Annotated in this window: 205 protein-coding genes and 4 pseudogenes (2 of these 209 running past the window's edge); 116 read left to right on the top strand and 93 right to left on the bottom strand. The window is 66.7% G+C overall.

The window, feature by feature from the left end:
• From ACSYS9_RS13905 to ACSYS9_RS13875, 7 genes are all read left to right on the top strand, one after another.
• Positions 1-652, top strand: the 3' portion of a protein-coding gene (locus ACSYS9_RS13905) for an isochorismate synthase (RefSeq protein WP_071229062.1). The gene continues 542 nt to the left of window position 1, outside the view; the window shows 652 of its 1,194 coding nt (coding positions 543-1,194); its start codon lies off the left edge, out of view; the stop codon is at positions 650-652.
• Positions 649-2,301 (top strand): (2,3-dihydroxybenzoyl)adenylate synthase, encoded by a 1,653-nt coding sequence (locus ACSYS9_RS13900; RefSeq protein ID WP_071229061.1) that lies wholly within the window; start codon positions 649-651, stop codon positions 2,299-2,301. The genes ACSYS9_RS13905 and ACSYS9_RS13900 overlap by 4 nt, the downstream gene beginning before the upstream one ends.
• A complete protein-coding gene (locus ACSYS9_RS13895; RefSeq protein ID WP_071229060.1) occupies positions 2,301-2,933 on the top strand; it encodes an isochorismatase family protein in 633 nt (210 codons plus the stop codon). The genes ACSYS9_RS13900 and ACSYS9_RS13895 overlap by 1 nt, the downstream gene beginning before the upstream one ends.
• Positions 2,933-3,190: a phosphopantetheine-binding protein gene (locus ACSYS9_RS13890; RefSeq protein WP_049462779.1), complete on the top strand. Its 258-nt coding sequence runs from the start codon at positions 2,933-2,935 to the stop codon at positions 3,188-3,190. The genes ACSYS9_RS13895 and ACSYS9_RS13890 overlap by 1 nt, the downstream gene beginning before the upstream one ends.
• Positions 3,187-7,077, top strand: a complete 3,891-nt coding sequence (locus tag ACSYS9_RS13885) for an enterobactin synthase subunit F (RefSeq protein ID WP_071229059.1) — start codon at positions 3,187-3,189, stop codon at positions 7,075-7,077. Before ACSYS9_RS13890 ends, ACSYS9_RS13885 begins: the two co-directional genes overlap by 4 nt.
• Positions 7,068-7,826, top strand: a complete 759-nt coding sequence (locus ACSYS9_RS13880; RefSeq protein ID WP_071229058.1) for a 2,3-dihydro-2,3-dihydroxybenzoate dehydrogenase — start codon at positions 7,068-7,070, stop codon at positions 7,824-7,826. The genes ACSYS9_RS13885 and ACSYS9_RS13880 overlap by 10 nt, the downstream gene beginning before the upstream one ends.
• Before the next feature lie 355 nt (positions 7,827-8,181).
• The gene (locus ACSYS9_RS13875) at positions 8,182-8,628 is read left to right on the top strand and encodes an REP-associated tyrosine transposase (protein WP_071227903.1); all 447 of its coding nucleotides are present in this window, start codon (positions 8,182-8,184) and stop codon (positions 8,626-8,628) included.
• Positions 8,629-8,793: 165 nt separating this feature from the next.
• Here the strand turns inward: ACSYS9_RS13875 and ACSYS9_RS13870 are convergent, their stop codons facing one another.
• The 6 genes from ACSYS9_RS13870 to ACSYS9_RS13845 all read right to left on the bottom strand — a co-directional run bounded on the left by ACSYS9_RS13870 (position 8,794) and on the right by ACSYS9_RS13845 (position 16,834).
• Complete coding sequence (locus tag ACSYS9_RS13870) at positions 8,794-10,251, bottom strand: esterase-like activity of phytase family protein (protein ID WP_071227904.1); 1,458 nt, start codon at positions 10,249-10,251, stop codon at positions 8,794-8,796.
• A 21-nt stretch (positions 10,252-10,272) separates the two neighbouring features.
• Positions 10,273-12,591: a TonB-dependent receptor gene (locus ACSYS9_RS13865; RefSeq protein ID WP_071227905.1), complete on the bottom strand. Its 2,319-nt coding sequence runs from the start codon at positions 12,589-12,591 to the stop codon at positions 10,273-10,275.
• 312 nt (positions 12,592-12,903) lie between these two features.
• On the bottom strand, positions 12,904-13,353 hold the full coding sequence (locus ACSYS9_RS13860; protein WP_256200901.1) for a DUF2894 domain-containing protein: 450 nt from the start codon (positions 13,351-13,353) through the stop codon (positions 12,904-12,906).
• Complete coding sequence (locus tag ACSYS9_RS13855; protein WP_071227907.1) at positions 13,271-13,909, bottom strand: OmpA family protein; 639 nt, start codon at positions 13,907-13,909, stop codon at positions 13,271-13,273. Before ACSYS9_RS13855 ends, ACSYS9_RS13860 begins: the two co-directional genes overlap by 83 nt.
• Positions 13,906-16,170, bottom strand: coding sequence for a DUF802 domain-containing protein (locus ACSYS9_RS13850; protein WP_071227908.1), 2,265 nt, complete (start codon positions 16,168-16,170; stop codon positions 13,906-13,908). Before ACSYS9_RS13850 ends, ACSYS9_RS13855 begins: the two co-directional genes overlap by 4 nt.
• 10 nt (positions 16,171-16,180) lie before the next feature.
• Entirely contained in the window at positions 16,181-16,834 is a 654-nt protein-coding gene (locus ACSYS9_RS13845; protein ID WP_071227909.1) for a DUF3348 family protein, read from the bottom strand.
• A gap of 145 nt (positions 16,835-16,979) precedes the next feature.
• Here ACSYS9_RS13845 and ACSYS9_RS13840 point away from each other — a divergent pair, with 145 nt between their 5' ends.
• The 5 genes from ACSYS9_RS13840 to ACSYS9_RS13820 all read left to right on the top strand — a co-directional run bounded on the left by ACSYS9_RS13840 (position 16,980) and on the right by ACSYS9_RS13820 (position 19,926).
• Positions 16,980-17,897, top strand: coding sequence for a M14 family metallopeptidase (locus ACSYS9_RS13840; protein WP_071227910.1), 918 nt, complete (start codon positions 16,980-16,982; stop codon positions 17,895-17,897).
• Between the two features lie 62 nt (positions 17,898-17,959).
• The gene (locus ACSYS9_RS13835) at positions 17,960-18,391 is read left to right on the top strand and encodes a hypothetical protein (protein ID WP_071227911.1); all 432 of its coding nucleotides are present in this window, start codon (positions 17,960-17,962) and stop codon (positions 18,389-18,391) included.
• Positions 18,388-18,573, top strand: a complete 186-nt coding sequence (locus ACSYS9_RS13830; protein WP_143048177.1) for a hypothetical protein — start codon at positions 18,388-18,390, stop codon at positions 18,571-18,573. Before ACSYS9_RS13835 ends, ACSYS9_RS13830 begins: the two co-directional genes overlap by 4 nt.
• 36 nt (positions 18,574-18,609) lie before the next feature.
• Positions 18,610-19,086 (top strand): hypothetical protein, encoded by a 477-nt coding sequence (locus ACSYS9_RS13825; RefSeq protein WP_071227913.1) that lies wholly within the window; start codon positions 18,610-18,612, stop codon positions 19,084-19,086.
• 96 nt (positions 19,087-19,182) lie between these two features.
• Positions 19,183-19,926, top strand: coding sequence for a DUF3307 domain-containing protein (locus ACSYS9_RS13820; RefSeq protein ID WP_071227914.1), 744 nt, complete (start codon positions 19,183-19,185; stop codon positions 19,924-19,926).
• A gap of 49 nt (positions 19,927-19,975) precedes the next feature.
• On the opposite strand, the gene ACSYS9_RS13815 is transcribed toward ACSYS9_RS13820, so the two are convergent.
• The 7 genes from ACSYS9_RS13815 to ACSYS9_RS13785 form a co-directional block, all read right to left on the bottom strand.
• Positions 19,976-20,368 (bottom strand): diacylglycerol kinase, encoded by a 393-nt coding sequence (locus ACSYS9_RS13815; RefSeq protein WP_032129972.1) that lies wholly within the window; start codon positions 20,366-20,368, stop codon positions 19,976-19,978.
• An 82-nt stretch (positions 20,369-20,450) separates the two neighbouring features.
• Complete coding sequence (locus ACSYS9_RS13810; protein WP_071227915.1) at positions 20,451-21,077, bottom strand: hypothetical protein; 627 nt, start codon at positions 21,075-21,077, stop codon at positions 20,451-20,453.
• A complete protein-coding gene (locus tag ACSYS9_RS13805; protein WP_343124112.1) occupies positions 21,074-21,361 on the bottom strand; it encodes a hypothetical protein in 288 nt (95 codons plus the stop codon). The genes ACSYS9_RS13810 and ACSYS9_RS13805 overlap by 4 nt, the downstream gene beginning before the upstream one ends.
• A gap of 72 nt (positions 21,362-21,433) precedes the next feature.
• Positions 21,434-21,781, bottom strand: a complete 348-nt coding sequence (locus ACSYS9_RS13800) for an RcnB family protein (RefSeq protein ID WP_049423027.1) — start codon at positions 21,779-21,781, stop codon at positions 21,434-21,436.
• Between the two features lie 161 nt (positions 21,782-21,942).
• Positions 21,943-22,974, bottom strand: a complete 1,032-nt coding sequence (gene arsB / locus ACSYS9_RS13795; protein ID WP_071227916.1) for an ACR3 family arsenite efflux transporter — start codon at positions 22,972-22,974, stop codon at positions 21,943-21,945.
• Positions 22,975-22,988: 14 nt separating this feature from the next.
• Positions 22,989-23,492, bottom strand: coding sequence for an arsenate reductase ArsC (locus tag ACSYS9_RS13790; RefSeq protein ID WP_071227917.1), 504 nt, complete (start codon positions 23,490-23,492; stop codon positions 22,989-22,991).
• A 15-nt stretch (positions 23,493-23,507) separates the two neighbouring features.
• Positions 23,508-23,837: an ArsR/SmtB family transcription factor gene (locus ACSYS9_RS13785; protein WP_071227918.1), complete on the bottom strand. Its 330-nt coding sequence runs from the start codon at positions 23,835-23,837 to the stop codon at positions 23,508-23,510.
• A 17-nt stretch (positions 23,838-23,854) separates the two neighbouring features.
• Between ACSYS9_RS13785 and arsH the strand changes: the two genes are divergently transcribed.
• Positions 23,855-24,583 carry an arsenical resistance protein ArsH gene (arsH, locus tag ACSYS9_RS13780; protein ID WP_006371763.1) on the top strand — a complete coding sequence of 243 codons (729 nt, stop codon included), beginning with the start codon at positions 23,855-23,857 and terminating at the stop codon, positions 24,581-24,583.
• Here arsH and ACSYS9_RS13775 read toward each other — a convergent pair whose 3' ends face one another.
• Together ACSYS9_RS13775 and ACSYS9_RS13770 are read right to left on the bottom strand one after the other, a co-directional pair.
• Positions 24,584-26,566: a TonB-dependent receptor plug domain-containing protein gene (locus tag ACSYS9_RS13775; protein WP_440568033.1), complete on the bottom strand. Its 1,983-nt coding sequence runs from the start codon at positions 26,564-26,566 to the stop codon at positions 24,584-24,586.
• Between the two features lie 73 nt (positions 26,567-26,639).
• On the bottom strand, positions 26,640-27,050 hold the full coding sequence (locus tag ACSYS9_RS13770) for a MerR family transcriptional regulator (protein ID WP_049401287.1): 411 nt from the start codon (positions 27,048-27,050) through the stop codon (positions 26,640-26,642).
• A gap of 84 nt (positions 27,051-27,134) precedes the next feature.
• Between ACSYS9_RS13770 and ACSYS9_RS13765 the strand changes: the two genes are divergently transcribed.
• Positions 27,135-27,764 carry a cation transporter gene (locus ACSYS9_RS13765; protein WP_071227921.1) on the top strand — a complete coding sequence of 210 codons (630 nt, stop codon included), beginning with the start codon at positions 27,135-27,137 and terminating at the stop codon, positions 27,762-27,764.
• 1 nt (position 27,765) lies between these two features.
• Here the strand turns inward: ACSYS9_RS13765 and ACSYS9_RS13760 are convergent, their stop codons facing one another.
• Positions 27,766-28,701, bottom strand: a complete 936-nt coding sequence (locus ACSYS9_RS13760; protein ID WP_081352280.1) for an aspartyl protease family protein — start codon at positions 28,699-28,701, stop codon at positions 27,766-27,768.
• A 171-nt stretch (positions 28,702-28,872) separates the two neighbouring features.
• Here ACSYS9_RS13760 and ACSYS9_RS13755 point away from each other — a divergent pair.
• A pseudogene (locus ACSYS9_RS13755) lies at positions 28,873-30,150 on the top strand (RHS repeat-associated core domain-containing protein); the annotation flags it as partial.
• 4 nt (positions 30,151-30,154) lie between these two features.
• Positions 30,155-30,730 (top strand): hypothetical protein, encoded by a 576-nt coding sequence (locus ACSYS9_RS13750; protein WP_256200902.1) that lies wholly within the window; start codon positions 30,155-30,157, stop codon positions 30,728-30,730.
• 37 nt (positions 30,731-30,767) lie between these two features.
• On the opposite strand, the pseudogene ACSYS9_RS13745 reads toward ACSYS9_RS13750, so the two are convergent.
• Positions 30,768-31,029: pseudogene (locus ACSYS9_RS13745) on the bottom strand (IS3 family transposase); the annotation flags it as partial.
• Between the two features lie 220 nt (positions 31,030-31,249).
• Here ACSYS9_RS13745 and ACSYS9_RS13740 point away from each other — a divergent pair.
• Positions 31,250-31,585, top strand: coding sequence for a DUF6984 family protein (locus ACSYS9_RS13740; protein ID WP_071227923.1), 336 nt, complete (start codon positions 31,250-31,252; stop codon positions 31,583-31,585).
• 45 nt (positions 31,586-31,630) lie between these two features.
• Here ACSYS9_RS13740 and ACSYS9_RS13735 read toward each other — a convergent pair whose 3' ends face one another.
• A complete protein-coding gene (locus tag ACSYS9_RS13735; RefSeq protein WP_071227924.1) occupies positions 31,631-32,005 on the bottom strand; it encodes a hypothetical protein in 375 nt (124 codons plus the stop codon).
• Between the two features lie 566 nt (positions 32,006-32,571).
• Between ACSYS9_RS13735 and ACSYS9_RS13730 the strand changes: the two genes are divergently transcribed.
• Positions 32,572-32,901, top strand: coding sequence for a hypothetical protein (locus ACSYS9_RS13730; protein WP_049462757.1), 330 nt, complete (start codon positions 32,572-32,574; stop codon positions 32,899-32,901).
• Here the strand turns inward: ACSYS9_RS13730 and ACSYS9_RS13725 are convergent.
• Positions 32,895-33,299: a hypothetical protein gene (locus ACSYS9_RS13725; RefSeq protein ID WP_049462756.1), complete on the bottom strand. Its 405-nt coding sequence runs from the start codon at positions 33,297-33,299 to the stop codon at positions 32,895-32,897. The two genes, ACSYS9_RS13730 and ACSYS9_RS13725, sit on opposite strands and share 7 nt — an antisense overlap.
• Before the next feature lie 194 nt (positions 33,300-33,493).
• Here ACSYS9_RS13725 and moaA point away from each other — a divergent pair, with 194 nt between their 5' ends.
• The 19 genes from moaA to ACSYS9_RS13630 all read left to right on the top strand — a co-directional run bounded on the left by moaA (position 33,494) and on the right by ACSYS9_RS13630 (position 53,373).
• On the top strand, positions 33,494-34,474 hold the full coding sequence (gene moaA, locus ACSYS9_RS13720; protein WP_071227925.1) for a GTP 3',8-cyclase MoaA: 981 nt from the start codon (positions 33,494-33,496) through the stop codon (positions 34,472-34,474).
• 8 nt (positions 34,475-34,482) lie between these two features.
• Positions 34,483-35,478 (top strand): bifunctional molybdenum cofactor biosynthesis protein MoaC/MoaB, encoded by a 996-nt coding sequence (gene moaCB / locus ACSYS9_RS13715; protein ID WP_071227926.1) that lies wholly within the window; start codon positions 34,483-34,485, stop codon positions 35,476-35,478.
• The gene (locus ACSYS9_RS13710) at positions 35,478-36,731 is read left to right on the top strand and encodes a molybdopterin molybdotransferase MoeA (RefSeq protein ID WP_071227927.1); all 1,254 of its coding nucleotides are present in this window, start codon (positions 35,478-35,480) and stop codon (positions 36,729-36,731) included. The genes moaCB and ACSYS9_RS13710 overlap by 1 nt, the downstream gene beginning before the upstream one ends.
• Positions 36,731-36,991: a MoaD/ThiS family protein gene (locus ACSYS9_RS13705; protein WP_006371550.1), complete on the top strand. Its 261-nt coding sequence runs from the start codon at positions 36,731-36,733 to the stop codon at positions 36,989-36,991. Before ACSYS9_RS13710 ends, ACSYS9_RS13705 begins: the two co-directional genes overlap by 1 nt.
• A 3-nt stretch (positions 36,992-36,994) precedes the next feature.
• The gene (locus ACSYS9_RS13700) at positions 36,995-37,495 is read left to right on the top strand and encodes a molybdenum cofactor biosynthesis protein MoaE (RefSeq protein ID WP_071227928.1); all 501 of its coding nucleotides are present in this window, start codon (positions 36,995-36,997) and stop codon (positions 37,493-37,495) included.
• Positions 37,496-37,528: 33 nt separating this feature from the next.
• A complete protein-coding gene (gene mobA / locus ACSYS9_RS13695) occupies positions 37,529-38,077 on the top strand; it encodes a molybdenum cofactor guanylyltransferase (RefSeq protein ID WP_071227929.1) in 549 nt (182 codons plus the stop codon).
• Positions 38,074-38,439 (top strand): hypothetical protein, encoded by a 366-nt coding sequence (locus ACSYS9_RS13690; RefSeq protein WP_071227930.1) that lies wholly within the window; start codon positions 38,074-38,076, stop codon positions 38,437-38,439. The genes mobA and ACSYS9_RS13690 overlap by 4 nt, the downstream gene beginning before the upstream one ends.
• A 145-nt stretch (positions 38,440-38,584) precedes the next feature.
• Entirely contained in the window at positions 38,585-40,003 is a 1,419-nt protein-coding gene (locus ACSYS9_RS13685; RefSeq protein ID WP_071227931.1) for a NarK family nitrate/nitrite MFS transporter, read from the top strand.
• Positions 40,004-40,075: 72 nt separating this feature from the next.
• Complete coding sequence (locus tag ACSYS9_RS13680) at positions 40,076-43,831, top strand: nitrate reductase subunit alpha (RefSeq protein WP_071227932.1); 3,756 nt, start codon at positions 40,076-40,078, stop codon at positions 43,829-43,831.
• Positions 43,831-45,375, top strand: a complete 1,545-nt coding sequence (narH, locus tag ACSYS9_RS13675; protein ID WP_012511273.1) for a nitrate reductase subunit beta — start codon at positions 43,831-43,833, stop codon at positions 45,373-45,375. Before ACSYS9_RS13680 ends, narH begins: the two co-directional genes overlap by 1 nt.
• Positions 45,375-46,055 (top strand): nitrate reductase molybdenum cofactor assembly chaperone, encoded by a 681-nt coding sequence (gene narJ, locus ACSYS9_RS13670; RefSeq protein WP_071227933.1) that lies wholly within the window; start codon positions 45,375-45,377, stop codon positions 46,053-46,055. The genes narH and narJ overlap by 1 nt, the downstream gene beginning before the upstream one ends.
• Entirely contained in the window at positions 46,052-46,759 is a 708-nt protein-coding gene (gene narI, locus ACSYS9_RS13665; RefSeq protein ID WP_071227934.1) for a respiratory nitrate reductase subunit gamma, read from the top strand. The genes narJ and narI overlap by 4 nt, the downstream gene beginning before the upstream one ends.
• A gap of 3 nt (positions 46,760-46,762) precedes the next feature.
• Positions 46,763-47,662, top strand: coding sequence for a peptidylprolyl isomerase (locus tag ACSYS9_RS13660; RefSeq protein ID WP_071227935.1), 900 nt, complete (start codon positions 46,763-46,765; stop codon positions 47,660-47,662).
• Between the two features lie 23 nt (positions 47,663-47,685).
• Positions 47,686-49,017 (top strand): MFS transporter, encoded by a 1,332-nt coding sequence (locus ACSYS9_RS13655; protein ID WP_071227936.1) that lies wholly within the window; start codon positions 47,686-47,688, stop codon positions 49,015-49,017.
• Between the two features lie 245 nt (positions 49,018-49,262).
• A complete protein-coding gene (locus ACSYS9_RS13650) occupies positions 49,263-50,477 on the top strand; it encodes a coproporphyrinogen III oxidase (protein WP_071227937.1) in 1,215 nt (404 codons plus the stop codon).
• Positions 50,478-50,488: 11 nt separating this feature from the next.
• The gene (locus tag ACSYS9_RS13645) at positions 50,489-51,265 is read left to right on the top strand and encodes a helix-turn-helix domain-containing protein (protein WP_012511268.1); all 777 of its coding nucleotides are present in this window, start codon (positions 50,489-50,491) and stop codon (positions 51,263-51,265) included.
• A gap of 19 nt (positions 51,266-51,284) precedes the next feature.
• On the top strand, positions 51,285-52,028 hold the full coding sequence (modA, locus tag ACSYS9_RS13640; protein ID WP_071227938.1) for a molybdate ABC transporter substrate-binding protein: 744 nt from the start codon (positions 51,285-51,287) through the stop codon (positions 52,026-52,028).
• Positions 52,029-52,031: 3 nt separating this feature from the next.
• Positions 52,032-52,715 (top strand): molybdate ABC transporter permease subunit, encoded by a 684-nt coding sequence (modB, locus tag ACSYS9_RS13635; RefSeq protein ID WP_071227939.1) that lies wholly within the window; start codon positions 52,032-52,034, stop codon positions 52,713-52,715.
• The gene (locus ACSYS9_RS13630; protein ID WP_071227940.1) at positions 52,705-53,373 is read left to right on the top strand and encodes a sulfate/molybdate ABC transporter ATP-binding protein; all 669 of its coding nucleotides are present in this window, start codon (positions 52,705-52,707) and stop codon (positions 53,371-53,373) included. The genes modB and ACSYS9_RS13630 overlap by 11 nt, the downstream gene beginning before the upstream one ends.
• Before the next feature lie 473 nt (positions 53,374-53,846).
• Here the strand turns inward: ACSYS9_RS13630 and ACSYS9_RS13625 are convergent, their stop codons facing one another.
• The 4 genes from ACSYS9_RS13625 to ACSYS9_RS13610 all read right to left on the bottom strand — a co-directional run bounded on the left by ACSYS9_RS13625 (position 53,847) and on the right by ACSYS9_RS13610 (position 57,051).
• Entirely contained in the window at positions 53,847-55,376 is a 1,530-nt protein-coding gene (locus ACSYS9_RS13625; protein ID WP_071227941.1) for a diflavin oxidoreductase, read from the bottom strand.
• A complete protein-coding gene (locus ACSYS9_RS13620) occupies positions 55,373-55,801 on the bottom strand; it encodes a PAS domain-containing protein (RefSeq protein WP_005409905.1) in 429 nt (142 codons plus the stop codon). The genes ACSYS9_RS13625 and ACSYS9_RS13620 overlap by 4 nt, the downstream gene beginning before the upstream one ends.
• 207 nt (positions 55,802-56,008) lie before the next feature.
• Positions 56,009-56,323, bottom strand: a complete 315-nt coding sequence (locus ACSYS9_RS13615) for an AzlD family protein (RefSeq protein ID WP_032128129.1) — start codon at positions 56,321-56,323, stop codon at positions 56,009-56,011.
• Entirely contained in the window at positions 56,320-57,051 is a 732-nt protein-coding gene (locus ACSYS9_RS13610; RefSeq protein WP_014037422.1) for an AzlC family ABC transporter permease, read from the bottom strand. The genes ACSYS9_RS13615 and ACSYS9_RS13610 overlap by 4 nt, the downstream gene beginning before the upstream one ends.
• Before the next feature lie 127 nt (positions 57,052-57,178).
• On the opposite strand from ACSYS9_RS13610, the gene ACSYS9_RS13605 reads away from it, so the two are divergent.
• The 16 genes from ACSYS9_RS13605 (at position 57,179) to ACSYS9_RS13530 (ending at position 85,426) form a co-directional block, all read left to right on the top strand.
• A complete protein-coding gene (locus tag ACSYS9_RS13605) occupies positions 57,179-57,643 on the top strand; it encodes an Lrp/AsnC family transcriptional regulator (RefSeq protein ID WP_071227942.1) in 465 nt (154 codons plus the stop codon).
• A 477-nt stretch (positions 57,644-58,120) separates the two neighbouring features.
• Positions 58,121-58,801 carry a TonB C-terminal domain-containing protein gene (locus ACSYS9_RS13600; protein WP_071227943.1) on the top strand — a complete coding sequence of 227 codons (681 nt, stop codon included), beginning with the start codon at positions 58,121-58,123 and terminating at the stop codon, positions 58,799-58,801.
• Between the two features lie 16 nt (positions 58,802-58,817).
• Positions 58,818-59,348, top strand: coding sequence for an RNA polymerase sigma factor (locus ACSYS9_RS13595; protein WP_032128154.1), 531 nt, complete (start codon positions 58,818-58,820; stop codon positions 59,346-59,348).
• A gap of 69 nt (positions 59,349-59,417) precedes the next feature.
• On the top strand, positions 59,418-60,398 hold the full coding sequence (locus ACSYS9_RS13590) for a FecR family protein (RefSeq protein ID WP_071227944.1): 981 nt from the start codon (positions 59,418-59,420) through the stop codon (positions 60,396-60,398).
• Between the two features lie 58 nt (positions 60,399-60,456).
• Complete coding sequence (locus ACSYS9_RS13585; RefSeq protein WP_071227945.1) at positions 60,457-61,008, top strand: hypothetical protein; 552 nt, start codon at positions 60,457-60,459, stop codon at positions 61,006-61,008.
• A 144-nt stretch (positions 61,009-61,152) separates the two neighbouring features.
• The gene (locus ACSYS9_RS13580; protein ID WP_256200904.1) at positions 61,153-61,713 is read left to right on the top strand and encodes a hypothetical protein; all 561 of its coding nucleotides are present in this window, start codon (positions 61,153-61,155) and stop codon (positions 61,711-61,713) included.
• A 57-nt stretch (positions 61,714-61,770) separates the two neighbouring features.
• A complete protein-coding gene (gspG, locus tag ACSYS9_RS13575) occupies positions 61,771-62,208 on the top strand; it encodes a type II secretion system major pseudopilin GspG (RefSeq protein ID WP_014037416.1) in 438 nt (145 codons plus the stop codon).
• Between the two features lie 9 nt (positions 62,209-62,217).
• On the top strand, positions 62,218-63,123 hold the full coding sequence (gspK, locus tag ACSYS9_RS13570) for a type II secretion system minor pseudopilin GspK (protein WP_071227947.1): 906 nt from the start codon (positions 62,218-62,220) through the stop codon (positions 63,121-63,123).
• On the top strand, positions 63,120-64,283 hold the full coding sequence (gene gspL, locus ACSYS9_RS13565; protein WP_071227948.1) for a type II secretion system protein GspL: 1,164 nt from the start codon (positions 63,120-63,122) through the stop codon (positions 64,281-64,283). The genes gspK and gspL overlap by 4 nt, the downstream gene beginning before the upstream one ends.
• Positions 64,280-64,807 (top strand): type II secretion system protein GspM, encoded by a 528-nt coding sequence (gene gspM / locus ACSYS9_RS13560; protein ID WP_071227949.1) that lies wholly within the window; start codon positions 64,280-64,282, stop codon positions 64,805-64,807. Before gspL ends, gspM begins: the two co-directional genes overlap by 4 nt.
• Complete coding sequence (gspD, locus tag ACSYS9_RS13555; protein WP_071227950.1) at positions 64,804-67,185, top strand: type II secretion system secretin GspD; 2,382 nt, start codon at positions 64,804-64,806, stop codon at positions 67,183-67,185. Before gspM ends, gspD begins: the two co-directional genes overlap by 4 nt.
• A complete protein-coding gene (gene gspE, locus ACSYS9_RS13550; protein ID WP_071227951.1) occupies positions 67,182-68,615 on the top strand; it encodes a type II secretion system ATPase GspE in 1,434 nt (477 codons plus the stop codon). The genes gspD and gspE overlap by 4 nt, the downstream gene beginning before the upstream one ends.
• 7 nt (positions 68,616-68,622) lie before the next feature.
• Positions 68,623-69,822 carry a type II secretion system inner membrane protein GspF gene (gene gspF / locus ACSYS9_RS13545; RefSeq protein ID WP_071227952.1) on the top strand — a complete coding sequence of 400 codons (1,200 nt, stop codon included), beginning with the start codon at positions 68,623-68,625 and terminating at the stop codon, positions 69,820-69,822.
• A gap of 272 nt (positions 69,823-70,094) precedes the next feature.
• Positions 70,095-71,270 (top strand): substrate-binding domain-containing protein, encoded by a 1,176-nt coding sequence (locus tag ACSYS9_RS13540; protein WP_071227953.1) that lies wholly within the window; start codon positions 70,095-70,097, stop codon positions 71,268-71,270.
• A gap of 400 nt (positions 71,271-71,670) precedes the next feature.
• The gene (locus ACSYS9_RS13535; RefSeq protein WP_071227954.1) at positions 71,671-72,846 is read left to right on the top strand and encodes a substrate-binding domain-containing protein; all 1,176 of its coding nucleotides are present in this window, start codon (positions 71,671-71,673) and stop codon (positions 72,844-72,846) included.
• Between the two features lie 196 nt (positions 72,847-73,042).
• On the top strand, positions 73,043-85,426 hold the full coding sequence (locus ACSYS9_RS13530; RefSeq protein WP_071227955.1) for a filamentous haemagglutinin family protein: 12,384 nt from the start codon (positions 73,043-73,045) through the stop codon (positions 85,424-85,426).
• Between the two features lie 381 nt (positions 85,427-85,807).
• On the opposite strand, the gene ACSYS9_RS13525 is transcribed toward ACSYS9_RS13530, so the two are convergent.
• From ACSYS9_RS13525 to gspH, 3 genes are read right to left on the bottom strand one after another with little or no spacing between them, the layout of a single operon-like run.
• The gene (locus tag ACSYS9_RS13525) at positions 85,808-86,422 is read right to left on the bottom strand and encodes a prepilin-type N-terminal cleavage/methylation domain-containing protein (RefSeq protein WP_071227956.1); all 615 of its coding nucleotides are present in this window, start codon (positions 86,420-86,422) and stop codon (positions 85,808-85,810) included.
• On the bottom strand, positions 86,419-86,781 hold the full coding sequence (gene gspI, locus ACSYS9_RS13520; protein WP_071227957.1) for a type II secretion system minor pseudopilin GspI: 363 nt from the start codon (positions 86,779-86,781) through the stop codon (positions 86,419-86,421). The genes ACSYS9_RS13525 and gspI overlap by 4 nt, the downstream gene beginning before the upstream one ends.
• Positions 86,778-87,224, bottom strand: a complete 447-nt coding sequence (gene gspH / locus ACSYS9_RS13515) for a type II secretion system minor pseudopilin GspH (RefSeq protein WP_071227958.1) — start codon at positions 87,222-87,224, stop codon at positions 86,778-86,780. The genes gspI and gspH overlap by 4 nt, the downstream gene beginning before the upstream one ends.
• A gap of 103 nt (positions 87,225-87,327) precedes the next feature.
• On the opposite strand from gspH, the gene ACSYS9_RS13510 reads away from it, so the two are divergent.
• Positions 87,328-87,792: a general secretion pathway protein gene (locus ACSYS9_RS13510; RefSeq protein WP_177179494.1), complete on the top strand. Its 465-nt coding sequence runs from the start codon at positions 87,328-87,330 to the stop codon at positions 87,790-87,792.
• Between the two features lie 130 nt (positions 87,793-87,922).
• On the opposite strand, the gene ACSYS9_RS13505 is transcribed toward ACSYS9_RS13510, so the two are convergent.
• Positions 87,923-88,258 carry a hypothetical protein gene (locus ACSYS9_RS13505; protein WP_071227959.1) on the bottom strand — a complete coding sequence of 112 codons (336 nt, stop codon included), beginning with the start codon at positions 88,256-88,258 and terminating at the stop codon, positions 87,923-87,925.
• A 201-nt stretch (positions 88,259-88,459) separates the two neighbouring features.
• Between ACSYS9_RS13505 and ACSYS9_RS13500 the strand changes: the two genes are divergently transcribed.
• From ACSYS9_RS13500 to ACSYS9_RS13475, 6 genes are all read left to right on the top strand, one after another.
• Positions 88,460-90,076 carry a ShlB/FhaC/HecB family hemolysin secretion/activation protein gene (locus ACSYS9_RS13500; protein ID WP_071227960.1) on the top strand — a complete coding sequence of 539 codons (1,617 nt, stop codon included), beginning with the start codon at positions 88,460-88,462 and terminating at the stop codon, positions 90,074-90,076.
• Between the two features lie 38 nt (positions 90,077-90,114).
• Positions 90,115-91,899 (top strand): DUF2341 domain-containing protein, encoded by a 1,785-nt coding sequence (locus ACSYS9_RS13495; RefSeq protein ID WP_071227961.1) that lies wholly within the window; start codon positions 90,115-90,117, stop codon positions 91,897-91,899.
• 10 nt (positions 91,900-91,909) lie between these two features.
• Entirely contained in the window at positions 91,910-92,323 is a 414-nt protein-coding gene (locus ACSYS9_RS13490) for an ExbD/TolR family protein (RefSeq protein ID WP_005409874.1), read from the top strand.
• A gap of 39 nt (positions 92,324-92,362) precedes the next feature.
• Positions 92,363-93,028: a cell envelope integrity protein TolA gene (locus ACSYS9_RS13485; protein ID WP_071227962.1), complete on the top strand. Its 666-nt coding sequence runs from the start codon at positions 92,363-92,365 to the stop codon at positions 93,026-93,028.
• A 42-nt stretch (positions 93,029-93,070) separates the two neighbouring features.
• Entirely contained in the window at positions 93,071-94,816 is a 1,746-nt protein-coding gene (locus tag ACSYS9_RS13480; RefSeq protein WP_071227963.1) for a putative porin, read from the top strand.
• A 98-nt stretch (positions 94,817-94,914) separates the two neighbouring features.
• Positions 94,915-95,244, top strand: a complete 330-nt coding sequence (locus ACSYS9_RS13475) for a hypothetical protein (protein ID WP_005409871.1) — start codon at positions 94,915-94,917, stop codon at positions 95,242-95,244.
• Positions 95,245-95,272: 28 nt separating this feature from the next.
• Here ACSYS9_RS13475 and ACSYS9_RS13470 read toward each other — a convergent pair whose 3' ends face one another.
• From ACSYS9_RS13470 to ACSYS9_RS13455, 4 genes are all read right to left on the bottom strand, one after another.
• Entirely contained in the window at positions 95,273-95,671 is a 399-nt protein-coding gene (locus ACSYS9_RS13470; RefSeq protein ID WP_071227964.1) for an OsmC family protein, read from the bottom strand.
• Between the two features lie 116 nt (positions 95,672-95,787).
• Entirely contained in the window at positions 95,788-96,429 is a 642-nt protein-coding gene (locus tag ACSYS9_RS13465) for a hydrolase (protein ID WP_071227965.1), read from the bottom strand.
• A 55-nt stretch (positions 96,430-96,484) separates the two neighbouring features.
• Positions 96,485-97,165, bottom strand: coding sequence for a hydrolase (locus tag ACSYS9_RS13460; protein ID WP_071227966.1), 681 nt, complete (start codon positions 97,163-97,165; stop codon positions 96,485-96,487).
• 71 nt (positions 97,166-97,236) lie between these two features.
• Positions 97,237-98,103, bottom strand: coding sequence for a pirin family protein (locus ACSYS9_RS13455; protein WP_071227967.1), 867 nt, complete (start codon positions 98,101-98,103; stop codon positions 97,237-97,239).
• A gap of 151 nt (positions 98,104-98,254) precedes the next feature.
• Between ACSYS9_RS13455 and ACSYS9_RS13450 the strand changes: the two genes are divergently transcribed.
• From ACSYS9_RS13450 to ACSYS9_RS13400, 11 genes and pseudogenes are all read left to right on the top strand, one after another.
• Positions 98,255-99,181 carry a LysR family transcriptional regulator gene (locus ACSYS9_RS13450; RefSeq protein WP_071227968.1) on the top strand — a complete coding sequence of 309 codons (927 nt, stop codon included), beginning with the start codon at positions 98,255-98,257 and terminating at the stop codon, positions 99,179-99,181.
• A gap of 191 nt (positions 99,182-99,372) precedes the next feature.
• The gene (locus tag ACSYS9_RS13445; RefSeq protein ID WP_049422978.1) at positions 99,373-99,876 is read left to right on the top strand and encodes an RNA polymerase sigma factor; all 504 of its coding nucleotides are present in this window, start codon (positions 99,373-99,375) and stop codon (positions 99,874-99,876) included.
• Positions 99,877-99,958: 82 nt separating this feature from the next.
• Positions 99,959-100,915 (top strand): FecR family protein, encoded by a 957-nt coding sequence (locus ACSYS9_RS13440; protein ID WP_071227969.1) that lies wholly within the window; start codon positions 99,959-99,961, stop codon positions 100,913-100,915.
• A gap of 182 nt (positions 100,916-101,097) precedes the next feature.
• A complete protein-coding gene (locus ACSYS9_RS13435; protein WP_071227970.1) occupies positions 101,098-104,220 on the top strand; it encodes a TonB-dependent receptor in 3,123 nt (1,040 codons plus the stop codon).
• Positions 104,221-104,273: 53 nt separating this feature from the next.
• Positions 104,274-105,038: pseudogene (locus tag ACSYS9_RS13430) on the top strand (Slam-dependent surface lipoprotein).
• A 90-nt stretch (positions 105,039-105,128) separates the two neighbouring features.
• Entirely contained in the window at positions 105,129-106,583 is a 1,455-nt protein-coding gene (locus tag ACSYS9_RS13425; RefSeq protein WP_071227971.1) for a porin family protein, read from the top strand.
• Between the two features lie 136 nt (positions 106,584-106,719).
• Positions 106,720-107,124 (top strand): response regulator, encoded by a 405-nt coding sequence (locus ACSYS9_RS13420; protein ID WP_019337750.1) that lies wholly within the window; start codon positions 106,720-106,722, stop codon positions 107,122-107,124.
• A 9-nt stretch (positions 107,125-107,133) separates the two neighbouring features.
• The gene (locus ACSYS9_RS13415) at positions 107,134-108,729 is read left to right on the top strand and encodes a sensor histidine kinase (RefSeq protein ID WP_071227972.1); all 1,596 of its coding nucleotides are present in this window, start codon (positions 107,134-107,136) and stop codon (positions 108,727-108,729) included.
• Positions 108,730-108,799: 70 nt separating this feature from the next.
• Positions 108,800-109,141 (top strand): type II toxin-antitoxin system prevent-host-death family antitoxin, encoded by a 342-nt coding sequence (locus tag ACSYS9_RS13410; RefSeq protein WP_005413623.1) that lies wholly within the window; start codon positions 108,800-108,802, stop codon positions 109,139-109,141.
• A gap of 3 nt (positions 109,142-109,144) precedes the next feature.
• Entirely contained in the window at positions 109,145-109,771 is a 627-nt protein-coding gene (locus tag ACSYS9_RS13405; protein WP_049399751.1) for an AAA family ATPase, read from the top strand.
• Between the two features lie 107 nt (positions 109,772-109,878).
• The gene (locus ACSYS9_RS13400) at positions 109,879-110,496 is read left to right on the top strand and encodes a hypothetical protein (protein WP_071228003.1); all 618 of its coding nucleotides are present in this window, start codon (positions 109,879-109,881) and stop codon (positions 110,494-110,496) included.
• Between the two features lie 84 nt (positions 110,497-110,580).
• On the opposite strand, the gene proP is transcribed toward ACSYS9_RS13400, so the two are convergent.
• The 3 genes from proP to ACSYS9_RS13385 all read right to left on the bottom strand — a co-directional run bounded on the left by proP (position 110,581) and on the right by ACSYS9_RS13385 (position 112,773).
• The gene (gene proP, locus ACSYS9_RS13395; protein ID WP_071227973.1) at positions 110,581-112,068 is read right to left on the bottom strand and encodes a glycine betaine/L-proline transporter ProP; all 1,488 of its coding nucleotides are present in this window, start codon (positions 112,066-112,068) and stop codon (positions 110,581-110,583) included.
• A gap of 263 nt (positions 112,069-112,331) precedes the next feature.
• Positions 112,332-112,460 (bottom strand): hypothetical protein, encoded by a 129-nt coding sequence (locus ACSYS9_RS13390; protein ID WP_256200907.1) that lies wholly within the window; start codon positions 112,458-112,460, stop codon positions 112,332-112,334.
• Between the two features lie 85 nt (positions 112,461-112,545).
• Positions 112,546-112,773: a hypothetical protein gene (locus ACSYS9_RS13385; RefSeq protein WP_071227974.1), complete on the bottom strand. Its 228-nt coding sequence runs from the start codon at positions 112,771-112,773 to the stop codon at positions 112,546-112,548.
• Between the two features lie 162 nt (positions 112,774-112,935).
• On the opposite strand from ACSYS9_RS13385, the gene ACSYS9_RS13380 reads away from it, so the two are divergent.
• From ACSYS9_RS13380 to ACSYS9_RS13370, 3 genes are all read left to right on the top strand, one after another.
• A complete protein-coding gene (locus ACSYS9_RS13380; protein WP_019337746.1) occupies positions 112,936-113,352 on the top strand; it encodes a baeRF12 domain-containing protein in 417 nt (138 codons plus the stop codon).
• A 5-nt stretch (positions 113,353-113,357) separates the two neighbouring features.
• A complete protein-coding gene (locus tag ACSYS9_RS13375) occupies positions 113,358-113,681 on the top strand; it encodes a thioredoxin family protein (RefSeq protein ID WP_071227975.1) in 324 nt (107 codons plus the stop codon).
• A gap of 102 nt (positions 113,682-113,783) precedes the next feature.
• Entirely contained in the window at positions 113,784-116,129 is a 2,346-nt protein-coding gene (locus ACSYS9_RS13370; RefSeq protein ID WP_071227976.1) for a GH92 family glycosyl hydrolase, read from the top strand.
• Positions 116,130-117,074: 945 nt separating this feature from the next.
• Here the strand turns inward: ACSYS9_RS13370 and ACSYS9_RS13365 are convergent.
• Together ACSYS9_RS13365 and ACSYS9_RS13360 are read right to left on the bottom strand one after the other, a co-directional pair.
• Positions 117,075-118,454 carry a sensor histidine kinase gene (locus ACSYS9_RS13365; RefSeq protein ID WP_071227977.1) on the bottom strand — a complete coding sequence of 460 codons (1,380 nt, stop codon included), beginning with the start codon at positions 118,452-118,454 and terminating at the stop codon, positions 117,075-117,077.
• Positions 118,447-119,121, bottom strand: a complete 675-nt coding sequence (locus ACSYS9_RS13360) for a response regulator (protein ID WP_071227978.1) — start codon at positions 119,119-119,121, stop codon at positions 118,447-118,449. The genes ACSYS9_RS13365 and ACSYS9_RS13360 overlap by 8 nt, the downstream gene beginning before the upstream one ends.
• Positions 119,122-119,183: 62 nt before the next feature.
• Between ACSYS9_RS13360 and ACSYS9_RS13355 the strand changes: the two genes are divergently transcribed.
• The 3 genes from ACSYS9_RS13355 to ACSYS9_RS13345 are packed head-to-tail and all read left to right on the top strand — an operon-like array spanning position 119,184 to position 124,674.
• Positions 119,184-120,431: a TolC family protein gene (locus ACSYS9_RS13355; protein WP_071227979.1), complete on the top strand. Its 1,248-nt coding sequence runs from the start codon at positions 119,184-119,186 to the stop codon at positions 120,429-120,431.
• A complete protein-coding gene (locus ACSYS9_RS13350) occupies positions 120,428-121,600 on the top strand; it encodes an efflux RND transporter periplasmic adaptor subunit (RefSeq protein WP_071227980.1) in 1,173 nt (390 codons plus the stop codon). Before ACSYS9_RS13355 ends, ACSYS9_RS13350 begins: the two co-directional genes overlap by 4 nt.
• Positions 121,597-124,674 carry an efflux RND transporter permease subunit gene (locus ACSYS9_RS13345; protein WP_071227981.1) on the top strand — a complete coding sequence of 1,026 codons (3,078 nt, stop codon included), beginning with the start codon at positions 121,597-121,599 and terminating at the stop codon, positions 124,672-124,674. Before ACSYS9_RS13350 ends, ACSYS9_RS13345 begins: the two co-directional genes overlap by 4 nt.
• Positions 124,675-124,787: 113 nt before the next feature.
• On the opposite strand, the gene ACSYS9_RS13340 is transcribed toward ACSYS9_RS13345, so the two are convergent.
• Positions 124,788-125,531 carry an SDR family oxidoreductase gene (locus ACSYS9_RS13340; RefSeq protein WP_071227982.1) on the bottom strand — a complete coding sequence of 248 codons (744 nt, stop codon included), beginning with the start codon at positions 125,529-125,531 and terminating at the stop codon, positions 124,788-124,790.
• A 106-nt stretch (positions 125,532-125,637) separates the two neighbouring features.
• On the opposite strand from ACSYS9_RS13340, the gene ACSYS9_RS13335 reads away from it, so the two are divergent.
• A complete protein-coding gene (locus tag ACSYS9_RS13335; RefSeq protein WP_071227983.1) occupies positions 125,638-126,531 on the top strand; it encodes a LysR family transcriptional regulator in 894 nt (297 codons plus the stop codon).
• Between the two features lie 65 nt (positions 126,532-126,596).
• Here the strand turns inward: ACSYS9_RS13335 and ACSYS9_RS13330 are convergent, their stop codons facing one another.
• From ACSYS9_RS13330 to ACSYS9_RS13310, 5 genes are all read right to left on the bottom strand, one after another.
• Positions 126,597-127,964 carry a heavy metal sensor histidine kinase gene (locus ACSYS9_RS13330; RefSeq protein WP_071227984.1) on the bottom strand — a complete coding sequence of 456 codons (1,368 nt, stop codon included), beginning with the start codon at positions 127,962-127,964 and terminating at the stop codon, positions 126,597-126,599.
• Positions 127,961-128,659: a heavy metal response regulator transcription factor gene (locus ACSYS9_RS13325; protein WP_071227985.1), complete on the bottom strand. Its 699-nt coding sequence runs from the start codon at positions 128,657-128,659 to the stop codon at positions 127,961-127,963. Before ACSYS9_RS13325 ends, ACSYS9_RS13330 begins: the two co-directional genes overlap by 4 nt.
• A 45-nt stretch (positions 128,660-128,704) precedes the next feature.
• Positions 128,705-129,589 carry a copper homeostasis membrane protein CopD gene (gene copD, locus ACSYS9_RS13320; protein ID WP_071227986.1) on the bottom strand — a complete coding sequence of 295 codons (885 nt, stop codon included), beginning with the start codon at positions 129,587-129,589 and terminating at the stop codon, positions 128,705-128,707.
• Positions 129,590-129,599: 10 nt separating this feature from the next.
• Complete coding sequence (copC, locus tag ACSYS9_RS13315; RefSeq protein ID WP_049399735.1) at positions 129,600-129,977, bottom strand: copper homeostasis periplasmic binding protein CopC; 378 nt, start codon at positions 129,975-129,977, stop codon at positions 129,600-129,602.
• Between the two features lie 110 nt (positions 129,978-130,087).
• Positions 130,088-130,942, bottom strand: a complete 855-nt coding sequence (locus tag ACSYS9_RS13310; protein WP_071227987.1) for a helix-turn-helix domain-containing protein — start codon at positions 130,940-130,942, stop codon at positions 130,088-130,090.
• Between the two features lie 186 nt (positions 130,943-131,128).
• Between ACSYS9_RS13310 and ACSYS9_RS13305 the strand changes: the two genes are divergently transcribed.
• On the top strand, positions 131,129-133,261 hold the full coding sequence (locus ACSYS9_RS13305; protein ID WP_071227988.1) for a TonB-dependent receptor: 2,133 nt from the start codon (positions 131,129-131,131) through the stop codon (positions 133,259-133,261).
• An 86-nt stretch (positions 133,262-133,347) separates the two neighbouring features.
• Here ACSYS9_RS13305 and ACSYS9_RS13300 read toward each other — a convergent pair whose 3' ends face one another.
• Positions 133,348-133,824, bottom strand: a complete 477-nt coding sequence (locus tag ACSYS9_RS13300; RefSeq protein WP_071227989.1) for a MerC domain-containing protein — start codon at positions 133,822-133,824, stop codon at positions 133,348-133,350.
• Positions 133,825-133,856: 32 nt separating this feature from the next.
• Here ACSYS9_RS13300 and ACSYS9_RS13295 point away from each other — a divergent pair, with 32 nt between their 5' ends.
• The 8 genes from ACSYS9_RS13295 (at position 133,857) to ACSYS9_RS13260 (ending at position 140,478) form a co-directional block, all read left to right on the top strand.
• Positions 133,857-134,390 carry a ZrgA family zinc uptake protein gene (locus tag ACSYS9_RS13295; protein WP_071227990.1) on the top strand — a complete coding sequence of 178 codons (534 nt, stop codon included), beginning with the start codon at positions 133,857-133,859 and terminating at the stop codon, positions 134,388-134,390.
• Positions 134,387-135,082, top strand: a complete 696-nt coding sequence (locus tag ACSYS9_RS13290) for an ATP-binding cassette domain-containing protein (protein WP_071227991.1) — start codon at positions 134,387-134,389, stop codon at positions 135,080-135,082. Before ACSYS9_RS13295 ends, ACSYS9_RS13290 begins: the two co-directional genes overlap by 4 nt.
• Positions 135,075-136,328: an ABC transporter permease gene (locus ACSYS9_RS13285; RefSeq protein WP_071227992.1), complete on the top strand. Its 1,254-nt coding sequence runs from the start codon at positions 135,075-135,077 to the stop codon at positions 136,326-136,328. Before ACSYS9_RS13290 ends, ACSYS9_RS13285 begins: the two co-directional genes overlap by 8 nt.
• Positions 136,329-136,330: 2 nt before the next feature.
• Positions 136,331-136,882, top strand: a complete 552-nt coding sequence (locus ACSYS9_RS13280) for a DUF3299 domain-containing protein (protein ID WP_071227993.1) — start codon at positions 136,331-136,333, stop codon at positions 136,880-136,882.
• Entirely contained in the window at positions 136,872-137,486 is a 615-nt protein-coding gene (locus ACSYS9_RS13275) for a DUF3299 domain-containing protein (RefSeq protein WP_071227994.1), read from the top strand. Before ACSYS9_RS13280 ends, ACSYS9_RS13275 begins: the two co-directional genes overlap by 11 nt.
• 17 nt (positions 137,487-137,503) lie before the next feature.
• Complete coding sequence (locus ACSYS9_RS13270; protein ID WP_071228004.1) at positions 137,504-138,232, top strand: hypothetical protein; 729 nt, start codon at positions 137,504-137,506, stop codon at positions 138,230-138,232.
• Positions 138,233-138,383: 151 nt separating this feature from the next.
• Complete coding sequence (locus tag ACSYS9_RS13265; protein ID WP_071227995.1) at positions 138,384-139,916, top strand: MFS transporter; 1,533 nt, start codon at positions 138,384-138,386, stop codon at positions 139,914-139,916.
• Between the two features lie 4 nt (positions 139,917-139,920).
• Entirely contained in the window at positions 139,921-140,478 is a 558-nt protein-coding gene (locus tag ACSYS9_RS13260) for a TetR/AcrR family transcriptional regulator (RefSeq protein WP_071227996.1), read from the top strand.
• A gap of 117 nt (positions 140,479-140,595) precedes the next feature.
• On the opposite strand, the gene ACSYS9_RS13255 is transcribed toward ACSYS9_RS13260, so the two are convergent.
• A complete protein-coding gene (locus tag ACSYS9_RS13255; RefSeq protein WP_071227997.1) occupies positions 140,596-141,477 on the bottom strand; it encodes an AraC family transcriptional regulator in 882 nt (293 codons plus the stop codon).
• Positions 141,478-141,583: 106 nt separating this feature from the next.
• Here ACSYS9_RS13255 and ACSYS9_RS13250 point away from each other — a divergent pair, with 106 nt between their 5' ends.
• A complete protein-coding gene (locus ACSYS9_RS13250; RefSeq protein ID WP_071227998.1) occupies positions 141,584-142,120 on the top strand; it encodes a carboxymuconolactone decarboxylase family protein in 537 nt (178 codons plus the stop codon).
• A 70-nt stretch (positions 142,121-142,190) separates the two neighbouring features.
• On the opposite strand, the gene fdhD is transcribed toward ACSYS9_RS13250, so the two are convergent.
• The gene (gene fdhD, locus ACSYS9_RS13245) at positions 142,191-143,030 is read right to left on the bottom strand and encodes a formate dehydrogenase accessory sulfurtransferase FdhD (RefSeq protein ID WP_071227999.1); all 840 of its coding nucleotides are present in this window, start codon (positions 143,028-143,030) and stop codon (positions 142,191-142,193) included.
• A 243-nt stretch (positions 143,031-143,273) separates the two neighbouring features.
• Between fdhD and ACSYS9_RS13240 the strand changes: the two genes are divergently transcribed.
• The 4 genes from ACSYS9_RS13240 to ACSYS9_RS13225 all read left to right on the top strand — a co-directional run bounded on the left by ACSYS9_RS13240 (position 143,274) and on the right by ACSYS9_RS13225 (position 147,850).
• A complete protein-coding gene (locus tag ACSYS9_RS13240) occupies positions 143,274-145,559 on the top strand; it encodes an FdhF/YdeP family oxidoreductase (RefSeq protein WP_071228000.1) in 2,286 nt (761 codons plus the stop codon).
• Between the two features lie 25 nt (positions 145,560-145,584).
• The gene (locus tag ACSYS9_RS13235) at positions 145,585-145,920 is read left to right on the top strand and encodes a hypothetical protein (protein WP_081352282.1); all 336 of its coding nucleotides are present in this window, start codon (positions 145,585-145,587) and stop codon (positions 145,918-145,920) included.
• Positions 145,921-146,036: 116 nt separating this feature from the next.
• A complete protein-coding gene (locus ACSYS9_RS13230) occupies positions 146,037-146,576 on the top strand; it encodes a DUF411 domain-containing protein (protein WP_081352281.1) in 540 nt (179 codons plus the stop codon).
• A gap of 311 nt (positions 146,577-146,887) precedes the next feature.
• The gene (locus ACSYS9_RS13225) at positions 146,888-147,850 is read left to right on the top strand and encodes an IS110 family transposase (RefSeq protein ID WP_132808894.1); all 963 of its coding nucleotides are present in this window, start codon (positions 146,888-146,890) and stop codon (positions 147,848-147,850) included.
• A gap of 58 nt (positions 147,851-147,908) precedes the next feature.
• Here ACSYS9_RS13225 and blaL1 read toward each other — a convergent pair whose 3' ends face one another.
• The 4 genes from blaL1 to ACSYS9_RS13205 form a co-directional block, all read right to left on the bottom strand.
• Positions 147,909-148,781: a L1 family subclass B3 metallo-beta-lactamase gene (blaL1, locus tag ACSYS9_RS13220; RefSeq protein ID WP_071229619.1), complete on the bottom strand. Its 873-nt coding sequence runs from the start codon at positions 148,779-148,781 to the stop codon at positions 147,909-147,911.
• Positions 148,782-148,876: 95 nt separating this feature from the next.
• Positions 148,877-151,306: a TonB-dependent receptor domain-containing protein gene (locus tag ACSYS9_RS13215; protein ID WP_071229618.1), complete on the bottom strand. Its 2,430-nt coding sequence runs from the start codon at positions 151,304-151,306 to the stop codon at positions 148,877-148,879.
• A 71-nt stretch (positions 151,307-151,377) separates the two neighbouring features.
• Positions 151,378-152,229 carry a FecR family protein gene (locus ACSYS9_RS13210; RefSeq protein WP_071229617.1) on the bottom strand — a complete coding sequence of 284 codons (852 nt, stop codon included), beginning with the start codon at positions 152,227-152,229 and terminating at the stop codon, positions 151,378-151,380.
• A complete protein-coding gene (locus tag ACSYS9_RS13205) occupies positions 152,226-152,750 on the bottom strand; it encodes an RNA polymerase sigma factor (RefSeq protein ID WP_071229616.1) in 525 nt (174 codons plus the stop codon). The genes ACSYS9_RS13210 and ACSYS9_RS13205 overlap by 4 nt, the downstream gene beginning before the upstream one ends.
• Before the next feature lie 203 nt (positions 152,751-152,953).
• On the opposite strand from ACSYS9_RS13205, the gene ACSYS9_RS13200 reads away from it, so the two are divergent.
• Both ACSYS9_RS13200 and ACSYS9_RS13195 read left to right on the top strand, forming a co-directional pair.
• A complete protein-coding gene (locus ACSYS9_RS13200) occupies positions 152,954-153,220 on the top strand; it encodes a hypothetical protein (protein ID WP_032129472.1) in 267 nt (88 codons plus the stop codon).
• Positions 153,221-153,229: 9 nt separating this feature from the next.
• Positions 153,230-154,402 carry a low temperature requirement protein A gene (locus ACSYS9_RS13195; protein WP_071229615.1) on the top strand — a complete coding sequence of 391 codons (1,173 nt, stop codon included), beginning with the start codon at positions 153,230-153,232 and terminating at the stop codon, positions 154,400-154,402.
• Between the two features lie 99 nt (positions 154,403-154,501).
• Here the strand turns inward: ACSYS9_RS13195 and ACSYS9_RS13190 are convergent, their stop codons facing one another.
• The 7 genes from ACSYS9_RS13190 to ACSYS9_RS13160 all read right to left on the bottom strand — a co-directional run bounded on the left by ACSYS9_RS13190 (position 154,502) and on the right by ACSYS9_RS13160 (position 161,538).
• The gene (locus tag ACSYS9_RS13190) at positions 154,502-155,047 is read right to left on the bottom strand and encodes a DUF1697 domain-containing protein (RefSeq protein WP_071229614.1); all 546 of its coding nucleotides are present in this window, start codon (positions 155,045-155,047) and stop codon (positions 154,502-154,504) included.
• Entirely contained in the window at positions 155,044-155,685 is a 642-nt protein-coding gene (locus ACSYS9_RS13185) for a response regulator transcription factor (protein WP_049422188.1), read from the bottom strand. The genes ACSYS9_RS13190 and ACSYS9_RS13185 overlap by 4 nt, the downstream gene beginning before the upstream one ends.
• Positions 155,678-156,733, bottom strand: a complete 1,056-nt coding sequence (locus tag ACSYS9_RS13180) for a sensor histidine kinase (RefSeq protein ID WP_071229613.1) — start codon at positions 156,731-156,733, stop codon at positions 155,678-155,680. Before ACSYS9_RS13180 ends, ACSYS9_RS13185 begins: the two co-directional genes overlap by 8 nt.
• A 329-nt stretch (positions 156,734-157,062) precedes the next feature.
• Positions 157,063-157,800 (bottom strand): MgtC/SapB family protein, encoded by a 738-nt coding sequence (locus tag ACSYS9_RS13175; protein ID WP_032129477.1) that lies wholly within the window; start codon positions 157,798-157,800, stop codon positions 157,063-157,065.
• Positions 157,801-157,831: 31 nt separating this feature from the next.
• Positions 157,832-160,591: a magnesium-translocating P-type ATPase gene (gene mgtA, locus ACSYS9_RS13170; protein ID WP_071229612.1), complete on the bottom strand. Its 2,760-nt coding sequence runs from the start codon at positions 160,589-160,591 to the stop codon at positions 157,832-157,834.
• Between the two features lie 62 nt (positions 160,592-160,653).
• A complete protein-coding gene (locus tag ACSYS9_RS13165) occupies positions 160,654-160,953 on the bottom strand; it encodes a hypothetical protein (protein ID WP_071229611.1) in 300 nt (99 codons plus the stop codon).
• 282 nt (positions 160,954-161,235) lie between these two features.
• Entirely contained in the window at positions 161,236-161,538 is a 303-nt protein-coding gene (locus tag ACSYS9_RS13160; protein WP_071229610.1) for a hypothetical protein, read from the bottom strand.
• Between the two features lie 300 nt (positions 161,539-161,838).
• On the opposite strand from ACSYS9_RS13160, the gene ACSYS9_RS13155 reads away from it, so the two are divergent.
• From ACSYS9_RS13155 to ACSYS9_RS13140, 4 genes are all read left to right on the top strand, one after another.
• Entirely contained in the window at positions 161,839-162,546 is a 708-nt protein-coding gene (locus ACSYS9_RS13155) for a CS1 fimbrial subunit B flags: Precursor (RefSeq protein WP_440567989.1), read from the top strand.
• Between the two features lie 110 nt (positions 162,547-162,656).
• A complete protein-coding gene (locus tag ACSYS9_RS13150) occupies positions 162,657-163,151 on the top strand; it encodes a CS1 type fimbrial major subunit (protein WP_071229608.1) in 495 nt (164 codons plus the stop codon).
• Between the two features lie 67 nt (positions 163,152-163,218).
• A complete protein-coding gene (locus ACSYS9_RS13145) occupies positions 163,219-165,723 on the top strand; it encodes a TcfC E-set like domain-containing protein (RefSeq protein ID WP_071229607.1) in 2,505 nt (834 codons plus the stop codon).
• A gap of 23 nt (positions 165,724-165,746) precedes the next feature.
• Positions 165,747-166,958, top strand: coding sequence for a hypothetical protein (locus ACSYS9_RS13140; protein ID WP_143048264.1), 1,212 nt, complete (start codon positions 165,747-165,749; stop codon positions 166,956-166,958).
• A 94-nt stretch (positions 166,959-167,052) separates the two neighbouring features.
• Here ACSYS9_RS13140 and pip read toward each other — a convergent pair whose 3' ends face one another.
• Positions 167,053-168,000 (bottom strand): prolyl aminopeptidase, encoded by a 948-nt coding sequence (gene pip, locus ACSYS9_RS13135; RefSeq protein WP_071229605.1) that lies wholly within the window; start codon positions 167,998-168,000, stop codon positions 167,053-167,055.
• Positions 168,001-168,112: 112 nt separating this feature from the next.
• Here pip and ACSYS9_RS13130 point away from each other — a divergent pair, with 112 nt between their 5' ends.
• From ACSYS9_RS13130 to ACSYS9_RS13120, 3 genes are all read left to right on the top strand, one after another.
• Positions 168,113-168,778 (top strand): TraX family protein, encoded by a 666-nt coding sequence (locus ACSYS9_RS13130; protein WP_071229604.1) that lies wholly within the window; start codon positions 168,113-168,115, stop codon positions 168,776-168,778.
• Between the two features lie 459 nt (positions 168,779-169,237).
• The gene (locus ACSYS9_RS13125; protein WP_071229603.1) at positions 169,238-169,594 is read left to right on the top strand and encodes a hypothetical protein; all 357 of its coding nucleotides are present in this window, start codon (positions 169,238-169,240) and stop codon (positions 169,592-169,594) included.
• Between the two features lie 338 nt (positions 169,595-169,932).
• On the top strand, positions 169,933-170,895 hold the full coding sequence (locus ACSYS9_RS13120; protein ID WP_132809226.1) for an IS110 family transposase: 963 nt from the start codon (positions 169,933-169,935) through the stop codon (positions 170,893-170,895).
• A gap of 60 nt (positions 170,896-170,955) precedes the next feature.
• Here ACSYS9_RS13120 and ACSYS9_RS13115 read toward each other — a convergent pair whose 3' ends face one another.
• A complete protein-coding gene (locus ACSYS9_RS13115) occupies positions 170,956-173,154 on the bottom strand; it encodes a TonB-dependent receptor (RefSeq protein ID WP_071228349.1) in 2,199 nt (732 codons plus the stop codon).
• Between the two features lie 239 nt (positions 173,155-173,393).
• Between ACSYS9_RS13115 and ACSYS9_RS13110 the strand changes: the two genes are divergently transcribed.
• Together ACSYS9_RS13110 and ACSYS9_RS13105 are read left to right on the top strand one after the other, a co-directional pair.
• Entirely contained in the window at positions 173,394-173,978 is a 585-nt protein-coding gene (locus ACSYS9_RS13110) for a TetR/AcrR family transcriptional regulator (RefSeq protein WP_071228348.1), read from the top strand.
• Between the two features lie 77 nt (positions 173,979-174,055).
• Complete coding sequence (locus ACSYS9_RS13105) at positions 174,056-175,144, top strand: DNA glycosylase AlkZ-like family protein (protein WP_071228347.1); 1,089 nt, start codon at positions 174,056-174,058, stop codon at positions 175,142-175,144.
• A gap of 218 nt (positions 175,145-175,362) precedes the next feature.
• Here ACSYS9_RS13105 and ACSYS9_RS13100 read toward each other — a convergent pair whose 3' ends face one another.
• The 5 genes from ACSYS9_RS13100 to ACSYS9_RS13080 form a co-directional block, all read right to left on the bottom strand.
• Positions 175,363-175,641, bottom strand: a complete 279-nt coding sequence (locus tag ACSYS9_RS13100) for a DUF3325 domain-containing protein (protein ID WP_071228346.1) — start codon at positions 175,639-175,641, stop codon at positions 175,363-175,365.
• Entirely contained in the window at positions 175,638-177,248 is a 1,611-nt protein-coding gene (locus tag ACSYS9_RS13095; RefSeq protein WP_071228344.1) for a PepSY-associated TM helix domain-containing protein, read from the bottom strand. Before ACSYS9_RS13095 ends, ACSYS9_RS13100 begins: the two co-directional genes overlap by 4 nt.
• Positions 177,245-177,544 carry a DUF3649 domain-containing protein gene (locus ACSYS9_RS13090; RefSeq protein WP_071228342.1) on the bottom strand — a complete coding sequence of 100 codons (300 nt, stop codon included), beginning with the start codon at positions 177,542-177,544 and terminating at the stop codon, positions 177,245-177,247. The genes ACSYS9_RS13095 and ACSYS9_RS13090 overlap by 4 nt, the downstream gene beginning before the upstream one ends.
• A gap of 52 nt (positions 177,545-177,596) precedes the next feature.
• Complete coding sequence (locus tag ACSYS9_RS13085; protein WP_071228340.1) at positions 177,597-179,774, bottom strand: TonB-dependent receptor; 2,178 nt, start codon at positions 179,772-179,774, stop codon at positions 177,597-177,599.
• Between the two features lie 195 nt (positions 179,775-179,969).
• Positions 179,970-180,806: a siderophore-interacting protein gene (locus ACSYS9_RS13080; protein WP_071228338.1), complete on the bottom strand. Its 837-nt coding sequence runs from the start codon at positions 180,804-180,806 to the stop codon at positions 179,970-179,972.
• 170 nt (positions 180,807-180,976) lie between these two features.
• Between ACSYS9_RS13080 and ACSYS9_RS13075 the strand changes: the two genes are divergently transcribed.
• Entirely contained in the window at positions 180,977-181,591 is a 615-nt protein-coding gene (locus ACSYS9_RS13075) for a TetR/AcrR family transcriptional regulator (protein ID WP_071228334.1), read from the top strand.
• 427 nt (positions 181,592-182,018) lie between these two features.
• Here ACSYS9_RS13075 and ACSYS9_RS13070 read toward each other — a convergent pair whose 3' ends face one another.
• The 4 genes from ACSYS9_RS13070 to ACSYS9_RS13055 form a co-directional block, all read right to left on the bottom strand.
• Entirely contained in the window at positions 182,019-182,945 is a 927-nt protein-coding gene (locus tag ACSYS9_RS13070; RefSeq protein WP_071228333.1) for an ABC transporter six-transmembrane domain-containing protein, read from the bottom strand.
• Between the two features lie 202 nt (positions 182,946-183,147).
• Positions 183,148-184,224 carry an ATP-binding protein gene (locus ACSYS9_RS13065; protein ID WP_071228355.1) on the bottom strand — a complete coding sequence of 359 codons (1,077 nt, stop codon included), beginning with the start codon at positions 184,222-184,224 and terminating at the stop codon, positions 183,148-183,150.
• A gap of 3 nt (positions 184,225-184,227) precedes the next feature.
• Positions 184,228-184,944 carry a response regulator gene (locus tag ACSYS9_RS13060; RefSeq protein ID WP_143048197.1) on the bottom strand — a complete coding sequence of 239 codons (717 nt, stop codon included), beginning with the start codon at positions 184,942-184,944 and terminating at the stop codon, positions 184,228-184,230.
• A gap of 53 nt (positions 184,945-184,997) precedes the next feature.
• Positions 184,998-185,564, bottom strand: coding sequence for a hypothetical protein (locus ACSYS9_RS13055; RefSeq protein WP_256200944.1), 567 nt, complete (start codon positions 185,562-185,564; stop codon positions 184,998-185,000).
• Between the two features lie 236 nt (positions 185,565-185,800).
• Between ACSYS9_RS13055 and ACSYS9_RS13050 the strand changes: the two genes are divergently transcribed.
• On the top strand, positions 185,801-186,982 hold the full coding sequence (locus ACSYS9_RS13050) for an efflux RND transporter periplasmic adaptor subunit (protein ID WP_071228331.1): 1,182 nt from the start codon (positions 185,801-185,803) through the stop codon (positions 186,980-186,982).
• A 2-nt stretch (positions 186,983-186,984) separates the two neighbouring features.
• Positions 186,985-188,928, top strand: coding sequence for a MacB family efflux pump subunit (locus tag ACSYS9_RS13045; protein WP_071228330.1), 1,944 nt, complete (start codon positions 186,985-186,987; stop codon positions 188,926-188,928).
• Between the two features lie 77 nt (positions 188,929-189,005).
• On the opposite strand, the gene ACSYS9_RS13040 is transcribed toward ACSYS9_RS13045, so the two are convergent.
• The 4 genes from ACSYS9_RS13040 to ACSYS9_RS13025 all read right to left on the bottom strand — a co-directional run bounded on the left by ACSYS9_RS13040 (position 189,006) and on the right by ACSYS9_RS13025 (position 193,563).
• On the bottom strand, positions 189,006-190,715 hold the full coding sequence (locus ACSYS9_RS13040; protein WP_071228329.1) for a sensor domain-containing diguanylate cyclase: 1,710 nt from the start codon (positions 190,713-190,715) through the stop codon (positions 189,006-189,008).
• 171 nt (positions 190,716-190,886) lie between these two features.
• Positions 190,887-192,107: a hypothetical protein gene (locus tag ACSYS9_RS13035; protein ID WP_143048196.1), complete on the bottom strand. Its 1,221-nt coding sequence runs from the start codon at positions 192,105-192,107 to the stop codon at positions 190,887-190,889.
• Between the two features lie 156 nt (positions 192,108-192,263).
• Positions 192,264-192,848 carry an AprI/Inh family metalloprotease inhibitor gene (locus ACSYS9_RS13030; RefSeq protein ID WP_071228327.1) on the bottom strand — a complete coding sequence of 195 codons (585 nt, stop codon included), beginning with the start codon at positions 192,846-192,848 and terminating at the stop codon, positions 192,264-192,266.
• A 70-nt stretch (positions 192,849-192,918) separates the two neighbouring features.
• A complete protein-coding gene (locus tag ACSYS9_RS13025) occupies positions 192,919-193,563 on the bottom strand; it encodes a TetR/AcrR family transcriptional regulator (protein WP_071228326.1) in 645 nt (214 codons plus the stop codon).
• A gap of 123 nt (positions 193,564-193,686) precedes the next feature.
• On the opposite strand from ACSYS9_RS13025, the gene ACSYS9_RS13020 reads away from it, so the two are divergent.
• Both ACSYS9_RS13020 and ACSYS9_RS13015 read left to right on the top strand, forming a co-directional pair.
• Positions 193,687-195,975 carry a TonB-dependent receptor gene (locus ACSYS9_RS13020; protein ID WP_071228325.1) on the top strand — a complete coding sequence of 763 codons (2,289 nt, stop codon included), beginning with the start codon at positions 193,687-193,689 and terminating at the stop codon, positions 195,973-195,975.
• A 17-nt stretch (positions 195,976-195,992) separates the two neighbouring features.
• On the top strand, positions 195,993-196,889 hold the full coding sequence (locus tag ACSYS9_RS13015; protein ID WP_071228324.1) for a tyrosine-protein phosphatase: 897 nt from the start codon (positions 195,993-195,995) through the stop codon (positions 196,887-196,889).
• Between the two features lie 53 nt (positions 196,890-196,942).
• On the opposite strand, the gene ACSYS9_RS13010 is transcribed toward ACSYS9_RS13015, so the two are convergent.
• The 4 genes from ACSYS9_RS13010 to ACSYS9_RS12995 all read right to left on the bottom strand — a co-directional run bounded on the left by ACSYS9_RS13010 (position 196,943) and on the right by ACSYS9_RS12995 (position 201,650).
• The gene (locus tag ACSYS9_RS13010; RefSeq protein ID WP_071228323.1) at positions 196,943-198,607 is read right to left on the bottom strand and encodes a tyrosinase family protein; all 1,665 of its coding nucleotides are present in this window, start codon (positions 198,605-198,607) and stop codon (positions 196,943-196,945) included.
• Between the two features lie 276 nt (positions 198,608-198,883).
• The gene (locus tag ACSYS9_RS13005; RefSeq protein WP_071228322.1) at positions 198,884-199,141 is read right to left on the bottom strand and encodes a hypothetical protein; all 258 of its coding nucleotides are present in this window, start codon (positions 199,139-199,141) and stop codon (positions 198,884-198,886) included.
• On the bottom strand, positions 199,138-200,490 hold the full coding sequence (locus tag ACSYS9_RS13000; RefSeq protein WP_071228321.1) for a hypothetical protein: 1,353 nt from the start codon (positions 200,488-200,490) through the stop codon (positions 199,138-199,140). The genes ACSYS9_RS13005 and ACSYS9_RS13000 overlap by 4 nt, the downstream gene beginning before the upstream one ends.
• A gap of 20 nt (positions 200,491-200,510) precedes the next feature.
• Positions 200,511-201,650: an SPFH domain-containing protein gene (locus tag ACSYS9_RS12995; RefSeq protein ID WP_071228320.1), complete on the bottom strand. Its 1,140-nt coding sequence runs from the start codon at positions 201,648-201,650 to the stop codon at positions 200,511-200,513.
• 222 nt (positions 201,651-201,872) lie between these two features.
• Here ACSYS9_RS12995 and ACSYS9_RS12990 point away from each other — a divergent pair, with 222 nt between their 5' ends.
• Positions 201,873-203,228 carry a hypothetical protein gene (locus ACSYS9_RS12990; RefSeq protein ID WP_143048195.1) on the top strand — a complete coding sequence of 452 codons (1,356 nt, stop codon included), beginning with the start codon at positions 201,873-201,875 and terminating at the stop codon, positions 203,226-203,228.
• A 12-nt stretch (positions 203,229-203,240) separates the two neighbouring features.
• Here ACSYS9_RS12990 and ACSYS9_RS12985 read toward each other — a convergent pair whose 3' ends face one another.
• From ACSYS9_RS12985 to ACSYS9_RS12960, 6 genes are all read right to left on the bottom strand, one after another.
• Positions 203,241-204,533 carry a transporter gene (locus tag ACSYS9_RS12985; RefSeq protein WP_032127219.1) on the bottom strand — a complete coding sequence of 431 codons (1,293 nt, stop codon included), beginning with the start codon at positions 204,531-204,533 and terminating at the stop codon, positions 203,241-203,243.
• A 46-nt stretch (positions 204,534-204,579) separates the two neighbouring features.
• Positions 204,580-205,329, bottom strand: a complete 750-nt coding sequence (locus ACSYS9_RS12980) for a hypothetical protein (protein ID WP_049461055.1) — start codon at positions 205,327-205,329, stop codon at positions 204,580-204,582.
• Between the two features lie 13 nt (positions 205,330-205,342).
• Entirely contained in the window at positions 205,343-206,047 is a 705-nt protein-coding gene (locus ACSYS9_RS12975; protein ID WP_032127221.1) for a C39 family peptidase, read from the bottom strand.
• 99 nt (positions 206,048-206,146) lie between these two features.
• Entirely contained in the window at positions 206,147-207,463 is a 1,317-nt protein-coding gene (locus ACSYS9_RS12970; protein WP_012511147.1) for a hypothetical protein, read from the bottom strand.
• 43 nt (positions 207,464-207,506) lie between these two features.
• Positions 207,507-208,124 carry a hypothetical protein gene (locus tag ACSYS9_RS12965; RefSeq protein ID WP_071228318.1) on the bottom strand — a complete coding sequence of 206 codons (618 nt, stop codon included), beginning with the start codon at positions 208,122-208,124 and terminating at the stop codon, positions 207,507-207,509.
• Positions 208,121-208,651 (bottom strand): hypothetical protein, encoded by a 531-nt coding sequence (locus tag ACSYS9_RS12960; RefSeq protein ID WP_049422221.1) that lies wholly within the window; start codon positions 208,649-208,651, stop codon positions 208,121-208,123. Before ACSYS9_RS12960 ends, ACSYS9_RS12965 begins: the two co-directional genes overlap by 4 nt.
• Before the next feature lie 396 nt (positions 208,652-209,047).
• Between ACSYS9_RS12960 and ACSYS9_RS12955 the strand changes: the two genes are divergently transcribed.
• On the top strand, positions 209,048-210,403 hold the full coding sequence (locus tag ACSYS9_RS12955) for a sigma-54 interaction domain-containing protein (protein ID WP_071228317.1): 1,356 nt from the start codon (positions 209,048-209,050) through the stop codon (positions 210,401-210,403).
• Here ACSYS9_RS12955 and ACSYS9_RS12950 read toward each other — a convergent pair whose 3' ends face one another.
• From ACSYS9_RS12950 to ACSYS9_RS12930, 5 genes and pseudogenes are all read right to left on the bottom strand, one after another.
• A complete protein-coding gene (locus ACSYS9_RS12950) occupies positions 210,404-210,712 on the bottom strand; it encodes a DUF6958 family protein (protein WP_071228316.1) in 309 nt (102 codons plus the stop codon).
• A complete protein-coding gene (locus ACSYS9_RS12945) occupies positions 210,705-211,127 on the bottom strand; it encodes a hypothetical protein (protein WP_256200930.1) in 423 nt (140 codons plus the stop codon). Before ACSYS9_RS12945 ends, ACSYS9_RS12950 begins: the two co-directional genes overlap by 8 nt.
• Before the next feature lie 45 nt (positions 211,128-211,172).
• Positions 211,173-211,241: pseudogene (locus ACSYS9_RS12940) on the bottom strand (hypothetical protein); the annotation flags it as partial.
• A gap of 68 nt (positions 211,242-211,309) precedes the next feature.
• A complete protein-coding gene (locus tag ACSYS9_RS12935; protein ID WP_071228314.1) occupies positions 211,310-212,191 on the bottom strand; it encodes a TolB family protein in 882 nt (293 codons plus the stop codon).
• Positions 212,188-213,228 (bottom strand): hypothetical protein, encoded by a 1,041-nt coding sequence (locus ACSYS9_RS12930; protein ID WP_071228313.1) that lies wholly within the window; start codon positions 213,226-213,228, stop codon positions 212,188-212,190. Before ACSYS9_RS12930 ends, ACSYS9_RS12935 begins: the two co-directional genes overlap by 4 nt.
• 91 nt (positions 213,229-213,319) lie before the next feature.
• On the opposite strand from ACSYS9_RS12930, the gene ACSYS9_RS12925 reads away from it, so the two are divergent.
• Genes ACSYS9_RS12925 through ACSYS9_RS12910 form a run of 4 tightly spaced genes read left to right on the top strand, consistent with a single transcriptional unit; the run spans position 213,320 to position 215,367 of the window.
• The gene (locus ACSYS9_RS12925; protein WP_049461072.1) at positions 213,320-214,246 is read left to right on the top strand and encodes a LysR substrate-binding domain-containing protein; all 927 of its coding nucleotides are present in this window, start codon (positions 213,320-213,322) and stop codon (positions 214,244-214,246) included.
• Complete coding sequence (locus tag ACSYS9_RS12920; protein ID WP_049401498.1) at positions 214,243-214,704, top strand: helix-turn-helix domain-containing protein; 462 nt, start codon at positions 214,243-214,245, stop codon at positions 214,702-214,704. Before ACSYS9_RS12925 ends, ACSYS9_RS12920 begins: the two co-directional genes overlap by 4 nt.
• 10 nt (positions 214,705-214,714) lie before the next feature.
• Positions 214,715-215,140, top strand: coding sequence for a VOC family protein (locus ACSYS9_RS12915; RefSeq protein ID WP_071228312.1), 426 nt, complete (start codon positions 214,715-214,717; stop codon positions 215,138-215,140).
• Positions 215,137-215,367 carry a hypothetical protein gene (locus tag ACSYS9_RS12910; protein ID WP_071228311.1) on the top strand — a complete coding sequence of 77 codons (231 nt, stop codon included), beginning with the start codon at positions 215,137-215,139 and terminating at the stop codon, positions 215,365-215,367. The genes ACSYS9_RS12915 and ACSYS9_RS12910 overlap by 4 nt, the downstream gene beginning before the upstream one ends.
• 7 nt (positions 215,368-215,374) lie before the next feature.
• Here the strand turns inward: ACSYS9_RS12910 and ACSYS9_RS12905 are convergent, their stop codons facing one another.
• The 3 genes from ACSYS9_RS12905 to ACSYS9_RS12895 form a co-directional block, all read right to left on the bottom strand.
• Positions 215,375-216,070, bottom strand: a complete 696-nt coding sequence (locus tag ACSYS9_RS12905; protein WP_049401501.1) for an HAD family hydrolase — start codon at positions 216,068-216,070, stop codon at positions 215,375-215,377.
• A 104-nt stretch (positions 216,071-216,174) separates the two neighbouring features.
• Positions 216,175-216,915, bottom strand: coding sequence for a DNA/RNA non-specific endonuclease (locus ACSYS9_RS12900; protein ID WP_071228310.1), 741 nt, complete (start codon positions 216,913-216,915; stop codon positions 216,175-216,177).
• A 289-nt stretch (positions 216,916-217,204) separates the two neighbouring features.
• Positions 217,205-218,509, bottom strand: coding sequence for a hypothetical protein (locus ACSYS9_RS12895; protein ID WP_428992372.1), 1,305 nt, complete (start codon positions 218,507-218,509; stop codon positions 217,205-217,207).
• Positions 218,510-218,661: 152 nt separating this feature from the next.
• Here ACSYS9_RS12895 and ACSYS9_RS12890 point away from each other — a divergent pair, with 152 nt between their 5' ends.
• Entirely contained in the window at positions 218,662-220,236 is a 1,575-nt protein-coding gene (locus ACSYS9_RS12890; RefSeq protein WP_071228308.1) for a S15 peptidase family protein, read from the top strand.
• Positions 220,237-220,323: 87 nt separating this feature from the next.
• Positions 220,324-221,775 (top strand): S41 family peptidase, encoded by a 1,452-nt coding sequence (locus ACSYS9_RS12885; protein WP_071228307.1) that lies wholly within the window; start codon positions 220,324-220,326, stop codon positions 221,773-221,775.
• A 150-nt stretch (positions 221,776-221,925) separates the two neighbouring features.
• Here ACSYS9_RS12885 and ACSYS9_RS12880 read toward each other — a convergent pair whose 3' ends face one another.
• The 4 genes in view from ACSYS9_RS12880 to ACSYS9_RS12865 are tightly spaced (at most 60 nt apart) and all read right to left on the bottom strand, a layout consistent with a single transcriptional unit that may run on beyond the window.
• On the bottom strand, positions 221,926-222,945 hold the full coding sequence (locus ACSYS9_RS12880; RefSeq protein ID WP_071228306.1) for a sugar kinase: 1,020 nt from the start codon (positions 222,943-222,945) through the stop codon (positions 221,926-221,928).
• Positions 222,946-222,955: 10 nt separating this feature from the next.
• On the bottom strand, positions 222,956-224,143 hold the full coding sequence (locus tag ACSYS9_RS12875) for a GDSL-type esterase/lipase family protein (protein ID WP_071228305.1): 1,188 nt from the start codon (positions 224,141-224,143) through the stop codon (positions 222,956-222,958).
• A 14-nt stretch (positions 224,144-224,157) separates the two neighbouring features.
• Positions 224,158-224,910, bottom strand: a complete 753-nt coding sequence (locus ACSYS9_RS12870) for an SDR family NAD(P)-dependent oxidoreductase (RefSeq protein WP_049461094.1) — start codon at positions 224,908-224,910, stop codon at positions 224,158-224,160.
• A gap of 60 nt (positions 224,911-224,970) precedes the next feature.
• Positions 224,971-225,543 carry the 3' end of an MFS transporter gene (locus tag ACSYS9_RS12865; protein ID WP_071228304.1) on the bottom strand. The gene runs 732 nt beyond the window's last position, so the window shows 573 of its 1,305 coding nt (coding positions 733-1,305); the start codon falls outside the window, past its right edge — the gene reads right to left on this strand; the stop codon is at positions 224,971-224,973.

Here is a 225,543-nt window from a genome sequence, read left to right as displayed (position 1 = left end):
GGCGCCGGCGTGGCTGGTGGGGGCAACCCCGGAACTGCTGCTGCGCAAGCGCGGTGCCGAACTGTTGTCGCATCCGCTCGCCGGGTCAGCACGCCGCAGCGCCGATGCTGCCGAGGACGAGCGTGCCGCGCAGGCGCTGCTGGCCTCGACCAAGGACCATGACGAGCATCGCCATGTGGTGGACGCCATCGTCGAGGGCCTGGCACCGTACTGCAGCCACATCGATGCACAGCCTCGGCCGGTGCTGCATGCCACCGCCAGCATGTGGCACCTGGGCACCCGCATCCATGCCACCCTGAAGGATCCGCAGACGTCTGCCGCCGAACTGCTGGCACAGCTGCACCCCACGCCGGCGGTCTGCGGGACGCCGCGGCTGGCGGCACTGCAGCGCATCCGCGAACTGGAACCGGTGCCGCGCGGCTTCTACGCCGGCGCCGTGGGCTGGCTGGATGCGCAGGGTGACGGCGACTGGTACGTGGCGATCCGCTGCGCACGCCTGCAGGGCACGCAGCTGCGCCTGTATGCAGGTGCCGGCATCGTCGCCGACTCGGAACCCGGGGCCGAGGTGGCCGAAACCGCGGCGAAGTTCGCTGCCCTGTTGAACGCGCTGGGTGTCCAGGAATGCGCGCCCGTCATCGAGCCTGCCGCATGACTACCTCCACTGATTCCTCCCGCCTGCCACTGCAGCAGGTGTGGCCTGATGAACTGATGGCGCGCTATCGCGAGGCCGGTCACTGGCGCGGCGAGACCTTCCCGGCGTTCCTGCGCGAGCGCGCGGAACGCTATGCGGATGACATCGCGGTGGTCGCCGGTGACGTCCGCCTGAGCTACGCGCAGCTGTGGCACGAAGCCGGTCGCATCGGTTCCGGACTGCTGGCCCTCGGCCTGCAGCCCGGTGAGCGGGTGCTGGTGCAGCTGGGCAACACCGCCGGATTCATCACCACCATATGCGGGCTGTTCCGTGCGGGTCTGGTGCCGGTATACGCGTTGCCGGCGCATCGCATCACCGAGCTGGTGCACTTCGCCAACAAGGCCGAGGCCAGTGCCTACATCACTGCCGACCTGCACGATGGCTTTGATCATCGCGGGCTGGCGCGGGCGCTGCAGGTCGAAGTGCCGGCCGTTCGCCACGTGGTGATCGACGGCGATGCGGCGGAGTTCGCCGCGCTGCAGGCGCTGCAGGGCGATCGTAGCCAGCTGCCGGCCGACCCGGACCCGCAGTCGGTGGCGTTCCTGCAGATCTCCGGTGGCAGCACCGGCCTGTCCAAGCTGATCCCGCGCACGCACGACGACTACATCTACTCGTTCCGCGCCAGCAATGACCTCTGCGGCATCGACCGCGATAGCGTCTACCTGGTCGCGCTGCCGGCCGCGCACAACTTCCCGATGAGTTCGCCCGGCTTCTTCGGTGCGCTGTATGCCGGCGCCCGCGTGGTGCTCAGCCCCGGTCCCGGCCCGGATGCGGCCTTCCCGCTGATCGCCCGCGAACAGGTGACCTGCTGCGGACTGGTGCCGCCGCTGGCGCTGCTGTGGGCGCAGGCAGCGGCTACGAGCAAGCACGACCTGTCCAGCCTGCAGGTACTGCAGGTAGGCGGCGCCAAACTGGTACCGGAAGCCGCACGGCGAGTGATCGACGGCCTGGGCTGCACCCTGCAGCAGGTGTTTGGCATGGCCGAAGGCCTGGTCAACTACACCCGGCTGGATGATCCGGAGGAACTGATCGTGGCCTGCCAGGGCCGTCCGATCAGTCCGGACGACGAAGTGCGCGTGGTCGATGACCACGACCAGCCGGTCGCCGAAGGCGAAGTGGGCCATCTGCTCACCCGTGGCCCGTACACCATCCGCGGCTACCACAACGACGCGGTGGCCAACGCGCGCTCGTTCACCGACGATGGGTTCTACCGCACCGGCGACCGCGTGCAGCAGCTGGCCGGTGGCTATCTGGTGGTGCAGGGCCGCGCCGGTGACCACATCAACCGCGCGGGCGAGAAAATCTCCGCCGAGGAGATTGAAGATCACCTGCTGGCCCACCCCGGCGTGTTCGACGCCGCCGTGGTCTCCATTCCTGACGAGTATCTCGGTGAGCGCAGCTGCGCGTTCGTGATCCAGCAGGGGGAGCCGATCAAGGCGCCGGCACTGAAAGCCTGGATGCGTACGCGCGGCCTGGCGGCGTTCAAGGTGCCGGACCAGGTCGTGTTCGTCGACAGTTTCGATACCACCGCGGTCGGCAAGATCAGCCGCCGCGAACTGCGCGCGCAGCTGCGTGCGCGTCATCTGCAACAGACAGGAGGAACGCGCTGATGGCGCTGCCCCGCATCACCAACTATTCCTTGCCGACCGCTGCCGAACTGCCGCAGGCGCGCGGGCCCTGGCGCCCGCAACGCGATCGTGTCGCGCTGCTGGTACACGACATGCAGCGCTACTTCCTGGCCGCGTTCGATGCCGGAAACGCGCCGCTGCGGCCGGCGGTGGACAACATCGCGCGCCTGCTGGCGCATTGTCGCGCACATGGCATTCCGGTGTTCTACACCGCCCAGCATGGCGACCAGGACCGCCGCGACCGTGGCCTGCAGGCCGACCTGTGGGGCCCGGGCATGCGCCGCAGTGCCGATCATGAGCCGATCATCGAGGCGCTGGCACCACAGCCGGGCGAGCATGTGCTGGTGAAGCACCGCTACAGCGCGTTCCAGCGCAGCAACCTGGAGACGCTGATGCGAGTGCGTGGGCGGGACCAGTTGCTGGTGACCGGCGTGTACGCCCATATCGGCTGCACCGCGACCGCGGTCGAGGCCTTCCAGCGCGATATCGAGGCGTTCATCGCAGCCGATGCGGTGGCGGACTTTTCGCGTGCCGATCACGATCAGGCGCTGCACTGGATCGCACGCACCTGTGGCGTGCCGATGACCACCGATCAGTTGCTGGAGGTGCTGTGATGGCTGCCACGGGTGATGCGCTGGATCTGGAGCGGATGCGTGCCGACGTTGCGCGCGTGCTGGAGTGCACGCCGGCCGAGATCGGTGACGACGACAACCTGATCGACCTGGACCTGGACTCGATGCGCATGCTCGGCCTGGTCCTGGCCTGGGGCAACACCGGGTTGCCGCTGGAGTTCTCGCAGTTGGCCGAACACACCACGCTGCGCCAGTGGTGGGGTGTGGTGCAGAAGCTGCAGGCCGCGCAGAACGCATGAACGTCGCTGTGCTGGCCACGCCGGTGGCACTGACCGAGGCCCAGGCCGGACTGTGGTTCGCGCAGCGGCTGGCACCGGAGAATCCGTCGTTCAATACCGCGCATGCGGTGTGGATCGAGGGTGCGCTGGACGTGGCCGCATTCATGGCGGCTGCCAACCGGGCGGCGGTTGAAACCGAGGCTTTCGCACTGCGGTTTGCCGAGGCGGGCGATGGTCAGCCGCTGCAGTGGCATGACCCGGCACATGTGCCGCTGCTTTCGCTGCGCGATCTATCCGTCGAGGCCGAGCCGGCATCGGCGGCGCGTGCCGTGATGCAGGCCGACCGGCTCAGCGCGGTCGATCCGACCCGCGACCGCATAAGCCAGCAGGTGTTGTTCGATCTGGGTGGGCAGCGCTGGGTCTGGTATCTGCGTGTGCATCACCTTGCAGCCGATGGCTATGGCATGGCGCTGTTCACTGATCGCGTATGCGCCTTGTATGCCGGTCGTGCGGGTGAGGCACTGCCGGGACTGGCGGGCGTGCTGGCCGATGATGCCGCCTATCGTGCCGACCCGCGTCGCACGCAGGCCGGGCAGTGGTGGCGCGAGCAGATGCAGGGCGCGCCGGCGGGCGCGGGCCTGGCCGGTACGCTCGCGGCCAGTGACGACGCGCTGCGCTGGGTGCAGCCGCTCGATGCTGCATTCCGTGAGCAGCTGCTGCAGGCATCGGTGCGTTGGCTGCAGCCCTGGCCGGATGTGCTGGCCGCGTTGTCGGCCGAGTACCTGCGGCGGATGAGCGCCGCCGATGAAGTGGTGCTGGGGGTGCCCTACATGGGGCGGCTCGGCAACGCATCGGCGCGGGTGCCGGCGATGGTGATGAATGTGCTGCCGCTGCGGGTGGCGGCCGGCGAGGGCAGTGTCGAGGCGTTTACCCGGGCATTGGGCCGGCAGCTCAGCCAGGGCCGCAAGCACGGCCGCTACCGTGGCGAGCAGTTGCGCCGCGACCTGGGCCTGGTGGGCGCGCAGCAGCGCCTGCACGGTCCGCTGGTGAATGTGCAGCCGTTCTACAAGCCGCTGGCGGTGACTGGCGTGCAGGCGACGCTGGAGGTGCTGTGCACCGGTCCGGTGGATGATCTGACGTTGGGTTTCCGTGGCGATGGCCAGCACCTGCTGGACCTGGAGATCGAAGCCAACCCCGCGCTTTACAGTCGAGAGGATGTCGAAGCACACGCGGCGCGGTTGCTGCATTTCGTATCGGCGGCGCTGGAGGCCGGAGACATCGCGGCGGTGCCGCTGGCCACCGTCGCAGAAGCGCAGCAGGTGGTGTATGGTTTCAATGCCACCGCGCATGCGCTGCCACAGACTACGTTGGTTGAACTGCTGCAGCAGGGCATGGATCGTGATCCGCATGCGCCTGCGCTGGTGTTCGGCGACACTACGCTGGACTACGCAACGCTGGAAGCGCGGAGTTTCGCGCTGGCGGCACAACTGCGCGCGATGGCGGTCGGTCCGGGCAGTGTGGTGGCGGTGGCATTGCCGCGCTCGCTGGAACTGGTGATCGCGCTGGTGGCGGTGCTGCGTGCGGGTGCCACCTACCTTCCGCTGGACCTTGCCCATCCCGATGAGCGCCTCGCGCGTATTCTCGCCTCGGCGCAGCCGGCGTGCGTACTGGCTGCGGCAGAGGTATCGGCGCGCATGGACGGCGTGCCGGTGCTTGCCCCCGACCAATGGACCGCGCTGAGTTTCGCAGCACCGTGGGCCGATCCGGCGCCCAGCGATGCAGCCTATGTGATCTATACCTCCGGTTCGACCGGCGAGCCGAAGGGCGTGGTCATCGAGCACCGTGCCATCGTCAATCGCCTGCTGTGGATGCGCGAGCACTACGGCATCCGTTCCGATGACCGTGTTCTGCAGAAAACCCCGGCCACGTTCGATGTTTCGGTCTGGGAGTTCTTCCTGCCGCTGCTGTGCGGCGCGACGCTGGTGGTGGCGGGTCCGGACGCGCATCGCGATCCGACCGAGCTGGCGCGGCTGATCCGTGCGCATGGCATCACCACCGCGCATTTCGTGCCGTCGATGCTCGACGCGTTCCTCGCCGCACCAGCCTCCGAAGGCCTGCAGCTGCGCCGCGTGTTCACCAGTGGCGAAGCGCTGGACGCATCGCTGCGTGATCGTTTCCATGGGCGCGTGCAGGCCGAACTGCACAACCTGTATGGCCCGACCGAAGCGGCCGTGGACGTGAGCTACTGGCCGGCCTCGGCGCAGGACCGCTCACGGCCGGTACCGATCGGCTTCCCGGTCTGGAACACCCGCCTGTACGTGCTTGACGCGCGGATGCAGCCGCTGCCGGTGGGTGTGCCGGGCGATCTGTATCTGGGCGGCGTGCAGCTGGCGCGTGGCTATCTCGGCCGCGATGACCTGACCGCCGAACGCTTCCTGGCCGATCCCTTCCTGCCAGGGGAGCGCATCTACCGCACCGGCGACGTGGGGCGTTGGCGGAGCGACGGCGCAGTCGAATACCTGGGCCGCAGCGACCACCAGGTGAAGCTGCGCGGCCTGCGCATCGAGCTGGGCGAGATCGAGGCGGCACTGCGCGAGCTGCCGGGCATGGAGCGCGTGGAAGTGCTGCTGCGCCAGGACACGCCGGGCGATGCCCGGCTGGTGGCCTATGTGCCAGCGGCGCTTGCCGATGCCGTGATGCTGCGCAGCCACCTGGCCACGCGCGTGCCGGACTACATGGTGCCGTCGGCGTTCGTTGGCGTGGATCAGTGGCCGGTGACCGCCAACGGCAAGCTCGACCGCAACGCGTTGCCGAAGCCGCCGCAGAACGAGATTGCCGGACTGGCGCCGCGCACGCCGCTGGAACAGGAGCTGGCGGTGCTGTTTGCCCAGGCACTCGGGCGTGAAGCGCCCGTGGCGGTCGATGCGGACTTCTTCAGCCTCGGCGGCGACTCGCTGTCCGCGGTGCACCTGCTGCTGGCCATCGAACAACGCTGGCGCTGCGACCTCGGCCTCGGTGCCTTGTTCGCGCAGCCGACCGTGGCCGCATTGGCGACGCGCATTCGCGAACCGCCGGCGCTGGCCGACCACGCGTTGGGGCCGGTGATCTCGTTGGCTGCCACTGATGCTGACGGGCCCACTCCGTTGTTCGTGCTGCACCCGGCCGGTGGCATCGCCTGGAACTACCGAACGCTGGCGCGCGCCCTGCAGCCGGCACGCCCGGTATATGGCCTGCAGTCGCCCGCGCTGGATCCGAAGCAGCCGTTGCCGTCCAGCATCGAAGCCATGGCCAATGACTATGTGCAGCGGGTGGTCACGTTGCAGCCGAAGGGACCGGTGCATCTGCTGGGCTGGTCGGTGGGGGGCATCCTCGCCCAGGCGATGGCGGTGCGCCTGCATGAAATCGGGCGTGAAGTCGGTGAACTGGTGCTGCTCGACGCCTACCCCAGCGAATGCTGGCGGGCTGAGCCGGAACCCGATGCCATCGCCGCATTGCGTGCGCTGCTGGCGATTGCAGGCCATGACCCGGAGGCGCATCCGGAGCTGGACAGCCGTGAACGCATTCTTGGTTTCCTGCGCCGTGGCGGTAGTGCGCTCGGTAGCCTGCCGGATGTAGTGCTCGATGGCGTGGTGCGTGCGGTGACCGGCACCAACCGGTTGATCCGCGAACACATCCACCAACCGTTCGACGGCACGCTGGTGCACGTGCGCGCTGGCCGGGATCATCAGGCGCGGCCGCAGCTGCAGTCGGCGTTGTGGCGCACGCACGCGCGCAGGGTGCAGGCGCTGGAACTGCCGTTCCTGCATGCCGAGCTGACCGGCCGCGATGCGGTGGCGCAGCTGGCACCGTGGTTGTCGGCGCGCCTGCGCCACTGGGATGAGCAAGAGGAGATCGCAACATGCAGTTGACCGGCTTTGAAGGTCGCGTGGCACTGGTGACCGGCGCCGCCGGCGGCATCGGCGAGGCCCTGGTACGGCTGTTGGCCGAGGCCGGCTGCACGGTGGTGGCAACCGACCGTGAGGCGCCCGCGGTGGTGGATGCACGTGTGCAGGCGTTTGCACTCGACGTGACCGACAGCGCAGCGGTGGACGCCCTGGTGGATCGTGTGGAAGCCGGCATCGGGCCCATTGGCCTTGCCGCCAGCGTGGCGGGTGTTCTGCATGTGGGAGCTGTTGCGGAGACCACAGATGCCGACTGGCGCCGGGTGTTCGCAGTCAATGCCGATGGCGTGTTCCATGTTGGGCGTGCGCTGGCGCGGGTGATGTCACCGCGTGGTCAGGGCGCGATCGTCACCGTCAGTTCGAACGCCGCCGGCGTGCCGCGGCACGGCATGGCCGCCTATGCCGCGTCCAAGGCCGCCGCCACGATGTTCACCCGCTGCCTCGGGTTGGAACTGGCGCCGCTGGGCATCCGCTGCAACATCGTCGCCCCGGGTTCAACGCTGACCCCGATGCAGACCGGCATGTGGCAGGACGCGCACGGTGCCGAGCGGGTGATCGCCGGCAGCCTGGAGACGTACAAGGCCGGCATCCCGCTGCGCAAACTGGCCACCCCGGAGGACATCGCGCACTCGGTGATGTTCCTGCTCTCCGAGCAGGCCGGGCATGTGGCAATGAGCGACCTGTACGTCGACGGCGGCGCCACCCTGCGCGGCTGAGCCCCGACGGCCGCCTGCCGGCAATGGTAGTGCCGGCCGCTGGCCGGCAACCCATGGTCCCTGGTAGTGCCGGCCGCTGGCCGGCAATCCATGGTCCCTGGTAGTGCCGGCCGCTGGCCGGCAATCCATGGTCCCTGGTAGTGCCGGCCGCTGGCCGGCAGCCCATAGTCTCCGGTAGTGCCGGCCGCTGGCCGGCAACCCATGGTCCCTGGTAGTGCCGGCCGCTGGCCGGCAGCCCATAGTCTCCGGTAGTGCCGGCCGCTGGCCGGCAACCTCGTTCAACTTCAGACATCTCCGAACTTCCATCGAGGCATGGCCTGACGTTCAACGCGCAATGATCGCTCCACCATGGGGCATGAGCAGCCATCGCCTCCGCCTGGGCCGGCGTTCCATCATCGGCCATGTCTACGTTCTGACAACGACCACACATCAGCGCCGCCGGCTCTTTGGAAGCGAAGCTGCAGTGGCATGTGTAATCGACCAGCTTCATTACATCGAACAGCGCGGGCTCGTACAGTCACTCGCATGGGTCGTCATGCCGGATCATGTCCACTGGATGTTCGAGCTGCGTGCAGCTCACCTTTCAGGCATTGCGCGCCGAATGAAGTCGTCGAGCGCGCTTGCCCTGAATCGCCTGGCGGGTCGTCGAAGTACGGTGTGGCAGCCAGGCTACTTCGATCATGCCGTGAGGGCCGAGGAGTCGCTGGCGCGGCAAGCGCTGTACATCCTGGGGAATCCGGTACGCGCCGGTATTGCCCGGCAGATTGGCGAGTATCCGCATGCGTGGTCGGCCTGGACGTGATGCCGGCCAGCGGCCGGCACTACCGGTTGCGGTGAGGGCTGAGCAGGCGCTGTACATCTTGGCGAACCCGGTACGCGCCAGTATTGCCCCGCAGGTTGGCGAGTATCCGCATGCGTGGTCGATATGGGCGTGATGCCGGCCAGCGGCCGGCACAACCCGTTGCAGTCAGGGTAGGGTCAGTCGGTAGACCAGAATGCGGTTGTCGTTGTCGTACGCGCTGTCGCAGGATTGGCCCTGCATGCGGCAGTGGCGGGCGATGAAGTCGTTGTCGTTGCCGATCAGCAGCAGCACGTCGTTCGGATGCTGCGGGTCCAGCGCCGGCAGTACGTCCATGGCTTCCCACTTTTCCGAAAGCAGCCCGGCATGCGGGCCGCGCTTGGTGTTCAGGTCAAGGCCGGCACGCGCCAGCTGCGGGCGGTCGAGCAGGTTCAGCAGTTCGTCGCTGCGTGCGGGCACGATGCCGTCCTTCAACACGGTGCCCGCCGGGTCGGCCAGCACCGAGGCCGTACCGGACTCATAGTTGCTTCCTGCCAGGTTGCTGGCATCGGCCACATCCACCAGCAGCACCGACTTGTAGACGATCGGGTCATCGCCATCCTTGCCCAGACCGTTGCCATCGCGGGCCAGCAGCAGGAAGCGGTGGGCATCCAGTGCACGCAGCTCGCTCTGCGCGGCGGTACGGTCCAGCTTGCCCTTGCCGTCGTGTGCATAGGCGGGCAGGGCCATCACGTAATGGCCGATCGGTTGCTGCGGCGTCGGCGAGGCCGTCACGTCGTAGACCAGCACGCGGGTGTTGATGCGCCCGGCCGCGTTGCCTTTTGCGCTGTCCTGCAGCGTCGCGCTCTGAAGGGCCACGAACAGGCGGGTACCGTCGGGGGACAGGCCCATGCCTTCCACGCCCTGGTTGTTGCGGCGCCCAGTCTGCGGCGCCGCCAGCGAACCGAAGGCGGGCTTGCCATCGCGCTGCGGACGGATCGCCGGCGGCGCCATGATCACGCCCTGCAGCTGGCCCTGTGCATCGAAGTAGTAGACGTTGGCGGTGTACTCATCGCCGATGTAGAAGTGGCCATCGGCGGTGAACTGCAGCGACTCCGCATCCAGCGAGACCTTGCCCGCGCCTGCGCCGCTGGCCGGTGAGGGCAGCACCACCTCGCGCTGGGTGATCGTGTGCTCACCCGGGTCGGCACCGGTGAACGGCTGCCCCTTGAAATCCTTAAGTACCACGCCCTTGTCGGGCACCATGCTCAGCGTGCCAAGCGCAGGCTTGCCCGGGGTAACGTCGATGCGCAGCTGCATGCGCTCCACGCGACCGGCGTAGTCGTAGAACAGGCCGGCCTCGGGATCATTACGACCGCGGTCGGGCAGGGTCCAGAGCACGCCTTCGTAGCCGCTGGCGGTGCGCTTCCAGGTGCCGGGCTGCACCGCCAGCGACGAAAACGAGCCCAGCGTATCGCCGAGGAAGTCCACCGTGCCCGCGGGCAACCGTCCGGCAGCGACCAGGCCCTTGTCCACATAGGTACGACCGCCCAGCTGCAGGGTGCGCGGTGGTGCACCCGTTGCCTCATGCGGAGCGGAGTATCCGCTGGCGGAGAGGGTGGCCAGCAGCAGGGCGGTCGTGAGCATCAGTGGACTCCGGGCGGAAGATCAGAAGCGAAGGTCGATCGTACCGAACACCTGGCGCGGTGCCGAGGCATGGAACACGTACAGCTTGCCGGCCGGGTCGCTGGGTGCGAACACGCTCGAATCCAGGTTGCTGGCGTAGCGCTTGTTGGTCAGGTTGGTCACGTTGAACGACAGGCGCATGCCCTTGGCGAAGCCGACCTGCCCGAAGTCATAGCCACCGGCCAGATCGAATACGGTGAAGCCACCCAAGCCCTGGTCGTTGCTGTAGGTGTAGAAGCGCTCGCCGGTGTACTTGCCACGCAGGCTGGCGAACCAGCCGTTGTCGCGCCAGGTGATCTCGGTGGCCAGCAGCTGCTTGGGCGTATCGGTCTGGATCTTGCCCTTGATCTGCTGCTCGACACCGGCCTGCACGTAGTTGGAGGCGTAGGTCGAACGGTTCAGCGAGGCCGAGGTGTACCAGCTGAAGTGCTCGTTCGGGGTCCACAGCACGGTCAGCTCGGCGCCGCGGCTGTCGACGCCGCCTACGTTGTAGAAGCGGTTGCCGCAGGTCGGACCCACCGGCTGGCGCGAGTCACAGGGGTTGTACTGCAGCAGGCGGTTGTCGAAGCGCACGCTGTAGGCCGCGATCGAAGCCTGCAGGGTATCGGTGACGAAACGGTAACCGGCTTCGAGCGAGCGCGATTCCTCCGGCTTCAGGTTGCCCTGTGCGTTCCAGGTGGCCTGGCTGACGGCCTGCGGGCCCAGCTTGAAGCCACCCTGGAACATGGCGATGTTCTCGGCGTAGCTGGCGAAGAGCTCGTGGTGCTCGGCCAGGCGGAAGTTGGCACCAACGCTGGGCAGGAAATTCTTGCTGGCCTTCAACGAACCGGTGGCGAACTGGTTATTGGAGGTCGGCGAGATCGGCGTCTTCGCATCGCCCGGCAGCGCTTGTGCATCGGAGGTGGCGTGCGGACTCTTGGCCCCGAACTCCAGAGTCAGGCGGTCATCGAGCAGGCGCCAGGTGTCCCTCAGGAAGAACTGGTGAGTCTTCCAGCGGGTGCGTTGGGCAAACACGCCGACATCGGAGGGCAGGGTGTTCATGCCACTCAGGTCACGCGGGCCGTCCACGGCGGTCTGGTAGCGCTCGGCGCTGCTGGTGTTGCGCTCGTACCAGACGCCGCCTTCGATGCGGTGCGCGCCCAGCTCCCAGTCGAACGACAGCGTGCCGCCATCGCGGTCGATGGTGTAGATGGTGTTGCGGAAGATGATCGGAATCTCCTGTGCGGTGCCTTTGTTCGACCAGGCGCCGCTGTTCCAGTTGTGGCCTTCGCCGCGGTCATCGTGGTGGTAGGCCAGGGCGCGCAGGCTGAAGCCATCGGCCAGGAAGAAGTCGCCGGCCAGGTAGTACAGGTTATCGTCGCGCAGGATCTGCCCGGCGGTGAAGGCACCATCGGCATCCTTGTCCGGGCCGCTGCTGTCGCACTTCTTCGCATTGAAGCTAGCGGTGTTGCAGTAGGCCTTGGCCACGGCCTTGTTCCAGTCCGGCGCGTAGCCGCCCCAGTCCCAGCCCAGGCCGCGCGACATCTCGTCCTTGGACAGGTAGAAGTAGTCCGCCTGGGTGGTGCGTGAGGTATCGACGAAACCGGTGATCTGGCCGCGGCCAAAGTTCCACACGCCCTTGGCGTTGAACTGCTTGGTGGTGGATTTGTTGTAGGCGGTCTGGTCGTTCCACAGATCGGAGACGGCATTCATGCCGGAAACGTAGCCGGAGAAGCCGTTGTACTCGCCGCTGTCCACGCGCACGAAGGTGCGGCGGTTGGCATCGCTGCCGAAGGTCTGCACCACGCGGCCACCCAACTCCTGGGCTGGGCGGTCAGAGGTATACGAGATGGTGCCGCCGAGGTTGCTGGTGGACGGCGTACCGAGGCTGCCGATGCCCACCGCCAGTTCCGCGCCGGCCATGTTCTCGCTGATCAGCGCACGGTTGATGGTCAGGCCGTTGTAGTTGTTGTACGCGCCGTCGCCCAGCGGCACGCCGTCGAGCGTGTAACCGAGGCGGGTGGAGTTGAAGCCGCGCAGGTTCAGTGTCATCGACTGCTCGTTGGTGCCCAGCGCATCGGCCGACTGCGCGTTGACGCCAGGCAGTAGATTGAGCGTCTTCTGCAGGCTGGTGCCCGGTGGCAGGATGTCGAGGTTCTCGCGGGTGATGCGCTGCACCTGGCGCGCTTCACCGCTGCCGATCACCGAGACCGCATCGAGATCGGTGGCGGAGGTGCCAGTGGAGGTCGGGGCAGCATCCTGCGCCCAAGCCGCGGGAGCGAGCGCGATCGACAGCGCAGCGGCCAACAAAGTCTTCGTCATGTTACGGACACTCAGGCAGGCACGAGCCACCGCACGGGCGCGGAGCTCATGGAGTTCAAAAGGGAGACAACCGATGCGACCGGTGGCGCTGCAGGCGCGGTGGGTCAACGTGAAAATGGTGCGCTAGACAGATGACTGTCTGGTGACACTGCTATGCGCGTGGCATGCGGACGCATGCATTGGTAGATGCCAACCTTGGTTGGCATGCGCAGCATCGTTGGTGGAGCGCCAACCAAGGTTGGCGTCTACCAGGAGCGCGGAAAAGGATTGTCGTATCCAGGGGTGCCGAACGAGGTCGGCGTCAATGCGCGATCACCCCGCGTTGCGGGGCTTTCGCGTGCGCTTTGGCTTTGCAGTGTCGCCGCCGCTGGCGGCGCCATCCTGCAGCGCCTGCAGCCAGGACAGGGTGTCCACGTAGTCGATGAAATGCCGCAGGTAGCCAGGGCTGGTCGCCTGCATCGTGTCCAGCATGCGCTGCACCAGTACCGCCGAATTCAGCGGACCGCCATCGGCCGGGGCCTCGGTGCGCAGCGAGCGGCGCACCTGCAGTTCGCTGCGCAGCTCCGACCACTCGCGCTGCACCTGCTGCAGCATCGGCAGCTGCGGGTAATGCGGCAGCGAACGCGATCCCGCATCGAGATCGCGCACCAGTGCGCGCAGGCCATCCAGTGCGGGCGGCTTACTTGGCATCCGCGGCCTTGGGCTTGGCAATCGGCGCGATTTCCACGCGACGGTTGCGCGCGCGGCCGTCTTCGCTGGCATTGGAGCTGACCGGCTGCTCGCTGCCGAACGCGGCGGCGAACACTGCGTCAGCCGGTACGCCATCGGCGATCAGGGTGCGGGTCACCGTCAGCGATCGCTGTGCGGACAGCTCCCAGTTGTCGGCGAAACGCCGGTTGCCTTCGCGCACCGGCGCGTCATCGGTGAAGCCGCTGACCATCAGGATCTCTTCGCGCGTCCCCAGATAGGCGGCCAGCGGTGCGGCCAGGCTGCGCAGCAGCTCCTGGCCTTCCGGCTGCAGCTGGTCCGAGTTCAGCGCGAACAGCACGCTGCCGCTGATACCGATGCGGCCATCGACCAAGGTCACGCGACCGGCGGCCAACGGGCCGGCCAGTGCCTGTTCCAGGGTCTGCAGGCGCTTGGCTTCGGCCTGGCGCTGCTTCACTTCCTGGTCCAGCCGCTGCGACAGCTCCAGCTGCACGGCGACCACACCGACCAGTATCAGCACGAACGCACCCAGCAGCACCGACATCAGGTCGCCAAAGGCGGCCCAGATCGGGGCATGTGAGCCGCCGTCGACCTCCAGCTCGTCGCTCATGCGCTGCCGGCCTTGCCGCGGCGCGTGGCCAGCTGCTGCAGTTCTTCCATCACCTGCTTCTGCGACAGCAGGCTGAGGTCGACCACTTCGCGCGCCTGCGCCACGTAGTAGGCCAGTTGCTCATCGCTGCGGGCCAGCGAAGCGTCCAGCGCGCCGCCGATCTGTTCCAGGCGGCCGGACAGCGCGGTAGAGGCGCTGCCGAACTGCGCGACCGCCTCACCGAAGGCGCCGGCCAGCTGGCCAACGTCGCCCGCGCTGCCGCTGAGCGCTGCGGCAATGCCATCCAGCTTGCCGGTCTCGGCGGCGATATGATCGGTGAAGCGGTTGCCGACGCGTTCCAGCAGCTCGGCCGAACCACCGACCAGCGCGTCCACGGCGGTGCGCTGTTCGTGCGAGGCATGGTTGATCGCATCCAGCAGGGTCTGCACGGTGGCCAGCAGCCGGCCGCGTTCTTCCAGCATCGCGTTGTCGCGCACCAGGCTCTCGGAGAGCGTGCTGCGCAGCTCGTTGATGACGTCGGCGGCGGCCTTCGGTGCAGCGGCCGCGGTCTGCAGCAGGGTGGACACTTCCGCCAGCGTGGCACTGGCCTGGGCGCGACCGTTCTCGCCAATCTGCCGTGCGGTGGCCGCCAGCGTGTCACAGACCTGCTGCTGCTGCGCGGCCAGGCGTTCGCCGTTGGCCTGCAGGCGCTCGGCCAGGTCGGTGGAAACATGCTGCAGGGCATCGCTCCAGCGCTGCAGGCGCTGTTCGTCGCCGGCCTGCAGCTGTGCCTGCAGGGTGGCGTGGGCCTGCTGCAGCTCGGCGCTGACCGCGTCCCAGCGCGCCTGGCGCTGCTGCTCGCGGCTGTCCAGGCGGGCCTGCAGTTCGGCGTGCGCGGTCGCGGCGGCGGCCTGTGCGGACTGCCACTGCTGCGAGCGCTGCTGTTCGTGATCCTGCAGCAGCGACTGGCTGGCGCTGTGATGCTGTTCCAGTGCCTGCAGCAGCGCCTGCGCACGCGCGTCCAGATGCTCGCTGGTGGCCAGCAATGCCTGCTGCTGGCGTTCGACCAGCGCGGTATTCAATGCCTGCTGCTGTTCGGCGGCGGCGCGCCAGGCCTCGGCATTGCCGCTGGCATCGGCATGCAGGCGCTCGCCGATGCGCGCGACCAGTGCTTCGGCCTGCGTGCCCTGGCCATCGCTGAAGGCCTGCAGGTGCTGACGCAGATCACTGACCAGTGCCTGCTGTGTCTGGCTCTGTTCACTCAACGCCTTGGCCCAGCTGGCCTCGGTCGCCACGCGGCTGCGCTCGAAGCCTTCGCTCAGGCCAGACAACTGCTGCTGCACCGCCTGCTCGACACGCGCATGCAGCGCCTCACCATGGTGGGCCAGTCCGGCCAGGGTGGTCTCGGCCATCGGCTGCAGCGCGCCACCGATGGCGGCGGCGCTGGCCTCGGCACCTTCGCGTAGCGACTGCTGCAGCGAGACCGCCAGGCGTTCCTGCAGCGCCTGGCTCTGGGTCAGGAACTCGGCCTGGCCGGCCAGCAGGCGCTCATTGGCGGCCGCACTGTGCTGTTCGAAGGTGCTGGTCATCGCCTGCAGGCGGTCGACCAGCGCCGGCAGCGCGGCAGATTGTGCCTGCAGCAGGCGCAGCGATTCGGCGCGCTGCCAGGCCTGCGAGTACGGGTGCAGGTCGCCGGCAATGGCACGGTCCAGCTGCTGCACGGCCTGCAGGCGGTCACGGCGCAGCAGCGCCGCCAGCAGACCGAGCATGGCCGAGCTGGCCACACCGGCGATCGAGGTGCCGAATGCCACCGCCAGGCCCTGCACGGGCGAGGCCAGCGAGCCGCGGATGGCGGCCATGTCGGTCGCGCTCTGCAGGGCCAGGCCGGTGCCGCGCAGGGTGTCCATCATGCCGAGCAGGGTGCCGAGCATGCCCAGCAGCACCAGCAGTCCAACCAGATAGGGGGTCAGCACCGGCGCGGGCAGGGCGGTGCGCTCGCCTTCCACGCGCAGGCGCACGGCGTTGCGCAGGCCCAACGGCACGCGCTCCAGCCAGGGGGCCAGGCTTTCCTTCGCGCTGGACAGGTCACTCAGCGCGCTGCGCAGGCCGTTGCTGGCCTGGCGGTAACGGTACAGCTCCACGCCACCGGCGATGTAGCAGGCCGCGATGATCGCCGCCACCGCTGCACCCAGCGGATGCACCGAAACGTAGCCAATGCCGATCCAGCACACGGCCAGCAGGCCGACAAGGAAAACAACGACATGGAAAGCAGTTCTGGACATGGTGTTCCGGTCAGTGGGAGCGCAGGGCGTCTTGCAGCCCTTCGATCGGGTGGAAGCGCAGCTGCAGCTCGGCAAGCAGCAGGGTGCGCATGTCATGGCGGAAGGCCGCGCGCCAGCCGGGCTGGCCGTGCACGCGTTCAAAACGGGCGCCGAGCACCGCCGGCGCAGTGGCCAGCAGGCTGTGCTCGCGCGGGGTGAGGGTCTGTTCCATCACCGCATCGACCTCGGCCAGCCGTGCCAGCTCGGGTGAAACCTGCATCAGCTGGTCGCGCAGGCGGCCGCGCAGGCGCCCGGTGGCGGTCTGGATGGCCTGCTGCAGCACCCGGTAGCGCTGGCGCAGCGATGCGAAATTGGGTGCGGCGGCGGCTTCGGCCAGGTCCAGCAGGCGCTCGGCCTCGGCATCCTCACTGATCGAGGCCAGCAGGCTGGCATGGGCCTGGGCGCAGTCGTCCAGCACATCCCCGGCCGCTTCGGTGGCCTCACCCGGCTCGGGCAGGCGTCCGCCGAGCGCCCCGGACAGGGCCACGGCACGGCTCCAGTCCACCCATTGGCCGAGGCGATCGGTCAGGGCGGGACTGCTGGCCGGCATCGCGCCGTCGCTGAGACGGGCGAGCAGGCGGAGGAATTCCGGTCCACCCAGGACCGGCTGCGCTGCTTTCGCCATCAAGGGGTGAGGGGCCAAAAACCGTTGATTTTACAACCAGATGACCCTGCCTGGATGAAGGCGGGGCGGGGGGAGGGGACCCGCAGGCGCGACAAGGCTTAGAATGACCGGCTGCACCCATCCCGTTCGACCCTTGGAGTACCCCATGACTGTTGCGCAGTTCTACCCGATCGGCACCCCCGGACAGCCCTGGGGCGACGCGGAACGCGCACAGTGGCGGGCGCGCCAGCAGCGCCAGCGCAGCTACCACGACGACGTGGTGGCCGCGCTCGAGCGCCTGGACGACAGCTTCGATGTGATCCAGTACGGCCAGCTGGACTATGCGCCGGACCACTACCCGCTGTTCGCGGTGGTCAACCACAACTGGAACCCGGCGCTGCCGACCGCGCTGATCACCGGCGGCGTGCATGGCTACGAGACCAGCGGCGTGCATGGCGCCCTGCAGTTCCTGGAACAGCTGGCCGAGCGTTACCTGGGCCGGTTGAACCTGATCGTGGCGCCGTGCGTCAGCCCGTGGGGCTACGAGCGCATCCAGCGCTGGAACCCGGATGCCATCGACCCGAACCGCAGCTTCCGTGACGGCGGCCAGATCGAGGAAGCCGCCGCGCTGATGCGCTGGGTGGCCGAGCGCAAGCCGAACCTGCTGGTGCACCTGGACCTGCACGAGACCACCGACAGCGACCTGCACGAGTTCGATCCGGCGCGCTGCGCCCGTGACGGCAAGCCGTTCGAGCGCGACACCATTCCGGATGGCTTCTACGTGATCGGCAACAGTGAAAATCCGCAGGCCGAGTTCCAGAAGGCCCTGATCGCCGCAGTGGCGCCCATCACCCACATCGCCCCCGCAGACGCCGAAGGCAACCTGGTCGGCCTGCCGCTGCAGTCGCCAGGCGTGGTCTGGGGTGAGTCGCGTTCGATCGGCGCCTGCGCCGGCTTCACCGACGCGCGCTTTGCCACCACCACCGAGGTCTACCCGGACAGCCCGCGCACCAACCCGCAGGAATGCAATGATGCGCAGGTGGCGGCGGTGTGCGCAGGCCTGGATTTCGCCCTGACGAAGTAAGGCACGTGGACGTGCAAGCGGACCCGGCAGGTTCCTGCACGATGCGCCGGTCATAGGATCGATTGTCGGGTTACGATCGGGCGAAGACCACGACCAAGATTCTGCTCCGGCCATCACTCGTGTCGGTCCTGGTGGCGACGACCGCACTCGGTGGATGCAAGCTGTCGGCGCTCGATCTGACGCCGCCGCGGGTGATCCAGCTGTCCTGCAGCAGCACAAGCGCCACGCCCCAGGCGCCGATGGTGTTGATCCTGGACTCCGGCCAGGCGTCGGTGGTCTGGGTCAACCGTCCGAGCGCGCGCGCGGGCAAGCTGGAGGTGGAGGCGAACCTGTATCGGCTGGATTTTCCTTCGATCGCTGGCGCGGGCACGTTGCAGGCGGTGATCAACCGCTACGACGGTAGAATGGCGTTGAGCGGGCCCGGCACAGATGTGGCCGGCGCTGGCCAGCCGCAGATGTCCTGTGAGGTACAGCCTGTGCAGCCCAAGGTATGAACATGCCCGATACATCGTCTGATCTGATTGCCGTGCTTACCGGCGACCTGGTCAAGTCCACGGAGATGGACGCGGCCACCATTGATGACGTCCGTGAAGTGATTTCCGTGGCCGTGGCCCAGGCCATGGAGTGGCCTTTGCCGGGCATTGTCGGCCCCGAGTTCTACCGGGGCGACGCCTAGCAGCTGGCGGTCACCCAGCCGCACGGTTTCCTGAGGTTGGCGACCTGGATCAAGGCCAAGCTTGCCGCGTCGGAGTCGCGGGCGCGCACGCGGATCGCGATTGGACTGGGTACGGTAGAGGCATTGGACCGGAAGGCGGTGTCGCGTTCGCTGGGTGAGGCATTCGTGCTGTCCGGTCGGTTGCTTGAATCCATGGGGCGCACGCAGGACATGGACGTAGCCCTGCCAGTACAACGGGAGGATCTGTACTGGTTACCGGCAGTGGTGTCTGCCTGCGATGTTATTGTCGCGCGCTGGACACGCAGTCAGGCTGAGGTGGCGTCGTTGTTTCTGATCCCCGATGCCCCCTCGCAGTTGGAAGCTGCCAATGCGTTGAACCGGCACCGACAATCGGTGAACCGGGTCTATCACGATGCTGGCGTCTTTGCCTTGCTGGCGCTGATCACCGCGGCTGAACGTGCACTGATGCAGCCGTACGGGAGTGTTCATGGTTCTGGAAAAGCAACTAAATAGCGTTGCTTTGGCTTAAGCAACTAAATTTCGTTGCTTTTGGCGGCGACTTGGCTATCGCGACGCGAGCCACAGGAAGGACTCACAGGCAGAAAGGACATGCTTGAAACGCTGCTCGTACTGTTGACCGCTCACCTTGTCGCCGATTTCGTGCTGCAGACCACGAAGATGATCGCGCGCAAGCAGGAACTGCATGGCCTGCTGCTGCACGTAGCAGTGGTGCTGCTCGTCATCGCCGCGCTGACCGGTTCAATCAACCCATGGGTCTATCTCATCATCGGTTTCAGCCATGCGGTGATGGACTGGATCAAGGTGCATTGGCTCCCCGATGGCGTGCACGCATTCGTCATTGACCAGTTGGTGCATATCGCCTTCATCGTGTTGATCGCGTTGATGTCCCGCGATGGCTGGTACGGGATGATCCCGACCCAGGTCCAACTGTTGATGTATCAGGGCATGTCGATCGCGAGCGGCTTGATCCTGGTGGTCAACGTCGGCGGCGTCCTGGTGGAGAAGCTGCTTGCGCCGTTCACGGCAGGACTCAATATGGGAAGCGCCGAATCGGCGCCTACGACCGCAGCCGTGCAGAGCGACGATCACAAGGGCATGCAGACCGCAGGGCGCTATATCGGGCGGCTGGAAAGAGGCTTGATCTTCATGTTCCTGCTGCTGGGCCAGCCGGAGGGCGTGGGGTTGATGCTGGCCGCCAAATCGGTGCTGCGCTTCGCCGACCGGCAGGCGCGGGCACACACCGAATATGTGATCATCGGTACCATGCTCAGCTTCGGTTGGGCCATCGCCGCAACCATGTTGACCAAGCTCGCCATCTCGCATTGGCGCTAGCGGCTGCGGCGTTGTGGCGCCGGGCCATGCCCGGCGGGTCGGGCGCGAGCTAACCCAGCAGGATCACGCCCCACACCGTGCCGACCATCAGCAGTGCGGTGGTCTGGGCGGCGCTGCCCATGTCCTTGGCGTTCTTGGACAGTGGGTGGTGGTCAAGCGAGATGCGGTCGACCACCGCTTCGATGGCCGAGTTGAGCAGTTCCACCAGCAGGCTGATGAAGCAGACGGCCAGCACCACGGCGCGTTCGACCTGGCTGATGTCCAGAAGGAACGCGGTGGCGATCAGCAGCGCATGCAGCAGCAACAGCTGCCGGAAGGCGGCTTCGCCACGGAAGGTGGCGATGAAGCCGTCGCGCGAATGGATCAGCGTGTAGAAGATGCGGCGAAGGCCGGTCTTGCCATGCGGGTATTTACCGCTGTCCTTGGGGGAGGGGGGCTGCATGCCGGTCCTGCCATGAAGTGATCTCACGACAGGATGTGCAGGCGGGCGTCGGGAAAGCGTCGGACGCCCGTTGGATTTTCCTTCAGCCGGCCTGGCGCTGCGCCTGGATGGCCTGGTCGAGGGCATCCAGATCGTCCGCCGGCGAGGTCAGCCATGCCGGGTACGCCTCGGTCTCGACGAAGGCGGAGGATCGCAGCACATCATCGAACGCCGGATTGTCCTTCTCCGGGTGGCGCAGCAGGCCGGACATCAGCCCGCAGATGCGGACGGCCGCCTGGAAGGCGCCCTGCAGAGAACCGGCCGGCTCGGTGACCGTGTTGAGGAAGGCCGCATAGGCCGGGCCATCGAAGATGAAGTCCTCGCGCTGCTGGAAGGCTTCGCCGCTGAGGTTGGTTTCGCCGGAGACGTGCCGGGAGAATCCCCAGGACCAGATGTCGAGGAAGCGCAGGTCATCCAGCATCCGGCGCGCATCGTCATTCAGTGGAAGGGCGCCGGACAAGGCGTGCTCCAGCGTGGCCGCTGCGAACGGCTCGGTGCCCTGGTGGGCCAGGAAATCGCTCAGGCAGCGCAGTGCAGCGGGGTGATGCGGGTCCAGTTGCAGCGCACGGTAGATCACGCGGGCGCCTTCCACGTGACGGCCTTGGGCGATGAAGATGTTGAGCGCGTGGTGGGCGAGCTGGTCGGCGCTGAGGTCGGCAATCCGGGTCATCGGGTCTGGCTGGCATGGACGAACGGTGGGCACCAGTCTGACAGATCACTCATTCGGCCGGGCTGCGTGAATCGCGGATCGAAGTCTTCCGGTTTGTCGGAGAAGAACAGGCCCATGTAGGTCGGCTTGTCCTTGTTGATCAGCGAGGTGCGGAACGATTCGACCACCTGTTCGATGGCTTTTTCATCGGCTGGACTGTGGGCTGGGCTGTTGTTGCCGGCATGGCCTGACGACGCTGACAGCAGAAGCGCGAGGAGGGCGAGTGGTGCTCTTGATGTCTGCATCTGCAGCTTCCGGGGACAAGGGGATGCTGCCGGGACGTTTCGTTACATCAGCGCCCCGGCGCATCCCCTCATTCAACGATGCAGCGCGTCGATGATCAACCCGGTAGCAATCTCCACCAGCAGGTACTCGCTATCGGACTGCCGGACCCAACGCTGGTCGCGGCCCGGCTCGCGCAGGTGGTAGCGCGCATAGTCATCCACCCAGTAACGGCGGTCCACTTCCGCCCATGGCAGGCGCTCACCGCGACGCCAGGCCTTCTTCTGCCAGCCCGGCGGCGGTGCATCACGGTTGTGCGGGCCACCGGCGTGCGGCGGTGGCCCGTTGCCGCGCGCATGGTGCGGCGGATCGGCGAAGGCCGGTGCCGCGGCCAGCGCGGCAGCCGTGGTCAAAGCAATGGCGAACAAGCGTGCGGTGTTCATCGCAACCTCCGGGCCTTGCCGCTGTATGCGGCGTGGTGCCGTGGAGTATGGAACAATGAACGTGAACGGACTTTTGAGCTGTCACCGTTGCAGCAGGGCGCATTCCACGGTGTTGCAACTGGCGGCTCGGGCACGACGCAGCGGCCTCCGGCATGGCTGCCTCAGGCGCGCTCGCGTACCTCATACCAGTTGCGTGACCGGTTCACGATCTTCACCACCGAAAGCATCACGGGGACTTCAATCAGCACCCCCACCACCGTGGCCAGCGCCGCACCGGAGTGGACACCGAAAAGGCCCACGGCCGTCGCCACCGCCAGTTCGAAGAAGTTGCTTGCGCCGATCAGTGCCGACGGCCCGGCCACACAATGCGCCACACCCAGGCGCCGGTTGAGCAGGTAGGCCAGGCCGGAGGTGAAATAGACCTGGATCAGGATCGGGACCGCGATCAACGCAATCACCAGCGGCTGCTGCACGATCTGCTGGCCCTGGAACCCGAACAGCAGCACCAGCGTCAGCAGCAGCGCCGACAGTGACAGTGGCCCCAGCCGGCGCAGCGCCGTCTGCAGCCCGGGCTGCAGACGGCGCGACAGGATCCAGCGCCGCAGCAATGCGGCCACCAGTACCGGAACCACGATGTACAGGCCGACCGACAGCAGCAGCGTATCCCACGGCACGGTGATGGCCGACAGCCCCAGCAGCAGCGCCACCACCGGCGCATAGGCCACCACCATGATCGCGTCGTTCAGTGCCACCTGGCTCAGTGTGAAGTTGGCATCGCCGCGGCACAGGTTGCTCCATACGAACACCATGGCCGTGCAGGGCGCGGCCGCCAGCAGGATCAGGCCGGCGATGTAGCTGTCGATCTGGCCGGCGGGCAGCCAGTCCGCAAAGACGTGACGCAGGAAGAGCCAGCCCAGCAGCGCCATCGAGAACGGCTTCACCGCCCAGTTGATGAACAGCGTCACCCCGATGCCTTTCCAGTGCTGCCCCAGCTGGCGCATGGCACCGAAATCCACCCTCAGCAGCATCGGGATGATCATCAGCCAGATCAGCACCGCCACCGGAAGGTTGACCTTGGCCACTTCAGCCGCCGCCAGGGAGGCGAAAGCACCTGGCAGGAAGTGCCCGAGCAGCGTGCCGACGATGATGCACAGCGCGACCCAGAGCGTCAGGTGGCGCTCGAACAGGCCCATGGGTGCCGCTGTGCTCATGGCGTGCGCGCTGCCGGCAGCAGATGGCCGATCTGGTCCAGCGCCTGCTGCAGCATTCCGCGGTCTTGCCACACGTGCCCGGGCAGCGCCAGCAGGGCCTTCACCCGTGCCTTCACGATGGCATGCGCGTGGGCTAAGGCGGCGGCCTTGTCGGCATCGCTGCCCTCTGCCTCGGCTGGGTCCGGCAGACCCCAATGGCTACGGATGAAATCACCAAACACTACGGGGCAGGCTTCCGCTGCCGCTGCATCGCAGACGGTGATCACCAGATCCATCGGAGCCGCGTCGGCGAACTCATCCCAGGATTTGCTGCGCAGTCCCGCGACCGGCATGCCTTCGGCGCGAAGCTGTGCAAGCGCGAATGGATTGACCTGGCCGGTCGGGTGGCTGCCGGCACTGAAGGCCGTGAAGCGGTCGCCGCCCCATGCGCGCAGGGTGGCTTCGGCCAGCACGCTGCGGGCGCTGTTGCCGGTGCAGAGAAACAGGATGGAGCGGGACATGAAGGCGTTTCCGTATCAGCAGCTGCAGGGATTGCCCGACGGCGTGCACTGTTCGCTGGGCGAACCGGCGCAGCAGTTGTGCGTGAGGTACTCGATCAGGCCGCTCATTGCGCTGAAATTCGCTCGGTAGCAGACGTGGCGGCCCTGGCTCTCGCTCTCGACCAGGCCGGCTTGTACCAGCTCCTTCAGGTGGAAGCTGAGGGTCGCAGGTGGGACCTGGAGGGCTGCGGCGATGTCGCCCGCCATGCGACCGGCCGGGCCGGCTTCGACCAGCAGGCGGAAGGCTGCCAGGCGGGTGGCGTGGCCGAGTGCGGTGAGCGCAGTGATTGCATTTGATGTTTCCATAGTTCTAGAATAGTCGAATGAACAAGCCGATCACAAGTCCTTCGCTGCCCCATCTGAGGGAGGCTTCGCTTCCCCAGCCAGATCACCAGCGGTTGGCGGCCGAACGCCAGGGACCGCCACGCATCCTGCTGCTGTATGGCTCACTGCGTCCGCAATCGTTCAGCCGCAAGCTGGCACTGGAGGCCGAACGCCTGCTGCAGCATCTGGGCTGCGAAACGCGCGTGTTCGATCCACATGCCTTGCCGCTGCTGGACAGCGTGGACAAGGGGCATCCGGAAGTGCAGCGGCTGCGCGAGTGGTCGCAATGGTCGGAAGGGCAGGTGTGGGTCAGCCCGGAGCGGCACGGCACGGTGACCGGCGTGTTCAAGAACCAGATCGACTGGCTGCCACTGGAAGACGGCAGCGTGCGGCCGACCCAGGGCCGGACGCTGGCGGTGATGCAGGTCTGCGGCGGTTCGCAGTCGTTCAACACGGTCAATACGCTGCGGGTACTGGGCCGCTGGATGCGCATGCTGACCATTCCCAACCAGTCGTCGGTGGCCAAGGCCTGGCAGGAGTTCGACGAAGACGGGCGGATGAAGCCTTCGCCCTACTACGATCGTGTGGTGGATGTGGTCGAAGAACTGGTGAAGTTCACGCTGCTCACCCGCGGCCGCGCCGACTACCTCGTGGACCGTTACAGCGAGCGCAAGGGCGATGCGTTGGCGGTGGAGCTGGCGCGGGCGGCGGGAGCGACCGGCGTCTGACTAGAACTTCACGCGCATGCCGCCGTTGACCACGAAACCCTCCAACGGCGCCCAGGCATCCACCGTCCACTGCCCGTCGTCGGCGCGGCGTGGGCGCAACATCGGGTTGTAGCCGCTCTGTCGCACGTTGAGCAGGTTTTCCAGGTTGAGGAACAGGCTGACCTTGCCCAATACGATTTCACCCAGAGCGCCCAGCTCTACATACGGCCGGCTGCGCTGGCGCCACGGGTTGTCATCCAGTGCCTGGATTCCGGTGTAGTACGCTTCAAGGCCGACCCGGCCCCGGCCATGCTGCTCCCACATCGCGACCAGTCCGGCAGTATGGCGTGGAGTCAGTGCGACCGTCCTGCGGCCAACTCCCTCCACGCCGGGCTCCCGCGCGTCGGTGTAGACGTAGCTGCCGGTCACCGTGACGTCCTGCCAGCGGTAGCGCAGCAACAGTTCGCTGCCACGTGTGCGGGTCATGCCCTGCACATTCACCAGTTGCACGCGCTCGCCGGGCATCGTCGTGGAATCAACCAATCGGACCGCATGATCGATGTTCGATGCGAACAGGCTCAGATTCGCTTCCCAGGCGCCCTGCGCATAGCCGACATCGATGGCACCGGTGGTCGCCGTCTCGGCGCGCAGGCCTTGTAGTGGTTCGAGTCGTGACAATCCTGCAGCCTCGATCTCTTCCACGAAGGGCGTGGGTGCATGGAATCCCTTGCCCAGCGATGCACGCACGGTCCAGTCGCGAGGGCGGAACAGCAGTGACAGGCGCGGGCTGAAGTGGTTGCCATAGGCATTGTGCTCATCCCAGCGTGCGCTGCCTGACAGGATCAGATCATCGAGCAGCGTCTGCTCTGCCTGTACGAATACAGCGGGTACCGTATAGCGGTAGTCGAAGGACTGGAACTGGCGCGAGCGGAAGCGGTCCTGCTGCGCGGCCACGCCAGCCAGCCAATTCGTGTTGCCGAAACCTGAGCCATAGCTCAACTCGGCGAAGCCGGTCTGATGGGTGTCGTTTTCCGGCGATGCGCCGTAGCGGTGCCGATGGCGTGTGGTCATTGCCGAAGCGCGCAGCTGCAGGCGATCGCTTTCACGCATGGGCAGGTCGACCACGGCGCCAGCGTCATAGCGTTCGGTGTGCTGGCTCAATGTGAAGGGCTGCCCGTCAGCCACCACCCGGCCGGGCAGGGTGCCGCCCTGGCGGTTTTCCCGGGTAGCACCCGCGGTCAGCAACGCACGCGCGCCGTCCTCCGATTCCCAGAACGCGCGCGGGCGCAGGGTCATGCGTTCGTAGCCAGGCATGTCCGCCCACCCGTCGCCATCCAGGTCCTGCCGATCCTGGCGGTGATAGCCGCCCACCATCGACAGGCCCCAGTGTCCGCCCAACGGGCCGGCCACATAGCCGGTAAGGTCCTGGCCGCCACGGCTGGTGGCATTGAGCAGTACTTCGGCCTCGCGGGTGTCGCGAGGGCGGCGCGAGATCAGGTTGACCACGCCGCCCAGCGCAGCCGGCCCATACAGCGCCGAAGCACTGCCCTTGATGATCTCCACACTTCCCAGATCGGTAGGCGGGATCTGCAGCAGGCCGATGGAAGACGATTGCCCTCCATACAACGGCAGACCGTCTGCAAGCAGCTGCGTGTAGCGTCCGCGAAGTCCCTGGATGCGGATGTTCGATCCGCCCATGCCTGGTGAGGTGTTCTGCACGCGCACGCCGGCGGTCTCGGCGACCAGCATCGATACGTTGCCGGGCGACATCAGCTGTTTTTCTTCGATCTCTTCCTGCGATACCACGTCCACGCGGATGGGCTCGTCCGACACCCGGCGGCCCGAGCGTGTGGATTGCACCGTCACCGCGTCCAGTTCCACTGCTTCGTCGCCATGGCCTTCATGCGCCGCAGGAGGCTCATGCGCGAAAACGGGGGCGGTGCTGGCAAGGAGTGCAGTATTGAGTGCCAGGAACAGGGGCGTGGAACGCAGGTACTGGGGCATGGTGTCGTCAGGGCGGCCAGGCCGCACGGTGGCGAAGTGACCCGGCGTTGTAAACCTTGAAGCGGCTACAAGGTCAAGCTGCCGGCGCGGGCCGCAGGGCTTCCAGTACCCGGCAGTCGGCCACGCGCCCGCCGGGGCAGTTGCCGATCATCCGCTGCAGTTCGCCCTGCAGCGCCTGCAGGTCGGCAATCCTGCGCGCGATGTCGGCAATGTGTGCCTTCACCACGTCATCCACCGAACTGCATTGGTGCTCGCGTTGTTCGCCGAAGGCGATCAGTTCGCGGATCTGCTCGATGGCGAACCCCAGCTCGCGCGCACGGCGCACGAATGCCAGCCGCCGTTGGTCCTGTACGTCGTAGCAGCGGTAGTTGCCCTGCGAACGCAGCGGCGGCTGCAGCAGGCCGATCTTTTCGTAATAGCGGATGGTCTCTGCCTTGGTGCCGGTCTGGCGGGCCAACTGGCCGATGGTGAGTGGGGCTGTCATGGGCTTGACCTTGTAGGGGCTACAAGGTTGATAAAGGCAGCTCCCTTTCATTTCAAGCCCGGGCACGCCCGGCGGAGCGCCCCCATGGACCAGTGCTGCGGCCACAAGCGCCAGGAGCTGGCATCGATAGCGCTGCACAGCGCCCAGCGGCGGGTGCTGGTGGCGGTGCTGGCAATCAACCTGGCGATGTTTTTCATCGAGTTCGGCGCGGGCCTTGCCGCGCGATCCAGCGCCCTGCAGGCCGATGCGGTCGACATGCTGGGTGATGCCATCGTCTATGGCCTGAGCCTGTGGGCGGTAAACCGGGGCGCGCGCTGGGAAGCGGGCGCGGCGCTGGCCAAGGGCCTGCTGATCCTGGCCTTCTTCGTGTTCATCGTGTTCGAAGTGGCCGGCAAGCTGGTCAACGGCGTGCCACCGTCCAGCACGCTGATGTTGATGTTCGGTGGCATTGCCCTGGCGGCGAACCTCACCTGCCTGGCGCTGCTATGGCGATTCCGCAGGTTGAACATCAACATGAAGAGCACGTTCGAGTGCTCGCGCAATGACGTGGCCGCGAACCTGGGCGTGCTGGTGGCCGCAGGTGGCGTGGCCATGACCGGGCGCGGCTGGCCGGACATTGTCGTCGGTGCGGTGATCGCCCTGTTGTTCCTGAGGTCGGCAGTGGGCGTGATCGCGGAAGCGTGGCCGGCATGGCGGGCAGCACGCCGACAGTGACTCAGTTGCGGTGGTGCCTGCTTGGGCAGATCGCCACCTGTTGGCTGCGCTGATCGATCAGCACCACCGCTTCCTGCAGCGCATGGGCGCCCACCACCGCTTCGGGATAGCGGTCGGACACCCGTACGTGCAGCCCCTGCAGTGCCAGGCCGCCAATCAATACGGTGGCATCCAGCCGTGCGCGTCCGCCATCGACCTCGCCATGACTGAGGGTCAGTCGATCCCCGGTGGTCACTGCGATACCGACGGCCTGCCGGAAGAGTGCAGTGGGCAGCACCATCGCGACGTTGGCGCCGGTGTCCAGCTGCGCCTCCGTGCTGACTGCTCCAATCTTCACCGGGATGCGGAAGGCGCGTGCATAGGCCAGCGTGTCTGGTTGCGCGGGCAGGAGATCGATGTCGCGGCGGAACTGCAGGCGCCGTTGCGGGTAATCGATGATCAGCACGCCATCAGCGAAGAATCCGCGCGCAAGGATGCCGTCGAACACTGCGTCTTTGGATTGCCGTGCGTTGTAGTCGCGGGTGAGCGCGGTCACGTCGCTGTGGCGCAGCCCTCCGAGCGCGAGGGCGTTGATGCGCACCGTATCGGCCCAGGCTGTCTGCACGCCGTCGGAGTGGCGGGTGCTGGCGTCCGCGGGTAGCGCCAGTTTCCGCACCAGACGGCTGTCCGCGCGGGCCATGCCGCTGGCGCCGGTATCGATGGCGAAGCGGTACGGGCCGCTGCCGTTGACCTGCACCTGCACATGGATGCGCCCGTCGATGACGTCAAAGGGAACGTCGATGATGCGCTCGCCCGGGTGGGCGGCGAGGGAACAGGCGCTCTCCAGCACGGGTGAGGCGAGGATGGGCGCAGCGAACGGCCACAGAGTGAAGATGGCAATGCTGCGCCAACGGCGAGTGCCGAGTGCGCTATGGCGATGCGGGGGAATGCGCCTCATGATCCTGTTCCATGGGTGTCCAGGATCTTCTGATGCGTGAGGGGTGCAGGCGGTTGCAGGTGTTTCCTGCCCGCAGGCTGCTCCGAAAGCTGTCGCGGTAATCGGCTGGATCTGGAATCCGCGCGGGTGGAAATGTGACGGATGTCGCGGGCCTTGACTTGAACATGTCACCGTAACGGCACTGGCTCGACGGTACTGGCCAAGTACGCCTACGACGCGCTGGGTCGCCTGACCCAGACCCAGGACGGTGCGACCGGCACGCCGATTGAAACCTATGCCTACGACGCCACCGGCAATCGCACCGCGCTGACCAATTCGGCGGGCACTGCCAGCTACACCTATCCCGCAACCAGTCATCGCCTGACTGCGGTGGATGGTGAAGCGCGCAACCATGACGCGGTGGGCAACACCACCAGCATCGGCGGCAAGACGTTCATCTACAACGATGCCAACCGCATGAACGCGGTGAAGCAAGGCAACGCCGTACTGGAAAGCTACGCCTACAACCATCGCGGCGAGCGCGTGCTGCGCACCCCGGCTGGTGGCGCTGCACAGATCACTCTGTATAACGAAGCAGGGCAGTGGCTGGGCAACTACTCGGCCACGGGCCAGGCGCAGTAGCAGGCCATCTGGCTGGACAACTACCCGGTGGCGCTGATCAGCGTGCCAAGCGCAGGTGTGCCGGAGTTGGCCTACATCCAGCCGGACCATCTGGGTACGCCGCGCGTGGTGATCGACCCGGCGCGCGATGTGGCGATCTGGGAGTGGAGCAACAAGAGCGAGGTGTTCGGCAACCAGATTCCGAGTACCGACCCGGACGGCGATGGCGTGGCATTCGAGTTGGCGCTGCGATTCCCGGGCCAACAGGCGACGGATGCGAGTGGGCTGTTCTACAACTATCGGAGGGAATACGACCCGGCAGTGGGGCGGTATACCCAGAGCGATCCAATTGGGTTGATGGGTGGACTGAACTCGTTCGCGTATGGAAGCGGAGATCCCACTGGCCGTGTCGATCCGCTAGGCTTGGCCGATAAAAAATACATACCTCAGGCCGTACCTGTTTCACCGGAGTTGCAGGCGGTCGGAAATCGGCTCCAGAGGCTGGCAAACCAAGCAGCGTCCACCATTGACGCCACCTGTGGATGGCGTTGCTCACTGCCTTGGATACGCGGAACGCTCATCCATAGTGAGTTCAAGCGCCTGGTGGATACCACATGCCCGACGTCTCAGTATGCGACTGAGGTGAGCTACGCTGGCCGTAGGGTTGTTAGGTATGGGTACCCGGGGTCCTCACGGGCGGACGCTGTGTACGGCCCAGTTGATGCACCTCAAGCCATCTTCGATCTGAAGACTGGTTGGGCTTACATCTCCTGGGATCAGTACAATAAGTACGTCAAGAATCTCCCCGAGGGAACTCTCGTGGTGGAACTTAAGCCTGAAGGCCGTTGATAAGATGAACAAGCGATACATTTGCAGCCTTCTGCGGAAAAGGTCCGGCCTGATCGGCGGGTCAAGCGGATATTTTTTCCGAAGTGACTATGACTATGTGGCACAAGGAATTGCTCTGGAGTTCGTCCCAAGGGGGCTCTATGTATGGAATTTTGTATTTCCATTGTTTGACTCCTTTGGGCCGCATCTTTCCTACAGCAGCCGAATCGCGGATCGGCCGTTTATCGGAAGGGATCAAATGGCAGACGATGATGTGGTTGAGAGCATTCTTTCATCGATCGAGCTGCGAAACGTTATTGAAGCGAAGTCTTCAATGACCTTGATGGAATTTGCATCATTTCTTGAGACGCGGGGCTTGAGAGGTGCTCACGCTCATATCAATCATGCAACTGCATTGGCGCTATTAGGCAAGACGGATCTAGCGCTGAAGTTGCTGAAGGAACTAGTCCCGGCGTTGGATGATCATGATCTGAAACTTTGCGATTCTCTAATAGTGGCCCTGAATCATGGAGTTGAGGCGGTCAAATCGATGCTGGACGTGGTGAAGGAGAAGAATGTTAAGAAGCTGGGCGGGGCCTGATCCAAAGGTTAATCGTCCAGTGTTCCCCGGGTAGCCATCAGCCGCCAAGTGCCTGCTGCGTCTCGAACTTTATTGGGGCGGCTCGTCGCTGGAGCGGTGGCGCTGTCTTGGGTTCTAGAACATCTCGATGTGCAGGGCGACGTTTGCGCGTGTCTCGTCGTGATTGCTTTAGATCCTCTGCTTTGTATGTTCCCGCTACTGTCGCTGGAAGAAGTTCTCCATCGATGCGTTGTCATGGCTGTTTCCTATCCGGCTCATGCTGCACAGGATGTCTGCTCGCGCAGAACGCTCTGCCAGTTTTACTGGGTGAAGAGCGAATTGAGTTCGCCAGGGTTGACGATAACGAGCCGGGACTTGCTGATCTTCTTGATCGTTGGAAGGCGGTCGGCTATCCGCTGTCCGGCCTGAAGTGTTTCCGTCTCGAGACCAGCTCGACCGGAAGCGTCATTCTCATCTACGCCAGGACATGGCGGATCGAGCATCTGCCGATGGCGGGTGCAGTGCCCTGAAGGACATCCCGTGCCCAGGTTCCTCACCCCCGACGAGGTCTCCCTCATCCACAGGCTGCTGCCTGGGGCGACCGAGCTGTCCGAACGGTTGTTGAAGGATCTGGCGCTCGCCCAGGTGGAGGACGTGGAGGTCGTGGGATTCGGGGGCGTGGTGTTCCTCTCCAGCACGACCCAGCTTTTCGGCAGTGACATTGCCACGGCCATGCTTGCCGATGCTGACGGCGTGCCGGTGAGAGTCACCCTGTGCCTGGATAATCACGATCAGCTCTTCGAGCTGGAGCTGTGCAAGGTGGACTTCTCTTCGATCATCGGCGTCGATCTGAGAAGCGCTTTCAGCGAGCACTGACGCCTGCTGAAAGCGGTCCTCGCTGAAGGCCGTGGCGCATGGCATTCACCCTTCAGGCTGCAACCGCCCCACCGCCTGCGCGCACAATGACTGGCTGGCCAGTACCAACCCCTCCATCACCCGGTCGCCCACGTACTCTTCCGGTTCGCCGTTCTGGCGGGTGCGCTCCGCCGCCAATAGCATTTCCAGCACCACCCGCAATCCGCTCAACGCGCAATCGGCATCGGCCAGGGCCAGGCAGCGGCCGGGGAGTTGATGCCGCTCCGGCCACCGTTGGCCATCGGCCGCCGCACCGGAGCCGATGCGGTTGAGATTGGCAATGAAGGTGTTCCTGTCCACTGCGGGCGCAGCCTGTGGCGAACCGTCGTCGTGGGCGGTACTGCGATAGGCGTGCAGATGGGGGAAGTCCGATTCGTTCATGGCAGAGCTCCGTGCAGGGCAATCGGTAGCCGCCACCCGAAAGGTGGCGGGCGGTACGTGGTTCGAACACCGGGTTGATGTCAGTCCGGCGGGCCCGAAGGCCCCCACGCACCGCCCGCCATAGCCGGCAGACGGATTGCCAGCCGGCGCCACGCATGGTGACGCCGGCTGGCAAGCGCATACATCAACATCAACTCGGGTGTTCGAAGCCCGGCCACCCTTTTCCGGTGGCACGCCATCTGAGCCCCTGGCGCTGTGCAATGCCAATCAGAAGAGTTGCAAACATCACTCGATTGGAGACGCTTTCGGCATTCTCCCACGCTGTTAAGCACTGCCAGCGCTGGCTGGCGTGGTGATCCGTCCACACCGTGCAATCTGCGACAGGTGTCGAGGTTGGGGGAGGGAAGGGCACGGGTGGGGCGGGGCGATGGCGACAGGCTCCGCAGGGGCCTGAGTCGAGCGTCGCTGGCCCCCTCGGCGCCAAAGCGTGACGTGCGACTCGGGTTGACGTTCCCAGCCACCAAGCGCAGGCTGGTCCGGCACGTTTCCTAACCAGAAGGAGACTTATGACCGCGACCGCTTCGCTGCACCCAACCCCCGCCACCCAAGGCCGTTCGCGCCTCTGGAGTGTGTTCTGGCTGCAGGGCGTGATTCCCAGCAACATTCTGTGGGCGGTAGCCCTCTGGGCCCTGGCCAATCAGCGCACCACGCTGCTGCTGGGGGTATTTGCCGTGCTGCTGCTCTATACCGGCTGGATCATCCCGGCGGTGTGGCGGGCGGCGCCCACTGCGCACAACCCCAACCTGGGCGTGGCCGCGCGCGGGCTGACCGTGGCCTGGGGCCTGAACACCGTGCTGGTGATCTTCTTCCTGACCCTGCAGCTGGTGGCTCAATAGAACTGAACAGGCTCGCCGCCCCGGTCGAAGGCGGCGAAGCGGCCGATCTGACCGTCATGGATGGCGTTGACCATCAGCTGCAGCGGGCGCGCGGCTTCGTCGCTGTTGGGCGCGAAACCGCCACGGCCGTCCAGCGCCGCCACGAAGACCAGGTCCCAGTCGATGCCGGTGGTGGTCGATTCCGTAGCCAGCGCCTGGAAGCTGGGCACCTCGGCCGGCAGCTTGTCCACGCACAGCACCGGCGACAGGGTGCCGCCCTCGCGGCGGTCATGCCGGTCGCGCTGGTCGCTGGTGGGCGATTCGGGCAGCTCGGCGCGCACGAATACGAACAGCAGGCGTTGCGGTTCAGCCTGCTGGCCTGCGGCGTGCAGCAGCTGCTGGAAATCGTTCATCATCATGAGGGTTGTCACACGCCTACTGCACGGAAAGCCGCATGCTGCCACAACGCCTGCCGCGCGGGGCCGAACGCGATTGATTTAAGTCATGCCCATGGAACTGACGGCCGCGTACTCTGGCAATCGTTCCAGCAGGCGAGGGTATCCGGGCCGTTCCGGGCACAGGCAAGACGGTGGAGCAACAAGGTGGACCAGCCATGAGCCAACTCACCGACGGTTTTGGACGCAGCTTTCCATACCTGCGCCTGTCGTTGACCGAAGCCTGCAACTTCCGTTGCAGCTACTGCCTGCCCGACGGTTACCAGGCCGATGGCCGCCCGCGCTTCCTGCAGGTGGATGAAATCGCGCGCCTGGTGCGTGCGTTTGCCGCGCTGGGCATGAGCAAGATCCGCCTGACCGGTGGGGAGCCCAGCCTGCGCAAGGATCTGGACGAGATCATCGCCACCGTGGCGGCGGCGCCGGGCATCCGCAAGGTGGCCATCACCACCAATGGCACGTTGCTGCCGCGTCGCCTGCCGGGCTGGCACCGCGCCGGCCTGACCGCGCTGAACGTGAGCATGGACAGCCTGCAGCGCGAACGCTTCAGGACCATCACCGGGCATGACCGCCTGCCGGAGATCGAACAGGGCCTGGCCCTGGCGCAGGCGTTGGGACTGCCGGCGATCAAGCTCAACGCGGTGCTGCTGCGCGGCCTGAACGACGACGAGCTGCCGCAGTGGATGGACTACCTGCGCGACCGTCCTTTCAGCGTGCGCTTCATCGAACTGATGCGCACCGGCGACAACGAAGCCTATTTCCAGCGCCACCACCTGCGCGCCGACGTGGTGATCGAGCAGCTGCTGGCGGCCGGCTGGCACGAACGGCCGCGCGCCGCCGATGCCGGCCCGGCGCGGGAGTTCGGGCATCCGGACCATCGCGGCAGCATCGGCATCATCGCCCCGTATTCGCGTGACTTCTGCAAGGGCTGCAACCGCCTGCGGGTAACCGCCAAGGGCGACCTGCGGCTGTGCCTGTTCGGCGAGTTCGGCGTACCGCTGCGCCCGCTGCTGCAGCGCGACGACGACCACGACGCGCTGCTGGCACGCATCACCACACAGCTTGGCCTGAAAGCGGCCGGGCATGGACTGCACCAGGGCCAGACCGGGCTGACCCCGCACCTGGCCTCCATCGGAGGATGAGCAACACGATGAGTGGGGAATTGAATGCGGCCTTCCACATGGCCGATGTCCGCGACAAGCGCATCACCCGCCGCCGTGCGGTGGCGGTGGGCGAGCTGCATGCCGGTCCGGTGGCCTATCCGCTGATCGTCGAGCGCCGCCTGCCCAAGGGCGATGCACTGGTGATGGCCGAGATTGCCGGCCTGCAGGGCGCCAAGATGGCCTCGATGCTGATGCCGCTGTGCCATCCGCTGCCGCTGGAACTGGTGCAGGTGTTCTGCGCGCCGGTGCCGGAACGGGAGGCAATCCGCGTGTGGTGCGAGTGCGCCAGCGAGGCGCGCACCGGCGTGGAGATGGAGGCACTGGCTGGCGTCAACGCGGCACTGCTGACCCTGTACGACCTGAGCAAGCCGGTGGAACCGGCCCTGCGCATCGAAGGCATCCGCCTGCTGTTCAAGGAAGGCGGCAAGCGCGGCGTGTGGCTGCACCCCGACGGCATGGACGATGCCGAGCGCGCGCGCTTCAAGCCGCGTGCGCCGAAGGGCCTGGAGGGCGCGGCCTGCGCGGTGATCACGCTGAGCGATCGCGCCAGCGAGGGCACCTATGAAGATGTGTCTGGCCCGACCCTGGTGAGCGGCCTGAAAAAGCTGGGCGGCGAGGTGGTGGCGGTCGACGTGCTGCCCGACGGCATCGAGCCGTTGGCCGGCCGGCTGCAGGCGCTGGCCGCCGAGGGCGTGCGCCTGTGCCTGTGCACCGGCGGTACCGGACTGGGTCCGCGTGACCTGACCCCGGAGGCGCTGCGTTCCTTGAACGCACGGCCGGTGCATGGCCTGGCGCAGATGGTGCGGGCACTGAGTGCACAGCACACGCCGATGGCCTGGCTGAGCCGCGCCGAAGTAGTGCAGCTGGGCGGCATGCTGGTGTTCGCACTGCCGGGCAGCCCGAAGGCGGCGGCGCAGTGCCTCGATATTCTGGCGCCGGTGCTGGGCCACGCTTTGGCGATGGTCGATGGTGGTGGCCACTGATGATTGCCTATAGCGAAGCCCTGCAGCACCTGCTGGATGCGGCCACGCCGCTGCCGGCCGAGCGCCTGCCGTTGCATGAGGCCGGCGGCCGCACTCTGGCCAGTGACATCATCAGTGAGCAGTCGCTGCCGCCGTTCGACAATTCGGCGATGGACGGCTTCGCGCTGCGCGCCAACGGCGCGACGTTCGAGGCCGGTACCGAATTCGCGGTGCAGGGCTGGCAGGCGGCCGGCGATGCCGGTGCCGAGGGCGGCGAGGGTGCCTGGGAAATCATGACCGGAGCGCGCATGCCGGTTGGGCTGGATACGGTGGTGCCGGTCGAGAACGTGGAGATCCTTACCAGCGAGGACGGCCGCCCGACCCGCATTGCTCTGAAGAGCACGGTGAAGCCGGGCCAGAACGTACGCCTGCGCGGCCAGGATGTGAGCGACGGCGAGCGTGTGCTGCAGGCCGGGCAGGTGCTGGATATCAATGCACGCACCCTGCTGCATGCCATCGGCGCGGGCCAGGTGGCGGTGGTGGCACGGCCGAAGGCGGCGGTGATCGCCACCGGCAAGGAGCTGGTGACCGAGGCGGCGCAGACGCTGGAGTCCGGCCAGATCCGCGACAGCAACCGGCCCTACCTGGTTGGCCGCCTGCAGGCCGCCGGTGCCGAGGTGGTCTGGCAGGGCACGGTGGGTGATGACGTGGCCGCGTTCAATGCGGTGCTGGATGAAGCGCTGGCTGCCGGCGCGCAGCTGCTGATCAGTACCGGCGCGGTGTCGGCCGGCCGCTACGATTTCGTTCCCGATGCGCTGCGCGGCCGTGGTGCGCGCATCGTGTTCCACAAGGTGGCGATCCGCCCGGGCAAGCCGCTGCTGTTTGCGGTGCTGCCCAATGGCGCGCTGTATTTCGGTCTGCCCGGCAACCCGGTGTCGGCCGCCGTGGGCCAGCGCTTCTTCGTGGAGCCGGTGCTGCGCCGCCTGCTGGGGTTGGCACCGGAAACCGTGTTGCAGCTGCCGCTGCAGGCCGACGTGCGCAAGCCGCCGGGCCTGCGCTTCCACGCGCGTGCGCGGGTGGAAGTGGACGCGCAGGGGCGCCTGAGTGCGCGCGTGCTGTCCGGGCAGGAATCGTTCCGTTTGATGTCCATGCTGCAGGCCAACGCCTGGGTGGTGCTGGAGGCCGAGGGCGACCTGGCCAACGCTGGCACCTACGTGCGCGTGCAGGGCTGGGGTCACCATGACCCGGTGCAGCTGGCGAGCCAGGAGTCATGATGAAACAGGTGAATCTGCAGTTGTTCGGTGCATTTTCCGATCTGGATGCCAGCCGCGAGATCGCGGTGGAGGTGGCCGGTGGCACTGTGGCCGATCTGCGCCAGGCGCTGCGCGAGCTGCTGCCTGCGCGCTGGCCGGGCTTCCGCGCGGGCCTGCTGGACTACTCGGCGTTTGCCGACCAGCAACGCGTACTGCGTGACCACGAGGCGCTGCCCGACGATGGCCGGGTGGCGATCCTGCCGCCGGTAAGCGGGGGCTGAGCCATGAGCGAGAAGATCATCGCCAAAGTGGTGGATCGCGCGCAGGCGTCGATCGATCCGGCCGAGGGCATCGCTGCGGTGTCCGATCCGGGTTTCGGTGGCATCGATGTGTTCATCGGCAAGGTGCGCGACGTCAACATCGGCCGGCCGGTGAACGGGATTACCTATGACCTGTTCGAGCCGCTGGTGCTGAACGAGTTCAAGCGCTTGGCCGCCGAGGTCGAGGCGACGTTCGGTCCGAAGCTGAAGCTGTATGTGGCCCACGCCAAGGGCCGCCTGGGTATCGGCGATGTGGCGGTGGTGGTGGCGGCGGGCAGCCCGCACCGTGACGAGGCGTTCCGTGCCTGCCGGCAGTTGATCGAGGTGGTGAAGCACCAGTGCCCGATCTGGAAGCAGGAGCATTACGAGGACGGCGACAGCGAGTGGAGCGAGGGCTGCAGCCTGTGCCACGCGGACAGCGAGTCCGCACATGCCCATGACCATGCGCACGATCACCACCATTGAGTCCGCTGCAGCCACGCATGGCGTGGCTCTACCATGAATGGAACCATCAACGGCATCGTGCTGGCCGGCGGCCTGTCCAGCCGGATGGGCCGCGACAAGGCGCTGCTGCCGTGGCAGGGGCGCACCCTGCTGGAACACATGCGTGGCCTGCTGCTGCAGGCTGGCGCCGGTCGGGTCTGGGTGAGCGGTGACTATCCGGCCTTCGGTGGCATCCCCGATCAGGTGGCGCGCTGCGGTCCCCTGGGTGGACTGCACAGCGTGATGCAGCAGATGCCCGACAGCCCGGCCTGGGTGGTAGCGGTGGATACGCCGTTGCTGGCGCCACGGCTGCTGCAACGGCTGGCTGCCGAGGGGCAGGGCGCATGCACGATCTTTGACGGGCATCCCTTTCCCATGCGGTTGAATGTGGACAATGCCACTCGTAGCGTGCTGGCCACGATGTTGGATGATGCGGACGGGCCGCGCTCGGTACAGGCCTTCCAGCGCCGCCTGCAGATGTACGCGCTGCTGCTGGAAAGCGTTGACGAAGCCTGCCTGGTCAACTGCAATACCCCCGAACAATGGGAGGATGTTGCGTCATGAAAGTGCAGTTGCAGGATCAATCAGTACGGCTTCGCTTGGACGAGGCAGAACTGGCACGCCTGCTGGCCGGTGAATCGGTCGAGAACATGACCCGCTTTGGCGGCATCGAGGGCTGGGGCATGGCGGTGTCGCTGCATGGCGGCGATCAACCGGTGCTGCTCGATGGCGGCACCTTCTGCCGCCTGGTACTGCCGCGCCCGGCCGTCGAGGCCTTGGCGGCGCGGTTGCCGTGCCGGGATGGCCTGCCGTTCGACATTGCCCTGGAAGATGGCAGCCAGCTTCAGCTGCAGTTCGATGTGGACGTGCGCGACAGCGTGCGCCAGCGCGGGGTGACCCGCCGCACCATCGCACCATCGGTTTGACATTTGTCAGGGGCACGGTGGAAACCGGCCCCTGATTGATCCAGATCAACCCCGTCGTTGTTGCTGCGCGGCCTAATGGCTGCATGACGACGGGTCACAACTTGAAACGCAGTACCCACGTCATTCCACAGCCTTGGAGCCATGTATGACCGTCGGTAGCGATCCTGTTGTCCGCAGCACTGCCCGTCCGGGTCGCGTCATCAGCGACTGGACGCCGGAGGACCCCGGCTACTGGGAGCGCACCGGCAAGCGGGTCGCCACCCGCAACCTGGTCATCTCGATCCCCTCGCTGCTGCTGGCCTTCTCGGTCTGGGTGCTGTTCTCGGCGGTGTCGATCAGCCTGCCGAAGATCGGTTTCAACTTCAGCACCGACCAGCTGTTCTGGCTGGTGGCGCTGCCCAGCCTGTCCGGCGCCACGCTGCGCATCTTCTATTCGTTCGTGATCCCGATCTTCGGCGGCCGCCGCTGGACCGCGCTGTCCACGGCCTCGCTGCTGGCGCCGACGCTCTGGCTCGGCTTTGCGGTGCAGGACCCGGCCACGCCGTACTGGGTGTTTGTGGCCATCGCGATCCTGTGTGGCTTCGGTGGCGCGAACTTCTCCTCGTCGATGTCCAACATCTCCTTCTTCTACCCCAAGCAGAAGCAGGGCCTGGCGCTTGGCCTGAACGCCGGCCTGGGCAATGTGGGCGTGTCGGTGGCGCAGGCGGTGATCCCGCTGGTCATCACCGTGGGCGTGTTCGGTGCGCTGGGTGGTGCACCGCAGCCCACGGTGGAGGGCGGGGCGCCGTTGTTCCTGCAGAACGCCGGCTTCATCTGGGTGCCGGCCATCGCGCTGTGCGCCATCGCGGCCTGGTTCGGCATGAACGACCTGACCAGCGCCCGCTCGTCGTTCTCCGAGCAGGCGGTGATCTTCCGCCGCAAGCACAACTGGCTGATGTGCTGGTTGTACATCGGCACCTTCGGTTCCTACATCGGTTTCTCGGCCGGCTTCCCGATGCTGGTGAAGAGCCAGTTCCCGGACGTGAACCCGCTGGCCTACGCCTTCATCGGCCCGCTGCTGGGCGCATTGATGCGCTCGGTGGGTGGCAGCATGGCCGACCGCTGGGGCGGCGCACGCCTGACCTTCTGGGTGTTCGCGCTGATGATCGCGGCCGTGTTCGGCGTACTGCACTTCCTGCCCAGCCACGGCCAGGGCGGCAACTTCCATGGCTTCCTGCTCAGCTTCATGGCGCTGTTCGTGCTCAGTGGCATCGGCAACGGCACTACGTTCCGCATGATCCCGGTGATCTTCCGCACCCTGCATGAGCGCTGGTCGGCCAACGACAACGCCGAGGGCAAGGCTGCTGCTGCCCACCAGGCCAGCATCGAGTCGGCCGCGGTGGTCGGCTTCTCCGGTGCGATCGGCGCCTATGGCGGCTTCTTCATTCCCAAGAGCTACGGCTCGTCCATCACCTTGACCGGCAGCCCCGACATGGCGCTGTACGGATTCGTTGTTTTCTACGTCACCTGCCTGGCCGTGACCTGGTGGTGGTACTACCGGCGCGGTGCCGAGACACCCTGCTGACGACATGAAAACGCACCGCAGCCAGATGACACACACAGCCACGATGCCGATGTCCGCAAAGGGAGACCCCCGATGAGTTATTTCCTCGATCGCTTGCAGTTCTTCAAGCGTGACCCCCAGACCTTTGCCGATGGCCACGGATTCGCCAAGAGCGAGGGCCGTGACTGGGAAAACAGCTACCGCGCCCGCTGGCAGTACGACAAGATCGTGCGTTCCACCCACGGCGTGAACTGCACCGGTTCGTGCAGCTGGAAGATCTACGTCAAGAACGGCCTGGTCACCTGGGAAACCCAGCAGACCGATTACCCGCGTACGCGCCCGGACCTGCCCAACCATGAACCGCGTGGCTGCCCGCGTGGCGCCAGCTATTCCTGGTACCTGTACAGCGCCAACCGGCTGAAGTACCCGCTGATCCGCGGCACGCTGCTGCGCCTGTGGCGCGAAGCGCGCAAGAGCAAGGCTCCGGTCGATGCCTGGGCCAGCATCGTGGAGGACAAGGAGAAGGCGCGTTCGTACAAGACCCGCCGCGGCATGGGCGGCTTCGTGCGCCTGCAGTGGGAAGAGGCCAACGAGATCATCGCCGCCTCCAACCTGTACACGGTGAAGCAGTATGGCCCGGACCGCGTGGTCGGCTTCTCGCCGATCCCGGCGATGTCGATGGTGTCCTACGCCGCCGGTGCGCGTTACCTGTCGCTGCTGGGCGGCGCCTGCCTGTCCTTCTACGACTGGTATTGCGACCTTCCGCCGGCCTCGCCGCAGATCTGGGGCGAGCAGACCGACGTGCCCGAATCGGCCGACTGGTACAACAGCCGCTACATCATCGCCTGGGGCTCGAACGTGCCGCAGACGCGTACGCCCGATGCGCACTTCTTCACCGAGGCGCGCTACAACGGCACCAAGACGGTGGCGATCTGCCCGGACTATTCCGAGCTGGCCAAGCTGACCGACCACTGGCTGCACCCCAAGCAGGGCACCGATGCGGCGCTGGCATTCGCCTTCGGCCATGTGATCCTGCGCGAGTTCCACGTCGATTCGCCCTCGCAGTATTTCCAGGACTACTGCCGCCAGTACTCGGACATGCCGATGCTGGTGCGCCTGGAGCGCCGCGACGACGGCCGTCTGGTGCCGGGCCGCTTCCTGCGTGCGAGCGAGCTGGGTGGCCTGGGTGAAGCCAACAACCCGGACTGGAAGACCCTGGCCTATGACGAGAACAGTGGCCAGATCGTGGTGCCCAATGGCTCCATCGGTTTCCGCTGGGGTGAGAAGGGTCGCTGGAACATCGAAGAGAAGGCAAGCAACGGCGCCGACACACGCCTGCGCCTGAGCTTGTCCGACGCCAACGACGGCATCGAGGCGGTGAGCTTCCCGTACTTCGGTGGCATTGAAAGCGATGGCTGGACCGCTGCACCGGCCGAAGAAGTACTGGACCGCAACATTCCGGTGCGCCGGCTGGCCACGGCCGAGGGTGGCGAAACCCTGGTGGCCACGGTCTACGACCTGCTGCTGGCCCAGTACGGCGTGGACCGTGGCTTTGGCGGCGGCAACGTGGCATCGAGCTTCGACGACATGGTGCCGGGCACCCCAGCCTGGCAGGAGCGCATCACCGGCGTGTCGCGCGCCGAGGTGATCGAGATCGCCCGCGAGTTCGCACGTACCGCCGACAAGACCCATGGCCGTTCGATGATCATCGTCGGCGCCGGCATGAACCACTGGTTCCACAACGATATGAACTACCGCGGCCTGATCAACATGCTGATCATGTGCGGTTGCGTGGGCCAGACCGGTGGCGGCTGGGCGCACTACGTGGGTCAGGAAAAGCTGCGCCCGCAGACCGGCTGGCAGCCGCTGGCCTTCGGCCTGGACTGGAGCCGGCCACCGCGTCACATGAACGGCACCTCGTTCTTCTACTTCAACACCGGGCAGTGGCGCTACGAGAAGCTGCAGGTGGATGAACTGCTGTCGCCGCTGGCCGACGCCAGCAAGTACAGCGGCAGCCTGGCCGACCTGAACCTGCGTGCGGTGCGCATGGGCTGGCTGCCATGTGCGCCGCAGCTGGACCGCAACCCGCTGCAGTTGGTGCGCGAGGCCGAAGCGGCAGGGGTGGCCCCGGCCGACTACGCGCTGGGCAAATTCAAGGACGGCTCGCTGGACTTCGCGTTTGCCGATCCGGACGCGCAGCAGAATCACCCGCGCATGATGTTCATCTGGCGCTCGAACCTGCTCGGTTCCTCGGGCAAGGGCCACGAGTACATGCTGCGGCACCTGCTGGGCACGCGCCATGGCCTGCAGGGCAAGGACCTGGGCGAGATGGGGGCGATCAAGCCGGAGGAAGTGACGTGGCGTGACGAGGCACCGGAAGGCAAGCTGGACCTGCTGGTCACGCTTGACTTCCGCATGTGCACCACCGCGCTGTACTCGGACATCGTGCTGCCGACCGCGACCTGGTACGAGAAGGACGACCTCAACACCTCGGACATGCACCCGTTCATCCACCCGCTGTCGAAGGCGGTGGACCCGGCCTGGGAATCGCGCAGCGACTGGGAGATCTTCAAGGAGGTCGCCCGCACGGTGAGCGAGATGGCGCCGGGTGTGCTGGGCGTGGAGAAGGATCTGGTGCTGGTGCCGACCCTGCATGACACCCCGAACGAGCTGGGCATGCCGTTCGGCGTGGCCGACTGGAAGAAGGGCGAGTGCGAGGCCATCCCGGGCCAGACCATGCCGTCGATGACGGTGGTGGAACGCGACTACCCGAACCTGTACCGCAAGTTCACCTCGCTGGGCCCGCTGCTGGACACGCTGGGCAACGGCGGCAAGGGCATGAGCTGGGACACGAAGCACGAGGTCGAATTCCTCGGCAAGCTCAACCACACCGTGCACGACGCGGGCGTGAGCCAGGGCCGCCCGGCTATTTCGACCGCGATCGACGCGGCCGAAGTGATCCTGCACCTGGCACCGGAAACCAATGGCCACGTCGCAGTGAAGGCCTGGGAATCGCTGGGCACCTTCACTGGCCGCGAGCACACCCACCTGGCGGTGGGCAAGGAGCACGAGGCGATCCGCTTCCGTGACATCCAGGCACAGCCGCGCAAGATCATTTCCTCGCCGATCTGGTCGGGCCTGGAAGACGACAACGTCAGCTACAACGCCGGCTATACCAACGTGCACGAGCTGATTCCGTGGCGCACGGTGACCGGCCGGCAGCAGTTCTACCAGGACCACGAGTGGATGATCGACTTCGGCGAGGCCTTCATGGGCTACCGGCCGCCGGTCAACACGCGCACGGTGGAGCCGCTGCTGAACCAGCGCCCGAACGGCAACAAGGAGATCGTGCTGAACTGGATCACGCCACACCAGAAGTGGGGCATCCACAGCACCTACAGCGACAACCTGATCATGCAGACGCTGTCGCGCGGTGGCCCGATCGTGTGGATCAGCGAGGACGACGCGCGCAGCGCCGGCATCGTCGACAACGACTGGATTGAGCTGTTCAACGTCAACGGTGCGATTGCCGCGCGTGCGGTGGTCAGCCAGCGCGTGATGCCGGGCATGGCGATGATGTACCACGCCCAGGAACGCATCATCAACGTGCCGGGCTCGGAGATTTCCGGGACCCGCGGTGGCATCCACAACTCGGTGACCCGCATCGTGCTCAAGCCCACCCACATGATCGGCGGCTACGCGCAGTTGGCGTACGGCTTCAACTATTACGGCACCTGCGGTACCAACCGCGACGAGTTCGTGATCGTGCGCAAGATGGACAAGATCGATTGGCTGGACGATGAACAGCCCGCTGGTGCTTCGGCATCGGCCAGCAAGGAGGTGGTGTGATGAAGGTCCGTGCACAGATCGCGATGGTGCTGAACCTGGACAAGTGCATCGGCTGCCATACCTGCTCGATCACCTGCAAGAACGTCTGGACCTCGCGCGAGGGTGTCGAGTACGCCTGGTTCAACAACGTGGAAACCAAGCCGGGCATCGGCTACCCGAAGGAATGGGAGAACCAGGACAAGTGGAACGGCGGCTGGGTACGCACCCGCGCCGGCAAGCTGGTGCCGCGCGCCGGTGGCCGCTGGCGCATGCTGGCGAAGATCTTCGCCAATCCGGACCTGCCGCAGATCGACGACTACTACGAGCCATTCGATTTCGACTACCAGAACCTGCACACCGCCAAGGACAGCCAGCACCAGCCCACCGCGCGGCCGCGCTCTCTGATCAGTGGCGAGCGCATGCAGAAGATCGAGTGGGGCCCGAACTGGGAGGAGATCCTCGGCTCGGAGTTCAGCAAGCGCTCGCGCGACTACAACTTCGACCAGGTGCAGAAGGAGATCTACGGCGCCTTCGAGAAGACCTTCATGATGTACCTGCCGCGCCTGTGCGAGCACTGCCTGAACCCGGCGTGCGTGTCGGCGTGCCCGTCGGGCGCGATCTACAAGCGCGAGGAAGACGGCATCGTGCTGATCGACCAGGACAAGTGCCGCGGTTGGCGCATGTGCGTGTCGGCCTGCCCGTACAAGAAGATCTACTACAACTGGAAGAGCGGCAAGTCGGAGAAGTGCATCTTCTGCTACCCGCGCATCGAGATGGGCGAGCCGACCGTGTGCTCGGAGACCTGCGTGGGCCGCATCCGCTACCTGGGCGTGATGCTGTACGACGCCGACCGCATCGCCGAGGCCGCTTCGGTGGCCGCCGAGAAGGACCTGTACCAGGCCCACCTGGACATCTTCCTGGACCCGAACGACCCGGCGGTGATCGCCGCCGCGCGCAAGGAAGGCATCCCGGACAGCTGGCTGGATGCGGCCAAGCAGTCGCCGGTGTACAAGCTGGCGATCGACTGGAAGCTGGCGCTGCCACTGCACCCGGAGTACCGCACGCTGCCGATGGTCTGGTACGTGCCACCGCTGTCGCCGATCCAGTCCGCCGCCGAGCGTGGCCGGGTGGGCATGAGCGGCGAGCTGCCGGACGTGGCCTCGCTGCGCATCCCGATGCGCTACCTGGCCAACCTGCTGACGGCCGGTGACGAGGCGCCGGTGGTACGCGCGCTGGAGCGGCTGATGGCGATGCGGGCCTGGCGCCGGGCCAAGAACGTGGACGGCGTGGAAGACACCGCCGTGCTGGAACAGACCGGACTGAGCATCGCCCAGGTGGAAGAGATGTACCGCTACTTGGCCATTGCCAACTACGAGGACCGTTTCGTGATTCCGACCGGCCACCGCGAGTATGCCAACGATGCCTTCGGCGAGCGCGGCGGCTGCGGCTTCACCTTCGGCAACGGTTGCAATGGTGACAGCCCGGCCGATCTGTTCGGCCAGCGCAAGAGCACCACCTTCGTGGTGGACAAGGGCCCGAACCACCGCCGCAAGGAGGTGGTGTGATGGGCGTGCTCAAGCTGGTCGGGGTGTTGCTGGATTACCCCCGTGAAGAACTGTGGCAGCACGGCGAGGAACTGCTCGCCGCCTGCGACGACCCGGCGCTGAACGCCGCCCGCCGCCAGCAGCTGCGCAGCTTCGTGCAGCAGCTGCTGGACACCGATGCACTGGACGCACAGGCCGCATGGCTGGCCAGTTTCGACCGCGGCCGCTCGATGAGCCTGCTACTGTTCGAACACATCCATGGCGAGTCGCGAGATCGTGGCCAGGCCATGGTCGATCTGGTCGAGACCTACCGCCGCAACGGCTTCGAACTGGATGCGCGCGAGCTGCCGGACTACCTACCGCTGCTGCTGGAGTTCCTGGCCCATCGCCCCGGCAGCGAGGCCCGCGAGTGGCTGCACCACATCGGCCATATCGCCGGGATGCTGGCGGCGCGTGCCGCCGAGCGTGAGCTGCCGCACCGGGTGCTGTTCGAGATCCTGGTCGAAGCCGGCGACGGCAAGGCCGATCTGCGGGCGCTGCGCCAGCGTGCCAGCGAAGAAGTCCGCGACGATACCGCCGAGGCCATGGACCGCTTGTGGGAGGAGGAGGCGGTGCGCTTCGGCGCCGAAGCCCCTGCCGAAGACTGCAAGCCGCCCGTGCGTTCGCCGGCCCGTCCTTCGCATCGAGAGGTCCAGCCATGAGTTACTCCCTGCATCAATTCGCCTTCCAGTACTACCCGTACATCGCCGTGGCGGTGCTGCTGATCGGCAGCTGGGCCCGCTATGACAAGGCCATGTACACCTGGCGCACCGGCTCCAGCCAGATGCTGTCGGACAAGGGCATGCGGATCGGCAGCAACTGCTTCCACATCGGCATCCTGGCCATCCTCGGTGGCCACCTGGTCGGCCTGCTGACCCCGCACGCGGTGTACGAGCACTTCATCACCTCGTCGCAGAAGCAGATGCTGGCAATGGTGGTCGGCGGTGTGTTCGGCGCACTGTGCTTCGTCGGCATCAGCATCCTGCTGGTACGCCGCCTGTTCAATGCGCGTGTTCGGGCTACCGGCAGCTTCGGTGACACGCTGGTGCTGGTGCTGCTGTTCGCCCAGCTGTGCCTGGGCCTGTACAGCATCCGCATCTCGTCCGGCCACCTGGATGGTGGGGTGATGGTGCAGCTGGCCGAATGGGCGCAGCACATCGTGACCTTCCGCGCCGGTGCCGCCGACTACATCGAGGGTGTCAGCTGGGTCTACAAGATGCATATCTTCCTGGGCCTGACCCTGTTCCTGATCGCGCCGTTCACCCGTCTGGTGCACGTGTGGAGCATCCCGATCAGCTATCTGTGGCGGCCCTACCAGGTGGTGCGCCGCCGCCAGGCCACGCTGCGCTACGGTCCGCGGGAGTAAACCATGGGCAGCCTGCCGAAGTTCCTGCCGATCACCGTGATCGACTCCGCCGCACCGGTGCCTGCCGAGGCGCATTCGCACCACCACGACGCGGCAGAGCAGGGGCCGCGCTCGCTCGGGCAGCCGGCGCCGTGCCGGCTGTTCGTGGACGAGACCGCAATCAGCGAGGCCGACATCGCCCGTGAGATGCAGCACCATCGGGCGATGCGCCCGGAACAGTCACGCGCCGAAGCGGCGCGTGCACTGGTGGTGCGCGAGCTGCTGCGCCTGGAAGCGCAGCGGCTGGGCCTGCGGGCACCGGAGGGCAACCGGGTAAGCGACGAGGAAGTGCTGATCCAGCAGCTGCTGGAGGACGCGATCGAAGACCGCGTGCCGACCGACGAGGACTGCCGCCGCTACTTCGAGCAGAACCCGGAGCGCTTCCGCTCGCCCGATCGCGTGCGCCTGCGCCATATCCTGCTGGCGGCGCCGGCCGACGACGTGGCCGGGCGATTTGCCGCACGCACCGAAGGCGAGCGGCTGGTCGGACTGCTGAAGGAGTCGCCGCACCTGTTCGCCGATTTCGCCCTGCGCCATTCGCGCTGCCCGTCCAGCAGCGAGGGTGGCGACCTGGGCTGGCTGCAGCGCGGGCAGACCACGCCGGAGTTCGACCGCCAGGTGTTCCGCCTGCGCGAGGGCCTGGCGGGATTCCCGGTGGAATCGCGCTGGGGCTACCACGTGGTCTGCGTCGATGCCCGCGAGGAAGGCCAGCCACAACTGTTCGAGGCGGTGCTGCCACAGCTGCGTGATTACCTGGAGCTGCAGGTGCGGCAGCGCGAGGTGCAGGCCTACCTGCTGCAGCTGCAGGAACGCTACCCGGTGCGCGGGCTGGATGAGATCGAAGCCGAAGCGGATATCGGATGAACCCCCTTGAACGAGGAGAATTCATGAACCAGGCCCTTGCCCCCGCCAGTGCCGGGCAGCAGCAACGTGCGCTGTGGCTGAGCACGTTCGCCTTCACCGTGTGCTTTGCGGTGTGGATGATCTTTTCGATCATCGGCATCCAGATCAGTCAACAGCTCGGCTTGAATGACACCCAGTTCGGCCTGTTGATCGCCACGCCGGTGCTGACCGGTTCGGTCAGCCGGGTCTTCCTCGGCATATGGTCCGACCAGTTCGGTGGCCGCAAGGTGATGGTGCTGGTGATGCTGTGTGGCGCAGTGGCCACCTGGATGCTGACCTATGCCCAGACCTACACCCAGTTCCTGATTGCCGCGCTGTGCGTGGGTATCGCCGGCGGCAACTTCTCGGTGGGCGTGGCCTACGTCTCGAAGTGGTTCCCGGCCAGCAAGCAGGGCACCGCACTGGGCATCTTCGGTGCTGGCAACATCGGCTCGGCGGTGACCAAGCTGCTGGCGCCGCTGGTGATGGTGGCGGCCGGCTGGACCATGGTCGCCAAGGTCTGGGCGGTCGCGCTGGCGGTCACGGCGGTGCTGTTCTTCCTCTTCAGCAAGGAAGATCCGTCGCTGGAGCAGCGCCGCCGCGAGGGCGTGAAGCCGGTGCCGTTCGCCGAGCAGATGGCACCGCTGAAGAGCCTGCAGGTGTGGCGGTTCTCGCTGTACTACTTCTTCGTGTTCGGCGGCTTCGTGGCGCTGGCGCTGTGGCTGCCGCACTACCTGGTGGGCGCCTACGGCATGGACGTGGGTCATGCCGGCATGCTGGCGGCGTGCTACTCGATCCCGGCCAGCCTGTTCCGCGTGGTCGGTGGCTGGATGTCGGACCGGATGGGCGCGCGCCGGGTGATGTACTGGACCTTCGGCGTGTCGGCCATCTGCACCTTCCTGCTGGCCTACCCGGATACCGAGTACGTGGTGAAGGGCATCCATGGCCCGATCCACTTCCATCTGGCCATCGGCGTGGTGATGTTCACCGTGCTGGTGTTCGTGCTGGGCTTCTTCATGTCGCTGGGCAAGGCCGCGGTCTACAAGCACATTCCGGTGTACTACCCGCAGCACGTGGGTGCGGTGGGCGGTGTGGTCGGCATGATCGGCGGCCTGGGTGGCTTCATCCTGCCGATCGTGTTCGGGGCATTGAACGACGCCGTGGGCATCTGGAGCAGCTGCTTCATGCTGCTGTTCGTGCTGGTGGCGGCTGCACTGGCGTGGATGCACTTTGCGATCCGTCGCATGGAGCGCCGTCACTTCCCGCAGATCGACCGCGAGACCGACCTGCCCGAAGCCATTGATGCGGCCGCCGCCGAGCGGGTACGCGGCGGGTGAACGGGGTTGCCGGCCAGCGGCCGGCACTACCGGGGTGGTGCGCGGTGGGTGAACGGGGCTGCCGGCCAGCGGCCGGCACTACCGGAACGGTGCGCGGTGGGTGAGGGGGTTGCCGGCCAGCGGCCGGCACTACCGGGTAGCGGGTGAGAGGGTAGTGCCGGCCGCTGGCCGGCATGAACCGACCGATGCGCCACGCTTGATTTCAATCAGGGCCACGCGAAGAGGAACGCCCGAAGATGTGTGCCATGAGCTTCCACGTCGATGAGAGTGAGGACACTGCGCTGCAGGCAGCATTGCTGCGGCAGCCCCGGCATGTGCTGTTCCCGGCGGCTGACCAGTTCAGCACCGGGTTTGGCGAAAGCGGCTGGCGCGCCGCCGTGCGCGCCAGCAATGAGCACCTGATCCCGCGTGGCTTGACGCTCGGCTTCCAGGCCGGTCGTGGCGGGCGCGATGTGCCGCCACAGGCGTATCTGGACACCTTGCTGCTGGCCCTGCAGCTGCAGGCCGATGCCCTGGCCGAGGACCGCGAAGTGGTGGCGATGGTGCTGCAGCTGGGCTTGGCCGAGACCTTGCCGCCATCCCAGCTGGGCCAGCTGCTGGATGCGGTGCCGCAGCACCTGCGCACGGTGGCGCGCCCGCAGGTGGAGGTGCGGCTGGACGCCGGCAGCGCGCTGTCACCGGCGCAGCTGCGTGCGGTCGGCTGTACCCGCCTGAACGTGATCGACCGTGCCGATGCGCCGGGGCCAACCCTGCTGGCACAGGCGCGGCAGGGCGGCTTCACCGCGCGCTACTACCAGCTGCGGGTGCCCGGTAGCGAGGACACCGGCTTCATCGAACGGCTGCATGAGGTGCTGGCCGAAGCGCCTGAGCGCATCCTGCTGCCGGCGCCGTGTGCGCTGCCACGGGATCCCTCGGCGGCGCACTGGCTGCAGGCCTGGCGCCTGCTGCGCGCGGCCGGTTACGAACCGATCGGTGGTGATCACTACCAGCGCGGCGACCTGCCCAACCCACATGGGCCCGGCGATGGCCAGCGCCACTGCGACCTGGCCGGCGTGCCACGGCGTGACCGCAGTGATTTCATCGGGCTTGGCCTGTCCGCCTGCAGCCAGATCGGCGAAGTGTTCTACCGGCTGGAGGACGAGCTGGGCGAATGGCGGGCGCGATTGCAGTCCGGTCACATGGGCGTGGCCGCGGGCCTGATCCTGTCCGAGGACGAGCGGATGGCGGCCGAGGTGGCACAGAGCATCGCCTGCGATCATGCGCTCGATGCGGCCGCCTTCGAGTGGCGCAATGATGAACCGTTCGAGGAATGCTTCGCCGAACAGCTGCCGGCGCTGTCGCCGCTGCTGGCGCGCGGCTGGGCGCAGTGGGATGCTCGTGTGCTGCGGCTGGCCAAAGAAGGGCGGTTGCTGTGGCGTATGATGGCCGCATGCTTCCGGCCGGCGGCCGCCATCGTTTGAGTCCTGCCCCGATGTCTTCAACTCCGCCTTCCCAGGGTCGCCTCGGCCGGGCCACGCCGAACCCCGCCGCCGCCGATGACGGCGACGCGCTGCACTTCTGCAGCACCTGTGCATTTTCCGATGCCTGCATGTCCCAGGGTTACGACAAGACCGCGCTGGGCGACCTGCACGTCCTGGTCGACCACGTTGGCCCGTTCCATGCGGGTGACTACATCTTCCGCGCTGGCGAATCGTTCGATTCGATTGCTGCGGTGCGCGCCGGTATGGTCAAGACCTTCGTCGATGACAGCCAGGGCAACGAGCAGGTGCTGGGCTTCAGCCTGCCCGGCGAAGTGATCGGCCTCAATGCGATCCACGGTTCGCGCTTCCCCTGCAATGCGGTGGCGCTGGACACCGTGCACCTGTGCCGCATCTCGTTCCCCAAGCTGAGCCTGCTGGCCACGCGCATGCCGGGGCTGCAGGCCAAGCTGTTCAGCCTGCTCAGTGCGGAGATCGGCAAGGTCGCCACGCTGGCCGCGAATCACCGTACCGAAGAGCGCATGGCGGCGTTCCTGCTCGACATGTCCGAGCGTTACGCGCGGCGCGGTTTTTCCGCCACGCGCTTCAACCTGACGATGGCGCGTACCGAGATCGCCAACTACCTGCGGATGGCGCCGGAAACCGCCAGCCGCGTGCTGCGCCGCCTGAGCGATGATGGGATCATCGCGGTGAAGCAGCGCGAGATCCTGCTGCTGCAGCCCGAGCGTCTGGCGGCGCTGGCGGTGGCCGACGAATCCGATCCGAACTGAACCTGGCCGGGAGCCGACGATGAAACGCGCTGGACTGTTGTTGCTGGGACTGCTGGCCACGCTGCCGGCCTGGGCCGCCGAGCTGACGGTGTCGGCGGCATCGAGCCTGACCGAGAGCTTCCGTGAACTCGGCACCGCCTATGAGAAGGCACACCCGGGAACCAAGGTCGATTTCAACTTCGCCGCGTCCGGCGTACTGCTGCAGCAGATCAGCCGTGGCGCGCCGGTGGACGTGTTCGCCTCGGCCGATGAAACAACGATGGACCAGGCACAGCAGCAGGGCCTGTTGGCGGCGGGCACCCGCGAGGTATTCGCGGTGAACGCGCTGTGGGTGGTGGTGCCGCCGCAGGCCAAGGTCGCGCCGCGTAGCTTGAAGGACCTGACCGGTGCCGGCGTGCAGCGCATCGCACTGGGCAACCCGGACAGCGTGCCGGTCGGTCGCTACGCCAAGGGCGCGCTGGAAGCGGCGGGCTTGTGGCCGTCGGTGCAGGGCAGGGTCATCACCACCCAGAACGTGCGCCAGTCGCTGGACTACGTGGCGCGTGGTGAAGTGGATGCCGGCTTCGTCTATGCCACCGATGCGCAGGCGATGCCCGACCGGGTGCGCCGTGCCTTCGCGGTGCCGGTTGCCGGGCGCATCGCCTATCCGCTGGCGGTGACCAAGGCCAGCGCGCAGCCGGCCGAGGCCAAACGCTTCGCCACCTTCGTGCGTTCGGCGCAGGGCCAGGCGATCCTTGCCAGGCACGGGTTCGGCAAGCCCTGAGGCATGGATCTCGACTGGAGCGCGCTGGGGTTGTCGCTGAAGGTGGCCGGCTGGGCCACCGCGATCAATCTTGTAGTGGGTGTGGCGCTGGGCGCACTACTGGCGCGGCGGCACTTTCCCGGACGCGAGCTGCTGGATTCGCTGCTGACCCTGCCGATGGTGTTGCCGCCAACGGTGCTGGGGTACTACCTGCTGGTGCTGATCGGCCGCAACGGACCGATCGGCGCGTGGCTGCAGTCGTGGTTCGGCATCAACCTGGTGTTCACCTGGCAGGCGGCGGTGATTGCTGCGGCGGTGGCCTCGCTGCCGCTGGTGTTCAAGCCGGCACGCGCGGCGTTCGAGGAAGTGGACGGACAGCTGGAACAGGCCGCACGCACGCTCGGTGTGTCCGAAGCGGCGGTGTTCTTCCGCATCACGCTGCCGCTGGCCTGGCGTGGCATCCTCGCTGGCCTGCTGCTGGCGTTTGCACGTGCGATGGGCGAGTTCGGCGCCACTTTGATGGTGGCTGGCAGCATTCCGGGCCGCACGCAGACATTGTCGATCGCCATCTACGAGGCGGTGCAGGCCGGTCAGGACGGCAAGGCCAACGCGCTGGTGATCCTGACCTCGGTGGTGTGCATCGTGATCCTGCTGCTGGCCGCACGGCTGGTGGGCGGGCGTCGCCGGGAGCTGCGTGATGTGGCTTGACCTGCAGGTGCAGCGCCGACTGCAGGCGGCCGGCCAGAGTTTCGGGCTGGACGTAGCTTTGCAGTGCACGCAGCGGCAGGTAGTGCTGTTCGGCCCCTCGGGCGCGGGCAAGAGCCTGACGCTGAAGGCGGTGGCCGGGCTGCTGCGTCCGGGCCAGGGCCATGTGCGACTGCAAGGGCAGACCTTGTTTGACGCGGCGACCGGCGTGGACCTGCCGCCGCAGCGCCGCCGGCTGGGCTACGTGTTCCAGGATTACGCGCTGTTCCCGCACCTGAGCGTACGCCAGAACGTGGCGTTCGGTCTGCAGAAGGGCTGGTTGAATCCGCGGGCTGGCCAGCGCTTCGATGCGGTGGAGCAGTGGCTGCACGCATTCCGCATCGACACGGTCGGTGATCTTCTACCGTCGCAGGTCTCCGGTGGCCAGCGCCAGCGCACTGCACTGGCACGCGCCCTGGTGACACAGCCGCAGGCGCTGCTGCTGGATGAGCCGTTCTCGGCGCTGGACCATGATCTGCGCCAGCACCTGCGCCAGGAGCTTGAGACCGTGCTGGACAAGACTGGCATTCCGTTGCTGTTGATCAGCCACGACCCGCAGGATGTGGCCATGTTCGGCCATCAGGTGGCGCGCGTAGTGGATGGCCGCATCGTCGGCGGTTGATCCGTGATGGACGCACGGGCGATGGATGGCTACATCTGATGGTAGTGCCGGCCGCTGGCCGGCAACCGTGGAATCCGGAGCAGCCGGCCAAGGGCCGGCCCTACCGGTTCGGGGGTTCCGCGACGCTCAGGTGATGAATGGTTGCATCTGATGGTAGTGCCGGCCGCTGGCCGGCAACCACGGATTCCGGAGCAGCCGGCCAGCGGCCGGCTCTACCGGTTCAGGAGTTCCGCGACGCTCAGGCGATGAATGGTTGCATCTGATGGTAGTGCCGGCCGCTGGCCGGCAACCATGGAATCCGGAGCAGCCGGCCAGCGGCCGGCTCTACCGGTTCAGGGGTTCCGCGACGCACAGACGATGGTTGACTACAGCTGATGGTAGTGCCGGCCGCTGGCCGGCAACCACGGAATCTGGGGCAGCCGGCCAGCGGCCGGCTCTACCATTCCAGCGTTCGCGCAATCCAGTGGAATGGATCAATACAGCTCGCAATGCGTGCGGCCTTCACCTCGTAGCGTGTCCCAATGCCCTTCGCCACTGATGGCATCGATGGCCTCGCGCACCGCGCCTTCCAGGTGGCTCTTGTTGCCGCACAGGTAAAGATGCCCGCCGCGGGCCAGCACATCGCGCACTTCATCGCCGCGCTGCTGCAGCACATGCTGCACATAGACCTTTTCGGCGCCATCGCGCGAGAACGCGGTATGCAGGCCGGCCAGCACGCCACGCGCGTGCCAGTCCTGCAGCTGTTCGCGGTACAGGTAATCGTGCTGGCTGTGCTTCTCGCCGAACACCAGGTGCACTTCGCGCGCGCAGGCGCTGGCCTGCAGCTCCTGCATCAGGCCCATCAACGGTGCGATGCCGGTGCCGGTGCCGACCAGCAGCAGCGGTGCCTCGCCGGTATCGGGCAGGTGGAAGCCGGGATTGGAGCGGCAGTACACCCGAGCGGTATCGCCGCCGTGCAGCAGACTGCCTGTGGCGGTGCCAAAGCGCTCGCGACCGCGCAGGGTGTAGCGTACTTCGCGCACGCACAGGCTTAGCTGGTCGTTGCAGGGGTGCGAGGCGATCGAGTAGGCGCGCGGCAGGCGCGGTGACAGCAGCTCGCGCAGGCGGGCCAGCGGCACGCTGGCCGGCGTGGCGTGGTCCTGCAGCACGTCCAGCAGGTCCAGCCCGTGCAGGTAGGCTTCCAGCTCGCGCTTCTGGCTGACCTTCAACAGGCCCTTCAGTACCTCGCTGCCACCTAGCTTGGCCAGCTCGCGCAGCACGCCCTTGCTCAGCAGGCGCAGCTCCCGGTCATGCAGCGCAGCCACAGCGGCGGTGTCGCCGTACCAGGTGGCCAATGCCTGCAGCAGGGCAGGGTCGTTCTCGGGTACCACGTGCAGGGTGTCGCCGGCGCGGTAGGCCATGCCACTGCCGGCAATGTCCAGTTGCAGGTGCCAGGCGGCCGGGTCGCTGCTGTTCAAGCGGCGGCGTTCGAGAATGCGGGCGGCAAAGGCATTGTCTTCGCCATAGGCGGTGACCTGCAGGTGCAGGTCCTGGCCAGCGTTGAGGTCGCCATCCAGAACCTGGCCCAGCACCGGCTGCCATTGCTGGAAGAACTGCTCGTAACCCAGGTCGGCATCCACGCGGTGCAGCAGCGGCTGCGCCTGGCGCTCGCTCAGCGCGGCATCCAGCGCCTTGGTGAAGCCGCAGAAACTGGGGTAGCCGGTGTCACCAAGGCCGAATACTGCATAGCGCAGGCCGCTCAGCGTCGGGGTCTGGCGCAATGTTTCGAAGAACTGCTCGCCGTTGGCTGGCGGTTCGCCGTCACCGAAGGAACTGGAAATCGCCAGCAGTACATCGCCTTGGCCGAGACTGGCCACGTCGATATCGTTGAACGGAAGCACCTGCGGCGCGTGCGGCTGCAGGTCCGCGCCCAGGCGCTGGGCCAGGGCGCGGGCATTGCCCGACTCGGACGCGAAGCCCACCAGCAGGCGGCTGAAGGGCGTGCTTGTCGGGAGGGCGTTCACGCGGCCTCGTAGAAGTCGTCGAACTTTTCCTTGCTGAACTCGACCAGGTCGTAGTTCTGCATCAGGTCGTTCACCACGCGGCGGATGCTGATGTACGAGGTGATGTTGCCGTCGGCGTCGAACAGCGGTTGCACGGTGGTGTCGACCACGTAGAGCACGCCACCCTTGCCGAGGTTGGGCACGATGCCGGTCCAGGTCTTGCCAGCCTTGATGGTGTCCCACATGTCCTTGTAGACCGCCTTGGGCACGTCAGGATGGCGCACGATGCTGTGCGGCTGGCCGATCAGCTCCTCGCGGGCGAAGCCGGTGAGCGTGCAGAACAGGTCATTGGCGTAGGTGATGTTGCCCTGCAGGTCGGTGGTGGAGATCACCATGACGTTCTGCATGGCATTCAGCAGCTGGGCGTTGTCGGGGGTGTAGCTCATCGCAGGGTCCTTGTGGATGCCGGTAACGCCGGCGTGTTCGGGTCCTGCATAGAAATACGCCCGCACGGCGGCGGGCGCTTTGACATTGATCAAGTGGGTGGCGGGATCGGCTGCGACTGGGTGTCGCAGGGGGGCCGCCGGGCATGGCCCGGCGCTATCAGGGTGGCGGTACAAGTGTAGCGCCGGGCCATGCCCGGCGAAGAGGTATCAGCCCATCAGATAACGCAACACACCCGCCGAGACCACGCCGATCAGCACCGTCGGCAGCATCGACAACCGCGTGGCGGCCAGCAGGGTGATCGCCAGCGCGGCGAGGTCGGCGGGCTTGTCGGCGACGAAGTCGGGCGCGATCACCGAGATCAGCACGCAGCCGGGTGCGGCTTCCATCACCGTCACTGCGCGCTTGCTCAGTGTGCGGTTGCGCAGTGCGAGGAAGCCGATGATGCGGGTCAGGTAGGTGGCAGCGGCCATCAGCACGATGGTCAGCACCGAGGTCCAGTGGATCAGTCCGTTGAAGATCATGCCGCGTCCTCCGCCAGCAGCCAGGCTGCGGCCAGACCGGCCAGCGCGCCGCTGGCCACGTACCAGGCGCCGGGAACCAGCAGGTAGGTGGCCGCGGCCACCACCAGGCTGACCAGCCACGGACGCGCTGCTTTCATGCCCTGCCACATGCCGCGCAGCAGCACCAGGAACACGGCCGGGAAGGCCATGTCGAAGCCGTAGGCGTGGATGTCGCCCAGCATCGGCCCAACGATCGCGCCCAGCGCGGTGCAGGCGACCCAGACCGTGTACAGGCCTGCCGACACGCCCAGGTAATAGGCCAGGCTGAAGCCGAGCGCACGGCGGCGCGCGTCGGCCACGCCCATCGCCCAGCTCTCGTCGCACATGAAGAACAGCGCCGGCAGCACGCGGCGGCGCGGCAGGTGCTGCAGCAGCGGGGCCAGGCTGGCGCCCATCAGCAGGTGGCGGCTGTTGACCAGCGCGGTGATCGCCACGATCAGCGCGATATGCGGCGGCGAGGTCCACAGTTCGACGGCGGCGAATTCCGAGCCGCCGGCGAAGTTGAGGCCGGTCATCAGCGGCACTTCCAGTGCGCTCAGGCCCTTCTGCGCGGCCTGGGCGCCGAGCACCAGGGCAAAGGGAATGAAGCCGATCATCACCGGCACGGCAGCGCGCAGTCCGCGCAGGAATTCGGCACGCGGCGCGGTATCGCAGGTGTCGGGCAGGGGGAGGGTGGTACGGGCGTCCATGGAACGGCACAACGAGGTGGGGGTGGCCCATGCTAGCGGTCCAATCGCGAAATCGGGTTGCGTTGATGCCATTCAATTCGGGAATATTGAGATTCCATGCGGCGAAGGTCGCCAAAGGTGAAATCCCGTGCAGTATCAGCTCGACAACCTCGATCGCCGCATCCTCGATGCCCTGCAGCGTGACGGACGGCTGCAGAACCTGGAGCTGGCCCGGCTGGTGCGCCTCTCGCCCTCGGCCTGCCTGCGGCGGGTGCGGCTGCTGGAGGAGGGCGGCTACATCGACCGCTACGTTGCCCTGCTGAATGAGGCCAAGGTGGGGCGTGGCTTCACGGTGTTCGTGCGGGTCTGGCTGCGCGGGCAGGACGAGGACACCACCAATCACTTCATCAACAGCATCAAGTCTTTTCCGGAAGTGCTTGAATGCCATCTGATGGCCGGTGACTGCGATTTCCTGCTGCGGGTGGCGGTGGCGGACCTGGATGCTTACCGGCAGTTCCAGATGCAGCACCTGAACCGGATTGCCGGGGTGCAGAACACCAAGACCGAGATTCCGATGCAGCGGATCAAGCAGACGACCCAGTTGCCGCTTTGAGGGATGGGGGTTCCGGCCGGGTTGCACCCGGCACCCGCGGTAGTGCCGGCCGCTGGCCGGCAACCTCAGGAGCAACAGCAACCGCAACGGCGATGTTCCCAGGGCGGCGGGGCGGTGTGGCCAGGCAGGACACGCCGTAGACCCATCCATGGGGGCTCGATGGCGCCATCCATGGCGCCAACGGTCCTGCCTGCCCACACCGCCCCGCGCCTGACAGTTCCCCGCGACCTGTTGGGGTCGGATCCCGTTGCTGTGCAACGGGCTCTGACCCCGGGAGCAGATGGACATGTCTGTTCGATTCATTGATTCCTGATGCGTGACTGGGTTCACGGAGCCTGGCTCAACGCCGGGCGTAGGCAGCGGTCATCGCAATGACATCTGGCCCCGGTACGGTTTGAGCCTGCTTGCTGGTCGCGCGGGCCGGGTCTGCGGTCGTGGCGCGCGTCCACTGCAGCTGCTGTCGCTGCCGAGGGTCATGTGTTCTACGTCAGGGGGCTGAATGGACACCATGCGGTCAGAACTTGGAAGGTGGCCATCGCCGCATGGCTGCTGCTGTCCTTTGCCGCTGCCGCGCAGGACGGTGTTCATGCCTACGACATCCCTGCGCAGCCGCTGGAACAGGCGGTCGAGCGCTTCAGTGTCATCAGCGGGTGGTCGGTGATGTACCCGGGCGATCTTGCCGCCGGCCGTAGCAGCCATGCGCTGCGCGCCAGCCTTGCGCCGCTGCCTGCCTTGCAGATGCTGCTGCAGGATTCCGGTATCGAGGCCGAGGTGATCGGCGAGCAGCGCGTGGTGCTGCGCCGGGGCACGCCCGCGGCAGCCGAACCCGGTATTGGCGCCGAGCTCCCGGATGCTGAACGTCGGCGTCGCTACGGCGGCCTGCAGCAGCGGCTGCGTGCGGCGTTCTGTGACGACCCCGAGATCGCGCCCGGCCGCTATGCCGCAACGCTGCGCTTCCGCGTCGACGGCGAGGGCCGGGTGCAGCAGCCCGAGCTGCTGTCGGGCAGTGGCAGTGCCCGCCGCGATGCGCGCCTGGTGCAGGCGCTGCAGAGCCTGGTGCTGGCGCCCGAGGCCGCCGCGCTGCCGCAGCCGGTGACGCTGCAGATCCGACCTTCCGGCACCGACCACGACTGTGGCCGGCGCGCGCCCCTTCCATGACTTCAAGGATTCGAACATGAGCAACGGTACGGCTGGGGCAGTTGACCTGATGGACCACCTTCTGGGGGCCTACGACGAGCTGAAGCGCCGCCTGGTGCGCAAGCTGGGGTCGGAGGAGCTGGCCGGCGATGCGCTGCAGGACACCTGGATGCGCCTGAGTGCGCGCCGTGACCGCCTGGATGCGGTGCAGAACCCCGCGGCCTACCTGCTGCGCATGGCGATGAACACGGTGATCGACCGCCAGCGTGCCGACCACCGCCTGCTGAGCCTGGAAGAGGTGGATACGCTGATGGAGATGGCCGACCCGGCACCGGGCCCGGCGCAGGCGGCCGAACTGGATTTCGCGCTGGAAGACATGGTCGGCCTGCTGCAGCGCATGCCCGAGCGCCGACGCCGCATCCTGCTGGCGATCCGGGTCGATGGCCTGCAGCAGCGCGACGTCGCCGACCAGCTGGGCGTGTCGCTGCGGCTTGTGCAGCGCGAGCTGAAAGCGGCCCAGGACTACCTGGCCGAGCGCAGCGGACAGGGGCGTCAGGTGCGGTTCTGAGCGGCGGCATGCGTCTACACTTTGACGCCGAGCAGAACCCCGCAGCGTGCGGGTCCGGCATGAGCCCCCATGGATCCTGACGATCGCCCGCAACGCCCGCTGGATGCCGTCGAGCGTCAGGCCCACGCGTGGGTGGTGCGGCTGACCTCGGGCGAGGCGACCGCCGCCGATGGGCGCAGGTTCCGCGAGTGGTGCGAGGCTGACCCGCGTCATCGCGAAGCATTCGGCCGTGCGCGCCGGCAATGGGAGCAGGTAAGGCTGGCCGGCGAGCAGCTGCCCGCCGCCGCCCGCCAACCGGTCGCGCCGACGCCGTCCCAGCGCTGGAGCCGGCGCGCCTTCCTGGGCGCCGCGATTGCCGCCCCGGCCAGTCTGGTGGTGGTGGCGGCGATCCGCCCGCCGCTGGGGCTGTGGCCCTCGGTGAGGGCGATGGCGGCCGATTTCCACACCGGCACCGGTGAACGGCTGCAGATCGCGCCCTTGCCGCAGCTGAAGATCGAACTGGATACACAGAGCAGCCTGCGCCGTCGTTCGGACACGCTAGGCGAAGGCTTCGAGCTGGTGCAGGGCCAGGCCGCGATCGAAACCCAGGCAGGCCTGCGCCTCGCCCTGTTCGCGGGGCCGGGCTGCGTGATCGCCGATGAAGGTGCGGTGCGCCTGGACGTCCGCAACACCCACGGCCAGGTACGGGTGACCTGCCTGCAGGGCAGCGCCCGCATCGAGCACCCGCAGGGCCGCCTGCAGCTGCAGGCGGGCCAGCAGACCCAATACGACGAGCGCCTCAGTGGCGTGGTGGCCGAAGCCCTGGCCTCGGAAGTGAGCGCCTGGACCGAGGGCATGCTGGTGTTCCGTCGCGCTCCATTGCGCGAGGTGGTGGATGAAATCAACCGCTACCGCCGCGGCAAGGTGCTGCTGGGCGAATCGGCATTGGCGCGGGCCCCGGTCAGCGGCCGCTTCCGCATCGATGATCCGGACGCGGCGCTGGAGCAGCTGCGACTGACGATGTCGCTGGATCTGCGTCGCTTTCCGGGTGGCATTGCCGTCCTTGGTTAGATGAAGACGCTGGCCGTGCGCGCCGTGCAGGGCTGTTGCAAGCAAGGAGACGCCAAGGATGCGCAACGAGATCATCGGTGTGCTGGATCTGCGCCGCAACCTGTCGGCGTTGCTGGAAACCACGCAGCGACGGCCCTTGATGGTGCATCGCTACGGCTCGCCATGGGTGTGCGTGGTGTCCGACGCGCAGTGGCAGCAACAGGCCGTGCTGCTGGACTTCGATCCGCAGTCGCACCCGTTGGCGATGCTGCTGCGGCTGCAGCAGCAGGTGCTGCCCCTCGCTGAGGCCGGCACGCTGCCGCCTGCGGCGATGGCGCGCGTGCTGCTGCTGATGGGCATGCACGGCATCGACGATCTCGTGCAACTGCACGAGCAGGTACAGCATCATCGTCTTTGGCACTGGTTCGTGGCCGGCAGCCATGGCGTGATGGATGGCTGGCAGCTGCCAGCGCTGCGTGTTGCTATGGCGTCATGGTGCGATGACGCGGAGATGACCGACGCGCTGGCCGCGTTCGCCGCGCGCAGCGATGTGGCGATACTGGCGCGCCGTTGCGGGGGCGAAGCACCGCGACTGGAGCGCGAAGCCTGCAGGCAGGTGACGCTGCGATGACGTTGTCGATGAAGCGCCACGCAGCGCACAGAGCTGCATGCGCGCTGTCGTTTCACCTGCCTTGCTGACGTCTTCTCCAGAGTACGGCGCACCATGCGTCGCGGAGCACGGGCGGCGCCGATGGCAGAGAGTCGCAGGATCAGCATGCTGGAGCTGGATCGTCACCTGAGCCAGTCGCTGGAACAGGCACGGCATACGCCCGTGAACGTGCAGCGCTATGGGCGCTCGTGGGTCTGGGTACTGTCCAGTGACGCCTGGGCAGATGCGGCGCGCTGGGCGGCACTGGACAGCAGCGCGCATCCGCTGGCGGCGTTGCGGCGCGCCCTCGATCTGCAGCTGCGGCCCTGGCCCGAAGCGGCCATGAACGCGCTGCCGCTTGACGCGGGCGATGTGCGGCAGCTGCAACGTGCGGCGTTGCTGGTGGTCGTGCGTGATCTCACCAGTGCGCAGCGCGTGCACGACGATCTGCGCTACCACCAGGCCTACCGGATGTTCATCGGCCTCGACCATGGCACCGCGTGGTCGCCGATGCAGTGCCTGCGCCTGCTGCAGGCCTGCGCGCACCCGTTGCTGCGCGGCTGCATCGACGATGCGCTGGCCAGCGTGCCGCAGCACTTGTTCGAGTCTGCATGTGTACCTGCGGCACGTGCTGCGCCTGCACAGGCACACGCGCAGCGAATAGCAGGCGGATGTTTATCGTACTGACACATGCACCGCTGACCATGGCGCAGCGGTCTCTTCCAGGATGACGAGGGCGGAACAATGGCAAGGCAGGTGGGTGGTCGCAGGGCTCGGCAGCAGGGCTTCAGCCTGATCGAGATCATGGTGGTGGTGGTGATCATCGGCATTCTCGCGGCATTGATCGTGCCGCGGTTGATGGACCGTCCCGACCAGGCGCGCGTGGTGGCGGCGCGCCAGGACATCGCGGCGCTGATGCAGGCGTTGAAGCTGTTCAAGCTGGACAACGGGCGCTACCCCAGCGCCGAACAGGGCCTGCAGGCGCTGGTGAAGCCGCCGCAGGGCAGCGGTGCGATGCCGGTGACACCGTATCTGGATCGCCTGCCGAATGACCCATGGGGCCATCCGTACCAGTACCAGATTCCCGGAACCCATGGCGACATCGATGTGTTCTCGCTGGGTGCGGACAGCAAGCCCGGTGGCGACGCCGGGAACGCGGACATCGGCTCCTGGCAGCTGTGAGGCGTGCAGATGACAGCCCGGACGCGTTCGGTCCCGTGCACCCGCCAGCGCGGCATGGCGGTGATCGTCGCCCTGCTGGTGGTGGCATTGGTGGCGGTGATTGCCACTGCACTGCTGACCCGGCAGTCGGCACAGCTGCGTGCGCTGCGTGGCGACCAGCTGCGTGCGCAGGTGCGCATGGCGGTCGATGCCACCCTGGAGCGCGCGGCGCAGCAGCTGCGTGACGATGTAAAGGAGCAGTTGACCACGGTGCGCAGCGGCCGTTGGGCGCGTCCACTGACGCTGCAGGCGCCGCTGCCGGTGCAGTTGCAGCTGGTCGATGCACAGTCCATGTTCAACCTGCGCAACCTGCTGGCCTATGGCAAGCCGGACCTGGAGGCACGGCGCGCGTTCATCGCGCTGTGTGCCGGGCAGGGACTGGGGCAGGGTGCTTGTGCATCTGCTGCCGACCACATCCAGGCGCGGCTGCGTGATGGCGACCTGCAGGCGCAGGCGCCGTTGCCGCGTGAATCGCTGATCGAGCAGGCCCTGGCGGGCGCCGACCCAGTGGCGGTGCAGGCACTGGCACGGCGCACCGTGGTGCTGCCGGCCCAGACCCTGGTCAATGCCAACACTAGTGACATCAGCGTGTTGCAGGCGGTCACTCCCGGCGTGGAGCCGGGGCGCCTGCAGGCGCTGCTCGGTGAGCGCGACGGTGGCCACTGGCTGCTCAACCGCGGCGATATCGCCAATCGACTGCAACTGAGCAACGCGCAGATGGCCGTGGTGCCGCTTGGCATTCATAGCGAGTGGTTCCTTGCCGTCGGCCAGGTACAGGCCGATGGCAATGCGGTCGACTTCAGGGCCCTGATCTGGCGAGAGTATCGCGATGACAGTGTGCGCGTGCAGCGTGTGTGGACGAGGATTGGAGCATGAGCGTGCAGCTGAGGGTGCGCCTGCCGGCGCTGGAACACCTGCGCGCCGACAGTACGGTCGAGTGGGCGCGGTTGCACAAGGGTGGGGTGCTGGCCCATGGCCGCGAGGGCTTGGCCGTGCTCGGGCAACGTCATCCGCAGGCCGAGGTGCTGGCCTGTCTCGATCCGCAGGACCTGATCCTGCTGGAACTGCAGCTGCCGCCACTGTCGGGCCGCAGGCTGCAGGCCGCACTGCAGGGCGAAGTAGAGGCGATGCTGCTGGATGACCTGCAGGAGGTCGCGTTGGCACACGGTGCGCAGGCGGCGGACGGCACGGTTCCTGTGGCGTGGCTTGGCCAGCAGGCAGTCCTGCAGGCGCAACAGCTGCTGGCCTCGTGCGCACTGCAGCTTCAGGCGCTGTATCCGACGCCGCTGCTGCTGCCGTGGCAGAACGGCCAGGCAACGCTGCAGGCTGACGGTGAGCATCTGCTGGTGCGCTGCGGGCGCGATCGTGGTTTTGTGCAGTGGTGCGGTGGGCGGGACACGGCGGCGGTGCTGCAGTCGCTCGCGACGCGTCTTCAGCAATCCGGGGTGCAGGCCGTGCAGTGGATCGACAGCGTGCCGTTGGCGTGGCCGGAGAACCTGCCGGCCACCGTGGTCGCGCATGAACTGCAGGCCAGCGGACCCGTGCCAGCGTGGTCGTTGCCACTGCCTGGTCGCAGCAGGCAGGCACCACGCGTGGCGATCGGCCTCGCATTGGCGGCGGTGTTGCTGGCTGCGCTTGGGCTGCAGCTGCAGGTCTCGCGCTGGCGCAGCGAGGGCGAGGCGTTGCAGCAGGACATGGCGCGGCAGTTCAGCTCGCACTTTCCGGAGATCACCGATGTGGTGGACCCGGTGCTGCAGGCGCGGCGCGCGCTGGCCGTGCCGTTGCCGGCGCCGCCGTTGCCACCGGTGCAGCGGCAGGTCGCAACGACGCTGCAGGCGATTCCGGAGTTGGGCGGCCAGGTGCGCGGCCTGCACTATCAACCCGGCCAGCTGGAACTGGAGCTGGACGCCGATGCGCAGGCGGTAGCCGATGACGCACAGCGGCTGGAGCAGTGGCAGCAGGCGGCGCAGGCGCAGGGCCTGCAGCTGGCGCGCGAGGCCGGTGGACGCCTGCGCGTGAGCGGGGGCGGACAGTGACCGCCAGAGCCGTGCGCCTGGGCGAGGGTGTGGCCGGTCTGCAGCGACGCTGGCAGCACCTGCCGCCGCGCGACCGCTGGATGCTGTGGGTGATGGTGCTGGCGCTGCTGGTAGCGGGGCTGTGGTCATTTTGGCTGGAGCCGCTGCTGAAACAGCGTGCGCACTGGCAGGCTGAGCTGCCGCGGCTGCAGGCGCAGGCGCGCGCACTGGCGCCGCTGCTGCGTGCACGCGAACGCCAGCAGCAGGTGCAGGGGCAGCGCCCGACGCTGGCCTCGCTGCGTAATGGAATCAAGTCCGCCGGCCTCGCCGATGGACTGCATGTCGAAGCACGCGACGGGCGTTGGCACCTGCAGGTGCAGGCCGTACCTGCTGACGCACTGTGGAACTGGCTGCTGCCCGTGCTGGCCGATCCGGCCATCGAACTGCAGCAGCTGCAACTGACACGCACAGGGGATGCGAACATGCCGGCGGCACGGATATCCGGAAACATCGTGGTGGCACTCACTGCGGGTGGCCATTCATGAGGGCGATGCGCAGCCTTGCCTGCAGCACTGTACTGGCCCTGATCGTGGGTTCCGCTCACGTTGTTGCACCGGCACAGGCGCAGGACGCCCCCGATGAGCCGGTGCAGCTGAACCTGGTGGATACCGATATCGGTGGCGTGCTGCGCATGGCAGCACGGTTCACCGGCCGCCAGTTCCTGGTCGACCCACGGGTGACCGGCAAGATGACGGTGGTCTCCGATGGCCCGGTCAGCCGTTCCCAGGCCTACCAGCTGCTGCTGGGCGCGCTGCGCATGCGCGGCTTCGCCGTGGTCGAGAACGGCGGGGTCAGCCGGGTGGTGCCGCAGGCCGACGCCAAGCTGCTCGGTGGCCGCGTGGGCAGCGGCGGTGCAGGGGGTGAGATCGCCACGCGCACCTTCGCGCTGCGCTACGAGAATGCGGCCGCGCTGGTGGCAGTGCTGCGGCCGATGATCAGCCCGGACAATCCGATCACTGCCAACCCGGGCAACAACACCCTGGTGATCACCGACTATGCCGACAACCTGGAGCGCATCGCGCGCGTGATCGCCAGCGTCGATACACCGGCCGGCATGGACACGGATGTGGTGAAGCTGCAGCAGGGCATTGCCGTTGACGTAGCGGCGATGGTCGCGCCGTTGCTGGATGCGCAGGGCGCCGAGCCCAGCCAGAAGGTGGTGGTGATGGCCGACCCCCGCAGCAACAGCGTGCTGCTGCGCTCCAGCAGCCCGGGCCGAACGCGCCTGGCGCGGCAGTTGGTGGAGAAGCTGGACCGTGCCCAGGACGAGTCCGGCAACCTGCATGTGGTCTACCTGCGCAATGCCCAGGCCAACCAGCTCGCCGGTGTGCTGCGCGGCGTGGTGGCCGGGCAGAGCGATGCACCGGCAATGGGCAGCAACGAAGGCATCACGCCACTGCCCGGCGATGCAAACCGTTCCACACCCGCGCAGCCGTCGCAGCCACAGCAGGCCAAGACCGGTGGCAATGCGCTGGAATCGCAGCGGCTGGACCCGAACCGCCGCGACCCGATCGACGCCGGAAGCACGGGCTTCAGCCAGAACGGCATTTCGGTGCAGGCCGACGTGGCCACCAACACGCTGCTGATCTCGGCGCCGGAGCCGGTCTACCGCAACCTTCGGCGGGTGATCGACCAGCTCGACCAGCGCCGTGCACAGGTGCTGGTGGAAAGCCTCATCGTGGAGGTCAACCAGACCGACGCGGCCGAACTGGGCGTGCAGTGGATGCTGGGCAATGGCCGCACCTTCGGCGGCACCCATTTCGGTGGTGTCACCGGCGGCAGCGGCCTGAACACCGCCGCGCGCACCACCCTGGACGTGCTGCCCAAGGACGGTCTGAAGATCGGTGTCATCGACGGCACCATCAACCTGCCCGGTGTCGGCCAGATCCTCAACATGAAGGCGTTGGCCAATGCGTTGCAGAGCAAGGGTGGTGCCAACATCCTGTCCACGCCGAACCTGATGACGCTGGACAACGAGGCGGCCAGCATCATGGTCGGCCAGACCGTGCCGTTCGTCAGCGGTCGCTACGTGACCGACGGTGGCGGCGGCAGCAACAACCCGTTCCAGACCATCGTGCGCGAGGACGTGGGCCTGAAGCTGCGGGTACGCCCGCAGATCTCCGAGGGCGGCACGGTGAAGCTGGACATCTACCAGGAAGTCAGCAGCATCGACGCGCAGAGCGCGAACAGCACGGCCGGCATCATCACCAACAAGCGCGCCCTGGATACCAGCGTACTGCTGGACGATGGCCAGATCATGGTGCTGGGTGGCCTGCTGGAGGACAACGTCAGCCACGGTCGTGACGCGGTGCCGGGGCTGGGAAAGATCCCGGTGCTGGGGGCGCTGTTCCGCAGTGATACGCGCAAGCGCGCCAAGACCAACCTGATGGTGTTCCTGCGCCCGCACGTGGTGCGCGACCCCGCCGCTAGCCAACGCCTGACCCGCGACCGCTACGACTACATGCGCAACGCGCAGGCCGGCGCGCAACCGGTGCAGAGCTGGGCATTGCCGGCGCTGTCGGCACCGCAACTGCCGCCGCAGGACCTGTCTGTACTCGGCCAGGGCAATGCGCGCGATGGCCAGGGCCAGCCGCTGCAGAGCAGCAGCCTGGCGGCGCTGTACCCGTCCGGTGACAGCGACGCACAGCTGGTGCAGTTCGCGCAGGGGCTGGACCCGGCCCGTGCCAGCCAGGGCGTGGCGCAGGTGCGGGCACTGGGCCTGCAGGCCTATGCCGAAGCGACGCCGGGCGAGAGCGGGCAACGCCTGCGGGTGCGATTGCCGCGCGACCCGGCGACGCTGGACCCGGCGCTGCAGCAGCTGCGCGGGCTGGGCTACACGCCGGAACTGGTGATCGGGCCGTGAGCGCGGCCGCGCCACTGCCGTACGCCTGGGTGCGCAGCCATGGCGTGATGCTGTCCGAAGTTGGCGGCGAGCCGGTCCTGCTGGGCACCGCCGACACCGCGGCGTGGGCCGTGGCCGAACTGCGCCGACGGCATGGACCGCTGCCGTTCCAGGCGCTGGATGCCGCGACCTGGCAGCAGCGGCTGGGTGAGCAGTACCGTGACGGCGGCGATGCCGCTGCCGTGGTCGGTGCCGCCGAAAGCGAAGTCGATCTGGACCGGCTGATGCAGGACATGCCGGAAGTCACCGATCTGCTGGACGCGCAGGACGATGCGCCGGTGATCCGCATGATCAACGCGCTGCTGGCACAGGCCGCACGCGATGGCGCCAGCGACCTGCACATCGAGCCATTCGAGACCCACTCGGTGGTGCGTTACCGGGTGGACGGCACGCTGCGCGACATGGTGCAGCCGCGGCGCGCACTGCACGCGGCGCTGGTGTCGCGCATCAAGATCATGGCCCACCTGGACATCGCCGAGAAGCGCCTGCCGCAGGACGGGCGCATCGCGATCCGGGTGGGCGGGCGGCCGCTGGATATCCGTGTCTCCACGGTGCCGACCGGGCATGGCGAGCGCGCCGTGCTGCGACTGCTGGAGAAGGATGCCGGGCGGCTGCAGCTGCAGCGACTGGGCATGGCCGATGACACCCTGGCCACGTTCACCGGATTGATCCGGCAGCCGCATGGCATCGTGCTGGTCACCGGCCCTACCGGCAGTGGCAAGACCACCTCGCTGTACGCCGCGTTGGGCCAGCTCGACAGCAGCACCAGCAACATCCTCACCGTGGAGGACCCGGTGGAGTATGACTTCGCCGGCATCGGCCAGATCCAGGTCAACGCGCGCATCGGCATGAGCTTCGGCACGGCGCTGCGTGCAATTCTGCGCCAGGATCCGGACACCATCATGATCGGTGAGATCCGCGACCTGGAGACCGCGCAGATTGCGGTGCAGTCGTCGCTGACCGGGCATGGCGTGCTGGCCTCGCTGCACACCAACGATGCGATCTCGGCGGTGACCCGCCTGGCCGATATGGGCGTGGAGCCGTTCCTGTTGGCCTCGTCGTTGCGCGGCGTGCTGGCGCAGCGGCTGGTGCGGCGGCTGTGCACGCAGTGCCGTCGTGCCGAGGTGGACGGCGACGGCCGTACCGTGTGGCGTGCGGTGGGCTGCGCGGCCTGTGCCAACAGCGGCTACCGGGGGCGTACCGGCATCCACGAGCTGTTCGTGGTGGACGATCGCGTGCGTGCGCTGATCCATGAAGGGCAGGGTGAACCTGCGCTGCGCGAGGCGGCACGGCGCGCCGGGATGCGGACCTTGCGCCAGGACGGCCAGCGTTGGGTCGACAGCGGGGTGACCACGCTGGAAGAGATCCTGCGCGTCACCGGCGACGACTGAGGCAGCGATGGCATTGTTCGACTACCAGGCCGCCAACGCGCAGGGCCGCATCGAGAAGGGCCAGCTGGACGCCGACAGCCCGCGCGGCGCGCGCCAGGTGCTGCGCGGTCGTGGGCTGACGCCCGTGCAGGTCAGCGCGGCGCGCAGTGCGGGCAGTGGCTGGGGCACGCGCCGGCTGTCCGCCAGCGAGCTGGCGTGGGCCACGCGGCAGCTGGCCAGCCTGCTGGCCGCCAGCCTGCCGCTGGAAGGCGCTTTGAGCGCGGTGATCGAACAGGCTGAGCGCCCCCATGTCGCGCAGGCGCTTACTGCCGTTCGTGCCGATGTGCGCGCTGGTCAGCGCCTGACTGTTGCGCTGGCCGCGCGGCCGCGCGATTTCCCGCCGATCTATCGGGCGCTGGTGGGCGCAGGTGAAGACTCCGGTGACCTGGCGCGGGTGATGGAGCGCCTTGCCGACTACATCGAAGAACGCAACGCGCTGCAGGCCAAGGTACTGACCGCCTTCATCTATCCAGCGGCGATCAGCCTGGTATCGGTGGCGATCGTGATCTTCCTGCTCAGCTACGTGGTGCCGCAGGTGGTGACCGCGTTCGTGCAGGCGCGGCAGACGTTGCCGATGCTCACGCAGGTGATGCTGGCGGCCAGCGCGTTCGTGCGCAGCTGGGGCGTGTGGGCAGGGCTGGGAATAGGTGCACTGGTGGTGGCATGGCGACTGGCCTTGCGCCGGCCCGAGCTGCGCCTGCGCTGGGACGCGATGCTGCTGCGGGTGCCGATGGTCGGGCGTTTCGCGCTGGGTGTGAACAGTGCGCGCTTTGCCTCGACGCTGGCGATCCTGCTGGATGCCGGTGTGCCACTGCTGCGTGCGTTGGAGGCGGCGCGGCAGACGCTTGGCAATGCGCTGCTGGCGCGCTGTGCCGATGATGTGGCTGCGCGCGTACGCGAAGGTGCGGCACTGGGTGCGGCGTTGAAGGTACAGAAAGTGTATCCGCCGATCCTGGTGCACCTGGTGGCCAGCGGCGAGAAGACCGGTTCGCTGGCGCCACTGCTGGACCGCGCTGCACAGACGATCTCGCGCGAGATCGAGCGCCGCGCGATGGCACTGACCGCACTGCTGGAACCGACCATGATCCTGGTGATGGGCGGCGTGGTGTTGACGATCGTGCTGGCGGTGCTGATGCCGATCATGGAAATGAACCAGCTGGCGCAGTAGTTCCACGCCATGCGTGGATGGATCGCGCGACGCGCGTCATATGCGGTGCGTCCACGCATGGCGTGGATCCAGTGACACCTGGATTTTCTCCACACAATCCTCCACACCTTTTTTCGATCTTCCACAGGTTTCTTAAGCGGCCTGTCATCGGCGCGGACCAGCATGGACACGTCGCCGCAGAGTGGGCTGGGAGGCCCTCGGCGGCAGCAGGCGTGTAGTGACCGTTCCTCCCTTGGTGTTTCCCTTCGCAGTAAACCCTTCAGGAGAAGATCATGTACAAGTACAAGACCCTGGCCGCGCTGGTTGCTACCGCGCTGCTCGCCACCGTTGGCGCCGCCTCGGCGCAGACCGTTACCGGCGGCGGCGCTTCGCTGCCGGCCGACCTCTACAAGGGTTCGTCCGACAGCATCCTGCCGGCGAACTTCACCTACGCCGTGACCGGTTCGGGCACCGGCAAGAAGGCCTTCCTGGAAAACAACTCGCTGCTGTTCTCGACCACCGGCACCGTGCACTTCGCCGGCAGCGATTCGGTGCTGAGCAGCACCGAGCTGAGCACCTACACCACCAACTTCAACCAGCCGACCAACGCCAACCGCTACGGCGCGCTGATCCAGGTGCCGTCGGTGGCCACGTCGGTCACCATCCCGTTCAACAAGGCCGGTTCGGCGGTGGACCTGAGCGTGGCGCAGATCTGCGGCGTGTTCTCGGGTGCGATCAGCGACTGGTCGACCATCGATTCCAACCGCAGCGGCCCGATCCAGGTGGTGTACCGCCCGGAAAGCAGCGGTACCAGCGAAATGTTCACCCGCTTCCTGGCTGCCGCCTGCGCCGCCGAGCCGGCTGCGACCTCGAACCTGGTCGGCGGCACGTTCGCCGTGAAGTCGACCTTCGCCGACCTGTACAAGCGCGATGCCAACAACAATCTGCCGGCCTTCCTGGTTGCCGCGCCGGCCACGGGCGGCACCTCGCTGTACAACGCTGTCTATGCGGCGGATGGCCGCATCGGCTACGTCGGCCCGGACGTGATCCCGAGCCTGACCGATGCGACCAAGGTTGCCAAGGTCAAGGGCTTCTCGCCTGACCAGGTGAGCGTGCAGGCCACCCTGGATACTGTCGCTCCGCCGACCGGCACCGCTGCCGAGAACCCCGCCAACTGGGTGCCGGTGTTCGGCAACCCGTCGGCCGGCTATCCGATTGCCGGCTACACCAACCTGGTGATCGGCCAGTGCTACAAGGATTCGGCGGTTGCCACCAGCCTGCGCGGCTTCCTGGCCCGTCACTATCCGGCGACCTACCCGGCGGCCTACGAGGCGTCGATCACCGGCCATGGTTTCATCCCGCTGACCAAGGCCTGGCGCGATGCGATCCGCAACCGCTTCGTGCTGGCCAGCAGCGCGGCCGGCCTGAACAATCCGAGCACCTGCTCGGGCATCGGCCGTCCGCTGTAATCCGCAGCACCGCGTGAACCCAGCTTGACCCGGCGCCGGCCCCTATGGCCGGCGTCGCCATTTCCGCCGTGCGGCGTGCAACGTCATGGTCCGCTGCACGCTGTCGGCTTCATGTCACGCGAACCGTCTATCAGTGGCAGGGCATGCGTTGCGCGTGTCTCCGATCACCGCCGCCGGTGCGGTCCAGTGCGCGGTCACTCGCATCAGGCGAATGCACGACGTCGGACGCCTCCAGCTGCGGTTGGTGGTCCGGCAACACGGGGCTGCGCTGCAGAGCTCGCGTAGGCACGAATGAGGATGGACGTGTCCTCATGCAGCGGGCTGGGAGATGACAGTAGGCGTGCAGTAACGGTACCTCCCTTGGCGTTTCCCTTCGCAGTAAACCCTTCAGGAGAAGATCATGTACAAGTACAAGACTCTCGCCGCGCTGGTTGCCACCATGCTGCTCGCTACCGTGGGCGCCGCCTCGGCGCAGACCGTTACCGGCGGCGGTGCCTCGCTGCCCGCCGACCTCTACAAGGGTTCGGCCGACAGCATCCTGCCGGCGAACTTCAGCTACGCCGTGACCGGATCGGGTACCGGCAAGAAGGCGTTTCTGGAAAACAATTCGGCGCTGTTCTCGACCACCGGCACCGTCCATTTCGCTGGCAGCGATTCGGTGCTGAGCAGCGCCGAGCTGAGTACCTACACCACCAACTTCAACCGGCCGACCAACGCCAACCGCTACGGCGCGCTGATCCAGGTGCCGTCGGTGGCCACCTCGGTCACCATCCCGTTCAACAAGGCCGGTTCGGCGGTGGACCTGAGCGTGGCGCAGATCTGCGGCGTGTTCTCGGGTGCGATCAGCGACTGGTCGACCATCGACACCGACCGCAGCGGCCCGATCCAGGTCGTGTACCGTCCGGAAAGCAGCGGAACCAGCGAGATTCTCACCCGATTCCTTGCCACTAACTGCGCCCGTGAGCGGGCTGAGACCTCGAACCTGGTGGGCGGCACGTTCGCCATCAAGTCGACCTTCGCCGACCTTTACAAGCGCGATGCCAACGGCAGCCTGCCGGGGTTCCTGGTGGCCGCCCCGGCCACCGGGGACACCTCGCTGTACAACGCTGTCTACGCGTTTGAAGGCCGTATCGGCTACGCCGGGCCGGACGTGATCCCGAGCCTGACCGATGCGACCAAGGTCGCAAAGGTCAGAGGCTTCTCGCCGGATCGGGCGCAATGGGAATTCATCCTGACTGTTTTCGATCCTCCGTCCGGCATCGCTGCTCAGGACCCTGCCAACTGGGCTCCCTACATGGGCAATCCTTCAGTCATCTACCCCATCATCGGCTACACGTACCTCTTGATTGGTCAGTGCTACAAGGATCAGACGGTTGCCAATAAGCTGAGGGGTTTCCTGGCTCGCCACTATTCGGCGGCCTACCCGGCAGCCTACGAGGCATCGATCACCGGCCATGGCTTCGCCCCGTTGCCCAAGATGTGGCGCGATGCGATCCGCAACCGCTTCGTGCTGGCCAGCAGCGCTGCCGGCCTGAACAACCCCAGCACCTGCTCGGGCATCGGTCGTCCGCTGTAATCCGCAGCACTGGTTGAGTCCTGCTTGACCCGACGCCGGCCTCCTGGGCCGGCGTCGCCATTTCCGCGACGGTGCCACTGCAGCGTTTCGCTGTCGGCTTCGTGTCACGTGAACCGTCTATCAGGGGCAGGGCATGCGTTGCGCGTGCCTCCCCGATCGTCGCCGCAGCCGCGGCCCCCAGGTTGATGAGGTTCCGATGTCGCACCCGCTCCCGTCCGCTGTTCATCCGGCCGCGCCGATGCGCCGCAATCATCCGATGGCGTGGGCCATCGCGGTCGCACTGGGCAGCATGGTGGCCCCGGCCAGCCAGGCGCAGCAGGCGTTCAGCCCGGGCTGGTTCGCCGAACGGGGCGCGGCTCAGGGCAGCGCGGCACAGAGTGGCCGGATGCCCAACGGTGTGCCGATCCAGTTCCAGTTGCCGGCCCAGCAGCAGGATGCAGCACGGCAGAAGCTGCAGCAGTCGATCGACAATCTCGGCACCGCGGCGCAGGCGATTGCCTTGCAGCAGCGCTTGCAGGAACAGGCGCGGCAGGCGCGCCGCGAGGCTGGCTTCATCGTTGCCGATGGCCTCGGCAAGGACGGCCTGAGCGTCGACCAGAACCCGCTGACCCGCGGCTGGCTCAATGCGCGCGAGGCGATCCAGTCGCAGGGCAGCGACGGGCGGGTGCAGGTCACGGTCGAGCAGACCGCGGACAAGGCAATCCTGAACTGGGAGACCTTCAACATCGGCGGCAACACCACGCTGAACTTCCTGCAGAACCCTGACTGGGCCGTGCTGAACCGGGTCAATGATCCGCAGGCGCGGCCCAGCCAGATCCTGGGCCAGCTGAAGGCCAATGGCACGGTGTTCGTGGCCAACCGCAACGGGGTGGTGTTCGGCAACAACAGCCAGGTCAATGTACGCAATCTGCTGGCGGCTGCAGCACGGATCAGCGATGCGCAGTTCCGCGACAATGGCCTGTACAGCCCCGACGCCAGCAGCAGCGCGCTCAGCGATGCATTCGGCAAGGTGATGGTGGAGCAGGGCGCCCGCATCGCGACCCATGAGCCGACCAGTGCGACGCGCGGCGGTGGTTACGTGCTGCTGGCCGGGCACAGCGTGGAGAATGCAGGACATATCGAGGCGCGCAAAGGCCAGGTGCAGCTCGCTGCCGGTGACAGTTTCGTGATCCGGCGCGGCGTGGGTACGGCGACCAATACCAGCTCCACCACCCGCGGCAATGAAATCGCGCCGCGCTTCATCGCTGGCAGCACGGCTGGCAGCGTGCGCAACACCGGCCTGCTGCGCGCCCGCGAGGGTGACGTGACCCTGGCCGGGCGCAGCGTCGAGCAGGCCGGTGTGGCCGTGGCCAGCACCACGCTTGCGCAGCGCGGCACCGTGCATCTTCTGGCTTCGGCCAGTGATGCCGGCAGCAGCGTCACGCTTGCCGATGGAGCCACCACGGCGGTGCTGATCGAGGACGATGGCAAGGCCACGGTGCTGGATACCCAGCGCAACAGCCTCATCAAGGAGTCGGCAGAGCAGGACGCGATCCGCGCCGGCGCGCGCTCGGCAACTTTCGACAATCTGTCCCAGCACAATGATCGCCGGGACCAGTCGCGGGTGGAGATCGTTTCGGGTGGCAACATCCATTTCAGTGCGGATTCGCTGACGGTTGCCACGGGCGGCCAGATCATCGCCGATGCGGCGGCCCGCAGCTACGTAGGCGACGCCGCGCGCGTGGACGTGTCCGGCGCAGTGGGCGTACAGGTGTCGATGGAGAGCAACAATGTCCAGGTCAAGGTGCAGGGCAACGAACTGCGCGACGCCCTGGACAACCGCGACAGCGGCAAGCTGACCAGCAGCGAAGTCTGGGTCGACCGCCGCAGGCTGGTCCACGTTCCGGCCGGTACCGGGGGCTACGAGGGTGAGCGCTGGTACGCTGCAGGCGGCCTGCTGGAAGTGGGTGGCTATCTCGACAACCAGGGGCACTCGATCGGCGAATGGGCCGCGCAGGGAGGCACCGTCCTGCTGGGCGGCAGGGAAGTGATCACGCATGGCGGCTCACGCATCAACCTTGCCGGCGGCAGCCTGGATGTGCAGAGCGGCGTGATCCGGCAGAGCTGGGTGCGCGGCGTCGATGGCCAGGTCTACCGCCTTGATGATGCGCCGGCGGAGATGCTGTTCGATGGGTTGTACAGGGGCCACGAAGTAAAGCAGGAGCGCTGGGGCATCACCGAGACCTTCCGTGATCCGATCGTATTCGCGGCGCAGCGTGTCGATAATGGGTACACGGTCGGCCGTGATGCAGGACGCCTGATCGTCTCCGCACCCACTGCGGTGCTGGACGGGAAGGTTGAGACTGCCACCTTCCAGGGCGCGCAGCAGAACCGCAGGCCGGATACCGGGTTGGACGGCTATGCGCAGGCGCAGACGGCGGTCGCGCGCAATGCGCAGCTGTACCTGGGGCGCTACGACGGCCAGGGTCGCAGCGGTGTGTTCGGCTCGGAGGTGCGCCTGGATGACAAGGCTCCGACGAAGGCGGCGTGGTCGCTGCTGGCGCCGGTCAACGAGGAGCGGCGTGACACAGTGTGGCTGGATACCGCAGAGCTGAGTGCCCAGCAGTGGGGACGGATCGACCTGGCGACCGCCGATCGCATCCGCATCGATGGCAGCCTTCGCCTTCAGGCAGGCGGACAGCTCAATCTGACCGGCAGCGAGGTGGAACTGGCAGGCGACATCGGCATTGCCGGCGGCCAGCTGTCGGCGGGCAACCTGCTGGACGTCCAGGGCCGGCCGACGGCGCTGCTGCACGATGGCCGCGCCCGCACCGCCATTGCCGACGGCACGCGGATCGATCTCTCCGGTGAATGGAGCAATGCGTCACTGGCGATGCCGCTCGACGCGAGCGGTGCCTGGACGGATGGCGGTCGCCTGAGCCTGAGCAACAGTCATGACGTGGTCGTGGGCGCCGAGGCAACGGTTGACGTGGAGGCCGGCGCCGCGTTGGACCTGCGCGGCAAGGGCCGCATCGGCAAAGGGGGCAGCGTCAGCCTGCAGGCGAACAGCAGCACAGTTGCGACCGACGGCAGTGGCCGGGTGCAGCTGGGCGAGGGGAGCCGGTTCAGTGGCCGTGGCCAGGGCAGCGGCACGTTCTCGCTGGGCACCGGTGGCCGGGTGCGGGTGGGCGATGCGGATCCGGCGGACCCAGCAGCGCTGCAGGTGGATGCCGGCCTGTTCGGCAGTGGCTTTGCCCAGTACGACATCAATGGCCATCAAGGGCTGGAGGTTGCCGATGGCACGCAGCTGGCAGCGCGCATGCCGGGCCTTCGGATGACCGCAGACGCGCGCGTCGCGACGGACCGGAAGGAGGCACTGGAGAGCTGGCTGGCACCGCTCTACAGTGCCGATCCGATGAGCGGGCTGGTCCGCCAGCGCAGCGGTGCCAGCGTGAGCCTGCGCTCGGATCGCAACAGCGTCGGCGGCGACCTGCGGGTGGGCAAGGCCGCACTGATCGAGGTCGACCCGGGGCAGGCGATCTCCCTGCTCGGCGCCGGCAACATCGATGTGGAAGGCACGCTGCGTGCGCAGGGAGGACGCATCAGCATCGACGATGTGCGCCTGCCGACCACGCTCTATGCCGGGCAGCGGAGCGAGCGGACCTGGCGGTTCGCCGATGGTGCGCTGCTGGATGCCAGTGCGGATGCGGTGTCACTGGCCGACGCCGGTGGCCGCCTGCAGGGACAGGTGCGGGCGGGGGGGCGCATCGAGATCGGCGGCGCGCTCGACTGGGAGAGCTCCGCGTCGGTGGACAACCGTCCGCCTGAAGCCTTCGTCGTGCTCGAGCGTGGCGCGCAGCTGCGGGCAGCGGGCGCCTCGGCGCCGTTGGATGTCGACGGGAAGGGGCGCACCCGGGTAGACAGCGACGGCGGGCAGATCGTGCTGCGTTCGGCCAACGCTCTGTACCTGGACGGCGCAATGGATGCCTCTGCCGGCGGCAGTGGCGCGCATGGCGGCACCTTGGGCGTGGCCTTTGGTGGCAGCGTTCATGCGCGCGGCGCGAGCAAGGAGGTGCTGCGCGCGCGCGGCATTACGCTCAGCCAGCGCAGCCCGGCCGACGCGGTGCTGCCGGACCGGCTGGAGTATGGGCACGCGGCGCTGTCGGTGGAGCAGATCCAGGCCGGTGGCTTCGACACCCTGTCCGTATTCGGTGACGTCCGCGCGGAGGGCGATGTCGACCTGCGCATGGGCCAGAGCCTGCGCATCTACGGACAGGGGCAGTCAAGCCTCGGCATGGCCGTGGCAGCACCGCAGTCCAGCGGCATTTCGCTGAGTGCTCCGCACCTGCTGCTGGCACAGTCGCACTGGCAGTCGCTGCCGGGTGAGAACCTGGTGGTCACCGATACCGTGGCGTCGGCTGCGGAAGGCGACCACGTGCTGTCGGCGAGGGCTGATCTGATCGACATCCGTGATGTCACCTGGCTGCCCGGCTTCAACCAGGTCGTGCTCGACAGCCGCAGCGACGTGCGGCTGCTCAACGCGGTGTCCAACGGCGGATCGATCAGTGCGTTGATGGCGAGCGGGTCGATGGACGTGAGTGCCGCCCGGCTGTACCCCACCTCCGGTGCGACGGGCTATCTGGTCGCGGGTGCGTCTGCGGCGACCGTGGCGACGCCCGGATACTGGTCAGATCCGGATGCGGTGCTGCGCATCCGGGGTACGGGTACGGCGGCGACCACTCCGCCCGAGTCAGCGCTGGGCGCGTTGCAGCTGGTGGCAGCCACCGTGCAGCAGGGCGGCAACGTGCAGGCGCCGATGGGGGCGCTGCAGCTGGGCGGCCTGGTCCTGGGCGGCACACGCGCCAGCCGGGTGGAGCTGCTGCCGGGCAGCATCACCTCCACCAGTGGCGCAGGTCTGGCGCTGCCCTACGGCGGTACCGTGGACGGTGTGTCGTGGAGAAGGGGCAGCAGCAGCCTGGAGTCACTGACGCCGGCCGGCATTGCGTCCAAGGGCGTGACCCTTACCGCCAACGACGTGGATGTGCATGCCGGTGCGCTGCTGGACGTGTCAGGTGGCGGCGAACTGACCGGCGCGGCATTCGTCTCAGGCCGCGGTGGCTCCGTCGACGTGCTGCGCACCGCGTTGGCCGATGCCAACCCGCGCTATGCGTTCAGTGCCTCCGGCAACCCGGTGTACGCGATCGTGCCGGGACGTGCCGGCAGCTTCGCACCCAGCAGTGATGATGGCTTCGCTGCTCCAGCGGTGGGCCAGCAGATCACCGTACCCGCCGGCGTTCCCGGCCTGCCTGCGGGCACCTACACATTGCTGCCGGCGAGCTTTGCGCTGCAGCCGGGTGCATTCCGCGTCGAGCTGGGCGCGATGGGGACCTCCGGCGTGCCACAGCCGATCCAGACCGGCACCGGTACCTGGCGCGTGTCCGGCCGGCAGGGATCGGCACTGGGCGGGGTGGCGTCGCCGCTGCTCACCGATATCCTGCTGACGCCGGCGGCGGTGGTACGCCGGCATTCCGGCTACAACGAAACCAGCTACAACAGCTTCGTGCAGGCCACCGCCGACCGTCGTGGCGAGGCGCGCGGCTGGCAGACCATCGATGCGCTGGGCCTGACCCTGGCACTGGGTGAAGGCGCTGGTCGCGAGGGAACCGCGGCCATCGACTTCGCCGGCACGGCGCGTTTCTCCGCGGCCAATGAAAAGGGACGCGGCGGTACCTTGGTCGCCACGCTCGCCAGCCCGGCCGTGGGTTCGCTGGAGGTCGCTGCTGCCGGCAGTCCGTCGCAGGCGCACGATCGCGGCGCGACCTTCACCGACGACGCACTCAATGCGCTGCGGCCGGAACGCATGGTGATCGGCGGACAGTTCAACGAGTCGGCTTCGCTGGTGGCGGTGTCCGGCTCGGTGCGCGATGTGGCGATCCGCTCCGGTGCGACCCTGCAGGCACCGGAGATACTGGTGGCTGCGGCGTCCGGTGGCAGCGGCATCCTGGTCGAAGCCGGGGCGACACTCGACACCTTGTCTTTCGCACGCGACAGCGCGTCCGCGCCGACCGTGCCCTATCAGGTCAATGGCGGCCTGCTGGCCGTCTCGAACCAGCGCCTGAACCTGATCACCGGTACGACCGGTGTGGCGGCCGGGCCGGTCGCGATCGACATCGGCGGCTGCCAGAACGACTGCGAAGGCGAGGCACGGCTGGTGTCCGATGGCAGCATCGGGGTGGCCACCGATGGTGTGCTGCAGATGCGCGATTCCGCCCGTTATGGCACGCGTCAGCTTGGCGTGAGCATGGCGGCGCTCAACCTCGGCACCGCCGAGGCGATCGCGCAGGCGGCGGCCGCAGGGGCGTTGCCAAATGGCATGACCATGAACCAGTCCGTGCTGCAGCAGCTGCTGCGCGGCAATGATGCCACCGGCGCACCGGCGCTGGATACGCTGAGCCTGGTCGCACGGGATTCGGTCAACGTCTTCGGCAGCGTCGACCTGGATGCGCGCGACAGTGCCACCGGCCGCGGTGGCCTGCAGACGCTGGTACTGGGCGCGCAGGCCATCCATGGCTATGGTGCGGCGAGCGACCGTGCGCGCATCCTGGTGGACACACTGGTCTGGGACGGTTCGCTGGCGGCGACGCAGGCGCCGGGCAGCGATGCGTCGGTGCCGCCGGCCGATCCGATGGTGGACCGGCTCGGCGCGGGGCAGCTGGACATCGTCACCCGCAACCTGCAGCTGGCGCGCGCCCCGTTCAGCCGTCCCAGCTCCGAGGTGCCTGCCAACCGTCAGGTACTCGGATTTAGTGCGCTGAACCTGAGTGCTTCGGAGCAGCTGTCGTTCTCCGCGCAGGGCACGCTGGACGTGTTCCAGCAGCGCGGCGACTATCTGGCCGACAAGGGCTGGCAGTACAGCGGAGGCAGCCTGGGTATCGATACACCGCTGTTGACCGCCGATCCCGCCGCGCAGCTGCGCGTGCGCACCGGCGGCGACTTCCGCCTGCAGGGGGGCACCGGTAAGGCGGGTGGCGATGCACTGGGCAGTGAGCTGAGCATCGACGCCAACCGGATCACGCTGGACAGCACGATCGCGCTGGCTTCAGGACGGCTGTCTGCGAACGCGCGCGAGGGCATCACGCTTGGCAGCCGGGCGGCGCTGGACCTTGCCGGGCGCAAGGTCTCGCTGTACGACGTGGACAAGTTCAGCTGGGGCGGTGATGTCCTGCTGTCCAGCGACACGGGGGACATCCGCACCGATGCGGCCTCCCGCATCGATGTTTCCGCCCGCAACAACCGCGGCGGGCGCATGACGGTCACCGCAATGGCCGGCCGAGCCGATCTGGCGGGTGATCTGCAGGGCACCGCCAGTGGCCGCTACGATGCCGGTGGCACGCTGGTGCCCTACGACGGTGGTGAACTTGTGGTGCGGGCACGCCAGCTGCAGGACTTCACCGGCCTCAACCAGCGATTGACCGCCGGCGGCGTCGTCGGTGGTCGCAGCTTCCAGATCGGTGAAGGCGATCTGCGGATCGGCGACGAAGTGAAGGCGCGCCGGGTCGACATCAGTGTCGACGCGGGCAGCATGACCGTGGCCGGCCGCATCGACGCCAGCGGCGAGCAGGTCGGCAGCATCCGCCTGTACGCCCGTGATCAGTTGCAGGTGGACGGCACGCTGGACGCGCACGGTACCGGCCTGCGCGTGGACAGCCATGGCAAGATCATCGACAGTCCGAACCGGGCCACCATCACGCTGGGCAGCGCCGAAGGCACCGTTGGTCTGGGCAGCGCGGCGCACCTGGACATGCGTGCAGGCAGCGACGTTGCCCTCGGTGACGTCCCTGGACAGAACGACGGCATGGCGCGGGGCTCGCTGAAGATCGATGTGCCGCGGCTGGGCAGCAACGACGCTGCGATTGCTGCGGCCAGCGGCCTGCGCATCGATGGCGCGGCCGACATCCAGCTCGATGGTGTCCGTCGCTACGACGATGCGCCCCTGGCCAGCACCGCTGATGTGCGCGGCAACCGCGCGCAGCTGGTCACCCAGCAGTGGCTGGACCAGGTGGTCGATCCGCACAGCGTGGCCTGGATCGATGGCGCGCTGGGCAATCCGGATCTGCAGCAGCGCACCGCCGCGCTGGGCGACGTCCGCCTGCGTCCCGGCGTGCAGGTGGTGGCGCGGCGCAGCGAGGCCAATCCCGAGGGCGACCTGACCATTGCCGGCGACATCGATCTGTCCGGCTACCGCTACGGGCCCGAAGCCAACCGCGCCGATCCATCGCGGCGTGGCTTCGGTGAATCGGCTTCGCTGGTACTGCGCGCCGAAGGCAACATCAACGTCCATGGCAGCATCAACGATGGTTTCGCACCGCCGCCGTCCACGCCGGACGAGGGCGGTTGGCAGTTGTATGAGGCTCGCAATGGCAGCGCCGGGCACACCCCCTTCGGTGGCGACCTGGTGGTGCCGGTGGACGGAGTGAAGCTGCAGCCCGGCACCGAGTTCCAGGCCGGCACCCGCCTGAACTATGACGTGCCGGTCGAATCGGTAACGCTTCCGGTCGGTACCGTGCTGCCCGCGCCGATGGTGATCTCGCAGACCCTGCGCCTGCCTGCGGGCACGGTGCTGGGTGCGGCGGTGACCACCGACTCCGGGCAGACGCTGGCGGCGGGCACCGTGCTGCAGAAGCCGCTGGTGCTGGCGGCCGGTGCGCGCCTGGGGGCCGGCTTCCGCCTGCGCAGCGCCGTACAGATGGCGGCACAGGAGTGGCCCGCCGGCGCGGTGCTGCCGGTTGCGCTGCGCCTGGCACGCGAAGTCGAGCTCAAGGTGGGCGCCTACATCCCATCGTTGACCAAGGTGGAGCTGCCCGGCAACGGGCCGGTGAATCTGCGGCCGGCCGATGCCAACGGCAACCAGGGGCGCAACTGGGCGCTGGCGCCGATGCTGGCCGAGGGCACCACATCTTGGGACCTGACCGTGGTTGCCGGTGCCGATTCCGGGGCGGCCGATCCACGCAGCCGGCGCTGGGGCGCCGAAGGCAGCGTGGTGCTGGCCGACACCCACCAGGGCTCGATCGGTACGGTCAAGACCGAAATCATTTGGGTGGGTGATCGTGCGTTGACTGAGCGGGCATCGCTGGACTGGATCGGCGACACCTCCTATGCGGGCCGTCCGATCGCGGAGCTGGCCGACATGTACGGCTTCACCGAAGATGAGTTCTGTGCGATGTCGGCTGACTACTGCGGCCCGGCCCCCCGCCAGGTGGCCGCGCAGGGCTCGCTGGATTACTGGGGCGATGAGTCCTACGTGGGCACCCCTGCGAAGGACTTCGCGGCGATGTTCGGCATGACCGAAGACGAGTTCTGCAGCACCGCACCCAGCTACTGCGCCGGCGGTGGCACGCAGACCGAAGTGACCACCTACGGCAAGCGCGCGGGCACGCCGGCCTGGAGCGTGCTGCGCACCGGCAAGGGGGACCTGGAACTGCTCGCTGCCGGTGATGTCGTGATGAAGTCCGGCTTCGGTGTGTACACGGCGGGCACTCCCACCACGCTGGGCGAGGGCCGCGACGCTGCCTTCAATTCGCCCCGTGCAGCAGCCCCCAGGAACACCGCACTGCTGGGTCCGAACCTGGTGCCGGGCAGCTATGATGCCGCGTTGGCCGGCTATCAGGCCTGGTATCCCGATCATGGCGGCAACCTGCGCGTCGAAGCCGGGCGAGATATCGTCGGTGACGTCTGGACCGGGCGCGCAGAGTCGGGCACCAGCGAGCGTGACTGGGCGCTGTACTCCAGTGCCGCGGTCGGCAATTGGCTGTGGCGGCAGGGAACCGGCAGCACCACCGGCGTGGAGCCGGTGCCGACCAGCTGGTGGGTGAACTTTGGCGCCTACACCAACGTGTCCGCTGCTGCTGGCGCCTCTCCGCGGATGGTCGGCTTCACCGGCTTCGGTACATTGGGCGGCGGCAACTTGACGCTGGAGGCCGGGCGTGACGCCGGCGTGCGCGATGCGATAGGTGACGCGCTGGACTCGACGATCGCACCGCGCTCGGGTGCGATCATCGCGGCGGTGGGATCGACCGGCCGGGTCAGCGATGGCCAGCTGCACCTGACCGGCGGCGGCGACCTGCAACTGCGTATCGGTGGCGCACTGAATCCGAATCTGCGGGCGACGTTCTCCAGCCTCAATGCCTCCAGGGCGGGACAGAATCTCGACCTCAACGGTACCTTCAGCAATCTGCGTGGCAGCCTGCAGCTGGATGCGGGACGCATCGGTGCAATGGGCGTCACCCTGGAAAGCTACGCGACGCTGGGCCAGCTGCGTGCGGCCGATCTGTTCGCCGCCGACGCCGCTCGCCCGATGGGCGGGCCGGTGCTGGTGCTGGGCGATGCGGTCGCGCAGCTGCAGGCGCGGGGTGACGTCGTGCTCGGCGGCGTCGCCGATGCCGGTCGGGTTCCACTGGCCAACTACAGCGCGGTGGTGCACGACAACGGCAGCCGCGCTGCGGGCAGCACCTGGTTCTCCCTGTGGACCGACACGACCGCCGTGGACCTGTTCAGTGCCGGTGGCGACCTGGCGCCGGGCCTGGCCGGGCCGGATAACGTGACCGGCAGCAATCTGTGGCCCGAGCAGGTTGCGCTGGCACCGGGCAGCCGGGAGGAGCTGCTGAACTACTGGCTCTATCCTTCGCGCTTCAGTGCCATTGCTGCGCAGGGCGACATCAAGCTGGACCGGATCAGCACCACGCCGGGGACGCAGGATGTGATCCTGCTGGCACCCTCGGCGACAGGACGGCTGGACGTCCTGGCCGGTGGCGGCATCTTTGCCCAGCGTGGCGCGACCCAGATCGCGCGCTCCGCCAGCGACGCGCGCCTGCCGGGACCCTTCGACCCGGCATTCATGGCCGAGCAAGGGGATTCCAGCGGCAATGTGACCCGCTCGCGGCACAACCTGTCGGTCGACGGCAACATTGCATCGCCGGAGGCATCGCTTCCGCTGTTTGCGTTTGGTCCGAATACTCCGCTGTCCACCGTGTCTGCGGCCCTGGCGCCGAGCCGTTTCTACGCGGTGCAGGGCGACATCATCGGTCTGGCCACCGGCGCCCAGCGCGCGCTGAATGCCAACGTCGGGCAGCGCACGCAGCTGAACTGGTTCGAGGCCGCCGGCGCCGTGCAACTGCGGGCAGGCCGGGACATCCTCGGGGTGTCGATGACCGCGCTGAACACCGCGCCCACCGACATCACGGTGGCGGCGGCGGGCCGCGATATCGTGCATCTGAACGCGACCATCGCGGGCCCCGGCAACACCGAGATCAGTGCCGGCCGCCAGCTGCGCCAGGAGGATGCGGGCAGCATCGTCAGCCTCGGTGGCATCGTGCAGGGCGACACCCGTCCCGGTGCCAGCATCGCGCTTGCGGCCGGCAGCCAGCAGATCGATTTCGCGGCCCTGCGTGCCCGCTATCTGGACCCGGTCAACCTTGCCGATCCCGCGCAATCGCTTGCGTCGCAGCCGGGCAAGGCAGTCAAGGTATACGACCAGGAACTGAAGCAGTGGCTGCAGCAACGCTTCGGCGTGGCTGCCGACGGTGACGGGGCGCTGGCTGCGTTCGATGCGCTGCCGCAGGAACAGCAGCGCATCTTCCTGCGCCAGATCTATTATGCCGAGCTTCGCGAAGGTGGGCGCGAGTATACCGATGCAGAAGGGCCCCGCTTCGGCTCCTACCTGCGCGGGCGCGAAGCCATCGCCACGCTGATGCCGGACAAGGATGCGACCGGTGCGACGATCGACCGGACTGGCGATATCGTGATGTACGGCGGCTCCGGCGTGCGCACCGAGGCGGGCGGCCACATCGAACTGATGGCGCCGGGCGGCCAGATCGTGGTCGGCGTACAGGGCGTGGTGCCGCCTGCCAGCGCTGGCCTCGTCACCCAAGGGCAGGGCGATATCCGGCTGTTCAGCCAGGACAGCGTGCTGCTGGGTCTGTCGCGGGTGATGACGACGTTCGGTGGTGACATCCTGGCCTGGTCGGAGCGGGGTGACATCAATGCCGGACGCGGTTCGCAGACTACGCTGCTGTATACGCCTCCGCGTCGCGTCTATGACGGCTGGGGCAATGTGATCCTGTCGCCGCAGGCTCCCGCCAGCGGTGCTGGCATCGCCACCTTGAACCCCATCGCCGAAGTATCGCCGGGCGACGTCGACCTGATCGCGCCGCTGGGCACCATCGATGCGGGCGAAGCAGGCATCCGTGTCTCGGGCAACATCAACCTCGCCGCGCTGCAGGTGCTCAACGCGGCCAACATCCAGGTGCAGGGTGAGAGCAAGGGCCTGCCGGTGCTGGCCACGGTGAACGTCAATGCGCTGGCTTCGGCCAGTGCAGCGGCGAACAGCGCCAGCCAGGCGGCACAGGACGTGATGCGCAAGAGCCAGGACGACGCGCGGCGCAACCAGCCATCGGTGATCAGCGTGCAGATCCTCGGCTTCGGCAGTGGCACCAGCAGCATTGCGCCGCCGGCACGCGGTACCACTGCCAACAGCGGCTACGACGCCAACAGCGCCTTCCAGTTCCCGCAGGCAAGCCGCGACGAAGGCACGCAGCGCCGATAGGCATAGCACGCCCCGGTAGGTGCCGACCTTGGTCGGCACGCATTGCCCGATGCAGCGCATCGGGCTGCAGCATCGGGCCAGCCGCCAGGGAGCGGTGGCGGCCCCAGCCAGGACGGCACGGAGGGCAGGGAGAGGCCATCAGCGGTGAGGACCACCGACACAGCGCCGCCGGGTGCAGGAGAGCACCCGGCGGCAGGAGGGACGCGCGCATGTGTCACGGTAGATGCCGACGTTGGTCGGCAGTAGATCCACGCCATGCGTGGATGGCTTGGCCAGCTTCAGTGCCGACCAAGGTCGGCACCCACCAGAGCAGACCGCGCAGCAGGAACAGGCTCGGCAGTAGATCCACGCCATGCGTGGATGCGGTGCCACGAACCAATCCTAAAGTTCCAGCACCCGCCGGTAACTCAACGGCCCACGCCCATCGCGCAGGCCCAACCGCAGTTCAAGTCCGGTGGCCGGCAATACCTCGCCCTCGCTCGGCAACACGGCCCATCCCGTTCCAGGCTGCCACGCCCGCACCTCGAACCGCTGCACATCGCGCGCCACCGCAATGCCTCTCGATTGCTCAGGCGCTGGCAGCGGATACCGGTCTGTAGCCGCACCACTGGCCCGCCACAGCGTGCTGCCCTGCCGCCACCAGCGCACCCGCTGCCAGTGCAGCCCATCACTGCCGACACTGCGGGTGATTTCCAGCGCGAAGCTGCCATCCGGGTGCCGCTCGCTTACCAGCGACGGGGGCAGCAATCGCTGCGGACGATCTGCCGGGCGCACTGCGCCATTCATCAGCGCATCGTCGGCACGCATTTCAACATCGCGCTGGAACTGCTGCAGCACGCGCAGCGCCGTCGTGGTCTCGGCATCGGCCTGGCGCAGGCGCTGATCGCTGTTGGCCACGCTGTCCAGCGCACGCCAGCAGATCAGCGCCAGCACGCCCATGATGGTGATCGCGATCATCACCTCGATCAGGGTGAAGCCACGCACGGCGCGCCTCATTGCGCCGCAGTCCACGGCAGCTGCATGCGGACCAGCGACTGCCGCGGTGCATCTTCGGCCACCACGGTCAGTTCCAGTTGCGGCTGCCCGTCGCTGCCGGTGCCCAGATGCTGCAGGACCAGGAAGCTGCCGCGTCCCTGCACACAGTGCTGCCGAGCATCCTGCGGCGGCTGCCCGGCGAGGCGCAGCTCCTGCCAGCGGTCCTGTGCACACAACAGCGCCAGGCGACGGTCGCGCAGCCGTGACTGATCGTCGGTCGCCACTGCCACCGAGCGCATCACCGCAGCCAGTGCAATCGATACGATCGCCAGCGCGATCAGCACCTCGATCAGGGTGAATCCGCGCGCCGTCTGCTTCACTGCACGACCTGCAACTGTCCGCTGCCATCATCACGAAGACGCAGTGCGCGGCCGTCCAGCGACAGTCCAAGCTCCCAGGCGGTACCGATCCACTCCGGGCTCAGCTCGATGGCGTTGGTGGGCTGCACCGTGATGCCTGCAGCCTGCCACTTCTGTGGACGCAGCAGATCATCGCGTTCAACGGTGACCCAGCGGCTGCCTTCGAGGCGGCTGAAACGATAGCCGGCGGCGTCGGCCTGCCAACGCAGGGGGCGGCCATCGATGCGGGCCTCGTCGCGCGCCACCTGCAGGCGCTGCGCCAGCCGCTCGCCTTCCTGCCGCAGCTGCCGGCCCGGGTCGAGCAGGCTGCCCAAGCCCAGACCGATCCCGGCCGTGCAGATGCCGATGATCACCAGCACCACCATCAGTTCCAGCAGGGTGAACCCACGCGGCACACGCTGCATCGACGTTGCCTCCTGTCCTGGCCGATACCTGCCAGCGTAGGCCCGCATGATGAAACAAAAGCGTCAGCCGCACCTGCTAGCGTGGGCGGACACGAACGTGGCGATGATGTGGAACATGGACGGCAGGCGCTGGGATCGGAATCGGATGTTGACCCTGCTGGCGGCGACGCTGCTGCTGGCCGTGGTGGCCTACTGGAGCGTCACCCTGTCTGCGGTGGCGCCAGCGGCGGCCGCGAGCGAAGCGCATGCCGAGGCGCCGATACGGCCGATGTTCGATGCAGTGGCCAGCCTGCCACTGGTGCGGCTGCTGTCTCCCGGCGCGGTGCAGACCGAGGTGGTCGTGCTGGGCGTGATGGCGGGTGACCATGCGCCATTGGCCCTGCTCTCGGTAGATGGACGCCCAGCGGAAGCGTATGCGCCCGGCCAACGACTCGGACCCTGCACGGTACTGGCCAGCATCAGCGCCAGCGCTGTGGAACTGAACCAGGCCGGGCAAACGCGCAGCCTGCCGGTGCCTGAGCTGCCGCCGGTGCCGACCGATGGCATCGTGCCGGGCGGGTCCCTGTAGAGCCGAGCCCGCGCTCGGCTGCGTCTGGAAGAACAGTCGAGCAAGGCTCGACTCTACAAAATCCAGTGGAGCATGGCTCGACTCTACAAAATCCTGCCGAGCGCGGGCCCGGCTCTACAGCTGCGCAGGCTCAACGCGCCGGACGCTGCGGTTCCACCGAACGACCAAAGGCATCGCCCATGCGCTGTCGTGTGCCTTCCAGGTTGTACTGCATCAGCTGGTTGCCCGGCTGCCGCATCAGGCGTTCGGCTTCAGGCAGCGCCGGTGACTTCGCCGATTTCGGCGCCGGAGCCAGTTTGAGTTGCAGGCACTCCCAGGCGGGGATGCGCTCGCCGTTGACCTGTACTTCGATGCACGGCGCGGCATCGTCCTGCTTCTTCGCCTCTCCGGCCCAGGCCGATGGCAACGCCAGCAACAAGGCAAGGGCGAGGGCAGGGCGAAGGCCCGCCTCCAACGACTCACTCATCTTGAATCTCCTGCGAAAACCGACGCTCAGCAATGAAGACGTATGGCGAAGACAGTGTCCGCCTGCAACTGTTCCGGCGCTGTCAAAAGATGACAGTACTGTCACAAAACTATTGGCGGTTTTGACGCGACGTACACGTCCTGTTGATAGACCCACGCGCCGCTCCCTGGCCACTCCCTTCGATACGACGCGATGCCTTCGATGACTCCTGTTCCGTGCCGAGCCGTCCGCCTTCCGCTGCGCCTGCATCCGCTGGTGCTGGCTCTGGCCGCGATGCCGCTGCCATTGTTCGCGCAGGACGCGGCGCCTGCGCCCAGCGTGAACATCAATGAATACATCGTGCGCGGCAACACCGTGCTCGATCCGCGCCAGATCGAACGTGCGGTGGAGCCGTTCCTCGGCCCGGGCAAGACCCTGGCCGATGTCGAGAAGGCGCGCGATGCCGTCAATGCGCTGTACCAGCAGGCAGGCTACCAGTCGGTCTACGTCGAGCTGCCCGAGCAGCAGGTCAGTGGTGGCGTCGTGCTGCTGAAGGTGCAGCAGACGCCGATCGGGCAGCTGCGGGTCGTAGGCACGAAGCACGAATCGCCCGAACGCATCCGCGAACGCGTGCCGGCACTTGCCGAGGGCAAGGTGCCGGACTTCGACCAGGCGCAGAAGGAACTGACCGCGCTGAATGAAGGCGGACGTCGCCAGGTGATGCCGCTGGTGCGAGAGGGCCAGGTGCCGGGCACGATGGATGTGGACCTGCAGGTCGAGGAGAAGTCGCCGTGGCGTGCCAGCGCGGCGCTCAACAACGACCACAGCGCCGATACCGAGAAGCTGCGCCTGAGTGCATCGCTGGCCTACGACAACCTGTGGAAGCGCGGCCATAGCGCCAACATCGGCGTGTACCTGGCGCCGGAAGATACCAAGCAGGCCAAGGTGTTCTCGGCCTCGTACATGATGCCGTTCGAGGGCACGCCGTGGAGCCTGGAAGCGTCCGGCTACAAGTCCGACAGTCGCGTGCTGAACGCGGGCGGACAGGTCGGTACCGGCACCGGAACCAATGTGATCGGCAACGGCCATTCGATCGGCCTCAAGCTCAACTATCGACTGGTCGGCAGCAGCCAGTGGTGGCGCCAGCTCAGCCTCGGCGTGGACTTCAAGGACACCGAGGAAGACACGCAGATGGGCAAGGAGAGCCTGAAGACGCCGCTGAAATATGCGCCGATCACGCTGGCCTTCGTCGGCGTGCGCCAGGGCGAGCACGATCAGCTGAGCATCAACACCCAGCTGGTGGCCGGCACCCGCCGCCTGTTCGGTTACGGCAGCGACGCCACCGCCTTCGGCCAGAAGCGCTACTGGGCCGACCCGAGCTTCGTGGCGTTCAAGGCCGATGTCGCCAACACCCATACCTTCGGCAGCGACTGGCAGTGGTACGCGCGCGGCTCGCTGCAGGTGACCGACGCGCCGCTGGTGTCGGCCGAGCAGTTCGCCGCCGGTGGCATGTATACCGTACGTGGCTATCTGTCGGCCGAGGCGATCGGCGACTACGGCGGCCTGGCCAGCCTGGAATGGCGCACCCCGGCGTGGTCGCTGTGGAATGGCAGCGATCTGCGCGTCTACAGCTTTGCCGACGCGGCCTACCTGCGCCTGCGCCAGCCGCTGCCCGAACAGCGTGACAAGTACAACCTGGCCTCGGTCGGCCTGGGCGCGCAGCTGCGCCTGGGTGAGCACCTGCAGCTGCGCCTGGACTACGCCTGGCCCTATGCCGATGGCCCGGTCACGCGCAAGGACGACCCGCGCCTGCATTTCAACATCAGCACCAGTTACTGACCCATCCCTTGAACATGCGTTCTCCGGAGACCCTTCGCATGGACCGTTTGCTTTCCCGAGTGTTGCTGCTGCTGGCCGCGCTGGTTGCGTTGCCTGCTGCTGCGGCCGATGCCAATTGGTGGCAGGCCGAATGGAAGTACCGCAAGCCGATCACCGTCGACGCCGGCCCGCAGGGCGCGGGCCTGGCCGGTGACCCGGGCCGCACGCCGCTGCTGCTGCGCCTGCATACCGGCAACTTCGGTTTCGACGGTACCCAGGACGCGGGCAACGACCTGCGCTTCGTGTCGGGCGATGGCCGCACCGTGCTGGCCCATCAGATCGAACAGTTCGATCCCAAGCTGGGCCTGGCCCTGGTCTGGGTGGACGTGCCGGCAGTCAGCGCCGCCGCGCCGCAGACGATCTGGATGTACTACGGCAATGAGAAGGCACCGGCCAGCGGCAACGGCCAGCAGGTGTTCGACCCGGACTACACGCTGGTCTACCACTTTGCCGAGGCCAATGCGCCGGCGCGCGACACCACCGCTTACGGCAACAACGCCGGCGCCGTCGTGCCGCCGTCCGAGGGCGCGGTGATCGGTCGTGGCGTGCAGCTGGGTGCGGGCCCGCTGCCACTGCCCGCCAGCGCGTCGCTGGCCCAGGAAGCGGGTGCGCCGCTGACCGTCTCGGCCTGGATCAAGCCGGACAGCAACAATGCCGCGCAGGCGATCTACGCCCGTCGTGATGGCGCGTCCGAGCTGGTGCTGGGTATCGAGAACCGGGTGCCGTTCGTGCAGCTCAACGGCCAGCGCAGCACGCCTGCACAGCCGATTCCGGAAGGGCAGTGGGCGCACGTGGCGCTGACGGCGGAGAAGGGCGCGTTGCAGCTGTACCTCAACGGCCGTGTGGTGGCCCAGCTGAGCGGCGAGCTGCCGGCGCTGGGCACCGCGCCGGTGGTCGGCGCCGATGCCCCGGGTGCGGCGCAGCCGCTGGCCAACTTCGAAGGAGCGCTGGATGAGCTGCGCGTCTCGCGGGTGGCACGCCCGGCGGCGCTGCTGCTGGCCGACGCCACCGCGCAGGGCGCCGATTCACGCTTGATCAGCTACGGTGCCGACGAGCAGTCGGCTGGCCAGAGCCACTTCGCCTTCATCCTCAAGGCGATGCCGTTCGATGCCTGGGTGGTGGTCGCCATCCTTGGCCTGATGATGCTGCTGTCGTGGGCGATCATGATCGCCAAGAGCCGCCACTTCGGCCGTACCAGCAAGGCCAATGCGGTGTTCACCGAGAGTTTCGGCAAGCTGTCCGGCGTGCCGCTGCGCACCCTGTCGGACATGGATCGCCAGGGCAAGGCACCGACTGCGATGCACGATGGCTCGTTGTGGCGCATCTACCAGGTGGCCATCGAGGAAATGCAGCAGCGCCACCAGCGCGATGGCAACAGTGGCTACCTGAGCGGCGCCACCATCGCCGCGATCCGTGCCTCGATGGATGCGGTGATGGTGCGCGAGCAGGAAGCAATGGCACGGCGCATGAACTGGCTGTCGACCACCATCGAAGGCGCGCCCTACGTGGGCCTGTTCGGCACCGTGATCGGCATCATGCTGGTGTTCGTGGTGGCGGCGATGGCCGGCGCGGTGGACATCAACTCGGTGGCGCCCGGCATGGCCGCGGCGCTGCTGTGTACCGCTGCCGGCCTCGGCGTCGCGATCCCGGCATTGTTCGGCTACAACTACCTGGGTGCGCGTGCCGAAGCGATCGGCGCCGACATGGCGGTGTTCATCGACGAGTTCGCCGCGCGCCTGGCCGAAGAGCAGGACGGGCGCGGCCCGGCCGCGGTCCAGGGCTGAGGGGCGCGCCATGGGCCAGAAGGCGAAGTTCGGCATCAAGAAGCGCGAGAAGGGCATCAACGTAACGCCCTTCGTCGACGTGCTGCTGGTGGTGCTGGTGATCTTCATCCTGACCAGCAACGCCTCCATTCCCGGCATCGAGGTCAATCTGCCGAAGGCCAGCAACAGCGTGGCCCTGGAAAAGCCGAAGACCAAGGCGATCACCATCGACCCCAGTGGCCAGGTGTTCCTGGATGCCTATCCGGTGACGATGGCCGAGCTGGAAGACCGGCTGCGTACCGAACGCGCGACCACGCCGGATTTCCCGGTGATCGTGCGCGGTGACGCGCAGGTTCAGTACGCCCGCGTGGTCGAGGTGCTGGACCTGCTGCGGCGCCTGGAGCTGGCCCAGGTCGGCCTGGTCACCGGCAAGGCGCAGGGCTGAGGCATGACGGCCCATCAACCCCCTCGACCGGAGCCCGGCATGCGCGGTCGCCAGTTGCTGGTGACCCTGGCACTGGTGCTGGCCGCGTTGCTGGTGCTCGGTATCGCGGTGTGGTGGCTGTTGTTCAAGGACACCGCCAGCACCCGCCGGCCGGTGGTGCAACCGCCGATGCTGGCGCTGCCAGCCCCTCCGCCGCCGCCCCCGCCGCCCCCGGAAAAACCCCCGGAGCCGGAGACGCCGCCGGAAGAGACGATGCCCGAGCCGGAACCGCTGGATCAGCCGACGCCGGCCGAAGAGCCGACGCCGACGCCGGATAACAGCGATCCGGTGACGATGAATGCCGACGCGCAGGCCGGTGGTGACAACTTCGGTATCCAGTCCGGCAGTGGTGGCGGTTCGTCCGGCGTTGGCCGTGGTGGCGCCGGCAACGCTACCTACGGCCGCTACCTGGGCTACCTGATGCAGCAGGCGATCTCGCGCGACGACAAGGTCAAGCGCCTGGCATTCCAGCTGCAGGTGAACGTATGGCTGGCCAGCGATGGCCGCCTGGAAAAGGTCGAGCTGGTGCGTGGCAGTGGCAACGAGGAGGCCGACGCGGCCGTGCTCGATGCACTGCGCCGCATCGGCAAGGTCGACCAGGCACCGCCGCCGTCGCTTGATTTCCCCGCCCGCGTCCTGATCCAGGGCCGCCGGCCCGGGGCCTGATTCCCGACCTCCGTGATTTCCCTTCTTTCGATGAGAACCGTGATGAACGACCACGTCCGCGCACGAACCGACTCCCGCCGCCCGCGGCCGGCCCGACGGGCGCTGCTGTGCTGCGCCGTGCTGCTCAGCCTGGCCGCCCCGGCCGGTGCGATGGCGGCCGAAACCACCATGGTCAAGCTGATCAAGGGCCTGATCGCCAGCGGTGCACTGAAACCCGAAGACGGCCAGGCACTGCTGGTACAGGCCGAAGCCGAAGCGGCGGCCGCACAGCGCACTGCAGCCACGGACAGCGCCGCGGCGAGTGGTGGCGTGGCCCTGGAGGCCGGTGACGTGCGCGTGCCGTACGTGCCGCAGAGCGTGCGCGACGGTATCCGTGACGAAGTGCGCCAGGACGTGATGGCGCAGGCGAAATCGGAAGGCTGGGCGGCACCCAACGAAGTGGCCGAGTGGACCAAGCGCATCAAGGTCACCGGTGACATGCGTGTGCGCAGCGAGTCGCGCTTCTACTCCGAGCGCAACAGCGACATCGTGAGCAACTGGTCGTCGATCAACGCCGGCAACGGCTTCGACACCAATACCAATACCAACCTGCAGCTGCCGCCGCTGCTGAACACCCGCCAGGACCGCCGCAACCTGTGGCGCATCCGTGCCCGCCTCGGCATCGAAGCGACCATTGGCCAGCACACCACGGCGGGCGTGCGCCTGGCCAGTGGCAGCAGCAATGGCCCGGTGTCGACCACCGAACAGCTGGGCGGCGGCCTGAGCAAGAAGGACGTGTGGCTGGACCAGGCGTGGCTGGCCTACAGCCCGGCGGACTGGGTGACGGTGCGTGGCGGCCGCTTCGGCAATCCGTTCTGGACCAGCGACACGCTGTTCTCCAACGACCTCAACTTCGATGGCCTGGCCGCGAACCTGAAGTATGACTTCGACGGTGGCGACCTCGACCTGTTCGGCAACCTCGCGGTGGTGCCGCTGGAATACACCTCCGACAGTTCGCCCAGCCAGAGCCGGGTCAAGACCCCGAACGAGAACAAGTGGCTGTCCGGCGCGCAGGTGGGCGTGAACTGGCGCTTCAAAGACGACAACGCGCTGCGTGCTGCGCTGGGCTACTACGACTTCAAGAACATCAGCGGTCGCCTGTCCTCAACGTGCTCGCTGTACTCGGGTGCGGTGGGCTGCGACACTGACTGGTCGCGCCCGGCGTTCATGCAGAAGGGCAACACCCTGATGCTGATCCGCGACATCGCGCGCAATCCGCTGGACCCGGCCAACACGCCCACCCCGCAGTATGTCGGCCTGGCCTCGGCGTTCCGCCTGGCCACGCTCAACCTGCGCTGGGATACGCAGCTGGCGCAGGGTATGGGCCTGCGCCTGGATGGCGACTACATCCGCAATCTGGCCTACGACAAGCAGGCCATGTTCAATCGTGCCAACAACGGCATCGTCAACAACTACGGCGCCGGTGGCACCGCCAGCATCGATACCTTCCGCAGCGGCGACACCGCGTGGATGGTGCAGGCCACCTTCGGTGCCACCGAGCTGAAGGAGAAGGGCCAGTGGCAGGCGCTGCTGGGCTACAAGCACATCGAGGCCGACGCGCTGCCCGATGCCTACAACGATCCGAACTTCCACCTGGGCGGCACCAACGCCCGCGGCTACTACGTGGGCGGTGCCTATGCGCTGGATGCGCGCAGCTGGATCAGCGGCAAGTGGATGGCGGCCAAGGAAGTGTCCGGTGCGCCGCTGTCGATCGACGTGTTCCAGCTGGAGTTCAACACCGGGTTCTGAGTGGCGAGCGTGATGCGGATCACGTAGTGCGTGGCGGGGGCGCAGCGATGCGCCCGTCTAAGGAAAGGAGACCACGCGTTGCACATAAGGAGGAGTGGATGAGCCGTCGCAAGCTGTTCGAGAGTCCCGAACCGTCCAGCCAGATGCTGGGTGTTGGACCGGCCTATGTTTCAGTGGAGGGCCTGCGCCAGCACCTGGCCGAGTTCCTGCTGTATGCGGGCCGGCCGGTGGTGATCATGCGCGGGCGCAGCGAAGTGGGCTATTTCCTGCCGGCGCGCTGCTGGCGCCAGCGTGACGATGATCCGCTGGCGGCGGCTGCCGCCGACCAGCTGCTGGATGCGGCCGGTTTCCAGGCCGAGGACATCCAGCAGGTGGAGCAGGAATTCAACGCCATGCGCCAGCGCACCGTGCTGCATTCGCGGCGCTGAAGCAGATCCACGCCACGCGTGGATGGGGTTACGCTGCGCCCCCGCGCTCACTGGTGATGCGCGCACCTTCGCGCATCACCAGCGTCACCGGGGTCTTTTCCACCACCTCCAGCAACCGCTGCCACTGCGCATCGCTCAGCTCGGCGCTGGCATGCAGCACGCGGTGCACGTGGAAGCGTCCATCTTCGTCGCGTTCCGAGCGCAGCTCGGCATGGAACTCGCCCAGCTCCCAGCCCTTGCGTTGCGCATACATGCGCAGGGTGATGGCGGTGCAGGCGGCCAGCGAGGCCAGGTACAGATCGAAGGGCGCGAAGCCCTTGCCCTGACCGCCCAGCGAGGCGGGCTCGTCCGCGTCTACATCAAAGCTTCCATTGCTGATGTGGTGCAGGTAGTTGTCGCCGGTCGAAACAATGCGCGCGTAGGCCATCACATTCTCCATCTGTCTCTAGCGTCGAGCCACGCTCGACCAAACCCACTGTAGCGTCGAGCCATGCTCGACTGCTCCCAAAGGCGGCGCCAGCCAAGGCCAGCGCCGCCACCCAATCACTCGGTACGATCGTACGAGAACTGGATGCCTGCCGTACCACCGGTTTCGATGAAGAGGTTCATGAACGCCGGCACCGTTTCCGAGCGGGCCCAGTCGCGCTGCAGCTCGCAGAACAACTGCGGCACGCTGATCAGCTGGCCCCCGGCCTGTTCGATGCGGCGCAACGCGGCATCATGCGCCGCCAGCGAAGTGCCGCCAACGGCATCGACCACCACGTACACCTCATAGCCTTCCTTCAACGCATCCAGGGCCGGGAAAGTCAGGCAGGCTTCGGTCCACAGTGCGGTCATGATCAGCTTGCGGCGGCCGGTGGCCCCCACCGCCTTGCGGAACTCGACGTCTTCCCAGGAATTGATGGTGGTGCGGTCGTAGGTGGGGTAGTCGCCCAGCACCTTGCGCAGCTGCGGAATCGGCGGCTTGTTCAGGCCGGTCTTGACGTTGACCGTCGAATGCACGATCGGCAGACCGTAAGCCACAGCGGCCTTGGCGGTGCCGACGATGTTGTTGACCAGCAGCTGGCGGTCCATCGAGGCGATGGAGTTCACCTGCACCGGCTGGTAGTCGATGATGATGAAGGCGGAATTCTGCGGGGTCAGCAGGTGGTCGCTGGCCGGGTCGCGGATCGGTTCACTGGACATGATGGGTCTCCGGTTGGGAGGAGTGCCGGCGGAGGGCCGGCACCCCGGGGGCAGCTCAGCTGCGCTGCGAATCCAGCTGCTCCTGGTTCTTCTGCACGTCCTGCGCCTTCAGGTAGCTTTCGATCAGCAGCTGGTAGTTGGGGAAGATCTTCGTGTAGACCTCGGCCCACTGCTGGGCATCGTCGCGGTTCCAGCTGCGCTGGATCTCCGAGGCCACCGCGGCGGTGTCCATCGGCACCACGCCGGCCTGCACCACGCGGGCCAGGGTGATCTCTTCGGCCATCTTCGAATAGGTGCCCGAGGCATCGATCACCGCGAACACCTGGTAGCCATCGGCCACGGCGGCGATCGACGGGAAGGCCATGCACACGCTGGTGATGGTGCCGGCGATGATCAGCTGCTTGCGGCCGGTGGCCTTCACCGCAGCAACGAATTCCGGGTTGTCCCATGCGTTGATCTCACCCTTGCGCGCCACGTACTGGGCATGCGGGGCCGCGTCGTGGATCTCCGGGATCAGCGGGCCGTTCGGGCCCTGCGGGACCGAGGCGGTGGTGATCACCGGCATCTTTGCCAGCGTGGCCATCTTCGCCAGCGCAGTGGCGTGGGCGCGCACGCTGGTGAATGGCATGTCACCTATGGTCTGGAACAGGCCGCTCTGGTGGTCGATCAGCAGCATCGCGGCGTTGTCCGGATCGATCACCGGGCGGGCACCATTGAAGTTGGCGGGGGTACTCATGGTCAGTCTCCTGGGGAAGGTGGGCGATGGCCCATTGGCGCGACGGGTCATCGCCCGCCGCGCGGAAGCGCTCAGTGCGCGATCTGGCCGAAGCGGCCGCTGTTGAAGTCGTTGACCGCCTGTGCGATCTCGGCCTGGCTGTTCATCACGAACGGGCCATAGCCCACCACCGGCTCGTCGATCGGCTCGCCGCTGAGCAGCAGCACAGTGGCGTCGCTGTCGGCGTCGACGAACACGTCCTCGCCGCTGCGATCGAAGGTGACCAGCTGCGCCTCGCCGACCGGCTGGCCGCCGTTGATCCGGACCTGGCCCTTCAACACCACCAGCGCCAGCGTGCGGCCATCGGCCACCGGCAGTTCGGCGTGGTGGCCCTGCTGCAGGCGGATGTCCCAGACATCCATCGGCGTGTGGGTACGTGCCGGACCGGCGTGGCCGTCGAAGCGGCCCGCGATGACACGCAGGCGGCCGGCGCCTTCAGGCAGATCCACCGAGGGAATGTCGGCGTCGAGCAGGGTCTGGTAGCCCGGTGCGCCCATCTTGTCCCGCGCCGGCAGGTTCACCCACAGCTGCACCATGTCCAGGGTGCCGCCGCGCTTGCTGAATTCCGGCGTATGGAATTCCTCGTGGAGAATGCCGGAGGCAGCGGTCATCCACTGCACGTCGCCCGGGCCGATGGTGCCGCCGGCACCGGTCGAATCGCGATGCGCGACCTCGCCTTCATAGACGATGGTGACTGTCTCGAAACCGCGGTGCGGATGCTGGCCGACCCCACGCGGGGTATCGCTGGGCGCGAAGCTGTACGGGCCGGCATAGTCCAGCAGCAGGAACGGGCTCAGGTGCTGGCCGTGGGTGTTGTAGGAAAACATCGAGCGGGCGGGGAATCCGTCGCCTACCCAGTGCGGGCGGGGGGCGCTGTAGCTACCGGTGACACGCTTCATGGCGATCTCCTGGCCGGGGCTGCCGGCCGCTGTTCTTCGTTGCAGGAGACGATATCGTCGCGACAATTGGGCCGGTAGACGCCAATATTTGCCGTCATAGTCCTATCTGGTGAACAATGGCGGCAGGCCGTGGGCCGCAGGAGATCGCCCCGTGTTCATCGCAGATATCCGCCGTTGTGACCTCAACGATCTGTTCTATTTCGCCATGGTGGTCGAGCACGGCGGCTTCTCGCAGGCCGGTCGGGCGCTGGCCATGCCGAAGTCGAAACTGAGCCGGCGCATCGCGCTGCTGGAAGAACGGTTGGGCGTGCGCCTGATCCAGCGCTCGACCCGGCGTTTCTCGGTCACCGAGGTCGGCCAGGACTACTACCGCCATTGCAAGGCAATGCTGGTCGAGGCCGAGGCGGCCGAAGAAGCGATTGCGATGTCACGCGCCGAGCCGCGCGGCACCATCCGCCTGGCGTGCCCGATCGCGATCCTGCACGCGCGCATCGGCCCGATGCTGGCCGACTTCCTGGCCCTGCACCCCCAGGTGACGGTGCAGCTGGACGCCACCAACCGCCGCGTGGACGTGGTGGGCGAGGGTGTGGACGTGGCGATCCGGGTACGGCCGCCGCCATTGGAAGACAGCGACCTGGTGGTGCGCGTGCTGGCACGCCGGGTCTGGTGCACCAGTGCCAGCCCGGCGCTGCTGCAACGGTTGGGCACGCCGCAGGTGCCGGCCGACCTGGCGATGATGCCGACCGTCGATCTGGCCTCGCCCAGTCAGCAGCATGTGTGGGAATACAGTGGGCCCGGCGAGATCCAGGCCAGCGTGCATCACCGCCCGCGCCTGGTCAGCGATGACATGATCGCGTTGCGCGCAGCCGCGGTGGCCGGGGTCGGGCTGTTGATGCTGCCGCGGATGATGATCACCGATGAGCTGGAGAGCGGGGCGCTGCTGCCGGTGCTCCCCGAGTGGGTGCCGAAACACGGCATCGTGCATGCGGTGTTCCCTTCGCGGCGTGGGCTGCTGCCGGCGGTACGCGCGTTGATCGATTACCTCGCCGAGCGTTTCGAGGCGTTGGACGAACCGTAGGCTCCGCATCCACATCCACGCATGGCGTGGATCTACTGGATCCGGCGCCGCCTGGGAGATCCACGCCATGCGTGGATGATCCTGGTGCCGCGCGACGGGCCTTCGCTTGCCGCCTGCGGCCGCGCAGCCCACAATCCATGTCCGGACCGTCGCCATCACGCCCATCATTCCCCGGTCCGGCCTTGGCACCTATGTCTCCCAATGCCCTGGCGCTGGTCGAGCTGCTGATCCGCGAGCGCCGTGCGTTGTCTCGCTTCATCGCGCGTTATCTCGACCCGGCCAGTACCGAGGACACCCTGCAGAACCTGTACCTGAAGGCCAGCAGCGTGCCCGGTGATCCACCGATCCTGGAGCCGCGCGGTTATCTGTACCGGATGGCCTATCACCATGCGCTCAACCGCAGCCAGGCCGACGCCCGCGAGCGGCGCGCGATGGCCGAGTACGCCACCGACATGGCCGAGGCGGGCCACGACGGCGAGGCGCAGGCACTGGACCAGGCACAGCTGCGCGAGATCACCCAGACCATCCTCGCGCTGCCAGCGCAGGTGCGCGAGTGCTTCGTGCTCAACCGCTACCTGGGCCTGAGCGAGCGCGAGATCGCCACACGGCTGGGTATTTCCAAGAGCCTGGTCGGCAAGCATGTGCTGCGCGCGGCGCTGTTGATCCAGCAGCACCAGCAGGGAATGCATCGATGAGCGGCGATTGCAGTGGGCAGATCGCGCCCGCCGTTGTCACAACAGGAAAGCGCACCCGTTCGTGGTGCGGCAGGCCACAACCATGACCACGTCCGAACCCTCGCCGCGTCAGGCCAGGCAGGCGTTGCGCTGGGTGATCCGGTGCAGTGCAGGCCCGCTGCCGGAACGCCAGCAACGAACCCTGCAGCGCTGGTTGCAGGCCGATCCGCGCCATGCGCTGGCCTGGCGCCAGCAGCAGGCCTTCTGGCAGGGGCTGGATGCCGCCGGGCCCGACGTGCTGGCGGCGCTGCCGGAACTGACCGCCGACCGCCAGGGATTGCGTCCGGTCGCACCGCGCCGTCGCCTGCCATGGCTGTTGGCCAGCGCCGCCGCCGTGGTTCTGATGGTCGCGGCCGCACCGCAGGCGCTGTTGCTGGCGCGCAGTGACCTGCGCAGCAGTGATGCGCCGCGCGTGGTGCAGCTGGATGACGGCAGCACTGCCGTGCTCGATGCGGGCACCGCATTGGCGGTCGAGTTCGATGGCCAGCAGCGGCACCTGCGCCTGCTGCGCGGCCAGGCCTGGTTCCAGGTGGCACACGAGGCGCGCCCGTTCCAGGTCGAGGCGGCGGGCGGCCTGGTTCGTGACATTGGTACCGCCTTCAGTGTGTCGATGCTGGATACCACGGTCACCACCCAGGTCAGCGAGGGTGTGGTCGACGTGTTTCCGGGCGATGGCAGCGTACAGCGCCTGCATGCGGGGCAGTCACGCGTGTTCCGTGACGGTCGCTGGCTGCAGCCGATGCAGCTGGAAGATCGCGAGACCATGGCGGCGTGGCGGCGTGGCGAGGTGGTGATCGACGATCAGCCGGCCGCTCAGGCCATCGCCGATCTGGCGCGCTACCGCCGTGCCCCGGTCTGGGTACTGGGCGGGCAGGGCGCAAGCGTACGGGTCAGTGGCCTGTTCCATCTGCAGCAACCGGAGACCGCCATCGATGCGGTGGCCGCGCAGGCGGGACTGCGCGTGCAGCGCCTGCCTGGCGGCGCGATGGTGTTGTGGTGAGGTGCAGCCGGTTGATGGCAGAAAGCGCCGCATGAAAAAAACATGAAAAAACCGTGGGCACCTGCAGTGTCCCGCTGTCTATAGAGGTATAGCCAGAGCGAAACACCGTTTCTTCTCAAGCCAGACACACCACCGGCACCGGATGTGCCCGTGGTCCAGCCACGCTTGAGGAGTTCCTGTCCATGCCGTCCACGGCATCCGCCTGTCATCGTCGCGCCACCGCCCTGGCCCTGGCCATCTCCACCGCATTGCTGCCGCTGGCCTGGGTGCCGGCCGTGCAGGCGCAACCGGCGGTCGTCGCGCCGCTGCGCCAGTACGCCATTCCGGAACAGCCACTGGCTGATGCCGTACGTACCTTTGGCCGCCAGGCCGATGTGCAGGTGGTGTTCCGCAGCGACCTGGTGGAAGGCCGCCGCTCCAGTGCAGTGAAAGGCGAGTACAGCCAGATGCAGGCCCTGCAGCAGCTGCTGCGCGGCAGCGGCGTGCGCGCGCAGCGCGGCATGGACGGCACCTGGAGCCTGCGGGCTGCAGCGGAAGCGGGTGAGGGGGAAGGGGTGCGGGTGACCGAGACGCTGGACGTGGCCGGTCGCCTGCAGTCGGAAGGGGGCGAGGCCCGCGATCGGCGCGGCTACGATGATGTGTTCGCGCTGGACCTGACCACGGCGTATTCGGGGCGCGACCGGGTGGAGCGCTACCGTGGCTCCAACCCGGCCGACGTGGTCAAGGATCTGGTCGGCGTGTTCAGCGGCGATGCGCGCAACAGCGGCGCGCTGGACGTCAACATCCGTGGCATCCAGGGGCCCGGGCGGGTGCCGGTCAGCATCGACGGTGGCGAACAGGCGCTCACGGTCTGGCGCGGCTACAACGGCGTCAGCAACCGCAACTACATCGATCCCAACCTGATTGGTGGCATCCAGGTCATCAAGGGGCCAGGGCTGGTGCGCGATGTGCACAGCGGGATCGGCGGTGCGCTGGTTATCAAGACCATCGACGTTGACGACATTGTTGCTGCCGGCGAGCGCTTCGGCGGGGAGCTGAAGATCGAAGGCAGCAGCAATGCGGTGGCACCGCGCCTGCCGCGCCTGCACACCGGCGAGGATTACCGCACTGTGCCGGGGTTCCCGCAGGGCTCGCCGAACTCACCCTATGACGACCGCACCCTGGTGGTGCCGGTGAAGTCGCGCAGTGGCAACAACCCCTTCGATGGCGAAGACCAGGCCTGGCGGTTGGCACTGGGCGTACGCGGCGACAACGTCGACCTGATGGCTGCCTACGCCTGGCGCAAGCGCGGCAACTACTTCTCCGGCAGCAAGGGGGGCGCGTACTACGACCAGGACCGGCGCGAGCAGTACGAGTACCAGGGTATCGACTACATCACCACGCTGGCGCGTTACTTCAAACCGGGCGATGAAGTGCCCAATACCTCCAGCGAACAGGAGTCGTGGCTGGTCAAGGGAACCTGGCAGATCAACGACGACCAGCAGCTGAAGGCGACCTGGCGGCGCACCTTGTCCCACTATGGCGAGATCATGCCGTCGCGCATCCTGTCCGCGCCCGACTACGGGCGCATCCAGTGGCCGCTCAGCCGGGTTGCGTCCGATGCCTGGAACCTGGAATACCGCTTCCAGCCGGCCGGCAGCCGCTGGCTGGACCTCTACGCCAACCTGTGGCGCACGGAGACGGACAGCGATACCTACAGTGCTGGCGGCTTCCCGAACTTCGCAGTGGGTAATCCGGCATGGAACCCGGACGCCAGCCCGATCCTGCGCAACACCGCGCTGGCCAACGCGCGCAACGACCGCACCGGCCTGATCCTGAGCAACCGCTTCGCGCTGCATTCGACCCTGGACCTGACCGTGGGCGGCAACTGGCAGTACGAGAAGCTCGGCTCGAGCGATCCGTACTTCGGTACCACCGATGGCTGGCGCATGTTCCCGCGTGCCGGGCGCCGACAGGAGGGCGAGGGCTACCTGACCCTGGAGTGGCGGCCGGTCGACTTCCTTACCCTCAATGCAGGCGTGCGCTACAGCCGCTACTGGGCCTTCGACGATTTCCTCGAGGCGCACCCCGAGCTGCTGACCAAGGGCGTAGGTGGCAAGGAAGCGCAGTACACCGTGAACGAATTGCCGCCCCGTCCCGCCAATCTGCAGGCCCGCATCGACGCGTTGGAAGCACGCCGCGCCGTATGGGAAAAGCGCGGCATGGGCTGGTTCATCGACGACAGCATCCGTGCCTTGCTGGCACCGTACGAGACGCCGCGTCCGGTCCGGTACACGCGGCCCTGGCTGCCCGATGCCGATGGCAACTACACCCGCGCCGGCAATCCCTGCCTCAATGGCGAAGTGGCGGCCATTCCCGGCGTGCAGCCGGTGTTCGCCGGCAGCGACCAGGTCTGCAACATCGGCAACAGCGTACAGTCGCAGCCGGTCGATGGACGCAACAGCCGCCGCCGCGACCATGCCTGGCTGCCGACCTTCTCGGCCACTGCACACCTGTCCCCGGCCGCCCGTGCCTACGTGCGTTACAGCGAAGCGGTGCGCTTCCCGAGCATGTTCGAAAGCACCATCGCCTTCTCCGGCAGCCTCAATCCGCTGCATGCGCTCAAGCCCGAGCACGCCTACAACTACGAAGTGGGCTACGTGCACAACCTGTCGGCGCTGTTCGGCAACACCGCCGATGCCGACGTCAAGCTGGCGTACTACGTGCACAAGACCCGTGACGTGATCGAGCGCGATGGCAACTTCCTGTTCGACAACATCGACAAGCAGACCATCCGTGGCATCGAACTGCAGGCCCGCTTCGACAACCGGCGCTTCTTCACCGATCTGGGCATCACCCGCACGTTGGAAAACGAGGTGTGTGACGAGAGCACGGCGGTGCTCCTGGATGCGAACCGCGGCCTGGTCCCGAACTGCGTGCAGGATGGTTTCGTCGGTGGCTACCTGCTGACCCAGGCCATTCCCAAGCTGTCGATCAACGGGTCGCTGGGCACGCGCCTGTTCGATGAGCGCCTGGAGCTTGGCAGCCGCATCGTGCACTACCAGCGCCACGAGAACCCTGATCTGCAGGCCTACCGTGACCGCCTGCTGAGCGGTGGCAGCGGCCTGCTCTGGCAGAACGTGCCGTTCACCTGGGGAAACATCACCACCGTCGATGCCTATGCGCGCTGGCGCTTCAACGAGCATGCCAGCGTCGAACTGGTCGGCAGCAACCTCGGCAACCGCTACTACGTCGATCCAGCCACGCGGTCCACGCTGCCGGCCCCGGGTCGCACCCTGAAGCTCGGCGTCACCGCACGTTTCTGATCTCCCACCTTCAAGCGTTGTACCCGTAGTTCCCTCAACCAAGGAGCAATACCATGAAAATGATCTCCCGTTCGGTTCTCGCCGTTGCTGCCTCGCTGGCTCTGGTCGGTGCCGCGCATGCTGCCGATATCGTCGGTGCCGCCAGTGCCAAGACCGATGCCGAGCTGTATGTGGCGGTTGGCGAATCGCAGGTCAATGGCGGCCCGCACCGTGCTGGCAAGGCCGGTATCGGTGTCGGCACCGTGTCCCAGGCCAAGCCGGTGGACTTCTAGGGCCTGAGCGCTTACTCGGCACCCACCACCGTCAATGGCGTGACGGTACGTACCCTGGCCATGCCGATCACCGGCGCACCGGGCAGCCACGCCGGCATGGGCCACTTCAACTTCGTCAAGGTCGGCAGTGGCGATGTCTGGTTCGGTGAATGGTCCAAGGATGGCGCCGCCGGTGGCTTCAACAACCGCCAGGTCTACTTCGTCGGTGACCGCGCCGGCACCACGCTGCCCGCCGGCGTGGCGTCCTACACCGTGGCTGGCCTGAACAAGTTCAACGGCAGCAACCTGCTGAGCGGCACCTTCGACGCCGACTTCGGCGCCGGCACCCTGGATGGTGCGCTGTCGGGCAACGGCCTGAACCTGGCCATCGTTGCCAACATCAACAGTGCCGACGCATCGTTCGCCGGTTCGGCCACCGCCAACGGCAGCGTTGCCGGCACCACCCAGGGGCAGTTCTTCGGCGCCAACGCGGCCGCCCTGGCCGGTATCGCCACCTTCAGCGGCAACAGCCAGTACGACACCGCCTTCGGCGGCAGCAAGAACTGATTGCCACGCCCCTGACGGGGCAGGGCAGGGACAAGCCGCGATCCGCCAGTCCCTGCTTCGGCCCGCTGCATGCACCACCACGGATCGACCATGCGCCATCCCATCTTCCTTGTCGTACTGCTGCTGGCGGCCGCCGACGCTCGCGCCCAGCAGGACGATCTTCGCCGCGTGCTCGAACAGGGCACCGACCTGCGCCACCAGCAGCAGGACCAGCAGCGCCTGCAGCAGGCCGAGTCGGAGCGACCGACCATCACCATCGACGGCCAGACCCTGCGCGTGGAGCGCACGGTCGACGATCTGGGCCAGGCGCTGTACCTGTCGCTGCAGCATCAGCAATGGGGCGCCGCGCAACGCTTCCTGGATGAATACATCGAACTGCCCGGCCACGACCCGTTGCTGCGCCACTATGCGCAGGGCGGCCTGGCGCGGGTGGCCGGCAATCACCACCGCGCGGCCAACGAGTACGAGGCGCTGCTGGAGGCACAGCCGGATTTCCTGCCGGCCCGCCTTGAACTTGCGCGCGTCTACGCCGAGGACCAGCGCGATCGCGATGCGGTGGCGTTGTTCACGGCGATCGAGGATGGCATCAGCGCCGATGACCCTGCCACCGCAGGTGTACGCGGACGGGTGGGCGCCTATCTGGCTGCGCTGCAGGCGCGCCAGCGCTGGAAAGGCGCGCTGTCCGCCGGCCCGGCATGGAGCGACAACATCAATCGCAGTTCGGCCAGCCGCACCTGCCTGTTCGGGGCAGGCGACACCTGCATCATCCAGCGCAATCTTCCCGATGCCCAGCGCGCCATGGGCCTGGACTATGACGGTAACCTCGAACGTCGCTGGGCACTGAAGGGCCACCATGGCGTGTACGTGCGTGGCCTCGCATTCGGCCAGGCATGGCGCGGGCACAGCGCCTACAACGAGCTCAATGCCAACGTGCAGGCGGGTTACAGCTGGCGTAGCGCACGGCATACCCTGCAGATCGCCCCCAGCTATGACTATCAGGGCGTCGGCAACCGGGCCCTGCAGGGCGGCAGCGGGCTGCATGGCGAATGGCAATATGCGCTGGACGCGCGCAGCCTGCTCAAGCTGGAGGCCGACTGGAAGCGCCAGCGCTATCGCCAGCGTGGCCTGGCCAGCAATTACGACGGTGAGCTGGCCGCGGTGTATGCCACCTGGTTCCGTGCGCTCAACCCGCGCTGGACCCTCTTTGCCGGGCTGGACCTGAGTGACAGCAGCGCCGCCAACCCGGCCAACGGCTATCGCCAGCGCGGCGTGCGGCTGGGTGCGGCGCGGCAATGGAGTGGCACCACCGCCACCGTATTCGTCTCGTTGCGCGAGCGCGACTACGACGCGTGGAGTCCGCTGCTGGAGGCGCGGCGTGAGGACAGCGAACAGAACCTGATCGCCATCGTGCGCAGCGAGCGCCTTGCCGTGGCCGGGCTGGTACCCAGCCTGAGCCTGCGCTACGCGCGCATCGACAGCAACGTTGGCTGGCTGTACAGCCACGACCGCAGCCTGCTCAGCCTGAAGTGGGAGCGGGCCTTCTGAACACGCCGCTGCAATGCCGCGGTGAACGGGCCGTGGCCGAGATCTTCATCCATCATCACGCGCTCTTGTAGCCCGGTTCGCGCATCCTGCGGGCGTTGCGGCAGAGCTGGGCCGCGTGTATCGAGGAGCGCCGGTCGTGCTGGAAGCGGGCAACAAACCAGAGGGCCTGAAAGGGCTGCGTGTACTGGTGGCGGAGGATGAATTCGCCATCGCGATGTTCCTGGTCGACTATCTGGAGCTGAAAGGCGCACAGGTGGTGGGGCCGGCCGGTGACCTGCAGGCGCTGGGGCAACTGGTCGATACCCATCCCATCGATGTGGCATTGCTGGACATCAACCTGGGCGGTGAGCAGGTCTATCCGCTGGCCGATCGGCTGGCCGAGGCGGGTACGCCCTTCCTGCTGACCTCCGGTTACGACGACAACCTGCCCAGCCGCTTCGCCAGCGCGCCGCGCTGTACCAAGCCTTATCACATCGAAACCCTGGTGCAGCAGCTGGCCGGGCTGGTGGCGGCGCCGCAGGTCTCTGCGGGCATCGCCTGATTGCGCGGCATGTCGCGCCGTCCTGAAGGCATCCACGCTGCCAAGCTGCGTGGCTCGATGCCACCTGCGCCGCGCCTGCATGCGCGCCACGATGGCATGGCCGCGCGCATCGCCCGCCACGACTGGTCGTCCACGCCATTGGGTGCCTGTGAGCAGTGGCCGCCCCACCTGCGCGCCACCGTCGACCTGATGCTGGCCCATGGCTTCCCGATGATCGTGCTGTGGGGCGAGCAGCTGGTGCAGCTCTACAACGATGGTTATGCCGAGATCCTGGCCGACAAGCATCCCGGCGGGCTCGGCCAGCCGACCCGCGAGTGCTGGCCCGAGGTGTGGCATATCAACGGGCCGATCTACCAGCGCGTCTGGCAGGGCGAAACCATCACTTACGAGGACAAGCTCTATCCTCTGGCGCGCCGAGGGCGGTTGGAGGACGTCTGGTTCACCATTACCTACAGCCCGATCCGTGGCGAGGAGGGGCGCATCAACGGCGTGTTGGTGACCATGTTCGAGACCACAGCGGCACATGTGGCCCAATTGGCACGCGAGCGCGAAGAGCAGAAGCGGCGGGAGGCGGACCGGCGCCTGGCATTGGCCTTCAAGGTGCTGCCGGTAGGTGTCTGCATTGTCGACACCGAGGGGCGCTTGCAGCTGTCCAACGACCAGATGCGTGCCTACCTGCCCAGCGGCAAGGTGCCTTCCACGGATGAGGTGAACCTGCATCGATGGCGCGGGTGGCATGCGGACGGTAACGCCATCGAGGCGCACGACTTCGCCATCGCCCGCGCAATGCGCGGCGAGACCGTGGTGCCGGGGCTGGAGTTCCAGTACCTGCATGATGATGGCCGCGCGCGCTGGACCCGGGTCGCTGCCGCGCCCCTGCGCGATGGCGACGGTGAGGTCAGCGGGGTATTTGCCATCGCGGTGGACATCGACGACCTCAAGCGTGCCACTGAGCGTCAATCGGTATTGCTGGCCGAACTGCAGCACCGGGTGCGCAACATCATGTCGACCATCCATGCCATTGCCTGGCGGACCCGCGAGTCGGTCAGCAGTGTGGATGAATACGCTGAACGGTTGTGCGGGCGACTGATGTCGCTGGCACGCACGCAGAGCCTGCTGACCCGTGGTGCCAATGCCGGCGTCTGCCTGCGTGGCATGCTCGAAGAGGAGATCTCTGCGCAGACGCCGGCAGCGGCCGCCTACCGCCTGCAGGGCGAGGACGTGCTGCTGCCGCCGAAAGCAGCCGAAGTACTGTCCCTGGCGATCCACGAATTAGCGACCAACGCGCTGAGGCATGGCGCGCTCACCCATGAGGATGGCCGGATCGAGGTCACCTGGGATCTGCAGGTTCAGGCCGGCCAGCCATGGCTGGGCCTGCACTGGTGCGAGCGTCATGCCGAGGTGGAGGACTGGGAGCTGCCCCGCCAGCGCGGCCTGGGCCGGGCGCTGATCGAGCAGCGCGTGCCGTACGAGCTGGCTGGCAGCGGGGAGCTGCGCTTTGGCCCACAAGGCCTGGATGCCTGGATCCGCTTCCCGCTGCGGGAGCGCGACAGCCTGCTGCAGACCGATGCGCCGGGCGCGGCGGCGGAGGGCTCCGTCAGGTAATGGTCCATTTATCCCCAATTGGGCCAAATTGGGCATAATGGCCTCAACTATCCCCGTCTGGAGCCGTGCCATGACCCTGCCGCTGGATCTGCCTGGCCTCGAAAAGGCCCCGGCCTCGTCGGTGAAGACCCGTGGCTGGCCGAGCCTGATGCGCACCGTGCGCGAGAAGCAGGCACTGGTCATCACCAACCATAATCATCCCGAAGCGGTGATCGTGGATATCCGCACGTACCAGGAGCTGCTGGCCAAGGCCGCTGGCGGTGACGCCGGTGAGCGCAGTGAAGAACTGCTGCGCCTGCGCGGTGAGTTCGACCAGACCCTGGCCAGCCTGCAGCGCGGTGAGGGGCTGGGCAAGGTGCTGGGCCAGCCGATCCGCCGTGGCCGCAAGGTCACCCTCGGCCGTCCGCTCTGAACGATGGGGCGGATCCTGGTGCTGGCCGGCGTCAATGGCGCCGGCAAAAGTTCGCTGCTGGGTACCTGGCTGGAAGCCGAAGGACTGAGCTGGTTCAACCCCGATTCGTTCACCCGCCGCCTGGTCGAGGCTGGCTGGCCGCTGCCCGAAGCCAATGCCGAGGCCTGGCAGGAAGGCACCCGCCGCCTGCGCCAGGCCATGGCCGATGGCACGGACTTCGCCTTCGAAACGACGCTGGGTGGCAACACCATTCCGCGCCTGCTGCGCGAGGCCTGCGAGCACCATCACGTCGCGATCTGGTTCTGTGGCCTGGCCACGGTCGAGCTGCACATCGCCCGCGTGGCGGCGCGGGTAGAGGCCGGTGGCCACGATATTCCGGTGGAAAAGATCCACGCCCGCTTCGATTCGGCGCGCGAGAACCTGTTGGACCTGCTGCCGCACCTGGCTGAGCTGCATGTCTACGACAACAGCGCGCCGGCCGACGCAGAAGGCTGCGCCGAGCCCCTCCCGGTGCTGGCGATGGAGCGCGGCCAGCTGCAGTACCCGGTCTCGGTGGCCGAACTGCTGCACACGCCGGACTGGGCCAAACCGATCGTGATGCGTGCGATGGAGTTGGACACCCCGCAGTAGATCCACACCATGTGTGGATGTCTTTCACATCGCGCGAAGGCGCGCCGTGCACGACTGGGCGCCACCGGAGCTGCGGTTAGACTGACCGCACACTCATGGAGGACGACATGCACGGACCTGCGACGTTCCGCTCCACTTCGATCTGTCTGGTGCTTGCTGCGCTGGCGCTGTCCAGCCTGACGGCGACGGCCGCGCCTGCCGCGTCCAAGCGGGTGGCGCCGCCGCCCAGCCTGGTACAGGCCTACCACGCCGCCGAAGCCAACCTGCGGCTGATTCCCGGCGACGACATTGAATCCGATTTCCGTCCGGTGTGGACCGCTGTTGCCGACCTCGATGGCGATGGCCGTGCCGAGGTCGTGTACTTCTATACGTCCACCTACACCGGCGGCAGCTTCGCGCAACGCAATGTGGTGGCGGTGATGACGGCGCTGACGGCAAACGATCCGCGCGGCCAGGAGAACCCGAACAGCCTGTCGCCGGTGGAAGCAGAGGACTATGCCGCCATCCGCCAGTATGGCTATGGTGACGACGCGGTTGAACAGATTCCAGGCGCCATCCGCGCGATCCGCATCCAGGGTGGTCGCATCATTGTCGATTTCACCGTCAGTGCCGGTGCGACGGTCTGCGAATGGAAGAGCCCGAACCGCCACGTCTGTCCGCCGGACGGAAACTACACATGGACGCTGCGTTGGACGCCGGGGAAGCTGACCCGCATCAAGAAATAGCGCCAGGTAGCGCCGGGCGTATCCGCCCGGCGCCGCAGGCCCCATGTAGATCCAGGCCATGCGTGTGGCATTTCGCGGCGAGCCTCAGGCCGGCTTCACCTGCTCGGGCTCAGCAACGTCCGGCAGCGGCGGCAGGCTCGGGTCCACCGTGACCGGCACATCGCTCTTCAACAGCGCCGCAGCTTCCCTGTCGCTGCCGACGGCCGGCGGTGAACCACGCAACGGCAGGCCGGCGGTTTCCTTCACGAACAGCATCGTGATCAGGCCGACCACCGCCGCGCCCATCAGGTAGTAGGCCGGCACCAGCGGGTCGCCGGTACGTTCCACCAGCCACGCGGTCACCAGCGGCGTGGTGCCACCGAACAACGATACCGAGACGTTGAAGGCGATCGACAGCGCGCTGTAGCGCACCGGGGTATAGAACAGCGCCGGCAGCGTGGACGGCATCGAGCTGGTGAAGCACACCAGCGCCAGGCCCAGCAGCATCAGGCCAAGGAAGATCATCCAGTCGTTGCCGCTGCCGACCAGCAGCAGGCATGGAATCGCCAGTACCAGCAGCGCGATGCAGGCGCCGATGATCATCGGCCGGCGGCCCAGCTTGTCACTGAACAATCCGCCGACGATGTTCAGCGGCATCATCACCAGCATCACGATGATGATCAGCAGCAGGCCTTTGCTCTCGGCGTAGCCCATGGTGACGCTGAGGTAGCTGGGCATGTAGGTCAACAGCATGTAGTCGGTGACGTTGAACACCAGCACCAGGCCCATGCACACCAGCAGCTGGCGGCCGTGCACCTGGAACAGCGCGGCCAGCCCGGGCCGGTCGTGCTCGCGCTTCTCGGCTTCCTCGGCGAAGGCGCGGAATGCCGGGGTCTCTTCCAGCTTCATTCGCATGTACAGGCCGAGCAGGCCCAGCGGGCCGGCCACCAGGAATGGAATGCGCCAGCCCCAGTCCAGCATCTGTGCGTTGCTCAACAGCATGTGCAGTGCGGTGACCGTACCGGCGCCGGCGATGTAGCCGCCCAGCGTGCCGAACTCCAGCCAGCTGCCCATCAACCCGCGGTTGCGGTCGGTGGAATACTCGGCGATGAAGGTGGCCGCGCCGCCATATTCGCCACCGGTGGAAAAGCCCTGCACCACGCGCGCCAGCAGCAACAGCACCGGTGCCCAGATGCCGATCCGCTCGTAGGAAGGAATCAGGCCGATCGCAAAGGTACCCAGCGCCATCAGGATCATGGTGAACGCCAGCACCTTCTGGCGTCCATAGCGGTCGCCGAGCGGGCCGAACACCAGGCCGCCGAGTGGACGCACCAGGAATGCCACGGTGAAGGTGGCGAAGGCCGCGATCACCTGTGCGGTGGGATTGCTCGACGGGAAGAACACCTGGCCGATGGTGACGGCCAGATAGCCGTAGACACCGAAGTCGAACCACTCCATGGCATTGCCGAGTGCAGCGGCACCGACGGCGCGCTTGAGCATGGGCTTGTCGACGACGGTGATCTCATCGACCTTCAGGTGGCGGCGGCGTTTGAACCAGCCGAAGTGGGCATGGGAATCGGGCGTGTCCTGCATAGGGGCTCCCTTGTAGGTATGGAATAGGGGAATGGGTGCTGTGGTGTGTCCCGGAAATCGGAAACGGCGATGCAGGCGCAAGTGGCGCAGGGGCATCGGAAGGCGGCGTGGGGGCCGGGGAATGTGTGCAGGCGCAACGCCACGCGCACGGCAAAGCACCGCCGCAACGGCGGAAACGCAGCAACGGGCTCACAACGGCAGCGCAGTTGGCAGCCGCGTGTCACATCAGCGTGTGGGGAAGGCAGGCCGTGGGCCTGCGGGCGTCATCCGCCGGGATCCAGCGCGAGGCGATGGAAATGCAGGGCGGGAGCAATCGTGGCAAGCGAAGCGCCGGTCGGCAGTGCTTCCCACGTAACAGGTGCGCCCGTCACGTAGTGGGTCGTGTCGATCATCCGTTCATCATAACGGCACCGGCGTGAGCGTGCAGCGAAGCGGGCTGATCTGCACGCTGTGTTCCACGTCGCCTGTTCAGAAGGCTCAGGCCGACTTCGCCAGCAAACCGAACACCGTGCAGGTAATCGCCAAGGCGCCCGGCAGTGCCAGTTTCCGCGTGACCAGTGCGGCGCCGATCATCGTGAGCACCGAGAGCATGATGGCCAGGGCGAAGAACGGTTGGCCCTGCAGGAACTGGTGGATGCAGCCGGCGCAGCCGGCAATGGCCAGGCTGGTGGCGAAGCAGACGTGGAACAGTGAGCCAGCGTGCACAGCGGTTCCTCGCGATGATGGAGGCCATAGCGGCAGGCCTCCGGGTAAATTTAGGGCGGATTTCAGATTGCGATGACGGAATCACATCCTGTACGCGCTCTGGTGACATAGGCGTGCATAAGGTGGAACGCACACCCACTTTTCAAGTTGACGGAGGATGCAATGGCGCGGACGATTCCCGAAGGAACGCTGATCGTGGTAGCCGACGGTGGTTCGGCACGGGTGTTCACCAACGTGGGCAGCAACCATCAGTTGACCCTGAAGCAGGAGGGCGAGCTGCGCCTGCAGGACATCAGTGAGCAGGGCGTGTCCGGGCAGGGGCCTGCGGGTGCAGTGCCGAAGGACATGTCGGTCTCGCAGCTCAACGAGGCGACGTTCGCCAAGCAGGTGGCCGAACAGCTCAATGAGGATGCCTTGAAGAACCGCTATGCGCACCTGGTGCTGATCGCCGACCCGACCACGCTGGGTCGCATCCGTCCGCTGCTGCATAAAGAGGTCCAGGCGCGATTGCTCGGGGATATTGCCAAGGATCTGACCAACGCGCCGCTGGAAGACATCCAGAAGGCACTGGCGGCGTAGCGCTCATGCCGTTCATGCGTGATCACCTTCCGAACGAGCCCACCTTTGCGGGGGTGGCGGCGCAGGCTGGGTGGCAGGTGCTGGAGTTCGGTGCGCCCTGGTGCGGTCATTGCCAGGCCGCGCAGCCCGCGTTGCAGGTCTTCGTCGAAGCGAACGATCTGCCGCATTGGAAGATCGAGGATGGCAAGGGAAGGCCATTGGGGCGAGCGTTCAAGGTGAAGCTGTGGCCGACAGTGGTGCTGCTGCGCGATGGAGAAGAGGTCGCGCGGGTGGTGAGGCCGCTGGACAGTGCGGACCTCATGTCGTTGCAGAGCGCGCTTCCCGGTTGATGATTGAACCCGGCGCGGGACACCGGGCAGTCGCACTGCAGCATGCGGCGTGACAGGCCCAGTGCTAGCATCCGGCTACCACATGAATCGATCCAAACGCCGATGCCCACGCTGGACCGTCGTCTCCTGATCGCTGTCGCCGCCACGGCAATGCTCGCTTCCGGCCTGGCGTCGGCCGCTCCCGCCAAAACCGCCGCCGACAAGGCCTACGCCTCGGTCGACCCGTTCATTGGTACTGGAGGTGAAGGCCACACCTACCCGGGTGCCACAGTGCCGTTCGGCATGGTCCAGCTCAGCCCGGACACACGCATCCAACCACGCGAAAAGGCCTATGGCTGGGCAGCCGGCTATCGCTACGACGACAGCAGCATCGTCGGCTTCTCGCACACGCATTTTTCCGGCACCGGTCATTCGGACCTCGGCGACATCCTGCTGATGCCGTTCACCGGCAATCCCGGCCTGGAGCGCGGTGATCCGGAAAAGCCACGCAGCGGCTACGCCTCGCGTTTCCGCCACGACGACGAGAAGGCCGAGCCGGGCTACTACGCAGTCACCCTGGATGACTACAAGGTGCGCGCGGAGCTGACCACCAGTGCGCGCGTGGGCGTGCACCGCTATGCCTTCCCCAAGGGCACCGATGCCAAGGTGCTGCTGGACATGCGCACCAGCATGTACGACTACCCGGGCAAGGTGCTGTGGTCGCGGGTGCGGGTGCGCGCCGATGGCACGGTGACCGGCTTCCGCGAAACCCGTGGTTGGGCGCCGGGCCGCCAGCTGTATTTCGCGATGCGTTTCTCGCGGCCGCTTTCCGGGCATGAGCTGCACAACACCGAGCAGGACATTGTGTACAAAGGCTTCCCGCCGCCGGGCGAGAAGGATCCGGCGCAGCGCGCACAGATCGAGGGGCGCCAGCTGGTCGGCACCTTCGCCTTCGGCAAGCTGGATGCACCGCTGGTGGTCAAGGTTGCGATCTCGCCTGTCAGCGAAGCCGGTGCCATCGCAAACCTCGACGCGGAAGTGGCCGGCTTCGATTTCGACCGCGTTCGCGCTCAGGCAAAGCAGGAATGGACGCAGGCGCTGTCGGTGCTCGATATCGATGCGCCGGAACATGCGCGACGCAGCGCCTATACCGCGCTGTACCACACGATGCTGGGGCCGACGCTGTTCATGGATGCCGATGGCCAGTACCGCGGTTCGGACAACGCGGTGCACCAGGCCAAGGGCTACACCAACTACTCCACGTTCTCGCTGTGGGACACCTACCGCGCGCTGCATCCGCTGCTGACGCTGGTGCAGCCGGAGCAGCGCAACAGCGATTTCGTCAGTTCGATGCTGGCCCACCATGAGCACAGCCCCTACGGCATGCTGCCGGTGTGGTCGTTCCATGGCCTGGAAGACTGGTGCATGATCGGCTACCACGCGGTGCCGGTGATCGCCGACGCCTACGTGAAGGGCATCCGCGGCTTCGACGCCGACAAGGCGCTGAAGGCAATGGTCGAGACTGCCAACTACGGCCCGTACGATGGCATCGCGCAGTACCGCGAGCTGGGCTACGTGCCGATCGACGAGGAAGGCGAAGCGGCCAGCAAGACGCTGGAGTACGCCTTTGATGACTGGACCATCGCACGCATGGCACAGGCGATGGGCAAGACCGATGTTGCGGCCACCTTCGACAAGCGCGCCGGCAACTGGCGCAACGCCTTCGACAAGGACACCGGCTTCATGCGCGCACGCAAGCGCGATGGCAGCTTCCGCACGCCGTTCGATCCCAGCGCCAGTGGATACGGCACCGACTACACCGAGGGCAATGCCTGGCAGTACTCATGGTACGTGCCGCAGGATGTGGCCGGTCTGGCGGCAGCGCACGGTGGCAGTGACAAGCTGCTCGCGCGCCTGGACGAGGTGTTCAACGCCAAGGTCGACCCGTCCATCTTCGAGCACATGGAAGACATCACCGGGCTGATCGGCTGGTATGCACATGGCAACGAACCCAGCCATCACGTGGCCTACCTGTACTCGTACGCCGGCCAGCCGTGGCGCACCCAGGCGCGCCTGAAGCAGATCATGGACACCCAGTACGCCGACCGCCCCGATGGCCTGGCCGGCAACGATGACGTCGGTCAGATGTCGGCGTGGTACGTGTTCACCGCGCTGGGCTTCTACCCGGTGGCCCCCGGCTCGGGTGAGTACATCCTCGGCCGCCCGTTCCTGCCGAAGACCGCGATGCGCCTGCCGAACGGCAAGACCTTCACCATCGTGGCCGATGGGCTGGATGACAGGCACACCTATGTGGGCAGCGTGAGCCTCAACGGCAAGCCGCTACAGCGCACCTTCCTGCGCCACGACGAGATCCTGGCCGGTGGCGAGCTGCGCTTCAGCATGCAGGCCGAGCCGAACAGGGACTGGCCGGGGCAGGGCGCGCAGGCGCCGTATTCGATGAGCCGATGATGATGGGTAGGTGCCAACCAAGGTTGGCATCTACCGGGATCCGCCGGCTGGGGTGCTTTTGGTAGGTGCCAACCAAGGTTGGCGTCTACCGGAATCCGCAGGCTGGGTGCTTTTGGTAGGTGCCAACCTTGGTTGGCATGCGGGACGTCAACAGCGCCCACCAAGGTGGGCGTCTACCGGGATCCGCCGGAGGGGTGCTTTGGGTAGGTGCCAACCTCGGTTGGCACGCGGGAGGTCAACGGCGCCCACCAAGGTGGGCGTCTACCGGAATCCGCCGGCTGGGGTGCTTTTGGTAGGTGCCAACCTTGGTTGGCATGCGGGACGTCAACAGCGCCCACCAAGGTGGGCGTCTACCGGAATCCGCCGGCTGGGGTGCTTTTTGGTAGGTGCCAACCTTGGTTGGCACGCGGGAGGTCAACAGCGCCCACCAAGGTGGGCATCTACCGGGATCCGCCGGTGGGGTGCCTTTGGTAGGTGCCAACCTTGGTTGGCACGCGGAGCATCAACGGCGCCAACCAAGGTTGGCATCTACCGGGGCCCGCCGGCTGGGGTGCCTTTGGTAGGTGCCAACCTTGGTTGGCACGCGGAGCATCAACGGCGCCAACCAAGGTTGGCATCTACCGGGGTCCGCCGGCTGGGGTGCTTTTGGTAGGTGCCAACCTTGGTTGGCATGCGGGACGTCAACAGCGCCCACCAAGGTGGGCGTCTACCGGGATCCGCCGGAGGGGTGCCTTTGGTAGGTGCCAACCTTGGTTGGCACGCGGGAGGTCAACAGCGCCCACCAAGGTGGGCGTCTACCGGGATCCGCCGGAGGGGTGCCTTTGGCAGGTGCCAACCTTGGTTGGCACGAGGAGCATCAACGGCGCCAACCAAGGTTGGCATCTACCGGGGCCCGCCGGCTGGGGTGCCTTTGGTAGGTGCCAACCTTGGTTGGCACGCAGGACGTCAGCGGGATCGAAGCCGCATCCCCACCCGCGCGCCACCGATCGGGGCGGTATCGATCACCAGCGCAGCATCATGCCGCTGCGCGATCTCGGCCACGATCGCCAGTCCCAGCCCACAGCCATCGCCTTCACTGCTGGCCCGGTAGAAGCGTTCCGTGACGCGCGTGCGCTCGGCTTCGGCAATGCCGGTGCCGTCATCGTCCACCCACACCTGCACGCCCTCGGCATCCTGCTGTAGTCCCAGGGTGATCACGCCTGGCACGGCACCGTAGCGCAGCGCGTTGTCCAGCAGGTTGCCCAACGCCTCGCGCAGCAGCTGCGGATCGCCCTGTACCTGCACGCCGTCGTCGGGCCCGTCATAACCCAGGTCCACGCCTGCAGCCAATGCACGGTCCGCATAGCGCTCCACCACGCCGCGCGCCAACGCGGCCAGGTCCACTGGCTGCAGCTGCAGTGCACTGCCATGCGGATCTTCGGAGCGGCTCAACATCAGCAGTTGGTTGACCAGATGCTGCAAGCGGGCCAACCCGGCCAGCGTGCCGGACAGCGCCAGCTGCTGGGCCTGCGGATCATGCTGGCGCAATGAGCTCTCCAGCTCCACCTGCATGGCCGCCAACGGTGTGCGCAGTTGATGTGCGGCGTTGCTGACGAAGCGCCGCTGCGCATCCTGCATCGCGTCCAGGCGCTGCAGCAGGGCGTTGTAGGCCTCAACCGCCGGCCACAGTTCGCGCGGTGCCTCCTGCGCCGGGTCCAGCGGCGCCAATGGATCCGGCCGCGGGCTGGCCAGCTTCCGTGCGACCAGGTTCGCGTGGCGTGCGGCGGCGCCGGTGCCGGACCAGGCCAGCCACGCCGCCAGTGCCAGGATCGCGGCCTGGAACGGAACGCTGGTCAGCAGCAGCTTGCGTTCCAGCCGGTGACGCTTGCGCAATGTCTCGGCCACGCGCAACCGGATGTCATGGCCCTGCCCGGCGCTGACCACCACTTCGACCATGCGCACCGGCTGCCCACGCAGGCGGGCATCGTAGTAGACCGCATCGTCATCCGCGGCAGCGCTCGCCGGGCGCGGCAATGCTTCGGGCAGGTCGCCATACAGGCGCCCGCCTGCAGCGTCGACCACCTCGCCATGCACTTCGTCGGCGGTGTCCCAGGTGAACATGCGCGATACGGCCGGGGTGATCTCGATCGAGGCGCGGCCATCCCGCACTGTCACCAGCTCGGACAACGACATCGCCGAGTCCAGCAGCCAGCGGTCGTAGACCTGGCCGGCGTAGAAGCGCGCCAGCGCGAACGAACCTACTGCGCTGCACAGCAGCAGCACCAGCAGCGGCAGCCACAGGCGTCGCAGCAGCAGGCCGCGCAGGCTGTGCACGCGCTCAGTCACCCACGGCCTCCAGCCGGTAGCCAAGGCCACGCAACATGCGGATGCCGACGCCGGCGCGCGCCTGTTCCAGCTTGCGGCGCAGGCGGCTGACATGCACCTCGATCACCGACAGGTTGGCCTCGTGGTCCCAGCTGTACAACGCATCGAACAACCGCTGCTTGGTGACGGTGCGGCCCGGATGCTGCATCAGCGCTTCGACCAGAGACAGCTCGCGTGCGGTCAGCTCGATGCGCTGGCCTTCCACCTGCACTTCATTGCGGATGCTGTCGAAGCACAGCCGGCCGAGTCGCTTCTGTGCCGGCGCGTCGCTGCGGCGGCGTGACAGCGCACGCAGGCGGGCTTCCAGCTCACCCAGTGCGAATGGCTTGGCCAGGTAATCATCGCCACCGCGGTCGAGACCGAGGATGCGGTCCTCCACGCCATCGCGCGCAGTGAGGATCAGCACCGGCAGGGTAGCGCCGTCGTTGCGCAGTCGCGAGAGCAGGTCGAGGCCATCCACGTCCGGCAACGAAAGGTCGAGCACCATGACGTCATATGGGGTACTGGCCAGCGCGGCCGGCGCGTGCAGCCCGCGCGGGAGGTGGTCGCACAGATGACCGGCGCCCTGCAGGGCACGGATCAGTCCATCGGCCAGTGCGGCGTCGTCTTCGATCAGCAGGATTCGCATTGCAAGCTTCGTGCAAGGTTGGGGCAAGTTTGGCGCAAGTCCGTCACCTTACCGTGACGTGCATGAATTTCTCCCCTCGTCTTGCGGTCGTACTGGCCGCCCTTTTGTGCGCGCCTGCGGCTTCGGCGCTGTCCCTGGCAGAAGCGCAGCGTGCAATGGAAGCGCACAACCCGGACCTGCGCGCCGCGGCACTGGAGCTGCGCGGGTTGCAGGGTGACGCGCAGACGGCGGCGCTGCGCCCGGCCACCGAGCTGTCGATCGGCACCAGCAAGATCAGCCCCAAGCACGGCATCGGTCCTGGACGTTGGCAGGACAAGCGGGTGGACAGCACCGTGGGCCTGGGCTGGACCTGGGAACGTGGTGGCAAGCGTGCGTTGCGCATCCGCCAGGCCGACGCGCTGCTGGAAGTGGCAGGGCTGGAGATGCTCGATACCCGTCGCCGACAACAGGTGGCACTGCATGAAGCCTATTTCGGCCTGAAGGGCGCGCAGGAGCGGGCCCAGATTGCCGACGCCAACCGGCAGAGTTCGGCCGAGCAGATGGCGGCGGCGGATAAGCAGGTTGCGACAGGGGCGATGGCACCGGTGGATCGCGCGCGCCTGGCGGTGGACGACCTGGCTGTGGCGGATGCGGCGCGCGAGGCAGCACTGGATCTGCGTGACGCGCGGAATGTGCTGGGGATGCTGCTGGGCAGCGATGACAGCCGCGGCCTCAGTGCTGATGACCCCTGGCCGGATGCCAGCAGTGTGGCCGATGTACGCGCGTTCGACCCGCAGCAGCGCGCCGACCTGCGTGCCGCGCGTTCGCGCCTGGTCGCGGCCGACGCAGGCGTGGCCCTGGCGCGCAGCGAGCGCCATCGCGATATCCAGCTGGGCGTGGAGGCCGAACGAGAGCCGACCGACATCAGCGGTGTTACCTGGGGCGTGTCGTTGACCATTCCGCTGGGGGGGCCGTCGCGCGCGCGCGGCGCGATCCAGCGTGCCGAGGCCGACCGTGACAGCGCCGCGCTGGAGCTGCAGGTGCTGCAGCGCGAAGCACGCGCCGAGCTGGACCAGCTGCAGGCCAGCGCGCAGTCCGCCGCACAGCGCCGCAGCGACTATGAGGGACTGCAGTCCGACGCCGCACGCAAGGCGGTGCAGGGCATCGAACTGGCGTACCGGCGCGGTGCCGCCAATCTGACCGATCTGCTGGATGCGCGCCGCAGCTGGCGCGACTTCGAGGCCGCACTGATCGAGGCGCGCATCGACCATGCCATTGCACTGGCGCGCTGGGAAGCCGCCACATCCGTTGCCGAAGGAGAATCCCGATGAAGTCCACCGTCGCCTATCGCCCGCAGGCGCGATACGCCGTGCTGCCCGTCTTGCTGGCGCTGATCCTGCTGGGCGGCTGTGGTCGAGAGCCAGCTTCCTATCTTGAGGACGCACCTCGGGTCAGTGCCGGCCAGATTCAGTTTCCTTCCGACAGCCGCCAGCTGGACGTGCTGCGCAGCGAGACAGTGAGTGCCGGCGCCAGCGCCAGCCTGCAGCTGCCGGGCCGGGTGGTCTGGGATGAGACGCGCTCCAGCGCACTGCACACGCCGCTGCCGGGGCAGGTAGCGCGCATCGAGGCACAGCCGGGGCAGAAGGTGAAAGCCGGCCAGGTCATCGCCTGGATCACCTCGCCCGAGTTCGGCCAGGCTCAGGCTGAAGGTGCCCGTGGTCGCGCCGAGCTGCAGCAGGCACGCAAGGAGCTGGACCGTACCCGCGAACTGCATGCGGCGGGAGTGGCGTCGGGTCGTGAACTGGACGAGGCCGAGGCAAACTTCGCTGGAAGTCAGGCTGATCATGCACGCGCGGCCGCCTTCGCCAAGGCCTATGGCAACGGCCAGCGCGTCGACCAGCGCCTGCCGCTGCGCGCTCCCATCGATGGCGTGCTGGTGGAGCGGCGGATGAGCCCGGGCATGTCGGTCAGCCCCGACAGCGATCAGCCGTTGGCAATGATCGGCGACCCGGACCGCCTGTGGCTGTTGCTGGACATTCCCGAAAGCCTGGCCGGACGCTTGAAGGCCGGCATGCAGGTGAGCGTGCCCGGCGCCGATGGACAGTCACTTCAGGCGACCCTGCAGCACGTGGATGACTTCGTCGACAGCGAACGCCGCGTGGTGCAGGCACGCGCCGAGCTGGACAATCGCGCACGCGGCTTCAAGGCGGGACAGTATGTGCGCGCCCAGGTGGCGTTGCCGGCCGAGGGCGGTGTCTCATTGCCCGATGCCGCGGTGCTGCTGATCGACGGCACGCAGGTGGTGTTCGTGGAAGAGGGCAAGGGCCGCTTCGTGCGCCACGCCGTGCACGCCGAGGAGCTGGGTGACGGCCGGCTGTGGGTACGTGACGGCCTCGCCGCCGGCAGCCGGGTGGTGGTCGAAGGGGGCCTGCTGCTGCAGCAGTTGGTCGACAGCGCACCGGCCGCCGCCAGCACCGGTAGCGGGCACGCCGCGCCATGATCGATCGCCTGATTGCCTATTGCCTGCGCCAGCCGCTGATGGTGATGCTGGCGTTGCTGTTGTTCATCGGCGCCGGCATTGCCGCGTTCCGCGTGCTGCCGGTGGAAGCCTTCCCGGATGTGTCCGACACCCAGGTGACGGTGGTGTCGCTGCACCCGGGACGTGCCGCCGAAGAGGTGGAGCGCGAAGTGACGATGCCGCTGGAAGTGGCCTTGTCCGGCATTCCGCATTCGGTGCGGGTGTTCTCGCATACCCAGTTCGGCCTGTCGATGATCATCCTGACCTTCGACGATAAGGCCGACGACAATTTCGCGCGGCAGCAGGTGCTTGAACGCCTGCAGGGCGTGGAGCTGCCGGAGGGCGTGACCCCGGAGCTGGAGGCGATGAGTTCGGCGGTGGGCGAGATCTACCGCTACGTGCTCAAGGGCCCGCACATGACGCCGACCCAGCTGCGCACGGTGCAGGAATGGACGATGGAGCGCAGCCTGCGCACCGTGCCGGGCGTGGCCGATGTGATCAGCTTCGGCGGGTTCGCGCGCACCTTCCAGGTCAAGCCGGACCTGGACAAGCTGCGTGACCGCGGGATCAGCCTCGGTGAATTCGCCGAGGCGCTGGAGAAGGGCAGCTCCAATGCCGGCGGCGGCTACGTGGAGCGCGGCCAGCAGCAGTTCCTGATCCGCGGCGTGGGCCTGATGCGTTCGCCGGGTGACATCGGCAAGGTGGTGGTGGCGCAGCGCGGCGGTACGCCGATCCTGGTGCGCGACCTGGCCAGCATCGCCGATACCGGCCTGCCACGGCAGGGTCTGGTTGGCCAGGACGACAATGACGATGCTGTGTTCGGCATGGTGCTGATGCGCAAGGGCGAGAATCCGTCCGACGTGCTCGACGCCCTGCATGCGCGCATCGCCGAGATCGAGGCGAACCAGCTGCCGGCCGGGGTCAGCATCGAGCCGTTCTACGACCGCTCGTGGCTGGTGTCGACCACGCTGAAGACCGTCTTCCGCAACCTGCTGGAAGGTGCGGTGCTGGTGTTCCTGGTGCTGTGGCTGTTCCTGTACAACGCCCGCGCCGCACTGATCGTGGCGGCGATGATGCCGCTGGCGCTGTTGTCGACCTTCCTTGGCCTGCACCTGTGGGGCGTGCCGGCCAACCTGCTGTCCTTGGGTGCGATGGACTTCGGCATCATCATCGATGGCGCAGTGATCGTCACCGAGCACATCGTCTCGCGATTGTCGAAGCTGCCACCTACGGCCGACCGGAAGACGCGCTTCTCGACCATTCTTTCGGCCGCATCGGAAGTGGGTCGCCCGACCTTTTTCTCGATGCTGATCATCATCGCCGCGCACATCCCGATCTTCACCCTGCAGCGCCAGGAAGGCCGCATGTTCGCGCCGATGGCGTACTCGGTGACCTCTGCGCTGATAGGTGCGTTGATCCTGGCGCTGACCGTAGTACCGCTGTTCTGCTACTGGTGGCTGCGGCGCGACCGCATGCGCGACGGCAACCCGCTGATGGACCGCCTGACCGACTGGTACCGGCCGATCCTGGAGCGCGCACTGGCCCGGCCACGTGCGGTGGTGCTGACCGCAGTGGCGTTGCTGGTGGGTACGTTGGCACTGGGCACTCGCCTGGGCTCGGAGTTCCTGCCCGAGCTGGACGAAGGATCGATCTGGCTGACCGCCACACTCGACCCCAGCACCAGCCTGGCCGAAGCGCAGCAGCAGTCGCGGCGCATCCGTGAGCTGGTCGGCACCTTCCCGCAGGTGTCGACGGTGGTGGCCAAGCTGGGGCGCCCGGAAGACGGCTCCGATGCCAAGGGCGCGAACCAGATCGAGGCGCTGGTGGCGTTGAAGCCGGAGAAGGAATGGCCGAAGGGCGTGGACAAGCGGCAGCTGGTGAGCGACCTGCAGCGCACGCTGGAGCAACGCATTCCGGGGCCGGAGTTCTCGATCTCGCAGCCCGTGCGCGACAACATCCTGGAGAGCATTTCGCAGATCAAAGGCCAGGTGGTGATCAAGGTCAGTGGCTCGGATCTGGACGTACTGAACCGGCAGGCGCAGGCGATCCTGGGCCAGGTGCGTGGGGTGGAGGGGGTGGAGAGTGCCTTCATCGACCGCGATGGCTCCCTGCCGCAGCTGCAGATCGATATCGATCGCGACCGCGCAGCACGCTATGGCCTGAACGTGCGCGACATCGACGAAGTGATCGAGACCGCACTGGGCGGGCGCCAGGTCGGCGAGCTGTGGGAGGGCGACCGCAGGTTCCCGATCACGTTGCGCCTGGACGATGCCGATCGTGACCTGCAGCGGCTGCGTACGGTGCCGGTGGGCATCGGCGATGGCCACACGGTGACGTTGTCCGACGTGGCCGACTTCCGCATGGCCAGCGGCGCGATCAATATCTCGCGCGAGAACGCACAGCGGGTCAAGGCGGTCAGCATCTTCATCGCTGGTCGTGACATGGGCAGCGTGGTGGCCGACATGCGCAAACGCGTGGATTTCAGCCTGCAGCTGCCGGAAGGCTACCGGCTGGAGTGGTCCGGCGAGTTCGAGAACCAGCAGCGTGCGATGAAGCGGCTGGGCTGGGTGATTCCGCTGTCGGTGCTGCTCATCTTCGTGCTGCTGTTCGATGCCTTCAAGGACATCAGCAGCGCAGCACTGATCCTGGCCAACGTGCCCCTCGCGATGATCGGCGGCATCCTGGCCCTGTGGCTGACCGGTATTCCGCTGTCGGTGTCGGCGGCCATCGGTTTCATTGCGTTGTTCGGGCAGGCGGTACTGAACGGTGTGGTGATGCTCAGTCGCTTCGCCCAGCTGCGCGAGCAGGGCATGGACCTGCTGCAGTCGGTGGTGCAGGGCTCGCTGCAGCGCCTGCGCACGGTGCTGATGACCGCACTGCTGGCGATGTTCGGCCTGCTGCCGATGGCGACCTCGCATGCGATCGGTGCCGAGACCCAGAAGCCGCTGGCGGTGGTGGTGATCGGTGGCCTGCTGTCGGCGATGCTGCTGACCCTGCTGGTGCTGCCGACGCTGTACTACTGGGTGCACCGGCGCCGCGAGGCCCGCGCCGGCTGATCGGCACCGTAGATCCACGCCATGCGTGGATGCCACCCGGCCGCCAGGCATGGCCCGGTAGGTGTCCACCTTGGTGGGCACGCGGCGACGCGCCCACCAAGGTGGGCGACTACCTACACCATCCCGCCATTGGCGCGCAGCACCTGGCCGTTGATCCACCCGCCATCGGCACCGGCCAGGAACGCCACCGCACCGGCGATGTCCTCCGGCGTACCCAACCGTTCCAGGGGATTCATCTTCGCCAACCGCTCGATCAGTTCCGGTGACTTGCCCTCCAGGAACAGGTCGGTGGCGGTCGGGCCGGGAGCTACTGTGTTCACGGTGATGTTGCGCCCACGCAGCTCCTTGCTGAGGATCGCTGCCATCGTTTCCACCGCCGCCTTGCTGGCCGCGTACACGCTGTAGTTCTCCAGTCTGATGCCGACCACGCTGGTGGACAGGCTGATCAGGCGGCCGCCGTCGCTCACCCGTCGCGCGCTTTCGCGCAGCACGTTGAAAGCGCCTTTCAGGTTGATCCCGATCACCCGCTCGAACAAGGCATCGTCGCTGTCGGCCAGCGGCGCCAGCTGCAGCACGCCGGCACTGTTGACCACCACGTCGATGCCGCCGAAACGGGCCTCGATGGCGTCGAACAGCTGGCGCACCGCCTGCGGGTCGGCCACATCGGCCTGCAGGGCAACGGCCTGCGCGCCGGCGGCGTTGAGTTCGGCGGCCAATGCCTCGGCATCATCGCGGCGGCCGGCATAGTTGATCACCACGGCGTGGCCATCGGCGGCGAGCCGGCGCGAAATGGCGGCACCGATGCCGCGGGAGCCGCCGGTGACCAGGGCGACAGAGCGGGTGGGGGAGAGGGTCATGGTCGGTTCCAGCAGGGCGCGCCGGAGTGGCGCAGGGCCATCTTCGCGACATTGTCTTTTCGGATAATCCTGCATAATCCGTCAACATCATCCGGATCGCCGAACAATGGACCGCTTCACGGCCATGCGCGCCTTCGTCCGTATCGTCGAGCGCCGCAGCTTCACCCGGGCTTCCGAGGACCTGGGCCTGCCACGGGCCACGGTGACCGACGCGATCAAGGCGCTGGAACAGCGGCTGGGCGTGCGCCTGCTGCACCGGACCACGCGGCTGGTGGTACCCACGCTGGAAGGCGAGGCCTTCTATGGGCGTTGCCTGCGCCTGATCGCCGACATGGATGATGCCGAGGCCGCCTTCCGTGACGCGCCGCCGCGTGGCCCCTTGCGCATTGAGGTGCATGGCACGCTGGGCCGCCACCTGCTGTTCCCGCATCTGCCGGAATTCCTGCAGCGCTACCCGGAGATCGAACTGGAGGTCAGCGAAGGCGACCGCTATGTTGACCTGCTGCGCGAAGGCGTGGATGCGGCGTTGCGCGTGGGGACGCTGGCCGACAGCGATCTGGCGGCGCGCCGGTTGACGATGCTGCGCGAGGTGACGGTGGCCGCGCCTGGCTATGTGCAGGCGCACGGCCTGCCCGATACCATCGAATCGCTGGAGAAAGGCCATCAGATGGTCGGCTACCGCTCCAGCGCCACCGGCCAGCTGATTCCGCTGGAGTTCCAGCAGGGTGGGCACGTGCGCTACCTGGCGCTGCCTGCGCAGGTGCGAGTTTCCGGTGCGGATGCCTTCCTCGGCGCCGCGCTGGCGGGCCTCGGTATCATCCAGGCGCCGCGCTACCGGATGGACCCGTATGTCGGAAGCGGGCAGCTGGTTGAACTATTGCCGGACTCGCCGCCGACACCGAGCCCGTTGAGCCTGGTCTACCCACGGAACCGCACGCCATCGCCGCGGCTGCGGGTGTTCATTGATTGGGTGGCCGGGGTGTTCGACCAGATGAGGTAGTGCCGGCCGCTGGCCGGCAACTGCAACACGCTTGATGTGCCGGGGTTGCCGGCCAGCGGCCGGCACTACCGGGCGGCGACGGTCGGCAGCACCAGCTCGAACACGGTGCCGGCTTCATCGGAGGTCACGCTTACCGTTCCGCCATGCGCCTGTGCGATCGCGCGGGTGATCGCCAGGCCCAGTCCGGCGCCCTCGTGGCGGCCACGCTCGCCGCGATAGAAGCGATCGAACAGGCGCGGCAGTGCTTCTTCGGCAATCGGCGCGCCGATGTTGTGCACGCTGATCCTGCACAGGTTGCCGTCCTCGACCAGCCGCACCCGCACGTCGCTGCCCAGCGCCGCGTGCTTCAACGCGTTCGACAGCAGGTTGGCGATCGCCCGGTGCAGCATCAGCCGGTTGCCTTCGACACGCGCGGTGCCTTCGCGATGCAGGGTCAACTGCCGGTCTTCGGCCAGCAGGTCATAGAACTCCAACAGCGAATCCACCACTACGTCCAGCGCCACCGGCTCGCGCGAAGGCAGCGCGCCGGGCGCCTCGGCCTGCGCCAGGTACAGCAGGTCCCCCACGGTCTGCGCCAGCTGCTGCAGCTCCTCGGCACAGGACACCAGCGTCTCGCGATAGGCCTCGTTGCTGCGCGGGTGCGCCAGCACCACCTGCACCTGGGTCAGCATATTGGTGATCGGCGTGCGCAGTTCATGGGCCAGGTCACCGGAGAACCCGGTCAGCCGCGCGAAGTCCTGCTGCAACCGTGCCAGCATGCCGTTGAGCGTCTGCGCCAGCTGTTCCAGTTCGGCCGGTGCACTGCGCGCGCTCAGGCGGCGCTGCAACCGGCCGGCGGTGATCTGCCGGGCTTCATCGGCCAGCGTGCGCAGCGGTCGCAGTGTTCGCCGCACGACGTAGCCACCGAGCAGGCTGCTGGCCACCGCGGCACCGATGATCGCGATCGCCAGCAGGTGGCGGAAGCGCTCCAGGAAGTCGGCATGGCGGTCGTCGTCGATGGCCAGCAGGGTCACCAGCTGGCTGCCATCGGCCAGGGTCAGGCGCAGGTGCAGGGCATGCATGCAGCGACCATCGTCGAGAATCCAGTCGTGCCGCCGTGGCGCGGCGCCGATGGGCTGGCTGCGTGCGTGCTCGCGCAGCAGTGCAGGTGCGGTCGAGAACAGCACGGCTCCGTGGCCATCGACAATGTGGAAGGCGATATCGGGATGATGGCTGAGCGCCTCTGCCAACCGCGGGCCGCGTGCGGCGGCGGGCCCATTGCCAGCAAGATCGCGGATCAACGCAACCTTGTTCTCCAACTCGGTGAAATCCTGTGCGACCAGATCGTGACGGGCACTGACGTAGATCGCCACGCCCAGTGCCGCCAGCACCAGCGTGGCCACGGTGGCGAACAGCAGCGTCAGCCGCACCGCGATGGAGCGGCGCAGGCTCATCCGTTGCGCGCGGCGCTGTCGTCCGGCGCCTCCAGTACATAGCCCATGCCGCGCACGGTAATGATCAGCTTGTCGGCGAAATCATCGTCGATCTTGGCGCGCAAGCGGCGGATCGCCACATCGATGACATTGGTGTCGCTGTCGAAGTTCATGTCCCACACCTGCGAGGCGATCAGCGAGCGCGGCAGCACTTCGCCACGGCGGCGTGCCAGCAGCTCCAGCAGGGTGTACTCCTTCTGGCTGAGGGAGATGCGCTGGCCGCCACGCTCCACCCGGCGGCGCTGGGTATCCACCACCAGATCGGCGATGACGATGCGTTCGGCCTGCGGCACCGCCTGGCCCCGGCGCAGCAGGGTACGCACGCGCGCCAGCAGTTCGGCAAAGGCGAACGGCTTGCCCAGGTAATCATCGGCCCCAAGCTCCAGACCCTGCACACGGTCGGCGATGCTGCTGCGCGCGGTCAGGAACAGTACCGGCACCTGCCAGCCGGCCTCGCGCAGCCGCGACAGCACATTCCAGCCATCCAGACCGGGCAGCATCACATCGAGAATGACCAGCTGGTACTCGCCGCTACCGGCCAGGTGCAGCCCGTCGACGCCGTTGCAGGCGAGATCGACCACGTAGCCGGCCTCGATCAGGCCCTGGCGCAGGTAGTTGCCGGTCTTGGGTTCGTCTTCGACGATCAGCAGTTTCATGGTGCGCCCATCATCGCAGCTTGGACGTGGGCTGGCTGCGCAGTCTCATGCCAGCGGATCCAGCGTGCCGAGAATCGCGACACAGGCCAGCACCAGCACGGCCAGTACCGATTCGCAGGCCAGGCTGTGGCGCAGTGAACGCAGCGGCCTGGGCTGCCAGCCACCCCGGATGGAGACCGCCAGCGCCGGCACCAGCCGCCAGCGATGCAGCGCGGCCAGGCCCAGCATGCCACCCACCAGTGCCAGCTTGAGCAGCAGCCAGCGTCCATGCGCGGCGCCGGTCAGGGTCTGTATGGAACCGCCGAGATCGACATAGGTATAGGTGCCGGTCATCGCCAGCAGGGCGACGATGATCGTGCCGGGCAGGGCGAAGCCGTGCGCGGCCTGCCATAGTTCGTGGGTGCGCTCGCGCCGGCTCGGCCCTTGCCGACGTAGTGCCAACTGTACGATGGCGGAGATCGCACCGATCCAGGCACCGGCCGCCAGCAGGTGCACGATGCCGGCAGCAAGACGCAGCCGGCCAGCGACCCCATCGCCAGCAGCGGCGTGGCCGTTCCAGGCGAGGCTGGCCAGGGTCACCGTCGAGAGTGCCAGCAGTGCGAGGCGGCGCAGGCCCTGTACGGGGCGGTTGATGGCCAGCAGCGGCAGCATTGCCAGCAGGGCCAGGATGCGCAGCAGACCCGCTTCACCCACCGGCGTACCGGTAAGAAACCAGCGCGCTGTCTCGCCATCGATGTCGACCGGTGGTATGCCAAGCACGCCGGACAAACGGGTGACCGCATCGATGCCGACCAGCACCAGTGCCACCAAAGTGAGGCCCAGCGAGACGCTGCGCGGCAGTCCGGGGCGGACGAACAGCATCCGCCCGAACAGCAGCATCAGGGCCAGATACAGCGCCAGCCGCAGCGCGTATGGCGAAAGCTCGGCCACAGCGATGGCCTTACTTCACGGTGAAGCGGTAGGTGCCGGTGATCGGATGGCTGTCCTGGCCGACCGCGCGCCACTGCAGCGCGTAACTGCCGGCGGGCAGCGGCTTGGCAAAGCGCGCGCGCAGGGTGTGGCCGTCCTCGGAGATCTCCTGCGCCGTGGTTGGCATCGCCATCTTCATGCGGCCGTGGTCCATGCTCAGTTCGATGCGGGTGGCACGCGGCATCACCTTCTCACTGAACTGCAGCTCGATCTGGCTGGCCGGGGCCACGGTGGCATCGGCCGCTGGCGTCGAACGCACCAGGCTGGGATGGGCCAGCGCCAGCGGCGCGGCCGAAAGGCCGGACAGCAGCAGGGCGAGCGGGGCGACGCGGAACAGGGAGCGGGTCATATGCGGATCACCGATGAGGAAGTGGCCTGCAGGGTGACGTCCACCGCCTTTCGAGGCCCTGACCTGGACATTACCAGTTTGTAATGTTGGCGGCCGGCCAGCGGCCGGCACTACCGGGCCCGTGACTGCGCGATCCATGCTGAGGGCGAACAACCGACCACACGCCGGAACGCCGCGCTGAACTTGCTGGGATTGGCATATCCGCTGGCCAGCGCAACCTCGGTGACACGCCGGCCCTGCGCGAGTTCGGCGCGCGCCCGCTGCATGCGGTGCTCGGTCAGGAACGCATAGGGCGGCAGGCCAGTGGCCGCACGCAGCGCGCGGCCGAACGTCGCGGCCTCCATCTGCACTGCAGCGGCCAGCTGTGGAACGGTCAGCGCCTGGCCGTGTTGCGCGTCGATGTAGGCCTCCAGTTGCCGCAACCGTCGGGCAGACAGTGGGGACACCGTGCCACGCGCCTGGCGCGGCTGACCGGCAAGCTGACCCAGGCGGTGCAGCAGCACCTGCGCGCCATGTTCGAGGAAGCCGGGCAGGCAGGCGTCGGCCTGTGCGCTGGACCACAGCGCCTGCAGCACCGAAGTCACCACCGGATCGCGGTGCAGCCGCGCCGCCAGGGGTTGCAGGTGCTGCAGCGCCGGCGCGTCGTGCGGCAACATGCGGGTATCGATGGCGATGCCGAGCAGATCGACTGCAGGGCTGGCATAGGTGCCAGACTCTCCCGGCAGTACCAGGTTGAACTGTCCGGGCCGCCACGGCGCCTGCAGAAGACCGCTGAGGGTGCGCTGCTGCAGCCGACCGCCGCCGCCCACGGCCATGCCCAGGCGCAGTTGCTGCGGATGTCCCATCTCACCTTCGCTGGCATCGAAGCGATGGCGCAGCAGCACCATCCCACCGTCATCGCTGGCGTAGGCCGCAGGGGCCTGCGGGCCGGTTTCCTGCAGCAGCTGGTCGGCGAGGGCGGGCATCACGGATCCGGGAATGGAGCGGCACTGCCGGAAATGGAGTGGCGGCGTCGCGTGAATGTTACAGGATAACACTCTTGCCCGCGCTGCCGCCGCTCGCGCGTCCGCCACTCCATTCGCCGAGGTTCCCCGTTGAAGTCGTCCACGCCCGCCGCCGCGCTCGTCGCGGCATCCCTGCTCATTCCTGCAATGCCCGTGCTCGCCCAGCAGGCCGACCCTGCCACGCTCGACGGTGTCCGCGTCACCGGTTCCAAGCGCGATACCCCATACCTGAAGAGCGATCTGTCGGTGACGGTTCTCGACAGGCAGGCGCTGAAAGAAGCGGGCGTCACCGAGTTCCGTGACCTCGACAAGCTCGCGCCGAACGTCAGGTTCAATGCGATGGGCCAGCTCAGCAACATGTTCATCTCGATCCGCGGCATCGAGTCCAATCCATTCCTGGTCAATCGTGCCTCGGTCTATATCGATGGCATTCCGTTCCGCGAGCTGAGCAATGCCGTGCTCAACCAGGTCGAGTCGGTGGAGGTGCTGCGCGGCCCGCAGGGCACGCTGTACGGCGCCAACAGCGAATCCGGCCTGGTACTGGTGCGCACACGCGGCCCGGCTGATGCACGCGAGGGCGAGATCAATGTGCGCAGCACCTGGTTCGGCAACGGCAATGGCACCGCTCTCGATGGCTTCCTGGCAGGGCCGCTGAACAAGACGGGCAGCCTGTCCGGCTCGGTGGCGTTCATGGGCTCCGATGAGGACGCCTACCTGAAGAACCTCACGCCTTCCGGTGCGCGCGGCAAGGTCGGCGAAGGCTACCTGCAGGGCAAGCTGCGCTGGCAGCCGAGCGATTACGTTTCGGTGAACGCGCTGGCCTACCACCTGCGCACCCGCGCGCCGGGCATGTTCGAGTATGAATACCTGCCGCTGGATACCGGCCTCTATAACCGCACCTACGGCACATCGCTCAATGGCGGCCGCCGTGCCGGAGACTTCACCTACATCAACGACGCGCCCAAGCGCACCGAAAAGGACGAAACGGTGGCGGGCCTCAGTGCGCAATGGCAGCTGCAGGCCGGCACGCTGGACGTGGCCGCTTCCTGGCGGGACGAGGAGGTGACCTCGGCCGGCTACGACTTCGACATGACCAACAGCCCGGCATTGGCCGGTCGCATCTACGACAGGAAGAAGGAATGGACGGCCGAGGCGCGCTTCAGCTCGCCCAGCGACCAGGCGTTGACCTGGATGGCCGGTGTGTCGACCTACCGCAACAGCAAGGATTCGATCCTGGGCACTTTCGTCGGACCGGCGCTGCATGGGCTGGACAGCTACAACCTGGCGCCGCGGCAGACCTCCAAGGGCGAGGACTACAGCGTCTTCGCCACCGCCAGCTACACCTTCCCGGCGGTGCCGAAGCTGACGGCCAGCGCCGGCCTGCGCCATGAGCAGGCACGGCGCTCCACCGAACAGCGTGCCGGTGCGCTGGACCTGGGCGCCGGTGGCCGCGTGCTGTACCGCGATGCCGCGCTGGCGCATACCTTCTCGGCCACGCTGCCGCGGGTGTCACTGCGCTACGACGCCACTGACGACCTGTCCTTCTACGCGGCCTCGGCCAAGGGCTACATTCCGGGTGGCTTCAATCTTGCCGCGGCGCAGAGCGATGTGGTCAACGACAAGGTACTGCGCTACGAATCCGAGCGCATGTGGAGCCATGAGCTGGGCTTCAAGATGAACCTGGCCGGCGGCCGTGGCCACATCGGCGGCGCGCTGTTCCACATCACCTCGGACAACTGGCAGGAAATCCAGGTGGCCACCGATGGCAACGGCCGCCCGATCTCGTCGGACTACGTCGGTTCGGATGCCTCGATCCGTTCCCGCGGTGCCGAGCTGGAGGGCGTGTTTGAAGTGCTGCCGGGCTTCACCCTGATGGCGAATGTGGGCTACGTCGATGCGAAGTACACCAGGTTGTGGGTCAGCGTGGACCAGAACCTGGATGGCAAGCGGGTCAAGCTGACCCCTCATTACACTGGCTATCTGGCGGCGCGCTATCAGTTCGACTCAGGCATCCATGCACGGCTGGAATCGCAGTTCACCGGCTCCAGTGCACTGGATGAACGCAACCGCGCGTTCCAGCCCGCAGTGGCCGTGCTCGGTGCGCAGCTGGGCTATGAGACCGGGCCGTGGAGCGCGCGGGTGTTCGTGCAGAACCTGACCAACAAGCGCCGCATCAATGGCCTGATCTTCGACAACCTGGCCTTCGGGCGCGACGGCAACTATTACGGCCCGGTCGACAGCCCGCGCATCTTCGGCGCGGAAGTGGGCTACCGCTTCTGAGGAGGCGGGCCGCGCGCCGGCCAGCGGCCGGCGCTACCGGTCCAAGGAAACGGTAGTGCCGGCCGCTGGCCGGCATCTTCGGAACGCTACCTGTGGCCGTGCAATGCCCGCCGGTTGCCGATGTGCGCGCATGCCAGCAGCACGCCACCGCAGGCAGTGGCCACACCATGCCAGAGCAGCGATTCCTTCAACGGCAGGTACAGCGACGCCGACACCAGCAGGACCGTGCCAACCACGGCCAGCCGCACCGGCAGCCAGCGCCCATGCCGGTGCAGCCCGGCCGTGGTACTGGCCAGCGCCAGCGTCGAGGCCATCATGGCGAACAACCATTCCCAGCGCGACATCATCAACAGCAGCGTCATCACGCCGTGGCCGGGGTGCTGGAACGAGCGCAGCGCCATCATTGCCGCCGGCACGAAGGCCAGCAGCAGTGGCAGGGCGATGCAATGGGCGGCGCAGGCCAGCGACAGCCAGGCGCCGGCTAGATCGAAACGGGGATGCCAGCGTGCCGAAGTTGGCGGCTGGGCCAGAGCCCTTGCAGGGGTCGGGGGGATGTGGTCCATTATGTTACATAGTAACAATTGGAGTCTCCCCCATGAAGCTTCCTGCTGCTCTTTTCCTGCTGCTGGCTGCCAACGCGGCCCAGGCACACGATGTACGCCAGCACGCGCCACACGTGCACGGCCAGGCCACCGTTGATCTCGCACTCGACCAGGGAACGCTGGAGTTCGCCCTGCAGGCGCCGGGTATCGGCATTCTTGATTTCGAGCGGCCGCCCGCCAACGCGACCGAGCAGGCGGCACTGTCGCGCGCCACGGCATTGCTGAAGGGCGGCAGCTGGGTGACCCTGCCCACCGCCGCCAACTGCCGCCTGGCCAGCAGTGACGCCAGTGCCGAAGGCTTCGCTGCGACCGCCGCTGTGCCAGCGGCCGGGCAGCATCGCCACGCCGGTTTCACTGCCAACCTGCAGTATCGCTGCACGAATCCGAGTGCACTGCGCGCCCTGGTCGTGCGCCTGCCGGTGCTGTTCCCCGGGTTGCACGAAGTCATCGTCAACAGTGCGACGGCCAACGGTCAGGACCGCAGCGTGCTGAGTGCCGACAACCTGCGCGTGGTGCTGGCGCCGTGAGCACGCCAGCGGTGATCGCCCTGGAGGATGTGCAGTTCGGCTACGCAACACGCCTGGTGCTGGATATCCCGCAGCTGCTGATAGAGCAGGGCAGCAGCGTGCTGTTGCGTGGAGTGAGCGGGGGCGGCAAGAGCACCTTGCTCGGCCTGCTGGCCGGCGTCCTGCTACCCGGCAGGGGGCGCGTCGAAGTGGCGGGTCACGCGCTGCAGATGATGCGGGGTGCCGCGCGCGATCGCTTCCGTGCCGATCACCTGGGCGTGATCTTCCAGCAGTTCAACCTGCTGCCGTTCCTCAGCGTGCGCGACAACATCTCGCTTGGCCTGCGCTTTTCTCCGGTGCGCAGTGAGCGCATCAGCGGGCCGCTGGACGACGAGATCCTGCGCCTGCTGGAAGCGCTGCAGCTGGACCCGGCGCTGTCCAAGCGTGCGGCCGGTACCCTGAGTGTCGGCCAGCAGCAACGCGTGGCCGCCGCACGCGCCCTGATCGGCCGCCCCGCAGTACTGCTGGCCGACGAGCCGACTTCGGCGCTGGATCGCCAAGCTGCGACCGCCTTCCTGCAGCTGATGTCCGCACAGTGCCGGGCCGCCGGTACCACGGTTCTGGTGGTCAGCCACGATGAAAGCCTGCAGCCCTTGTTCGACCGCACCATCGCGTTGTCGCAGATCAATCACGCAGGTGGCACTCATGCTTGAACTTGCCTGGGCCAGCCTGCGCAGCCGCGCATTGAGCGTCAGCCTCACCGTGCTGGTGATCACCCTCAGCGTGGTGCTGCTGCTCGGTGTTGAGCGCGTGCGCACGCAGGCGCATGAAGGTTTCGCCAGCACCGTCTCAGGCACCGACCTGATCGTCGGTGCCCGCTCCGGGCCGGTGAACCTGCTGCTGTATTCGGTGTTCCACATCGGCGACCCGACCAACAACGTGTCCTGGCAGTCCTACCAGGAGCTGTCCTCGCTGCCGCAGGTGAAGTGGGCGGTGCCACTGTCGCTGGGCGATTCGTGGCGCGGCTACCGCGTGGTCGGCACCAGTGGCGGCTACTTCGAGCACTATCGTTACGGCGCGGGACATGCGCTGGCGTTTGCACAGGGAAGGCCGTTCGACGATCTGTACGACGCCGTGATCGGCGCAGAGGTGGCACGCGCGCAGAAGGTCGGCCTCGGCGACGAGATCGTGCTGGCCCATGGCACCGGCGCGGTCACGCTGGCCACGCATGCCGACAAGCCGTTCCGTGTGGCCGGCATCCTGCAGCGCACCGGCACGCCGGTCGATTCCTCGGTGCTGGTCTCGCTGCCGGCCATCGAGGCGATCCATGTCGACTGGCGCTCCGGCGTGCAGCTGCGCAGCCAGAGTGTCAGCGCCGAGCAGGCGCGCCATCTGGACCTGACCCCGACCAGCATCACCGCCTTCATGCTCGGCCTGAATTCGCGCATCGCCACGTTCTCGGTACAGCGCAGGATCAACGAGTACCCGGACGAGGCGATGCTGGCGATCCTGCCCGGCGTGACGTTGCAGCAGCTGTGGCAGTCACTGGGCACCGCCGAGCGGGCACTGCAGCTGATCAGTGCGATGGTGGTGCTGCTGGGCATGGTCTCGCTGGTGGCGCTGCTGGTCTCGACCCTGCAGGAGCGCCGGCGCGAGATGGCGGTGCTGCGTGCCATCGGTGCACGCCCTGGCTATATCGCCAGCCTGCTGGTGGTGGAGGCGGTGGCGACCAGCGCGCTTGCCTGCGTGCTCGCACTGGCCGCACTGGTGGTGGCCAGCCTGGCCGGGCGTGGCTGGGCGCTGGCCAACTTTGGCCTGTCGATCACCCACATCTGGCCGGATGGCCGCGAACTGGCGTGGGTCGCAGGTGTGCTGGCGATCAGCGCGGTGGCCGGCCTGGTACCGGCGCTGCTGGCCTATCGGCGCACGCTGGCCGATGGCCTGTCACCCGGGGGCTGAGCATGCGCTGGTTGCCGCTGTTGCCAATCTTGCTCGTGCTGAGCGCCTGCGAACGCACGGTCGATACCGGCGTGCAGGCGCTGACACCGTCGCCGGTGATCGATCGCGATGCCCCGGCAGCTGCCGAAGAACAGGAGCTGGACTGGCTGCAGATGATGCCCAGGGACGAGCTGGCCGCGCTGGAACGCGGCGACGGCCCGGAAGTCGAGCACAACGGCAACCGGCGCATGCCGCAGTTCGGTACGTTCCGCACCGTGGACACCGTACTGCAGCGGCCGGTGCGCTTGCCGGGTTACGTGGTGCCGCTGGCCAACGCGCAGGACGGGCGGCTGACCGAATTCCTGTTCGTGCCGTACTACGGCGCCTGCATCCATGTGCCGCCGCCACCGCCGAACCAGATCGTGCACGTGGTGCTGCCGCGCCCGATCGAGATGCCGGACATGTATTCGCCGTTCTTCCTGGCCGGTACCCTGCGCGCCGAACGGCTGGACGATGATCTGGCCGGCTCCGCCTACACCATGCGCGATGCGCAGCTGAGGCCGTATGAACCGTAGCGTCCTGATCGGACTGACCTGCTGCCTGGGCCTGTTGGGGTGTACGCAGGCGGGCGGGGGAGCCACCACCGGCGCCGCAGCACCGGCACAGCCGGCCACGACCGAGGCGCCCATCGACCGCTGGGATGCACTGCGGCCCGACGAAGTGACCTACCAGCGTCCGCCGCCGCAGATCGGCCTGTCACGCAATGGCATGGACGGGGTGGGCGGGCTGATCGATGACACCGGCTCGGGCACGCCACCGGGGCAGGAGATCGACCATTCCAGCCCGGATCGCGCCAAGCAGTTCGGCTCTTCGCGCGTGGTCGACGCTGTCGACGGTCGCGCGGTGGATCTGGATGGCTACGTGGTGCCGCTGGGCACCAACGACGCGGGACTGGTTGAGGAACTGTTGTTCGTGCCGTTCTACGGGGCCTGCATCCATGTGCCGCCACCGCCACCGAACCAGATCATCCATGTGACCCTGGCCACGCCGATCGCACTGGGAGATCTGTGGGACCCGTACCGGCTTGCCGGCCGCCTGCAGGTCAAGCGCTTCGATGCGGATATCGCCAGCGCGTCCTACGACGCGGCGGCGGCGACACTGACGGCGATCCACAATTGAAGCGCACGCGTTGGATCATCGTTGCGGGCGTGTTGGTCACCAGCGTGGTGTTGCTGGTGTGGTGGCACCTGCGCGTCGACGTGACCGAGCCACCGGCGATCGCCTTCCCGGCACCCGCGACCGATGCCAGCCAGCGCATCGAACAACGCCTCGGCGAAGACCACGCTTTTCGCAACGACGTGCTGTTCCTGCTTGCGGCAACGTTGCGCGACCGCTGCCAGCCGGCACAGACGGGGCTGCTGGCGCGCATGGCCAATCGTGCATCGCTGCCGGTGCTGGCGGCGGTCAGTGCGGTGACCCAGCAGGATCCATCGCTGGACCGGCCGATCTACCAGTACATCCAGCACCGGGCCGATGCGACGCCGTGTGGCCAGCCGCTGCAGATGCCGTTGGCCGGTGGGCGCAGCATGGCCGTGGACATCGAGCAGTACGCGCGCACCTTCCCGGACAGCTATTTCGACCCGCAGCGCAGCAGCGAGCCGCGGGATTTCGGCGGCCTGTCGCTGCAGCAGCGGGCCGGTAACGCCTGCAACAGCGTGGTGTATTCGGTGTTGCCGCTGGGTGGCACCGATTGGCGATGCAGCAGCCTGCGCGCCAATGCGCGTGCGCGGGTGCGTGGGCTGTGCGAGGACGAACTGCGGCGCCAGCATGGGGGAACGGGCGGGGAACTGGACATGGCCGTGGGGCAGGGCATGCAGGGTGCGGTGGTGTCGGCGATTGCCGCGCTGCCGGAAGACTGCCGATAAGCGTTTACCAGTAGAGCCAGGCCATGCCTGGCTGGCGGTTCAGCCAAGCAGACTTGCCCCTACAGACCCTGAACTGGTGGATTCCGAAGATCATAACTATACAGGACATCCGGTATAGTTATGGCTGTACTCCATCCCACCAGGTTCTCCCATGGCTTTGTCCCAGCCCCTGGCCGGTGCTCCGGCCCTGTCGCGTGCCCGTCGCTGGGCGCTGTTGTTCACCGTCGCCGCCGGCCTGCTGCTGGTTACGCTCGACAACTCCGTGCTCTACACCGCACTGCCCACCCTGACCGAGGAACTCTCGGCCAGTGCCGGCCAGGCACTGTGGATCATCAACGCCTATCCGCTGGTGATGGCCGGCCTGCTGCTGGGCGCTGGCACGCTCGGTGACCGCATCGGTCATCGCCGCATGTTCCTGATCGGCCTGGTGGTGTTCGGCACCGCCTCGCTGGCGGCGGCCTTCGCCGACAGCGCCGCACAGCTGATCGCCGCCCGTGCGTTCCTGGCGGTCGGTGCAGCGGCAATGATGCCGGCCACGCTGGCGCTGATCGGCCTGAGCTTCCACGAAGAGCGCGAGCGCAACATTGCCATCGCCATCTGGGGTTCGGTGGCCATCGTCGGTGCGGGACTGGGTCCGATCATCGGCGGCTGGCTGCTGCAGCACTTCTGGTGGGGCTCGGTGTTCCTGATCAACGTGCCGGTGGTGGTGGTGGCCTTCGTCGCAACCCTGCTGCTGGCACCGGAAGGCCAGCGAGATACCTCGCGGCCGTGGGACCTGGTGTCTTCGTTGCTGGCATTGGCGGCGCTGTCCGGCCTGGTGCTGGCGATCAAGTCGCTGATCGCTACACCGCCGTCGTATGCGCTGGGTGCCGGTGCGCTGCTGCTGGCCGTCATCAGCGGCGCGGCGTTCGCACGTCGCCAGCAGCAGTTGCCGTACCCGTTGCTGGACTTCGCGATCTTCCGCAATCCGGCGTTCCTGGCCGGCACGCTGTCGGCGGTATTCACCCTGTTTGCGATGGCTGGCCTGCAGCTGGTTACCACCCAGCGTTTCCAGCTGGTGGCGTGCTTCACACCGCTGCAGGCAGGCCTGCTGGTATCGGTGGCGGCGCTGGGCAGCCTGCCGAGTGCACTGCTGGGTGGCAGCATTCTGCACCGCGTGGGCCTCCGCCCGCTGATCTGCGGCGGCCTGGCCGCAGGTGCTCTGGGTGTCGGCGTGGTGGCGTTCGGCTTCCCGCACGGCCTTGGCTGGGTGGTGGCTGGCATGGCGATCACCGGTTTCGGCATGGGCTCGGCCATCTCGGTGGCGTCCACTGCCATCCTCAACAATGTGCCGGCACACCGCGCGGGCATGGCCTCGTCGGTGGAAGAGGTGTCCTACGAATTCGGTGGCCTGCTGGCGGTGGCGATGCTGGGCAGCCTGAGTGCGGCAATGTACGGCGCCTTCCTGCCGGCCTCGGCCGACATGCCCGAGCTTGCCCGCGAAGGCTTCACCCAGGCGCTGCACGCGGCACGCGAAAGCGGGCAGGGCGAGTGGTTCGCACTGGCCACGGCCGCGTATGACCGCGGCTACCAGATCGTGCTGCTGGTGATCACGGTGGTGCTGGCAGTGGGCGCGGCGATCATCGCGCGCCTGCTGCGGGGGCGCGTCGGTGGCCGCGAGGGTGCGGCCGATCGCGTAAAATGACGCGATGAGAACCAGCAAGCGCGACCGCATCCTCGACGCCGCCGTCAACGTGATCAATCGTGACGGCGTGCGCGCGGTGACCTTCGAGTCGGTGGCGGCCGAGGCCAAGCTGACCCGCGGCGGCCTGCTGTACCACTTCCCGTCGCGCGAGGCGCTGCTGCGCGGCATCGACGAGCACCTGGTGCAGGCCTGGGAGACGTCGATGGAAACGCTGCTGGGCAAGCGTGCGGAGGAAGCATCTGCGCTGGAGCGCTACCAGACCTTCGTGCGCGTCTCGGCGCAGAGCGCCACCCGTGCCGAACTGATGTTCATGCTTGAATCGGCCGACCCGGACGCCGATGAGCGTCCGTGGGGACCGGCTGTGCGGCGCTGGGCACCGTTGCCGCCGTCGGCCGGACAGAATGACCCGGCCGCGCTCGACAACTTCGTGGCGCGGCTGGCCGCCGATGGCCTGTGGATCTACGAAGCGATGTACGAAGGGCAGCTGGATGAAAGCGTGCGCGGCCAGGTGGCGGAGCGCATCGCCGGGCTGCTGGCGAAGTCTGATGGGACGTCCAGCTGAGCCGTCGACCGACGCGGGGACGCCGCTCTTGGTAGAGCCGACCGCTGGTCGGCTGCTCACGAAAATCCCGCGCTTCGCGCGATAGTCGACCAGCGGTCGACTCTACCCCTCATCCATTTACCCAGCCTGCGCTGCGCTCGCGGCCAACCACGTCCTGGGCGACGCCCCCAAGCGCTTGCGGAACGCCTTCGACAACGACGCGGTATCGGCAAACCCCACCTCGATCGCCACCTGCTTGACCGCCACACCTGCCCGCAGCTGCGCGCAGGCCAGGCTCAGCCGCCAGTCGAGCAGATAGCTTGCCGGCGTGGCCTGCATCACCTCCTTGAACACGGCTGCGAACGCGCTACGCGACATGCCGGCGGTCGACGCCATGCGCGGCAGCGTCCATTCGTCCTGCGGCGCCTGGTGCATCGCCACCAGCGTGCGTGCCAGCCGCGCGTCGGACAGCCCGCGCATCAGCCCATGGCTGACGCCCGCCGCATCGGGATGATCCACCACCCAGCGCAGGATCTGGATCAGCGCCACTTCGAACAGCCGGTTGGTCAGCAGCCGCGAACCGCAGCGTTGGCGGTCGGCCTCGGTGAACAGCAGATGCAGGGTGTCGTCCAGTTCGCTGATCGCGGCCAGCGGCACCACCATCACCGGCGGTAGCGACTGCACGATAGGGTTGCGCGCGCCACCATCGAAGTCGAGCGTGGCGCAGGTGAAGTCGGGGCCATCCAGCGGCGCATTGAAGAACACGTGGTGCAGTGGCTGCGGGTACAGCAGCAGGCTCGGGGTGTCGATCTTCAACCGAGGCAGCGCGGTATCGCCATCGGGATGGCGGACCTCCATCTCACCCTGGCGCAGGATGTGCAGGAACGCGCGCCCGGGTTGCGGCTCGAACACCTGCCGTCCACACAGCGGGCCGCTGTGGAACAGCGCGGCCTGCACGCGGAAGCGTTCCAGAAGGGAGGACAGGCGGTCGGGTGCGGAGGTGTCGGTGGGTATGCGCATGGACGAATGGACAACATTTGTGGATTATTACGGTCAATAAGTCCGTCGAGTCTACCTAGGATGAGCGGGTCGTCCAATCCCGGGCGCTTTCCCAAGGAGATCCACCATGTCCCGTGTCCCCCTGATCGATGCCGCCAACACCACCGCCGACCGCCAGGCCCTGCTGGGCCAGGTCCACGCCGCCTTCGGTGCCACCCCGGCCATGTTCCGCGCGGTGGCCAGTTCGCCGGCCGCCCTGCAGAGCATGTGGGGCTCGTTCGGCGCACTGGGCGGCGGTCGCCTGTCGCCGCTGCTGGGCGAGCAGATCGCCGTCGCCATCGCCAACCGCAATGCCTGCGAATACTGCCTGGCCGCGCACACGGCGCTGGGTCGCAAGGCCGGCGCCAGCAGCGAGCAGATGGCTGCCGCGCAGATCGGCCAGTCCAGCGATCCGGCCACTTCGGCGGCGCTCGACTTCGCGCTGAAGGTGGTCGAGCAACGTGCGCAGATCGCCGACAGTGATGTGCAGGCGTTGCGCGCAGCCGGCTTCGATGACGAGCAGATCGTCGAGATCCTCGCCCATGTGGCGCTCAACCTGTTCACCAACTACGTCAACGTGGCGTTCGACGTGCCGGTGGACTTCCCGAAGGTGGCGCTGCGCTGAGGTACGGTCTGGCCCGGGTGGCAATGGGCCGCCCGGGCCGGTCGAAAGGGAGCAGACGGGGTGATCGGCGCTACCTGTCGTCCGCCTGCAGCCGCTCGGGGTGCGTATACACATTGAACCCGCTCTCCCGCGCGAATCCGACCAGGCACAGTCCGGCACTGCGGGCCAGGTCGATCGCCAGCGCGGTCGGCGCAGACACCGCTGCCAGCACGCTGGCACCCGCACGTATCGCCTTGCTGACCATCTCATAGCTGGCGCGGCTGGAAATCACCAGCAACCCACCGTCGATGGCGTGCTCGTTGTGATGGAGGGCGCCGATCAGCTTGTCCAACGCATTGTGACGGCCCACATCCTCGCGCACCCAGCCGATCCGCCCGCTGGCATCGGCCCAGGCCGCGGCGTGCGTCGATCCGCTCACCGCATTCATCGGCTGATGCTGCGCCAGCGTGGCCAGCGCGCGCTGCAATGCGGCATGCGGATAGGTGCGGCGCTCACGGATCTGCGGCAGCGGGCGCAGCACATCCTCCAGCTGGCGCGTGCCGCACAGGCCGCAGCCACCGCGACTGGGCAGCAGGCGGCCATTGGCCGGATCCAGATCGGCACCGGGTGCGTCTTCGGAAACGGTCATCTGCAGTTCGATGCCCTCCAGCTGCGGGCGGACCTCGATCGACAGCAGTTGCGAGGGCGCAGTGATCAGCCCCTCGCTGAGCGAGAAACCCAGCGCGAAGTCTTCCAGGTCGCAGGGCGTGGCCATCATCACTGCGAAGGCGGCGCCGTTGTAGCGCAGTGCAACCGGCACTTCCTCGGCCACCACGTCGACCTGCTGCTGGTGCCCCTCGCTGCGCCAGCGCTGCAACGGGCGCTGCGCCGTACCGGCAGGCGGGATGTGCGGCGGGGTCGAGTCAGGCATGCAGCGCGTCCGGGCAAGGGAAATACGCAGGTGGTGGACCACCTACGGCTTCGAGAATAGCGCAGTGGCCGGGCGCTGACGCGGGTGTAACCGTTGTCATGGCAGGCTGCGCTGAAAACAGCGTCTGCCTCTGGCGAAGCGGCCTTGTCCGTGCTTGACTGCGGGGCTGGCCGCGCTGCAGACGCCGTATCCGGCCCATCCCCCGCCGTTGATTGTTGTGCTCCTCCCGCCAGGTTCCCGAACATGTCCGAGCAGAAGCCGCCGCGTTACAAGCCCTACAACCAGCCGGCCGGTGGCTGGGGTGCCGCCGGCGCCACGGCCAAGGTGCTGTTGCAGCAGAGTGTGATCGGCAAGGGCTCGAAGGCGCTGCTGGCGATGAACCAGCCCGGTGGCTTCAAGTGCCCCAGCTGCGCGTTCCCCGATGCCGACGAACGCAAGAAACTGGAATTCTGCGAGAACGGTGCCAAGGCGCTGGCCTGGGAAGCCACCCAGTTCCGTGCTGGCCGCGAGCTGTTCGCCCAGCACACGGTCACCGAGCTGATGGCGCAGACCGACTACTGGCTGGAGATGCAGGGCCGGCTGACCGAGCCGATGCGCTACGACGCGTCCACCGATCATTACGTGCCGTGCAGTTGGGATGAGGCGTTTGCCTTGATCGGCCATCATCTGCAGGCGCTGGACAGCCCGCACCAGGCCGAGTTCTACACCTCCGGCCGTACACCCAACGAAGCCGCGTTCCTGTATTCGATCTTCGTGCGCGAGTTCGGCACCAACAATTTCCCGGACTGCTCGAACATGTGCCACGAGCCGACCAGTCGCGGCCTGCCGCCGGCCATCGGCGTGGGCAAGGGCACCATCGTGCTGCAGGATTTCGAGCACGCCGAGGCGATCTTCGTGATCGGCCAGAACACCGGCACCAATTCGCCGCGGATGATGAGCAACCTGGTCGAGGCGCGCAAACGCGGCATCCCGATCGTAGCGGTCAATCCGATGCCCGAGCGTGCGTTGATCCGTTTCGCCGAGCCGCAGGATGTGGTGCAGATGGCCACGTTCGGTTCGACCGAGATCACCAGTGAGTTCGTGCACATCCGCATCGGCGGCGATCTGGCCCTGATCAAGGGCATGATGAAGGTGATGTTCGAACGCGAGGCGCAGGGTGAGCGCGTGCTCGACCATGAGTTCCTGTCAGAACACACGGTGGGCCTGGAGGCGCTACGCGAAGACGTGCTGGCGCAGGACTGGGACGAGATCGTGGAGGTCTCCGGCATCACCCAGGCGCAGATCCGTCGCTGCGCCGAGATCTACATCCGCTCCAAGGCCACGGTGATCTGCTATGGCATGGGCCTGACGCAGCATCAGTATGGTTCGACCCTGCTGCAGCAGGTGGCCAACCTGCTGTTGCTGCGTGGCAACTTCGGCAAGCCCGGTGCCGGTATCGGGCCGATCCGTGGCCATTCCAACGTGCAGGGCGACCGAACCGTCGGCATCGACGAGAAACCCAAGCCGGCCTATCTGGACCGCGTACAGCAGGTGTTCGGCTTCGATCCGCCGCGCGAGCACGGTCATCACGTGGTCGAATCGATCGAGGCGATGCTGGACGGCAGCGCCAAGGTGTTCATCGGTATGGGCGGCAACTTCATCCACGCCGTGCCCGATACACCGCGCGCGTACGAGGCCATGCGTGGCCTGGAGCTGACGGTGGGCATCGCCACCAAGCTCAATCGCGGTCATCTGGTACACGGCCGCGATGCCTTGATCCTGCCGGTAGTCGCGCGTTCGGAGCGCATCGTTACGCCTGCCGGCGAGCAGTTCGTCACCATCGAGGACGCGATGTCGAACGTGACCGCTTCGCGCGGCGTGCTCGAGCCGGTCAGCACGGACGTGCTCCCGGAGGTCGAGATCGTCTGCCGCATGGCGATGGCAACATTGCCGCACAGCAAGGTCGACTGGGCGGGGTGCATGCATGACTACGCTCCCATCCGGGAGCTGATCGCGGCGGTGTACCCGGAGATCTACACCGGCTTCAACGAGCGCATCCAGCAGCCGCACGGCTTCCACCTGGACATTCCGCCGCGCCGCCGGGTGTGGCCCACGCCCAACGGCAAGGCCAACATCCTGGTGATGCCAGGCCTGGACGTGGACGCGCCGGTGGACGATCCCGGGATGCTGCGGTTGGCCACGGTGCGCTCGCACGACCAGTACAACACCACCATCTACAGCTACAACGACCGCTACCGCGGCGTGTACAACGATCGCATGGTGCTGTTCATGAACATCGAGGACCGGCTCGCGCGCGGGCTGGAGAAGGAGGCGTTGGTCTGCCTGGAGACGATCAGTGGCGACGGAGTGCAGCGGCGCATCGAGGGCCTGACCGTGCTGGACTACCCGATGCCGCGCGGCGCCCTGGCCGGTTACTACCCCGAGTTGAACCCGCTGCTGCCGCTGGACTACTACGACCGGGTCAGCGGTACCCCAGCGGCCAAGTCGATCCCGGTGCGGATGAGCGCAATGGTGGCGGCGATTGCGTGACGCGCGCATCGGCTATCATCAGCGGGTGAATCTGCCTGGCCTTCTGCTGCGATGGATGTTGCTTGTTGCCCTGGTGCTGAATGCACCGGCGCTTGCGGTTGCCTCATCCTCGTACGCGGCGCAGTCCAGCGCGGACCACTGCGCCGCACCGCATCCGGCGGCCATGGCCGGATGTTGCGACGAGGCAGCATCAACGGTCTGCCAGAGCAATGAGTGTGAATGCCCGCCGGCCAGCCTCGGCATGCTGGCCGCCCTGAGCGGAACGCCAGCGTTACCCTGGCGCGAGGCGCCTTTGCCAGCCAGCACCCAGCAACGCGCACCGCCGCCGTTGCCGGATCCGCTACGGCCGCCCATCGTGTGATTCCCTGCAGGCCTCAAGCGCCTGCCGTAGCTGCTCGACTCATTCTCGACTCTGCCTGTGCCTTCGGTGCGCAGGCAGCGGGCCGCGTTGCCCGCATCTGCAAAGGAATCAACACCATGAACCGTTCTCTCTCCCTCGGCCTGCTGCTGGGCACCGTGCTGGCCACCACCGCCTGCGCGCGTGCTGCCGAAGAATCGCCTGCTGCGCCGGTTGCCAGCCAAGCCCCGCCGGCACCGATCAAGGCCAGCCCGTCGCAGGTGGATCCGGCACTGCCCATCGCCATCGTGCACAAGACCGCCAGCTGCGGCTGCTGCGGCATCTGGGTCGACCACCTGAAGGCCGAAGGCTTCCAGGTGGATGTTCGCGATACCGATGACATGAACCCGATCAAGGTCCGGCTGGGTGTGCCGGTCGGCAAGGCGTCCTGCCACACCGCCGAGATCGGTGGCTACGTGGTTGAAGGCCATATCCCGGCCGAGGACATCAAGCGACTGCTGGCGGAGCGGCCGGCCGCGCGCGGCCTGGTGTTGCCGGGCATGCCGGCCGGCTCGCCGGGCATGGAAATGCCGGACGGCTACGTGCAGCCGTACACCGTTGAACTGGTGCGCAACGATGGCACCACCGAGCCGTTCGCGCAGCACGGCCAGGGCGGCTGACAGGCGGCGGTGCCGGTCGTCCTGACCGGCACCCCTCGGAGAGCCGAGCCCACCCTCGGCATGCTCTTTGTAGAGTCGAGCCATGCTTGTATGTTCCTCCCGGCTCCTACGCGGTATGTAGGAGCCAGGGTGGAGGGACCGTCAAGCATGCATCTGCGGATACTAGCCGACAGACGAGTCGAGCGATCCCCATCCCGCACACGAACGTCGATAAAGGATCGTACGGCCCCCAAAGGGGATCGTCGATGTAGGCAAGCTAACGTCGGTGCGGTACCACCCCAGCCCCTTAAAGATAGCTGGGAGCCGTACAAATGTCTGATTCTCTCGATATTGGCGTGGACGTGGACTCCAAGGAGTTCGTACCGGCAGTGGCCGACCGCAAGGCCGGCGACAGGATCGCCAACACCCGGGCCGGCATAGCCCAGTGGCTCAACACCTTGCCCCAGCGATGCCGGATTGGCATGGAGGCGACGGGGCGGTACTACGAGTTGTTGGCTCGGATGGCTGGCCAGGCAGGCCACGTTGTCTATGTGATCAATCCACGTCTGATCAAGCACTACGGCCGGGCGACGGGCTCGCGTGGCAAGACGGACGCCATGGACGCCGAAGCGATCGCCCGGTACGTGAAGAAGGAGAACGATCGCCTGCGTGAATACGTACCGCGTACCGATGAGCAGCAGCAGATGCACGATTTGCTGCGCAAGCGGCAGACGCTGGTAAAGACACGCGCGCGCCTGGAGCAATCCTTCGGGGTAAGCAAAAGTGCCCCCGGGGAGCTGTCAGATCTGTTCTGCGCTCTGGCTGGGACGCTGTCCGAGCTGGAAAGCGAACTGCAGCGCTTGGGTCGCGATGGAGAGCATGGCACGCTCTACAAGCGCCTGTTGACCATCCCTGGTATCGGCCCCGCCGTCGCCGCTCACCTGATTTACTACATGACGCGCTGGCCGTTGGCCAACGCCAACGCGTGGATCGCCTGCACCGGCCTGGATCCCCGGCCTAACGAGTCTGGCGGCAGAACGGGACGGCGTCGGCTGTCCAAACAGGGCGCGCCAGTGCTGCGCCAGATGCTCTACATGGCCGCCATGGGGCTCAAGCGGTGTCGTCGGGGGCAACCGCTCTACGACGAGCTGTCAAAACGCGGTCACCCCAGCACCGCCGTCTTCAACATCCTGGCCAGAAAGCTGGCCAGGATCGCCTGGGGTGTCTTCAAAAGCGGCCGGGACTTCGATCCGGCGATGCTGAAGGTGGGTCAAGCCTGCTTCCAGCAGGCTTGACCACGAACATAGGATCTCGACTGCTCTGCTTCAGTCGAGCAAGCTCGACTCTACAGAATCAGCGGGCCCCGGCTGTTTCCTTGGCCAGCTGTGCGTCGAACTTCTGTTCGGCCGCATCCGCGTAGGCCTTGCAGGTCAGTGCCTTGGCGCTGGCCTTGCTGCCGGAGGCGTAGTCCCAGTTGCTGGCACCCGGATGAGGGGTCAGCAACACGTCACAGGGCAACGCCCGCACCGTCGCGAAGCTGCGTTTGTAGTCATCGACCAGGCGCGGATAGCGCGCATTGCCCTGCAGCTGGTAGCCCGGTGCACTCAGGCTGTCGGCGTAGGCGATGCGCACCGGCTTGCCCTCGCGGGTATCGCTCCAGGTCCACGCGGTGCTGCCCGGGGTGTGCCCGGGCATGAAGTGGGCTGTGAATTCGATGCCGCCCACCTCGACCACCTCGCCATCCATCACGATGCGGTCTGCACTGGCAGGCGGGTAGGTGATGCCATCGCCGAAGTGCAGATCGTCGCTGCCACCGCGCGCCAGCAGCACCGCCGATTCGGCGTTGGCCGCTACTTTGGCGCCCGTACGGCGCTTCAGCTCCGCCACCGGCCCGGCATGGTCGGCGTGTGCATGGCTAAGCAGGATCAACCGCAGGTCCTGCGGGGCCACGCCGCGCGCCTTCATGTTGCTGATGAGGTGGCCGGCCATCTGTGGCATGCCGCCGTCGAGCAGTACCGCGCCGTCAGCGGTCTGCACCAGCAGGGCGGTCAGGTCCTGCGTGCCGATCTGCCAGGTGTGGTCGGCAATCTGCAGCGGTGCCATCGGCTGCAGCCACGAGGCGTCCACGGTGTAGGCCCGCAGCTGCGGCAGTGGTGTCTCGGCGCCACTGGCGTGCGCGATCGGGAGAGCAGTGACCAGGGCGAAGGCGAGCGGGGAAAAACGCATGGTTCACGTCCGTTTGAAGGAGGCCCAGAAACTAGCATGGGCCTCCTTCATCGCGTCGCGCATAGATTTCATGGCTCCCATAAGGGCGCCATGGATCAGTACCGGTACTGCCACCCCAGCGTCACCACCCGGCCACGGCCCGAGAAATAGCTCGGGTTCGACGGCGTGGTCTGCGAGTAGTAGCTGATGTACTGCTTGTTCGTCAGGTTCTGCACGCCCAGCGTGAAGGCGTGCTTGTCCAGCGCATAGCGTGCGACCAGATCCACCGTGGTGTAGCCCTTGAACTCGGCCACGCGTGTCCCCTGCAGGTCGAAGTCGCGGTCGAAGGCATGGCTGGCCTGCAGGCGGGTGCTCAGCTGCGGCGTCCAGTTCTGTTCCCAGAACGCTGTCAGCCGGTTTGGCGCGATGTTGACGCCAGCTAGATCGCTGTCGAGACGCCCATCGACGTTGGCGTCGTAGCGACCGTTGGCGCGTGCATAACCCAGGCCCAGCCGGCTGTCGCCCAGGCGCAGGCGCAGGTTGCTTTCGAATCCTTCCACGCGGGTGGCCTGGCGCTGCACCGCATAGGCGTCGATGCCCGGATCGTAGATCAGCACCGAGCCCAGCTTGGATTCGGAGGTGTAGTAGGCGATGTCACCGCTGAAACGGCCATCGTCGTACTCCAGGCCGATCTCGCGGTTGTCCGACACCACCGGTGACAGATCAATCAGATTGTCCACGCGCTGGCCGTCGCGGTTGATCGCGCGCAGTACGCGGCCGACGTCGGCCACGGTGTAGCCTTCCGAATACGAGGCGTAGGCGTTGAGACGGTCATTGATGTACCAGACCGCGCCGAAGTTGGGCAGGGTCTCGCTCATGGTCGGCTTGCCGCCAGCCACCTTGCGTGCGCCGTAGCGGGGCAGGGTGGTGTAGTCGCCTACTTCCAGCTCGCCCTTTTCGTAGCGCAGGCCGCCGGACAGCATCAGGTGGTCGGTTGGCCACCAGTGCAGCTGCAGCAGCGGCGACAGGCTCTGGTAGGTCGTCTGCGGCACCCAGTTCATGCCGCTGGCCAGCAGCACCTGGTGGGTGCGGTCGCGCAGGCCGTCTAGGCCCAGGGTCACGTCCAGCGTGGTGTCGGCGATGCGGGCCCAGCTCTGGGTCAGCTTGAAGCCGCGCTTGTCCGATTCGTTCTGGGTCTGGTCCCAGGCGGCGTTGGCGCCGGTGTTGCCCCACGGATCCCACTGGCTGGCGCCATAGCGGCCTTCGAAGTCGACCGCGAACGCCTGTGCCTGGAAACGGCCACCGAGCAGATCGGCGGCGCTGTAGTCCAGCGTCAACGAACGCGAGCGGTTCATCGGTGGATCCAGCGGCGTATCGCCGGGCACCGAAAGGGTCGGGCGGCCGGTGCGGTAATCACCGTTCACCGCCAGGTAGTTGTCCAGCCCGCGCAGCTCGTAGCGGTTGGCCATCAGCTGCAAGCGGTGGCCCTCGGCAATGTTCCAGCCCAGCTTGGCGAACACGTTCGACGAGGTCGAATCCATCAGTTCGCCCTGCGCGTTGGTACCGATCGAACGGCCCTCACCGTCGTGGTACAGGCCCTGCTTCTCATAGGCCAGGCCGGCCACCAGATCGAACTGCTCGCCGCGTACGCCGACCAGTGCCGAGCCGCGCTGGCCGTTGTCATCACGGCGGCTGGGCAGGGCCGAGCTGTAGCTGACGTTGGTGTCGAGCAGGAAGGCGCCGGGCTCGCTGGGCGCGCTGCGGGTGATGATGTTGACGATGCCACCGGTACCGCCGATGCCTTGCAGCGCGTTGGCGCCGTGGATGACCTCGATGCGTTCGATCATGGCCGGATCGATGGTGTGCGAATCACGTGAGCCATCGCGCAGTGGCGTCGACTGCGGAACGCCGTCGACCATGTACAGGATGCCGCGGCCGCGCATGGTTTCGCCGTAGTTGGACATCTTCTCGCGCGCTGGGGCAAACGCCGGGATCTGTGACGAGAGTACGCGCGAGACATCCGAGCCCAGCGCCAGCTGCTGCGCGATGTCCTCGCGGGTCAGCACGGTGATGGTGTTGGGCATGGCGGTCTCGCCCTGCGGCATGCGCGCGGTCGAGGCCGATACCGTGACCCGGGCCAGCGAAGTGGTCGTGGCTGGGGACGCTGCCGATGACGCGGCCCGGGCCGGAGCGCGGGGCTTGGGGGATGCCGGCGCAGCACTCACCACGAACACCCCCGGCGAGCGCTCCTGCATCGCCAGGCCTTGCCCGGCCAGCAGGCGCTGCAGGGCGTCGTGCGGGGTGTAGCGGCCGTCGAGGGCGGGCGCGTTGCGGCCGCTCACGCTGTCGGCAGCGAACAGCAGCTGGATGCCACTCTGGCGCGCCAGCGAGTTGAGCGAAGCCTGCAGCGGGCCGGCCGGCAGGTGCAGTTCGACAGGTGCGGACGCAGCGGTCTGCGCGGTGGCGGGCAGCGCCGCACACAGGCAGGCGGCGAGCAGGGTGGGGGCCAGCCGGCGCAGCGCGGCGGGCGGAACAGGGCGGGTCATGCGGGGGTCCTTCGGAAGGGTTCAAGCACTTGCCGGATGGGACGGCGCGCAACCCACCCTCGGCGTGGCAATCAATCGCGGGCGCGCAGATGCAGGCTGCCGTCGGCGGCGGTATGCACCTGGACCGGCAGGATCTCCGGCAACAAGGCGACCGCCGTCTCGGCACGATCGGCATCGAACACGCCCGACACCTGCAGCGGACCCAGTGCCGGGTCGTCCAGCACGATCGGACGGTCGTGATAGCGCTGCAGGATGCGCAGCACCTCGCTCAGTGGCATGCGGTCGAACTGCAGCCGGCCGGTGGTCCAGTCGGCCCGGTCCGGGTCCACAGCTTCCGGCGGAGACAGCGAGCCTGGCTGGGCCAGCAGGCGCTGCCTCGGCTTCAGGCGCTGCTCGGTGCCGCCGCCATCCACGCTGACACCGACCTCGCCGCGCCACAGCGTGACTTCGCTGAGATCGCCCTGGCGGTCAACATCGAACACCGTGCCGTAGTTGCGTACCTGTACCGGCCCTGCATCAACCTGGAAGCGGCGCCACGCCGAATGCTGCACCTCGAAGCGCGCATGGCCCTGCGCCAGCAGCACCTGCCGCGAACGCAGATGGCGACGGACCTGAAGGTGGGTTCCCGCGTCGAGCAGCACGCGGCTGCCGTCCGGCAGCTCGATGTCGCGGCGCTCGCCGACGGCGGTCTGGTAGTCACGCACCTGCCAGGCCGGGTCGGTCAACAGCAGCGCTCCGGCCGCAAGCAACAGCACCGGCAGTACCCGTTTTGCGCCAGATCCGCCGCGCCGCCGCTGCAACTGCTCCGGGCCTGGCAACGGGAAACGCTCCTTCAGTGCCTCCCGGTGCTGATCGAGCATGTCCTCGGCGGACGGTTCGGTGGGCGCCGACGGCGGTGCCGGATCGGGTGATACAGGACTCACCGCAGCGCACCGTGCAGCTGGCAGTCGGCCATGGCCAGGCGCAGATGACGTTCCACCGCCTTCAGGCCGATGCCCATCCGCTGCGCCACCTCGGCCTGGGGCAGCTCGTGGATCTTGTGCAGGATGAACACCTGCTGCCGCCGGCAGGGCATGCGCTCGATGCTGGTAGTCAGCCGCTGCAGCGCCTGCTGGCCCTGCGCCTGGCGCTCGGGTCCGGGGCGCTCACAGGCGCCTTCGGGAAGCTCGGCGCGGGGCTCCACCCAGTGCCGGCGCAGGTCCTCGGCGCGGCAGCGGTCGACCGCCGCATCGTGGGCGATCCTGCGCAGCAGCGCGATCGGTTGGCGGGCGTCATGCGCGGCCGTGCGTTCCAGCAGGCGCACACAGACATCGTGCACCACTTCGCGGGCCAGCCCGGGCGAGCGGAACCGGCGATGCAGGTAGTCCACCAGTTCCTCGTAGTGGCGCACCAGCGAGGTCACCAGCGGCAGCGCAGGTGGGCGGGGAAGTGTCGGCTGGGACATCCGGACGGGCAGCAAGGGTGAAAGGCGGGTGCCGGGAGGTCATCCCTGCGCAATGACGCAATACTAATGGGAACTGTTCTCGTTTGCTATGCCGCGATCGTCAGGGCGATTGTTCGCCGCGCCTGGAAAGTGAATCCACGATCATCGGCTGGAGCGCAGAATCGCCCACGGCTAGCCTGCCTGCAGGCTCAAGGAGGTGGACCATGCATGTGCTTCTGGTGATGGTGGGTGGCGTCGTGCTGCTTGGGGTGTTCCTGCTGTTCGGGCGGCTGTGGAGCGTGGGCACCTCACAGCTGCCCACGGCCCTGATCGCGTTCATTGCCACCTGGCTGCTGGTGACGGTGGCCAACCTGTGGGTAGGCGTCAGCAAGGCCGGCTACGGGATGCGCGAAGAACTGCCGATCCTGCTGCTGGTGTTCGCGGTGCCGGCCCTGCTGGCCGGTCTGCTCTACTGGCGCCTGGCGCGCTGAAGGACAGCCATGAGTACACGACTGCGATTGCCGGCCCTGCGCCAGCGCGATGGCCACCATGCGCGCGTGACCTACGAAGAGCTGTTCTTCGACCTGGTCTACGTGTTCGCGGTCACCCAGCTCAGCCACCACCTGCTGCACCACCTGGACCTGGCCGGCGTGCTGCAGACCCTGGTGCTGTGGTTTGCGGTGTGGCTGGGCTGGCAGTACGCCTGCTGGGTCAGCAACTGGTTCGATCCGGAAGCACCGCGCATCCGCGGCCTGCTGTTCGCCACCATGCTGCTGGCCTTGTTGATGTCCTCGTCCATTCCCGAGGCCTTCGCCGACCGTGCCTGGGTGTTCGCCGGCGCCTACGCCACCATGCAGGTCGGGCGTACCGCCTTCGTGCTGTTCGAGGTTGGCCGCACGCACCCGCTGGCGCCGAACTTCCGCCGCATGCTGGCCTGGGTGAGCGTGTCGGCCTGCTTCTGGCTGGCAGGTGCGGCAGCCGAGGGCAATACGCGGTTGGCGCTGTGGGCGGTGGCAGTGGCGTGCGAATACGTCTCACCGATGTTCGGCTTCGCGTTCCCGGGGCTGGGTCGTTCGCACACCCGCGAGTGGACCATCGAGGGCGGGCACCTGGCCGAGCGCTGCCAGCTGTTCGTCATCGTCGCGCTGGGCGAGACGCTGCTGGCGACCGGTGGCGTGCTCAGCGAGGTCGAACAGTGGAGTGGGGCGGTGGTGTCGGCGGTGCTGGCAACGTTCGCCGGCACGATCGCCATGTGGTGGCTGTACTTCGGCATCTCCAGCCGCGACGCCACCGAGGCCATCAGCCATGCCGAAGACCCGGGCCGGATGGGGGCCAACTTCCACTATGTGCACGCGTTGCTGATCGCAGGGATCATCGCTACGGCGGTGGGCAATGACCTGGTCATGGACCACCCGCATGCTGTGGTGACGCCGGTGTATGCGGCCGTGCTGGTGGCCGGCCCGTTGATCTACCTGCTGGGCAGCGCGCTGTACAAGCGGGTGGTATACGGGCGCGCACCGTACTCGCATCTGATCGGCGCGGTGGCGCTGGGCGTGCTGGGCGTGGTGTTGCCGCAGACCCATCTGTTGGCCGCTGGCTGGTTGACCAGTGCGGTGCTGCTGGCGGTGGGGTTGATGGATACGCGGTTGAAGCACCGTCTGCAACGGGCGTGATCAGCCCTCTGCCGGGTAGAGTCGAATGTTGGTCGACTGCTCTTCCACAAGGTTGTGGAAAATCCCGTGCTGCGGGCGATAGTCGACTGACAGTCGACTCTACCGCCGCCCTCTACTGTCTGAGGTGACCTGGCCGAGCGCGGCGGCCATTGCCGCAAGCTTGCCGACCGTGTTGAGGTTGCGGGCGGTGCCTTGCTGGGCACAGGGAATCCGCAGGCGTGAGTCGGCCATGCCGTCGCCATAGTGGACGAAGATCTCGCGGGTACCCAGCGCCAGCTGCTCATCGCGCAGGCCGGTCACCCCGGTCAAGGGATCGGCGGGCAGTACCTCATCAACGAACAGCGCGACCACGCGATTGCCGGCGGCATGTGGGAACGGATTGCCGGCGGCAACCGCCGCGATCTCGGCTGCCGAGCGCACCAGCACACCCACCGGTTTTCCTGCATAGGCCTGCAGCCGTTGGCCAAGGGCTTTCCGCACGCCCTCTTCGTCAAGTCCGCTGCGGAACACCACGTTGCCGCTGGCGATATAGGTGCGGACGTCGGTGAAGCCTGCGTCTTCGCACATCGCCACCAGTTCAACCATCGGCAGCTTGCCGGTACCGCCGACATTGACTGCTCGCAGCAGCGCGACATGCACGCTCATGGGGAACCTGCCTGCAGGCGGTCGTACATGCGTACCAGATCGACCAGCGTACGCGCGCCCATCTTGCGCATCACCTGCGCGCGGCGCACCTTCACCGTGATCTCGCTGACCCCGAGGTCACCGGCGATCTGCTTGTTGAGGCGGCCGCGCACCACGCCATCGACCACCTCGCGCTCGCCGGGGTTGAGGGTGTTCCAGCGCTGCTGCAGGGCATCGAGTGCCTCGCCATCGCGACGGCGCTGGCGGTCGATCTCGATGCCCTTGTGGATAGCATCCAGCAGCTCCTGGTCACGGAACGGCTTGGTCAGGAACTCGATGGCACCGTCCTTGATCGCGTTGACGCCCATTGCGATGTCGCCGTGGCCGGTGATGAACACCACCGGCAGCTGCAGGCCGTGGCTGCCCATCGTGCGATGGAACTCCAGCCCGCTCTGACCGGGCATGCGCACGTCCAGCACCAGGCAGGCCGGTGCGTCTTCCAGTTCGTGTTCGAGGAACGCCTGGGTGGAGGCGAAGGCCCTTACCTGCAGGCCCATCGAGGCCAGCAGGTCTTCCAGCGCGGCGCGCACCGACGGATCGTCGTCGATCACGTAGACGATGGGTGCCGGGTCGGTGATGGGTGCAGCGGGCTTACGCATGGGGGAGTTCCGTGGCGATGGGCAGGTCGAACACAAAGCAGGCGCCGCCACCTGCCGGTCGTTCGGCGCGGATCTGGCCGTCGTTGGCCTCGATCATCGAACGACTCAGGCTCAGACCGAGGCCCAGGCCGTGCGACTTGGTGGTCCAGAACGCATCGAACACACGCTCGGGATGATCGGCGGGCAGGCCGACACCACGGTCGCGCACACTGAGGCTGACCCGCTGGCCGTCACGCCGGGTCAGCAGCGACAGGCGCCGGTCGGCGGCGGGCACGGCTTCCATCGCGTCCACCGCATTGAGGATCAGGTTGCCGATCACCTGCTGCACCTGCACGCGGTCGGCCTGCACCAGTGGCAGGTCGGCGTCCAGCAGCAGGGCCACGGCCACGCCGTGCTGGTCCAGCTCGCTGCGCGACAGTGCCAGCATTTCCTCCACCGCCTGGTTCAGATCGAAGGCGCGCCGTTCCGGTGCGGCACCCTGGGTCAGGCCGCGGATGCGGGCGATCACGTCACCGGCGCGATGCGCGTCGGCCAGGATGCGGGCCACGGTCTGCCGTGCCTTGTCCACGTTCGGTGGGTCCTGTGCCAGCCAGCGCTGGCAGGCTTCGGCGCTGCTGGCGATGGCCGCCAGCGGCTGGTTCACTTCATGTGCGATGGAGGTGGTCAGCTCGCCCACGGTCGATGCGCGCGCCACTCGCAGCAGGCGGCCCTGTGCCTCCTGCACTGCGGCTTTGGCCGCTTCCATCTTCAACGCCAGGTAGGTGGTGATGCCGATCACCAGCATGCCGATCACCGAGTTGACCAGGCCGATGCGGTAGGTGCCGAAGCGGGTGAGGAAGAAGCTCAGGGCGGTGAGTGCGATGCAGGCGATGGCCAGGCTGATCAGCCCGCGCGTGGCGAGTACGCGCGATGCGGCGAGGATGACCGCTGCGTAGAAGCAGGCTGCCGCCACGGCGTAGTCGGTGACGGTATCGACCAGGAAGATCGCCGCCATCACGACGATCAGGGCCAGCAGCACCAGCGGGCGACGGGGCGACAGCGATGGCATCGGAACGGCTCCCGGGCGTGGGGGGAAAGGATAGCAAAGCCGCCTTGGGTGGATGCGGGCACCCACCAAAGCGATGCCTGGTAGTGCCGGCCGCTGGCCGGCAGCTGCAGGATCGTCCCGGAGATCATGAGGTTGCCGGCCAGCGGCCGGCACTACCCAGGTCTGTGCCGACCCAGGTCGGCACAGACCAATGTGGTGCATGCGGGCTGTTGGTAGATGCCGACCTTGGTCGGCAGGCTCTGGCAGCAGTCGTGGCATCTGAGGGTTCTGTGCCGACCAAGGTCGGCACCTACCAAGCGGTGCACGATGTTGCCGGCCAGCGGCCGGCACTACTCATCCAGGCTGGCGTTCCAGAACCCCTGCAGGACACCGGGCGTGGTCGCCAGCGTGGCCAGCACCGCATCCAGTTCACCGGCATCCACCGTGGTGGCATACAGCACCGCTTCGATCTCCACGTCGCGCTCGCCGAACGGGCGCTGGTCCACCGCGCGCACCGGGTAGTGCGCCTGCTCCAGCAGCAGCAACAGCTGGTCCAGCACCTCGGCCTGCTGCTCGCGCTGGCAGACCACGTTGATCGCATAGGTCGCCTCGCTGAACGCCTCCGGCAACGGCTGCCGCTGGATGCGGTTCACTACCGGCCGCAGCAGGGTATTGGCGGCCAGCACGAACACCGCCGCCAGCACCGCCTCTGGCAGCAGCTTGATACCCGCACAGGCACCCACCGCCGCCGAGCCCCACAGGGTGGCGGCGGTATTGAGGCCAGACACCTGTGCGCCGTCCTTCATGATCGCGCCGGCACCGAGGAAGCCCACACCGGAGATCACATAGGCCACGACATGCAGCGGCGACGGCGGACCGCCGTACAGGTCGTGGAAGCGCACGGCCAGGTCGACGAACACCGCCGCACCCACCGCCACCAGGGTATTGGTGCGCAGGCCGGCGGTGCGTTGGCGCAGCTGCCGCTCCAGGCCGATGACGGTGCCAAGCACGAACGCCACCGACAGGCTGATCAGCGAGCTCAGGGTTGCGCCGGCGTTGAACGCCGGCAGGTTCGGATTGATGTCCATTGTGTTTCTCCCTGGACCAGGCGGCGGGCGCTTACTGCCAGCCGTAACGACGGATGTAGATCTTCTTCAGCACGGTGGTCAGCACCGCGTAGCCGAACAGGATCGCCACCAGGAACGGCCAGTAGCCGGTCGGCAGGGCCTGCAGCTTGAAGTAGCCAGCCAGCGGGCTCATCGGCAGGGCCACGCCGATGGCCATGATCAGGCCGGTCATCACCAGCAGCGGCGGCGCGGCGATGCTCTGCAGGAACGGCACCTTCGGCGTACGGATCATGTGCACGATGAGCGTCTGGGTCAGCAGGCCCACCACGAACCAGCCGGACTGGAACAGGCCCTGGTCGGCCGGTGTGCGCGCATCGAACACGTACCACATCAGCGCGAAGCAGCTCAGGTCGAAGATCGAGCTGATCGGTCCGAAGAACACCATGAAGCGCCCAATGTCTGCCGGGTTCCACTTCAGCGGCTTGCGCACCAGCTCCTCGTCCACGTTGTCGAACGGAATGGCGATCTGCGAGATGTCGTACAGCAGGTTCTGCACCAGCAGCTGCAGTGGCAGCATCGGCAGGAATGGCAGGAAGGCCGAGGCCACCAGCACCGAGAACACGTTGCCGAAGTTGGAGCTGGCGGTCATGCGGATGTACTTCAGCATGTTGTTGAACGTGCGCCGGCCCTGGATGACACCTTCCTCCAGCACCATCAGGTTCTTTTCCAGCAGGATGATGTCGGCGGCCTCCTTGGCGATGTCCACCGCGCTGTCCACGCTGATGCCGATGTCCGCCGCACGCAGCGCCGGTGCATCGTTGATGCCATCGCCGAGGAAACCGACCACCTTGCCCTGCGCACGCAGCTCGCGCACCAGGCGCTCCTTGTGCAGTGGCGTCAATCGAGCGAACACACGATGGTGGTGCAATGCGCGCGACAACGCGCCGTCATCCATGCGCTCGATCTGCGGGCCGGTCAGGATGGTGTCGGCCTCCAGCCCGACCTGGGCACAGACGCGGGCGGTGACCAGCTCGTTGTCGCCGGTGAATACCTTCACCTCTACGCCATGCGCGGCCAGCGCCTGCAGCGCCTGCGCAGCCGATTCCTTCGGCGGATCCAGGAAGGCCACGTAGCCGACCAGGGTCAGTCCGCATTCGTCGGCCTGCGAGTACACGGTCTGGCTGGCAGCAGTTTCCTTCATCGCCACTGCCACCACGCGCAGGCCCTGTTCGTTCAGTTCCTCGGTGGTCTGCCGCACGCACGCCAGCCGCTGCTCATCCAACGGCTTGTCCTCGCCGTTCTCGCGCACCGTGCTGCATACCGCCAGCATCTCTTCCACCGCACCCTTGCAGATCAGCTCATGGTGGTCCTCGCGTTCGGACACCACCACCGACATACGGCGGCGCTCGAAGTCGAACGGGATCTCATCCACCTTGTGGTAGTCCTGCGACAGCCGCAGCGAGCTCTGCAGCTCCACGTGCTCCAGCACCGCCCGGTCGAGCAGGTTGATCAGCCCGGTCTGGAAATGGCTGTTGAGGTAGGCGAACTTCAGCACATCCTCCGAATCGTGACCGAACACGTCGGTGTGCCGTTCCAGCGCGATCTTGTCCTGGGTGAGGGTGCCGGTCTTGTCGGTGCACAGCACTTCCATCGCGCCGAAGTTCTGGATTGCATCCAGGCGCTTGACGATCACCTTGCGCCGCGACAGCAGCACCGCGCCCTTGGCCAGGGTGGAGGTGACGATCATCGGCAGCATTTCCGGCGTCAGGCCTACCGCCACCGACAGTGCGAACAGAAACGCCTCGGTCCAGTCGCCCTTGGTCCAGCCGTTGATCAGCAGCACGAACGGCACCATCACCAGCGCGAAGCGGATCAGCAGCCAGCTGACGCTGTTGACGCCGGCCTGGAACGCGGTCGGCGCGCGGTCGGTGGCGGTGCTACGCTGGGCCAGGGTGCCGAAGTAGGTACGGTTGCCGGTGGCCAGCACCACGGCGGTGGCGGTGCCGGACACCACATTGGTGCCCATGAACAACAGGTTGTGCTGCTCCAGCAGACCGGCCAGGCCATCGCCCGGGTGCGCGAACTTCTCCACCGGCAGCGACTCGCCGGTCATCACTGCCTGCGCCACGAACAGGTCCTTGGCGGTCAACACGCGGCAGTCGGCCGGAATCATGTCGCCGGCGGACAGCACGATGTGATCACCGGGCACCAGCTCACGGATCGGCAGGTCCAGCAACCGTGCCGGGCGACGGCTGTGCAGGTGCGCACCGAAGTACTGGTCGGCCACATCGGCCGCCTCGGTACCCGGATTGCGACGCAGCACGCGTGCGGTGTTGCCGACCAGTGCCTTCAGCCGCTCGGCGGCACGGTTGGAGCGGCCTTCCTGCACGAAGCGGATCAGCGTGGACAGCAGCACCATCGCGCCGATCACGATCGTGGCCTTGATGTCCTCGGTCAGCCAGGACACCGCCGCCAGAACGGTCAGCAGCAGGTTGAACGGGTTGCGGTAGCACTGCCACAGGTGCCGCCACCACGGCAGCGGCTTTTCGTGATCCACCTCGTTGGGGCCGAGCGTGGCCAGCCGCTCCTCGGCTTCGTGCGGGCTGAGGCCATCGACGTGCGAGTCGAGCGCGGCCAGCAGGCGCGGCTCGTCCAACTGCGACAGGGTGACCAGGCCGGTGGTGAGTGCGAACGGTGCGGCCTCGGCGCTGCCCGGGCCGAAGCCGGCTTCGGGCATGGCGCGACGACCGAACAGGTTGCCTGCGCGACGGCTGCGCAGGAATGCATTGAACCAGGCGTTGAGCAGGCTCATGGGAACTCCTTGAATGTCAGAGCCGGCCGCGGCCGGAACACGAACGGAACGGATGCAACGGTTCAGGCGTGGCGCATTGCCAGCACCGCCGGTGACCACAGCTGCATGTGCAGGCGCTGGCTGCCACCGATGCACAGCGGCTTCATCGCATCGCGCAGCGGGTAGGGCAGGTGGCGCAGCACATTGATGCGCTCGCTGATCGGCAGCAGCGACAGCGCGTCGGCGACCACGCGTGGCGAGCCGAGCGACAGCGAACGGGCGAAAACCACGGCGCCGTGCTGCAGCAGGTGGCTGCGCAGGGCGGCAACATCGCGCTCGCCGATCAGGCGGCGCAGGGTGATGTAGAGGATCTTGTAGGACATGGGGGTGATCTCCAGGCAGGCGGCGCCTGGCGATCCCCCGTCATTCAGGCAGGCAGGGACCGGCGGGCAGGCGCCGGGAACGGGCAACAGGCGGGCATACGGGGCGCGGTGCGCCCGGCAGGGTCGGGGTCCATCTGCGTCTCCATGAGGGGAGGGGCCGGCCAGGATTGCCCTGGCCAGTGGCGCTATTGTCCGCCCCTGAATGGGGTAGTCCTAGAGGCTCGTGGGTTAGCCCGGCTATACCTTGGTATAGCGAGACCCCGCGAAGTGCCAAGGCGCGGATCAATGGGCGGCCGGCGTGGTCTGCTTGCAGACGTCATATTCGCCGGATGTGAGCGTCTTGTCGCGATCGGTATCACAGGCGTGCAGGCGCTCGGCCCAGTCGGGTGCCACGGCATCCACTTCGGCCAGGGTGACGATGCCGTCCTTGTCCTTGTCCAGCGACTCATAGGACGGAATCAGCTTCACTTCGGTTACGTCCTCGGCCGCGGTGGCCTTGCTGGCTTCCTGGGCCTTGGAGCACGCACCGAGCAGCAGGCCCGCGCAAAGGGTGAGGGCGACGGGAAGATAGCGGACCTCGGTCATGACAGGCTCCAGAAGTAGAGGTGCGGGCCACCGTTGTGGTGGCCACGGCCGGATCTTCTGCGCGGGACTGTAAGCCGGTTGCGAAGAATGCAGGTAAGCGTGCAGGCAAGTTGGTTGCCGTTCACCGCGTGCGTGCAGGTCCTGCAGACCAGGAGCGGCAGACTAAGAATGTTTTCAAACGAGTAGGACATGTTTGATTTTTGCAACTTCTTGTATGTCGAGGTTGTGACGCCGCCGTGAAAATTCGCGCTCGCCTTTCCCCGCGGGCTCGCAATGCATCGTCTTCTCACTTTGATTCTGTTGGTCATTCTGTCTGGTAGCGCGCACGCATCCACCCCACAGATCAACGTCGGCGTACTGTTCGACTACCTGCAACCCACGCACAGCAACCTGCTCAAGCGCATCCGCAACACCGGTGACGCCACGGCTTACGTGCGGGTTGAAGTCACCCAGATGCACTTCGATGCAGACGGCAAGGCCAGCGAAACGCCGGTGGATACCACCGCGCTTGTCCACAACACGCCGGATGCGCAAGGGGTCATCGCCAGTCCCAGCCGCCTGATCATCGCAGGCAATGGACAGCAGGCTACACGCCTGGTGTATCGCGGTGCGCGTGACCAGGAGCGCTACTACCGGTTGCGCTTCATCCCGGTGGCGCCGACAGCCGAGGAATTCTCGCTCAGCGAAGAGCAGGCCCGGGAGGCAGCGGAGCTCACTTCGGCCATCCGCGTATTCACCGGCTACGGCACGATCTTCTTCGTCGCGCCGGAGAACCCGCACTACGACACGCTCATCGAACAACAGCAGGTGCGCAATCGCGGCAATGCCACCGTGGTGCTGGACAATCTGCGCCAGTGCGAGCGGAACCACCCCGATACCTGCACGCCGGGAATCATCGCCCATGTACGCCCCGGCAACAGCTACGCGCTGCAGGCCGCCGAGCATCAGTACCTGCGTTTCGAGCTTCGCGAAGGCGACAGCCAGCGCAGCATCGACTCGCGCCGTTAAGCCCGCTTCCACCGATGGTTTTGTCCCGAACGGGCCTGTCAGGCGCCCGCTGGGACGGCGTTGCCCTTGCCTGGCACCTTGATTCCTACCCTTGAACCTGGAGTGCATCCATGTCCCTGAAGACCACCCTGCTGGCAGCGGCCACCGCCCTGCTGATCACCCCGGCCGTTGCCCTGGCCGCTACCGAAACCAAGTCCATCACTATCAATGTCACCGCCGACGTACCGAACAGCGCCGGCCTGCAGGTGTCCACCCCCGATGGTTGGGAAGGCCTGCCGCAGAACCTGCCGTGGGATACCGCGCGCCAGACCCTGAGCGATCTGACCGGCCGCGTCATCAACATCAAGTCGCCGGCGGCGATCAGTGCCTATCTGTCGGCACCGGCGCAGATGGCATCGGCCGCCGATGTGGTCGACCTGGCAGTGAAGTTGGACAACGTGGTGGTGCCGCCCACCTCGGCCGCGAAGATCGAAGTGGCCAATGCCACCCAGGCGGCCGCCGGCAAGTCACTGGCCTTCGCCATTGCCCCGACCGCGCCGAGCGGTGGCTACAAGCAGGGCAGCTACGGCGGCCAGTTCCACATGATCTTCGAGAGCGACATCTGACGATCATGCAGCTTCGTGCCCTTCCTGCCGCATCGCCGATGCAGCGGGAGGGCACGGGCATCCGCCCATGAAACGACCCCTCCGTCCCGCATCTCCGGCCCTTGCGCGATTGGCTGCTGGCATCGGCGCCGTGGTGTTTGCCGCGTCCAGCCATGCCACCGGTCTTGCGCTGGGTGAGCTGCCCAGCCTGCTGGAGCAGCGCGAGCGCATGCCTGCGGAGTTCCGCGAGCATCTGTTCGGCAATCCGCTCACCGTGCGGGTGGAGCTGGACGGTCGCTACCTGGGGGACGCCGAGGTGCTGCTGCACGAAGACAATCGTGTGCAGCTGATCGGCTTTGGCGAAGCCCATGACAGCCCGCTTCCGCAGACGGAGCGGACGCGCTGGGTCGAGGCGCTGGCCGAGCCGATGGCGCTGGGCGTGTGCAGCGAGCAATGCCGGGGCCTGGCTGCGCTGCATTACAGCCTGTCCAATTCCCTGCTCAGCCTGCTGACTCAAGCAGGTGCGCACAAGGAAGGTCGCCACGTCGCGCTGCCGGAGCGCGGCAGCCATGGACTGATCGTCCGCAACAGCGTGGCCGTACATGGCGGCCAGGAGCAACAGACGTCCGCACGCTACAGCGCCGAGCTGCGTGGCAGTGTTGGCCGCTGGAGCACTGTCGGCAGCTACCAGTATTACGCCCAGCCGGGCAGCCGCGAGCACTATCTCAGTGCCCTGTATACCCAACGCGAGCTGGGCGACCACTTCGTGCGTGCGGGCTACTTCCTGCCCACCTTCGAAGGCATCATCCGCCAGCCGCGCGCACCCGGCACGCAGAACGATACTGCGCTGGGCTTCATGCTCGGCTCGTCGGACGTACTGCTGGCCGACACGCGCAGCCCCAGTGTGTACCCGGTCTATGTCACTGCCAGCCGCGAAGGCGTGGTGGAGATCCTGCGCGACGGCAACCTGCTGTCCACGCAGGCCGTCAAGCCGGGCATCCAGGAGATCGACACCCGCCGTCTTCCCGGTGGCATCTACGACGTGGAACTGCGGGTCATCGAGGATGGCCACGAGGCCTCGCGTGAGACCGCGTCGATCCACAAGCCCAGTCGCTGGAGCGACCCCACACGCCGATGGCGCTACAGCGTGTTCGCCGGCCAACAGCGTGGCCTGCTCGATAGCGGTCGTGCACTGCAGGAGGGCAGGCTGGCCGCGGGTGCGGTGGTCAATTACCTGGTGCACCCGCGGGCGGTGGCCGGTGCCACCGTGCAGCAGATCGGCACGCGCCGCGCGGCGGGGCTGTCGATGGACTGGCAGGCCAGCGACCGCTTCAGCACCTACACCAATGTCTACACCTCCAGTGATGCCGGGCGCGGCGTCGACCTGCAGGGGTTGTACCGCTACCGCGCCGGGTCGGTAGTGGCCAACCATGCTCGCAGCTGGGCCGAGCAGCGCCAGCGCGTCCTGCCCGGTGACGGCTCCGCACCGCGTTGGGTAACCCGCGGGGGCTGGCAGGACACAACTGCCGTGTCGATCACCCATCGCTTGAGTCATCGCGACAACGCCAGCGTGCGGGTAGCGCGCAGCTCGGGCTTCACCAAAGGCAACGGCATCGATGTGTCTTATGGCCGTCGCGAGACCGTGTTTGGCAAGCACGATGTGAACTGGCGGGTCTCGGCCTACGATCGCCCTGGCGGCCGCTTCACCCACTACCGCCGCCAGCGCGGTGTCGACCTGACGGTCAGCGTATCGCTGGGCAGCGAGCGTCGCAGCTACAGCGGCAGCCTGGGCAGCCGCACTGGCGAAGCCGGCCAGCGCGACACCTATGTCAGCGCGGCGGCGACACAGCGCGTGGATGGCAAGCTTGTGCAGAGCGTGAATGGCATGATCAGTGCCGAGCGCAGCGGCATCGGTGCAGGCGCCGGTGCCTACCTGCAGAGCGCGCTCTTGGAAGGCGATGTACAGCTATACCGTGGCGCGGGCTCGGGCCACGTGAGTGGCAGCGCCAACCTGGACAGCACACTGGTGATCGGCGGCGGCCGTGCAGCGGTGCTTGGCCAAGGCCGCAGTGGCGGCGTGGATACCGGCATCATCGTTGACGTGCGCAGCGACTATTCCGATGTGAGGCTGCGTGCCGACGACAGCCGGGGCGGTGGCGTGGAACTGAAGGCAGGGCGTAACTTCGTGCCGGTGACCGCCTACCGCGCAGGCCATGTGCAGTTCGACTTCCAGGGCCGGTACGCACCCGCTGGTACGTTGCAGCCGTCCACGGTCAGCTACCACCTCAACAAAGGTGGCGTGATGCACGCCACCGTGGATGTACTTCGCACCATCACCGTGATGGGCCAGGTGCTCGATGCGGATGGCGACGGCGTGCGCGGTGTGCAGGTGATCAACCACGCCGGGCGCAGCGTCAGCCAGGAGGAAGGCTTCTTCACGCTGGAGCTGAGTGCACGGGCGCCGGTGGTGGAGCTGCGCTACCCGAACCTGGTCAGTTGCGTGCTGACGATGGAAGAGGGGCGGTATCCGCGAGAAGGCGATGTGCTGATGGTGGGGGGCGTTGGCTGCCCAGCACCCCTTGCTGGCCCGTGAGTAATCCGCTGAGAGACCACTCCATGTCCATGATTGAACGCTTCATTTCCGCTTTGTCACCGTGTGGTCCGCTTGTGCGGGCGAGTGGGCTCCTGGTCGTGCTGATGGCCTCGGCGGGAGCCGCCGAGTTACAGATCAGGGCGGAGTTTCGTCCAAGCGCCTTGGACCCTTCGCACAATCGGTTCGTTAATACTACGCCCCAGTCCGGCTACTGCGCACAGCATTCAAGCTTCTGCAGAGCTGGCGACTTCACGGTCAATACTGGGATGAATGTGAGCCAGCGGCGCCTGTTTGGCGGCGGCGATGATCCGCGCGAGAAATGGTACCTGTCCGTTGACGGAAGCTGGCGAGATGTAGTCGTGCACAACGCGAACAACCACAAGCTGAGGGCCCGGCTGCGTCTGTTCCTGATCGGCATGCAATGGGGCTTGCCATCTGATGGCACCGCGCCCGGGGCATATGGAGCAGCCACAGGCGGCTGCCGTGGTCGCCTGGGTGTTGGTGGTGGTTCATGGTATCGGTATGCGTGGGATGTTCCGGAAGGCAATCCTGTATGTGTGCGGAGCCCAAGGGCAACCACCGATCGAGTTGCGAACTATCTGAACTTCTCGATTGGCTATCACCTTGAAACGCCCAACCCGCTTCAGGCCCAGGACGGTCAGTACACCGGAAGCGTGACTTACACGGTGGGCAATGGGCAGCAGATCGATCTTGGTCAGGGTGACTACTCGGATTCAGAGCTGACACTGAAGCTGCAGCTGGACGTATCCCACGATTTCCACGTCCGATTCTCTAGCGAATCCCCCAGCGTGAAACTGGCGCCAGATGGAGGTTGGAAAAAATGGATGGACCAAGGCCTTCCACCGGCACGCCTGCGTCAGGAACTGACGTTCCGCCTTACCACGTCAAGGAACCTGAGCTTGAAGCTGCGCTGCGAGCATGAGGCCGACGATCGTTGCGGAATCCGCAATCTGCGCGACGACATGGTGGTGCCGGTGGATGTGGACGTGACCATTCCCGGCATGAGCAATGTGGGTGACGGGCGTCCGGCACAGGACACGCCGTTGCTGCCGGATGATGGACGAGCGCCACGCTTCACGCCTGATGGCTACCTGATAGAGCGGCGTTCTACGCTGCGCTTCACCGCTGGTCGTGATGCTGTGGTGGAGATGCTGAAGTCGCCTGGCTCGCATTGGCAGGGCAATATGACCGTGGTGTTTGATGCCAATCCGTGACGAGGGGGCAGCTGGCATGGGTAGAGTCGACTGTCAGTCGACTCTACCTGCAATCGCAGGGATGCCGGCCAGCGGCCGGCACTACCCGATGCCTTCAGAAGCGGTCGGCGAACGCGTCCGTGGCGCGCACCAGCGCATCCACCGTCGCCGGCTCGTTCGCGCTGTGGCCGGAGGTCACCATCTCCAGCCTGGCTTCCGGCCAGGCCTTGGCCAGGTCCCAGGCGCTACGCGGTGGGCAGATGATGTCGTAGCGGCCCTGCACGATCACGCCGGGCAGGTGGCGGATGCGATCGATATCGCGCAGCAGCTGGTCCGGCTCAAGGAAGATGCCATTGCGGAAATAGTGCGCTTCGATGCGGGCCTTGGCCAGCGTATCCAGCGGGTCATCCGTGGAAACGGCATCCACATCGTGCTGCAGGGTGGCGGCGTTGTCCTCCCAGCCCAGCCACGCCTGCGCGGCGGCGATGCGGGTGGCCTCATCGGGGCTGTCCATGCGCGTCCAGTAGGCTGCAATCATGTCGCCGCGCTCGGCTTCTGGAATGTAGGCCTCATAGCGGTCCCAGCGCTCCGGGAAAATCCAGCGCGCACCGCCGTTGGCCTCGGCAAACCAGCGGTTCTCGATCTCACGACCGAGGAACACGCCGCGTACGATCAGGCCAGTGGCGCGTTCGGGATGTGCCTGCGCATAGGCCAGAGACAGGGTGGAGCCCCAGGAGCCGCCATAGACCAGCCAGCGCTCGATACCCAGGTGCTCGCGCACCTTCTCGATGTCGGCCACCAGATCCTGCGTGGTGTTGTCGCGCAGCTCGCCGAACGGCGTGGAGCGGCCGCTGCCCCGCTGGTCGATCAAGACGATGCGGTAGCGCGCCGGGTCGAAGAAGCGCCGATGGGTCGGCGAGATGCCGGCGCCCGGGCCACCGTGCAGATACACCACCGGGATGCCCTCTGACGTGCCGCACTCTTCGATATGCAGGGTGTGCAGATCGCTCACCGGCAGGGTGAACTCGCGGTAGGGCTCGATGGCGGGGTACAGGGTACGCATGGGGATGCTCACAAACAGGGGCGGCCAGCATAGCGCCGCAGCTCGGTGCCTGCAGTGGCACATGCTTTCGCGGTGCTGGAAATGGGCTGGCCGATGCGCATAAGCTTCCGCGATGCAAGCGACCACGACAGGGATGTCCACGCCCGACCCCAGCCTCAGCAGCGGCGCACGCGAGCTGCTGAAATGGATCGCACTGCTGACCATGACCGGCGACCACGCGGCAAAAGTGGTCTACGGCGGCTACCTGCCGGTCATAAGCGAACTGGGGCGCATCGCGTTCCCGCTGTTCGCGCTGGTGATGGCCTGCAACCTCGCCCAGCCGGGGGCGGACCTGCGCAAGTCGATCCGTCGCCTGGCCGTATGGGGCGTCATCGCACAGCCGCTGCACGCATGGGCCTTCGGCGACTGGCTGCCGCTCAACATCCTGCTCACCTTTGCTTTTGCCGCAGTGGCCGTGCATGCGCTGGCGAACAATCGGCCGGCGCAGCTGCTGCTGGCCGCCGGCGTGCTGCCGATGTTCGTGGATTACCAGTGGGCCGGTGTCGGCAGCGTGCTGCTGGCCTGGATCGCGTTCCGGCACCGGGCGTGGTGGCTGTTGCTGGTTGGGCTTGCAGCGGTGTGCTGGGCCAACCACAACGGCTGGGCATTGCTGGCCGTTCCGGTGGTGCTGTTGGCGGCGCGGGTGCCGTGGCAACTGCCGCGCTGGCGGTGGGCGTTCTACGGGTACTACGTGGGCCATCTGGCGGTGCTGGCGTTGATTGCCCATCTGCTTACGTAATGTCGGAACTGGCATGTGGCATGTCCTGAATGCCGGATGCGGTCAAGGAATGCGCGGTGCCGATGCGGGTGAAGCATGCCGCCACCGGCATGGTGCAAGTTATTGAATTTTCGGCGCGATTGTCGATATGCGACAATGCTGCCACTGCGTGAACGTTGCTGTCTTTGCACTTGGGTTGTTGGCGCCTGCCACCCTGTTGTGCACATGATGAGTTGCCATCGACAAAGGATGGCCGGGGGCTGGAATCCCCGTTGGTTGTGTTGTTCGCGCTTGTCAGCCGGCGTCGCCTTGTGCGGCGCCGGCTGACAACCCGTCCGCGCCTTATGGCGGGCGGTGCGTGGAGGTGCGCGCAAGCGTGCCTACCGGACTGTCTTCACGCAACCACCGGATTCCAGCCACGCACCGTCCGCCGCCTTTGTTAAGGGCGGTGGTCCCGCATGCCTTGCACGGAGACCTGCCATGAACGCATCGGAGTTCCCCCATCAGCGCGCCCCGGCCAATGCCGATGAAGGGCACGACATCCCGCCCGATCCCAACAACCTGACGGCCCTGCTGCATCGCATCGGGCTGGGCGCGGCTTCTGACGGCCAGCCCTGGCCCGAGCGCCATCAACTGCCGGGCCGATGCATGGCATTGGCCGATGCCGATGGTGCGCTGGCCGGGCTGCGCATCGTGCAGGAAATCCTTCTGGCGGCCGAACGCGCCCGCCAGAATGGCGGCCCGGAACACTACGTCGGCGACCGCGTGATGGAAGGGTTGAAGCTGGCCGCGCTGGCATTGACCAGTCATGCCATCTATCGCCTGCATCCGGAATGAAAGGGTAGGCCGAGGTTCAGTAGATCCACGCCATGCGTGGATGCTTTTGGCGGATCAACATGGCGGCAGCCAGGCATGGCCTGGCTCTACTGATGAAGCGAGTCGAGCATGGCTTGTATGTTCCTCCCGGCTCCTACGAGGTATGTAGGAGCCAGGGTGGAGGGACCGTCAAGCATGCATCTGCGGATACTAGCCGACAGACGAGTCGAGCGATCCCCATCCCGCACACGAACGTCGATAAAGGATCGTACGGCCCCCAAAGGGGATCGTCGATGTAGGCAAGCTAACGTCGGTGCGGTACCACCCCAGCCCCTTAAAGATAGCTGGGAGCCGTACAAATGTCTGATTCTCTCGATATTGGCGTGGACGTGGACTCCAAGGAGTTCGTACCGGCAGTGGCCGACCGCAAGGCCGGCGACAGGATCGCCAACACCCGGGCCGGCATAGCCCAGTGGCTCAACACCTTGCCCCAGCGATGCCGGATTGGCATGGAGGCGACGGGGCGATACTACGAGTTGTTGGCTCGGATGGCTGGCCAGGCAGGCCACGTTGTCTATGTGATCAATCCACGTCTGATCAAGCACTACGGCCGGGCGACGGGCTCGCGTGGCAAGACGGACGCCATGGACGCCGAAGCGATCGCCCGGTACGTGAAGAAGGAGAACGATCGCCTGCGTGAATACGTACCGCGTACCGATGAGCAGCAGCAGATGCACGATTTGCTGCGCAAGCGGCAGACGCTGGTAAAGACACGCGCGCGCCTGGAGCAATCCTTCGGGGTAAGCAAAAGTGCCCCCGGGGAGCTGTCAGATCTGTTCTGCGCTCTGGCTGGGACGCTGTCCGAGCTGGAAAGCGAACTGCAGCGCTTGGGTCGCGATGGAGAGCATGGCACGCTCTACAAGCGCCTGTTGACCATCCCTGGTATCGGCCCCGCCGTCGCCGCTCACCTGATCTACTACATGACGCGCTGGCCGTTGGCCAACGCCAACGCGTGGATCGCCTGCACGGGCCTGGATCCCCGGCCCAACGAGTCTGGCGGCAGAACGGGACGGCGTCGGCTGTCCAAACAGGGCGCGCCAGTGCTGCGCCAGATGCTCTACATGGCCGCCATGGGGCTCAAGCGGTGTCGCCAGGGGCAACCGCTCTACGACGAGCTGTCAAAACGCGGTCACCCCAGCACCGCCGTCTTCAACATCCTGGCCAGAAAGCTGGCCAGGATCGCCTGGGGTGTCTTCAAAAGCGGCCGGGACTTCGATCCGGCCATGCTGAAGGTGGGTCAAGCCTGCTTCCAGCAGGCTTGACCACGAACATAGGATCTCGACTCTACAGGTGATGCATGTCTGGCGCGGAGGCCGCCCGGTTCAGAAATCCATCGTGGCCGACAACAACACCGTCCTCGGTGCGCCCAGCGCCAGGCTGGAAAGCAACGGCATGCCCCAGTACGCCTTGTTGGTCACGTTGTTCACGCTGGCGCGCAAGGAAAGTGGTCGTCCGGCCATCGTGGTGTTGTAACGCGCACCCACATCAAACAACGTGCGCCCCGGCACAGACAGGCTGTTGTCGGCACTGATGTACTGCTTCGACATCGCGGTGGCATTGCCGGTCAAGGTGAGGCCCTGCAAGGTCGGCACATCCCATTCCACACCCAGCTTGGCCTGCCGTTGCGCTACGGCAGTGGCGATGCGCCCCTCATTCACACCGCCTGCTGTGCGGGTAAGCTTCGGCTCTACATAGGCCACGCCACCGAGGAGGCGCACGCCATCTAGTGGTGAGCCGAAGAAGCCCCATTCCACGCCACGGTTCCGCTGTTCGCCACCGAACGAGAAGATATTCGTGACCGGGTCGGTGTAGCTGCTCGGGCGCTTGATCTCGTACACGCTGAACGTGTGCGCGAAGCTGCCGAGGTCCAGCTTCAGACCCAGCTCCTTCTGCTTGGTGCGGAAGGGTGCGAACACATCGCCGGCATTGGCGGCGGTCATCGGCGCGGTGGCGCCCTGGCTGAGGCCTTCGATGTAGTTGGTGTAGAGGGAGACCGTGTCGGTGGCCTTCACCAGCAGGGCCGCTGCCGGCGTAGTGGCGCTCTCGTCGTAGCGTGAGGTGCGTGCACCGCTGGCGACATTGAAGGTCTCGCTGACCACCTGCTGGCGGCGCACGCCTACGGTCAACTGCACGTGGTCCTCGGCGAAGGACAGGGTATCGGCGAAGCCGAGGCTGTCCAGCCGCAGCTCGGTGTGCGAGATATGCGGTGCCACGAACGGCGCCGCCGGGCCCCACACCGGGTTGTACAGGTTCGTGGTCCAGTCCCAGCCCGGCACGCTGCGGCGGCCGTAGTCGTTCTGGGTGTGCTGGTAATGGGTCACGTTGGCAGCCCACTGGTGGCCGACGCTGCCGGTACGGAAGCTGCCGCGCAGGCCAGCGTCACCGGACTGCTTCTTGATGTCGAACGCCAGCTGGCCGATCACGGTAGTGAAGTCACCGGCCGGGTTGAGGATCTGCGCACTGATCGAACCGTTGTAGCGGTAGTCGGTCTTGCTGGTGCCGTAGGCCAGGTAGGCCATCAGGTGTTCGTTGATGTCCAGCTCGCCACGCAGCATCGCGCCCTTGTCCTGGCTGTCCACGTAGGCCCAATCCGGGTTGATCAGGGTGTCGCCACGCGGCGGTCGCGGAATCGCCACGCCCGGTGCCAGACCGACGCCACGCGCCGGGCCGTCCACGCGGTCGTCGGCGCTGTAAAGATCGGCCGACAGCCGCGCACGTTCGCCGCGCCAGTCCAATGCCAGCGAACCTAGCTGTACCTTCTTGCTCTGCTTGCCCACGGCGCCATCACCATCACGGTACGCGCCGTTGAAGCGGATGCCGAACTGCTTGTCGGCGCCCAGGCGGCGGCCCACATCCACATGGGTGCCGAACTGCGCATCGGAGGCGAAGTTGGCACTGACGCGTAGCAGCGGCTGATCGCCGGCACGCTTGGGCACCAGGTTGACGCTGCCACCGACCGAGCCGCCCGGCGGCATGCCGTTGAGCAGAGCGGACGGGCCCTTCAGCACCTCGATGCGCTCGAACATTTCCGGCGAGGTGCGGTAGTACGGCGCCATGCCGTTGAGGCCGTTGAAGGTGGTATCGCTGGTGCTGGAGGCGAAGCCGCGGATGGCGTAGTTCTCGCTCCAGGCGCCGGTGACGCCGTTGCTGAACACCGTGGGGTCGGTGGCGGCAATGACGTCGGTGAGGTCCTTGGCCTGACGGTCGCGGATGAAGGCTTCGGTGTAGCTGACCGTACTGAACGGCGTGTCCATGAAGTCCTTGTCGCCAAGCAGGCCGACGCGGCTGCCGGCGGCCACCTGGCCGCCCGCATAGTCTGCAGTGACCCGGCGCTGTTCCTGCACCTGCACCGAGGGCAGGGTGGATGGTGCGGAGTCGGCCAGCGCGGCAGACGATGCCAGCAGCCCCAGCGCGAGGGCCGACACCCGGTAGCGCCGGGCCACGCCCGGCGGATGCATCAGCACGCGGGTTGCGTCTGCCGCTGCGCGCTGCAGCGGGGAAGAAAGGTCGTACACGGTCATGCCAGGTTCCTGTGAATCGCGGGCGCGAACGCGCCTGGCGCGCTGCCATCGGCAAGCACGGGGGAGGGCGCAGCGCAGGGTTGTCGGCTGGGTGGGGACCTGGCGGGAAGTGAGCCATGGGCTCGATTGCGGACGGCGGCGGGGTTGCGAACCACACGCATTCCGAATTAGTTGAGTAAATTAAACTAAACCATATGAAGCGGACAAGAGGGTCCCTTTGCTGGCACCCTCACTACGGTATGAACATGCACCCTGAAACCCCGGCGTCGGCCCGTGGCCGTCCGCCCACCATCACCCCCGATCGCTTGGCCGACATCGGCATCACGTTGGGCCTGCCGAACCTGACCATGGCCAACGTGGCCGCCGAACTGGCGGTGACCCAGGCCGCGCTCTACAAGCGTGTGGCCAACCTGGAGGCCTTGAAGCGTCTGGTGGCCGATACGGTGTTCCTGCGCTGGCAGATTCCGCGCGCGTCGGCCGATGCACCGGGCGGGCTGCAGGCTTACCTGCTGGGGTTCGTGGAATCGCTGTGCGAGGTGGTGAAAGCGCACCCCGGACTACCGCCGTACCTGTTGCGCCGTTCGGTGGCGACCACGCCGATGCTGGAGAAGATCGCCTCGCACCAAGCCCATGTGGCCGAGGTGTTCGGCCTGCCGCTGGACAAGGCGCGCTGGCTGCTGGCCACGATTGCTTTCTACTGCATTGCCGGTGCGGACACGGTCTACGGAATTGCCGACGACGAAGAGGGCCAGGTGATCACCGAGTTCAAGCAGGGCATGCGTGCGCTGGTAATCGGATCGCTGGAGGTGTTGGAGCTTCGGTAGGTCCACGCCATGCGTGGATGCCGTTGCACGGTTCGCCTCGGCCCCAACCACGCAGGGCGTGGATCTACAATGCGGCCATGCCTGCCACGCCCACCCTCGATGATCTGCGCCGCCATGCGGTGGCGCGCACGCTGTTCAAGCCCACCACGCTGCTGACCGCGATCCGGCGCCTGGGCTTCGTGCAGGCCGACCCGATCCGCGCACCGGCACGCGCGCAGGACCTGACTCTGCGCCACCGGGTGAAGGATTACCGCGCCGGTGATCTGGAGCGGCGCTATACGCGCCTGCCGGTGGAAGAAGATTGCCTGGTGAACTACGGCTTCCTGCCACGTGAACATCTGGCACTGATGCACCCGCGCGTGTCCAAGCGCGCATGGGATGCCGAAACGCAGCGCCGCGCGGCGGACGTGCTGGCTTTCGTGCGCGAGCGCGGCAGCGTGCACCCACGCGAGGTCGACCAGGCATTCGCGCATGGGCGGGTGACCAACTACTGGGGCGGCACCAGCAATGCCAGCACGCACCTGCTGGATGGCATGCATTACCGTGGCCTGCTGCGCGTGCAGCGGCGCGACAGCGGTACGCGCATCTACGCGGTGGCCGACCACGCGGAAGTCGATGCCAGCGAGCAGGCACAGATTGAACGCGCCGCCGCCCTGATTGACCTGGTGGTGCGCAAGTACGCGCCACTGCCATCGGCCAGCCTGACCTACCTGGTGCGCCTGCTGGGCTACGGTGCACCGCATCTGGCCGAGCAGACCCGGCAGGCGTTGAATCTGGCCAAGCAGAAGCTGGCCAGCTGTACGTTGGAGGGCACCACCTGGTACTGGCCTGCCTACGAGAACCCGCGCTCGCGCCGGCATGCGCCGGACGAACAGGTGCGGCTGCTGGCCCCGTTCGACCCGGTGGTGTGGGACCGCCGCCGCTTCGAGCTGCTGTGGGGCTGGGTCTACAAGTTCGAGGCGTATACGCCTGCGCCGAAGCGCCAGTACGGCTACTACGCACTGCCGGTGCTGTGGCACGACCGGGTAGTGGGCTGGGCCAATCTCAGCGTGCGAGACGGTGAACTGGCGTCCAGCGTGGGCTACGCCGGCAAGTCACTGGCCCGCGACAAGGTATTTCGTGGCGCGTTGGAAGATGAGCTGCAGCGCATGGCAGCTTTTCTGTAGAGCCGAGCGGCGAATTGGCACCTATCGCTCCCGGTGCCCACCAAGGTGGGCAGCTACCAAAGCAGCGCCGCTCAGGCCCGGTAGTCGCCAACCTTGGTTGGCGCTGGCTTCCATCGTTGCCCACCAAGGTGGGCAGCTACCAAAGCCGCGCCGCTCAAGCCCGGTAGTCGCCAACCTTGGTTGGCGTCGCTTTCATCAATGCCCACCAAGGCGGGCATCTACCGATTCCACCGCCCATGCACCACCATCGCCAACACCACCACGCCCGCGGCAACGCTGGTGTGACCGGACAGCGCAGCCAGACCGAAACCCACGCCCAACCCGCGCATGGCAAACACGGTACTGAACACCAGCAGTGCCCAGCCAATCGCGCGCAGCTGCTGGGTTGCCTGCGCGCTCAACGCACGACGCAATACGTCCCGCTGATGACGCTCCATCGCCAGTGCCAGGCAGGCGAACGCGGCCAGCGACAACACGAACAGAATGACGTGGATCATGCGCTGGCCTCCGGTGCCGCAGTGCGTGACGCGGCAGACGGCCGGGCGCGTTTCACCTTCGGAGCATGTCGCCAGGTGCGCCAGGCCAGAAGTATGTGCAGGGCGGCCAATGCCAGCAGGGCCAGGTCGGTCCCTGCGAACGCCCAATCGCCCGAGGCCAGCGTGCGCCACAGCGGATGCGGCGTGGTCACCGCGGTCAGCACCGGCAGCAGCGCCAGCAGCAACGCCGCCAGCAGGAACTGTTCGATCCATGCGCGCTTCGGTGTGCGCAGCGTTGCATGCACGAACATGCCCGCCCAGACCAGGAAGAACACATGCACCTCCCACGCCGCGCGCGCGTCCATGGCAACGGGCAGCAGGCGGTTCGCCCACAGGTAGGCGGTCATCGCCACCGACAGGCCGGCGACCGTGGCAATGTTGAGTCGCTCGACAAGACGGAAGCCGAAGTACGGTCGTTGCGGATCGGGCAGCTGCGCGCGGCGCTTCACCGTCCACAGCACCAATCCGGTGCCGACCATGGCGGTACCGGCCAGGCTGACAATGAAGTACAGCCAGCGCAGGGCGGCATCGGCGAAGCGCCCCAGGTGCAGGCCGTACAGCACGCCCTGGGTATCGGCGGCGACGCCCGAGTGCTCCTTGACCTGCAGTAGCTGTCCGCTGCTGCCATCGAACAGCAGGTAGTTCGGCGTGGTGGAAACACGGCTGGACTGCGCACGTACCACGGCCACGCGCGCGTTCTGGTCGCCGGGGTCCTGCACCTGCACGCTGCCCACCGATTCGGTTCCCCAGCGCTGCTCGGCCTGTTGCACCAGCGCACCAATGTCGGTGAGCGGGGCAGCGTGGCCCGCGGCCTTCTGCGGCGGCAGGAACAGGCGCATCTCGCTGACCACCTCGGCCTGCTGGCGCTTGTCAGGCAGCTTGGCCAGGCCCCACGGCATGTACAGCACCGCCAGCATCACCAGCCCGCTCCAGGTGATCATGAAATGGAAAGGCAGGCCGAGTACCGAGAGTGCCGCGTGACCATCCAGCCACGAGCGCTGGCCCTTGCCCCAACGGAAGGTGAAGAAGTCGGCGAAGATCTTCTTGTGGGTGATCACGCCGCTGACGATGGCCACCAGCATGAACATCGCGCACAGGCCGACGATCCAGCGACCCCACATGGCAGGCATGTAATGCAGGTTGAAATGGAAGGCATAGAAGAAGTCGCCGCCGCCGGTGTCACGTGCCTGCAGCGGCGCGCCGGTGTTGGCATCGAACAGGCCCGAGTCGAAACCATGCCGGCCACGCCCACCCGGGCTGGCCCACATCGCCGACACCCACGGCATGCGCGTGCTCGGCAGGCTGAGGTTGATCTGGCTGGCCGCAGGCGTGTCGGCCATGATCGTGGCGACGGTGCGCTGCGTGACGATAGCGGCATCCGGCAACGTGGACGGTGTGGCGATTTCCGGGCGGGTATAGCGCGAGAGCTCGTCGCGGAAGTAGCTGGCGGTGCCGGTGAGGAACATCGCGTACAGGATCCAGCCGGCCAGCAGCCCGACCCAGATGTGCAGGTCGGACATCGTCTGGCGGATGCCGCGTGGCTTCGGGCTGCGCTCGACCTTGCTCATGCACCGCCTCCGTTGCCGACCATCTGTGCAACCAGCCACAGCGGAAGCGCGGCGACGATCAGGCCCATCCACGCGCGCCACGCCGAGCGCACCGCGAACACCCAGACTACGGCGCCCGCATAGAGAAGGAAGCTGGCCAGCATGCCGGTGAACACGGCCTGGCGACCATCGATGGGCAGCGCCAGTGCGGCGATGCTGCACAGCGCGGCCAGCACATAGCCGCCGAACAGCGCGGCGAGGATGCGTGAGACCAGGGGCAGCCAGGCCAGCACGGCGGTGGTACGGGAAACGCTCACATCAGTTCTCCGGGGCGCCACGCGCGATGGCGTGGCGCCCTTGAAACGAGGATCAGAAATCGACGGTGGCCGACAGCAGGGCGGTGCGTGGCGTACCCAGCCCCGAGCCGAGGCTGCCCGCCCAGTACGCCTTGTTGGTCACGTTCTGCACGGTGGCACGCAGTACCAGCGGATGGCCGGCCGCTTGCGTCGCATAGCGGGCACCGAGATCGAACACGGTGCGGCCCGCCACCCACTGGCTGTTGTCAGCAGTGATGTAGCCCTTGGACATACTGACCGCGTTGCCGGTGAGGGTGAGGCCGGCCACGGTTGGTACGTCCCACTCGACGCCCAGCTTGCCCTGCCATTGCGGTGTGGCCGTCGCCAGCCGCCCTTCGTTGATGCCGCCCTGGGTGCGGGTCAGCTTCGGCTGCAGCCAGCCGATGCCGCCGAGCACGCGCAGCTGCTCGGTGGCCTGGCCGAACACGGTCCATTCCACGCCCTGGTTGCGTTGCTGGCCTCCGAACGAGAAGACATTCGTGGTCGGGTCGGTATAGGAGCTGGGCTTTTCGATCTCGTACACGCTCAATGCGCTGGCCAAGCGGCCGAAGTCGAGCTTGGCACCGACCTCGCGCTGGCGGGTCTTGAACGGCGGGAACACGTCGCCCGCGTTGGCGGCGGTTGCCGGGGCGGTGCTGCCCTGGCTCAGGCCTTCGATGTAATTGGCATACAGTGACAGGCGGTCGCTGGCCTTGAACAGCAGTGCACCGGCCGGGGTGTTGGCGCTGGCGTCGTAGCGTGCGGTGCGCTTGCCTGTGCCGCCATCGAAGGTATCGCTGAGCACGGTCTGGTGACGGATGCCCAGGGTCAGCTGCACACGATCATCGATGAAGGACAGCGTATCGGCGATGCCGAAGCTGGTGGTGCGCACTTCCGCGGTCTTCGGCAGCGACGCATCACTGAAGCTGCGGTCGATGGCAGGGCCCCACTGCGGGTTGTAGATATTGGTTACCCAATCGCGGGCCAGCAGGTTTCGCTTGAAGCCGAACTTCTGGTCGTGCTGGTACCAGGCCGCACTGATCGCCAGCGCATGATCGACCGCGCCGGTGCGGAAACGCGCCGACAATCCGGCTTCGGCGGTGTCCTTGCTGTAGATGAAGCGCTGGTGGGCGAAGTTGTTGCGGAAGTCGCCGGCGGTGTTGGTGATCAGCGTGGTGGCACTGGCGATGGAGTCGAAATCGGTATGGCCGTGGCCGTAGCTGGCATGCGCCTGCAGGTAGTCATTGATGTCGAACGACCAGCGCAGTGCGGCGGCCTGGTCCTTGACGGTGCTGAAGGTCCAGTCCGGTGCAAACAGGGTGGTGGCTTTCGGCGGGCGGGGCACGGCCAGGCCGGGCGCCAGCGAGACGCCACGGTTGAGGCCATCCACATGGTCGCGGCTGCTGAACAGGTCCAGCGACACCTGCGAGCGCTCACCACGCCAGTCCAGGCCGAGCGATGCGAGCTGCGTCTTGTGCTGCTGGTGGTCGGTGGCGGTGTCGCCGTCGCGATGCACGGCATTGAGGCGTACGCCGAACTGCTTGTCCGCGCCGAAGCGGCGGCCGACATCCAGGTGACCGCCCCACTGCGCGTCGCTGCCGTAGCTGGCGGTGAAGCGGGTCAGCGGCGTGTCGCCTGCACGCTTGGGTACCACGTTCACCGCACCGCCCACCGAGCCGCCCGGCGGCATGCCGTTGAGCAGGGCGGACGGACCCTTCAGCACCTCGATGTTCTCGGCCAGTTCGGGAGTGACGCGGTAGTAGGGGATCAGCCCGTACAGGCCACCAAAACCGATATCCGACGAGGCGACACCGAAACCGCGGATGTTGAAGTAGTCGGTGATGCCACCGCTGGAGCCACTGTTGTAGACGCTGGGGTCGGTCAGTGCGATGACCCGCACCAGGTCCGGCGCCTGGATGTTGTCGATGAATTCGGCGGTGTAGCGGGTGGTGTTGAACGGCGTGTCCATGAAGTCGAGCTCGCCGAGCAGGCCGACGCCGCTGCCGCGCGCGACCTGGCCGCCGGCGTAGGTATCGGTGGGTGCGGTCTTGTCGGCGCGCACGTTCACGGTGGGCAACTGGCGGGCGCCATCAGGTGCATCGTTGGCGTGTGCGGCGGTGGCGATCAGCAGGGTGGGCAGCAACGCCGCACGGGCGGCCAGGGACAGCGCCGAGCGGCGTGGGAGGGGCAGGGTTCGCAGGGGGAGGGACATGGCGGTTCTCGTGTGGTGGGTCGTGCGATCGGCCAGCACGGCGCCGTCTGTGACCTGCAGGGGCAGGACGACGCGGGCTGTGGAATGGCTGGCAGAGGGCACGGCACTGCCGGTGTGGCAGTGCTGCACGCGAGGTGCGTGGGCGATCTGTGGCTGGGTGAAACGAAGCGCGGGGCGCGGATACTGCGGGGTGGATCAGATATCGTCGGCGAGGTCGTCGAGGTCCTGCAGGCCACCGCCGCGTGCCAGCACGCGCTCGTAGTTGCGGCGGCGACGCTGGTCGGTCTCGGTGGTGGTCTCGCCACGTTTCCAGTAGCCGGCCACGGCAACGTCGCTGCGTGGCAGGCCGACCGTTTCGATGAAGTGGCGGCGCAGGGCACGCATTTCCTCGCGCTCGCCGGCCGCCCAGACCGTGCTGCCGGGTTCCGGCCGCAGTTGGCGCGCCTGCTGCAGCAACGGCGCGTCACCGGTGGCGAGGCGGAGCACGCGGACACCTTCAATGGCGGGTAATTCGTCTACCGGGAATGCATCATCCGAGGCGATCCAGGCCTCTGCGCGCAGGTCGGCCGGCCACTGCTGCAGCAATGCAAACAGGGCAGGGATGGCGCTTGGGTCGGCGAACAGGAGGGCGCAGGTGCCCTCGCGCTGCGGTACCTGCAGATGGGGGCGCGGTCCGGTCAGATCGAAGGCATCACCGGGGCGCAGCGCACCTACCCAGGCCAGCATCGGCCCCGGTGCCTCATGCAGCACTACGTCCAGGGTGAACTGGCGGGTGTTGGGATCGAGGCTGCGCACGGTGTAGATCCGTGACACATCGCCGAACGTGGCGCCGAGCTGGATGCGCACGGCGGTGTTGGCACGCTGCCAGGGTGCGAGTTCTGCATGTTCCGGCAGCTGGACCACGAGGCGCAGCAGGCTGGCGCACGGCTGTGCAACCGCGACCACCTGGACCTGCAGCGCCTGCAGGCCGCGATCATGGTCGGCGCCGCGCAGCGGCCCGGCCGGGGTGATTGAAGTGGGGGACGCGGACATCGACAACGATCCTGGACACTGCAAATGCGAATTATTTACATCATAGTAAACTAAATTGATCATGCCGCAACCGGGGCCTGTCCACGGACCGCAGCGACGCGTTGACCGCGGCGTCGCTGCGGACCACCATGACAGCCCTTGCCCGCGCACCGCGCAGGAACCGTTACCGCATGGCTGCACCGAAAAAGACCGCTGCCCGTGGGCGACCGCCCAGCATCACCCGCGAGCGCATCGCCGACGCCGGCATTGCCATGACGCTGCCGGGGCTGAGCTTCGTGGGCGTGGCGGCGGCGCTGGGGGTCAGCCACATCGCGCTGTACAAGCATGTGGCGAATCTGGCGGCACTGCGCGAGCTGGTGGCCGAGGCGATCTTCGAGCGTTGGCAGGCACCGGCACTGGATGCCGCTGGCCGGCGCAGCATCGAGGAGGATCTGCGTGCGTTCCAACGTTCACTGCGGACGCTGGTGGACGGGAATCCGGGCCTGGCGCCCTTCCTGGTCAGCCACGGCGCGAAGACACCGGAGATGCTGGCGCGCATCCAGCGCCACCATGCCGAATTCAGCCGCGTGCATGATCTGCCGCTTGAGCAGGCGGCGTGGCTGCTGTCGACCGTGGCCTATCACGCCGTGGCGTTGGCCGACACCGTGTACTCGCGGCATGCGGTGGTAGATACCACGCGACGCCCGTTGGATCGGAAGGCACAGGAGGCCGAGTTCGACCGCGGCATGGAGGCGTTGATCTTCGGTGCATTGGCGATGTGCGGGCGCATGGCAGGCGCGAGGTAACCGCCAATCCTGGTTGGCACCGTTGCCCCGGTAGTCGCCAACCTTGGTTGGCCCCGCGATGTGTCGGTGCCCACCAAGGTGGGCGTCTACCGGTCAAGCGGCGTCCTTGCGCTCAGCATCCTCCATGCCCGGGCTGACGCGGCGGCCGATGTCCTTCCGCTAGATAATCGCCAATCCTGGTTGGCACCGTTGCGCCGGTAGTCGCCAACCTTGGTTGGCGCCGCTATACATCGTTGCCCACCAAGGTGGGCATCTACCGGTCACGCGGTATCCTTGTGCTCCGCATCTTCCATGCCCGGGCTGACGCGGCGGCCGATGTCCTTCCACGAGGTAACCGCCAATCCTGGTTGGCGCCGTTGCCCCGGTAGTCGCCAACCTTGGTTGGCGCCGCGATACATCGTTGCCCACCAAGGTGGGCATCTACCGGTCACGCGGCATCCTTGTGCTCCGCGTCTTCCATGCCCGGGCTGACGCGGCGGCCGATGTCCTTCAACCGCGCCAGCTGATCCACCATCGACGGTGCATCATCCAGGCTGCCGACGAACGTCCACAGATAGGTCATCACCGCATACACATGACCCGGGGTAACCCCGTCGGTGGTGGCGAGACGGCCGATGGTCAGCGCGAACAACACCGCCGCCGCCGCACCCACCACCACGAAGGCCCCAGCTTCTCGGTCCGAGAGCAGGATGCGCAGCCGCGACAGCGTGGTGTAGTGGCGACGCAGCACCGAGGGACTGACCCGGTCGACCAGGCGGATCTCATGTTCCAGCCGGTTGTTCAGGCGTCCATGCAGCTGCTCGTTGCGGCGTGCGAACGACGGCATCAACAACACTGCGCCGAGCAGGGCGATCAGGCTCGCGGCGCCCACCAGCGGTTCGATCACCAGCAGCATCACCGCCGCACCAAACATTGATACGAGCGCGGTGGCGATGATCGGCACGTGCTTTTCGAAGAAGTCGACGAACTCACGGGCCAGCACAACACGCGCGGCCGAGGTGGAGGTGGCGTGGCCCAGCCTGCGCTGCGCCTGCACCACGTTCACCGCCAGGTCGGCATAGATGCGGGTGAAGGTACGGGTATCGACCGCACGGCGGGCAGCACCGACCAGCCAGAACAGCAGCACCACGCCGGCGTAGGAAATGGCATGGCCGATGTTGCCGCGGATGATCGCATCCACCGCGAAGCCGGCAAACAGCGGATACGCCAGCAGCAGCGCATTTTCCAGCGCCACCAGCGAAAAGGTGCCGGTGAGCTGCCACGGATAGGTTCGCAGGATGGCCTTGAGAGTGGCGGCCGCGTTCTGCTGGCCGATGCTGCCGGCGGCGGCCGCCGGATCGTGTGGGGGTTTCATGGGGATGCCTGGGTGGGTCGGAGTCAGGGCAGGGGACGGGTGCCTGCCATGTCCCGGATCGCGCCCAGTATCTGCAGCCCTTTGGAGAAGGCATGGAGGGACGATGGAGATTGCGTGGAGAAACCGGCGGCGTTCAGCCACGCACGTGGTGCCCACCAAGGTGGGCCGCTACCGGAGCAACGTCCTCCGCAATGCTGCGTCCTCAACGACGCGCGTGCACCGGCCAGCGGATCTCGAAGGCACTGCCGCCGCGTTCGGTCGCCCTGCATCGCGCCGTTCCGTGATGGGCCACGGCAATCGCGCGCACCACCGCCAGGCCAAGCCCGGAACCACCACTCTGCCGCGAACGCGAGACATCCGTGCGCTGGAAGGCTTCGAAGATGCTGTCGCGAAGGTCGTCCGACACACCGGGGCCGCCATCTTCCACCGTGACGGTGCAATGGCCTTCTGCCAGCGTCACGTACACCCGCAGCGGGCAGGGAATGGCATGGCGACGCGCGTTCTCCAGCAGTGCCAGTACTGCCTGGCGGATGCGTGCAGGATCGCAGTCGGTCAGCGAAGGTCGTGCGTCCAATGTCACCGAGAAACCACTCTCGGTCAGAGCCTCGGACATGGCTTCCACCACTGCGGCCACCTGCACGCTGACATCGCTGCGCTGCAGGCGCAGATCCAGGTGGCCACTCTCGGCCAGGCTGACCACGCGCAGGTCCTCGATGATGCGGGTCAGGCCTTCCAGCTGGGTGAGCATGCTGTTGAACTGCTCCGGGCCCGGTTCGAACACGCCTTCGGCGATACCCTGCAGGCGGCCGCGCAGGATGGTCATCGGCGTGCGCAGTTCATGCGCGATCGCCGCGTTCCAGAACACCCGGTTCTCGGACATCCGGCTCAGCCGTTCTGCCATGGAGTTGAAATCGCTGACCAGCGTGGCCGCTTCGGCCATCGTGGTATCACCACCGCGCGCACGCGCTTCCAGATCGCCACTGGCGACCCGGCGCAGGCTTTCGGCCACCGAATTCAACGGCGTGATGATGCGCCGGGTCAGGCGCGAGGCAACCAGCGTGGCGAAGATGACGACCACGGTGGCGGTCAATCCGATCCACAGCCATTCCAGCCCGGACGGCATGATCGTTTCCGGCTCGTCGTACCAGCGCGGATAGAACACCTCCATGAGGTAATAGAACAGGTAGAAGCCGCTGATCGACAGCACCGTCGAACACAGCGAGGCCACCGTGATGGACAGCGTGATCTGGCGTCCGATGCTCTTGCCTTTGGGGTTCATCATTCAGTCCAGGAAGCGGTAGCCGACGCCGCGGATGGTGGCGGGAACGCCGATCACGCCGACATCCTCCAGCTTGCGGCGCAGTTTGCTGACATGGCTGTCGACGGTGCGTTCCTGCGCGTCGCCCTCGGGCAGGCAGGCATGCAGGAGATCGGCCCGCGCATGCACCTGCCGTGGCGCACGCGCCATGTGCACCAGCAGCCGGAACTCGGTGAGGGTGAAGTTCAGCTCGTGCACCTGCTCGCCATGGCGCACGGTCACCTCGTGGCTGCGCAGGTCGATCTCGAACGGCCCTTGGCGGATCAGCCCGTTGGGCGCTTCGACCAGGGGCCGGGAACTCCGGCGCAGCACGGCCTGGATGCGGGCGACGATCTCGGCCGGATTGAACGGCTTGGCCACGTAGTCGTCGGCGCCCACGCGCAGGCCGGTCAGCTTGTCCACGTCCTGGTCGAGCGCAGTGAGCATGATGACCGGGGTGTTGCCGATCCGTCGCAGTTCGCTCAGCACCTGCCAGCCATCCAGTTTTGGCATCTGCACATCCAGCAGCACCAGGTCCGGACGCAGTTGGCGGTGGCTGGCGAGTGCCGCCTCACCGTCTGCGGCGCGGGCGCTGCGCAGGCCGGAACGGGCCAGATAGGCACTGAGGATGTCGGCGATTTCGCCCTCATCTTCGGCAATCAGCACCAAGGGGGCCTGTCGGGTACGGAGATCGTGTTTCATTGCGTGCTGCGGGTTCGGGGCAAGGGTGGGCAAGGGCGGGATCTGGGGCAGGGTCATCGTCGGCACTGCATGTCCTGCGCCTCTTCGTTGGCAGCCCAGGCCAGGGTGGCCAGCACCAGCGTGCGCCGCAGACTCGTTTCCACTGCACCTGCGCCGCGCAGCTGCTGCAGCATCAGGGTGGACACCGCCGCCGGCAGCTTGCTCCAGCGCGATGCCATGGGAGTGGCATCTACCCGGGCCTGCAGCCGCAAGGCCATGCCCAGGATGGCGCGCAGGCGTAGTGCCAGCAGGGCGACGACCACGAGAGTGGCTAGGGCGAGCAGCAGATGCAGGGTGGCGTCGGCGACCGGGTGCGTTGCCGCCCAGACCGCCAGACCCATCAGCGCCAGCGACGCGAGTGCGCCGGAACGGCCAGAGCCACCGGGCCCATCGCTGCGGAACCCCACCAGGGCGGCCGCCCCGAAGCCCGCCAGCAGCGGGGGTAACGGATCCGGCGCGGCCAGCATCCAGCTGGTGGTCGATGCGAACACGACGGCGATCAACCACGGCGAAGGCGCACACCACGCCAGGTAGGCGCGGCGCACATCGATGGGTGGCAGGTCTGGATGGGAAAGGGACACGGCAGGCGGGCAGTCGGCGAGGCCGACGAGGCTAGCGACCGTTGATGGAGACTCGGTCGAGATTGTGTCGAGATTGCGTGGACGCAGGCCGCAGCATTCAGGCGCGGGGCTGGTGCCTGAACGGCTGCCGCCCCTCCATGCAATCTCCACAGTGGCTCCAAGAAACGTCCATCGGCGGCTTCCAGACTGCGGTTTAGGCGGTCGCACTGGGCGACTGCACGCAGCCGGGCGTTTCGATGAGCAACCGCAGGACCTGGATCATTGCCGCTACGGTGGCCACATTGGCCGCCGGCGCTGGATGGTGGGCGTTTGCCGGCGGCGATGATGCCGCGCTGATCACCGCACCGGCAAGGGTGGCGGATCTGGAGAAGACCGTACAGGCGGTCGGCCGGGTCCATCCCAAGGAGCTGGTGGCGGTGGGTGCGCAGGTGTCCGGCCAAGTCAAGCGCCTGCATGTGGTGCTGGGCCAGCGCGTACAGGCCGGTGACCTGATCGCCGAGGTCGATTCGCAGCCGCAGCGTATCGCGCTGCGCAGTGCCGAGGCGGCCACCAACACGCTGCGCGCCCAGCATGCCGCCAGCCAGGCCCGCTATGCGCAGGCCAGTCGTGCTTACCAGCGGCAGTCGCAGCTGGTGGCATCGCGGCTGGTGTCACAGGAAGGTTTCGAAGCCGCGCGCGTGGCACGTGATGCGGCGCGTTCGGAGGTGGCCGCGCTGCAGGCGCAGATCGACCAGGCCGTGACCCAAGTCGAAACCGCACGGATCAACCTGGGCTATACCCGCATTGTGTCGCCCAGCGATGGCTACATCGTGGCCATTGTCACCAAGGCCGGGCAGACGCTGAACTCGATGCAGACCACGCCGACGATCGTGATGCTGGCGCAGATGGATACAATGACCGTGCGTGCCGAGATCGCCGAGGCCGATGTCGAGCTGGTAGCGCCGGGACAAGCGCTGTGGTTCTCGACATTGGGGCCCAGCGGCCGCCGCTATGAATCCCATCTGCAGCAGCTGGAGCCTGCGCCATCCTCGATTGCCGACGTCGCCTCCGGCAATGCGGGTGGCTCTGCGCAGACGCCGAAGGCGGTGTACTACGCCGGCCTGTTCGACGTGGCCAATCCCGGCCTGAAGCTGAAGCCCTCGATGACGGTGAAGGTGACCCTGCAGCTGGCGCGGGTCGCCAACGCGCTGCAGGTGCCATTGACGGCGCTGGTCGATTCGGATGGCAAGGACGGCAGCCGTGGAACCGTGCGCGTGGTGGACACCAAGGGCCGCCCCCAGCAGCGTGCGGTGACGACCGGCCTGCGCACCGCCACCGCCGTGCAGATCCTGTCCGGCCTGCGCGAGGGCGAGAACGTGGTGGTCGGCCAGGCGCCCAGTGGCGGCGAATCCGAACCGACCAGCCTGCTGGGTATGTGAGCATGTCTGACGCACTGCTGGAACTGCATGGCGTATCGCGCGCCTATCGCTCCGCCGCCGGCGAGGTGGTGGTGCTGAAGGACGTGTCGCTGCGCATCGATGCCGGCGAGTTCATCGCCATCATCGGCCCCTCGGGCTCGGGCAAGTCCACGTTGATGAACATCCTTGGCTGCCTGGACCGGCCGACCGAGGGCAGCTATCGGGTGAACGGCGAGGCCACCGAGCAGATGGCGCCGGACGCGCTGGCACGCCTGCGTCGCGAGCATTTCGGCTTCATCTTCCAGCGCTACAACCTGATGGAGAACCTGAGTGCCACCGAGAACGTGGCGCTGCCGGCAGTCTATGCCGGCGTGGAGGCGGACGTGCGCACTGCGCGTGCACGCACGCTGCTGGAAACACTTGGGCTGGGCGAACGCACCGCGAACCGGCCGAGCCAGCTGTCCGGAGGCCAGCAGCAGCGCGTGTCCATTGCCCGTTCGCTGATGAACGGCGGCGCGATCGTGCTGGCCGATGAACCCACCGGCGCGCTCGATCACGCCAGTGGCCAGCAGGTGATGGCCGAGCTGAAGCGCCTGCATGCACAGGGCCACACGGTGATCCTGGTGACACACGATGCGGCGATTGCCGCCAACGCGGCGCGGGTGATCGAGATCGCCGACGGCCGGGTGGTGACCGACCGCGGCGAGCGGGGATCGCGTGCTGTGGCTGAAACACCCGGGACCGAACGCGGCGTGTCGCCGGTCACCGAGCGCCGCGCACGCATGGATGCGATTCGCGAAGCCGCGCGCATGGCCGTGCGCTCGATGCTGGCCCATCGCCTGCGCACGCTGTTGACCATGCTCGGGATCATCATCGGCGTAGCGGCCGTGGTGACCGTGGTTGCGCTGGGCAAGGGTGCACAGGCGCAGGTTGAATCACAGATCAACGAACTGGGCGCCAGTACGCTGGAGATCTTCCCGGGCTCGGATTTCGGTGACCCGCGCTCGGCGGAGATCGAGACGCTGGTGGTGGGCGATGCGGACCATCTTGCGGCGTTGAGTTACGTGGACAGCGTAAGCCCGAACCTGAGCGGATTGGTGGCAGCGCTGCAGGGCAACCGGCGTGCCAACACCCAGGTGCTGGGCGTGGGGGCCGACATGCCGCGCGTGCGTGGGCTGCGGCTGAAGGCCGGCCGCTTCTTCACCGACGCCGAAGTGGATGCGCATCGCGCCGTGGGCGTGGTCGACCAGAAGGCCGCCAAAGCGCTGTTCAGCGACAGCCCGATTGGCAGCACGGTGCTGCTGGGCGGCATGCCGGTGGAGGTGATCGGTGTGGTCGGGGCCAATGCGTTCGCTGGCGGTGCAACCCCGACGGTCTACGTGCCGTATACCTCGGCGGCCTCGCGGCTGCTGGGCAGCGAGCGCCTGGAGAGCATCACGGTGCGTGTGCGCGACGACGTGCCCACCAACGCCGCCGAGGCCTCGCTGGGGGCCGAGCTGGAGCGGTTGCATGGCCGTCGTGACTTCTTCATCTACAACGCCGACCAGATCCGCAAGGCGGTGATGAAGTCCAGCCAGACCATGGCTGCGTTGGTTTCGGCGATTGCGGCGGTGGCGCTGGTGGTCGGCGGCGTGGGCGTGATGAACATCATGCTGGTCTCGGTGAAGGAGCGCGTGCGCGAGATCGGCGTGCGGCTGGCGGTGGGCGCGCGGCAAGGGGACATCCTGCGCCAGTTCCTGATTGAAGCGGTGTTGATCTGCCTGTTCGGTGGTGTGCTGGGGGTGCTGTTCGCATTCGGCGTGGGTGCGCTGTCCAGCCTGCTGTCGCTGGGTGTGCCGTTCCTGTTCACCGCGGGCCCGGTGCTGGCTGCACTGGCGTGCTCGTCTGCGATCGGGCTTGGCTTCGGCTACTTCCCGGCGCGCAGCGCGGCACAACTGGATCCGATCCAGGCGCTGGCAGCGGAGTAGGCGCAGGCCCGGTGCGGGCATTTGTGGAGCCGAAGGCAACGGCAGGAGCCGTTGCCTTTGGCTCCACAGGAGCAGCCTCAGGATGAGGGGCGCGGATGCGTGCGCACGCGTGCACGCTCGCGATACAGACGGCTGTCGGCGCGCTGCAGGGTGTCGGCCACCGTCTCGCCGGGTGCATGATGGGTCGCGCCCAGCGAGAAGGGCGTGGGTGACTGCCCGGCATGCTGCGCATACCACTGCTCCAGCGCGGCCAGCCGTCCCGGTTCCGGTGCAGTCAGCACCACCATGAACTCGTCGCCACCCATACGCACTACGCTTTCCATTGACCCCAGTGGAGCGCGCAGGAAGGCGGCGAACTCCACCAGCACCGTGTCACCCCGTGCATGGCCCTGGGTGTCGTTGATCTGCTTGAAATGATCCAGATCGAACATCAGGCAAGCCCAAGGCTGGTCGATCAGTTCGTCCAGGCGGGGCAGGAAGCGGCGGTTGTAGCTCTGGGTGAGGGGATCCTTGAAGGACATCTCGCGCAACTGCTGTTCCTGCATCCGCAGTGCGGTGACGTCCTGCGCATGGCCGAGCACGTAGGGTGGGGTGGCCTCGTTGTCGAGCACGTTGTGATACGCCCAGAAATGCCGGGTACCATCGGCGGCGATCAGCTCGATGACGCCGGCATCGGTGTGGTTGACTGCGATGCGTTCCAGATACGCCTTGAACGCGGCCCGCTTCTCCGGCGGCATCAGGTCGCACAAGCTGCGCCCGATCATGTAGCTCTCATCGAAGCCCAGTGACTGCACGGCCGCTGGGTTCACCGAGGTCAGCACGCCCTCCAGCGTGTGGGTGCAGATCAGGCCAAGGCTGTAGTGGAACAACCGCCGGTAGCGGGTTTCGCTTGCTTCCAGTGCATCCAGCGCGGCGCGCTCCTCGGTGATGTCCTGTATGGCCCCGACCAGCCGCGGCCGGCCATCGACCTGCTGCCGGCCTCCAACCACGCGGGTCCAGATGGCTCGTCCGTCGGCGGTGGTCATCGGCAGCTGCACCTCCCACGACGTGCCTTCATCGATGCAACGCTGCACCGCCGTGCGGATGATGTTTCGGCTGTCCTCGCGATAGAACGAGAGCGCAGTTTCGAGCGTCGGTTCGAAGTTGCTGCGCACGCCGTGGATCTGCTTGGTTTCGCGGGTCCAGCGGACCTCGTTGCTGACCAGGTCCATTTCCCAGCCACCCACCCGGGCCGCGCGGTTGGTGCGCTCCAGGAAGTCCTCGCTGCGCTTCAATTCGCGATGCAGGGCCTTGGCCTGGCCGACCTGCGCCATCAGCGTGCTGCGCTGCTCCAGCACCTGGGTGGTGACCCGGGCCAGATGCACCATCAGTTCGCGTTGCGAGGGAGACAGAACGCCCGGCATCGGGTCGAGCAGGCACAGCGTTCCTATGCGCGCGCCATGCGCCGAGCCCAGCGAGATGCCCGCATAGTGACGGATGCGCGGGCCACCGGTGACCAGCGGATTGGTGGCGAATCGCGGGTCCTGGCGCGCGTCCGGAATCTCGAACAGCGCGTCCTGCTGGATGGCATGCGTGCAGAAGGAAATCTCGCGTGCGGTTTCGCTGACGCCTTCCAGCCCGATGTTGGCCTTGAACCACTGGCGCTCGTCGGCAACAACTGAAATCAGAGCCATGGTCATGCCGGTAGCGGCACGCGCGGCGGCGACGATCGCATCGAAAACAGGCTCTGGTGGCGTGTCGAGCAGGTGCAGGCGGTCGAGTTCAAGCAGTCGTTCGGCTTCGTCCATGGCACTTTGCAGGGCAGGGTGGCGAGGGCGGGCGCGGCGGCAGTCAGGTGCTACGGTAGTGCGAACCTTGTTATGTATCGCCACCGACGGGTGATGCCGACGTGAGTCCAATGGGTGCCACGACCACCTTGTGATCGCGCGCACATATTGCTCTTGGCCAGCGTTGGCGGACTACCGCGCCACGCAGCTGACCGTCTTGCGCCGAGCGGGCGCCTTTCGGGATGCTCGGGGCGTGGGGACGGGTCTTTGCGTTGGAATGTCGACCATGGCGGCGGGTGCCCTTGAATGAGGTGCCCGTGGCAAGCCCTTCACAGGAGCGGTAGGGAACCATGACCGGACATGTGCACTGGGTATGGGCACCGATCCGGTTCGCTGCGCGGGGGTCCATTGGTTGCGGGCAATGACTGCGTGACTGCCAAGGCGAGTCAGGATTTGGACGTCCCGGATCTCGTAAAGGGCTTCACCGGGTCCTTCCAATTTGTGGCACGCTCTCACCACGCGCGAGGACTTAGCGATGCGGCAACCCTCGCTGGAGACCACCACGCTGTGATGCTTCAACAGGCCCAGCTGGAAGATGTTCGCAGCGCGGTCAAGCGCTTCAGTGAGTGTGCCTGCAAACATGACTACGTAGAAAATTATAGCGAGGGCAGCAATGGATTTGTGGCGTGCGGGTGAACTCAGGACGAGGAAGAACAGATAGTGGAGCGGTGGAAGAAGCAACAGCATGAGGCCGAACTGCCAGTCCGTCAGGGCCGTAGCCGCCTCATGTGTTCCAATCACCACGAGAACGAAGATGGGCATGTACAGTAGGTACAGTGCCGTAGAAGCAAACGCCAGGGACAGTGGCCACAGCCCCCTCCAAGGGCGTGTGTTCGCTATACGCTCAGCGGTTGCTGAAGGTGTGGTTTTGCGAAGCACCGGGCCCAGTGCGGCAATGGCGCCCAGACCTACGAGAATGAGAAACGCATGGTCATGGCTCTTGCCAAATGCTGTGGCCAGTGACGCGTACAGAAGGAGCAGTGCAACTGCAGCCCCCACAAGGAGTGAGAGAATGCTGTTTAATGCGAGGTGTCGCTCTCGGGACCCTGGGCTACGCGGACCACTCGCGCTGAAGATCATTCCCCTCTGATGCCATTCGACTAGCAGCGCGGCTGGAATCAGCAGCGTCGCTAGGAAAACAAGCATCAAGAGGATGGAAAACACCACGATCGCGATCGCAACCAGACCGATATCGGTCAGGGTGATGCTGGGTAGGAAACGGATGCGCCAGAAGAACACCACCATCGCCAAAGTGCCGGCAGCAGCGAAGGCCCAGCGATGCGCAATGATGACTCCCAGTACTGACGCCGCACGCGACCACAGAGCGGGTTCCTCGCGTGTGGATGAATTCATTCCTGAAGGGTAGGATCCGGGCGTAGACACGGCGCGTCGTCCTTAAAGCGTTGGCTCGGGCCTGCTATCGGCCCAGCGCGCGTGTTCTTTAGCGAGTGCGCTATTCAGTTCCCGGCGGCGTGCTGTCAGCCAGCGCCCGCTACCTCGCTTTCGAGGTCAGCGCCCCTTGAGATTGAGATACAAGCGCGCCCCATCCGTTTCACGATACCCCGACCAACGCCCTCCGCCCGACGCGCGGAAGCGCCCGAATACGGTGTTGCTGGTGTCGGTCAACAGCAACTGGTTGCCCGACAGCACCCAGCGATTGGCCGAGAAGAAGCCATCCGGGCAGCCGGCAGGCACATAGGCACTGTAGCCACCGAACCATTCGATGTTCTTCAGCTCGATCGTGCAGTTGCTGCCGTTCTCCTGGCCCAGTGTCCAGCTGCCGAACAGGTCGCTGTCGCGCACATCGCGGTCATCGCGCCGGCGGTCATGGCCCCAGTCATCGCTGTTGTCGTGGAAGCCGAAGTCCACGTCCATCCTTTTGCTTTCGCTGCGTGTCTCGGACTGCGAGCTGCCGCTGGTGGTGGTCTGGGTGGTCATCGCGCCACTGGTCCGGGTCTGGGTGCTGCTGGATTGTGTGGTCTGTTCGGTGCGGGTGGTTTGTTCGCCGAAGCCGAACGAGGCGTCCTGGGCCAGGGCGGGCAGGGCCAGGCAGCACAGCGCGGACAGGCAGCTACGGGCAAGCGGGGCAGCCATCGCAGGATCCTCGGAAGGGTGGACCGCGCGAGTATCGAACTGGCGGGGCGGGAGACGGTGTGAGGGTGGCTCAATCGGCCATCACCCGCCCAATCGCATCGGCCAGCAGCGCCCGCACCCGATCCGGCGGCAAGTCCGGATCGCGCACTGCACGCATCGCCAGCCCTTCCACCAGCAGCCGCAGCAGCAGGGTCCGGCTGGCAATCCGCTCTTCGTCCACGCCGCGGCCCAGATTGACGTCACGCTGGCGCAGCCAGGCATGGATCGCGGCGCTGGTCTGTTTGTCATGGGTACGCAGCACCTCGGCCAGCATCGGGTCGCGATGCGCCTCGGCGTTGATTTCCGCATACAGCGCCACGCTGGCGATGGCATTGCCGTGGATCGGCAGCACTTCGCCGCGCGCCCATTGCTGGTAGCACTCCAGCAGCCCATCAATCAGATCGGACGCCACCGGCATCTCGCTGATCGAGGCCTGGTCGTGGCGCAGCTGGCGCTCGATCAGGGCCAGGATCAGGGCGCGCTTGTTGGCGAAATAGCGGTACATCAGCCCCTGGCTGATCTCGGCCTCGGCAGCGATATCGCCGATCGAACCGGCATGGAAACCACGGGTGATGAAACACTTCTGGGCAGCATCGAGGATGCGCCGGCGCTGGGCTTCGGCATGGGCGGCGGCAGGGGCGTCAGCGGGTACGGCTACGGCGGGTTTCGGCGTCATTGCGTGAAGTCGGGGCGTCCAGAGGCGGGATAGTACGTCACAAAAGATGTGAATGAACGGTCATTCATTTGTAATTCCCGCCTCCCAGACTGCGCCGGCCTTCTCCTTCCGCGAATGAGTCCGATGCGCCACGCCCTGCTGCACCGCCCGCTGCTCACCCTCGCCATTGCCGCCGCTCTACCGGCGCTGGCCCATGCCGAAGACGCCTCCAGCGCCGGCGCCGCCACAACCGCCGAGACCGCGCGCACTGTTGTTGCCCTTGACCAGGTGGTGGTGACCGCGCAGAAGCGCGCCACCAACCTGCAGGAAACCCCGATCTCGGTATCGGTGGTCGATGCCGAAGCGCTGAAGGACCGCAGCGCGATCTCGCTGGGCAGCCTGTCCGATGGCTCCATCCCATCATTGCGGGTCACGCCGTTCGCTACCCGCAGCTCGGCGTTGAACATCGGCATCCGCGGCATCGGCGCTTCCGGCGACGCCAACCAGCCGGCCCGCGATGCCGGCGTCGGCATCTATGTCGATGGGGTGTTCATGGGCCGCGCACAGGGCCTGGGCAACATGCTCTACGACGTGGAGCGCATCGAGGTGTTGAAGGGCCCGCAGGGCACGCTGTTCGGCCGCAACACCGAAGGTGGCGCGGTGAGCATCGTGACCAAGGCGCCGACCGGCGAGTTTGGCGGCAACGTCAGCGCGGGCGTGTCCAACTTCAGCGGCTACAACAGTGCGCTGCACCTGGATCTGCCCAGGGTGGGCGATGTCAGCTTCAAGATCGACGCCGTGCAGGCCAAGCGCGGTGGCACCACCGACAACCCGATGCGCGGCGAGCGGGACTTCAACAGCTACGACAAGCGTGGCGCACGACTGAGTGCGCTGTGGCAGCCGAGCGATGATTTCTCGCTGTTGTACGCGTTCGACCGTTCCTACGACGCCACCACGCCGTACCACACCCAGGTGCTGGTGCCGGGCGCCTACCTCAGCCCACTGCAGAAGGCGGGTGCCAGCCTGGACCGCCGCGACAGCGCCATCCTCGGTGGACAGCAGGAAGACAACATCGGCCGCACCAGTGGCCATCTGTTGAACCTGTCGTGGGTGTTGAATGACAACCTTGAGCTGAAGTCGATCAGTTCCTACCGCGAACTCACCCAGGGCCAGTTCGACATGGGCCTGGTCGATGCGATTTCCGCCTATGGTGGCGCAGGGACGCCGTTCGGTCGTTACAGCCTGGCGCAGGTCTACCAGCACCAGTACAGCCAGGAGTTCCAGCTGATCGGCAACACCTCGCAGGTGCAGTTCCTTGGCGGTGCGTTCTACTACCACGAAACCGCTGGTGACAATGCGCAGACCCCGAACATGCTGGTGTGGGGGCCGGGTGGCAACAGCTATACGGTGAACCCGGCGACCAATCCGCTGGATCTCTCCCGGGTACGCATCGACCGTGCCAGCAAGGCGTGGACCGACAGCCTGGGTGTGTTCGGCCAGGCCACGTGGACCCCGGAAGCGATGCAGCGGCTGCACCTGACAGCGGGTGGCCGCTATACCCGCGATGACAAGAAGGGCAGCCTGTACATCGTCAATGGTGCGGCGACCAACCTTGCGTTCAAGGATCGCTGGAGCCGTTTCGACCCGATGGTCAATATCGCCTACGACCTCGGCGAGCACGCGATGGTCTATGCCAAGTACAGCACCGGCTTCAAGGCCGGGGGTGCCAACTCGCGCTCGACCAACTACAGCGCGTTCGGTCCTGAAGAAGTGACGGCCTATGAGCTGGGCTTCAAATCGCAGTTCTGGGACAACCGTGCCCGCCTGAACCTGGCCGTGTTCGATTCGACCATCGCGCACAAGCAGATGGACTTCTCACTGCCGTTCGACCCGAACAGCGGCGAAACCCGCACCACCATGGTCACGACCAATGCGCTGAGCGATGGCAAGTCGAGCGGCGCGGAGCTGGAGTTCAATGTGATGCCGATCGACAACCTCACCCTCGGCCTCAACTACGCCTATACGAAGATCGACGCGCAGACCGCGACGGACCCGTTCGGTGCAGGGGTGCAGGTAACGGTCCAGCCGCTGCTGGCGCCGAAGAACGCCGGAAGCCTGTCGGTCGACTACCTGGTGCCGTTCGCGAACTTCTCGGCACTGAAGCTCCATGTGGACGGCAACTGGTCCGATGGCTACTACACCAGCGAGTACGACCAGATGCTGACCGACAGCTCGTTCGTGGTGAACGCACGGGTGGCGCTGGTGGATGTGCCGGTCAACAGCACTGGCACCACCATGTCGTTCTCGTTGTGGGCACGCAACCTGCTCGATGAGCAGCACCTGTTCTACAAGATCAACAGCGCGGCGCTGGGCCAGAGCGGCATCTTCAACGACCCGCGTACCTTCGGCCTGGAAATGGCCGTCAACTTCTGATTCGAACGGAGAATTCCATGAAGCACCGCTCTACCGAACTTGTCCTGGCCCTGATGCTCAGCCTGCCGATGGCTGCGACGGCTGCTGCCGCTGATGCGCCGCAAGTCGCCGCCGCGAAGCCGACGGCCGTTGCGAACGTAAAGCCCGTCGCTGCCGATGCGCAGCGCGTGATCCCGCTGCAGGGCGCCTGGAACGTGCGTACCTTCGCTGGCCTGCAGGGCCGCCACGGTCCGATTCCGGCCGATGCGTTCGTGCGCACCGCAGACCTCGGCCGCCTCACCGATGCCGACCGTGATGCCCTGGCCGCGGCCGGCGTGAAGCTGGATATCGACCTGCGTACCGCCGATGAAGAGGCGCAGTCGCCGGACCTGCTGGCCAAGGATGATCGCTTTGCCTACCAGCGCATTTCGCTGATGGGCACCGAGAAGATGGACCTGCAGAAGATGATGACCAGTTTCCCGGATTCGCTGGGCGAAGCCTATGTGCAGTGGCTGGGCCACAGCCAGCCGCAGTTCAAGCAGGTGTTCCAGCGCATCGCCGCGCAGCAGGACGGTGCCGTGCTGTTCCATTGCACGGCCGGCAAGGATCGCACCGGCATCATCGCTGGCCTGCTGCTGGATCTGGCCGGCGTGCCGAAGTCCGAGATCGTGCACAACTACGCGATCTCCGCGCACTACCTGGAAGGGCAGCCAAAGGACAGCGCGATGAACGCGCAGATCATGGCGCTGGTCAAGCAGAATCCCGAGATCGCCCGCAAGATGGCCGGTATGGCCGGTACCGCACCGGACAACATGGAACAGTTCCTGGCGGCACTGCACAGCCAGTACGGTGGTGCAGAGGGTTACCTGAAGTCAATCGGGGTCAGCGAACAGGAGATCCAGCAGTTGAAGGTACGGCTGGGGCAGGCTGGCTGAAGACTGCCAGGCTGAAGGCAGGTGCCGGACAGCCCGGCACCTGCCGTGCGTCATCACGGCTGCGGTGGCGCTACCAGGATGGCGGCATCCAGCACCGGGAATGTCTGCGGTGCCTGGCCGGACGATGCAACCAGGCGGATCTCCAGCGTGGTCGTTCCCCCATCGGCGGCATTCAGCGCCTGCAGGGCCCCCAGTTTCTGCGGCAGCGGCACCGCGAACGTGGTTGGGTGGCTGTGATCCATCCCGGCCATGGTCGGCCCGAAGAACGATACGGTGCCGGCGTAGTACGGACTGTCGGCCGCCACGGAGGCGGTGCCCGTAGGTGCGTTGATCAGCACGTCGAACTCGCGCGTATTGTTCAAACCGCGTGGTCGCTCCAGGGTCACTTCGGCAATCAGCTGGCGCGGGCCCGATGTGGTCAGGTGCGCGCGCACCGCCTCATTGGGGACAGCCACGCGGACGGCGCCATCGGAGCGTGTGCCGCGCACCAGCCGCACCGCGCTGGCAGCTGCTGGCAGCGCGACCGCCTCCAGCAGGTCGTTGCGGCGCGCGTAGACGTAGTCGTAGTCGAAGGCCGTGGTGGAGAAGAACGCGCTGGCCGGACGCTCGCCAACGGGCTTGCCCTGTGCATCGACGAAGAACCGGAACGGTTCGTTCATGAACTGACGCCGCTGGTCGACGTTGATGGGCATGATCGGCTTGCCGCGGGATTGCTGCAGCTGGTTCCAGACATCCCACAGGCGGTCCATGTTGGCGTGATGCAGGTAGAAGATCGGATCGAGTGGCGACAAGAAGTTGGTCATGTTGCCGTAGGGGCCGGGATCGACCGCGCCGACGCCACCGATGCAGTTGTGCACCTTGTTGTGCGGGAATCCTTCCAGTACCGAGAATTTCGTGGCGCCGTCAGGCTGCACCACGTGCGAGGCCGTACGCGAGCTGGTGAAGCTGCGGCTGACATCGTCGTTGTAGAACTCGACCGGCGACAGCCCCGCGTGGATGGTGTCGGGAGACACGGCCGAAGCGGTCTTTGCATCGAAGCCGGGATTCTCGCGCCAGAGGTAGCGGGCGCCGCAGGTGATCGCATAGGCCGCATTGCCCGAGATGCCGGTCTTTTCCGCGACGCTGTAGCCGGTCACATCGTTCCAGACATCGTCTGCAGTGAGGTAGCCGCGGAACTTGAGCTGGCCGCGTTGGCCTGCATCCAGCGTGTCCCAGTAGCGCTGCAACGCCGGGCGCATGAACCGGGTGAAGACCGCCAGGTTGCGGGTATACGGTGCATAGGCGCTGTCAGTGGGCGTCAATACGCCGTCGAACATCGCCGGGGGAATCCGTGGCAGCTCGGTCCAGTCCCAGTAGGGCATGGCGAACTGCGGATCACCGCTGAGCGTACGGATGGTCTGTTCGAAGTAGCCGACATAGCCCCGGTGCCAGACATAGAACCACCAGTTGCCGTGCGGGCAGTCCATCAGATGCACGAAGGCGTTGCGGAACCAGTTGCGTGGATCGTCTGCCGGCAGTGCCAGCATGGCCTTGATGCCACGCGCGTAGCTGGCCAGCATGCGCTGGCCTTCGGGGCTGGTGACGTTGTAGCGGTGGTAGCGCGCCTGCGCGGCCTTTCCGGCCGGTGCGGCGCCGCTGGCCCAGGCTCCGGGCGCCACCAGTGACGCCAATGAAGCGCTGGCGGTGGTGGCAAGAAAATCACGACGTGTGTAGCGCATAGCCTTCCCCCTGGTGATTGGTTGAACCGCGTTGGGTTACAAATCACTGGCAGGGCCGGCGGCAGTGTGGCGGCCGGCCCGACGGGGACATCCAGCCCCGCCGCTTCCACCGGCAGGTGCAACGATGGCAGGGGTGGAAGCGGCGGTAGTATAGGCATGGCAAACAGAGCTGATCTGCGAAGCAGGCCACAGTCGCAGGCGCGTACACATCTGCCCGGCTGAAGCTGTTCACCGTCGTCGTTGCGACGTTGTCGATCAGCCAGGCATGGCCTGGCTCTACGGGTCGGGTTTCACCCTTGCCACCCGTTTCCGGTACTCGTACACGTTGTCACCGCGTATGCGCTTTTCCTCGGTGCCGGTGACCCGGCCCACCTGCTGGTCTGAACCGGTCACGGGCTGCGCCTCGATTTCGGTCTCGTGCTCGAAGGAATGCGATTTGTCGGTGTTGCGGTAATAGCGGTACAACGCCCAGTACAGCGCGGTTGCGCCGGCCGGACCTGCCGCCAACAGCCAGAGGCCACTGTCGTCGCTCATGTCGATGCCACCAGGAAGGCAATTGCGAGGGCTTCAATGACGGTGCCGGTGGCAAGGGCCGCCAGCAGCATCTTCCATTGCTGCACGGGCACGCTGCCCATGGTTTCGCCGGTACGGCCGTTCACCGCGATGTAGTGCAGCATGCCGCCGTTCTTGCCAGGCTGATGGTACGAGTACAGCCAGACCGGCAGGTACATCGACACCCAGCGGGTGCCATGCACCTCCAGCTGTTCCTGCTCCCAGCGCACGCCGCGATTGTAGCGCTTCACCGAGCCTTCCACCTGTGCGCGGGCAATCGACAGCAGCTGGTCTTCCAGCCGCGGCCGCAGCTTTTCCACATCCAGGTTGCGCTTCTCCGAAGTGAAGCCGGCCAGGTAGGAGGCGTTCCATTTCACCGCGTTCTTGGTATCGAACGGCAGGATGGTGTTGATGATGTTGTTGGTGTTGGCGCGGGTATCCAGATTGCCGCGCTCGGCCGAGGATTCCAGCGGAAGATCGTCGACGGTGAAATCGACCTGGCGTTCGACCTGGTAGACATCGGCGTCGTAGAGGGTGCGCTTGTTCTTCTCGCTGCCGACGGTGTACTCACGCGTCTTGATCTCGCCCTTGCCGGCCACTGCCGCGCTGACATTGCTGTCGACGATCATGTAGGGCAGGAACACGCCCACCACGTTTTCAGGGGTGAACTGGTCCTTGAACGCCTTCAGCGCGAACATCCGGCGCTTGTCGACGAACTGGCGGATGCGCGCGACCGCATCGTCCTTCTTGATGTGGAAGGGCAGCACCGCATCGGGTACCGCGCCATTGGCAATCTGCTCGTTGACGCCGAAGACGTGGCGGCACCAGTGGCAGCGCGCCGTCATCGTGCTTTCGGTGTTGACCGTAACTTCTGCGCCACAGCCCGTGCACTTGAAGGTCATCAACGCCGAGGTGTCGGCATCGATGTCGCGTGCGCCGGAGGCGATGACGGTGCCGCGCAGCTGGTCGATGGCCTCGCCCAGCCCGAACTCCTCCTCGACGCGTGCGCCATGCCATTCGTGACGGCAGTACAGGCAGACCAGGATATCGGTACCGGCCTTGGGCCGGATGTCGGTGGCGCCGCACTTCGGGCAGCGGTTGAGGCCGTCCTTCAGCTCGCTGGCCGAGGTATCGATGGCCACAGGATCGGGCGCTTCCACTTCATCGCGGATGGCCTGTGGCAGTCTCGAGGTGTCCAGCGGGAAGCTGCCGGGCAGGGGAGGGACGTCCTGCGGCGAACCGGGCCCATCCAACGACGCCGCCGGCAAGGGCGGCGGCGTCGCGGGTGCGGATCCGGGCAGCGGCGGTGGGCCGTTTCGGGGATCGGACATGTTCGTTGTGCGTCCTGCTGTTACAGGCCCAGTGCCTTGGCTTTCAGGGCGTCATAGTCGCTCTGGGTGATCAGGCCCAGGTCGAGCATTTCCTTGGCCTTCTTCAGCTTGGCCACCGGATCATCCGCGGCCGGAGTGACCGGCTGCTGCATGCCACCCACTCCGAACATGCCCGAGGCCATGCCGACGCCGACCAGGCCGGCCGCGCCGCCGTTCTCGCCGGCCGACTGGATGCCCTGGGCGACACTGGCCTGCAGGTTGGAATTGCCGCGCGAACCGGACAACGCATCGGCGCGCTGCACAGTCTTCAGCAGTTCGCGGGTATTGGCGTCGTATTCAATCGAGACGATAGCGGTCCTGACGATGGCCAGGCCACGGTCGGACTTCCACTGGTAACCCTGTTCGACCGCAGCCGACAGGCTCTGCGCGAAGCCCAGCGAGTCCTGCTGCAGCTTGGTGATGCGGTTGCCCTTGCTCGGGTCGTTGGTATACAGGCTGAAGGCCGGCGCCAGCGAACCGACCACTTCATTGAACAGCTGGCTGGCCGCGGCGTTGTCCAGATCGGTGAAGTCGAACACCTGTCCCGGCTGCAGGTAGCTGGCCGGTACGAAGTTCTTCACGAACAGGATCGGGTCGACGATCTTCAGCGTGTACGAACCACGCGTGACCGCGCCGACCTGGGTATTGAGGAAGCCGTCGTCCCAGTAGATTTCCGACTGGGTGCCGAAGCGGTTGTCCGGCAGTTCCTTCAGCGAGACAAAGTAGGCCGCCTGCTGCGAGCCCGGCTGGCCGCCGAACTTGAAGCGCTCCCAGCTCTGCTTGATGAAGGTGCTGACCAGGCCGTTACCGGCGAAGATCGACTGCGAGTTCAGATCGTCCGAACGCCACTCGTAGCCGCCCGGTTCGGCGACGAACGCGGTGATCGCGCCGTCCTGGAACAGCAGCAGGCCATAGCCCTCCGGCACGATGATCTTCGAGCCGTTGGTGATGATGTTGGACGAGCCGCTGGTGTTGGAACCGCGGCCGGCATTGGTGCCCTGCGGCACCGCCGCGAACAGGGCCGCCGTGGACGGCAGGCCCGCCGGCACGGTGTAGAAGTCCTTCCACTGGTCGGCCAGCACACCGCCAACCGCACCCTTCACCGCCTGTACCAGACCCATGACCAACTCCCTGTGATTCGAGGGCAGGCACCATGCCTGCCGAGCTGGACTGAATATAGCAGTGGCCGGGGGCGGCTGTGGTGCCGGTGGGTGAATGGGCACCGTGGAACCTCTGTAATAGTCCGGTCATTGATTCTGCCGCCGACTCCGGGCCTAATCGGTGGAGGGGCAATGACGTCCCAGCCGACGCTGTGTCGGGTCTAGCCAAGGAGGGTGCAGAGCATGCAACGCCACATATCCGAAGGGCGTAGTGCGCAGTACTACGCGCTTATTGAACCGTTGAACGAGCCAGAGGAAGGCGAAGAAGATCGAGGGGCGCCGTTGCTCATTGATGCGATTCCGGTAGATGGAGCGAAGAACTATCTGGAGTCAGGGGCGGATCTCTCCTCCCTTGATTTCCTGCTGGCATATGCGGAAGAGGGGAGGGGGCCAACCGACCAGCTTCTGTATGAGACGATCCAGCTGATCACACTCTCCGATACTCCCTCTGACGGGGCGATCCCGGTGTCAACGGCCGTTCTGGACGATCGTGGTGACGGCGAGCGAGAGCAGCTGTTCATGACGATTGAGAAGATGTCGCCTCAAGATGTTGAGGTCTGCGGAACAATAGGCAGGTTTTCCGTCGGCAAGCCTGCAAGTGAGGCTGGCATCAGAAAACTGCTGAAGAATGCAGAAGCGGGAGTACCCCATGGTATCGCGATCTATGATGTAGGCCAGGCAAACTTCAACGCGGTTGTCGATTGCAACGAACATCCTCGCCTCTTCTTTGATTTCGGCCGCCCGATTGGGCTCAAGGCCAGAACCAAACCACTGCTTGTCAATTTCAATCCTCTTGCGTTCAATCATGCTGAACCAGTCGTGCTCTCTCATCTGGATCAGGACCATTGGCTGTTTGCTGTGGAGTCCGGTCGGGCAGCCTGGGACTCAACAGAAAAGTACTGGAAAACAGCCCCGAAGTATCGCGATAGTGCCCTGCAAAGGAAGTGGATTGTCCGTCTGCCAAAGGGTGTTCTGTACTGGGGAAGCCACATTCATTTCCTGCGGACGCTAGCGAGTAATGGTTCACTTTTCGTCTGGCCTGAAGGGAGTGTCCACATTCAGGGGGCGAGCATCGGAATATGGTCCTGTTCGCCCTCCGCCGGCTCACCGAACACCCAGAGCTACCTGAAGAACAACAGCTCGCTGGCACTCAGGGTTGATTCTGCACATTCCGCCGCCGTGTTGTGTGGTGATGCCGACTACGGCTCATTTGCCCCAGGAGTTTTCGTTGGTGTAACTGCTGTAGTCGCTCCACACCACGGAGGTAAGATTCAACTCGGCGCTACACCAGCCGTGCGGGGGCCAGGTCGCATGGTCCTCTCGACATATGAGAATGCCTATCCGAGCGTGCCCCATGACCAAACCATCGCCGACGCGCTGAACAATGGATGGTTCGTAACTCGCACGGATGCAAGACATAGCTGTGGCCGATGCGGCGAGGTTCATGGCCACAAGTACATTCCACTCGCTGGAACCCAGCCAGAATGTGGATGTGGAGTTGTCACTTCTGCGCAGATCTGCCTGCCGCACGTGCAATAGGACTCCAGCTGGCTACAACATGTACGGAATCTTGAACGCCAACGTGAAGTCCGGCGCATCCGGGGTCAGCCCGATGCCCAGCAGCGTCACCAGCGTGGTGTGCTGGTTCAACGCATAGGTCACGCCCAGGTTGAGTGATGCCGCATTGGCATCACTGCCGATTACCTTCATCCACTTGCCGCCCTGGAAGCGGGTGGAAGCGCGTGCGCTGATGCGGTCACTGAAGGACAGGCTCAGGCTGGTCCGCTCGTTGAATGCGAAGGCCACGCCTGCGCCGAAGTACACCGAGCCGCCCAGCTTCACATCGCCCGGGTTCACCGTGTCCGGATTACTGTCGATGTCGTTGAACCCGCGCGGGATGGAGTGCACGTAGCCGATGTTGGCAAACAGGATGGCCGGGTCGGCGGTCTTCACCATCGACAGGCCCAGGTTGGCCTGCCATACGCCATTGCCAGTGGGTTGCTCGCGCGGCACGGCGAAGCGGATGTAGTCGTCGTCATCGCGCTCGATCACCTTCCAGTCCAGGCCGTAGGGTGCGCGCCCGGTGGGGGCGGTGACGCCGGCGGTAAGCACGGTCTCAGGACGCCAGCCGCGTTCGCCGAACAACCGGTAGTTCGCACTGAGGCCGATATCACCCAGGCCGTTGCCGTTGGTCTCTTCCTGTGCAATGGCGGCCGCTGCTCCGCCGGCGCCGCCCTTCTGGTATACGGTGCGCCGGGCCAGGTAAGGCACGTCCAGGTTGAGCGTCAGGTTCGGGCTGACACCCCAGCGGGCCGCCACGTTGTAGGTCAGCGAGTCGGACTCCACGTTCTCGATGGCGATATTGCCGAGGAAAATGGCGTCCAGCGCGAGGAAGCCGTTGAGGGTGAGCTGCTTGCGGTCGTAGCGGGCGTAGGTGAGGCTGTTCTCGATGGTGAAGCGGCGGGAGAACAGGGCCGATTGCTGTTGCTTCACGTCGTCCACGCTGCGCCGCGACTCCTGCTTGGCCTGTTGCGCCTCGGCGGCGGTACTGGCGTAGCCCTCGCTGCTCGGAGGGACCGCGGCGGCGGCCGCCTGCGCCAATGGTGCGGCCGGTGGGGCTGTGACCGGGCCAACCCGCCCGCTCAAGCGCGCCTGCATGGCCTGGACCTGCATGTCCAGTTCGCGCAACCGCCGCACTTCCTGTGCGTAGTTGGCCTTCAGCTGTTCCAGCTGGTTGGCCAGGGCCTGCACGTCAGCGCCATCGTCGGACGTCGGCGGTGCGGCAAGGGCGGTGCCCGCCAGCGCCGCCAGCGCCAACGGGGTGATCCTCATCAGGGTGTGCATGTTGGTGTCCTGCGTTGTGGAGCGTTTCCCCCAATGCCAGGCCCTGTTACTGGCCTGGCCCCATGCCGCGGTTCAACGCAATCGCCTGGGCCACGTTCTGGCTCAACGGCAGGTTGCTGCCCACGGCGTTGCGCACCAGCTCCAGCCGCAGCTGGTTACTGGCGATCTGGCCGTCACCGGCGAGGGCGATACCCTGGCCGACGCTGCCATTGCGGATCCACTGCTGCACCAGCCCCTGGCCATCCACCTGCAGCAGCAGGCGTGCCTGGTTGCCTTCCAGCACGGCGGTCGCGCTGGCGCCGGCCTGCTGCGCGGTGACGTTGCCTGCGCCATCAGAGAGAACGGCTGGCACGCCACCCTCGCGGACGGTCAGCGTGGTGACGTTGCGCGCGACATTGCCATCGCCGGCCACCTGCACGCTCTGCACCAGGCCGCTGGCGTTGGCCAGGCCGCTGCTGTCGATGCTGCGTCCGTGGGTATCGGGCAGCGGCGCATCGGCTGCCGTGACATGCACGCTGGGCTGGAAACTCAGCTTCGGCGCGCCACCACCACGGAAGTCCATGCCCAGGGTGAGGCTGCCCTGCAGCGTCGCGCCGTTGCTGGCCTGCCACTGCGACACCATGGTGACCCCGAACCAGGCAACGTTGTTGCCACCCACGGTGTAGCGCCCCCGCATCAGGCTCAGTTCCGGGTCCGGAATTTCCTTCAGGCCGCGACCGGGAGCACCCTCTGCCGCCTGCAGAGGCAGGGAAGGGAAGGCCAGCAGCAGAGCCATCATCATCGGTTGGCGGAACATGGTCGAACCTCCTTCAGAACAGGTCGGCGTGGCTGAAGCCGAAGTCGACCAGTTCTGCATCGGTGATCGGCCCTTGCCGCGCGTAGAGCGCGCGGGCGCTTGGCCGTTCGCTGGGTTGCAGAAGAGCGGTGTTGCGATCGAAGTCGCTGCCGATCACCACGAAGACCGCGCGCGATGGCCAGGCGGCCAGGAACTCCGGAAGGGCCAGGCTGCGGTTGCCCAGGATCGGGTCGGCCACTTCCACGATGCCGTTGCGCACCTGCTTGAGCACCACGAAATGGCGGAAACCGCGCACGTCCATCAACACCAGTCCTGGCACGCGAAGGGTGCGTAGTCGTGTTTCATCGATGCGGTAGCCCCGACCGCGCATGCCCAGCGATTCCACGTATCGCTTGATGTCGAGCAGCGAGAAGCCGCGCTCGGCTACCAGAGCGGGATCGGAGACCCCCATCATTCCCTCGATCACCGTTGCCTCGTCGGTATCAAGGTGGTAGGCGTGGCGCAGGATGGTGGCCAGCGCGGCGGCCCCGCAGCTGTAATCGGTGTGCTGCCGCACCACGTTGCGGTAGCGCCGCTCCTGCATGCTCTCCACCTTCTGCTGCAGCAACGCGCCATTGGGCAATACGCCGCTGAAGCGCACCTCGCCCGCCCACGCGGAGGCGGTACCCAGCAGCAACAGCATCGCCAGCAGGCGCATCGAGAGGCGGCAACGGATCATCACGTTCTCCGGCAGCAGGGGGGAGCCCCTGTCCCAAGGGGGAGGAGGAACAGGGGCTCCCGGGGACCCGGCCATTGGCGGCCGGCCGGGGTGTTGCGCTTACTCGCCGCTGCCGCCACCGCCGCCGGTGCTGGGCTGGGCGACGGCCAGGGCCAGGCTGTTGGCCTGCAGGTTGCCGGTGCCCGCAGCAACGTTCACGCCGATGTTGCCGGAGGCGCCGGAGAAGGCACTGCCGGACAACGCCGAGGTGTTGGTGGCGTTGACGTTCACCCAGCGCGTGGTGCTGACCGTGCCGCTGAGGCTGGCGTACAGATCGGCCACGCCCAGTTCGACGAACTGGCTGGTGCCACTCTCACGCGTATCGAAGCCCAGGCCGCCCACTCCCGGCCGGTTGGGGTTCATCGTGGCGTTCTGGATCTCGTTGTCCAGGTCGATGTGGCCGGTGCTGTTGCCACCCGGATGTGGCAGCTCGCCATTCCATGTATCCAGATAGTAGTTGGCCATCTGATAGGCGTTGCCGGTGCCGCGGTAGGTGCCCGCGCCATAGGCCAGCGTCAGGCCGCTGACGCCGCCACGCATGCCGACCTGCACGGTATCCGTGTAGGACTGCACGAAGCCGGCATTGCTGACCGTGTTGCCGGTGGAGACCTGGTTGGAGCTGATGCTCGACTGCGCCACCGCGGTGGTCGCTACCGAGGCCGCGAGCGCGTTCTTCTGCTCGTTGTTGTTGCCCGAGGCGATGTTCACGCCGATGTTGCCCGAGGCACCACCGAAGGCGTTGCCGCCGAGACCTGCGGCGTTGGTGACCCCGGAGTTCATGGTGGCGTTGCCGAAGCCGGCCTGGTTGACGAACACCTCGGCGTCGGCCATGCCGAAGCTGAAGGACGCGTCGGCAGCGGACAGCGACGCGGCATTGTCCTGCGCATTGTTGTCGCCGGAGACAACGTTGAAGCCGAGATTGCCCGAGGCGCCGGCACCCACGCTGTCACCGATGGAAGCACTGTTGGTGACCAGGCTGTTGCTGGTGGCGTTGTTGCTGATCGACTGGCGGTTGTCGATCACGGCAATGGCCGCCGAGTCGAGGTCGATGTCGCCGGTGATGTTCGGGTCACCGGAGAAATTGATGTCGGTGCTCAGCCGCAGGTCCTTCTCCAGGTTCACGTCGACGCCGTGGTTGTTCTTTTCCTTGCGTTCGTCGGCCTGGATGTTGCTGTGTTTCTGCACATTGACATTGACGGTGCGGTTGCGTACGTCGTTGTCGGTGTGGTTGTGGGTGTCGTTGCGGGTTTCGCTGACGGTGTGGTTGTGATTGATGTTCGCGTTGGCGTTCTGGTTGTCCCAGCCATTGGCCGCAGCGGCGGTCGAGGCAGTGGCAATCGCCATGGCGAGCATGGTCTGTTTGACGGTCGCTTTCATGGTGCCCTCTCTCTCATCAGGTGGTGCATCGGTTGGGTGGTTGTCACGGGCGGTCCTGCACGACCAGGCCCAATACGTTGGCCGTGTCGTTGCCGTTGCCCGCGATCTGATTGAGTTGCAGGACCCCGTCGAATCCCCGCAGTGCGGTGCTGGCTACACCTGCGCTGCGGGTGCCCGTCGCGACGCCGTGACCGGTGTCGTCCCGCCCCCCTGCCAACACGGAACCCTCGGCGGCCAAGGCCGTATCGTCGGTTTCGCGTATGCCCTGTCGGGCCAGCGTCGCGCTGACGACGTTGAGCGTCGTGTTGGCGATGCCGCTGGCCTGGTTGATGGATGCGATGCCACTGGCACCGGCCAGTGCGTCACCGCCAATGAATGCAGTGGCCTGCAGCGGCCCGGACAGCACGCGGTTGCCCTGCTGCAGTTGCCGCGCATTGATCGCGACGTCGGCGCGATGACCCTTGGCGATACCCCGTAGGTTGGCCTGCACGTTGAGGTCGCCGGCGGCCTGGTTCACAGCGATGGCGCCATTCGTTCCGGCAAGTGCGTGGCCGTCGATGCGGGCCACGTCGAGATAGGCGAGCATGCCGCTATAGTCGTCGGCCCGGGTCGCCCAGGGCGCGGCAGCGAGCAGCAGAAGCAACCCGTGCAGGGGCTTCATTTTCCACCTGCCGGGGCCGTGCCCTGCAGCGGGAACTGGGCCAGTGCGCCGCGCACGGTATCGGCGATACCGCGGGTGCTGCTGCCGACCGCACCGAGCGGCCCACTCATGGCGCCCCCCAGATTGCTGCCGACCATGCCGTCGCCACTGCGGCCCAGCGTGCCGCCCAGGGCCTGCTGGGTGACCCGTTCAACGGTGGTGCCACCCGGCGCCGTGATGGACGCGGCCTGGCCGGCGCCCATGCCGGCATAGTCCTCATCGCTCAACTCGTCCATGCCGGTTGTTGTGCCGCCGGCACCCAATGCGGTGGCGATCTCGCGCTGCGGCTTCGGGTCGGCAATCAGCGCCATGCCCGGCGGTGCCATGCGATATGCCGGGCGCGCGGATACATCCCGCAGCAGGACGATCTCGCCCGGTTGTGCCTTCACGCCTTGGCGGGCGCCGGATGCGGATGCGCCCGCGCCAACCGACAGCAGGGCCACTGCCAGTGCTGCGGCCAGGCCGCGAATCAGGGTGGAGCCGTCCATGCCGATCTCCCGCGATGGGTGCGGCGGAACCACGCATCAACCGTGCCAACTTCGAAGTGCCCACCGGCCAATGTCGGCACCGTGCCGCACCTGACCGGGCTGCTGCCACGCTGTTACAGGCACGTCGCGGAATTGTTGGGATTTCGAAGCCCCAGGCACCGCAGGGCAAGGGCCGCGGGCGACTGTCGCATCCGTGTTACAGGTGGCGTCGCGGTCTGCAACGGTGCCGCTTCAGCCAGGAATTTCTTGACGCACTGCTCATTGCGCCGCCGTTTAGGGAAGCGCTAGGATCCGCCCAACAAAGGCCGCCCCGGTGGCCGTAGAGGTCCCGGCGGGGGGCGGCACGCCGGTGATTGCCTGACAGTCCGCCGACGGTGTCCGGATGCTGGGGGAAGCATGGCAGCGGTCCCGGAGGCTTCAACGTCACGTTGCGTGCTCTGGTTTGGCGAGCCGTTGGCGAACGAGCGCAGTGCGCTGGCGGCAGCAGGCTGGTATGTGCGCAGCATCCGTCCCGATCCCGCCATGGCGATTGGCCTGCGCGGGCGCGATCGCTTGCTCGCCGTGCTCGATCTGCGCCACCTCGATGCGGTCGCGCTGCAGCTGCTGGTACCGTGGATCGAGCAGCACCAGCATCTACCCTGGCTGGCGGTACTGCCACCGGGTGCCGGACCTGCTTCAGCGGCCTGGCTGCCGTTGCTGCAGCGATGCTGTGCCCGCTTCACGCTGCCGTTCGGCCTGCAGGATCTGGTCTGCGCAATGCGCCAGCAGTTCGACGCAGATGATCCGCCTGTCGACGCAACCTGCAGCGGGCAGGGACCGCACGCATTGATTGGTGAAAGCGCTGCGCTGCATGCGGTGCGCACGGTGCTGCACAAGTTCGCGCCGGTGGAGCTGCCGGTGCTGGTCACCGGCGAAACCGGTACAGGCAAGGAACTGGCCGCACATGGGCTGCATGCGTTGTCGGGGCGTGCTGGGAGACCTTTCATTGCGGTGAACTGTGGTGCGATTCCGGCCAACCTGGTGCAGTCGGAGCTGTTCGGCCACGAACGTGGCTCGTTCACCGGTGCCGACAAGCGGCAGATCGGCGTGTTCGAATCCGCGCACGGCGGCACGGTGTTTCTGGACGAAGTCGGTGACCTGCCGTCGGAGGCACAGACCAGCCTGTTGCGTGTACTGCAGGAAGGCACCTTCGAGCGCGTCGGCAGCAGCCAGCCGTTGCGGGCGGATGTGAGAGTGCTGGCTGCCACCCACGTGGAACTGGAACACGCGGTGGCGCAGGGCCGGTTCCGCAGCGATCTCTACTACCGTCTGAACGTGCTGCGCCTGCTCATGCCACCATTGCGTGAGCGCGGTGCCGATGTGCAGCTGCTGGCCGAACACTTCCTGCGCTGTTTCCGGCAGCGCCACAGCGTGCGTGCACGCGGCTTTGCGCCGGCCGCACTGCAGGCCATGCGGCGTTTCGAATGGCCCGGCAACGTACGCGAACTGCTGAACCGTGTGCAGCGTGCAGCGATCATGGCCGAGGGCGAGCTGATCAGCGAGCGTGACCTGGAGCTGGGCGCATCGGTGGCGGTCCTGCCTGGGGCGATGCTGCACGATGCGCGGGGGCAGGCCGAGCGCGATGTGCTGCTGCAGACCCTGCGCCAGACCGGCTACAACGTTTCCGAGTGCGCGCGGCAGATGCAGATCTCGCGGGTGACGGTGTATCGCCTGTGCCGCAAGCACCGGTTGGAGCTGCCTGCGCAGCGCTGATCAGCCGGCCGCCAGGTGCTTGAACAGGCGCAACGGCTTGCCCGTGACGCGCTCGATCACGCCCTTGGCTTCCAGGTCCAGCTGCACGGCCTTCAACCACCAGCCGGCGGTGGCGCCTGCCGGGAACAGGGCGGCGGGCAGGTGCGGCAGCAGCGCCTGCTTGGCCTGCGCAACGGTCAGGCCTGGCGGTTGCGCAGGCAGGGCCTGCAGCAAGGCATGGCGCATGGCGAGATACTTGGCACGATCCACACGCTGGGTGTGCCCGGGCGCGGTGATGCTCTCGATCTCGATCCGCTCGGGCTCAGACATGGCTATCTCCCGCGACTTCGATGCGAGGGCTGCGGAAGCCCATGGCGATCCACGCCTTCATCAACCGTGCATAGAACCGCAGCGACCGGGTCTGCAGGTTCGGCACATCGTCCGGAAGGACAGACGCATCAGGAAGATCACTGACCATCGTCCGCATCTCCACGGCGGGTCTTGTCGATGCGGGCCACAACAGGCCATACAGGCTCAGCCAATGGCCGCCACTGAACTCCAGGAACAGCGGCGTATTGCAGCAGCCCGCCAGGACGCGGCGGCTGCCGCCCCTGCTGGACAAGCGCAACGCACGCAGCATGGAATGTCCGGCGTCGATGCTGACGCGATCCTTGCGGTGCATTACGAAAAGCGTCTGGCCGTGCGGGCCCAGTACTTCGGGTGCTCGGGGCAGCGACTGCAGCATGGCGCCGGCCTTGCGGCAGCTGTCGCAGCAGCATTCGACGGTGGCAATGGGTTGGCCCGTGGCGGTCAGGCGGACCTGGCCGCAGGCGCAGGCAAGGGACTGTTGGGAGGGCATCTGCATTTTCTCCTGGGGTACTCATCCTCTCGACGAACCGGGGCGCCGGGAATCGACAACATCCGCCTTCAAGGGCGCTTCATCCGGTAGTGGATGCGGTACAGGTCCAACCCTGCACCGTCCGCACGCCGCGCCGAATAGGTCAACGTGCCGGGTTGCGAGCCATCCAGCATCGCGCCGTAGCTGTTGCCGGAGGTCTCGTTCAAGGGCGAGGGCAATGCATGGCCCGCGTCATAACGGCCTCCACGTTCGTAAGCAATGAACTGGCGCACCGGTGCGCTGCCGAAGTCGAGAGCGCGGGCAAAGACCACAGTACGGCCATCCCCGAGGAAGGTGGCATCGAACTCCTGCGCCGAGGTATTGAGGTCTCCGGGCAGTGGCCGCGCGGGCTGCGCCTCACCACGGACGATCGCTGCGACGTAGAGGTCATGGCCACCCGCACCGCCTGCACGATTGCTGGAGAACAGCAGCGTGGCTGCGTCTGGTGAGAGCATCGGCGCGAACTCATCGGCCGCGCTGTTCACTGCGGGGCCAAGATTGACCGGTTCCCCGAATCGGCCGTCGCTCCCCACGCTGACCCGATACAGATCGTCACCACCCTGGCCGCCTGCTCGATCCGAACAGAAATACACCACGCGGCCATCGGCGGAAAAGGCGGGATCGAAGTCACGTCCCGGCGTGTTGAACGGCACCGGCGTCGCAGGCCGCCAGCGCTGCCCGTCGTGGCGCGAAACCCATATGTCATACCCGCCCGGACCGCCGGGCCGGTTGCGGCTGAACCACAGTGCGGTTTTTCCGTCCGGGCTCAAGGTCAGTCGAATCTCGTCGTACTGCGTGGATGCAACGCCCGGAGCAAAGCGCTCAGCCGGGCCGACGATCTGCAACACCCTGGATGGAGACGCGCCAGGCGATGCAGACACCAGCAGCATCACGGCCAGCAGCGCCTTCATGCCTGCCGCTCGAAGTCGCTGACCCAGTTGGTTTCCCAGCTGCGTCCACCATCGGTCGAGGCCGCCTGTTCCCAGCGCGCCGAACGCGGGGTAATGCGTGACCAGATCACCCGCGTCTGGATCGCTCGTCCGTCGTGCTGGTCTTCGCCAAAGAAGCGACCGACACCGGCCTTGAAACCACCGCGCAGCGGCGCGCCGATCCGGGTCGGTTCCCGGCCATCCAGCCACCAGCTCAGCCAGTGCCGCTCAGCCGCATTCCAGGCGCGGATGCCCATGCCGCGCAGCGGCGCTCCTGGCATGTTCATCAGATTGTCACCTACGTTGCCGAATCCTCCCAGTACCGGCCAGTTGTGCAGGGTGCCGTTGAACGCGTCCCACGCATCGCTGCCTGCCAGCCTGGCGCGCAGGCGACGATGGCGCACGTTCCAATGGCCCACCAGGAAATCAAAATCGCCCGGTGCATCCGGCAGCTTCGGAAGCGGCGAGGGGGCCGCAGCCGTGCGGCGGAACCAGTTGCGCCAGTTCACCTCCCAGTGCGCACCGGCATCGTCGGAGAATGCCTGTTCCCACCACGGCTCCTCGCCATGGATGGCGTGCCACCGGAACCACACGTCGATGGGGCGTCCGTCGATCCGGTCGGTGCCGCGGAAGCTGCCGGCATCGCCCTTGAAACCGCCGCGTACGGGGGCTTCGATATGGGCAGGATTGCGGCCATCGATCCACCAGATCGACCATGTGGAAGACACCGGATCAAAGGCACGCACGCCCAGGCCCCTGTAGGGACCCGAGGGCAGTTCCATGACGTTGTCATCGATGGTGCCGAGCCCGCCCAGGGTGAGCCAGACCGCGCTGGCGCCGGTGAAGGCTTCCCAGCGGGTATCGCCCACCAGCCGCTCCTTCAGGCGTTGGTGCCGGACCTGCCAGTTGCCCTGCAACCATTTCCAGTCTTCGCTGTGACTGGCCAGGGCCCACCCGGCGGGCAGGGCGGTGGACGCGGCCGTGGCGGCCAGGGTGACCAGGAACTGCCGTCGATCCATATGCGTGATCCCCTACCGAAGGTGCCCCCATGGTTGCGGGTGCGAAGGGGATTGACCACGCAGATATCGGGGCTCAGGCTAAGTCACACTTATGGTCACCCAACGCCAGCTGCCATCGCTTGCCGCCATCCGCGCCTTCGAGGCGGCGGCGCGGCTGGGCAGCTTCGCGCGTGCCGCCGAGGAGCTCGACACCACTGCGGCATCGGTGAGCTATCACGTGCGGCGGCTGGAGGCCCAGACCGGTACCTGCCTGTTCCTGCGCCACGCACAGCATGTGGAACTGACGGTGGTGGGTGCCAGCGTCGCGCAGGAAGCCACCCGGGCATTCGACGCACTACGCGCCAGCTTCATGCGCGCCGCTGGCATGGATGCGGCGCGACTGCGCCTGTCCGTACTGCCAACGCTGGGCACCAGTTGGTTGACGCCGCGGCTGGGTACGTTCCGCGCCCGCCATCGGCAGCTCCTGCTGGAACTGGATCTGTCGGCAGAGCCGCAGGATCTTGCCGCCGGCCACTTCGATGCCGCCATCCGCAACGGGCATGGCGAGTGGCCTGGGCTGCAGGCCACGCCCTTGTTCCCCAGCGTTTTCATGCCGTTGTGTGCGCCGGCGCTGCTGCCGGCGGCCCGTGGGCTGGGCAGCACCGCGCTGGAGATTCCCCTGCTCGGTCGGCCGGACTGGTGGGCCCTGTGGTTCGCCGCGCACGGGCACCTTCCACCGCCGGCACCAGGGAGTCTGGTCACGCCCTTCGCCGTCGAGCATCTGGATGTCGGTGCCGCGATCGCAGGGCAGGGCATCGCCATCGGTTCGCCGATCCTGTTCCAGGCCGAGCTGGAGAGCGGGCGCCTGGTGCAGGCGCATCCGGGTGTCGCCAGCGACGGTCGCAGCTTCTGGTTCGTGGCGCCCTCGGCGCGGAGTGGCAGCGCCAAGGTCATCGCATTCCGTGACTGGTTGGTCGAACAGGCCGCCGAGGCACGGCACGCAGCACGCCATCATCTGGCGCAAGCGGTGACGCCGTGAACCAGAGCCCCGAACTGCTGCGACGACTGCTGCGTGCCAAGGACCGGATGGACCGGGCCAGCCATGAGGAATGGCCAGTCACACGCCTGGCCGAGGTCAGTGCGGTGTCGCCGGCGCACTTCGCCCGCTCGTTCAAGCAGGCATTCGGGCTGCCGCCGCACCGGTATCTTCTCAGCCGGCGCATCGAACGGGCCGTGGCGATGTTGCGTGACACCGACCTGCCGGTCACCGAAATCGCCGTGCAGACCGGGTGGAGCAGCCTGGGCACCTTTGGCCGCATCTTCCGTGACATCACCGGTGACAGCCCGGGCAATGTGCGTGAGCGTGAGCGTGCAGGCCAGGCGGCGTCGGCCAGCGTGCCGGAATGCCACGCACGTGCCGCACAGCGACCGGACCTGAAGATCGCAGTTTTGGAGAAGCGTCGCCGCGAGGCGGTTGCTAACGTGGACCCCACCTGAGGGAGGTCCCATGACGAACACTGTGAACACGGTCGGCCTGTATGTGCGCGACCAGGATGAGGCGCTCGCGTTCTATGTCGGCAAGCTCGGCTTCGAGGTGCATACCGATGTACGCAACGGCAGCTACCGCTGGCTGACGGTACGCAGCCCGGGCCAGGACGGTTTCCAGCTGGGCCTGTTCGTGCCTGGCCCGCCCACCCACGATGCGGCCACCGCGCTTTCGCTGCAGCAGCTGGTGGCCAAGGGCGCAATGCCGCCGCTGGTGCTGGCCGTGGATGACTGCCAGGCGCGCTACACGCAATGGCTGGCGCTGGGCGTGGAATTCACCCAGGAGCCGATCGAGCGCTATGGCGCCGTGGATGCCGGATTCCGCGATCCATCAGGCAATGGCTGGAAGATGATCGAAGCCCGCTCCGAGACGAGGCGCCGGCAATGAGCCGCGGTAGCTGGGCACGGCCGGTGCACCGTTGGACCTCGATCGTGTTCACCCTGGCGGTGATCGCCAACTTCGTAGTGCGCGCGATGGGACAGGGCGAGCCTGCGGCGTGGCTCACCTACTCGCCGTTGCCACCCCTGTTCCTGCAACTGTTCACCGGCCTTTACCTGTTCGTGCTGCACTACGCCGGAAGGCGCCGCAGCGCCGCACTCGGCGCTGCGGGCTGAGGCAAGGTCAGGCGACCGCGTCGACCGCATGGGCGGCAAGCAGGGCGGGCAGGTCTTCCATGCGCTGGAAGATCACCTGTGCACCCGCTGCACGCAGGGCCTCCGGCGTACTGTGGTGCGGACCGCCTTCACTGAAGCCGAACACGGTTGCGCCAGCGGCCACACCGGCCGTTGCACCGGTAACAGTGTCCTCGATCACCGCGCAACGCTTCGGGTCCACGCCCAGCGCAGCGGCGGCGGCCAGATAGACATCCGGATGCGGCTTGGTGTGCGGCATGTCCTGGCCGCTGAACACGTGGGCCCCGAAGGCATCAAGGATGCCGACCTTGCCCAGCTGCAGCTTCACCTTGTGCAGATCGGCGCCGGACGCGCAGGCAATCCGGCCGCCGGTGAGCACCGCGATCGCACGCACCGCCTCGGGCGCACCCTGGATGGCAACCAGGTCACGTTCCAACGCGCGGTTGCGCTGCTGGCGGAACTCTTCCAGCCATTCCTCGGTGAACGGCTTGCCGGTGCGTTCTTCGATCAGGCCGGCCAGATGGGCCACGGACTGGCCCAGGAACACCTCACCGGCCTGCGCCGGGGTCAGCGGCCAGCCGCGCTCGGTCAGCATTTCCGAGAGCACGCGGGCGACCAGCGGCTCGGAATCAACGAGTACGCCATCGCAGTCGAACAGCACGGCATCGAAGGGGAAACGGGACATCTACAGCTCCAAGGGGCAATGCGGTGGTGCAATTGCCCGCCATTTTCCCACAGCCATCCTTGCGTGGCACCCGGAGCGGGTGCCACCCATTCCCGGCAGGCCGATCAGCCCAGATCACAGCCCGCCGGCTGCGGCCAGGTGGTGGCCGGCAGCATGTTCTTCAACGAAGCGGGCGCGTTGATCGCCACATAGCTGGCGCCCAGCAGCTCCTCCAGGTCGGCGATGGTCACCAGGTAGCTGTCCAGGCTGCCCAGGTTCGCTTCATTCGGGATGATCCAGCTGATCGCCTTGGCGGTGCCGGTGTTCGGATCGCGGGTGATGATCGTCTTCCAGAAGAACTCCGGGGTCGGAATGCCGTGGCTGGCAAGGAAGTAATCGTTGGACGCGTCGGCGTAGACCACGCCGCCGTAGACATCCACCGGCGCGATGTCGCGGTAGCACTCAGCCACGTTTTCGGCCTTCACCCAGACGCCCTGATTGAAGCTGGAAACCTGCGGAACGATGTTGGTCATGTAGTTGGCGCGACGGATGTAGGTCGCGTTGTAGTCCATGTGGTTGGAGGTCACCAGATGGCCGCGGTCATAGCCGCTGCGGATGCTGGCATACGACGCGGTGCTGTTCTGGCCGAGGCAGCCGGCCGGCAGGTCCGGGTCTTTGTAGAAGCTGGACGGGCGCGCGGCGGAGCCGGTGTCGGCGGTGAGCGTGTACTCGTAGCGGGTGGCGCTGTGGATGCTGCAGTCGTAGGTGAGCACGAAGCCGCCCCTGTTGAGGGTGACGACCTGGGCCTGGGCGGCACCGGCGAAGGTACTGAGGACGAACGCGAAGAAGAAACCTGCAAGGCGCATTGCGATTCTCCAGCAGAGGATTCAGGACGCAGCCGCCCGCCACGACCGGGCCGGAGCGAGGTCATGTGAGGACACTGCGGAGTCGGGTAGTGCGGAATGCGTGGGACGTGACCGCGATGACAGGGCCGCGGAGGCCGTGCGGTGTCGTAAGCGTCACAAGCTGTCGTCTTTCGGTCAATGGCGAAACGACGAAGCTGTGACAGCGCGCAAGCACTGGAGATGTGTCAGATCATGCGGCGCGTGGATGAAACGCAGGCGTGCTAGGACATCGCGCCGCCTGTAGCGATGGTCAGGGGTTCGTCTTCAACACGTAGTCGCCCTTGCGTGTTCCCGGCACCAGCGACCATCCCGGCTTCAGGCTCAGCGACCACCCCGGCCCCTCCAGTGGCGGTTCAGCACTTGCCGGGGCCTGCACGAATACGACCTTCCAGTCGCTCTGCAGCAACGCACCGTCGGTGACATCCAGGCTGCCCCAGACGTCGGACAGCCGCATTGCTGGATACACCATGCCTTGGCCTGGCAACGGCTGCATGGTGTTGGGATCGAACTGGATGCGCATGTTGCGCAGATCCAGGCGCACGACCGGGCCTGTCACGAAGCGCGCACGGTTGTGTTCCAGCTGCGCATGGCGCTGCTGCTCGCGCAGCGTTTCGGCTTCGTGCAGCTCTGGCCCGTCATAGCGCGCGGCAGCCGCTCCCAGCGCGGTCGCGTCCAGCTGCAATGGGGCCTGCGTCACTTCGGCCAGACGCGTGCCGAGATCGCGAGACTGGTGGGCGAGGTCGCCGCGCCAGCCAGGTGCCGCCTGGTCCAGCAGCAGGCCATAGGCCGGGCCGGTGGCATAGGCGAAAGAGCGGACGAAGCTGCGATCACCCACGTGTGCGCGAAGGTCATGCAGTGCCGCCTGGATACGTGTCGACGGCGTCGGATTGCCGACGAACACGCCGGTGTACTCGGCCAGGCCCTCGTTCAATTCCAGCGCCGCTTCTTCCTGCGCGGCCGCAGGGAACCGGCGGTAGCGCTCGGCGCGGAATGCGAGCGCGTCCGTCATCGCAGTGTGCTGCGCTACTGCATCGGTGGATTCAAGTGCGTCCGCAAGCGCGCGCCATTCCAGCTGCAGCCAGTAACGTCCTTCAAGCGTGTCGAGGTGTTCGTTTCCACCTGCCGCCGGCGCGATGATGGGCAGCGCCGGCTGCAGGCGATGGAACATTTCGTGAGCCAGCAGCGTACTGCGTCTGGACGCGTCCTGCGGCAATGGCCAGAGCAGCTGCGTCCAGCGTGTGCCGGACCAGTCCACGGCGGTGTTGGCGACGATCGCATCAGACGGAAGCTGGCCTGCGAACACATTGCCGCGCTCCTTTAGCGCACCTTGTGCGTCTGCCTGCGAGGCGATGACCTGCCGGCTCTTTGGATCCACCAGCATCATCGGCCCGCACAGGGACTGACCCCACAATCGACCCCGGTCTCCGTTGCAGAGCTGTTCGGCGCGCCGGAAGACCTCGCGGGCCGCCGCGTCGGAGAACGCCTGCTCGTTGGCCATCACGGTTCGTTGCGCACATAGCGCCAGTACAGCGAAGAGCAGGAAGCGTGACCTCATGACGTCCATTCATCCTTGGGGCCCAGCTCTCATAGCATCGATCCCATGGGCCGGCAATGCAGCAAACGTCATGTTGCGTCGCAAGGTGCCACCCACCATTCGCACTGGTACGGTCCAACCCGTTGCACCACCACCGACGGGGACAGACGACGATGCGCAAGGTATTGCTGCTGTTGATCCTGCTGACCGGACTGGCGCCCACCGCCTGGGCCGCTACGGTCAAGACCACCCACCGGACCATTCCCAGCTGGGATGGAACGCCTCTCGGGGCCTTCGTCATCGAACCGCAGGACGCGGGCAGCGGGCGCTATCCACTGCTGGTGATGCCCAGCAGCTGGGCGGTACCCAGCGTGGAGTATGTGGGGGTGGCGCAGTCGCTGGCGCGGCGCGGCTATGTGGTGATCAGCTACAGCTCGCGGGGTTTCTGGGAGTCCGGCGGCAGCATCGACATCGCAGGGCCAGCCACGGTCGAAGATGTCAGCGCCCTGATTGATTGGGCGCTGGACAACACCCGCGCCGATCCGGCCCGGATCGGCGTTTCGGGCATCTCCTACGGCGCAGGCACCAGCCTGCTGGCGGCGGCGCGCGATCCACGCATCAAGGCCGTGGCGGCGCTGAGTGGCTGGGCCGACCTGCAGGCCTCGCTGTACAGCAACGACACCCCCAGCGCGCAGGGCATCGCCTTGCTGGTGGCAGCCGGCCTGGCCACCGGCCGCCCGGGACCGGAACTGACGACCATCAATCGCAATGTACTGGTCGGCAACTACCAGGGCGCGGTGGATTCGCTGTTGCCGGTGGCGGCGCAGCGCAGCCCTGGGGCCAGCATCGATGAGATCAACGCCAACCAGCCAGCGGTGTTCCTCGCCAACGCCTTCAACGACAGCCTGTTCCCGCCGGGCCAGCTGGTCGATTTCTTCACCCGGTTGAAAGGCCCCAAGCAGTTGCAGCTGCGCCATGGCGATCATGCGCTCAACGAAGCCTTTGGCGCTCTGGGTGTTCCCAACGAGGTCTACGATTCGGTGGGCGACTGGTTCGACCATTACCTCAAGGGTGAAGCCAATGGCATCGACCGCCAGCCTGCAGTACAGCTGAAATCGCAGAAGGGCAGCTGGAGTACCTATCCGAACTGGCAGGCGACCAGTTCCGGCGCTGTCAGCTATGCGCTGAGCGCGGCCAAAGGACTTCTGCTGCCCACGGGCGGCCTGGTCGCGAGCGGCAGCAGCACCGGCTGGAGTTACCGGATCGGCAGCGGGCTGCTGACCGCCGCCAATTCCGGCGTGGCGATGGCCTCCGGTGCATTGCAGATGATCAACCTGCCGCCCGGTGCCTATGTGCCCTTCGTGGGCCGCAACGCCGCAGGTGTCTGGCAGGGGCCGATCCAGTGGAGTGCGCAGCGCCTGGATGGAACGCCGGAGGTACGCTTGACCGTCACGCCCAGCCGCGCCAACACCACGCTGTACGCCTACCTGTACGCCGAGGATGTGCTGGGCAACGGCCAGCTGATCAGCCACAAGCCCTATACGCTGCGTGGTGCCACGCCGGGGCAGGCGAAGACCATCGACCTGCGGTTGGAAGCCAGCAGCTGGAACCTTCCGGCCGGCAGCCGCCTGACCCTGGTGGTGGACACCGTGGACCTGCGGTACGCGGGCATCAGCCAGCTGGGTGGCACGGTGACTTTCAGTTCGCCGGCCAATGCGCCATCAGTGTTGAAGGTGCCGTTGCATTGATGGAAGGCCGCGCCCGTTGCGGCGGGCGCGGTACGTCAGGCAGTAGAACTGCGAGACTGGCGTTTGTTCCGGGGAAGGGAAGAATCCATGGTCATTGCATGGCTGTTGCTCGGTGCAGCGCTTGCGGCACCTACCGCGCAAGGCGCGCCGATCGACTGGTCGGATACGCTGTTGAAGGATCTGGACGCTGCCGACGCCGCCATGCGCGGCAGCCATCCGGGCGCCGTGGACCTGCGCAATCCTGGTTTCGGCGCACAGCTGGACGATGCCCTGGCACTTGCACGCTCGCGCGCGGAACGGGTCGCCAGCTACCCGGGCTACTGGTGGGCGATGAAGGGCTATGCGGCGACGTTCAATGATGGCCATGTCAGCCTCAATGCACTTGCCGGGGCGCCCGAGCTGCCGACGCGGTGGCCCGGCTTCCTGACCGGCTTCGACGGCGACGCGCAGGTGGTCATGACTGCGGACGATGGCCCGGGGCATCCGCCGCTGGGGGCGCGATTGCTGTCGTGTGATGGCAGTGATGCGCAGACGCTGGCTGCACGCCGGGTGGGTGACTTCAACGGGCGCTGGAACCTGCAGGCCAGCCGCATCCAGGGTGGCGGTGAAGTGCTGCTCGAACAGGGCAATCCTTACGTGCCTGCATTGCGTACCTGCGTTTTCCAGGTGGGCGGACGCGAGACATCCTATGCACTGCGGTGGCAGCCGCTGCAGGCAGCACAGCGCAAGGAGCGCTTGGCTGATACCCGGCGCAGCTTCCGTCCCCCCAACGGCTGGCACGCGATGCCCGATGGCAGTTACTGGATCACCACCAGCAGCTTCAATGCCGACCCTGCGGAGCAGAACTTCAAGGAACTGACCGCGCTGCTTGAGCAGCTTGCACCGCAAGCCGAAGGGTTGCAGCAGGCACCGACGGTGGTGCTGGACGTGCGTGGCAACACTGGCGGTGCTTCGCAATGGAGCATCGAACTGGCGCGATTGATCTGGGGCCGGGCCGCTGTCGACGCGCTGCCCGACCGCAGCTGGGTAGAGTGGCGGACCTCGGAAGGCAACATCGCCCAGCTTCGCGGCTTCCTGCAGAAGCTGGAACAGGCGCCCGACGCGTCGCCTGAGCTGCGTCGCATGCTGGAATCGGTGAGGGCAGGCATGGCGCAGGCTCGCGGCCGGGGGGAGGCTTTGTGGCGCGAGCCATCCGAGGCCAGCGCAGATCCAGCATCCGCCGCAAGCCAGGCCGGACCTGTGCGCAAGGGCAGGGTCCTGGTTGTGGCCGATGCTGCCTGTGGCTCGGCCTGCCTGGATGCATTGGACCTCTGGAAGCGGCTGGGCGCGGTGCAGGTAGGCGTCGAGACCTCGGCCGACAGTCTGTACATGGACGTGCGGCCGGAGCGGTTGCCCAGCGGGCTGGCCAGGATCTCGGTGCCGATGAAGGTGTTCCGTGGGCGGGTACGTGGTTCGAATGAACCGCACGTGCCCGATCATCGCTATATGGGCGACATGCGCGACACCCGGTCGCTGGAAGCGTGGCTGTTGACGCTGTAAGTGCGCGCAGGGCCTCGTGCAGGGCTGCTGATCCTGTTGCTAGCCGCAGTTGCCAGCGCGGTCAGTTTCTTCGCGGGTTTTGATTCGCCATGGTTCGACCCTTCACTGGCGTCGAGCGTTGGGCGCTGAGTACAGTGAACTACAGCGAGATCAGCGCCGGACGTCGAACTGGTCACTCTCCAGCAGCGCCCAGACATCGGCCTCGCGCACGGGACTGAAGTCTCCGGGAATGGAGTGCTTCAGCGCACCTGCCGCCAGACCGAAGCGCACGGTGCTCTCTGCATCGAACCCGGACGCCAGCCCGTGCAGGATGCCTGCCGCGAATGCATCGCCGCCGCCGATGCGATCAACGATACCGGGCAATGGCCGCGAGGGAGCCTGCGCACGGGTACCGTCGCGTCCCAACAGCAGCGCGCCCAGGATGTGATGGTCTGCACTCACCACGTCGCGCTGGGTGCAGGCCAGCCACTGCAGGTGCGGGAGCGCCGCGAACGCTGCCGCTGCAGCCGCGTCGGTCCGCGCGATGGGGCTGTCCTCGGCGAAGCGCAGTCCCAGCACCAGTTCGATATCGCGATGGTCGGCAAAGACGATATCCGCCTCTGCGAACAGCTCCCGCAGGATGGCGGCGGCGTTGCCGCCCCAACGCTGCCAGAGCGAAGGTCGGTAGTTGCCGTCGAAGGACACTCGCACGCCTGACCTGCGTGCGGCCCGTGCAGCGCTCAAGACGGATTCGGCCACATTGGCACCCAGTGCCGGACTGACGCCGGAGAGGTGCAGCCACTGCGCATCACGCAACAGCGTTGGCCAATCATGGTCGGCAAGGGCAGTGTTGGCGAATGCCGAACCCGCCCTGTCATACACCACTTCACTGGCGCGCTGCAGCGCGCCGGTGGCCAGGAAATACAGGCCCATGCGGTCAGCCTCCACTTCACGCACACCTGCCACGCCCACACCATGCCGCCGCAGCTCGGCCACGGCATGCCGGCCCAGCGCGTTGCCGGGTACCGTACTGACCATTTGTACATCGTGGCCGAGACAGGCCATTGAGACCGCCACATTGGCCTCGGCGCCCCCTACGTGGACCTGCAGCTGCGGCGTCTGCAGCAGCAGTTCACGACCGGGTGCGCCCAGGCGCAGCAGCAATTCACCGAAACAAACGACGCGGCTCATCGGTTCTCTCTTACTCGGTGGGGGTGCAGCCCAGCATGCGCAGATCGATGGCATCGGCCATGCGCCGGTAGCCTTCGTCATTGGGGTGCAGGTGGTCGCGGGTGATGTCGTTGGGCAACGATTCCACGGCCTTCGGGTCACGCAGCGCGGCATCGAAATCGATGATGCCATCGAACCCGGTCTTCCCACCGCGTGCCCACTGGTTGATCGAGGTGCGGGTCGCTGCGGACACGGGCTCGTAGCGCTCGGAACCGCCGAATGGGGTCAACGTACCCAGCCAGGCGCGGATGCCGTGCGCATGCAGTCGCGCTGCAACCTGCTGATAGCCCAGCAGCATGTCCGCCGCACTGCGTCCAGGCAGCGGCTGCGTGCCACCACCGTGGCGGATGTCATTGATGCCCTCGAACAGGATGACCTGATCGGCATCGGCCACCGCGATCACATCGCGATCCAATCGTGACAGGGCGCTGTGGCTGCGGCCATGGTCAAGCAGCTTGTTGCCGCTGATGCCCTGATTGAGTACCACGAATCGGTTCGGGCAGGCTTGCTGCAGGCGCTGCGCCAATCGCTCCGGCCACTGGTTGAAGGTTCCGCGATGGGCGGTGGCACCTTCCGTGATGGAATCGCCGAGTGCCACGATCACCTGGGGACGATCAGCGCGCTGCACCATCACTGCCGAGAACACGTTCTGCTGGTAGCTCAGCCGCACGCTGTCGGCAACCGATGTCTGCCTGCCGTCCGCTACCCGCACTTCGGTGCGGCGCACCGCCGGGCGGGTCGGCTGCGGAAAGTAGGCCGTTACGCTGATCTCCTGCAGCGCTGCCACCGGCATCGGTACCGGGTCGCTCAGCAGCGCGGCACCCACCGGCACCTCGATGACCGCGCGGCCATCCACCGTTACCGGCAGAGGGGCGGACGTGCCGTTTTTCACTCCTGCGCGCAGGTCCTCGACCCGTAACGGCGCCGTGCCGAGTTCGTTGCTGATGCGCAGCCGCAACGCGTCGCCACGGCTGCCGATGCGCATGTCCTGGCGCACGGTCTGCGCGGCGAACTGTACGGGGGCCTCGGCGATGCCATCCTTGCGGTCCGGTGCCGGCGAGGCGGTCCACGCGGTGACCCAGACCGGTGCGGCCAACGCGCCAGGCGCGGCCGCGGCGGAACAGATCGTCAATGAAAGCAGGAGCGTCCAGCGCTGCATGGTCAGGATTCCAGTCAGGAGAAGTAGGTGCCGCCGTTGACGTCCAGATTCGCACCGGTGATGAACGCCGCCGCATCCGAGGCCAGGAATACCGCAGCGTCGGCAGCTTCGTCCGGTGCCCCTTGGCGGCGCAGCGGGGTAGCGCCGGCAACCGCCGTGCGCACTTCCGGCTTGGTGAACTCGTCATGGAAACGGGTGGCGATCATGCCGCAGCACAGTGCATTCACGCGGATGCCCTTCGGCCCCAGCTCCTTGGCCATGGCACGGGTGAAGGTCATTACTGCCGCCTTGGCGGTGGCGTAGATCGATGCCCCCGGGCCGCCGCCATCACGACCTGCCTGCGAGGCGAAGTTGACGATGGCCGCGCCGTCACGCATGTGCGGCACCACCGCGTGCGTGGTCAGGTAGGTCGAGGTCAGATTCAGGTCCATCACGGCGTGGAAGAACGCCGGGTCGATGTCGGCCAGCGGCCGACGCTGCACCATGCCACCGGCCACGTTCACCAGCAGGTCGATACGCTCGCCGAACGCGGCCTGTACCGCAGCGACCAGGCCGGCCACGGCGGCGGCATCGGTGACGTCGGCGCGATGCACGATGGCCTGGCCACCGGCCGCCTGGATCTGTGCCAGCGTTTCCTGGGCACTGGCTTCATCATGGGCGTAGTTGATGCAGACGCGTGCACCGGCGGCAGCCAGTTTGATCGAAACCGCGCGGCCGATATCGCGGCCACCACCGGTGACAATGGCCACCTTGTCCTGGAACGACATGCGGAAAACTCCTTGGTTTACGGGGGAATGGATGTACTTGGAAAAGAAGGAGACCCAGGCTCAGCCGCCGCGACGGTCGAGCTTGTGGATAGGTCCGGTCCACCACCACAGCGCAGCCAGCGACAGCGGCACCAGCGCGGCAACGAGGATGAAGATCGGGGCGTAGGAGTGGCGGGTCAGCACCGGCACCAGCCAGGTGGTGATCAAGGTGCCGGCGACCGCCGCCAGGCCACCCAGGCCTGCCAGCGTGCCCACCGAACGGCCGTCGAACAGGTCGCCGGGCAGGGTCTGGATGTTGCCGATGGCTACCTGGAAGCCGAACAGCACCGCAGCGATTGCCAGCACTGCCAGCAGCGGCTGGTTGGCCAGCACAGCACCCAGCAGGGCAGGCGCCATGATCACGCACCCCAGGGTGATGGCCAGCTTGCGGGCGCGGTCCACGCTGTGTCCGGCGCGGATCATGCGACCCGAGAGCCAGCCGCCACTGAGGCTGCCCAGCATCGCGCCGACGAAGGGTACCCAGGCGAACAGGCCGATCTGCTTGATGTCGAAGCCGAAGGTTTCAGCGAGATAGATCGGCAGCCAGGATACGAACAGCCACCAGATAGGATCCAGCAGGAAGCGACAGGCGAG

Origin of the sequence: Stenotrophomonas sp. STK17_22 (genome assembly GCF_051983905.1) — a bacterium.
GTDB lineage: Bacteria > Pseudomonadota > Gammaproteobacteria > Xanthomonadales > Xanthomonadaceae > Stenotrophomonas > Stenotrophomonas maltophilia_A.
The sequence above is the reverse complement of the archived record's forward strand: the minus strand, read 5'-3'. Positions and strand labels throughout refer to the sequence as shown.

Bases quoted from the DNA above. Each gene is read 5' to 3' on its own strand.
- ACSYS9_RS13900 (WP_071229061.1), top strand. From the start codon at position 649: ATGACTACCTCCACTGATTCCTCCCGCCTGCCACTGCAGCAGGTGTGG.
- ACSYS9_RS13895 (WP_071229060.1), top strand. From the start codon at position 2,301: ATGGCGCTGCCCCGCATCACCAACTATTCCTTGCCGACCGCTGCCGAA.
- ACSYS9_RS13890 (WP_049462779.1), top strand. From the start codon at position 2,933: ATGGCTGCCACGGGTGATGCGCTGGATCTGGAGCGGATGCGTGCCGAC.
- ACSYS9_RS13885 (WP_071229059.1), top strand. From the start codon at position 3,187: ATGAACGTCGCTGTGCTGGCCACGCCGGTGGCACTGACCGAGGCCCAG.
- ACSYS9_RS13880 (WP_071229058.1), top strand. From the start codon at position 7,068: ATGCAGTTGACCGGCTTTGAAGGTCGCGTGGCACTGGTGACCGGCGCC.
- ACSYS9_RS13875 (WP_071227903.1), top strand. From the start codon at position 8,182: ATGAGCAGCCATCGCCTCCGCCTGGGCCGGCGTTCCATCATCGGCCAT.
- ACSYS9_RS13870 (WP_071227904.1), bottom strand. From the start codon at position 10,251: ATGCTCACGACCGCCCTGCTGCTGGCCACCCTCTCCGCCAGCGGATAC.
- ACSYS9_RS13865 (WP_071227905.1), bottom strand. From the start codon at position 12,591: ATGACGAAGACTTTGTTGGCCGCTGCGCTGTCGATCGCGCTCGCTCCC.
- ACSYS9_RS13860 (WP_256200901.1), bottom strand. From the start codon at position 13,353: ATGCCAGCGAAGACGGCCGCGCGCGCAACCGTCGCGTGGAAATCGCGC.
- ACSYS9_RS13855 (WP_071227907.1), bottom strand. From the start codon at position 13,909: ATGAGCGACGAGCTGGAGGTCGACGGCGGCTCACATGCCCCGATCTGG.
- ACSYS9_RS13850 (WP_071227908.1), bottom strand. From the start codon at position 16,170: ATGTCCAGAACTGCTTTCCATGTCGTTGTTTTCCTTGTCGGCCTGCTG.
- ACSYS9_RS13845 (WP_071227909.1), bottom strand. From the start codon at position 16,834: ATGGCGAAAGCAGCGCAGCCGGTCCTGGGTGGACCGGAATTCCTCCGC.
- ACSYS9_RS13840 (WP_071227910.1), top strand. From the start codon at position 16,980: ATGACTGTTGCGCAGTTCTACCCGATCGGCACCCCCGGACAGCCCTGG.
- ACSYS9_RS13830 (WP_143048177.1), top strand. From the start codon at position 18,388: ATGAACATGCCCGATACATCGTCTGATCTGATTGCCGTGCTTACCGGC.
- ACSYS9_RS13820 (WP_071227914.1), top strand. From the start codon at position 19,183: ATGCTTGAAACGCTGCTCGTACTGTTGACCGCTCACCTTGTCGCCGAT.
- ACSYS9_RS13815 (WP_032129972.1), bottom strand. From the start codon at position 20,368: ATGCAGCCCCCCTCCCCCAAGGACAGCGGTAAATACCCGCATGGCAAG.
- ACSYS9_RS13810 (WP_071227915.1), bottom strand. From the start codon at position 21,077: ATGACCCGGATTGCCGACCTCAGCGCCGACCAGCTCGCCCACCACGCG.
- ACSYS9_RS13805 (WP_343124112.1), bottom strand. From the start codon at position 21,361: ATGCAGACATCAAGAGCACCACTCGCCCTCCTCGCGCTTCTGCTGTCA.
- ACSYS9_RS13800 (WP_049423027.1), bottom strand. From the start codon at position 21,781: ATGAACACCGCACGCTTGTTCGCCATTGCTTTGACCACGGCTGCCGCG.
- arsB (WP_071227916.1), bottom strand. From the start codon at position 22,974: ATGGGCCTGTTCGAGCGCCACCTGACGCTCTGGGTCGCGCTGTGCATC.
- ACSYS9_RS13790 (WP_071227917.1), bottom strand. From the start codon at position 23,492: ATGTCCCGCTCCATCCTGTTTCTCTGCACCGGCAACAGCGCCCGCAGC.
- ACSYS9_RS13785 (WP_071227918.1), bottom strand. From the start codon at position 23,837: ATGGAAACATCAAATGCAATCACTGCGCTCACCGCACTCGGCCACGCC.
- arsH (WP_006371763.1), top strand. From the start codon at position 23,855: ATGAACAAGCCGATCACAAGTCCTTCGCTGCCCCATCTGAGGGAGGCT.
- ACSYS9_RS13775 (WP_440568033.1), bottom strand. From the start codon at position 26,566: ATGCCCCAGTACCTGCGTTCCACGCCCCTGTTCCTGGCACTCAATACT.
- ACSYS9_RS13770 (WP_049401287.1), bottom strand. From the start codon at position 27,050: ATGACAGCCCCACTCACCATCGGCCAGTTGGCCCGCCAGACCGGCACC.
- ACSYS9_RS13765 (WP_071227921.1), top strand. From the start codon at position 27,135: ATGGACCAGTGCTGCGGCCACAAGCGCCAGGAGCTGGCATCGATAGCG.
- ACSYS9_RS13760 (WP_081352280.1), bottom strand. From the start codon at position 28,701: ATGAGGCGCATTCCCCCGCATCGCCATAGCGCACTCGGCACTCGCCGT.
- ACSYS9_RS13750 (WP_256200902.1), top strand. From the start codon at position 30,155: ATGAACAAGCGATACATTTGCAGCCTTCTGCGGAAAAGGTCCGGCCTG.
- ACSYS9_RS13735 (WP_071227924.1), bottom strand. From the start codon at position 32,005: ATGAACGAATCGGACTTCCCCCATCTGCACGCCTATCGCAGTACCGCC.
- ACSYS9_RS13730 (WP_049462757.1), top strand. From the start codon at position 32,572: ATGACCGCGACCGCTTCGCTGCACCCAACCCCCGCCACCCAAGGCCGT.
- ACSYS9_RS13725 (WP_049462756.1), bottom strand. From the start codon at position 33,299: ATGATGATGAACGATTTCCAGCAGCTGCTGCACGCCGCAGGCCAGCAG.
- moaA (WP_071227925.1), top strand. From the start codon at position 33,494: ATGAGCCAACTCACCGACGGTTTTGGACGCAGCTTTCCATACCTGCGC.
- moaCB (WP_071227926.1), top strand. From the start codon at position 34,483: ATGAGTGGGGAATTGAATGCGGCCTTCCACATGGCCGATGTCCGCGAC.
- ACSYS9_RS13710 (WP_071227927.1), top strand. From the start codon at position 35,478: ATGATTGCCTATAGCGAAGCCCTGCAGCACCTGCTGGATGCGGCCACG.
- ACSYS9_RS13705 (WP_006371550.1), top strand. From the start codon at position 36,731: ATGAAACAGGTGAATCTGCAGTTGTTCGGTGCATTTTCCGATCTGGAT.
- ACSYS9_RS13700 (WP_071227928.1), top strand. From the start codon at position 36,995: ATGAGCGAGAAGATCATCGCCAAAGTGGTGGATCGCGCGCAGGCGTCG.
- mobA (WP_071227929.1), top strand. From the start codon at position 37,529: ATGAATGGAACCATCAACGGCATCGTGCTGGCCGGCGGCCTGTCCAGC.
- ACSYS9_RS13690 (WP_071227930.1), top strand. From the start codon at position 38,074: ATGAAAGTGCAGTTGCAGGATCAATCAGTACGGCTTCGCTTGGACGAG.
- ACSYS9_RS13685 (WP_071227931.1), top strand. From the start codon at position 38,585: ATGACCGTCGGTAGCGATCCTGTTGTCCGCAGCACTGCCCGTCCGGGT.
- ACSYS9_RS13680 (WP_071227932.1), top strand. From the start codon at position 40,076: ATGAGTTATTTCCTCGATCGCTTGCAGTTCTTCAAGCGTGACCCCCAG.
- narH (WP_012511273.1), top strand. From the start codon at position 43,831: ATGAAGGTCCGTGCACAGATCGCGATGGTGCTGAACCTGGACAAGTGC.
- narJ (WP_071227933.1), top strand. From the start codon at position 45,375: ATGGGCGTGCTCAAGCTGGTCGGGGTGTTGCTGGATTACCCCCGTGAA.
- narI (WP_071227934.1), top strand. From the start codon at position 46,052: ATGAGTTACTCCCTGCATCAATTCGCCTTCCAGTACTACCCGTACATC.
- ACSYS9_RS13660 (WP_071227935.1), top strand. From the start codon at position 46,763: ATGGGCAGCCTGCCGAAGTTCCTGCCGATCACCGTGATCGACTCCGCC.
- ACSYS9_RS13655 (WP_071227936.1), top strand. From the start codon at position 47,686: ATGAACCAGGCCCTTGCCCCCGCCAGTGCCGGGCAGCAGCAACGTGCG.
- ACSYS9_RS13650 (WP_071227937.1), top strand. From the start codon at position 49,263: ATGAGCTTCCACGTCGATGAGAGTGAGGACACTGCGCTGCAGGCAGCA.
- ACSYS9_RS13645 (WP_012511268.1), top strand. From the start codon at position 50,489: ATGTCTTCAACTCCGCCTTCCCAGGGTCGCCTCGGCCGGGCCACGCCG.
- modA (WP_071227938.1), top strand. From the start codon at position 51,285: ATGAAACGCGCTGGACTGTTGTTGCTGGGACTGCTGGCCACGCTGCCG.
- modB (WP_071227939.1), top strand. From the start codon at position 52,032: ATGGATCTCGACTGGAGCGCGCTGGGGTTGTCGCTGAAGGTGGCCGGC.
- ACSYS9_RS13630 (WP_071227940.1), top strand. From the start codon at position 52,705: ATGTGGCTTGACCTGCAGGTGCAGCGCCGACTGCAGGCGGCCGGCCAG.
- ACSYS9_RS13620 (WP_005409905.1), bottom strand. From the start codon at position 55,801: ATGAGCTACACCCCCGACAACGCCCAGCTGCTGAATGCCATGCAGAAC.
- ACSYS9_RS13615 (WP_032128129.1), bottom strand. From the start codon at position 56,323: ATGATCTTCAACGGACTGATCCACTGGACCTCGGTGCTGACCATCGTG.
- ACSYS9_RS13610 (WP_014037422.1), bottom strand. From the start codon at position 57,051: ATGGACGCCCGTACCACCCTCCCCCTGCCCGACACCTGCGATACCGCG.
- ACSYS9_RS13595 (WP_032128154.1), top strand. From the start codon at position 58,818: ATGAGCAACGGTACGGCTGGGGCAGTTGACCTGATGGACCACCTTCTG.
- ACSYS9_RS13590 (WP_071227944.1), top strand. From the start codon at position 59,418: ATGGATCCTGACGATCGCCCGCAACGCCCGCTGGATGCCGTCGAGCGT.
- ACSYS9_RS13585 (WP_071227945.1), top strand. From the start codon at position 60,457: ATGCGCAACGAGATCATCGGTGTGCTGGATCTGCGCCGCAACCTGTCG.
- ACSYS9_RS13580 (WP_256200904.1), top strand. From the start codon at position 61,153: ATGCTGGAGCTGGATCGTCACCTGAGCCAGTCGCTGGAACAGGCACGG.
- gspG (WP_014037416.1), top strand. From the start codon at position 61,771: ATGGCAAGGCAGGTGGGTGGTCGCAGGGCTCGGCAGCAGGGCTTCAGC.
- gspK (WP_071227947.1), top strand. From the start codon at position 62,218: ATGACAGCCCGGACGCGTTCGGTCCCGTGCACCCGCCAGCGCGGCATG.
- gspL (WP_071227948.1), top strand. From the start codon at position 63,120: ATGAGCGTGCAGCTGAGGGTGCGCCTGCCGGCGCTGGAACACCTGCGC.
- gspD (WP_071227950.1), top strand. From the start codon at position 64,804: ATGAGGGCGATGCGCAGCCTTGCCTGCAGCACTGTACTGGCCCTGATC.
- gspF (WP_071227952.1), top strand. From the start codon at position 68,623: ATGGCATTGTTCGACTACCAGGCCGCCAACGCGCAGGGCCGCATCGAG.
- ACSYS9_RS13540 (WP_071227953.1), top strand. From the start codon at position 70,095: ATGTACAAGTACAAGACCCTGGCCGCGCTGGTTGCTACCGCGCTGCTC.
- ACSYS9_RS13535 (WP_071227954.1), top strand. From the start codon at position 71,671: ATGTACAAGTACAAGACTCTCGCCGCGCTGGTTGCCACCATGCTGCTC.
- ACSYS9_RS13530 (WP_071227955.1), top strand. From the start codon at position 73,043: ATGTCGCACCCGCTCCCGTCCGCTGTTCATCCGGCCGCGCCGATGCGC.
- ACSYS9_RS13525 (WP_071227956.1), bottom strand. From the start codon at position 86,422: ATGAGGCGCGCCGTGCGTGGCTTCACCCTGATCGAGGTGATGATCGCG.
- gspH (WP_071227958.1), bottom strand. From the start codon at position 87,224: ATGCAGCGTGTGCCGCGTGGGTTCACCCTGCTGGAACTGATGGTGGTG.
- ACSYS9_RS13510 (WP_177179494.1), top strand. From the start codon at position 87,328: ATGATGTGGAACATGGACGGCAGGCGCTGGGATCGGAATCGGATGTTG.
- ACSYS9_RS13505 (WP_071227959.1), bottom strand. From the start codon at position 88,258: ATGAGTGAGTCGTTGGAGGCGGGCCTTCGCCCTGCCCTCGCCCTTGCC.
- ACSYS9_RS13500 (WP_071227960.1), top strand. From the start codon at position 88,460: ATGACTCCTGTTCCGTGCCGAGCCGTCCGCCTTCCGCTGCGCCTGCAT.
- ACSYS9_RS13495 (WP_071227961.1), top strand. From the start codon at position 90,115: ATGGACCGTTTGCTTTCCCGAGTGTTGCTGCTGCTGGCCGCGCTGGTT.
- ACSYS9_RS13490 (WP_005409874.1), top strand. From the start codon at position 91,910: ATGGGCCAGAAGGCGAAGTTCGGCATCAAGAAGCGCGAGAAGGGCATC.
- ACSYS9_RS13485 (WP_071227962.1), top strand. From the start codon at position 92,363: ATGCGCGGTCGCCAGTTGCTGGTGACCCTGGCACTGGTGCTGGCCGCG.
- ACSYS9_RS13480 (WP_071227963.1), top strand. From the start codon at position 93,071: ATGAACGACCACGTCCGCGCACGAACCGACTCCCGCCGCCCGCGGCCG.
- ACSYS9_RS13475 (WP_005409871.1), top strand. From the start codon at position 94,915: ATGAGCCGTCGCAAGCTGTTCGAGAGTCCCGAACCGTCCAGCCAGATG.
- ACSYS9_RS13470 (WP_071227964.1), bottom strand. From the start codon at position 95,671: ATGGCCTACGCGCGCATTGTTTCGACCGGCGACAACTACCTGCACCAC.
- ACSYS9_RS13465 (WP_071227965.1), bottom strand. From the start codon at position 96,429: ATGTCCAGTGAACCGATCCGCGACCCGGCCAGCGACCACCTGCTGACC.
- ACSYS9_RS13460 (WP_071227966.1), bottom strand. From the start codon at position 97,165: ATGAGTACCCCCGCCAACTTCAATGGTGCCCGCCCGGTGATCGATCCG.
- ACSYS9_RS13455 (WP_071227967.1), bottom strand. From the start codon at position 98,103: ATGAAGCGTGTCACCGGTAGCTACAGCGCCCCCCGCCCGCACTGGGTA.
- ACSYS9_RS13445 (WP_049422978.1), top strand. From the start codon at position 99,373: ATGTCTCCCAATGCCCTGGCGCTGGTCGAGCTGCTGATCCGCGAGCGC.
- ACSYS9_RS13440 (WP_071227969.1), top strand. From the start codon at position 99,959: ATGACCACGTCCGAACCCTCGCCGCGTCAGGCCAGGCAGGCGTTGCGC.
- ACSYS9_RS13435 (WP_071227970.1), top strand. From the start codon at position 101,098: ATGCCGTCCACGGCATCCGCCTGTCATCGTCGCGCCACCGCCCTGGCC.
- ACSYS9_RS13425 (WP_071227971.1), top strand. From the start codon at position 105,129: ATGCGCCATCCCATCTTCCTTGTCGTACTGCTGCTGGCGGCCGCCGAC.
- ACSYS9_RS13415 (WP_071227972.1), top strand. From the start codon at position 107,134: ATGTCGCGCCGTCCTGAAGGCATCCACGCTGCCAAGCTGCGTGGCTCG.
- ACSYS9_RS13410 (WP_005413623.1), top strand. From the start codon at position 108,800: ATGACCCTGCCGCTGGATCTGCCTGGCCTCGAAAAGGCCCCGGCCTCG.
- ACSYS9_RS13405 (WP_049399751.1), top strand. From the start codon at position 109,145: ATGGGGCGGATCCTGGTGCTGGCCGGCGTCAATGGCGCCGGCAAAAGT.
- ACSYS9_RS13400 (WP_071228003.1), top strand. From the start codon at position 109,879: ATGCACGGACCTGCGACGTTCCGCTCCACTTCGATCTGTCTGGTGCTT.
- proP (WP_071227973.1), bottom strand. From the start codon at position 112,068: ATGCAGGACACGCCCGATTCCCATGCCCACTTCGGCTGGTTCAAACGC.
- ACSYS9_RS13390 (WP_256200907.1), bottom strand. From the start codon at position 112,460: ATGATCGACACGACCCACTACGTGACGGGCGCACCTGTTACGTGGGAA.
- ACSYS9_RS13380 (WP_019337746.1), top strand. From the start codon at position 112,936: ATGGCGCGGACGATTCCCGAAGGAACGCTGATCGTGGTAGCCGACGGT.
- ACSYS9_RS13375 (WP_071227975.1), top strand. From the start codon at position 113,358: ATGCCGTTCATGCGTGATCACCTTCCGAACGAGCCCACCTTTGCGGGG.
- ACSYS9_RS13370 (WP_071227976.1), top strand. From the start codon at position 113,784: ATGCCCACGCTGGACCGTCGTCTCCTGATCGCTGTCGCCGCCACGGCA.
- ACSYS9_RS13360 (WP_071227978.1), bottom strand. From the start codon at position 119,121: ATGCGAATCCTGCTGATCGAAGACGACGCCGCACTGGCCGATGGACTG.
- ACSYS9_RS13355 (WP_071227979.1), top strand. From the start codon at position 119,184: ATGAATTTCTCCCCTCGTCTTGCGGTCGTACTGGCCGCCCTTTTGTGC.
- ACSYS9_RS13350 (WP_071227980.1), top strand. From the start codon at position 120,428: ATGAAGTCCACCGTCGCCTATCGCCCGCAGGCGCGATACGCCGTGCTG.
- ACSYS9_RS13345 (WP_071227981.1), top strand. From the start codon at position 121,597: ATGATCGATCGCCTGATTGCCTATTGCCTGCGCCAGCCGCTGATGGTG.
- ACSYS9_RS13340 (WP_071227982.1), bottom strand. From the start codon at position 125,531: ATGACCCTCTCCCCCACCCGCTCTGTCGCCCTGGTCACCGGCGGCTCC.
- ACSYS9_RS13335 (WP_071227983.1), top strand. From the start codon at position 125,638: ATGGACCGCTTCACGGCCATGCGCGCCTTCGTCCGTATCGTCGAGCGC.
- ACSYS9_RS13330 (WP_071227984.1), bottom strand. From the start codon at position 127,964: ATGAGCCTGCGCCGCTCCATCGCGGTGCGGCTGACGCTGCTGTTCGCC.
- ACSYS9_RS13325 (WP_071227985.1), bottom strand. From the start codon at position 128,659: ATGAAACTGCTGATCGTCGAAGACGAACCCAAGACCGGCAACTACCTG.
- copC (WP_049399735.1), bottom strand. From the start codon at position 129,977: ATGACCCGCTCCCTGTTCCGCGTCGCCCCGCTCGCCCTGCTGCTGTCC.
- ACSYS9_RS13310 (WP_071227987.1), bottom strand. From the start codon at position 130,942: ATGCCCGCCCTCGCCGACCAGCTGCTGCAGGAAACCGGCCCGCAGGCC.
- ACSYS9_RS13305 (WP_071227988.1), top strand. From the start codon at position 131,129: ATGCCCGTGCTCGCCCAGCAGGCCGACCCTGCCACGCTCGACGGTGTC.
- ACSYS9_RS13300 (WP_071227989.1), bottom strand. From the start codon at position 133,824: ATGGACCACATCCCCCCGACCCCTGCAAGGGCTCTGGCCCAGCCGCCA.
- ACSYS9_RS13295 (WP_071227990.1), top strand. From the start codon at position 133,857: ATGAAGCTTCCTGCTGCTCTTTTCCTGCTGCTGGCTGCCAACGCGGCC.
- ACSYS9_RS13285 (WP_071227992.1), top strand. From the start codon at position 135,075: ATGCTTGAACTTGCCTGGGCCAGCCTGCGCAGCCGCGCATTGAGCGTC.
- ACSYS9_RS13280 (WP_071227993.1), top strand. From the start codon at position 136,331: ATGCGCTGGTTGCCGCTGTTGCCAATCTTGCTCGTGCTGAGCGCCTGC.
- ACSYS9_RS13275 (WP_071227994.1), top strand. From the start codon at position 136,872: ATGAACCGTAGCGTCCTGATCGGACTGACCTGCTGCCTGGGCCTGTTG.
- ACSYS9_RS13265 (WP_071227995.1), top strand. From the start codon at position 138,384: ATGGCTTTGTCCCAGCCCCTGGCCGGTGCTCCGGCCCTGTCGCGTGCC.
- ACSYS9_RS13260 (WP_071227996.1), top strand. From the start codon at position 139,921: ATGAGAACCAGCAAGCGCGACCGCATCCTCGACGCCGCCGTCAACGTG.
- ACSYS9_RS13255 (WP_071227997.1), bottom strand. From the start codon at position 141,477: ATGCGCATACCCACCGACACCTCCGCACCCGACCGCCTGTCCTCCCTT.
- ACSYS9_RS13250 (WP_071227998.1), top strand. From the start codon at position 141,584: ATGTCCCGTGTCCCCCTGATCGATGCCGCCAACACCACCGCCGACCGC.
- fdhD (WP_071227999.1), bottom strand. From the start codon at position 143,030: ATGCCTGACTCGACCCCGCCGCACATCCCGCCTGCCGGTACGGCGCAG.
- ACSYS9_RS13240 (WP_071228000.1), top strand. From the start codon at position 143,274: ATGTCCGAGCAGAAGCCGCCGCGTTACAAGCCCTACAACCAGCCGGCC.
- ACSYS9_RS13230 (WP_081352281.1), top strand. From the start codon at position 146,037: ATGAACCGTTCTCTCTCCCTCGGCCTGCTGCTGGGCACCGTGCTGGCC.
- ACSYS9_RS13225 (WP_132808894.1), top strand. From the start codon at position 146,888: ATGTCTGATTCTCTCGATATTGGCGTGGACGTGGACTCCAAGGAGTTC.
- blaL1 (WP_071229619.1), bottom strand. From the start codon at position 148,781: ATGCGTTTTTCCCCGCTCGCCTTCGCCCTGGTCACTGCTCTCCCGATC.
- ACSYS9_RS13215 (WP_071229618.1), bottom strand. From the start codon at position 151,306: ATGACCCGCCCTGTTCCGCCCGCCGCGCTGCGCCGGCTGGCCCCCACC.
- ACSYS9_RS13205 (WP_071229616.1), bottom strand. From the start codon at position 152,750: ATGTCCCAGCCGACACTTCCCCGCCCACCTGCGCTGCCGCTGGTGACC.
- ACSYS9_RS13200 (WP_032129472.1), top strand. From the start codon at position 152,954: ATGCATGTGCTTCTGGTGATGGTGGGTGGCGTCGTGCTGCTTGGGGTG.
- ACSYS9_RS13195 (WP_071229615.1), top strand. From the start codon at position 153,230: ATGAGTACACGACTGCGATTGCCGGCCCTGCGCCAGCGCGATGGCCAC.
- ACSYS9_RS13190 (WP_071229614.1), bottom strand. From the start codon at position 155,047: ATGAGCGTGCATGTCGCGCTGCTGCGAGCAGTCAATGTCGGCGGTACC.
- ACSYS9_RS13185 (WP_049422188.1), bottom strand. From the start codon at position 155,685: ATGCGTAAGCCCGCTGCACCCATCACCGACCCGGCACCCATCGTCTAC.
- ACSYS9_RS13180 (WP_071229613.1), bottom strand. From the start codon at position 156,733: ATGCCATCGCTGTCGCCCCGTCGCCCGCTGGTGCTGCTGGCCCTGATC.
- ACSYS9_RS13175 (WP_032129477.1), bottom strand. From the start codon at position 157,800: ATGGACATCAATCCGAACCTGCCGGCGTTCAACGCCGGCGCAACCCTG.
- mgtA (WP_071229612.1), bottom strand. From the start codon at position 160,591: ATGAGCCTGCTCAACGCCTGGTTCAATGCATTCCTGCGCAGCCGTCGC.
- ACSYS9_RS13165 (WP_071229611.1), bottom strand. From the start codon at position 160,953: ATGTCCTACAAGATCCTCTACATCACCCTGCGCCGCCTGATCGGCGAG.
- ACSYS9_RS13160 (WP_071229610.1), bottom strand. From the start codon at position 161,538: ATGACCGAGGTCCGCTATCTTCCCGTCGCCCTCACCCTTTGCGCGGGC.
- ACSYS9_RS13150 (WP_071229608.1), top strand. From the start codon at position 162,657: ATGTCCCTGAAGACCACCCTGCTGGCAGCGGCCACCGCCCTGCTGATC.
- ACSYS9_RS13145 (WP_071229607.1), top strand. From the start codon at position 163,219: ATGAAACGACCCCTCCGTCCCGCATCTCCGGCCCTTGCGCGATTGGCT.
- ACSYS9_RS13140 (WP_143048264.1), top strand. From the start codon at position 165,747: ATGTCCATGATTGAACGCTTCATTTCCGCTTTGTCACCGTGTGGTCCG.
- pip (WP_071229605.1), bottom strand. From the start codon at position 168,000: ATGCGTACCCTGTACCCCGCCATCGAGCCCTACCGCGAGTTCACCCTG.
- ACSYS9_RS13130 (WP_071229604.1), top strand. From the start codon at position 168,113: ATGCAAGCGACCACGACAGGGATGTCCACGCCCGACCCCAGCCTCAGC.
- ACSYS9_RS13125 (WP_071229603.1), top strand. From the start codon at position 169,238: ATGAACGCATCGGAGTTCCCCCATCAGCGCGCCCCGGCCAATGCCGAT.
- ACSYS9_RS13120 (WP_132809226.1), top strand. From the start codon at position 169,933: ATGTCTGATTCTCTCGATATTGGCGTGGACGTGGACTCCAAGGAGTTC.
- ACSYS9_RS13115 (WP_071228349.1), bottom strand. From the start codon at position 173,154: ATGACCGTGTACGACCTTTCTTCCCCGCTGCAGCGCGCAGCGGCAGAC.
- ACSYS9_RS13110 (WP_071228348.1), top strand. From the start codon at position 173,394: ATGAACATGCACCCTGAAACCCCGGCGTCGGCCCGTGGCCGTCCGCCC.
- ACSYS9_RS13105 (WP_071228347.1), top strand. From the start codon at position 174,056: ATGCCTGCCACGCCCACCCTCGATGATCTGCGCCGCCATGCGGTGGCG.
- ACSYS9_RS13100 (WP_071228346.1), bottom strand. From the start codon at position 175,641: ATGATCCACGTCATTCTGTTCGTGTTGTCGCTGGCCGCGTTCGCCTGC.
- ACSYS9_RS13095 (WP_071228344.1), bottom strand. From the start codon at position 177,248: ATGAGCAAGGTCGAGCGCAGCCCGAAGCCACGCGGCATCCGCCAGACG.
- ACSYS9_RS13085 (WP_071228340.1), bottom strand. From the start codon at position 179,774: ATGTCCCTCCCCCTGCGAACCCTGCCCCTCCCACGCCGCTCGGCGCTG.
- ACSYS9_RS13080 (WP_071228338.1), bottom strand. From the start codon at position 180,806: ATGTCCGCGTCCCCCACTTCAATCACCCCGGCCGGGCCGCTGCGCGGC.
- ACSYS9_RS13075 (WP_071228334.1), top strand. From the start codon at position 180,977: ATGGCTGCACCGAAAAAGACCGCTGCCCGTGGGCGACCGCCCAGCATC.
- ACSYS9_RS13070 (WP_071228333.1), bottom strand. From the start codon at position 182,945: ATGAAACCCCCACACGATCCGGCGGCCGCCGCCGGCAGCATCGGCCAG.
- ACSYS9_RS13065 (WP_071228355.1), bottom strand. From the start codon at position 184,224: ATGAACCCCAAAGGCAAGAGCATCGGACGCCAGATCACGCTGTCCATC.
- ACSYS9_RS13060 (WP_143048197.1), bottom strand. From the start codon at position 184,944: ATGAAACACGATCTCCGTACCCGACAGGCCCCCTTGGTGCTGATTGCC.
- ACSYS9_RS13050 (WP_071228331.1), top strand. From the start codon at position 185,801: ATGAGCAACCGCAGGACCTGGATCATTGCCGCTACGGTGGCCACATTG.
- ACSYS9_RS13045 (WP_071228330.1), top strand. From the start codon at position 186,985: ATGTCTGACGCACTGCTGGAACTGCATGGCGTATCGCGCGCCTATCGC.
- ACSYS9_RS13040 (WP_071228329.1), bottom strand. From the start codon at position 190,715: ATGGACGAAGCCGAACGACTGCTTGAACTCGACCGCCTGCACCTGCTC.
- ACSYS9_RS13035 (WP_143048196.1), bottom strand. From the start codon at position 192,107: ATGAATTCATCCACACGCGAGGAACCCGCTCTGTGGTCGCGTGCGGCG.
- ACSYS9_RS13030 (WP_071228327.1), bottom strand. From the start codon at position 192,848: ATGGCTGCCCCGCTTGCCCGTAGCTGCCTGTCCGCGCTGTGCTGCCTG.
- ACSYS9_RS13025 (WP_071228326.1), bottom strand. From the start codon at position 193,563: ATGACGCCGAAACCCGCCGTAGCCGTACCCGCTGACGCCCCTGCCGCC.
- ACSYS9_RS13020 (WP_071228325.1), top strand. From the start codon at position 193,687: ATGCGCCACGCCCTGCTGCACCGCCCGCTGCTCACCCTCGCCATTGCC.
- ACSYS9_RS13015 (WP_071228324.1), top strand. From the start codon at position 195,993: ATGAAGCACCGCTCTACCGAACTTGTCCTGGCCCTGATGCTCAGCCTG.
- ACSYS9_RS13010 (WP_071228323.1), bottom strand. From the start codon at position 198,607: ATGCGCTACACACGTCGTGATTTTCTTGCCACCACCGCCAGCGCTTCA.
- ACSYS9_RS13005 (WP_071228322.1), bottom strand. From the start codon at position 199,141: ATGAGCGACGACAGTGGCCTCTGGCTGTTGGCGGCAGGTCCGGCCGGC.
- ACSYS9_RS13000 (WP_071228321.1), bottom strand. From the start codon at position 200,490: ATGTCCGATCCCCGAAACGGCCCACCGCCGCTGCCCGGATCCGCACCC.
- ACSYS9_RS12995 (WP_071228320.1), bottom strand. From the start codon at position 201,650: ATGGGTCTGGTACAGGCGGTGAAGGGTGCGGTTGGCGGTGTGCTGGCC.
- ACSYS9_RS12990 (WP_143048195.1), top strand. From the start codon at position 201,873: ATGCAACGCCACATATCCGAAGGGCGTAGTGCGCAGTACTACGCGCTT.
- ACSYS9_RS12985 (WP_032127219.1), bottom strand. From the start codon at position 204,533: ATGCACACCCTGATGAGGATCACCCCGTTGGCGCTGGCGGCGCTGGCG.
- ACSYS9_RS12980 (WP_049461055.1), bottom strand. From the start codon at position 205,329: ATGTTCCGCCAACCGATGATGATGGCTCTGCTGCTGGCCTTCCCTTCC.
- ACSYS9_RS12975 (WP_032127221.1), bottom strand. From the start codon at position 206,047: ATGATCCGTTGCCGCCTCTCGATGCGCCTGCTGGCGATGCTGTTGCTG.
- ACSYS9_RS12970 (WP_012511147.1), bottom strand. From the start codon at position 207,463: ATGAAAGCGACCGTCAAACAGACCATGCTCGCCATGGCGATTGCCACT.
- ACSYS9_RS12965 (WP_071228318.1), bottom strand. From the start codon at position 208,124: ATGAAGCCCCTGCACGGGTTGCTTCTGCTGCTCGCTGCCGCGCCCTGG.
- ACSYS9_RS12960 (WP_049422221.1), bottom strand. From the start codon at position 208,651: ATGGACGGCTCCACCCTGATTCGCGGCCTGGCCGCAGCACTGGCAGTG.
- ACSYS9_RS12955 (WP_071228317.1), top strand. From the start codon at position 209,048: ATGGCAGCGGTCCCGGAGGCTTCAACGTCACGTTGCGTGCTCTGGTTT.
- ACSYS9_RS12950 (WP_071228316.1), bottom strand. From the start codon at position 210,712: ATGTCTGAGCCCGAGCGGATCGAGATCGAGAGCATCACCGCGCCCGGG.
- ACSYS9_RS12945 (WP_256200930.1), bottom strand. From the start codon at position 211,127: ATGCTGCAGTCGCTGCCCCGAGCACCCGAAGTACTGGGCCCGCACGGC.
- ACSYS9_RS12935 (WP_071228314.1), bottom strand. From the start codon at position 212,191: ATGAAGGCGCTGCTGGCCGTGATGCTGCTGGTGTCTGCATCGCCTGGC.
- ACSYS9_RS12930 (WP_071228313.1), bottom strand. From the start codon at position 213,228: ATGGATCGACGGCAGTTCCTGGTCACCCTGGCCGCCACGGCCGCGTCC.
- ACSYS9_RS12925 (WP_049461072.1), top strand. From the start codon at position 213,320: ATGGTCACCCAACGCCAGCTGCCATCGCTTGCCGCCATCCGCGCCTTC.
- ACSYS9_RS12915 (WP_071228312.1), top strand. From the start codon at position 214,715: ATGACGAACACTGTGAACACGGTCGGCCTGTATGTGCGCGACCAGGAT.
- ACSYS9_RS12910 (WP_071228311.1), top strand. From the start codon at position 215,137: ATGAGCCGCGGTAGCTGGGCACGGCCGGTGCACCGTTGGACCTCGATC.
- ACSYS9_RS12905 (WP_049401501.1), bottom strand. From the start codon at position 216,070: ATGTCCCGTTTCCCCTTCGATGCCGTGCTGTTCGACTGCGATGGCGTA.
- ACSYS9_RS12900 (WP_071228310.1), bottom strand. From the start codon at position 216,915: ATGCGCCTTGCAGGTTTCTTCTTCGCGTTCGTCCTCAGTACCTTCGCC.
- ACSYS9_RS12895 (WP_428992372.1), bottom strand. From the start codon at position 218,509: ATGAGGTCACGCTTCCTGCTCTTCGCTGTACTGGCGCTATGTGCGCAA.
- ACSYS9_RS12890 (WP_071228308.1), top strand. From the start codon at position 218,662: ATGCGCAAGGTATTGCTGCTGTTGATCCTGCTGACCGGACTGGCGCCC.
- ACSYS9_RS12885 (WP_071228307.1), top strand. From the start codon at position 220,324: ATGGTCATTGCATGGCTGTTGCTCGGTGCAGCGCTTGCGGCACCTACC.
- ACSYS9_RS12880 (WP_071228306.1), bottom strand. From the start codon at position 222,945: ATGAGCCGCGTCGTTTGTTTCGGTGAATTGCTGCTGCGCCTGGGCGCA.
- ACSYS9_RS12875 (WP_071228305.1), bottom strand. From the start codon at position 224,143: ATGCAGCGCTGGACGCTCCTGCTTTCATTGACGATCTGTTCCGCCGCG.
- ACSYS9_RS12870 (WP_049461094.1), bottom strand. From the start codon at position 224,910: ATGTCGTTCCAGGACAAGGTGGCCATTGTCACCGGTGGTGGCCGCGAT.